The 230,686-nt window shown below is 55.3% G+C and carries 193 protein-coding genes, 11 tRNA genes, 6 rRNA genes, 1 other RNA gene, 1 pseudogene and 1 riboswitch (2 of these 213 running past the window's edge); of the genes and pseudogenes, 130 read left to right on the forward strand and 82 right to left on the reverse strand.

Annotation, left to right across the window (positions count from 1 at the left end; genetic code table 11):
• Positions 1 to 1,264: the 3' portion of a ketol-acid reductoisomerase gene (ilvC, locus tag ACSPHG_RS00790; protein ID WP_435951579.1), read on the forward strand. Its footprint begins 212 nt before the window's first position; only the last 1,264 of its 1,476 coding nucleotides appear in the window; its start codon lies beyond the left edge, outside the window; the stop codon is at positions 1,262 to 1,264.
• A 129-nt stretch (positions 1,265 to 1,393) separates the two neighbouring features.
• On the opposite strand, the gene ppiC is transcribed toward ilvC, so the two are convergent.
• Positions 1,394 to 1,675 carry a peptidylprolyl isomerase PpiC gene (ppiC, locus tag ACSPHG_RS00795; protein WP_034461726.1) on the reverse strand — a complete coding sequence of 94 codons (282 nt, stop codon included), beginning with the start codon at positions 1,673 to 1,675 and terminating at the stop codon, positions 1,394 to 1,396.
• Positions 1,676 to 1,758: 83 nt separating this feature from the next.
• On the opposite strand from ppiC, the gene rep reads away from it, so the two are divergent.
• Positions 1,759 to 3,780, forward strand: a complete 2,022-nt coding sequence (gene rep / locus ACSPHG_RS00800; RefSeq protein WP_435951580.1) for a DNA helicase Rep — start codon at positions 1,759 to 1,761, stop codon at positions 3,778 to 3,780.
• Between the two features lies 1 nt (position 3,781).
• Here rep and gppA read toward each other — a convergent pair whose 3' ends face one another.
• Together gppA and rhlB are read right to left on the reverse strand one after the other, a co-directional pair.
• Positions 3,782 to 5,266, reverse strand: a complete 1,485-nt coding sequence (gene gppA, locus ACSPHG_RS00805; RefSeq protein ID WP_435951581.1) for a guanosine-5'-triphosphate,3'-diphosphate diphosphatase — start codon at positions 5,264 to 5,266, stop codon at positions 3,782 to 3,784.
• Positions 5,267 to 5,272: 6 nt separating this feature from the next.
• The gene (gene rhlB, locus ACSPHG_RS00810) at positions 5,273 to 6,547 is read right to left on the reverse strand and encodes an ATP-dependent RNA helicase RhlB (RefSeq protein WP_435951582.1); all 1,275 of its coding nucleotides are present in this window, start codon (positions 6,545 to 6,547) and stop codon (positions 5,273 to 5,275) included.
• A gap of 118 nt (positions 6,548 to 6,665) precedes the next feature.
• Here rhlB and trxA point away from each other — a divergent pair, with 118 nt between their 5' ends.
• From trxA to ACSPHG_RS00900, 18 genes are all read left to right on the forward strand, one after another.
• Positions 6,666 to 6,995, forward strand: a complete 330-nt coding sequence (trxA, locus tag ACSPHG_RS00815; protein WP_006179218.1) for a thioredoxin TrxA — start codon at positions 6,666 to 6,668, stop codon at positions 6,993 to 6,995.
• A gap of 359 nt (positions 6,996 to 7,354) precedes the next feature.
• Positions 7,355 to 8,614 (forward strand): transcription termination factor Rho, encoded by a 1,260-nt coding sequence (gene rho / locus ACSPHG_RS00820; RefSeq protein ID WP_121266803.1) that lies wholly within the window; start codon positions 7,355 to 7,357, stop codon positions 8,612 to 8,614.
• A 249-nt stretch (positions 8,615 to 8,863) separates the two neighbouring features.
• Complete coding sequence (gene wecA, locus ACSPHG_RS00825) at positions 8,864 to 9,952, forward strand: UDP-N-acetylglucosamine--undecaprenyl-phosphate N-acetylglucosaminephosphotransferase (protein ID WP_435951583.1); 1,089 nt, start codon at positions 8,864 to 8,866, stop codon at positions 9,950 to 9,952.
• Positions 9,953 to 9,975: 23 nt separating this feature from the next.
• Positions 9,976 to 11,025, forward strand: coding sequence for an ECA polysaccharide chain length modulation protein (gene wzzE / locus ACSPHG_RS00830; RefSeq protein WP_435955917.1), 1,050 nt, complete (start codon positions 9,976 to 9,978; stop codon positions 11,023 to 11,025).
• A gap of 62 nt (positions 11,026 to 11,087) precedes the next feature.
• The gene (gene wecB, locus ACSPHG_RS00835) at positions 11,088 to 12,218 is read left to right on the forward strand and encodes a non-hydrolyzing UDP-N-acetylglucosamine 2-epimerase (RefSeq protein WP_435951584.1); all 1,131 of its coding nucleotides are present in this window, start codon (positions 11,088 to 11,090) and stop codon (positions 12,216 to 12,218) included.
• A complete protein-coding gene (gene wecC, locus ACSPHG_RS00840) occupies positions 12,215 to 13,477 on the forward strand; it encodes a UDP-N-acetyl-D-mannosamine dehydrogenase (protein ID WP_435951585.1) in 1,263 nt (420 codons plus the stop codon). Before wecB ends, wecC begins: the two co-directional genes overlap by 4 nt.
• Positions 13,478 to 13,497: 20 nt before the next feature.
• Positions 13,498 to 14,178 carry a dTDP-4-amino-4,6-dideoxy-D-galactose acyltransferase gene (gene rffC / locus ACSPHG_RS00845; protein ID WP_435951586.1) on the forward strand — a complete coding sequence of 227 codons (681 nt, stop codon included), beginning with the start codon at positions 13,498 to 13,500 and terminating at the stop codon, positions 14,176 to 14,178.
• A gap of 4 nt (positions 14,179 to 14,182) precedes the next feature.
• The gene (gene rffA / locus ACSPHG_RS00850; protein WP_435951587.1) at positions 14,183 to 15,313 is read left to right on the forward strand and encodes a dTDP-4-amino-4,6-dideoxygalactose transaminase; all 1,131 of its coding nucleotides are present in this window, start codon (positions 14,183 to 14,185) and stop codon (positions 15,311 to 15,313) included.
• Position 15,314: 1 nt separating this feature from the next.
• A complete protein-coding gene (gene wzxE / locus ACSPHG_RS00855; RefSeq protein ID WP_435951588.1) occupies positions 15,315 to 16,565 on the forward strand; it encodes a lipid III flippase WzxE in 1,251 nt (416 codons plus the stop codon).
• The gene (locus tag ACSPHG_RS00860; protein ID WP_435951589.1) at positions 16,562 to 17,641 is read left to right on the forward strand and encodes a TDP-N-acetylfucosamine:lipid II N-acetylfucosaminyltransferase; all 1,080 of its coding nucleotides are present in this window, start codon (positions 16,562 to 16,564) and stop codon (positions 17,639 to 17,641) included. The genes wzxE and ACSPHG_RS00860 overlap by 4 nt, the downstream gene beginning before the upstream one ends.
• Positions 17,638 to 19,002: an ECA oligosaccharide polymerase gene (gene wzyE / locus ACSPHG_RS00865; RefSeq protein ID WP_435951590.1), complete on the forward strand. Its 1,365-nt coding sequence runs from the start codon at positions 17,638 to 17,640 to the stop codon at positions 19,000 to 19,002. Before ACSPHG_RS00860 ends, wzyE begins: the two co-directional genes overlap by 4 nt.
• 11 nt (positions 19,003 to 19,013) lie before the next feature.
• The gene (wecG, locus tag ACSPHG_RS00870) at positions 19,014 to 19,754 is read left to right on the forward strand and encodes a lipopolysaccharide N-acetylmannosaminouronosyltransferase (RefSeq protein WP_435951591.1); all 741 of its coding nucleotides are present in this window, start codon (positions 19,014 to 19,016) and stop codon (positions 19,752 to 19,754) included.
• Positions 19,755 to 19,969: 215 nt separating this feature from the next.
• Positions 19,970 to 21,340 (forward strand): bifunctional threonine/serine APC transporter ThrP, encoded by a 1,371-nt coding sequence (thrP, locus tag ACSPHG_RS00875; protein WP_435951592.1) that lies wholly within the window; start codon positions 19,970 to 19,972, stop codon positions 21,338 to 21,340.
• A gap of 117 nt (positions 21,341 to 21,457) precedes the next feature.
• Positions 21,458 to 21,534 (forward strand) — tRNA-Arg (locus ACSPHG_RS00880).
• 60 nt (positions 21,535 to 21,594) lie between these two features.
• A tRNA-His gene (locus tag ACSPHG_RS00885) sits at positions 21,595 to 21,670 on the forward strand.
• A 19-nt stretch (positions 21,671 to 21,689) separates the two neighbouring features.
• Positions 21,690 to 21,776, forward strand: a tRNA-Leu gene (locus tag ACSPHG_RS00890).
• A 40-nt stretch (positions 21,777 to 21,816) separates the two neighbouring features.
• Positions 21,817 to 21,893, forward strand: a tRNA-Pro gene (locus tag ACSPHG_RS00895).
• Between the two features lie 37 nt (positions 21,894 to 21,930).
• A non-coding RNA gene (locus ACSPHG_RS00900) (RtT sRNA) lies at positions 21,931 to 22,060 on the forward strand.
• A gap of 632 nt (positions 22,061 to 22,692) precedes the next feature.
• Here ACSPHG_RS00900 and hemY read toward each other — a convergent pair.
• Genes hemY through hemC form a run of 4 tightly spaced genes read right to left on the reverse strand, consistent with a single transcriptional unit; the run spans position 22,693 to position 26,770 of the window.
• Complete coding sequence (hemY, locus tag ACSPHG_RS00905) at positions 22,693 to 23,889, reverse strand: protoheme IX biogenesis protein HemY (protein WP_435951593.1); 1,197 nt, start codon at positions 23,887 to 23,889, stop codon at positions 22,693 to 22,695.
• A 3-nt stretch (positions 23,890 to 23,892) separates the two neighbouring features.
• Entirely contained in the window at positions 23,893 to 25,068 is a 1,176-nt protein-coding gene (gene hemX, locus ACSPHG_RS00910; protein WP_435951594.1) for a uroporphyrinogen-III C-methyltransferase, read from the reverse strand.
• Positions 25,069 to 25,091: 23 nt separating this feature from the next.
• Positions 25,092 to 25,832 (reverse strand): uroporphyrinogen-III synthase, encoded by a 741-nt coding sequence (hemD, locus tag ACSPHG_RS00915; RefSeq protein ID WP_435951595.1) that lies wholly within the window; start codon positions 25,830 to 25,832, stop codon positions 25,092 to 25,094.
• A complete protein-coding gene (gene hemC / locus ACSPHG_RS00920) occupies positions 25,829 to 26,770 on the reverse strand; it encodes a hydroxymethylbilane synthase (protein ID WP_435951596.1) in 942 nt (313 codons plus the stop codon). The genes hemD and hemC overlap by 4 nt, the downstream gene beginning before the upstream one ends.
• Before the next feature lie 284 nt (positions 26,771 to 27,054).
• Here hemC and cyaA point away from each other — a divergent pair, with 284 nt between their 5' ends.
• The gene (gene cyaA / locus ACSPHG_RS00925; RefSeq protein ID WP_435951597.1) at positions 27,055 to 29,601 is read left to right on the forward strand and encodes a class I adenylate cyclase; all 2,547 of its coding nucleotides are present in this window, start codon (positions 27,055 to 27,057) and stop codon (positions 29,599 to 29,601) included.
• Here the strand turns inward: cyaA and cyaY are convergent, their stop codons facing one another.
• The gene (cyaY, locus tag ACSPHG_RS00930; protein WP_435951598.1) at positions 29,602 to 29,922 is read right to left on the reverse strand and encodes an iron donor protein CyaY; all 321 of its coding nucleotides are present in this window, start codon (positions 29,920 to 29,922) and stop codon (positions 29,602 to 29,604) included.
• 128 nt (positions 29,923 to 30,050) lie between these two features.
• On the opposite strand from cyaY, the gene lptM reads away from it, so the two are divergent.
• From lptM to corA, 8 genes are all read left to right on the forward strand, one after another.
• Entirely contained in the window at positions 30,051 to 30,260 is a 210-nt protein-coding gene (gene lptM / locus ACSPHG_RS00935) for an LPS translocon maturation chaperone LptM (protein WP_435951599.1), read from the forward strand.
• 37 nt (positions 30,261 to 30,297) lie between these two features.
• The gene (gene dapF, locus ACSPHG_RS00940; protein ID WP_435951600.1) at positions 30,298 to 31,122 is read left to right on the forward strand and encodes a diaminopimelate epimerase; all 825 of its coding nucleotides are present in this window, start codon (positions 30,298 to 30,300) and stop codon (positions 31,120 to 31,122) included.
• Positions 31,119 to 31,823: a DUF484 domain-containing protein gene (locus tag ACSPHG_RS00945; RefSeq protein ID WP_435951601.1), complete on the forward strand. Its 705-nt coding sequence runs from the start codon at positions 31,119 to 31,121 to the stop codon at positions 31,821 to 31,823. Before dapF ends, ACSPHG_RS00945 begins: the two co-directional genes overlap by 4 nt.
• On the forward strand, positions 31,820 to 32,725 hold the full coding sequence (xerC, locus tag ACSPHG_RS00950; RefSeq protein WP_435951602.1) for a tyrosine recombinase XerC: 906 nt from the start codon (positions 31,820 to 31,822) through the stop codon (positions 32,723 to 32,725). Before ACSPHG_RS00945 ends, xerC begins: the two co-directional genes overlap by 4 nt.
• Entirely contained in the window at positions 32,725 to 33,441 is a 717-nt protein-coding gene (yigB, locus tag ACSPHG_RS00955; protein WP_435951603.1) for a 5-amino-6-(5-phospho-D-ribitylamino)uracil phosphatase YigB, read from the forward strand. Before xerC ends, yigB begins: the two co-directional genes overlap by 1 nt.
• Positions 33,442 to 33,627: 186 nt before the next feature.
• On the forward strand, positions 33,628 to 35,790 hold the full coding sequence (uvrD, locus tag ACSPHG_RS00960) for a DNA helicase II (protein WP_435951604.1): 2,163 nt from the start codon (positions 33,628 to 33,630) through the stop codon (positions 35,788 to 35,790).
• A 148-nt stretch (positions 35,791 to 35,938) separates the two neighbouring features.
• Entirely contained in the window at positions 35,939 to 35,995 is a 57-nt protein-coding gene (gene ysgD, locus ACSPHG_RS00965) for a YsgD/CorL family protein (RefSeq protein ID WP_236127787.1), read from the forward strand.
• A gap of 162 nt (positions 35,996 to 36,157) precedes the next feature.
• Entirely contained in the window at positions 36,158 to 37,108 is a 951-nt protein-coding gene (gene corA, locus ACSPHG_RS00970) for a magnesium/cobalt transporter CorA (RefSeq protein WP_435951605.1), read from the forward strand.
• Between the two features lie 251 nt (positions 37,109 to 37,359).
• Here corA and rarD read toward each other — a convergent pair whose 3' ends face one another.
• Both rarD and yigI read right to left on the reverse strand, forming a co-directional pair.
• A complete protein-coding gene (rarD, locus tag ACSPHG_RS00975) occupies positions 37,360 to 38,256 on the reverse strand; it encodes an EamA family transporter RarD (RefSeq protein ID WP_435951606.1) in 897 nt (298 codons plus the stop codon).
• A 51-nt stretch (positions 38,257 to 38,307) separates the two neighbouring features.
• A complete protein-coding gene (yigI, locus tag ACSPHG_RS00980) occupies positions 38,308 to 38,775 on the reverse strand; it encodes an acyl-CoA thioesterase YigI (protein WP_435951607.1) in 468 nt (155 codons plus the stop codon).
• A 175-nt stretch (positions 38,776 to 38,950) separates the two neighbouring features.
• Between yigI and pldA the strand changes: the two genes are divergently transcribed.
• From pldA to rhtC, 3 genes are all read left to right on the forward strand, one after another.
• Positions 38,951 to 39,820, forward strand: a complete 870-nt coding sequence (pldA, locus tag ACSPHG_RS00985) for a phospholipase A (protein ID WP_435951608.1) — start codon at positions 38,951 to 38,953, stop codon at positions 39,818 to 39,820.
• 63 nt (positions 39,821 to 39,883) lie between these two features.
• Positions 39,884 to 41,710 (forward strand): ATP-dependent DNA helicase RecQ, encoded by a 1,827-nt coding sequence (gene recQ, locus ACSPHG_RS00990; protein WP_435951609.1) that lies wholly within the window; start codon positions 39,884 to 39,886, stop codon positions 41,708 to 41,710.
• 67 nt (positions 41,711 to 41,777) lie between these two features.
• A complete protein-coding gene (gene rhtC, locus ACSPHG_RS00995; protein WP_435951610.1) occupies positions 41,778 to 42,401 on the forward strand; it encodes a threonine export protein RhtC in 624 nt (207 codons plus the stop codon).
• A 6-nt stretch (positions 42,402 to 42,407) separates the two neighbouring features.
• Here rhtC and rhtB read toward each other — a convergent pair whose 3' ends face one another.
• A complete protein-coding gene (rhtB, locus tag ACSPHG_RS01000) occupies positions 42,408 to 43,028 on the reverse strand; it encodes a homoserine/homoserine lactone efflux protein (RefSeq protein WP_435951611.1) in 621 nt (206 codons plus the stop codon).
• Between the two features lie 101 nt (positions 43,029 to 43,129).
• On the opposite strand from rhtB, the gene pldB reads away from it, so the two are divergent.
• The 3 genes from pldB to ACSPHG_RS01015 all read left to right on the forward strand — a co-directional run bounded on the left by pldB (position 43,130) and on the right by ACSPHG_RS01015 (position 46,056).
• Entirely contained in the window at positions 43,130 to 44,122 is a 993-nt protein-coding gene (pldB, locus tag ACSPHG_RS01005; protein ID WP_435951612.1) for a lysophospholipase L2, read from the forward strand.
• Positions 44,123 to 44,155: 33 nt separating this feature from the next.
• A complete protein-coding gene (gene yigL, locus ACSPHG_RS01010) occupies positions 44,156 to 44,962 on the forward strand; it encodes a sugar/pyridoxal phosphate phosphatase YigL (RefSeq protein ID WP_435951613.1) in 807 nt (268 codons plus the stop codon).
• Positions 44,963 to 45,156: 194 nt separating this feature from the next.
• Complete coding sequence (locus ACSPHG_RS01015; RefSeq protein WP_435951614.1) at positions 45,157 to 46,056, forward strand: carboxylate/amino acid/amine transporter; 900 nt, start codon at positions 45,157 to 45,159, stop codon at positions 46,054 to 46,056.
• Here the strand turns inward: ACSPHG_RS01015 and metR are convergent.
• Complete coding sequence (gene metR, locus ACSPHG_RS01020) at positions 45,944 to 46,897, reverse strand: HTH-type transcriptional regulator MetR (protein ID WP_435951615.1); 954 nt, start codon at positions 46,895 to 46,897, stop codon at positions 45,944 to 45,946. The genes ACSPHG_RS01015 and metR overlap by 113 nt on opposite strands.
• A gap of 239 nt (positions 46,898 to 47,136) precedes the next feature.
• On the opposite strand from metR, the gene metE reads away from it, so the two are divergent.
• A complete protein-coding gene (gene metE / locus ACSPHG_RS01025; protein ID WP_435951616.1) occupies positions 47,137 to 49,398 on the forward strand; it encodes a 5-methyltetrahydropteroyltriglutamate--homocysteine S-methyltransferase in 2,262 nt (753 codons plus the stop codon).
• A 30-nt stretch (positions 49,399 to 49,428) separates the two neighbouring features.
• Here metE and ACSPHG_RS01030 read toward each other — a convergent pair whose 3' ends face one another.
• Complete coding sequence (locus tag ACSPHG_RS01030; protein WP_435951617.1) at positions 49,429 to 50,256, reverse strand: dienelactone hydrolase family protein; 828 nt, start codon at positions 50,254 to 50,256, stop codon at positions 49,429 to 49,431.
• Between the two features lie 249 nt (positions 50,257 to 50,505).
• Between ACSPHG_RS01030 and udp the strand changes: the two genes are divergently transcribed.
• The 10 genes from udp (at position 50,506) to hemB (ending at position 59,462) form a co-directional block, all read left to right on the forward strand.
• Positions 50,506 to 51,267 carry a uridine phosphorylase gene (gene udp, locus ACSPHG_RS01035; protein ID WP_435951618.1) on the forward strand — a complete coding sequence of 254 codons (762 nt, stop codon included), beginning with the start codon at positions 50,506 to 50,508 and terminating at the stop codon, positions 51,265 to 51,267.
• A gap of 133 nt (positions 51,268 to 51,400) precedes the next feature.
• Positions 51,401 to 52,840 (forward strand): DNA recombination protein RmuC, encoded by a 1,440-nt coding sequence (gene rmuC, locus ACSPHG_RS01040; RefSeq protein WP_435951619.1) that lies wholly within the window; start codon positions 51,401 to 51,403, stop codon positions 52,838 to 52,840.
• An 85-nt stretch (positions 52,841 to 52,925) separates the two neighbouring features.
• Positions 52,926 to 53,681, forward strand: coding sequence for a bifunctional demethylmenaquinone methyltransferase/2-methoxy-6-polyprenyl-1,4-benzoquinol methylase UbiE (ubiE, locus tag ACSPHG_RS01045; protein ID WP_435951620.1), 756 nt, complete (start codon positions 52,926 to 52,928; stop codon positions 53,679 to 53,681).
• A 13-nt stretch (positions 53,682 to 53,694) separates the two neighbouring features.
• A complete protein-coding gene (gene ubiJ / locus ACSPHG_RS01050; RefSeq protein WP_435951621.1) occupies positions 53,695 to 54,300 on the forward strand; it encodes a ubiquinone biosynthesis protein UbiJ in 606 nt (201 codons plus the stop codon).
• Positions 54,297 to 55,937 (forward strand): ubiquinone biosynthesis regulatory protein kinase UbiB, encoded by a 1,641-nt coding sequence (gene ubiB, locus ACSPHG_RS01055; RefSeq protein ID WP_435951622.1) that lies wholly within the window; start codon positions 54,297 to 54,299, stop codon positions 55,935 to 55,937. Before ubiJ ends, ubiB begins: the two co-directional genes overlap by 4 nt.
• A gap of 79 nt (positions 55,938 to 56,016) precedes the next feature.
• A complete protein-coding gene (gene tatA, locus ACSPHG_RS01060) occupies positions 56,017 to 56,277 on the forward strand; it encodes a Sec-independent protein translocase subunit TatA (protein ID WP_435951623.1) in 261 nt (86 codons plus the stop codon).
• A gap of 3 nt (positions 56,278 to 56,280) precedes the next feature.
• A complete protein-coding gene (gene tatB / locus ACSPHG_RS01065) occupies positions 56,281 to 56,823 on the forward strand; it encodes a Sec-independent protein translocase protein TatB (RefSeq protein ID WP_435951624.1) in 543 nt (180 codons plus the stop codon).
• 2 nt (positions 56,824 to 56,825) lie between these two features.
• Entirely contained in the window at positions 56,826 to 57,602 is a 777-nt protein-coding gene (tatC, locus tag ACSPHG_RS01070) for a Sec-independent protein translocase subunit TatC (protein ID WP_435951625.1), read from the forward strand.
• A 42-nt stretch (positions 57,603 to 57,644) separates the two neighbouring features.
• Positions 57,645 to 58,424 (forward strand): 3'-5' ssDNA/RNA exonuclease TatD, encoded by a 780-nt coding sequence (gene tatD / locus ACSPHG_RS01075; protein WP_435951626.1) that lies wholly within the window; start codon positions 57,645 to 57,647, stop codon positions 58,422 to 58,424.
• A 15-nt stretch (positions 58,425 to 58,439) separates the two neighbouring features.
• Positions 58,440 to 59,462 carry a porphobilinogen synthase gene (gene hemB, locus ACSPHG_RS01080; RefSeq protein ID WP_435951627.1) on the forward strand — a complete coding sequence of 341 codons (1,023 nt, stop codon included), beginning with the start codon at positions 58,440 to 58,442 and terminating at the stop codon, positions 59,460 to 59,462.
• 65 nt (positions 59,463 to 59,527) lie between these two features.
• On the opposite strand, the gene rfaH is transcribed toward hemB, so the two are convergent.
• Positions 59,528 to 60,016 carry a transcription/translation regulatory transformer protein RfaH gene (gene rfaH / locus ACSPHG_RS01085; RefSeq protein ID WP_435951628.1) on the reverse strand — a complete coding sequence of 163 codons (489 nt, stop codon included), beginning with the start codon at positions 60,014 to 60,016 and terminating at the stop codon, positions 59,528 to 59,530.
• 178 nt (positions 60,017 to 60,194) lie between these two features.
• On the opposite strand from rfaH, the gene ubiD reads away from it, so the two are divergent.
• Both ubiD and fre read left to right on the forward strand, forming a co-directional pair.
• Positions 60,195 to 61,688, forward strand: a complete 1,494-nt coding sequence (gene ubiD, locus ACSPHG_RS01090) for a 4-hydroxy-3-polyprenylbenzoate decarboxylase (RefSeq protein WP_435955918.1) — start codon at positions 60,195 to 60,197, stop codon at positions 61,686 to 61,688.
• 47 nt (positions 61,689 to 61,735) lie between these two features.
• Entirely contained in the window at positions 61,736 to 62,437 is a 702-nt protein-coding gene (fre, locus tag ACSPHG_RS01095) for an NAD(P)H-flavin reductase (RefSeq protein WP_435951629.1), read from the forward strand.
• A 251-nt stretch (positions 62,438 to 62,688) separates the two neighbouring features.
• Here fre and fadA read toward each other — a convergent pair whose 3' ends face one another.
• Both fadA and fadB read right to left on the reverse strand, forming a co-directional pair.
• Positions 62,689 to 63,852 (reverse strand): acetyl-CoA C-acyltransferase FadA, encoded by a 1,164-nt coding sequence (gene fadA, locus ACSPHG_RS01100; protein WP_435951630.1) that lies wholly within the window; start codon positions 63,850 to 63,852, stop codon positions 62,689 to 62,691.
• 9 nt (positions 63,853 to 63,861) lie between these two features.
• The gene (gene fadB, locus ACSPHG_RS01105; protein WP_435951631.1) at positions 63,862 to 66,051 is read right to left on the reverse strand and encodes a fatty acid oxidation complex subunit alpha FadB; all 2,190 of its coding nucleotides are present in this window, start codon (positions 66,049 to 66,051) and stop codon (positions 63,862 to 63,864) included.
• A gap of 190 nt (positions 66,052 to 66,241) precedes the next feature.
• Here fadB and pepQ point away from each other — a divergent pair, with 190 nt between their 5' ends.
• The 11 genes from pepQ (at position 66,242) to birA (ending at position 77,970) form a co-directional block, all read left to right on the forward strand.
• Positions 66,242 to 67,573 carry a Xaa-Pro dipeptidase gene (gene pepQ / locus ACSPHG_RS01110; RefSeq protein WP_435951632.1) on the forward strand — a complete coding sequence of 444 codons (1,332 nt, stop codon included), beginning with the start codon at positions 66,242 to 66,244 and terminating at the stop codon, positions 67,571 to 67,573.
• Positions 67,573 to 68,187 (forward strand): IMPACT family protein, encoded by a 615-nt coding sequence (locus ACSPHG_RS01115; RefSeq protein ID WP_435951633.1) that lies wholly within the window; start codon positions 67,573 to 67,575, stop codon positions 68,185 to 68,187. The genes pepQ and ACSPHG_RS01115 overlap by 1 nt, the downstream gene beginning before the upstream one ends.
• A gap of 42 nt (positions 68,188 to 68,229) precedes the next feature.
• Positions 68,230 to 69,681: a Trk system potassium transporter TrkH gene (gene trkH / locus ACSPHG_RS01120; RefSeq protein ID WP_435951634.1), complete on the forward strand. Its 1,452-nt coding sequence runs from the start codon at positions 68,230 to 68,232 to the stop codon at positions 69,679 to 69,681.
• Positions 69,682 to 69,693: 12 nt separating this feature from the next.
• Positions 69,694 to 70,227 carry a menaquinone-dependent protoporphyrinogen IX dehydrogenase gene (gene hemG / locus ACSPHG_RS01125; protein WP_435951635.1) on the forward strand — a complete coding sequence of 178 codons (534 nt, stop codon included), beginning with the start codon at positions 69,694 to 69,696 and terminating at the stop codon, positions 70,225 to 70,227.
• Positions 70,228 to 70,627: 400 nt separating this feature from the next.
• Positions 70,628 to 72,169, forward strand: a 16S ribosomal RNA gene (locus ACSPHG_RS01130).
• Between the two features lie 68 nt (positions 72,170 to 72,237).
• Positions 72,238 to 72,314: transfer RNA gene (locus ACSPHG_RS01135), tRNA-Ile, on the forward strand.
• A gap of 118 nt (positions 72,315 to 72,432) precedes the next feature.
• Positions 72,433 to 72,508, forward strand: a tRNA-Ala gene (locus ACSPHG_RS01140).
• Positions 72,509 to 72,714: 206 nt separating this feature from the next.
• Positions 72,715 to 75,622, forward strand: a 23S ribosomal RNA gene (locus ACSPHG_RS01145).
• Positions 75,623 to 75,731: 109 nt separating this feature from the next.
• A 5S ribosomal RNA gene (gene rrf, locus ACSPHG_RS01150) occupies positions 75,732 to 75,847 on the forward strand.
• Together the 16S, 23S and 5S rRNA genes with 2 tRNA genes alongside form the textbook arrangement of a ribosomal RNA operon.
• A 135-nt stretch (positions 75,848 to 75,982) precedes the next feature.
• Positions 75,983 to 77,011 (forward strand): UDP-N-acetylmuramate dehydrogenase, encoded by a 1,029-nt coding sequence (murB, locus tag ACSPHG_RS01155; protein WP_435951636.1) that lies wholly within the window; start codon positions 75,983 to 75,985, stop codon positions 77,009 to 77,011.
• A complete protein-coding gene (birA, locus tag ACSPHG_RS01160; protein ID WP_435951637.1) occupies positions 77,008 to 77,970 on the forward strand; it encodes a bifunctional biotin--[acetyl-CoA-carboxylase] ligase/biotin operon repressor BirA in 963 nt (320 codons plus the stop codon). The genes murB and birA overlap by 4 nt, the downstream gene beginning before the upstream one ends.
• Before the next feature lie 31 nt (positions 77,971 to 78,001).
• On the opposite strand, the gene coaA is transcribed toward birA, so the two are convergent.
• Both coaA and ACSPHG_RS01170 read right to left on the reverse strand, forming a co-directional pair.
• Complete coding sequence (gene coaA / locus ACSPHG_RS01165) at positions 78,002 to 78,952, reverse strand: type I pantothenate kinase (RefSeq protein WP_435951638.1); 951 nt, start codon at positions 78,950 to 78,952, stop codon at positions 78,002 to 78,004.
• Positions 78,953 to 79,156: 204 nt separating this feature from the next.
• Positions 79,157 to 79,705: a GNAT family N-acetyltransferase gene (locus tag ACSPHG_RS01170; RefSeq protein WP_435955919.1), complete on the reverse strand. Its 549-nt coding sequence runs from the start codon at positions 79,703 to 79,705 to the stop codon at positions 79,157 to 79,159.
• 333 nt (positions 79,706 to 80,038) lie between these two features.
• Here ACSPHG_RS01170 and ACSPHG_RS01175 point away from each other — a divergent pair.
• From ACSPHG_RS01175 to rpoC, 13 genes are all read left to right on the forward strand, one after another.
• Positions 80,039 to 80,114, forward strand: a tRNA-Thr gene (locus tag ACSPHG_RS01175).
• Between the two features lie 10 nt (positions 80,115 to 80,124).
• Positions 80,125 to 80,209, forward strand: a tRNA-Tyr gene (locus tag ACSPHG_RS01180).
• Positions 80,210 to 80,328: 119 nt separating this feature from the next.
• Positions 80,329 to 80,403 (forward strand) — tRNA-Gly (locus tag ACSPHG_RS01185).
• 5 nt (positions 80,404 to 80,408) lie between these two features.
• Positions 80,409 to 80,484: transfer RNA gene (locus tag ACSPHG_RS01190), tRNA-Thr, on the forward strand.
• A gap of 110 nt (positions 80,485 to 80,594) precedes the next feature.
• Positions 80,595 to 81,779 carry an elongation factor Tu gene (gene tuf / locus ACSPHG_RS01195; protein WP_435951639.1) on the forward strand — a complete coding sequence of 395 codons (1,185 nt, stop codon included), beginning with the start codon at positions 80,595 to 80,597 and terminating at the stop codon, positions 81,777 to 81,779.
• A 235-nt stretch (positions 81,780 to 82,014) separates the two neighbouring features.
• Positions 82,015 to 82,398, forward strand: coding sequence for a preprotein translocase subunit SecE (secE, locus tag ACSPHG_RS01200; protein ID WP_202308012.1), 384 nt, complete (start codon positions 82,015 to 82,017; stop codon positions 82,396 to 82,398).
• A gap of 1 nt (position 82,399) precedes the next feature.
• Entirely contained in the window at positions 82,400 to 82,945 is a 546-nt protein-coding gene (nusG, locus tag ACSPHG_RS01205) for a transcription termination/antitermination protein NusG (protein ID WP_002438628.1), read from the forward strand.
• A 155-nt stretch (positions 82,946 to 83,100) separates the two neighbouring features.
• Positions 83,101 to 83,529, forward strand: a complete 429-nt coding sequence (gene rplK, locus ACSPHG_RS01210) for a 50S ribosomal protein L11 (protein WP_121268269.1) — start codon at positions 83,101 to 83,103, stop codon at positions 83,527 to 83,529.
• A gap of 3 nt (positions 83,530 to 83,532) precedes the next feature.
• The gene (gene rplA / locus ACSPHG_RS01215) at positions 83,533 to 84,237 is read left to right on the forward strand and encodes a 50S ribosomal protein L1 (protein WP_202308010.1); all 705 of its coding nucleotides are present in this window, start codon (positions 83,533 to 83,535) and stop codon (positions 84,235 to 84,237) included.
• A gap of 294 nt (positions 84,238 to 84,531) precedes the next feature.
• Positions 84,532 to 85,029 carry a 50S ribosomal protein L10 gene (rplJ, locus tag ACSPHG_RS01220; protein WP_435951640.1) on the forward strand — a complete coding sequence of 166 codons (498 nt, stop codon included), beginning with the start codon at positions 84,532 to 84,534 and terminating at the stop codon, positions 85,027 to 85,029.
• Between the two features lie 66 nt (positions 85,030 to 85,095).
• Positions 85,096 to 85,458 carry a 50S ribosomal protein L7/L12 gene (gene rplL / locus ACSPHG_RS01225; RefSeq protein WP_435951641.1) on the forward strand — a complete coding sequence of 121 codons (363 nt, stop codon included), beginning with the start codon at positions 85,096 to 85,098 and terminating at the stop codon, positions 85,456 to 85,458.
• 324 nt (positions 85,459 to 85,782) lie between these two features.
• Positions 85,783 to 89,811 (forward strand): DNA-directed RNA polymerase subunit beta, encoded by a 4,029-nt coding sequence (gene rpoB, locus ACSPHG_RS01230; protein ID WP_435951642.1) that lies wholly within the window; start codon positions 85,783 to 85,785, stop codon positions 89,809 to 89,811.
• Between the two features lie 75 nt (positions 89,812 to 89,886).
• Positions 89,887 to 94,110 (forward strand): DNA-directed RNA polymerase subunit beta', encoded by a 4,224-nt coding sequence (gene rpoC, locus ACSPHG_RS01235; protein ID WP_435951643.1) that lies wholly within the window; start codon positions 89,887 to 89,889, stop codon positions 94,108 to 94,110.
• Between the two features lie 126 nt (positions 94,111 to 94,236).
• On the opposite strand, the gene ACSPHG_RS01240 is transcribed toward rpoC, so the two are convergent.
• The 9 genes from ACSPHG_RS01240 to rsd form a co-directional block, all read right to left on the reverse strand.
• Entirely contained in the window at positions 94,237 to 94,554 is a 318-nt protein-coding gene (locus ACSPHG_RS01240) for a PTS lactose/cellobiose transporter subunit IIA (protein ID WP_435951644.1), read from the reverse strand.
• 7 nt (positions 94,555 to 94,561) lie between these two features.
• Positions 94,562 to 94,867 (reverse strand): PTS sugar transporter subunit IIB, encoded by a 306-nt coding sequence (locus ACSPHG_RS01245; protein ID WP_435951645.1) that lies wholly within the window; start codon positions 94,865 to 94,867, stop codon positions 94,562 to 94,564.
• Positions 94,868 to 95,191: 324 nt separating this feature from the next.
• A complete protein-coding gene (gene thiH / locus ACSPHG_RS01250; RefSeq protein ID WP_435955920.1) occupies positions 95,192 to 96,322 on the reverse strand; it encodes a 2-iminoacetate synthase ThiH in 1,131 nt (376 codons plus the stop codon).
• A 2-nt stretch (positions 96,323 to 96,324) separates the two neighbouring features.
• Positions 96,325 to 97,104 (reverse strand): thiazole synthase, encoded by a 780-nt coding sequence (gene thiG / locus ACSPHG_RS01255; RefSeq protein WP_435951646.1) that lies wholly within the window; start codon positions 97,102 to 97,104, stop codon positions 96,325 to 96,327.
• A 1-nt stretch (position 97,105) separates the two neighbouring features.
• Entirely contained in the window at positions 97,106 to 97,306 is a 201-nt protein-coding gene (gene thiS, locus ACSPHG_RS01260) for a sulfur carrier protein ThiS (RefSeq protein ID WP_435951647.1), read from the reverse strand.
• Positions 97,290 to 98,042, reverse strand: coding sequence for a HesA/MoeB/ThiF family protein (locus ACSPHG_RS01265; RefSeq protein WP_435951648.1), 753 nt, complete (start codon positions 98,040 to 98,042; stop codon positions 97,290 to 97,292). The genes thiS and ACSPHG_RS01265 overlap by 17 nt, the downstream gene beginning before the upstream one ends.
• The gene (gene thiE, locus ACSPHG_RS01270) at positions 98,035 to 98,670 is read right to left on the reverse strand and encodes a thiamine phosphate synthase (protein ID WP_435951649.1); all 636 of its coding nucleotides are present in this window, start codon (positions 98,668 to 98,670) and stop codon (positions 98,035 to 98,037) included. The genes ACSPHG_RS01265 and thiE overlap by 8 nt, the downstream gene beginning before the upstream one ends.
• Entirely contained in the window at positions 98,667 to 100,565 is a 1,899-nt protein-coding gene (gene thiC / locus ACSPHG_RS01275; RefSeq protein WP_435951650.1) for a phosphomethylpyrimidine synthase ThiC, read from the reverse strand. The genes thiE and thiC overlap by 4 nt, the downstream gene beginning before the upstream one ends.
• Positions 100,566 to 100,654: 89 nt before the next feature.
• Positions 100,655 to 100,764: riboswitch (TPP riboswitch) on the reverse strand.
• 51 nt (positions 100,765 to 100,815) lie between these two features.
• The gene (rsd, locus tag ACSPHG_RS01280) at positions 100,816 to 101,319 is read right to left on the reverse strand and encodes a sigma D regulator (RefSeq protein ID WP_435951651.1); all 504 of its coding nucleotides are present in this window, start codon (positions 101,317 to 101,319) and stop codon (positions 100,816 to 100,818) included.
• Positions 101,320 to 101,413: 94 nt separating this feature from the next.
• Between rsd and nudC the strand changes: the two genes are divergently transcribed.
• From nudC to ACSPHG_RS01310, 6 genes are all read left to right on the forward strand, one after another.
• Positions 101,414 to 102,187 (forward strand): NAD(+) diphosphatase, encoded by a 774-nt coding sequence (gene nudC / locus ACSPHG_RS01285; RefSeq protein ID WP_435951652.1) that lies wholly within the window; start codon positions 101,414 to 101,416, stop codon positions 102,185 to 102,187.
• Between the two features lie 41 nt (positions 102,188 to 102,228).
• Positions 102,229 to 103,293 (forward strand): uroporphyrinogen decarboxylase, encoded by a 1,065-nt coding sequence (gene hemE / locus ACSPHG_RS01290; protein ID WP_435951653.1) that lies wholly within the window; start codon positions 102,229 to 102,231, stop codon positions 103,291 to 103,293.
• Between the two features lie 15 nt (positions 103,294 to 103,308).
• Positions 103,309 to 103,980 (forward strand): deoxyribonuclease V, encoded by a 672-nt coding sequence (gene nfi / locus ACSPHG_RS01295; RefSeq protein ID WP_435951654.1) that lies wholly within the window; start codon positions 103,309 to 103,311, stop codon positions 103,978 to 103,980.
• A gap of 43 nt (positions 103,981 to 104,023) precedes the next feature.
• Positions 104,024 to 104,614 carry a YjaG family protein gene (locus ACSPHG_RS01300; protein ID WP_435951655.1) on the forward strand — a complete coding sequence of 197 codons (591 nt, stop codon included), beginning with the start codon at positions 104,024 to 104,026 and terminating at the stop codon, positions 104,612 to 104,614.
• A gap of 186 nt (positions 104,615 to 104,800) precedes the next feature.
• Positions 104,801 to 105,073: a nucleoid-associated protein HU-alpha gene (gene hupA / locus ACSPHG_RS01305; RefSeq protein WP_002445246.1), complete on the forward strand. Its 273-nt coding sequence runs from the start codon at positions 104,801 to 104,803 to the stop codon at positions 105,071 to 105,073.
• 13 nt (positions 105,074 to 105,086) lie between these two features.
• The gene (locus ACSPHG_RS01310; protein WP_435951656.1) at positions 105,087 to 105,779 is read left to right on the forward strand and encodes a DUF1481 domain-containing protein; all 693 of its coding nucleotides are present in this window, start codon (positions 105,087 to 105,089) and stop codon (positions 105,777 to 105,779) included.
• 170 nt (positions 105,780 to 105,949) lie between these two features.
• Here the strand turns inward: ACSPHG_RS01310 and purD are convergent, their stop codons facing one another.
• Together purD and purH are read right to left on the reverse strand one after the other, a co-directional pair.
• Complete coding sequence (gene purD / locus ACSPHG_RS01315; RefSeq protein WP_435951657.1) at positions 105,950 to 107,242, reverse strand: phosphoribosylamine--glycine ligase; 1,293 nt, start codon at positions 107,240 to 107,242, stop codon at positions 105,950 to 105,952.
• Between the two features lie 16 nt (positions 107,243 to 107,258).
• Positions 107,259 to 108,848: a bifunctional phosphoribosylaminoimidazolecarboxamide formyltransferase/IMP cyclohydrolase gene (gene purH / locus ACSPHG_RS01320; RefSeq protein ID WP_435951658.1), complete on the reverse strand. Its 1,590-nt coding sequence runs from the start codon at positions 108,846 to 108,848 to the stop codon at positions 107,259 to 107,261.
• A 608-nt stretch (positions 108,849 to 109,456) separates the two neighbouring features.
• Here purH and ACSPHG_RS01325 point away from each other — a divergent pair.
• The 8 genes from ACSPHG_RS01325 (at position 109,457) to aceK (ending at position 120,769) form a co-directional block, all read left to right on the forward strand.
• Positions 109,457 to 110,998 (forward strand): 16S ribosomal RNA (locus ACSPHG_RS01325).
• Between the two features lie 85 nt (positions 110,999 to 111,083).
• Positions 111,084 to 111,159, forward strand: a tRNA-Glu gene (locus tag ACSPHG_RS01330).
• Between the two features lie 220 nt (positions 111,160 to 111,379).
• Positions 111,380 to 114,287: ribosomal RNA gene (locus ACSPHG_RS01335) — 23S ribosomal RNA — on the forward strand.
• A gap of 109 nt (positions 114,288 to 114,396) precedes the next feature.
• A 5S ribosomal RNA gene (rrf, locus tag ACSPHG_RS01340) occupies positions 114,397 to 114,512 on the forward strand.
• Positions 114,513 to 114,837: 325 nt separating this feature from the next.
• Positions 114,838 to 115,767, forward strand: coding sequence for a homoserine O-succinyltransferase MetA (gene metA, locus ACSPHG_RS01345; RefSeq protein ID WP_435951659.1), 930 nt, complete (start codon positions 114,838 to 114,840; stop codon positions 115,765 to 115,767).
• Between the two features lie 246 nt (positions 115,768 to 116,013).
• On the forward strand, positions 116,014 to 117,612 hold the full coding sequence (aceB, locus tag ACSPHG_RS01350; protein ID WP_435951660.1) for a malate synthase A: 1,599 nt from the start codon (positions 116,014 to 116,016) through the stop codon (positions 117,610 to 117,612).
• A gap of 31 nt (positions 117,613 to 117,643) precedes the next feature.
• Entirely contained in the window at positions 117,644 to 118,954 is a 1,311-nt protein-coding gene (aceA, locus tag ACSPHG_RS01355; protein WP_435951661.1) for an isocitrate lyase, read from the forward strand.
• 81 nt (positions 118,955 to 119,035) lie between these two features.
• Entirely contained in the window at positions 119,036 to 120,769 is a 1,734-nt protein-coding gene (gene aceK / locus ACSPHG_RS01360; protein WP_435951662.1) for a bifunctional isocitrate dehydrogenase kinase/phosphatase, read from the forward strand.
• Here aceK and ACSPHG_RS01365 read toward each other — a convergent pair.
• On the reverse strand, positions 120,764 to 121,387 hold the full coding sequence (locus ACSPHG_RS01365) for a hypothetical protein (protein WP_435951663.1): 624 nt from the start codon (positions 121,385 to 121,387) through the stop codon (positions 120,764 to 120,766). The genes aceK and ACSPHG_RS01365 overlap by 6 nt on opposite strands.
• 59 nt (positions 121,388 to 121,446) lie before the next feature.
• Positions 121,447 to 122,280, reverse strand: a complete 834-nt coding sequence (gene iclR / locus ACSPHG_RS01370) for a glyoxylate bypass operon transcriptional repressor IclR (protein WP_435951664.1) — start codon at positions 122,278 to 122,280, stop codon at positions 121,447 to 121,449.
• A 193-nt stretch (positions 122,281 to 122,473) separates the two neighbouring features.
• On the opposite strand from iclR, the gene metH reads away from it, so the two are divergent.
• Entirely contained in the window at positions 122,474 to 126,157 is a 3,684-nt protein-coding gene (gene metH / locus ACSPHG_RS01375) for a methionine synthase (RefSeq protein ID WP_435951665.1), read from the forward strand.
• A 171-nt stretch (positions 126,158 to 126,328) separates the two neighbouring features.
• Entirely contained in the window at positions 126,329 to 127,960 is a 1,632-nt protein-coding gene (locus ACSPHG_RS01380; RefSeq protein WP_435951666.1) for a Na/Pi cotransporter family protein, read from the forward strand.
• Between the two features lie 51 nt (positions 127,961 to 128,011).
• Here the strand turns inward: ACSPHG_RS01380 and ACSPHG_RS01385 are convergent, their stop codons facing one another.
• A complete protein-coding gene (locus tag ACSPHG_RS01385) occupies positions 128,012 to 128,305 on the reverse strand; it encodes an addiction module antidote protein (RefSeq protein ID WP_435951667.1) in 294 nt (97 codons plus the stop codon).
• Between the two features lie 300 nt (positions 128,306 to 128,605).
• Here ACSPHG_RS01385 and rluF point away from each other — a divergent pair, with 300 nt between their 5' ends.
• Complete coding sequence (gene rluF / locus ACSPHG_RS01390) at positions 128,606 to 129,478, forward strand: 23S rRNA pseudouridine(2604) synthase RluF (protein ID WP_435951668.1); 873 nt, start codon at positions 128,606 to 128,608, stop codon at positions 129,476 to 129,478.
• 1 nt (position 129,479) lies between these two features.
• Here rluF and ACSPHG_RS01395 read toward each other — a convergent pair whose 3' ends face one another.
• The 19 genes and pseudogenes from ACSPHG_RS01395 to ACSPHG_RS01485 all read right to left on the reverse strand — a co-directional run bounded on the left by ACSPHG_RS01395 (position 129,480) and on the right by ACSPHG_RS01485 (position 144,230).
• Positions 129,480 to 129,752, reverse strand: coding sequence for a YjbD family protein (locus ACSPHG_RS01395; RefSeq protein WP_435951669.1), 273 nt, complete (start codon positions 129,750 to 129,752; stop codon positions 129,480 to 129,482).
• Between the two features lie 676 nt (positions 129,753 to 130,428).
• Complete coding sequence (locus tag ACSPHG_RS01400; protein WP_435951670.1) at positions 130,429 to 130,845, reverse strand: tail fiber assembly protein; 417 nt, start codon at positions 130,843 to 130,845, stop codon at positions 130,429 to 130,431.
• A 311-nt stretch (positions 130,846 to 131,156) separates the two neighbouring features.
• Positions 131,157 to 132,116 (reverse strand): annotated as a pseudogene (locus ACSPHG_RS01405) (phage tail-collar fiber domain-containing protein); the annotation flags it as partial.
• A gap of 2 nt (positions 132,117 to 132,118) precedes the next feature.
• Entirely contained in the window at positions 132,119 to 132,751 is a 633-nt protein-coding gene (locus tag ACSPHG_RS01410; protein ID WP_435951671.1) for a phage tail protein I, read from the reverse strand.
• The gene (locus tag ACSPHG_RS01415; RefSeq protein WP_435951672.1) at positions 132,744 to 133,859 is read right to left on the reverse strand and encodes a baseplate assembly protein; all 1,116 of its coding nucleotides are present in this window, start codon (positions 133,857 to 133,859) and stop codon (positions 132,744 to 132,746) included. Before ACSPHG_RS01415 ends, ACSPHG_RS01410 begins: the two co-directional genes overlap by 8 nt.
• A complete protein-coding gene (locus tag ACSPHG_RS01420; protein ID WP_435951673.1) occupies positions 133,850 to 134,209 on the reverse strand; it encodes a GPW/gp25 family protein in 360 nt (119 codons plus the stop codon). Before ACSPHG_RS01420 ends, ACSPHG_RS01415 begins: the two co-directional genes overlap by 10 nt.
• A gap of 258 nt (positions 134,210 to 134,467) precedes the next feature.
• The gene (locus ACSPHG_RS01425; RefSeq protein ID WP_435951674.1) at positions 134,468 to 135,211 is read right to left on the reverse strand and encodes a phage baseplate assembly protein V; all 744 of its coding nucleotides are present in this window, start codon (positions 135,209 to 135,211) and stop codon (positions 134,468 to 134,470) included.
• A gap of 9 nt (positions 135,212 to 135,220) precedes the next feature.
• Positions 135,221 to 136,261, reverse strand: coding sequence for a phage late control D family protein (locus ACSPHG_RS01430; RefSeq protein ID WP_435951675.1), 1,041 nt, complete (start codon positions 136,259 to 136,261; stop codon positions 135,221 to 135,223).
• The gene (locus ACSPHG_RS01435) at positions 136,249 to 136,458 is read right to left on the reverse strand and encodes a tail protein X (protein WP_435951676.1); all 210 of its coding nucleotides are present in this window, start codon (positions 136,456 to 136,458) and stop codon (positions 136,249 to 136,251) included. The genes ACSPHG_RS01430 and ACSPHG_RS01435 overlap by 13 nt, the downstream gene beginning before the upstream one ends.
• Positions 136,458 to 137,411, reverse strand: coding sequence for a phage tail protein (locus ACSPHG_RS01440; protein WP_435951677.1), 954 nt, complete (start codon positions 137,409 to 137,411; stop codon positions 136,458 to 136,460). The genes ACSPHG_RS01435 and ACSPHG_RS01440 overlap by 1 nt, the downstream gene beginning before the upstream one ends.
• Complete coding sequence (locus ACSPHG_RS01445; RefSeq protein WP_435951678.1) at positions 137,411 to 139,702, reverse strand: phage tail tape measure protein; 2,292 nt, start codon at positions 139,700 to 139,702, stop codon at positions 137,411 to 137,413. The genes ACSPHG_RS01440 and ACSPHG_RS01445 overlap by 1 nt, the downstream gene beginning before the upstream one ends.
• A 198-nt stretch (positions 139,703 to 139,900) precedes the next feature.
• Complete coding sequence (locus ACSPHG_RS01450) at positions 139,901 to 140,218, reverse strand: phage tail assembly protein (protein WP_435951679.1); 318 nt, start codon at positions 140,216 to 140,218, stop codon at positions 139,901 to 139,903.
• A gap of 51 nt (positions 140,219 to 140,269) precedes the next feature.
• Positions 140,270 to 140,794 carry a phage major tail tube protein gene (locus ACSPHG_RS01455; protein ID WP_435951680.1) on the reverse strand — a complete coding sequence of 175 codons (525 nt, stop codon included), beginning with the start codon at positions 140,792 to 140,794 and terminating at the stop codon, positions 140,270 to 140,272.
• Positions 140,794 to 142,221 (reverse strand): phage tail sheath subtilisin-like domain-containing protein, encoded by a 1,428-nt coding sequence (locus ACSPHG_RS01460; protein WP_435951681.1) that lies wholly within the window; start codon positions 142,219 to 142,221, stop codon positions 140,794 to 140,796. Before ACSPHG_RS01460 ends, ACSPHG_RS01455 begins: the two co-directional genes overlap by 1 nt.
• Entirely contained in the window at positions 142,211 to 142,408 is a 198-nt protein-coding gene (locus ACSPHG_RS01465) for a hypothetical protein (protein WP_435951682.1), read from the reverse strand. The genes ACSPHG_RS01460 and ACSPHG_RS01465 overlap by 11 nt, the downstream gene beginning before the upstream one ends.
• Positions 142,408 to 142,860: a Gp37 family protein gene (locus tag ACSPHG_RS01470; protein ID WP_435951683.1), complete on the reverse strand. Its 453-nt coding sequence runs from the start codon at positions 142,858 to 142,860 to the stop codon at positions 142,408 to 142,410. The genes ACSPHG_RS01465 and ACSPHG_RS01470 overlap by 1 nt, the downstream gene beginning before the upstream one ends.
• A 147-nt stretch (positions 142,861 to 143,007) precedes the next feature.
• On the reverse strand, positions 143,008 to 143,322 hold the full coding sequence (locus tag ACSPHG_RS01475) for a hypothetical protein (protein WP_435951684.1): 315 nt from the start codon (positions 143,320 to 143,322) through the stop codon (positions 143,008 to 143,010).
• A 12-nt stretch (positions 143,323 to 143,334) separates the two neighbouring features.
• Positions 143,335 to 143,940: a transglycosylase SLT domain-containing protein gene (locus tag ACSPHG_RS01480; protein WP_435951685.1), complete on the reverse strand. Its 606-nt coding sequence runs from the start codon at positions 143,938 to 143,940 to the stop codon at positions 143,335 to 143,337.
• A gap of 2 nt (positions 143,941 to 143,942) precedes the next feature.
• Positions 143,943 to 144,230 (reverse strand): putative holin, encoded by a 288-nt coding sequence (locus tag ACSPHG_RS01485; protein ID WP_435951686.1) that lies wholly within the window; start codon positions 144,228 to 144,230, stop codon positions 143,943 to 143,945.
• A 565-nt stretch (positions 144,231 to 144,795) separates the two neighbouring features.
• Between ACSPHG_RS01485 and ACSPHG_RS01490 the strand changes: the two genes are divergently transcribed.
• A complete protein-coding gene (locus ACSPHG_RS01490) occupies positions 144,796 to 145,143 on the forward strand; it encodes a Mor transcription activator family protein (RefSeq protein WP_435951687.1) in 348 nt (115 codons plus the stop codon).
• A gap of 54 nt (positions 145,144 to 145,197) precedes the next feature.
• Here ACSPHG_RS01490 and lysC read toward each other — a convergent pair whose 3' ends face one another.
• Positions 145,198 to 146,547: a lysine-sensitive aspartokinase 3 gene (gene lysC, locus ACSPHG_RS01495; RefSeq protein WP_435951688.1), complete on the reverse strand. Its 1,350-nt coding sequence runs from the start codon at positions 146,545 to 146,547 to the stop codon at positions 145,198 to 145,200.
• 329 nt (positions 146,548 to 146,876) lie between these two features.
• On the opposite strand from lysC, the gene pgi reads away from it, so the two are divergent.
• The 6 genes from pgi (at position 146,877) to psiE (ending at position 153,275) form a co-directional block, all read left to right on the forward strand.
• Positions 146,877 to 148,526, forward strand: a complete 1,650-nt coding sequence (gene pgi / locus ACSPHG_RS01500; protein ID WP_435951689.1) for a glucose-6-phosphate isomerase — start codon at positions 146,877 to 146,879, stop codon at positions 148,524 to 148,526.
• 373 nt (positions 148,527 to 148,899) lie between these two features.
• Entirely contained in the window at positions 148,900 to 149,145 is a 246-nt protein-coding gene (yjbE, locus tag ACSPHG_RS01505) for an exopolysaccharide production protein YjbE (RefSeq protein WP_435951690.1), read from the forward strand.
• A 60-nt stretch (positions 149,146 to 149,205) separates the two neighbouring features.
• Positions 149,206 to 149,844: a YjbF family lipoprotein gene (locus tag ACSPHG_RS01510; RefSeq protein WP_435951691.1), complete on the forward strand. Its 639-nt coding sequence runs from the start codon at positions 149,206 to 149,208 to the stop codon at positions 149,842 to 149,844.
• A complete protein-coding gene (locus tag ACSPHG_RS01515) occupies positions 149,841 to 150,620 on the forward strand; it encodes a capsule biosynthesis GfcC family protein (protein WP_435951692.1) in 780 nt (259 codons plus the stop codon). The genes ACSPHG_RS01510 and ACSPHG_RS01515 overlap by 4 nt, the downstream gene beginning before the upstream one ends.
• Positions 150,620 to 152,716 (forward strand): YjbH domain-containing protein, encoded by a 2,097-nt coding sequence (locus ACSPHG_RS01520; protein ID WP_435951693.1) that lies wholly within the window; start codon positions 150,620 to 150,622, stop codon positions 152,714 to 152,716. The genes ACSPHG_RS01515 and ACSPHG_RS01520 overlap by 1 nt, the downstream gene beginning before the upstream one ends.
• 151 nt (positions 152,717 to 152,867) lie before the next feature.
• Positions 152,868 to 153,275: a phosphate-starvation-inducible protein PsiE gene (psiE, locus tag ACSPHG_RS01525; protein ID WP_435951694.1), complete on the forward strand. Its 408-nt coding sequence runs from the start codon at positions 152,868 to 152,870 to the stop codon at positions 153,273 to 153,275.
• Between the two features lie 113 nt (positions 153,276 to 153,388).
• On the opposite strand, the gene malG is transcribed toward psiE, so the two are convergent.
• The 3 genes from malG to malE form a co-directional block, all read right to left on the reverse strand.
• On the reverse strand, positions 153,389 to 154,279 hold the full coding sequence (malG, locus tag ACSPHG_RS01530; RefSeq protein WP_435951695.1) for a maltose ABC transporter permease MalG: 891 nt from the start codon (positions 154,277 to 154,279) through the stop codon (positions 153,389 to 153,391).
• Positions 154,280 to 154,291: 12 nt separating this feature from the next.
• Positions 154,292 to 155,836, reverse strand: a complete 1,545-nt coding sequence (malF, locus tag ACSPHG_RS01535; protein ID WP_435951696.1) for a maltose ABC transporter permease MalF — start codon at positions 155,834 to 155,836, stop codon at positions 154,292 to 154,294.
• 187 nt (positions 155,837 to 156,023) lie between these two features.
• Positions 156,024 to 157,214 (reverse strand): maltose/maltodextrin ABC transporter substrate-binding protein MalE, encoded by a 1,191-nt coding sequence (malE, locus tag ACSPHG_RS01540; protein ID WP_435951697.1) that lies wholly within the window; start codon positions 157,212 to 157,214, stop codon positions 156,024 to 156,026.
• Positions 157,215 to 157,579: 365 nt separating this feature from the next.
• Between malE and malK the strand changes: the two genes are divergently transcribed.
• The 5 genes from malK (at position 157,580) to ubiA (ending at position 162,725) form a co-directional block, all read left to right on the forward strand.
• The gene (gene malK / locus ACSPHG_RS01545) at positions 157,580 to 158,689 is read left to right on the forward strand and encodes a maltose/maltodextrin ABC transporter ATP-binding protein MalK (RefSeq protein WP_435951698.1); all 1,110 of its coding nucleotides are present in this window, start codon (positions 157,580 to 157,582) and stop codon (positions 158,687 to 158,689) included.
• 45 nt (positions 158,690 to 158,734) lie between these two features.
• Positions 158,735 to 160,051, forward strand: coding sequence for a maltoporin (locus ACSPHG_RS01550; protein ID WP_494516566.1), 1,317 nt, complete (start codon positions 158,735 to 158,737; stop codon positions 160,049 to 160,051).
• A gap of 146 nt (positions 160,052 to 160,197) precedes the next feature.
• On the forward strand, positions 160,198 to 161,169 hold the full coding sequence (malM, locus tag ACSPHG_RS01555; protein ID WP_435951700.1) for a maltose operon protein MalM: 972 nt from the start codon (positions 160,198 to 160,200) through the stop codon (positions 161,167 to 161,169).
• A 174-nt stretch (positions 161,170 to 161,343) separates the two neighbouring features.
• The gene (gene ubiC / locus ACSPHG_RS01560) at positions 161,344 to 161,853 is read left to right on the forward strand and encodes a chorismate lyase (RefSeq protein ID WP_435951701.1); all 510 of its coding nucleotides are present in this window, start codon (positions 161,344 to 161,346) and stop codon (positions 161,851 to 161,853) included.
• On the forward strand, positions 161,853 to 162,725 hold the full coding sequence (gene ubiA, locus ACSPHG_RS01565; protein WP_435951702.1) for a 4-hydroxybenzoate octaprenyltransferase: 873 nt from the start codon (positions 161,853 to 161,855) through the stop codon (positions 162,723 to 162,725). Before ubiC ends, ubiA begins: the two co-directional genes overlap by 1 nt.
• A gap of 154 nt (positions 162,726 to 162,879) precedes the next feature.
• On the opposite strand, the gene plsB is transcribed toward ubiA, so the two are convergent.
• Positions 162,880 to 165,309: a glycerol-3-phosphate 1-O-acyltransferase PlsB gene (gene plsB / locus ACSPHG_RS01570; protein WP_435951703.1), complete on the reverse strand. Its 2,430-nt coding sequence runs from the start codon at positions 165,307 to 165,309 to the stop codon at positions 162,880 to 162,882.
• A 183-nt stretch (positions 165,310 to 165,492) separates the two neighbouring features.
• On the opposite strand from plsB, the gene ACSPHG_RS01575 reads away from it, so the two are divergent.
• The 4 genes from ACSPHG_RS01575 (at position 165,493) to ACSPHG_RS01590 (ending at position 168,461) form a co-directional block, all read left to right on the forward strand.
• On the forward strand, positions 165,493 to 165,861 hold the full coding sequence (locus ACSPHG_RS01575) for a diacylglycerol kinase (protein WP_435951704.1): 369 nt from the start codon (positions 165,493 to 165,495) through the stop codon (positions 165,859 to 165,861).
• A 119-nt stretch (positions 165,862 to 165,980) separates the two neighbouring features.
• Positions 165,981 to 166,589 (forward strand): transcriptional repressor LexA, encoded by a 609-nt coding sequence (gene lexA / locus ACSPHG_RS01580; protein WP_435951705.1) that lies wholly within the window; start codon positions 165,981 to 165,983, stop codon positions 166,587 to 166,589.
• Between the two features lie 89 nt (positions 166,590 to 166,678).
• Complete coding sequence (dinF, locus tag ACSPHG_RS01585; RefSeq protein ID WP_435951706.1) at positions 166,679 to 168,013, forward strand: MATE family efflux transporter DinF; 1,335 nt, start codon at positions 166,679 to 166,681, stop codon at positions 168,011 to 168,013.
• 238 nt (positions 168,014 to 168,251) lie between these two features.
• On the forward strand, positions 168,252 to 168,461 hold the full coding sequence (locus ACSPHG_RS01590) for a CsbD family protein (protein ID WP_435951707.1): 210 nt from the start codon (positions 168,252 to 168,254) through the stop codon (positions 168,459 to 168,461).
• 84 nt (positions 168,462 to 168,545) lie between these two features.
• On the opposite strand, the gene zur is transcribed toward ACSPHG_RS01590, so the two are convergent.
• Positions 168,546 to 169,064 carry a zinc uptake transcriptional repressor Zur gene (gene zur / locus ACSPHG_RS01595; protein ID WP_435951708.1) on the reverse strand — a complete coding sequence of 173 codons (519 nt, stop codon included), beginning with the start codon at positions 169,062 to 169,064 and terminating at the stop codon, positions 168,546 to 168,548.
• Between the two features lie 112 nt (positions 169,065 to 169,176).
• Between zur and ACSPHG_RS01600 the strand changes: the two genes are divergently transcribed.
• The 3 genes from ACSPHG_RS01600 to dusA all read left to right on the forward strand — a co-directional run bounded on the left by ACSPHG_RS01600 (position 169,177) and on the right by dusA (position 172,255).
• Positions 169,177 to 169,674 (forward strand): cupin domain-containing protein, encoded by a 498-nt coding sequence (locus ACSPHG_RS01600; RefSeq protein ID WP_435951709.1) that lies wholly within the window; start codon positions 169,177 to 169,179, stop codon positions 169,672 to 169,674.
• 178 nt (positions 169,675 to 169,852) lie between these two features.
• Positions 169,853 to 171,160 (forward strand): conjugal transfer protein TraF, encoded by a 1,308-nt coding sequence (locus ACSPHG_RS01605; protein WP_435951710.1) that lies wholly within the window; start codon positions 169,853 to 169,855, stop codon positions 171,158 to 171,160.
• Positions 171,161 to 171,256: 96 nt separating this feature from the next.
• On the forward strand, positions 171,257 to 172,255 hold the full coding sequence (gene dusA / locus ACSPHG_RS01610; protein ID WP_435951711.1) for a tRNA dihydrouridine(20/20a) synthase DusA: 999 nt from the start codon (positions 171,257 to 171,259) through the stop codon (positions 172,253 to 172,255).
• Positions 172,256 to 172,471: 216 nt separating this feature from the next.
• On the opposite strand, the gene ACSPHG_RS01615 is transcribed toward dusA, so the two are convergent.
• On the reverse strand, positions 172,472 to 173,455 hold the full coding sequence (locus ACSPHG_RS01615) for a quinone oxidoreductase (protein ID WP_435951712.1): 984 nt from the start codon (positions 173,453 to 173,455) through the stop codon (positions 172,472 to 172,474).
• Positions 173,456 to 173,538: 83 nt separating this feature from the next.
• Between ACSPHG_RS01615 and dnaB the strand changes: the two genes are divergently transcribed.
• A complete protein-coding gene (gene dnaB / locus ACSPHG_RS01620) occupies positions 173,539 to 174,945 on the forward strand; it encodes a replicative DNA helicase (protein WP_167614391.1) in 1,407 nt (468 codons plus the stop codon).
• A gap of 162 nt (positions 174,946 to 175,107) precedes the next feature.
• Complete coding sequence (alr, locus tag ACSPHG_RS01625) at positions 175,108 to 176,187, forward strand: alanine racemase (RefSeq protein ID WP_435951713.1); 1,080 nt, start codon at positions 175,108 to 175,110, stop codon at positions 176,185 to 176,187.
• Here alr and ACSPHG_RS01630 read toward each other — a convergent pair.
• Entirely contained in the window at positions 176,184 to 176,519 is a 336-nt protein-coding gene (locus ACSPHG_RS01630) for a hypothetical protein (protein WP_435951714.1), read from the reverse strand. The genes alr and ACSPHG_RS01630 overlap by 4 nt on opposite strands.
• A 98-nt stretch (positions 176,520 to 176,617) precedes the next feature.
• On the opposite strand from ACSPHG_RS01630, the gene tyrB reads away from it, so the two are divergent.
• The 3 genes from tyrB to ACSPHG_RS01645 all read left to right on the forward strand — a co-directional run bounded on the left by tyrB (position 176,618) and on the right by ACSPHG_RS01645 (position 179,200).
• A complete protein-coding gene (gene tyrB, locus ACSPHG_RS01635) occupies positions 176,618 to 177,811 on the forward strand; it encodes an aromatic amino acid transaminase (protein WP_435951715.1) in 1,194 nt (397 codons plus the stop codon).
• 175 nt (positions 177,812 to 177,986) lie between these two features.
• Positions 177,987 to 178,700 carry an acid phosphatase AphA gene (gene aphA, locus ACSPHG_RS01640; protein WP_435951717.1) on the forward strand — a complete coding sequence of 238 codons (714 nt, stop codon included), beginning with the start codon at positions 177,987 to 177,989 and terminating at the stop codon, positions 178,698 to 178,700.
• A 146-nt stretch (positions 178,701 to 178,846) separates the two neighbouring features.
• On the forward strand, positions 178,847 to 179,200 hold the full coding sequence (locus tag ACSPHG_RS01645; RefSeq protein ID WP_435951718.1) for an MmcQ/YjbR family DNA-binding protein: 354 nt from the start codon (positions 178,847 to 178,849) through the stop codon (positions 179,198 to 179,200).
• On the opposite strand, the gene uvrA is transcribed toward ACSPHG_RS01645, so the two are convergent.
• On the reverse strand, positions 179,201 to 182,026 hold the full coding sequence (uvrA, locus tag ACSPHG_RS01650) for an excinuclease ABC subunit UvrA (RefSeq protein ID WP_435951720.1): 2,826 nt from the start codon (positions 182,024 to 182,026) through the stop codon (positions 179,201 to 179,203).
• Positions 182,027 to 182,251: 225 nt separating this feature from the next.
• On the opposite strand from uvrA, the gene ssb1 reads away from it, so the two are divergent.
• The 3 genes from ssb1 (at position 182,252) to ACSPHG_RS01665 (ending at position 184,722) form a co-directional block, all read left to right on the forward strand.
• On the forward strand, positions 182,252 to 182,794 hold the full coding sequence (ssb1, locus tag ACSPHG_RS01655) for a single-stranded DNA-binding protein SSB1 (protein WP_435951722.1): 543 nt from the start codon (positions 182,252 to 182,254) through the stop codon (positions 182,792 to 182,794).
• 162 nt (positions 182,795 to 182,956) lie between these two features.
• Entirely contained in the window at positions 182,957 to 184,009 is a 1,053-nt protein-coding gene (locus tag ACSPHG_RS01660) for an ABC transporter substrate-binding protein (RefSeq protein WP_435951723.1), read from the forward strand.
• Positions 184,010 to 184,011: 2 nt separating this feature from the next.
• Complete coding sequence (locus tag ACSPHG_RS01665; protein WP_435951725.1) at positions 184,012 to 184,722, forward strand: substrate-binding domain-containing protein; 711 nt, start codon at positions 184,012 to 184,014, stop codon at positions 184,720 to 184,722.
• 4 nt (positions 184,723 to 184,726) lie between these two features.
• Here the strand turns inward: ACSPHG_RS01665 and ACSPHG_RS01670 are convergent, their stop codons facing one another.
• Positions 184,727 to 185,008, reverse strand: a complete 282-nt coding sequence (locus tag ACSPHG_RS01670) for a YjcB family protein (RefSeq protein ID WP_435951726.1) — start codon at positions 185,006 to 185,008, stop codon at positions 184,727 to 184,729.
• A gap of 540 nt (positions 185,009 to 185,548) precedes the next feature.
• Between ACSPHG_RS01670 and ACSPHG_RS01675 the strand changes: the two genes are divergently transcribed.
• Positions 185,549 to 187,141, forward strand: a complete 1,593-nt coding sequence (locus tag ACSPHG_RS01675; protein WP_435951728.1) for a cyclic di-3',5'-guanosine monophosphate phosphodiesterase PdeC — start codon at positions 185,549 to 185,551, stop codon at positions 187,139 to 187,141.
• A gap of 1 nt (position 187,142) precedes the next feature.
• Here ACSPHG_RS01675 and soxS read toward each other — a convergent pair whose 3' ends face one another.
• The gene (gene soxS / locus ACSPHG_RS01680; protein ID WP_435951730.1) at positions 187,143 to 187,466 is read right to left on the reverse strand and encodes a superoxide response transcriptional regulator SoxS; all 324 of its coding nucleotides are present in this window, start codon (positions 187,464 to 187,466) and stop codon (positions 187,143 to 187,145) included.
• 86 nt (positions 187,467 to 187,552) lie between these two features.
• On the opposite strand from soxS, the gene soxR reads away from it, so the two are divergent.
• The 5 genes from soxR (at position 187,553) to ACSPHG_RS01705 (ending at position 196,938) form a co-directional block, all read left to right on the forward strand.
• Entirely contained in the window at positions 187,553 to 188,008 is a 456-nt protein-coding gene (gene soxR / locus ACSPHG_RS01685) for a redox-sensitive transcriptional activator SoxR (protein WP_435951731.1), read from the forward strand.
• 438 nt (positions 188,009 to 188,446) lie between these two features.
• Entirely contained in the window at positions 188,447 to 189,115 is a 669-nt protein-coding gene (locus ACSPHG_RS01690) for a glutathione S-transferase family protein (protein WP_435951733.1), read from the forward strand.
• Between the two features lie 350 nt (positions 189,116 to 189,465).
• Positions 189,466 to 190,815 carry a guanine/hypoxanthine transporter GhxP gene (gene ghxP, locus ACSPHG_RS01695; RefSeq protein WP_435951734.1) on the forward strand — a complete coding sequence of 450 codons (1,350 nt, stop codon included), beginning with the start codon at positions 189,466 to 189,468 and terminating at the stop codon, positions 190,813 to 190,815.
• A gap of 343 nt (positions 190,816 to 191,158) precedes the next feature.
• Positions 191,159 to 195,139: a S6 family peptidase gene (locus ACSPHG_RS01700; protein ID WP_435951735.1), complete on the forward strand. Its 3,981-nt coding sequence runs from the start codon at positions 191,159 to 191,161 to the stop codon at positions 195,137 to 195,139.
• Between the two features lie 152 nt (positions 195,140 to 195,291).
• Positions 195,292 to 196,938 carry a Na+/H+ antiporter gene (locus ACSPHG_RS01705; RefSeq protein ID WP_435951736.1) on the forward strand — a complete coding sequence of 549 codons (1,647 nt, stop codon included), beginning with the start codon at positions 195,292 to 195,294 and terminating at the stop codon, positions 196,936 to 196,938.
• A gap of 2 nt (positions 196,939 to 196,940) precedes the next feature.
• Here ACSPHG_RS01705 and ACSPHG_RS01710 read toward each other — a convergent pair whose 3' ends face one another.
• Positions 196,941 to 197,834, reverse strand: coding sequence for a LysR family transcriptional regulator (locus ACSPHG_RS01710; protein ID WP_435951737.1), 894 nt, complete (start codon positions 197,832 to 197,834; stop codon positions 196,941 to 196,943).
• 310 nt (positions 197,835 to 198,144) lie between these two features.
• On the opposite strand from ACSPHG_RS01710, the gene ACSPHG_RS01715 reads away from it, so the two are divergent.
• The 5 genes from ACSPHG_RS01715 to ACSPHG_RS01735 all read left to right on the forward strand — a co-directional run bounded on the left by ACSPHG_RS01715 (position 198,145) and on the right by ACSPHG_RS01735 (position 203,076).
• Positions 198,145 to 199,296 carry a polysaccharide export protein gene (locus tag ACSPHG_RS01715; protein WP_435955921.1) on the forward strand — a complete coding sequence of 384 codons (1,152 nt, stop codon included), beginning with the start codon at positions 198,145 to 198,147 and terminating at the stop codon, positions 199,294 to 199,296.
• A complete protein-coding gene (locus ACSPHG_RS01720; RefSeq protein WP_435951738.1) occupies positions 199,297 to 199,731 on the forward strand; it encodes a low molecular weight protein-tyrosine-phosphatase in 435 nt (144 codons plus the stop codon). It abuts the gene before it with no gap.
• A 47-nt stretch (positions 199,732 to 199,778) separates the two neighbouring features.
• Positions 199,779 to 201,887: a polysaccharide biosynthesis tyrosine autokinase gene (locus ACSPHG_RS01725; RefSeq protein ID WP_435955922.1), complete on the forward strand. Its 2,109-nt coding sequence runs from the start codon at positions 199,779 to 199,781 to the stop codon at positions 201,885 to 201,887.
• An 81-nt stretch (positions 201,888 to 201,968) separates the two neighbouring features.
• Positions 201,969 to 202,394 carry a CidA/LrgA family protein gene (locus ACSPHG_RS01730; protein ID WP_435951739.1) on the forward strand — a complete coding sequence of 142 codons (426 nt, stop codon included), beginning with the start codon at positions 201,969 to 201,971 and terminating at the stop codon, positions 202,392 to 202,394.
• Positions 202,387 to 203,076, forward strand: coding sequence for an LrgB family protein (locus tag ACSPHG_RS01735; RefSeq protein ID WP_435951741.1), 690 nt, complete (start codon positions 202,387 to 202,389; stop codon positions 203,074 to 203,076). Before ACSPHG_RS01730 ends, ACSPHG_RS01735 begins: the two co-directional genes overlap by 8 nt.
• Positions 203,077 to 203,119: 43 nt before the next feature.
• Here ACSPHG_RS01735 and actP read toward each other — a convergent pair whose 3' ends face one another.
• From actP to acs, 3 genes are all read right to left on the reverse strand, one after another.
• On the reverse strand, positions 203,120 to 204,781 hold the full coding sequence (gene actP / locus ACSPHG_RS01740; protein WP_435955923.1) for a cation/acetate symporter ActP: 1,662 nt from the start codon (positions 204,779 to 204,781) through the stop codon (positions 203,120 to 203,122).
• Entirely contained in the window at positions 204,775 to 205,089 is a 315-nt protein-coding gene (locus ACSPHG_RS01745) for a DUF485 domain-containing protein (RefSeq protein WP_435951743.1), read from the reverse strand. The genes actP and ACSPHG_RS01745 overlap by 7 nt, the downstream gene beginning before the upstream one ends.
• 170 nt (positions 205,090 to 205,259) lie before the next feature.
• The gene (gene acs, locus ACSPHG_RS01750) at positions 205,260 to 207,218 is read right to left on the reverse strand and encodes an acetate--CoA ligase (RefSeq protein ID WP_435951744.1); all 1,959 of its coding nucleotides are present in this window, start codon (positions 207,216 to 207,218) and stop codon (positions 205,260 to 205,262) included.
• A 423-nt stretch (positions 207,219 to 207,641) separates the two neighbouring features.
• On the opposite strand from acs, the gene gltP reads away from it, so the two are divergent.
• Positions 207,642 to 208,955 (forward strand): glutamate/aspartate:proton symporter GltP, encoded by a 1,314-nt coding sequence (gene gltP, locus ACSPHG_RS01755; protein ID WP_435951745.1) that lies wholly within the window; start codon positions 207,642 to 207,644, stop codon positions 208,953 to 208,955.
• A gap of 115 nt (positions 208,956 to 209,070) precedes the next feature.
• Here the strand turns inward: gltP and fdhF are convergent, their stop codons facing one another.
• Positions 209,071 to 211,218: a formate dehydrogenase subunit alpha gene (gene fdhF, locus ACSPHG_RS01760; RefSeq protein ID WP_435951746.1), complete on the reverse strand. Its 2,148-nt coding sequence runs from the start codon at positions 211,216 to 211,218 to the stop codon at positions 209,071 to 209,073.
• A 298-nt stretch (positions 211,219 to 211,516) separates the two neighbouring features.
• Between fdhF and ACSPHG_RS01765 the strand changes: the two genes are divergently transcribed.
• Positions 211,517 to 212,251, forward strand: coding sequence for a response regulator (locus ACSPHG_RS01765; protein WP_435951747.1), 735 nt, complete (start codon positions 211,517 to 211,519; stop codon positions 212,249 to 212,251).
• Between the two features lie 51 nt (positions 212,252 to 212,302).
• Here ACSPHG_RS01765 and ACSPHG_RS01770 read toward each other — a convergent pair whose 3' ends face one another.
• The 7 genes from ACSPHG_RS01770 to ACSPHG_RS01800 all read right to left on the reverse strand — a co-directional run bounded on the left by ACSPHG_RS01770 (position 212,303) and on the right by ACSPHG_RS01800 (position 222,108).
• Entirely contained in the window at positions 212,303 to 215,449 is a 3,147-nt protein-coding gene (locus tag ACSPHG_RS01770) for an autotransporter family protein (protein ID WP_435951748.1), read from the reverse strand.
• 317 nt (positions 215,450 to 215,766) lie between these two features.
• Positions 215,767 to 216,786 (reverse strand): carbohydrate kinase family protein, encoded by a 1,020-nt coding sequence (locus tag ACSPHG_RS01775; RefSeq protein ID WP_435951749.1) that lies wholly within the window; start codon positions 216,784 to 216,786, stop codon positions 215,767 to 215,769.
• Between the two features lie 9 nt (positions 216,787 to 216,795).
• Positions 216,796 to 217,656 carry a ketose 1,6-bisphosphate aldolase gene (locus ACSPHG_RS01780; protein WP_435951750.1) on the reverse strand — a complete coding sequence of 287 codons (861 nt, stop codon included), beginning with the start codon at positions 217,654 to 217,656 and terminating at the stop codon, positions 216,796 to 216,798.
• A gap of 26 nt (positions 217,657 to 217,682) precedes the next feature.
• Entirely contained in the window at positions 217,683 to 218,366 is a 684-nt protein-coding gene (locus tag ACSPHG_RS01785) for a D-lyxose/D-mannose isomerase (RefSeq protein WP_435951752.1), read from the reverse strand.
• Positions 218,367 to 218,450: 84 nt separating this feature from the next.
• Entirely contained in the window at positions 218,451 to 219,383 is a 933-nt protein-coding gene (locus ACSPHG_RS01790) for an ABC transporter substrate-binding protein (protein WP_435951754.1), read from the reverse strand.
• 180 nt (positions 219,384 to 219,563) lie between these two features.
• Positions 219,564 to 220,592 (reverse strand): ABC transporter permease subunit, encoded by a 1,029-nt coding sequence (locus ACSPHG_RS01795; RefSeq protein ID WP_435951755.1) that lies wholly within the window; start codon positions 220,590 to 220,592, stop codon positions 219,564 to 219,566.
• Positions 220,585 to 222,108, reverse strand: a complete 1,524-nt coding sequence (locus ACSPHG_RS01800; protein ID WP_435951757.1) for a sugar ABC transporter ATP-binding protein — start codon at positions 222,106 to 222,108, stop codon at positions 220,585 to 220,587. The genes ACSPHG_RS01795 and ACSPHG_RS01800 overlap by 8 nt, the downstream gene beginning before the upstream one ends.
• A gap of 317 nt (positions 222,109 to 222,425) precedes the next feature.
• Between ACSPHG_RS01800 and ACSPHG_RS01805 the strand changes: the two genes are divergently transcribed.
• On the forward strand, positions 222,426 to 224,990 hold the full coding sequence (locus ACSPHG_RS01805; RefSeq protein ID WP_435951758.1) for an ATP-binding protein: 2,565 nt from the start codon (positions 222,426 to 222,428) through the stop codon (positions 224,988 to 224,990).
• A gap of 176 nt (positions 224,991 to 225,166) precedes the next feature.
• On the opposite strand, the gene ACSPHG_RS01810 is transcribed toward ACSPHG_RS01805, so the two are convergent.
• From ACSPHG_RS01810 to phnJ, 8 genes are all read right to left on the reverse strand, one after another.
• Complete coding sequence (locus ACSPHG_RS01810; RefSeq protein ID WP_435951759.1) at positions 225,167 to 225,430, reverse strand: hypothetical protein; 264 nt, start codon at positions 225,428 to 225,430, stop codon at positions 225,167 to 225,169.
• Between the two features lie 182 nt (positions 225,431 to 225,612).
• Positions 225,613 to 226,371 (reverse strand): phosphonate metabolism protein PhnP, encoded by a 759-nt coding sequence (phnP, locus tag ACSPHG_RS01815; protein ID WP_435951761.1) that lies wholly within the window; start codon positions 226,369 to 226,371, stop codon positions 225,613 to 225,615.
• Positions 226,349 to 226,807 (reverse strand): aminoalkylphosphonate N-acetyltransferase, encoded by a 459-nt coding sequence (phnO, locus tag ACSPHG_RS01820; RefSeq protein ID WP_435951762.1) that lies wholly within the window; start codon positions 226,805 to 226,807, stop codon positions 226,349 to 226,351. Before phnO ends, phnP begins: the two co-directional genes overlap by 23 nt.
• Positions 226,808 to 226,912: 105 nt before the next feature.
• Positions 226,913 to 227,446: a ribose 1,5-bisphosphokinase gene (gene phnN / locus ACSPHG_RS01825; protein WP_435951764.1), complete on the reverse strand. Its 534-nt coding sequence runs from the start codon at positions 227,444 to 227,446 to the stop codon at positions 226,913 to 226,915.
• A complete protein-coding gene (gene phnM / locus ACSPHG_RS01830; RefSeq protein WP_435951765.1) occupies positions 227,446 to 228,582 on the reverse strand; it encodes an alpha-D-ribose 1-methylphosphonate 5-triphosphate diphosphatase in 1,137 nt (378 codons plus the stop codon). Before phnM ends, phnN begins: the two co-directional genes overlap by 1 nt.
• A complete protein-coding gene (gene phnL, locus ACSPHG_RS01835; protein WP_435951766.1) occupies positions 228,572 to 229,273 on the reverse strand; it encodes a phosphonate C-P lyase system protein PhnL in 702 nt (233 codons plus the stop codon). Before phnL ends, phnM begins: the two co-directional genes overlap by 11 nt.
• 127 nt (positions 229,274 to 229,400) lie before the next feature.
• A complete protein-coding gene (gene phnK, locus ACSPHG_RS01840) occupies positions 229,401 to 230,159 on the reverse strand; it encodes a phosphonate C-P lyase system protein PhnK (RefSeq protein ID WP_435951767.1) in 759 nt (252 codons plus the stop codon).
• Positions 230,156 to 230,686, reverse strand: partial view of an alpha-D-ribose 1-methylphosphonate 5-phosphate C-P-lyase PhnJ gene (gene phnJ, locus ACSPHG_RS01845; protein ID WP_435951768.1) — the 3' portion only. The gene runs 315 nt beyond the window's last position; 531 of the gene's 846 nt are visible here — the last part of the coding sequence; its start codon lies off the right edge, out of view — the gene reads right to left on this strand; the stop codon is at positions 230,156 to 230,158. The genes phnK and phnJ overlap by 4 nt, the downstream gene beginning before the upstream one ends.

The raw sequence follows: 230,686 nt of genomic DNA on the forward strand, positions 1-230,686 counted from the left end.
AATCGCTGAGAAGCGCGCTTCCTGGCGCAAAGCGACAGAAAACGGTTTTAAAGTTGGTACCTACGAAGAACTGATCCCACAGGCGGACCTGGTGGTTAACCTGACGCCGGATAAGCAGCACTCCGCCGTGGTGAAAGCCGTTCAGCCAATGATGAAAGACGGCGCGGCGCTGGGCTACTCACACGGCTTTAACGTGGTTGAAGTGGGTGAGCAGATTCGTAAGGACATCACCGTTGTGATGGTTGCTCCGAAATGTCCGGGCACCGAAGTTCGTGAAGAGTACAAACGCGGCTTTGGCGTACCAACCCTGATTGCCGTTCACCCGGAAAACGATCCGAAAGGTGAAGGCATGGCGATTGCTAAAGCCTGGGCTGCGGCAACCGGCGGCCATCGTGCTGGGGTTCTGGAATCCTCCTTCGTTGCCGAAGTGAAATCTGACCTGATGGGTGAGCAAACCATTCTATGCGGCATGCTGCAGGCCGGTTCTTTGCTGTGCTTCGACAAGCTGGTGGAAGAAGGTACCGACCCGGCCTATGCTGAAAAACTAATTCAGTTCGGCTGGGAAACTATCACCGAAGCGCTGAAACAGGGTGGCATTACGCTGATGATGGACAGGCTGTCCAATCCGGCGAAAATCCGCGCCTATGCTCTTTCAGAAGAGCTGAAAACTATTATGGCTCCGCTGTTCCAGAAACACATGGATGACATCATCTCCGGCGAGTTCTCTTCCGGCATGATGGCAGACTGGGCAAACGACGATAAGAAACTGCTGACCTGGCGCGAAGAGACCGGCAAAACCGCCTTCGAAACCGCTCCGCAGTTTGATGGGAAAATTTCAGAGCAGGAATACTTCGACAAAGGCGTTCTGATGATCGCGATGGTGAAAGCAGGCGTTGAGCTGGCATTCGAAACTATGGTGGATGCGGGCATCATTGAAGAGTCTGCTTACTATGAATCGCTGCACGAGCTGCCGCTGATCGCTAACACCATCGCCCGTAAGCGTCTGTACGAAATGAACGTGGTTATCTCTGATACCGCCGAGTACGGCAACTACCTGTTCTCTTATGCTGCGGTTCCGCTGTTAAAAGAGTTCATGACCACGCTGCAGGCAGGCGATCTGGGTAAAGAAATTCCGGCGGCCGCCGTTGATAACGCGCAGCTGCGCGACGTTAACGAAGCGATTCGCAACCATGAAATTGAGAAAGTGGGCCAGAAACTGCGTGGCTATATGACGGATATGAAGCGTATCGCCGTTGCGGGATAAGCGAATTTGTCGGATGGTTTGATATCGTAAGGTGGATAAGCGAAGCGCCATCCACCTTAGGCCGGAGGGCGCTGGCGCTTTTCCGACCTGCAAACAAAAAGCCCTTCTCGTAATGAGAAGGGCTTTCTTTTAGTTCCGGTACAGAACTTTAATCACATGATAGCCAAACTGCGTGTGCAGCGGGCCAACCGGCTCAAGCAGTGGGCATGAAAACACCACCTTATCGAAAGCCGGTACCATCTGGCCCTGACGGAATTCACCTAAGTGACCGCCTTTCTTGCCGGATGGGCAGGTGGAGTGTTTTTTAGCCAGTTTTTCGAAGTCGCCGCCGTTTTTCAGCTGTTCGAGAATTTCCTGAGCCAGTTTTTCTTCCTTAACAAGGATATGCAATGCTGCCGCGGTTTTTGCCATGATCGTGCCTTGAGTCGTATGGATAACGCTCGCTATACTACCACGCTGTTTTTCTCCCCTCCCGATTTTCATTGAGTGACCTTATGCGTTTAAACCCTGGCCAACAACAAGCCGTCGAATTTGTGACCGGACCCTGCCTTGTCCTGGCGGGCGCGGGCTCGGGTAAAACGCGCGTGATCACCAATAAAATGGCCTATCTGATCCGCGAATGTGGCTACCAGGCGAAACATATTGCTGCGGTGACGTTTACCAATAAAGCTGCACGCGAGATGAAGGAACGTGTCGCGCAGACCCTGGGGCGCAAAGAAGCCCGTGGGCTGCTCATTTCAACCTTTCATACGTTAGGCCTTGAAATCATCAAGCGCGAGTACGCCGCGCTGGGGATGAAATCGAACTTTTCGCTTTTCGACGATACCGACCAAACCGCCCTGCTTAAAGAGTTGACGGAAGGCATACTCGACGATGATAAGACGCTGCTTCAGCAGCTGATCTCGACGATCTCCAACTGGAAAAACGATCTCAAGACGCCCGCCCAGGCAGCAGCCCACGCGATAGGCGAGCGGGATCGCATCTTTGCGCACTGCTACGGGCTGTACGACACCCATCTGAAATCCTGCAACGTGCTGGATTTTGACGATCTCATTCTGCTGCCCACGCTGCTTTTGCAGCGTAATGAAGAAGTGCGCGAACGCTGGCAGAACCGTATCCGCTATCTGCTGGTGGATGAATATCAGGACACCAACACCAGCCAGTACGAACTGGTGAAGCTTTTGGTGGGAGCACGCGCGCGCTTCACGGTGGTTGGGGATGACGATCAGTCTATTTACTCCTGGCGCGGCGCGCGTCCGCAAAACCTGGTGCTGCTAAGCCAGGATTTCCCGGCCCTCCAGGTCATTAAGCTCGAGCAGAACTATCGTTCCTCCGGGCGCATCCTCAAGGCGGCGAACATATTGATCGCCAACAACCCGCACGTCTTCGAAAAGCGGCTTTTCTCCGAGCTGGGCTACGGCACCGAGCTTAAAGTCGTGCAGGCTAACAGCGAGGATCATGAGGCGGAACGCGTAACGGGCGAGCTTATCGCCCATCACTTTATCAATAAAACCAACTACAAAGATTACGCCATTCTGTACCGCGGCAATCACCAGTCCCGCGTGTTTGAAAAGATGCTGATGCAGAACCGAATTCCTTATCGGATCTCGGGCGGCACGTCGTTTTTCTCGCGTCCCGAAATTAAGGATTTGCTGGCCTATTTGCGGGTACTAACTAACCCGGATGATGACAGCGCGTTTCTGCGCATCGTAAACACACCGAAGCGCGAAATCGGGCCCGCCACGCTGCAAAAGCTTGGCGAATGGGCGATGCAGCGCAATAAGAGCCTTTTTACCGCCAGCTTTGACTTCGGCCTGGGCCAGACGCTAACCGGGCGAGGTTTAGACTCGCTTCAACGGTTTACCCACTGGCTGCGGGATGTCGCCACGCTTGCCGAACGCGAGCCGATCGCGGCGGTGCGGGATTTAATCCACGGCGTGGACTACGAGTCCTGGCTGTATGAAACGTCCCCAAGCCCGAAAGCTGCGGAAATGCGCATGAAAAACGTCAATACGCTGTTTAGCTGGATGACGGAAATGCTCGAAGGTTCGGACATCGAAGAGCCGATGACGCTAACCCAGGTAGTCACCCGCTTCACGCTGCGCGACATGATGGAGCGAGGCGAAAGCGATGAAGAGGCGGATCAGGTGCAGCTGATGACGCTTCACGCTTCCAAAGGCCTGGAGTTCCCGTACGTTTTCCTGGTGGGGATGGAAGAGGGGCTGCTGCCGCATCAGAGCAGTATTGATGAAGACAATGTTGATGAGGAGCGGCGTCTGGCCTACGTGGGGATCACCCGCGCGCAGAAAGAGCTGACCTTCACGCTGTGCAAAGAACGCCGTCAGTATGGCGAACTGGTGCGTCCGGAGCCGAGCCGTTTTCTGCTCGAACTGCCGCAGGACGATCTGCAATGGGAGCAGGAGCGCAAGGTAGTTTCCGCAGAAGAAAGGATGCAGAAAGGGCAGAATAACGTGGCTAACATCCGAGAAATGTTGGCTAAAGCGCGTAAAAGCTAGGTTATTTAACGGTCAGCGGCCAATGGACATAGCTTTGCCACAGGCTTTCTTGTTCAAGCTGTTCCGCACCAAGCGGATGGCAGGAAAGCCAGTTAGATGGCAGGACGAGGTGTAAAGCCTCTCCTTCGGCATCCAGTTTGATTGCCGGCAGGATATCGTCGCGGCGGCGGCTGGCGAAGATAATCGCTAAACGTAACAGGCGACAAAGACGCTCCGCGATGCGTGGAGGTACTGCATTCTGCTGGTGGAGCGACGAGAGGTCGACCGGGTTAGTTTGGTTGAGCAAAAGCGTTGCCAGCAACTTCTTCTGTGCGGGCGTGTAGCCCGGTAAATCCAGATTCCGCACCAGATAAGCTGCATGCAGCGGTGCCTGTTTGAAATCGACGCTTAGGCCAATCTCATGAAGCAGGGCCGCGCTTTGCAGCATTTCTTTGCTAAGCGTGTCGAGAGCCCATTCATCGGCAACCCGATCGGCAAAGGCACGGGCAAGCTGCTGGACGCGCTGCGCCTGTGCCGTATCAACCATAAAACGACGCTGGACGTTGCGGATAGTGCGGCTGCGAATTTCCTGATCGACAGTCAGATGGAGCATGCCGTAGACAAGCCCTTCGCGTAGCGCGCCGCCAGCAAGCGTCATGCATTCAATGTTAAGCTGCTCGAAAATAGCGATTAGGATTGCCAGACCGCTCGGAAAAACCAGCGCTCTTTCAAGCGTTAATCCCTCAATTTCTAACTCTTCCAGCCGCCCGCACTGGATGGCTCGCTGTTTGAGCTGTTGCAGCTTGGCAAGGGTAATGCGTTCGTCCATGCCCTGCGCCATCATGATTTCCTGCAGGGCCTGTACGGTGCCGGAAGCGCCAACACACACCTTCCAGCCATGATGTCTTAACTCATCGATCACCGGTTTAAGCACAACGCTTGCCGCCGCTTCCGCTGCATCGAAGTTTTCTTTTGCAAGATTTCGATCGCTGAAGAAGCGTTCCAGCCAGGTCACACAACCCATTGAAAGGCTGAACAACGCTGTGGTTTGGGCACCGGTGCCTGTCACCAGTTCTGTGCTAGCTCCGCCGATATCAACGACCAGACGCTGGTCAGCGCCGCCGGTGGTGTGGGCAACGCCTTGATAAATCAGGCGAGCTTCTTCTTCACCACGAATGACCTGCACCGGGCATCCGAGAATTTTTTCGGCCTGCTCAATGAATTTGTGGGCGTTGGTAGCGAGACGCAGCGTTGCGGTGGCCACAACACGAATTTGCGTTTGGGGGATATCTTGTAAGCGCTCTGCGAACAGGCGTAGACACTGCCAGCCGCGTTCCATCGCTTCCGGGGAAAGCTCATTGGCGCTGTTTAATCCAGCCGCAAGGCGGACTTTGCGTTTAATGCGGGCTAGGGTTTGTATCGTCCCAGCCACCTCACGTACAACTAACATATGGAAACTGTTAGAACCTAAATCAATAGCTGCATACAGTGAGGTGGAGCTGAGCATAGATAATTAACCTGTGCGACGACGATTATTACCGCGGGAAGCATTACCGCCACGACGAGGACCGTTGCCGGTGCGCGGTCGTGTCAGACGTTTCGGCGGTGGAAGCTCGCTTAACAGTGCTTCTGGCTTGTATTTGCTCACCGGAATCGAGTGACCAATGTAGGTTTCGATAGCGGACAGGTTTAATGCGTAATCTTCGCAGGCGAGGCTGATTGAGTGCCCGCTTGCACCCGCGCGGCCAGTACGGCCAATGCGGTGAACGTAGTCTTCGCAGTCATCCGGCAAATCGTAGTTAAATACGTGCGTAACCGCTGGGATATGCAGACCGCGAGCAGCAACGTCTGTGGCTACCAGGATGTCGAGGTCACCACGGGTGAACTCATCGAGAATACGCAGGCGTTTTTTCTGCGCCACATCACCGGTCAGCAAACCAACGCGATGACCATCAGCGGCCAGATGACCCCAGATATCTTCACAACGGTGTTTGGTGTTGGCAAAGATGATTGCGCGGTCTGGCCATTCTTCTTCAATCAGCGTCTGCAGCAGGCGCATTTTTTCGTCGTTTGAAGGGTAGAACAGCTCTTCTTTGATACGGTGGCCGGTTTTCTGTTCTGGCTCGACTTCCACGTATTCAGCGTTGTTCATCTGCTCGAAAGCCAGCTCACGAACGCGATAGGAAAGGGTTGCGGAGAACAGCATGTTCAGACGTTGGGTGACCGGCGGCATGCGACGGAACAGCCAGCGGATGTCTTTAATAAAGCCCAGATCGTACATGCGATCGGCTTCATCAAGCACTACGACCTGAATAGAACCTAAGTTGATATGGTTTTGCTTGGCGTAGTCGATTAAGCGACCGGTTGTGCCAATCAGAATATCGACGCCACTTTCCAGCACTTTAAGCTGTTTGTCGTAGCCGTCGCCGCCGTATGCCAGACCGAGTTTCAGACCCGTGGCCTGCGCCAGCGGTTCTGCATCGGAGTGAATTTGGACTGCCAGTTCACGAGTCGGTGCCATAATCAAAGCACGCGGCTGGTTAACCTGACGGTTCTCCGGAATAGGGTGAGAGAGAAGATAATGGAACGTTGACGTTAAGAACGCCATCGTTTTGCCGGTACCGGTTTGCGCCTGACCTGCAACATCACGATTCGCCAGCGTCAGCGGAAGTGCGAGTGCCTGAATAGGGGTGCAGTTATGGAACCCTTTTGTTTCAAGGGCTTCAATCACCTTAGGGTGCAGGGCGAAGTCGGAAAACTTCTGTTCGGTCAAATGTGTTTTGCTCATAGTGTGGTAGAATATCAGCTAACTATTGCTTTACGAAAGCGTATCCGGTGAAATAAAGTCAACCTTAAGTTGGTTAATGCTACACCAACAAGGTAGACATAATCCTGTGGAGTAGAACATGAGCGATAAAATTATTCACCTGACTGACGACAGTTTCGACACGGACGTACTTAAAGCTGACGGGTTGATCCTGGTTGATTTCTGGGCAGAGTGGTGTGGTCCGTGCAAAATGATCGCCCCGATTCTTGATGAAATCGCTGATGAATATCAGGGCAAATTGACCGTTGCTAAACTGAACATCGACCAGAACCCGGGCACTGCGCCGAAATACGGCATTCGCGGTATCCCAACTCTGCTGTTGTTTAAGAACGGTGAAGTGGCTGCCACCAAGGTTGGTGCGCTGTCCAAAGGCCAGTTAAAAGAGTTCCTCGACGCTAATCTGGCTTAATGGAATCTCAGCCGGTGCGTGCCCGGTTCGCATTTTTTTGTGAGCCGCTGGACGCCCGGCGTCAGTCATGCTAAGTTACTTTTACTGCATTTAGAACTTGCCTTAAAGTCTGACTCTTTGAAATACCCTATGCTCCCATACGTTGCCATGAATAATTCTCTGTAGTGCAGTGCGCACGTGGTTGCAAAATCGATTTCGGGCGTATCACCCATTCCGTCGTGTCGTTTCAGTTCTGCGTTTTTCCGATGACCAGGCAGCGATAAGACATGTGGTGGTGGCCATTAAACAGGCATGGATTTCCTGCCATACCATTCACGAAACATGTTCGAGATTTACCCCGAGTTTAAGAACCCACCATTATGAATCTTACCGAATTAAAGAATACGCCGGTTTCTGAGCTGATTACTCTCGGCGAAAATATGGGGCTGGAAAACCAAGCCCGCATGCGCAAACAGGACATTATCTTCTCCATCCTGAAGCAACATGCTAAGAGTGGCGAAGACATCTTCGGTGACGGTGTACTGGAGATACTGCAGGATGGATTTGGTTTCCTCCGCTCCGCAGACAGCTCCTACCTCGCCGGTCCTGATGACATCTACGTTTCTCCCAGCCAAATCCGCCGTTTCAACCTCCGCACAGGGGATACCATCTCCGGTAAGATTCGTCCGCCGAAAGAAGGCGAGCGTTACTTTGCCCTGCTGAAAGTAAACGAAGTTAACTACGACAAACCGGAAAATGCTCGTAGCAAAATCCTGTTTGAAAACTTAACCCCGCTGCATGCCAACTCTCGTTTGCGCATGGAACGTGGTAACGGTTCTACCGAAGACTTAACCGCTCGCGTACTGGATTTGGCTTCGCCAATCGGTCGCGGCCAGCGTGGCCTGATTGTGGCACCGCCAAAAGCCGGTAAAACCATGCTGCTGCAGAATATCGCGCAGAGCATTGCTTACAACCATCCAGACTGCGTGCTGATGGTGCTGCTGATTGACGAACGTCCAGAAGAAGTGACCGAGATGCAGCGTCTGGTTAAAGGTGAAGTAGTAGCTTCTACCTTTGATGAGCCAGCATCCCGCCACGTTCAGGTTGCCGAAATGGTGATCGAGAAGGCGAAGCGTCTGGTTGAGCACAAGAAAGACGTTATCATCCTGCTCGACTCCATCACTCGTCTGGCTCGTGCCTACAACACCGTTGTACCGGCATCCGGCAAAGTGTTGACCGGTGGTGTGGACGCTAACGCCCTGCACCGTCCAAAACGCTTCTTCGGTGCGGCTCGTAACGTGGAAGAGGGCGGCAGCCTGACTATCATCGCGACCGCGCTGGTCGATACCGGTTCTAAAATGGATGAAGTTATCTACGAAGAATTTAAAGGTACCGGCAACATGGAACTGCATCTGGCGCGTAAAATCGCTGAGAAGCGCGTGTTCCCTGCTATCGACTACAATCGTTCTGGTACTCGTAAAGAAGAACTTCTTACCACCCAGGAAGAACTGCAGAAAATGTGGATCCTGCGCAAGATTATCCACCCGATGGGTGAAATCGACGCGATGGAGTTCCTCATTAATAAGTTGGCGATGACCAAAACCAACGACGAATTCTTCGATATGATGAAGCGCTCGTAAGCAATAAAAACTCGGGGAACGCCACGCTTAGTCGTGGCGTTTTTCTTTAGTGGTATATACGATATAGAAACGATTATCGCGGCGACGTTCTTCTCATGGCAAAGGACGCTATGTAGTCCTATTATTCCAAAATTCGTTTTGCGATACATTCGATTAAATAACCATCAGATTGTTCATGGACGAATCACGTACAACCACTGGGCAGGTTAATATATTTCCTGAACCTTTATTTTGCAGAGAGCTTGCACTGTGAATTTAATCACCGCTGGTACCGATCTGGTCTGTATTTTTTTATTTACTACCATTTTTCTCTTTTTTGCGCGCAAGGTAGCTAAAAAATTCGGCCTGGTTGATAAACCCAACTTCCGCAAACGTCATCAGGGGCTGATTCCTCTGGTCGGCGGTATTTCCGTCTACGCAGGGATTTGCTTTACATTCCTGATCGCCAATTACTATATCCCCCATGCCTGGCTTTATCTGATTTGTGCCGGGGTGCTGGTTTTTGTTGGCGCGCTCGATGACCGTTACGATATCAGCGTGAAGATAAGAGCTTCCGTGCAGGCGATTATCGGCATCGTGATGATGGTTGTCGGGAAACTCTATCTCAGCAGCCTTGGCTACATTTTCGGCTCATGGGAAATGGTGCTTGGCCCGTTTGGCTACTTTCTCACGCTGTTTGCCGTCTGGGCGGCGATAAATGCTTTCAACATGGTTGATGGTATCGATGGGCTACTCGGCGGGCTTTCATGTGTATCCTTCGCTGCGATGGGGCTCATTCTATACTTTGATGGTCAGGTAAGCCTGGCGATGTGGTGCTTTGCAATGATTGCCGCCATTCTGCCCTATATCCTGCTTAACCTCGGGGTGCTGGGCCGTCGCTACAAAGTCTTTATGGGCGATGCGGGCAGTACGCTGATTGGGTTTACCGTTATCTGGATTCTGCTTGAAACCACGCAGGGGAAAACCCATCCGATTAGCCCTGTAACGGCGCTGTGGATCATCGCTATTCCGCTGATGGACATGATTGCGATTATGTACCGCCGTTTGCGCAAAGGGATGAGCCCATTCTCCCCTGACCGCCAGCATATCCATCACTTAATCATGCGAGCCGGGTTCACTTCCCGCCAGGCTTTCGTGCTCATCACTCTCGCCGCTGCGTTATTAGCGGGCGTTGGCGTGGCGTCAGAATATATTCATTCCATCCCGGAATGGGTGATGTTGGCATTATTCTTGCTAGCATTTGTACTCTATGATTACTGCATCAAGCGCGCCTGGAAAGTGGCCCGCTTTATAAGGCGTTTTAAGCGCCGTCAGCGTAGAAACAGCGGTATTTCTTAATCCTGAAGGTAATTGGGGAAGTGATGAGACAAAACGTGCCAGGAAGTAACCCGGGAATGGTGGACAACGAGTTGGACATTCGTGGTTTGTTCCGGACACTGTGGAAAGGGAAGTTTTGGATTCTGGGTATGGCGGTCGCGTTCGCCGTTATTGCCCTTGTCTATACTTTTTTTGCCAAGCAAGAGTGGAGCGCTAATGCCATCACCGATCGCCCCACGGTCAATATGCTGGGCGGCTACTACTCCCAGCAGCAATTCCTGCGTAATCTCGATGTTAAAGCCAATATGGCTCCGGTCGATCAGCCGTCCGTGATGGATGAGGCTTACAAAGAATTCATCATGCAGCTCTCGGCCTACGACACCCGCCGCGATTTTTGGCTGCAAACCGACTATTACAAGCAGCGCCAGGTCGGCAACAGCAAAGCAGATGCCGCTTTGCTGGATGAGATGGTAAACAACATTCAGTTCACCGCAGGCGACGTCAGCCGCAATCTCAATGACAGCGTAAAGCTGATTGCCGAGACGGCGGCGGATGCAAATAACCTGCTGCGCCAGTATGTAGCCTTTGCTAGCCAGCGCGCAGCCAGTCATTTGAATGAAGAGCTAACCGGTGCCTGGGCTGCGCGAACTATCCAAATGAAGGCTCAGGTTAAGCGCCAGGAAGCGGTCGCTAAATCCATCTACGACCGTAAAGTGAAAAGCGTTGAACAGGCGCTGAAAATTGCCCAACAGCAGAATATCTCACGCAGCGAAACGGAAGTGCCTGCGGATGAAGTCCCTGATTCTGAAATGTTCATGCTTGGCCGCCCAATGCTGCAGGCAAGGCTCGAAAGCCTGCAGGCCGCAGGGCCGGACTATGACATCGACTACGATCAAAACCGCGCCATGCTTTCCACGCTAAACGTTGGCCCTACGCTCGATCCTCGTTTTCAGACCTACCGTTATTTACGTACCCCGGAAGAACCCGTTAAGCGCGATAGCCCTCGCCGTGCGTTCTTGCTCGTGATGTGGGGTGCGGTTGGGGCCCTGATAGGCGCTGGCGTGGCGTTAGCCCGTCGCCCTAAAGCGTTATAACGCCCTTACCCGACGAGGGCTCGATGGACGGCCCTCGTCTTATTTAACAAAAGAGAATCGCTGTGAAAGTGTTAACAGTTTTTGGCACGCGCCCGGAAGCTATCAAAATGGCACCGCTGGTACATGCGTTGGCAAAAGACGCGTTTTTTGACGCGAAGGTATGCGTGACGGCTCAGCATCGCGAGATGCTGGACCAGGTATTACATTTATTTTCTATCGAGCCGGATTACGATCTCAATATCATGAGCCCGGGACAGGGCCTGACGGAGATCACCTGCCGCATCCTTGAAGGCCTTAAGCCGATTCTCGAGTCGTTCAAGCCCGACGTGGTATTGGTTCATGGCGATACCACCACCACGGTGGCGACAAGCCTCGCGGCCTTCTATCAGCGGATCCCTGTGGGCCACGTTGAGGCAGGTTTACGCACCGGCGATCTCTTTTCTCCATGGCCGGAAGAAGCAAACCGCACGCTAACCGGCCATCTCGCCACTTATCATTTTGCGCCGACTGAGAACTCCCGGCAGAACCTGCTTCGCGAAAATATCAACGATAATAAAATATTCGTAACGGGCAATACGGTTATCGACGCGCTGATTTCCGTGCGTGACCGCGTTCTGGCTGATGAAGAGCTGCGTAATAGCCTCGCGCAGTGCCATCCGTTCCTGGACAGCACGAAAAAACTGATTCTTGTCACCGGCCACCGTCGCGAAAGCTTTGGCGATGGCTTTGAGCGTATCTGCCATGCGCTGGCAGAAATAGCTAAAGAAAATAGCGACGTACAGATTGTTTACCCTGTGCATCTCAACCCTAACGTCAGCGAGCCAGTGAACCGCATTCTGGGTCACGTGGACAACGTGGTGCTTGTCGAACCGCAGGAATACCTGCCGTTTGTCTACCTCATGAACCATGCGTATCTGATATTGACCGACTCGGGCGGCATTCAGGAAGAAGCGCCGTCGCTGGGTAAACCCGTGCTGGTGATGCGCGATACCACCGAACGCCCGGAAGCCGTAAAAGCGGGCACCGTCCGACTGGTGGGTACCGATCCACATACTATCGTTCGCGAAGTGACGCGACTTCTGCGCGATGAAACTGAATATCAAACCATGAGCCGCGCGCACAACCCATACGGGGACGGCAGCGCTTGTGAACGTATTTTGGCGGCACTGAAGAAAAATCAGGTGAAACTATGAGTTTTTCAACCATCTCCGTTATTGGTCTTGGCTACATCGGATTACCCACGGCGGCGGCCTTCGCTTCCCGCCAGTGCAACGTTGTTGGCATCGATATCAATCAGCATGCGGTAGACACCATCAACCGTGGTGCCATTCACATCGTTGAACCGGAGTTGGATAAGGTCGTGAAAACGGCCGTTGAAGCGGGCTTTTTGCGTGCCAGCACGCAACCCGTGGAAGCCGATGCCTATTTGATTGCCGTCCCTACGCCGTTTATGGGCGATCACGAGCCGGATATGGCTTTTGTTAAAGCCGCGGCGGAATCGATCGCTCCGGTCCTGAAAAAAGGCTCGCTGGTCATTCTGGAGTCCACTTCTCCCGTAGGTTCTACCGAGCAAATGGCCGAATGGCTGGCGACGCTACGCCCGGATCTTACCTTCCCACAGCAGGCAGGTGAAGCCGCAGACATTAACGTTGCCTACTGCCCGGAACGTGTGCTCCCCGGCCAGGTCATGGTCGAACTTATCAAAAACGACCGGGTTATCGGCGGCATGACGCCGCTTTGCTCCGCGCGCGCCAGCGAGCTGTACAAAATTTTCCTTGAAGGCGAATGCGTCGTCACCAACTCCCGTACGGCAGAAATGTGCAAGCTGACGGAAAACAGCTTCCGTGACGTGAACATTGCGTTCGCGAACGAGCTTTCGCTGATTTGTGCCGATCAGGGCATCAACGTTTGGGAATTGATCCGCTTGGCAAATCGCCATCCGCGCGTGAATATTCTCCAGCCGGGGCCGGGCGTTGGCGGGCATTGCATTGCTGTCGATCCGTGGTTCATCGTTGCGCAAAACCCGCAGCAGGCGCGCCTGATTCGCATCGCGCGCGAAGTGAACGATGATAAGCCGCACTGGGTTATCAATCAGGTGAAGGCCGCCGTTGCGGACAGCCTCGCGGAAAATGGCCGCCGTGCCAGCGAGCTGAAAATCGCCTGCTTTGGCCTCGCTTTCAAACCAAACATCGACGACCTGCGCGAAAGCCCGGCGATGGAAATTGCCGAAATGATTGCCTCATGGCACAGCGGTGAAACGCTGGTGGTTGAGCCGAACATTCATCAGCTGCCGAAAAAGCTCGAAGGCCACTGCCAGCTAGCCTCGCTCGACGAAGCGTTACGGCAGGCGGACGTGCTGGTCATGCTGGTGGATCACAACGAGTTTAAAGCCCTTTCCGGCGATAAAATCCAGCAGCGCTGGGTTGTTGATACCAAAGGCGTCTGGCGTTAATCCGCCTAGCGAGGCTAATCATGAACAGTGCGCTCTGCGCCCGGCTTGAACCGCTGGACTGGGAAAATCAATTCTTTGGCGTTAACAGCGCCATTGTTCGTTTTTGCGACCCTGCACCGGCTTTAAGCGCGGCAGACTTAGCGGCCTTTGGGCGCGTGCAGGCGAAGATTCCCGCCCATCGCACCGATCTGCTCGACGGTTTGCAGCAGCTTGGCTTCAAGCTGGTGGAGGGCGAGGTCGATCTCGTATTACGCGTTGGCACGGATAATGCTTTATCTAGCGCTATCGTTGCCGAACAGGGCGATATTCCCGTTCTGCGCGAAATGTCCGCAAGGGTATTCACGCAAAGCCGCTTCCGCATGCCGTGGTATCAGCCCGAAGATAGCGGTCGTTTCTATGCGCAGTGGGTGGAAAATGCGGTGCTGGGCACCTTTGACCACCAGTGTCTGCTGCTAAAAAACGGTGGCGATATTCAGGGTTACGTCAGCATGCGCCAGCTAAACGAACATGAAGCGCGCATTGGCCTGCTCGCCGGGCGTGGCGTGGGTGAGCAACTGATGAACGCGGCGCATAAGTGGTGCCAGCAACGTGAACTGAAAACGCTGCGTGTCGCCACGCAGATAAGCAATACCGCGGCTTTGCGGCGTTATATTCAAAGCGGTGCGACGGTAGAAAGCACCGCTTTCTGGTTATACAGGTGAAAAAATGATCCCATTTAATGCTCCGCCGGTAGTAGGTTCAGAACTCGAATATATGCAGGCCGCGATGGGCAGCGGCAAGCTTTGTGGCGACGGCGGTTTCACGCGTCGCTGTCAGCAGTGGATGGAGCAGCGCTTCGGCAGCAAAAAGGTTTTGCTGACACCGTCCTGTACCGCTTCGCTGGAGATGGCCGCTCTGCTGCTGGATATCAAAGCTGGCGATGAAGTCATCATGCCGAGCTACACCTTTGTGTCTACCGCGAACGCGTTTGTGCTACGTGGGGCGAAAGTGGTGTTTGTCGATATCCGCCCGGACACCATGAATATCGACGAGACGCTGATCGAAGCGGCAATCACCGAGAAAACCCGCGCCATCGTGCCGGTTCATTACGCGGGCGTGGCCTGCGAGATGGACACGATTATGGCTCTGGCGAAAAAACATAACCTGTTCGTAGTGGAAGACGCCGCGCAGGGCGTGATGTCTACCTATAAAGGCCGCGCGCTGGGCACCATCGGCCACATCGGCTGCTTTAGCTTTCACGAAACCAAAAACTACACCGCGGGCGGCGAAGGCGGCGCGACGCTCATCAATGACGCGTCGCTGATTGAGCGCGCTGAAATCATCCGTGAAAAAGGCACCAACCGCAGCCAGTTCTTCCGCGGTCAGGTGGATAAATATACCTGGCGCGACATCGGTTCCAGCTATCTGATGGCCGATCTGCAGGCCGCCTATCTCTGGGCGCAGCTTGAAGCCGCTGAAAAAATTAACCATCAGCGCCTGCAGCTTTGGCAGGCCTATCACGATGCGTTGTCTCCTCTGGCGCGTGCGGGTCGCATCGAACTGCCTTCAATACCGAAAGACTGTGTGCAGAACGCCCACATGTTTTACATCAAGCTGCGCGACGTGGAAGACCGCACCGCGCTGATTTCGTATCTCAAAGAGGCCGAGATCATGGCGGTATTCCATTACATCCCGCTGCACGCGTGCCCGGCGGGCGAAAAGTTCGGCTATTTCCACGGCGAAGATCGTTTCACCACTAAAGAGAGCGAACGCCTGGTGCGTCTGCCGCTGTTCTATAACCTGTCTGCCGTTAACCAACGTACTGTGATCAATACGTTGTTAAGCTACCTTTCCTGATATGTCGCTGGCTAAAGCCTCAGTGTGGACCGCAGGGTCCACGCTGGTAAAAATTGCTGCCGGCCTGCTGGTCGTAAAACTCCTCGCGGTGGCGTATGGCCCGAGCGGCGTGGGGCTGGCGGGTAACTTTCGTCAGATGGTTACCGTGCTGGGCGTGCTGGCGGGGGCCGGTATTTTCAACGGCGTCACCAAATACGTTGCGCAGTACCACGATGACCCTGAACAGCTTCGTAAAGTGCTTGGCACCTCTTCGGCTATGGTGCTCGGCTTTTCAAGCCTGCTGGCGGTTGTGTTTGTGCTGGCGGCAAAGCCCATCAGCATCGGCCTGTTCGGCCATGACCATTATCAGGGCCTGGTGCGGCTGGTTGCGCTAGTACAAATGGGCATCGCCTGGGCTAACCTGTCGCTGGCGATCATGAAAGGCTTTCGCGATGCGGCGGGGAATGCCCTGGCGCTGATTGGCGGCAGCCTGATTGGCGTAGCGGCTTACTATCTTTGCTATCGCCTGGGCGGTTACCCGGGTGCTTTGCTTGGCCTGGCGCTGGTGCCGGCGCTCGTGCTGATCCCGGCAGGTTTTATGCTGGTTCGCCGCGACCATGTGCCGCTGGCCTACCTGAAGCCGCAGTGGGATAGGGTCTACGCCAGCAGCCTCGGCAAGTTCACCATCATGGCGGTAATCACTTCTATCACGCTGCCGGTGGCTTACGTGATGATGCGTAACCTGCTTGCCGAAAATTATAGTTGGGACGATGTGGGCATCTGGCAGGGCGTGAGCAGTATCTCCGACGCCTACCTTCAATTCATCACCGCTTCGTTCAGCGTTTACCTGCTGCCGACGCTATCCCGGCTGACCGCAAAGCAGGACATCTCACGCGAAATCGTCCGCTCTCTGAAGTTTGTTCTGCCAGCAGTGGCGATTGCGAGCTTCACCGTGTGGCTGCTGCGCGATTTTGCTATCTGGCTGCTGTTCTCGCATAAGTTCATCGCCATGCGCGATCTCTTCGCCTGGCAGCTGGTGGGCGACGTGCTGAAGGTCGGGTCGTACGTATTTGGCTATTTGGTCATCGCCAAGGCCTCGCTGCGCTTTTATATTTTGACTGAAATTAGCCAGTTTGCTTTATTAACCGGATTCTCACGCTGGCTGATCCCAGCCCATGGCGCTCTGGGTGCCGCACAGGCCTACATGGCGACATACATTGTTTACTTCGCGCTCTGCTGTGGCGTGTTTCTCCTATATCGTAGACGAGCATGACGACACTGATTCACGTACTGGGTTCGGATATCCCGCATCATAACCAGACGGTTTTGCGTTTCTTTAACGACGCTCTGGCCGCCTCACATCCGCACGCGCGCCAGTTTATGGTGGTCTCAACGGATGGCGCATTGCCATCAGCGTTTCCCGAGCTTGCGATTACGCTCTTCCCTTCTAAAAAAGCGCTGGCGCAGGCCGTGGTTGGGAAAGCGCGGGCCGATCGTCAGCAGAAATTCTTTTTCCACGGGCAGTTCAACGGCGCGCTATGGATCGCGCTGCTGACCGGCGGGCTAAAGCCCGCACAGGTAAGCTGGCATATCTGGGGGGCGGATTTATATGAAGCCTCACGCAAGCTAAAGTTTCGCCTGTTTTACCTGCTGCGCCGCATTGCGCAGGGCCGCGTTGGCCGGGTCTTCGCTACGCGCGGCGATCTTAACTATTTACACCAGCGCCATCCTCGCGTGCCCGGTGAGCTGCTTTACTTCCCAACCCGCATGGACCCCGCGCTTAATAACATGGGCGATGAGGTCAAAACTGCGGGCAAACTCACGCTGCTGGTGGGCAACTCTGGCGATCGCAGCAATCAGCACGTTGCCGCGCTGCGGGCAATACACGCCCAGTTTGGCGACACCGTGCGCGTTGTCGTTCCTATGGGCTACCCGGAAAATAACGGCGCTTATATTGCGGAAGTCGAGCAGGCTGGCCGCGCGCTGTTCAGCGCTGAAAATCTGCAGGTGCTGAAAGAGAAAGTCGAATTCAACGAATACCTTACCCTGCTGCGCCAGTGTGATTTGGGGTATTTCATTTTTGACCGCCAGCAGGGCATCGGCACCCTTTGCCTGCTGATTCAGGCGGGGATCCCGTGCGTGCTGAGCCGTAAAAACCCGTTCTGGCAGGATATGGTCGAACAGCATGTGCCCGTGCTCTACACGGGCGATCCGCTGGATGAAACGATCGTGCGCGAAGCACAGCGCCAGCTACGCTTACTGGATAAGCAACAGATTGCCTTTTTCAATCCCAACTATATTGAAGGTTGGCACCGGGCGTTGGCTATCACATCGGGAGAAACCGCATGAGTTTGCTGCAGTTTGGCGGTTTGTTTTTGGTATGGTTTGTCTCGGTGATGTTTATCGGCGTGCTGACGTACCAGGAATTCCTTAAGGTTCGCTTCAACTTCAACGTCTTCTTTTCGTTGCTGTATCTGCTGACTTTCTTCTTCGGCTTTCCGTTCACCTGCACGCTGGTGTTTCGTTTTGGCGTAGCCGTCGTGCCTGCGGACATATTGCTCCAGGCGCAGCTCGCGGCGGTTTGCTTCTACGGTATTTATTACGTTGCCTATAAAACCCGCCTGCGCCCTAAGCGAATCGCAACAGCGCCACGACGCCCGCTGTTCACCATGAACCGCGTTGAAACGCATCTCACTTGGGTGATTTTGGCGGCTGTCGCGCTAGCAAGCGTGGCCGTCTTCTTCATGCACAACGGCTTTTTGCTGTTTAAGCTGCACTCCTACAGCGAAATCTTCTCGAATGAAGTGTCAGGTGTAGCGCTCAAGCGCTTCTTCTACTTCTTTATTCCGGCGATGCTGGTGGTCTATTTCCTCAAGCAGGACGGGCGTTCCTGGATGTTCTTCCTGGTTAGCACCGTCGCCTTCGGCCTGCTGACCTACATGATCGTCGGGGGAACGCGCGCCAATATAATCATCGCGTTCGCCATCTTCCTGTTTATCGGCATCATTCGCGGCTGGATTTCACTGTGGATGCTGGCGGCGGCGGGCGTTTTCGGCATCGTCGGCATGTTCTGGCTGGCGCTCAAACGTTACGGGCTGGACGTGAGCGGTGACGAAGCGTTTTATACCTTCCTGTATCTCACGCGCGATACCTTCTCTCCGTGGGAAAATCTGGCGCTGCTGCTGCAAAACTACGACAAAATCGACTTCCAGGGCCTTGCGCCTATCGCTCGCGACTTCTACGTCTTCATCCCGACATGGGTTTGGCCAGACCGCCCCGGCATCGTGCTGAACAGCGCCAATTACTTCACCTGGGAAATCCTCAACAACCATTCCGGGCTTGCAATTTCGCCGACGCTTATCGGTTCGCTGGTGGTGATGGGCGGCGTGTGGTTTATCCCGCTGGGGGCCGTAGCCGTTGGCCTGATCATCAAGTGGTTCGACTGGCTTTACGAGCTTGGGAATCAGGAAACCAACCGCTATAAGTCTGCTATTTTGCATAGCTTCTGCTTCGGGGCGATCTTTAACATGATCGTTCTGGCGCGCGAGGGGGTGGATTCCTTCGTCTCGCGCGTCGTGTTCTTCCTTGTGGTGTTCGGCATTTGCCTTCTGCTGGCGAAGCTTCTTTACTGGTTATTTGATAGTGCAGGTTTGGTCCATCAACGTCTGCGGCGAACGCCGCGCGTGGTCACCGAAACCTCTAACGCCTGACAGGGAACAATATGAACGAGTCGATTACCGCTCCAAAATACACGATTCGCGGCCTGGAATTGCTGGGCTGGCGCGATATGCAGCATGCGCTGGACTATCTCTATGACGGCGGCGCGCTGCGATCGGGCACGCTGGTGGCGATCAACGCTGAAAAGGTTCTCACGGCTGAACGCGACCAGGAAGTACGGGAGCTTATTGACGCCGCCGAGTTTAAATACGCCGACGGCATCAGCGTGGTGCGTTCAATACGCAAAAAGTATCCGGCGGCAGTCGTATCGCGCGTGCCCGGCGCTGACCTTTGGGAAGCCTTAATGGAGAAAGCCGGGCGCGAAGGCACGCCGGTTTTCCTCGTCGGCGGCAAACCGGAGATTCTGGCGCAGACCGAGGCTAAACTTCGTAAGCTGTGGAACGTGAATATCGTCGGCAGCCAGGATGGATACTTTAAGCCGGAGCAGCGGCAGGCTATGTTCGAGCGCATCCGTGATAGCGGGGCGGCAATCGTGACCGTCGCAATGGGGTCCCCGCGGCAGGAAATCCTCATGCGCGATTGCCGCAAGGTTTATCCGCAGGCGCTGTATATGGGCGTTGGCGGCACCTATGATGTGTTCACCGGCCACGTGAAGCGCGCGCCGAAGATTTGGCAGAAGCTGGGGCTGGAATGGCTTTATCGCCTGCTGTCACAGCCGAGCCGTCTGGGACGCCAACTTAAGCTGCTGCGCTACCTGGCGTGGCATTACAGCGGCCGCCTCTAAACCATTTCAACGCGCTCACTTGGGCGCGTTTTTACTTTCCTACGGACGTATTTTTCTACCACTCCGCTCATAACTGTTAACAGTTGATTTGTAATTTTGCAAAAAATGCGAAACCATTGCGTCCGCCTGGGCGCGGGCCGCGCTCGGACTTCAGGTTATTACACAACTAGAACCGGTCTAAACCGGGCAATTTGCGAATACAACTCAGAGGGCATATGGCAGAAAAACAAGCAGAGCTTCAGCGTGGGCTGGAGGCTCGACACATCGAACTTATCGCGCTGGGCGGTACCATCGGCGTTGGTCTCTTTATGGGGGCTGCAAGTACCCTGAAATGGGCCGGCCCGTCGGTGCTGCTGGCGTACATCGTCGCGGGACTGTTCGTATTTTTCATAATGCGTTCCATGGGCGAAATGCTCTTTCTGGAACCCGTAGCAGGCTCGTTTGCCGTTTACGCACACCGCTATATGAGCCCGTTCTTTGGCTATCTCACCGCGTGGTCCTACTGGTTTATGTGGATGGCGGTGGGCATCTCGGAAATTACCGCCATCGGGCTTTACGTCCAGTACTGGTTCCCCGATTTGCCGCAGTGGCTGCCCGCGCTCATCGCAGTAGGGCTTGTCGCGCTGGCGAACCTGGCTGCGGTGCGGCTGTACGGTGAAATCGAGTTTTGGTTTGCGATGATCAAAGTCACCACCATTATCGTGATGATCATCGTTGGGCTTGGCGTGATTTTCTTCGGATTTGGCAACCACGGCCAGCCGATCGGCTTTGGCAATCTTACCGAGCACGGCGGCTTTTTTGCCGGAGGCTGGAAGGGCTTCTTAACGGCGCTTTGCATCGTTGTGGCGTCGTATCAGGGCGTGGAGCTGATCGGCATTACCGCCGGAGAAGCCAAAAACCCGCAGGTGACGTTACGTAGCGCGGTCGGCAAGGTGCTGTGGCGCATCCTGATTTTCTACGTGGGCGCGATTTTCGTTATCGTGACTATCTTCCCGTGGAACCAGATTGGCAGCAACGGCAGCCCGTTCGTGCTGACGTTTGCCAAAATCGGTATCACGGCGGCGGCTGGGATCATTAACTTTGTGGTGCTGACGGCCGCGCTTTCGGGCTGTAACAGTGGGATGTATAGCTGTGGACGCATGCTTTATGCCCTTGCGAAGAACCGCCAACTGCCAGCGAAAATGGCAAAAGTCTCCCGTAACGGCGTGCCGGTGGCGGGCGTGGCGGTTTCTATTGTCATCCTGCTGCTCGGCTCGTGCCTGAACTACATCATCCCTAATCCACAGCGCGTGTTCGTCTATGTGTATAGCGCAAGCGTTCTGCCGGGCATGGTGCCGTGGTTTGTGATTCTGATTAGCCAGCTGCGTTTCCGTAAGGCGCACCGCGAGGCGATTGCCAGCCACCCGTTTAAGTCGATCATGTTCCCTTGGGCCAACTACCTGACGATGGCGTTCCTGGTATGCGTATTAATCGGGATGGGCTTTAATGAAGACACGCGCATGTCGCTTACCGTAGGGATGGGCTTCTTGCTGCTGGTGACCTTGGTTTATAAGGTTTTTGGCCTGAATAAACCTCTGAATAAGTAAAATTAGCGTGGATTAGCAGCAGAACGCACAAAGCGTAACCAAACGCGCATTTTATTCAAATAAGCACTAGACAGCTGAGCACGAAGCCCGTAATATCCGACCCCGCAACGGCGCTACGCGCCCGTAGCTCAGCTGGATAGAGCGCTGCCCTCCGGAGGCAGAGGTCTCAGGTTCGAATCCTGTCGGGCGCACCATTTAAGAGTGGCGCGAGAGCTGCGGTGGTATTAACTTACCGCGTGAAAGATTTTACAGTGGTGGCTATAGCTCAGTTGGTAGAGCCCTGGATTGTGATTCCAGTTGTCGTGGGTTCGAGTCCCATTAGCCACCCCATTAATTTAGTGGTTACGATGCGAAGGTGGCGGAATTGGTAGACGCGCTAGCTTCAGGTGTTAGTGTTCTTACGGACGTGAGGGTTCAAGTCCCTCTCTTCGCACCAATCATCTAAATTAAGTAAGATTTGCAGTACAGCAGTATTTCGGCGAGTAGCGCAGCTTGGTAGCGCAACTGGTTTGGGACCAGTGGGTCGGAGGTTCGAATCCTCTCTCGCCGACCACATTCAAGAAAAAGCCAGCTCTTTGAGCTGGCTTTTTTGCATCCGGATTCTGAAGAGGATGAGAACCTCCGAAGGAGGTTTGAGCCGAGCGAAGCGAGACAACGTTGCTTTAACAACGGCCCGTAGGGCGTGTTTGGTAAAAACAAGTCATCCTCTCTCGCCGACCACATTTAGAAAAGGCCAGCTCATAGAGCTGGCCTTTTTGCATTTGTAGGGCGGATAAGCGCAAGCGCCATCCGCCGCAAAAGTGTGATGGCGCTTGCGCTTATCAAACCTACCGATCGAATTCTGCAATCCCATCTGACTGTCGCAACACCGCGACAAAACGTATCCAGCTGTCTCTTTTTGGAGACACGCAATCACTTGATTAATAAATATTTAATATAATGTATCTTTAACTGTCTCCTCCGGGAGACAAACGAAGCGGGAAAGTTTCATCGTGGCGGTAAAGCGTCCTGCCGTCGTTGACGGCAATAACTACCTGAATTTGTAGAAATTGCGGCGATTGTCGAATACCGGATTCAAACCTGGCACGCATCGTGCAATAATATACCCGTAGATGCTCATTCCACTTCTTATGTTTGCTTAGGCTTCATAAACCCAGGAATGACGCAGAGCCAATTACGGTGCTTATCGTCCACCGACAGATGTCGCCTTAGGCCTCATCCAACACCATGGACACAACGTTGAGTGAAGCACCACTTAGTTGTCAACAGACCTGTTTTAACACCTGCCAACCGGCAGGTGTTTTTTTTTGCATCGCGGGAAGAAAAAGGGCGAAAGAACTTCGCCCGCGGTATTAAGGATTGGGATTGTTTTGCAGGGTGAGTAGCAGGCCGTCGCGGCGCATCAGAGCAGCTTCTTCCGGCTGGTGGAGCCTGTCGAGCGAGTCAGCAAGCCATGCGTAATCGAAGGCGTCCGGGCGCTGCTTGATGGCCTCGCGGAACGCTTCACTTGCCTGCTGCCATTCGCCGTGCTTCATCAGAAGCTGACCCAGCGTGCTGTAAAGCAGCGGGCGATCGCCATGGGTTTTAATCTGCTGACGCAGCGCTTTTTCCAATTGTTCAGGATTACCCGACTTGAGGCGCGGCATCAGCAAGATCAGGCGCTCGTCATACTGGCGCTTAAGGCCATCGAGCACGATTTCCTGCGCGGCCTCATGATCGTCACACTCAATCAGATGCTCCGCCATCGCCACCTGCAGCGTCGTTTCCTGCCGCGTCTTACGGCTCTGGTTGCGCCACCAGGTTTTCAGGCCATCGTTGCCCTGATCTGCCATCGCCTGGTCCATCATGCCAATCCAAGCCTGTTCCTGCAGCGCCGCGCGGTGCGCTTCGTCACCAACCTGCACTTTATCCATCGCTGGCAGAATATCCAGAATGGAACTCCATGCGCCGGTGCGGACATAGGCCTGTTCGGCAAGACGCAGCACTTCCGGATGGCGAGGCGCGATTTCCAAAAGCTTATCGACGCCATGGCGTGCCGCGTGATTTTCGTTGCGCGCCAGCTGTAGACGAACGCGGGTGATTTCCACCGGCAGCTGATCGTTGTCCGCCAGCTCCGCCGCGCGCTCCAGATGCTGGTTAGCGCGGATTTCGTCGCCACGCTGTTGAGCCGCTTCAGCAGCCAGCAGATAGTTCACGACCGGCTGTTCCGCATGGTCTGCGTTTTTCGACATCAGCTTCTCAACCTGCTGATAGTCGCCTTCCGCGAGCTTCAGCAATGCTGCTTTGGTCTGCTTGCGGGCGCGGCTGCTTTTGCGGCCTACGAACCAGCCGCGAGTGCGCGCGCCGGTACGGAAGATGCGACGCAAAATCCATTCGATAGCGAACAGCACAACCATGGTCAGGATCAGAACGATCGCCAGGCCCGTAACGCTGGTCTCGACGTTATAGTTGTCGGTCTGGATCAGCACATAGCCCTGATGACCGGCGAGCATTGGCCCAAGAACGATCCCGGCGATCAGCAGCAGGAAGAGCAATAAGACTTTAATCATCGCTTATTCTCCCTGACTTGCGGCAGGAGCCTGTTCAGGCGCGGCTGGAGCAGGTGTGGCGCTTGCCGCACCCGGCTGAGCAAGCAGGTTGCGCACGCGAGTTTGCATCAGCTTTTCAAGCAGCGGCTGGCTTTGCAGCGTCTGCGGGATATCCATGTTGATGCTCTGCTGGCCGAGGCTTTCTAATTCATCCAGGAACGCTTTAGTTGTCGCATCATTGGTATCGTAATAGGCACGAACCCACGTAGACACGTTTTCCAGCGACTGCTTATAGGTTTCATCCTGATGACGCGGCACGGCCTGAGCGGCTACCAGCAGGCGCGAGCGAATATTCTCACGCAGGTAGATATCCTGATTCGGCGCAAGCAGCGGCACGGCCGTTTCATCGCGGCGGCGGATAGTAATGAAACTGTCCATAAAGTTATGCCAGCTTTTCACCAGGTTCTGACGCCATTCGGTCACCGTGCTGGAAAGCTCGCTGCCGTCGGAGTCCATCGGCGTGTCGTCGGTGTCGTTGTCCGCGAGGCGCAGGTTATCTACCTGGTTGGAAAGCTGGTTCAGCTTAAGAATGATGCCGTCATAGTCCACCTGCGTAACGGCGGAAAGCGAACTGATGTCATCGGTCAGCGCGCGGCGAGCGGCGATCAGGCTTGGATCGTTCATGTCCGCAAGGCTCGCGTCTGCGCTTTTCAGCAGCGCGGCGGCGGTGGTCACGTCCTGATCGCTCCACAGCTTGCGGCCAGCCAGTTTCACGAGGAAATCGGCCTGGGCAAGAAGCCAGGTTTTGGCATCGCTGCCGGAAATGGTCGCCACTTTTTGCTGCACTTCGTCCAGCTGACGCGCCAGGTTTGCCTGCTGACGGTTGGCTTCATCAAGGGCTGTCGCCTGCTGTTTGATGGTTTTTTCCAGCTCGCTTTTCTGCTGATCCTGCTGTTTTTGCAACGCGGTAAGCTGTGAAGCCAGCGCATCGTTGGTGGCAGTTTGCGTTGAAGCCTGATGTTTGCCATAGCTGTAAAGCCCAGCACCTAACGCCAGAGCAATAGCAATGGCGATAGCGCCCAGTGCAATTCCCGCCACTCCGCTACGATTTTTCTGTGGTGGTTGCTCTGGAAGCGGCGTGGTTTCCACCGCGGGTTTGGTCTCTTCAACCATGGCGGAGGAGGTATTTTGTTCCGTCATTGTGGCGTCCCATATTGTTAGGTTTATTGTAACGCGCGAAGCAGCGCGTCATTGTCGGCGTTATCGGCGATCCGAATATCCTGCCAGCCCAAATCCCGGGCCGCGATCGCCAAACGCTCACTGACAACAACCAGTTGGCAGTGGAGTAACCAGTCATTGCGATACCACTCGGGAACCAGCGCATAAAGCTGCCGCAGCATTTCGCCGCTGGTGACGACAAGGGTTTTTATCCCCCGCTCGCGCCAGCGGAAAGCTTCTTCCGTTCCGTCATAAATTTTCGCATTGCGCTGATAGCATTCGCAAAATTCTACTTTAGCGCCGCGTGCAGTCAGGGTTTCGCCTAACAGTTCACGCCCGCCATTGCCACGCAGAATGAGCGCGCGCTTACCGGCAACGTTCTGTAATTCAGGTAATTGTAGCAAGACTTCACTGGTTTCCCGATCCAATGGATAGCGGACCGGTAAATGACTGACCGTATGAAAGGCCAACGCGGTGGCTCGCCCGATGGCAAACCACGAAAGATGTTCCGGCCACGACAGGTTGTTATGTCGCAACAGAGGATTGGCGTAATGCACTACGTGCTTTGAGAGCACGAAGACGAGATCGCCCGGCGAAAGCGCTGCAAGGCGTTCCGGCAGTTGGTTCAGCTGCCGGCCCGGGGAGAATTCAATGAGAGGAAAACTGTACGCCACCTGCCCGAGTGCGCGCAGACGGCTCACTAACTCTTCCCCAGCGGGGGAGGGGCGGGTGACAAGAATCGTCATGCGGGCGCATCTCCATCATAAACGGCGGCGAGCACTTCACGCGCACCGCTGTTCAGCAGCTCTTCGGCAAGGGAAATGCCCATGGCTTCTGCTTCTTCAGGTTTACCACGGCGTTCACCGCGCACCATAAAGGAACCGTCCGGAGCGCCGACCAGCGCACGCAGCCACAGCTCGCCGTCTTGCAGTTCTGCGTAGCTGCCGATTGGCACCTGGCAGCCGCCTTCAAGACGCATGTTCATCGCGCGCTCGGCGCTCACGCGAACGGCGGTTTCATCGTGATTAAGCGGCGTAAGCAGTTCGCGGGTGCGTTCGTCGTTCAGCCTGCATTCAATACCAACCGCACCTTGACCAACTGCCGGCAGTGAAACTTCCGCTGGCAGCGCGCAACGAATACGGGACTGTAGGCCAAGCCGGTTTAGTCCGGCTACGGCAAGAATAATGGCATCGTATTCGCCGCTATCAAGCTTGCTCAACCGGGTGCCAACGTTGCCACGCAGCGAACGAATCACTAAATCAGGACGACGTTCTGCAATCTGGCACTGGCGGCGCAGACTTGAGGTGCCAACCACGCTGCCCTGCGGCAAATCATCCAGGCTTGCGTACTGATTCGAGACAAACGCATCGCGCGGATCATCGCGCTCGCAGATGGTGACCAGACCCAAGCCTTCAGGAAATTCCACCGGCACGTCTTTCATCGAATGCACGGCGATATCCGCACGGCCTTCAAGCAGCGCCAGCTCTAACTCTTTGACAAACAGACCCTTGCCACCAACTTTGGCCAATGGCGTATCGAGGATCACATCGCCGCGCGTCACCATAGGCACCAGCTCAACATTAAGCTGCGGATGACACGCCATCAGGCGCTGTTTAACATATTGTGCTTGCCAAAGCGCGAGCGGACTTTGGCGAGTGGCAATTCTTAATACATTGTCTAACATGCTTGTTACCGTAATTGTCGTCTGCTGCCCATCCTACCACTCTTAACGGAAGGCTGTCAGTTTCAACGGTTTTTGCGGAAAAGAGGGACGTGACTCGTATTATGGAATATAAAGCAGGTAACCGTGATGGCGTTTTGTGCATAGCGCAACTTTCTTTACGGTCAACCAGCAAGGTGTTAAATTGATCACGTTTCCAGCAATTGTTTGCCCGTTCGTTTATAATCATAGAGGCAACAATCAGGAAACGGGTTTTTTCGAATACTGAAACCATCAGGCGATATGTCTTGTACCTCTATATTGAGACTCTTAAACAGAGACTGGATGCCATCAACCAATTGCGCGTAGACCGCGCGCTTGCTGCCATGGGGCCTGCCTTCCAACAGGTCTACAGTCTTCTGCCGACATTGCTACATTATCACCACCCGCTGATGCCGGGTTACCTTGACGGTAACGTTCCCCATGGCATCTGCATCTACACGCCTGATGAAACCCAACGCCACTATCTTAACGAACTGGAATTGATGCGCGGCATGCCGCCGCAGGAAACCGCCGCTGGCGAGTTGCCGATTACCGGTTTGTACTCCATGGGCAGTACCTCTTCCGTCGGCCAAAGCTGCTCTTCAGACCTGGACATTTGGGTCTGCCACCAGGCATGGCTGGATAACGACGAACGCCAACTGTTACAGCGTAAATGCAGCCTGCTGGAAAGCTGGGCGGCATCGTTGGGCGTTGAGGTCAGCTTCTTCCTGATCGATGAGAACCGCTTCCGTCACAACGAAAGCGGCAGCCTCGGCGGCGAAGACTGCGGCTCCACTCAGCATATTCTGCTGTTAGACGAATTTTACCGCACTGCCGTGCGGCTCGCCGGGAAACGTATTCTATGGAATATGGTGCCGGGCGACGAAGAAGAGCACTACGACGATTACGTCATGTCGCTCTACGCGCAGGGCGTGCTGACGCCAAACGAATGGCTGGATCTCGGCGGTTTAAGCTCACTCTCCGCGGAAGAATACTTTGGCGCAAGCCTTTGGCAGCTCTATAAAAGCATCGATTCCCCGTATAAAGCAGTGCTGAAAACGCTGCTGCTGGAAGCCTATTCCTGGGAATATCCGAACGCCCGCCTGCTGGCGAAAGACATCAAACAGCGCCTGCACGACGGCGAAATTGTCTCCTTCGGGCTCGATCCGTACTGCATGATGCTGGAGCGGGTCACCCATTATCTGACGCAAATCGAAGACACTGCGCGCCTGGACCTGGTGCGTCGCTGCTTCTATCTAAAAGTGTGTGAAAAACTTTCCCGAGAACGCGCCTGCGTTGGCTGGCGGCGTGAAGTATTAAGCCAGCTCGTCAAAGAGTGGGGCTGGGACGAAGCGCGTCTGGCAATGCTGGACAACCGCGCTAACTGGAAGATTGACCAGGTCCGCGACGCGCACAACGAACTGCTGGACGCGATGATGCAAAGCTATCGCAACCTGATTCGCTTTGCGCGCCGTAATAACCTGAGCGTGAGCGCAAGCCCGCAGGATATCGGCGTTCTGACCCGCAAACTTTACGCCGCGTTCGAAGCGCTGCCGGGTAAAGTCACTCTCGTTAACCCACAGATTTCACCGGATCTCTCCGAAACGAACCTGACGTTTATCCACGTGCCGCCGGGCCGTGCCAACCGCTCTGGCTGGTATCTCTACAACCGCGCGCCCAATATGGATTCCATCGTCAGCCATCAACCGCTGGAATATAACCGTTATCTTAATAAGCTGGTGGCCTGGGCCTACTTCAACGGCCTGCTGACCTCCCGCACCCGCCTGTTTATTAAGGGCAACGGTATCTGTGACCTGCCGAAGCTGCAGGAGATGGTGGCCGACGTGTCTCACCACTTCCCGCTGCGTCTGCCTGCGCCAACGCCTAAAGCGCTCTACAGCCCGTGCGAAATTCGCCACCTGGCGATTATCGTCAACCTGGAATACGACCCGACGGCGGCCTTCCGCAATCAGGTTGTGCATTTTGACTTCCGCAAGCTCGACGTGTTCAGCTTTGGGCAGCAGCAGCAGTGCCTGGTCGGCAGCGTCGACCTGCTTTATCGCAACTCGTGGAACGAAGTGCGTACCCTGCACTTCAACGGCGAGCAGGCGATGATCGAAGCGTTGAAGACGATTCTCGGCAAAATGCACCAGGACGCCGCCCCGCCAGACAGCGTAGAAGTCTTCTGCTACAGCCAGCATCTGCGTGGCCTGATCCGCACTCGCGTGCAGCAGCTGGTTTCCGAATGTATTGAGTTCCGCTTGTCCAGCACCCGCCAGGAACCCGGGCGTTTCAAAGCGCTGCGCGTTTCCGGCCAGACGTGGGGACTGTTCTTCGAGCGCCTGAGCGTATCGGTGCAGAAGCTGGAAAATGCGGTTGAATTCTATGGGGCGATTTCCCATAACAAACTGCATGGCCTGTCGGTTCAGGTTGAAACTAACCAGGTGCAGCTGCCGCCGGTGGTGGACGGTTTCGCCAGCGAAGGGATCATTCAGTTCTTCTTTGAAGAGACCAACGAAGAGCAGGGCTTTAACATTTATATTCTTGATGAGAGCAACCGAGCGGAGGTGTACCACCACTGCGAAGGAAGCAAAGAGGATCTGGTGCGTGACGTCAGCCGCTTCTACTCGTCATCCCACGACCGTTTCACCTACGGCTCAAGTTTTATCAACTTCAACCTGCCGCAGTTCTACCAGATTGTGAAGGTTGATGGGCGCACCCAGGTCATTCCGTTCCGCACCCAAACCGTGCTGCCTGCGACGTCTGCGAACCATGACGATAACGCGACGCCGCTGCTGCAACAGTATCAGTAACTAGCTAAAGCTCACCGGCTCGCCAGCCTGCTGGGTGCAGGCTTCTTCTAATAGTTGCCAGAATTCCACGCCGCTACGATCGCAAATCCACAAATCCCCTTTCAGGTCAAAGTGATAGCCACCGCTTTTGGTTGCCAGCCACACCTGATGCAGCGGCTCCTGACGGTTGATAATGATCTTGCTGCCGTTTTCAAAACTCAGCGTTAACACGCCACCGTTAATCTCACAGTCGATATCCGTGTCGCCGTCCCAGTCGTCAAGGCGCTCTTCGATCGTCATCCACAGGCCGTCGGCCAGTTGATGGAATTCACTGTCGTTCATCTCTTCTTCCCGGTTGTTCGTATTCACGGCAGTATAAAAGCAACGCTCGCCAATAGAAAAGAGTATTGCTTTTCGGGGTTCACCTGCGATGATAGACGACAGAATATTGAATCACAGGCATCTCAATAATGAAGAAAATTTTCTGCCCGCTGGCGGTTGCACTGGCGCTGTTTAGCCTCACAGGCTGCGGCCTGAAAGGGCCACTCTATTTCCCACCTGCTGACGGTAAAACCAAACCGGCCACGCAGAACACGGCCCCTCAGCCGCAAACGCAATCGACCACGCCGGACCGCAACAATCGCGGCACGAGCGACGCGCCGACTCAGGTGATCTACTAGACAATATGAGATAAGTAACCGCGGAATGGAGCAGAAGATGCAGTTCTCAAAAATGCATGGCCTCGGTAATGACTTTATGGTCGTCGACGCGGTGACACAGAATGTCTATTTCTCCCCTGAGCTGATCCGACGCCTGTCGGATCGTCACCTCGGCGTGGGTTTCGATCAGCTGCTGGTGGTTGAACCGCCCTACGATCCTGACCTCGACTTCCATTACCGCATCTTCAACGCCGACGGCAGCGAAGTTTCTCAGTGCGGTAACGGCGCGCGCTGCTTTGCCCGCTTTGTGCGCCTGAAAGGGCTGACCAACAAACGCGATATTCGCGTGAGCACGGCAAACGGCCGCATGGTATTAAGCGTGACCGACGACGAGCTGGTGCGCGTGAATATGGGCGAGCCGAACTTCGAACCTTCCGAGGTGCCGTTCCGCGCCAACAAAGCGGAAAAGACCTATATTATGCGTGTCGCCGAGCAGACCATTATGTGCGGCGTGGTGTCGATGGGTAACCCGCACTGCGTGATTCAGGTCGACGACGTGACCACCGCCGCCGTAGAAACCCTCGGCCCGGTGATGGAAAGCCACGAACGCTTTCCGGAACGTGCAAACATTGGTTTCATGCAGGTCGTCACCCGCGAACACATCCGTCTGCGCGTCTTTGAGCGCGGTGCGGGGGAAACACAAGCTTGTGGCAGCGGTGCCTGTGGCGCCGTGGCCGTAGGCATTCAGCAAGGTTTACTGGCGGAGCAGGTGCGGGTTGAACTGCCCGGCGGCCGCCTTGATATCGCCTGGAAAGGGCCGGGAAATCCGCTGTTTATGACCGGCCCGGCGGCCCATGTCTATGATGGATTCATACATCTATGAAGAACGCCGAGGAACAGCAAGAAGCCGTACTGGAGCTCGACGATAGCGCCGTGGCAGAGTACCTGCAGCGCCATCCCGAGTTCTTTATTCGTAACGCCCAGCTTGTTGAGCAGATGCAGGTGCCGCACCCGGTGCGCGGCACGGTATCGCTGGTAGAGTGGCATATGGCCCGCAGCCGTAACCACATAAATTTCCTTGAAGAAAACATGACCCTGCTGATGGAGCAGGCGAGCGCCAACGAAGGGTTATTCTACCGCCTGCTCAAACTGCAGGGCCGCCTCGCCTCTGCGACCAGCCTGCAGGAAATGCTCAACCGCCTGCATCGCTGGGCGCGTGAAATGGGGCTGGCGGGCGCGAATGTGCGACTGTTTGCTGACCGCTGGCGTATCGGTGCACCTTCTGATTTCACCCATCTTGGCCTTAACCGTCAGGCGTTTGAGCCGCTGCGCATCCAGCGCCTGGGCGATGCCCAGCATTACCTTGGCCCGCTGAACGGGCCGGAGCTGCTGGTCGTGCTTCCCCAGGCAAAAGCAATTGGTTCGGTGGCGATGTCGCTGATGGGCAACGACGCCGATCTTGGCGTGCTGTTATTCAGCAGCCGGGATGCCCAGCACTATCAGCAAGGGCAGGGAACGCAGCTGTTGCACGAGCTGGCGCTGATGCTGCCGGATTTGCTGGAGCGCTGGGTTGAGCGAGTATGACCGCCGCACCTCTGCAAACGCTCGTTGATGGCTTCCTGCGATACCTCAAGGTTGAGCGCCAGCTCAGCCCGTTAACCCTACTTAACTATGGCCGCCAGCTCGCCGCCATTATTCATCTTCTCGACGAGATGGGCATCAAAGCCTGGCAGGCGTGCGATGCCGCAGGCGTTCGTTCGCTGGCGGTGCGCAGCCGCCGCGCGGGCCTTGGGCCGTCAAGCCTGGCGCTACGTCTTTCCGCGTTACGCAGCTTCTTCGACTGGCTGGTCAGCCAGGGCGAACTAAAAGCTAATCCCGCAAAAGGTATTTCTGCCCCGAAAGCGGGCCGCCATCTGCCGAAAAATATCGATGTTGATGATATAAATCGCCTGTTGGATATCGATCTTAACGATCCCCTCGCCGTGCGCGATCGCGCCATGCTTGAGGTGATGTACGGCGCGGGCCTGCGTCTGTCCGAACTGGTGAACATGGACTGCGGGCATATTGACCTGTCTACCGGTGAAGTCTGGGTGATGGGGAAAGGCAGCAAAGAGCGCCGCGTGCCGGTGGGGAAATCTGCCGTAAGCTGGGTCGAACACTGGCTGGATCTGCGCGAGCTGTTTGGGCCGGACGACGACGCGCTGTTCCTCTCGAAGCAGGGCAAGCGCATCTCCGCCCGCAACGTACAAAAACGCTTTAGCGAGTGGGGCATTAAACAGGGGCTAAACAGCCACGTTCATCCGCATAAGCTGCGCCACTCTTTTGCCACGCACATGCTCGAGTCGAGCGGCGATCTGCGCGGCGTGCAGGAATTACTCGGCCACGCCAACCTGTCCACCACGCAAATCTATACCCACTTAGACTTTCAACATTTAGCCTCGGTGTATGATGCCGCGCATCCACGCGCCAAACGGGGGAAATCGTAATGCATTTTTATCGCCCACTTGGGCCGATTGCCGCGCTCACTTTCGATCTTGACGACACGCTGTATGACAACCGCCCGGTGATTGAACGTACCGAGCTCGAAGCCATGAGCTTCGTGCAGAACTATCATCCGAATCTCAGCGTGCTCAAAAAAACGGATTTCATGCGCCTGCGCCAGGCCATCCGCCTCGCTGAGCCGGAGATTTACCACGACGTCACCGAATGGCGACGCCGTGCGGTAGAGCGCGCGATGCTGGACGCTGGTCTGTCGTTAAAAGAAGCCGAGGCGGGAGCCGCCGCTTCGATGGCAAATTTCGCGAAGTGGCGCAGCCGCATAGACGTGCCGAAGGAAACCCACGATACGCTGGCGATTCTTGCGCAAAAATGGCCGCTGGTGGCGATCACCAACGGCAACGCGGAGCCGCATCTCTTCGGCCTGGATAAATACTTCAAGTTCGTTCTGCGGGCCGGCCCGCACGGGCGTTCCAAGCCGTTCAACGATATGTATCATCTGGCGGCCGAAAAGCTCGGCGTACCGCTGGAACACATCCTGCACGTGGGCGACGATCTTACTACCGACGTTGCGGGCGCGGTGCGCAGCGGCCTGCAGGCCTGCTGGATTAACCTGCGCGACGGCGACCTGATGCAGATCGACGATAGCCGCTTATTGCCGCATCTGGAAATTTCGCGGTTGGCATCCCTCACCGCGCTGATATAATCATCAATAACTCTGTATAAAATTCCAGGGGTTGATACTCGTCATACTTCAAGCTACAGGTGCGTTGGCCGCACTCGCTCACCCCAGTCACTTACTTTGTGTAAGCTCCTGGGGATTCCCGAGCTTGCTGCCTTCCTGTAACTCGAATTATTTAGAGTATCCCATACTCCTTTAACGGCGGTGCCAATGGACGTTTCTTACCTGCTCGATAGCCTCAATGATAAACAGCGCGAAGCCGTCGCGGCCCCGCGCAGCAACATGCTGGTGCTGGCCGGGGCGGGCAGCGGTAAGACGCGCGTGCTTGTGCACCGCATCGCATGGCTGATGACGGTCGAAAACTGCTCGCCGTATTCCATCATGGCGGTGACGTTCACCAACAAAGCGGCGGCGGAAATGCGCCACCGTATCGGCCAACTGATGGGCACCAGCCAGGGCGGCATGTGGGTTGGCACCTTCCACGGCCTCGCGCACCGCCTGCTGCGCGCGCATCACATGGATGCGAACCTGCCGCAGGATTTCCAGATTCTGGACAGCGAAGACCAGCTCCGCCTGCTGAAACGCTTAATTAAGGCGATGAACCTTGATGACAAACAGTGGCCCGCGCGCCAGGCGATGTGGTTCATCAACGGTAAAAAAGACGAGGGTCTGCGCCCGCACCACATTGAAAGCTATGGTAATCCGGTAGAGCAAACCTGGCAGAAAGTTTATCAGGCGTATCAGGAAGCCTGTGACCGCGCAGGGCTGGTGGACTTCGCCGAACTGCTGCTGCGCGCCCACGAACTGTGGCTCAACAAACCGCATATCCTCAACCACTACCGCGAACGCTTTACCAATATCCTCGTAGACGAATTCCAGGATACCAACAGCATTCAGTATGCGTGGATCCGCATGCTGGCGGGCGACACGGGCAAAGTGATGATCGTCGGCGACGACGATCAGTCGATTTACGGCTGGCGTGGGGCGCAGGTGGAAAACATCCAGCGCTTCCTGACCGACTTCCCAGGCGCGGAAACTATTCGCCTTGAGCAAAACTACCGCTCGACGAACAATATTCTGAACGCCGCCAACGCCCTGATCGCCAATAACGCGGGCCGCCTCGGCAAAGAGCTGTGGACCGATGGCAGCGACGGCGAGCCGATTTCACTCTACTGCGCGTTCAACGAGCTCGACGAGGCGCGCTTCGTCGTCAACCGCATCAAAACCTGGCAAGAGAAGGGCGGAGCGCTGGAACAGTGCGCCATTCTCTACCGCAGCAACGCCCAATCGCGCGTGCTGGAAGAAGCGTTATTACAGGTCGGCATGCCGTACAGAATTTACGGCGGCATGCGCTTCTTCGAACGCCAGGAAATTAAAGACGCGCTTTCGTATCTGCGCCTTATCGCCAACCGTAACGACGACGCGGCCTTTGAACGCGTGGTTAACACCCCAACGCGCGGCATTGGTGACCGCACGCTTGACGTTGTGCGTCAGACCTCGCGCGATAAACAGCTCACGCTGTGGCAGTCGTGTCGCCTGCTGCTGCAGGAAAAGGCGCTGGCCGGGCGGGCGGCTTCCGCGCTGCAACGCTTTATGGAACTGATTGACGCACTGGCACACGAAACCATCGACATGCCGCTGCACGTGCAGACCGACCGGGTGATCAAAGACTCCGGCCTGATGATGATGTACGAGCAGGAAAAGGGCGAAAAGGGCCAGACGCGTATCGAAAACTTAGAGGAACTGGTGACGGCGACGCGCCAGTTCAGCTATCAGGATGAAGACGAAGATTTAATGCCGCTGCAGGCTTTCCTGTCTCACGCCGCGCTGGAAGCGGGTGAAGGGCAGGCAGATACCTGGCAGGACGCGGTGCAGCTGATGACGCTGCACTCCGCGAAGGGGCTGGAGTTCCCGCAGGTGTTTATCGTCGGCATGGAAGAGGGCATGTTCCCAAGCCAGATGTCGCTCGACGAGGGCGGGCGTCTGGAAGAAGAGCGCCGCCTCGCCTACGTTGGCGTGACGCGCGCAATGCAAAAGCTCACGCTGACCTATGCAGAAACCCGCCGTCTTTATGGCAAAGAGGTTTATCACCGTCCGTCCCGCTTCGTTGGCGAGCTGCCTGAAAACTGCGTGGAAGAGGTGCGTTTGCGCGCCAGCATCAGCCGCCCGGTCAGCCATCAGCGCATGGGAACGCCGATCTCTGAGAACGATTCTGGCTTCAAGCTGGGGCAGCGCGTGCGCCATGCAAAATTTGGCGAGGGCACCGTTGTTAACCTCGAAGGCAGCGGCGAGCATAGCCGCGTGCAGGTTGCCTTCCCTGGGCAGGGAATTAAGTGGTTAGTGGCCGCTTATGCGCGGTTAGAAACTGTGTAACTTACAGAAAAACCTGGCAATTTTGTAACCGGCTACTACCCTTAAATTATCACGGGCATTTATTAGTCTGCGGTGTCCCGTTGCGTGTTGACGGCATATTTTTGCTGGCGTAACATGCGCGCACGATTACGCTAAGAGGACACTCGCCTTGGACACACCCAGTAGATACTGGCTCAACTACCTGTCATCCAGGTACAACTTCTAAGGCTATCCTCTTATGCTGATGGCCTTAGTGGTTGTCGGCGACCTCATATTTCCATATCCCGTCGCAATGAGTCAGACTGTTTAATGGTCTGAAACCTGTCATGTTTCTGCCTGTGTGCCCACCGAGCTGTCCCTGATATTTTTTGCATTGGGAGTCCCGGTCATGCTGAGCGCATTTCAACTGGAAAATAATCGACTGTCCCGTCTCGAACTGGATGAGGCCGACGATCTGACCAATTCGGTCTGGGTCGATCTCGTCGAACCTGAAGAGATTGAACGACAGCGAGTGCAAACGGAACTTGGCCAGAGCCTGGCAACCCGACCAGAGCTGGAAGACATCGAAGCATCCGCGCGTTTTTTTGAAGACGAAGACGGCCTGCACATTCACTCATTTTTCTTCTTCGAAGATGCGGAAGATCACGCCGGTAACAGCACCGTGGCGTTCACCATCCGTGAAGGCCGCCTTTATACCCTGCGCGAACGCGAACTGCCCGCGTTTCGTCTTTATCGCATGCGCGCCCGCAGCCAGAACATGGTTGACGGCAACGCCTACGAGCTGCTGCTCGATTTATTCGAAACCAAAATCGAACAGCTGGCCGATGAAATCGAAAACATCTACAGCGACCTCGAAAAGCTAAGTCGCGTGATAATGGAAGGGCATCAGGGCGACGAGTACGACGCCGCGCTTTCCACGCTTGCGGAACTGGAAGATATCGGCTGGAAGGTTCGCCTGTGTCTGATGGATACCCAGCGCGCGCTGAACTTCCTGGTGCGCAAAGCGCGCCTGCCGAGCGGGCAGCTTGAGCAGGCTCGTGAAATCCTGCGAGATATCGAATCCCTGCTGCCGCACAACGAATCGCTGTTCCAGAAGGTGAACTTCCTGATGCAGGCGGCGATGGGCTTTATCAACATCGAGCAGAACCGCATCATCAAGATCTTCTCGGTGGTTTCCGTGGTGTTCCTGCCGCCCACGCTTGTGGCGTCCAGCTACGGGATGAACTTCGAGTTTATGCCCGAGCTGAAGCTAAGCTTCGGCTATCCTGCGGCGATTATCGTTATGATTTTGGCGGGGCTTGCGCCGTATCTGTACTTTAAACGTAAGAATTGGCTTTGATTTTATGATGGTGCCGGATGGCGCTAACGCTTATCCGACCTACGGGGTTGGGGATGATTGTGTTGGATGGCGCTTGCGCTTAACCGACCTACGGGGTTGGGGATGATTGTGTTGGATGGCGCTAACGCTTAACCGACCTACGGGGTTGGGTGAGATTGTGTCGGATGGCGCTAACGCTTAACCGACCTACAAGGGCTGGGTGATTGTAGGGTGGATAAGCGCAAGCGCCATCCACCTTATACCATCCATTGCTAGCCGATTTTACGCAGCTTATTTTGCGTATAAACCGCATCCATAATAAACAACGCCAGCGCTGCCCAGATAAACCCGAACGTCACCATCTTGTCTTTCCCGACCACTTCGCCGTAGAAGGTGACCGCCAGTAGGAACATCAGCGTAGGGCCGAGGTACTGGAAGAAGCCCAGCGTTGAAAGCCGCAGACGCGTGGCCGCCGCGGTGAAGCACAGCAGCGGAATCGTGGTGACAACCCCTGCGGCAATCAGCAGCAGGTTAAGCGACCACGGGTTTTGCCCCATATGGCTGGTGGCGCTGTCGGCGAAGCCGAACAGGTAAATTGCCGCAACCGGCAGCAGCCACAGGGTTTCTACCAGCATGCCGGTTTGCGCGTCCACCGCGATTTTCTTACGTACCAGTCCGTAGAACGCAAAGCTAAATGCCAGGCCAAGCGCGATAACCGGCAGTGAACCGAACGTCCACAGCTGAACCAGCACGCCACAGGCCGCCAGCGCCACGGCAACCCACTGCATTCTGCGGAAGCGTTCGCCCAGGAAAATCATCCCCAGCACCACGTTAACCAGCGGGTTAATAAAGTAGCCGAGGCTCGCTTCCAGCATGTGGTTGTTATTCACCGCCCAAATGAAAAGCAGCCAGTTGCCGCCGATAAGCACCGCGGAAAGCGCCATCGCGAAAACCTTTTTGCGATTCTTCGTGGCTTTCTTCACCTGCGGCCATTGGCGGCAGAGCGTTATCAGCGCCAGCATAAAGAAGAACGACCAGATCACGCGATGGGTAAGGATTTCATCGGCGGGGACGTAGTTGATAAGCTTGAAGTAGGCAGGCGCGATGCCCCAAATTAAATACGCCGCAAGAGCCAGCAGCACGCCCTGGCGGGTCTGTTTCGCATCCATGAAATAACTCGTCGGAAAAATAGTTAGCAAATAGTAACAGGATTTATCGCCTCACCCCACCATATAGGTGGCCGTGGCGCTGGCGATATGCACCTGCTCTTCGTTATGCAATTCAACGCGCGCTACGGCGACTTTGTTGCCAGCCCGCAGCAGGCTGCTGCTGGCGGTAAAACGCTGCCCGCGACCCGGGCGCAAATAGTCCACGCGTAAATCAATCGTACCCATTTTCGACAGGCGCTGGCGCAGCTCTTCTTCGCTGATGGTGTCGTGCCGCGTTAGCGTACTCCCCACGCAGACCAGCCCTGCCGCCACGTCCAGCGCGGAGGCAATCACGCCGCCGTGCAAAATGCTCTGCGCCCAGTTGCCCACCATCATCGGCTGATTGCTAAAGCTAAGCTGGGCAAAAGCCTTCTCGTAGCGGTCCAGCTCAAGGCCAAGCGCGCGGTTAAAAGGCATATGATAAACGAAGATTTCGCCAACCAGCTGTAGGGCAGCCTCGGTGGTAAGGATGGTGGACATAGATCGTTCCTCTGATCGCAAAAGTCTGAATAAGTTAATTGAATGTGTATTTTATGCTTCTCATTTGTTGCTTTCCACTTTAGGAGAGGTAGACGAGCGAGACGCAGAGGAACTATGTAGAATGTGCGCAGCTCATAATTCGATACCAAATTTTACGTTCAGGAGAACATTGTCGATGCGCAAGTTTTTGGGATGTTTGATGGCCGCATCTTTGCTGCCCATAACGGCCTACGCACAGGAAGCCACAATTAAAGAGGTTCATGACAAACCTGCGGTGCGCGGCAGCATCATCGCCAACATGCTGCTTGAGCATGACAATCCGTTCACCCTGTATCCTTACGATACGAACTACCTGATCTACACCGACACCAGCGATCTCAATAAAGAAGCCATCAGCTCCTACAACTGGTCGGATAACGCGCGCAAAGACGAAGTGAAGTTCCAGCTGAGCCTCGCCTTCCCGCTGTGGCGCGGCATTCTCGGTTCTAACTCCGTGCTGGGCGCGTCCTACACGCAGAAATCCTGGTGGCAGCTTTCAAACAGCGGCGAGTCCTCCCCGTTCCGCGAAACCAACTACGAACCGCAGATCTTCCTCGGCTTTGCCATGGATGAGACGTTTGCCGGCTGGACGCTGCGCGACGTGGAGTTTGGTTATAACCACGATTCGAACGGCCGTTCCGACCCAACGTCGCGCAGCTGGAACCGCATGTACGCGCGTCTGATGGCGGAAAACGGCAACTGGCTGGTCGAAGCCAAGCCGTGGTACGTGCTTGGCAGCACCGACGACAACCCGGATATCACCAAATATATGGGCTACTACCAGCTCAAAATTGGTTACGCGCTGGGCGATGCGGTACTGAGCGTGAAGGGTCAGTACAACTGGAATACCGGCTACGGCGGCGCGGAAATGGGCCTGAGCTATCCGGTCACCAAACACGTTCGCCTTTATACACAGGTATATAGCGGCTACGGCGAATCGTTAATTGATTACAACTTTAACCAGACGCGTGTCGGCGTTGGCGTTATGCTTAACGATCTGTTCTAAAAAGTTGCAGTTTTGGACGCAGGCGCTGAAAATGGCGCCTGTTTTTTTGGTGGTGGAGAGAGCGTGACACAGGCGGAAGTAATCAATCAGACAGCGCTGGCAAGGCAGGTTTTACAAGAAACCTTCGGTTACCAGCAGTTCCGTCCGGGCCAGGAAACCATCATCGAAACGGTGCTTGCCGGTCGCGATTGTCTGGTCGTCATGCCTACCGGCGGCGGCAAATCACTTTGTTATCAGATCCCTGCGCTGGTCTTTGGCGGGCTGACGGTTGTCGTCTCGCCGCTCATCTCGCTGATGAAAGACCAGGTCGACCAGCTCCTTGCCAACGGCGTGGCGGCGGCCTGTCTGAACTCCACCCAAACCCGTGAGCAGCAGCAGGAAGTGATGGCGGGCTGCCGCAGCGGGCAAATCCGCCTGCTTTATATCGCCCCTGAGCGGCTGATGATGGATAACTTCATCGACCAAATCAGCCACTGGCACCTCTCGATGGTGGCGGTGGACGAGGCGCACTGTATTTCCCAGTGGGGGCATGACTTCCGCCCGGAATACGCGGCGCTTGGGCAACTGCGCCAGCGTTTGCCAACGGTGCCGTTTATCGCGCTGACCGCGACAGCAGACGACACCACCCGCCTCGACATCGTTCGCCTGCTCGGCCTGCAGGACCCGCTGATCCAAATCAGCAGCTTCGACCGCCCCAACATTCGCTACATGCTGATGGAGAAGTTTAAGCCGCTCGATCAGCTGATGCGCTACGTGCAGGAGCAGCGCGGCAAATCCGGCATTATCTACTGCAACAGCCGTGCAAAAGTGGAAGACACCGCCGCGCGTCTGCAAAGCAAGGGCATCAGCGCCGGGGCCTATCACGCGGGGCTGGAACATAGCGTGCGTGCGGAAGTGCAGGAAAAATTCCAGCGCGACGATCTGCAAATTGTGGTCGCTACCGTGGCGTTCGGTATGGGCATTAACAAGCCTAACGTGCGCTTTGTGGCGCACTTTGATATCCCGCGCAACATCGAATCCTACTATCAGGAAACCGGCCGCGCCGGGCGTGACGGCCTGCCTGCGGAAGCCATGCTGTTTTACGATCCGGCGGATATGGCCTGGCTGCGTAAATGCCTCGAAGAGAAAGCCCCCGGCCAGCTGCAGGATATCGAACGCCATAAGCTCAACGCGATGGGCGCGTTTGCCGAAGCGCAGACCTGCCGCCGCCTGGTATTGCTGAATTACTTTGGCGAAGGCCGCCAGCAGCCGTGCGGCAACTGCGACGTCTGCCTCGATCCGCCGCGCCGCTACGACGGGCTGGTCGACGCACAAAAAGCGCTGTCCTGCATTTATCGCGTTGGGCAGCGGTTCGGCATGGGCTATGTCGTGGAAGTGCTGCGCGGCGCGAACAACCAGCGCATTCGCGATCTCGGCCATGACAAACTCAAAATTTACGGCGAAGGGCGCGAACACACCACGGAGCACTGGGTGAGCGTGATTCGCCAGCTGATTCATCTCGGCGTCGTCACTCAAAACATCGCCCAGCATTCGGCGTTGCAGCTCACCGAGGCAGCTCGCCCCTATCTGCGAGCCGAAGTCCCGCTGATGCTTGCCGTTCCGCGCGTTGTGGCTATCAAGCCGCGCGGCAGCCAGAAAGTGTTTGGCGGCAACTACGATCGCAAGCTGTTCGCGAAACTGCGCAAGCTGCGTAAAGCCATTGCCGACGAAGAAAACATCCCGCCATACGTCGTCTTTAATGACGCCACGCTTATCGAAATGGCCGAGCAGATGCCGATTACCCCAAGTGAAATGCTGGGCGTTAACGGCGTGGGCACGCGCAAGCTAGAACGCTTCGGGCGTGAATTTATGTCGTTAATTCGTAGCCACGTTGACGGCGAAGATGAGTAGTAGCCAGTCCTGCCCGAACGTGGCAGGATGGTTGTTCACTGACTGATTATCCCGCGAGTTATTTCCTATGTTGATGCTATTCCTCACCGTGGCGTTACTGCATATCGTTGCACTGGTCACCCCCGGCCCGGACTTTTTCTTCGTCTCTCAGACCGCCGTTAGCCGTTCCCGAAAAGAAGCCATGATGGGCGTGCTGGGCATTACCGGCGGCGTCATGGTTTGGTCCGGCGTGGCGTTGCTTGGCCTGAATCTCATTCTCGAAAAAATGGCGTGGCTGCACAGCATTATTATGGTCGGCGGCGGCCTGTATCTTTGCTGGATGGGCTACCAGATGCTGCGCGGCGCGTTTAAGAAAGAGGTCGCAACGGATGAAGCTGCGCCTGAAGTTGAGCTGGCGCGCGGTGGCCGTAGCTTCCTGAAAGGGCTGCTGACCAACCTCTCAAACCCGAAGGCCATTATTTACTTCGGCAGCGTGTTTTCTCTTTTCGTCGGTAACGATGTGGGCAGCGCGGAACGTTGGGGGCTGTTCGTGATGATCGCTCTTGAAACCTTTGCATGGTTCGCCATCGTCGCCAGCCTGTTTGCCTTACCGAAAATGCGCCGTGGCTATCAGCGCCTCGCCAAATGGATTGACGGTATGGCGGGCGCGTTGTTTACCGGCTTCGGCATTCACCTGATTATCTCGCGTTAACCTGCGTCAGGCCTGGCGTGCTCCGGCAAGGAGCGCGCCAACCAGCATAAACAGCGAACCAAATACCCGGTTCAATGCCTTCATCTGGCGCGGCCCTTTGATCCAACCCGCGATGCGCGTGGCAAGGGTCGCGTAGCCAATCATCACTATGATATCCACCACCACCGTCGTGACGCCGAGAATCACGTACTGAATCGCCTGCGGCTGATGCGGTGCGATGAACTGCGGGAAAAGCGCCGCCAGAAACACGATGCTTTTCGGGTTGGTGAGGTTCACGAAAACGGCGCGCTTAAACAGGCGGCTGCGCGGCTGGCTCGTCGCCAGCGTGTTGAGATCTATTGCCCCCGCCGCACGCCACTGTTGAATGCCAAGCCAAATCAGATACGCCACGCCCGCCCACTTCAGTATTTCAAACGCCATTAGCGAACGTGAAAACAGCGCGCCCAGGCCAACGCCCACCAGCACAATGTGAATCGCAAGCCCAGTTTGTAAACCGGCGATTGACGCCGCCGCGCCGCGATAGCCGTGGCTGATGGCGGTGGACATCGTATTGATTGCGCCGGAGCCGGGCGACAGGCTGAGGATCAGCGTGGTCAGAAGGTAGGTACACCACCACTCGAAAGTCATGTGAAATTCCCAGAGCAAACACTTTTATGCCACAATACGCTATTGTTTATAGGCGTGCTACGGGGCAAAAACATTCAGTTCAGACGGTGCAAAAACAGCTTATGACGCAGCATAAAAAAGGATGGTTAAACCGTGAAGGCGCATTTGCTGCTTTCGCAACGGGTCCACTGACGGACTTCTGGCGTAAGCGTGAAGAGTGCGAATTTGCGGGCGTTGATGAGGTACCGGTACGCTACGTCCGCTTCTGCTCAAAGGAGCATGACAGGGTGATTGTCGTTTGCCCTGGTCGCATTGAAAGCTACGTCAAATACGCCGAACTCGCCTACGATTTGTTCCACTGCGGCTTTGATGTGCTGATTATCGACCATCGTGGCCAGGGCCGCTCCGGGCGCATGCTGTCTGACACCCACCGTGGCCACGTCGTCAAATTCAGTGATTATGTGGAAGATTTCGATCTCTTCTATCAGCAGGAGGTTGCTCCTGGCCCGTGGCGCAAACGCTATGTGCTGGCCCACTCGATGGGTGGGGCGATCACCACGCTGTGGCTTGAGAAAAACCCGGACGCTTTCGATGCCGTAGCGCTTTGCGCGCCGATGTTTGGCATTACGCTGCGCTGGCCGGAATGGATGGTGCGCCACCTGCTGGACTGGGCGGAAGGCCATCCTCGTATTCGTGAGGGTTATGCAATAGGAACAGGCCGCTGGCGCGCGCTGCCGTTTAGCGTTAATGTCCTGACCCATAGCCGTGAACGCTATCGCCGCAACCTGCGTTTTTATGCTGATGAGCCAGCATTGCGGGTCGGTGGGCCAACATGGCATTGGGTACGCGAAGGGATACTCGCAGGAGAACAGGTATTAGCGGGAGCCACCGCCATTACCACGCCGATGTTACTACTCCAGGCAGAAGAGGAACGGGTGGTTGATAACCGCGCCCATTACCGATTCTGCGAACTTCGTGCCGCGGCGGGCCATCCCTGTGAGGGGGAAACACCTTACGTCATAAACGGCGCGTATCATGAGATCCTGTTTGAAAAGGACAGTATGCGAGCTAGAGCGCTCAATGCCATCATCGCGTTCTTTGATAGGCATGATTAATTTGAATTCACCACCAGAGGTTCAACAAATCCTATGTACCATGTCGTTGCGTCTGACTTAGATGGCACGTTGCTGTCCCCCGATCACCTTCTTTCCCCGTACGCTAAAGAAACGCTGAAGCTGCTTACCGCCAAGGGCGTACATTTCGTGTTCGCTACGGGCCGCCACCATATCGACGTTGGTCAAATCCGCGACAACCTCGAAATCAAAGCCTACATGATCACCTCCAACGGCGCGCGCGTGCATGATACCGACGGCAACCTGGTGTTCACCCACGATCTGGATCGCGACATCGCCGCCGACCTGTTTGGCGTGATGCATGCCAATCAGGACATCGTGACCAACGTCTACCGTGGCGACGAGTGGTTTATGAACCGCCATCGTCCGGAAGAGATGAAATATTTTAAAGAGGCGGTGTTTAACTACTCGCTGTATGAGCCGGGCCTGCTGGAAACCGACGGCGTCAGCAAAGTGTTCTTCACCTGCGACGATCACGAAAAGCTGCTGCCGCTTGAGCAGGCGATCAACGCGCGCTGGGGCGATCGCGTAAACGTCAGCTTCTCCACGCTAACCTGCCTGGAAGTAATGGCCGGTGGCGTTTCTAAAGGCCACGCGCTGGAAGCGGTATCAAAAGCCATGGGCTACAGCCTGAAAGACTGCATCGCTTTTGGTGACGGCATGAACGACCAGGAAATGCTCTCCATGGCGGGCAAAGGCTGCATCATGGGCAACGCGCACCAGCGCCTGAAAGACCTGCTGCCGGAGCTGGAAGTGATTGGCACTAACGCCGACAACGCCGTGCCGCATTACCTGCGTAAGATGTTCCTCGGCAAAGATTAAGCGTTGTTGATTGCGAGATGTCGGGGGGCGATGTGCGCCTACCCGACCTACGGTCTGCACGAATCGTAGGGTGGATAAGCGGCAGCGCCATCCGCCATGTTGTCGATTAAGTAATCACTCGTAAACTAAATACTTCAGCTCCTGCCAACAAGCTTCGCTACAATAGCGAATAAATTGCCTGTTGAGATCCCATCGTGCCGTTACTCATCATCACCACTATTCTGTGGGCCTTTTCCTTTAGCCTCATCGGCGAATACCTTGCCGGGCACGTCGACAGCTATTTCTCCGTGCTGATGCGCGTGGGGCTGGCGGCGCTGGTGTTCCTGCCGTTCCTCCGTTTTAAGGGCTACAGTGCAAAAACGCTGCTGCTGTATATGCTGGTGGGGGCGCTGCAACTCGGCGTGATGTACCTGTTTAGCTTCCAGGCGTATCTCTACCTGACGGTCTCGGAATTTCTGCTGTTTACCGTGCTTACGCCGCTCTACATCACGCTAATTTATGATCTGCTGAGCCGCAGGCCGCTGCGCTGGGGATATGCCCTAAGCGCCGGGCTGGCGGTGATTGGCGCGGCGATCATTCGCTACGACAAAGTAAGCGATCACTTCTGGATTGGCCTACTGCTGGTGCAGGCGGCGAATATCTGCTTCGCCATCGGGATGGTGGGCTACAAGCGCCTGATGGAAACGCGGCCTATGCCGCAGCGCTGCGCGTTCTCCTGGTTTTACCTCGGAGCGGCAGTTGTGGCGGTCGTCGCCTGGTTCGCGCTGGGCAACCCGCAGAAGCTGCCGACCACCGGCCTGCAATGGGGCATTCTCGTCTGGCTGGGCGTGGTGGCTTCCGGGCTGGGCTATTTCATGTGGAACTACGGGGCGACGCAGGTGGATGCCGGTACGCTCGGCATCATGAACAACGTGCACGTGCCCGCAGGGCTGCTGGTGAACCTCGCCATCTGGCAGGAGCAGCCCCACTGGCCGAGCTTTATTATAGGTGGGACGGTGATAATGGCCTCGCTGTGGGTACATCGCCATTGGGTCGCTCCGCGTTCCGCACAAACGGAAGATGCTCACAGGCGTGCTGGCGCGTCGAGCGAATAAACGCCTCGGTTACCGGCTGACGCTGCTCGCCGTCGCGCACCGCGGCGTACAGCCGGCTCCACAGTCCCTCGCCCAGGGTTTTGGTAACGACCAGACCCTGGCGCTCAAAACTTTCCACTACCCAATGCGGCAGCGCGGCAATCCCCATGCGCGCCGACACCATCTGAATCAGCAGTAACGTGTTATCTACGCTTTTCAGCGATGGGCTGACGCCCGCTGGCTGTAAAAAATGCCGCCAGATATCCAGACGGGTGCGCTGTACCGGGTAAATCAGCAGGGTTTCGCTGCTCAGATCTTCCGGCTCGATGCGCGCTTTGCCCGCCAGCGGATGGTCGGTTGCCAGCACCAGGCGCACTTCATAATCAAACATCGGCGAATAGTGCAGGCCGCTGCGGGGCAGGATGTCGGAGGTTAGCACGATGTCCAGCTCGCTCTGCTGAAGCGCGGGCTGCGGGTCAAAGGTTACGCCGGATTTGAAATCCATCTCCACCTGCGGCCACTGCCGGTTAAAGCTTTCCAGCGCCGGGGTTAGCCACTGGATACAGCTATGGCATTCAATGGCGATGCGAAGCGTGGTCTGGTGCGGCTCGTTACACGCCTGAAGCGCGCGGCTTAGCTGCGGCAAAACTTGTTCGGCAAGGCCAAGCAGAATTTCACCCTGCGGCGTAAAGCGCAGCGGCTGACTTTTACGAACAAACAGGCGGAACCCAAGCCGCTGCTCCAAATCGCTGAACTGATGGGAGAGGGCAGACTGGGTCTGGTGTAACGCGGCGGCGGCGGCGGCCAGCGAGCCGCAGTTTCTTAACGCCTGGAGCGTCCGCAGGTGTTTTATCTCGATCATGAAAGTCCTTCACTTCGCCATGAACAAATTGCGCTTGAGGAATATACAGTACCTGCGGATTATGGATGTGTAAACATCTGGATGGCTAAATCCAGCGTCTTTCGAATTTATGGTGCGTTGGCTGCACTTACTTACCCCAGTCACTTACCTAAGTAAGCTCCTGGGGGGATAAGCAAGCTTGCCGCCTTCCCTAAATCCGAAATCCATCTGGATTACCTAAATTAAATGAGGAAAGAATAATGACGATCAAAAACCACACCCTCGGTTTCCCACGCGTTGGCCTCAAGCGTGAGCTGAAAAAAGCACAAGAGAGCTACTGGGCGGGCAACACCACGCAGGAAGAGCTGCTGGCGGTGGGCCGTGAACTGCGCGCACGCCACTGGGATCAGCAGAAACAGGCGGGCGTCGACCTGCTACCGGTGGGCGATTTCGCATGGTACGACCACGTTCTGACCACCAGCCTGCTGCTTGGCAACGTGCCGGCTCGTCATCAGAATGCGGATGGCAGCGTCGATCTCGATACCTTATTCCGCATCGGCCGTGGCCGTGCGCCGACGGGTGAACCGGCCGCCGCCGCCGAAATGACCAAATGGTTTAACACCAACTATCACTACATGGTGCCGGAATTCACCAAGGGCCAGCAGTTCAAGCTGACCTGGACACAGCTGCTCGATGAAGTGGACGAAGCGCAGGCGCTGGGCCACAGCGTGAAGCCCGTGCTGCTTGGGCCGGTGACCTATCTTTGGCTCGGCAAGGTGAAGGGCGAACAGTTTGACCGCCTGAGCCTGCTGAAAGACATTCTGCCGGTTTACCAGCAGGTTCTGGCGGAGCTGGCTAAACGCGGAGTCGAGTGGGTGCAAATCGACGAACCCGCGCTGGTACTGGAGCTGCCGCAGGCCTGGCTCGATGCCTTCAAACCGGCTTATGACGCGCTTGCGGGCAACGTGAAGCTGCTGCTGACCACCTATTTCGAGGGCGTGACGCCAAATCTGAATACCATCACCGCACTGCCGGTGCAGGGCCTGCACGTTGATTTCGTCCACGGTAAAGACGACATCAACGAGATCCATCAGAAGCTGCCTGCCGACTGGCTGCTGTCTGCCGGTGTGATTAACGGCCGTAACGTCTGGCGTGCCGATCTGACGGAGAAATACGCTCAGCTTAAAAATCTGGTCGGCAAACGCGACCTGTGGGTGGCCTCGTCCTGCTCTCTGCTGCACAGCCCGATCGACCTCAGCGTTGAAACCCGCCTGGATGCGGAAGTGAAAAGCTGGTTCGCCTTCGCCCTGCAAAAATGCGCCGAGCTGGCGCTGCTGCGCGACGCCCTGAACAGCGGCAACACCGAAAAACTGGTTGAGTGGAGCGCGCCGATTCAGGCTCGCCGTCACTCACAGCGCGTGCATAACGCCGCCGTGGAAAAACGCCTGGCCGCGATTACCGCCCAGGACAGCCAGCGTCAGAGCGACTACACCGCTCGCGCAATCGCCCAGCGGCAGCGCTTTAACCTGCCTGCCTGGCCGACGACGACTATCGGCTCATTCCCGCAGACCACCGAAATTCGCGGCCTGCGCCTGGACTTCAAAAAAGGCAATCTGGATGCCAACAACTACCGCACCGGTATCGCCGAGCACATCAAACAGGCGGTAGCCGAGCAGGAACGCCTGGGCCTGGACGTACTTGTCCACGGCGAAGCAGAGCGTAACGACATGGTGGAATACTTCGGCGAACACCTGGACGGCTTCGTCTTCACCCAAAACGGCTGGGTGCAGAGCTACGGCTCCCGCTGCGTGAAGCCGCCGGTTGTCATCGGCGATATCAGCCGCCCGGAAGCCATCACCGTTGAGTGGGCGAAGTACGCGCAGTCCCTGACCGACAAGCCGGTAAAAGGCATGCTGACCGGGCCGGTGACGATTCTGTGCTGGTCATTCCCGCGCGAGGACGTCAGCCGCGAAACCATCGCGAAGCAAATCGCTCTGGCGCTGCGCGACGAGGTGGCGGATCTGGAAGCGGCAGGCATCGGCATCATTCAGATTGACGAACCGGCGCTGCGCGAAGGTTTACCGCTGCGCCAGTCCGACTGGCAGGCGTACCTGGAGTGGGGCGTGGAAGCCTTCCGCCTGAACGCCGCAGTGGTGCGCGACGATACGCAGATCCACACCCACATGTGTTACTGCGAGTTTAACGACATCATGGATTCCATCGCGGCGCTGGATGCGGACGTGATCACCATCGAAACGTCCCGCTCGGATATGGATCTGCTGGAGTCGTTCAAGGAGTTTGAATACCCGAACGAAATCGGGCCGGGCGTGTACGATATTCACTCGCCAAACGTCCCAAGCGTGGAATGGATTGAAGCCCTGCTGAAGAAAGCGGCGGAGTCCGTCCCGGCAGAACGCCTGTGGGTCAACCCGGACTGCGGCCTGAAAACCCGCGGCTGGCCGGAAACCCGCGCCGCGCTGGCGAATATGGTGAAGGCCGCGCAGAATTTGCGTAACGCATAAAAGAATTGCCCCTCAATCGAGGGGCATTTTTTACTTCTTCACGCCGTAACGCTCAAACCACTTCAGCATCCTTTGCCAGCCGTCTTTTGCCGACTCTTCATGGTAGCTCGGGCGATAGTCCGCGTTAAATGCATGACCCGCATCCGGGTAGACGATAATTTCCGAATGAGCATTTGCGGCGCGCAGCGCCTGCCGCATGGTTTCCACGCTATCTTGCGGAATGCCCGTGTCCTGCCCGCCGTACAGCCCTAATACCGGGGCATTCAGATTGATGGCGATATCGACCGGATGGTGCGGCGAGTTCAGCGTTTTCTCGCCAACCAGCTTGCCGTACCAGGCCACGGCGGCCTTAAGCTGCGGGTTATGCGCGGCGTATAGCCATGCAATACGTCCGCCCCAGCAGAAGCCGGTGACCATCAGGCGATGCGCGTCCCCGCCGTTGCGTGAAGCCCAGTTGGCGACGTGATCGAGATCCGCAAGCACCTGCGCGTCCGGTACTTTCGAAACCAGCCCGCTGAACAAGGTGGGGATATCGGCATAATCATTCGGATCGCCCTGGCGGAAGTACAGTTCCGGCGCGACGGCCAGGTACCCTTCCAGCGCAAGACGGCGGCAGACGTCGCGAATGTGCTCATGTACGCCAAAAATTTCCTGAACCACAATCACGACCGGCAAGGGGCCTGCCGCATTTTTCGGGCGAGCGTGGTAGGCGGGCATGTTGTCGCCTTGAGTAGGAATCGATGTCTCGCCCGCCTGGATAGTCTCCTCCGGCGTGTGGACAACGGTTGATGCAAGCGGCGATGCGGCCGGTGCGAAGGTTCCGCCCGGCCCGTTGTGTGTGGATTGCTCTTCTTTCATTGGCATTCTCCGTTAGCGCAGTGGGATAACTATAGCCAGGATTAGTAGCATCACCGGATGGCAAAAAACGTTCTTTGTGCCTGATATCTGAACAAGTGCAGTCTGATATGTGATGCTTATCACTAATCAGATTGAAAATGATGTAATTTGTTTCATTCAAAGTGAAATGCGTCACGAAATTATGTTCAGTGGTTCTGTAAAGTACCGCTTTGCGGCGTAAGCCAACCCTACTCAACAGAGGAGTCTGTTATGTCCAAGTCTGATGTTTTTCACCTCGGCCTCACTAAAAACGACCTGCAGGGGGCAACGCTTGCTATCGTCCCGGGCGATCCGGAGCGAGTTGAAAAAATCGCCGCGCTGATGGACAAGCCGGTCAAACTGGCTGCCCACCGCGAATTCACCACCTGGCGTGCTGAGTTAGACGGTAAAGCAGTGATCGTTTGTTCTACCGGTATCGGCGGCCCGTCTACTTCAATCGCCGTTGAAGAGCTGGCTCAACTGGGCATTCGCACTTTCCTGCGTATCGGCACTACCGGTGCGATTCAGCCGCACATTAACGTTGGTGATGTCCTGGTGACTACCGCGTCCGTGCGTCTTGACGGTGCCAGCCTGCACTTCGCGCCAATGGAATTCCCGGCGGTTGCCGACTTCGCGTGTACTACCGCGCTGGTAGAAGCGGCGAAATCCATCGGCGCCAACACCCACGTTGGCGTAACCGCTTCCTCCGACACCTTCTACCCGGGCCAGGAGCGTTACGACACCTTCTCAGGCCGCGTGGTTAGCCGCTTCAAAGGCTCCATGGAAGAGTGGCAGCAGATGGGCGTGATGAACTATGAAATGGAGTCCGCGACCCTGCTGACCATGTGTGCAAGCCAGGGCCTGCGCGCCGGGATGGTTGCCGGTGTTATCGTTAACCGCACCCAGCAGGAAATCCCTAACGCCGAAACCATGAAGCAGACCGAAAGCCATGCCGTGAAGATCGTCGTTGAGGCCGCTCGTCGCCTGATCTAGTCCCTCCAAAGCCGGTGAAAGCCGGCTTTAATTTACGCTTTGCGTAACACCTCGCAGGAAATTCCTTTTCATCTGGACATTTATACAGCAGAATTTTACCTTGCTGGTGATTGGCGTGGATGCAGGAGGCGAAGTGGATATCTCAATATTGTTCGGGCTGGGCGTTGCTCTGGTAGGCGTTTTGACAGGCTGGCTGCTGGCAAGCTTACGGGCGGCACAGCGGCAATCGGCCCTGTACGAAGAGCAAAGAGAAATCTACGGTGAGCTCAAAGCGGCTCGCCAGGAGCTGATCCAGCAGCAACACTGGAAAGAAGAATGCGAACAGCTTAACCGCGAGCTGCGCAACCAGCTTGAAATCAACAGCGCCCAGGAAGCCGATCTGCGCGAATTAACCACGCTGCTTGAGCAAACCCGCCTGCACGCCGAAGACAAGCACCGTCAGATGATCAACAGCGAGCAGCGCTTAAGCGAGCAGTTTGAAAATCTCGCCAACCGCATTTTTGAGCAGAGCGGGCGCAGGGTCGAAGAGCAAAACCGCCAGAGTCTGAACGGCCTGCTGACGCCGCTTCGCGAACAGCTCGACGGCTTTCGCCGCCAGGTGCAGGACAGCTTCGGGCAGGAAGCGCGCGAACGTCACACCCTCACGCATGAAATCCGTAATCTCCAGCAGCTTAACGCGCAGATGGCGCAGGAAGCCCTCAACCTCACCAAAGCGCTGAAAGGCGACAATAAAACCCAAGGGAACTGGGGCGAAGTCGTGCTGACCCGCGTGCTGGAAGCCTCCGGCCTGCGCGAAGGGCACGAATACCAGACCCAGGTGAATATTCAGCTTGAAAACAACAGCCGCATGCAGCCTGACGTTATCGTTCGCCTGCCTCAGGGCAAAGACGTGGTTATCGATGCCAAAATGACGCTGGTGGCCTACGAGCGCTATTACAATGGGGACGATGAACTAACCCGCGATAGCGCTATCAACGAGCACATTGCGGCCATTCGCAACCACATCCGCATGCTGAGCCGTAAAGACTACCAGCAGCTTCCCGGCCTGCGTTCGCTGGACTATGTTCTGATGTTCATCCCCATCGAACCCGCATTCTTATTGGCCATCGATCGCCAGCCGGAGCTCATCAGCGAAGCGCTGAAGAACAATATCATGCTCGTCAGCCCAACCACCCTGCTGGTGGCGTTGAGAACCATTGCCAATTTGTGGCGTTATGAGCACCAGAGCCGCAATGCGCAACAAATTGCCGAACGGGCGGGCCGCCTGTATGACAAAATGCGGCTGTTCGTTGACGACATGTCCGCCATCGGGCAAAGCCTTGATAAGGCGCAGGATAACTATCGGCAGGCGATGAAGAAACTGGCCTCCGGGCGGGGAAATATCCTCGTGCAGGCCGATGCCTTCCGCGGGCTGGGCGTTGAAGTAAAGCGCGAGATTAATCCGGATTTGGTCGAGCAGGCGCGGCAGGAAGACGAAGATAACGCGGCGCGTATTGGGCATGAGCTCGATGAAGAAACCCATCAGGACAGCAGCTTAGACGAGCGTAAAATTGCCGGTGAGCGTCAGGCTTAAGCACACACAGACGGCTTGAAGCATAGGGCTTTAGCGCCCATTCTGTTACACTTCACGTACATTTTTTTGATAAGCAGGCAATGAGATGGCTGATGAATCCCAGGAAACAACACACTTTGGCTTCCGCACCGTAGCGAAGGAGCAGAAAGCCGATATGGTGGCTCATGTGTTCCACTCTGTGGCCGCAAAATACGACGTCATGAATGACCTGATGTCGTTTGGCATTCACCGTATCTGGAAACGTTTTACTATCGACTGCAGCGGCGTGCGTCGCGGGCAGCGAGTGCTTGATCTGGCCGGGGGTACCGGCGATCTGACGGCAAAATTCTCCCGACTGGTCGGTGAAACGGGTGAAGTTGTGTTGGCGGATATCAACGACTCTATGCTGAAAATGGGCCGTGAAAAGCTGCGCAACATCGGCGTGGTGGGTAACGTGAGCTACGTTCAGGCGAACGCCGAAGCGCTGCCGTTCCCGGATAACCATTTTGACTGCATTACCATTTCCTTTGGCCTGCGCAACGTCACCGACAAAGAAAAAGCGCTGCGTTCGATGTACCGCGTGCTGAAGCCGGGTGGCCGCCTGCTGGTGCTTGAGTTTTCCAAGCCGATTATCGAGCCGCTAAGCAAAGCCTACGATGCCTACTCGTTCCATATCTTGCCGCGCATCGGCGAGCTGGTTGCCCAGGACGCGGAAAGCTACCGCTACCTGGCGGAGTCCATCCGCATGCATCCCGATCAGGACACTCTGAAGGCGATGATGGAAGACGCTGGCTTCGAAAACACCACCTATTACAACCTGACCGCCGGGATTGTTGCCCTGCACCGTGGCTACAAATTCTGACCGGGAGCTGCTGATGCCATTTACACCGCTTGTGACCGCCGGTCTGGAAAGCGTGCTGAATACCTTTCTGTGGCGCGACCGTGGGCTGAAATCTGCCCGCCAGCGTCTGATGGGCAAAGTGCTGCGCGTTGAGCTCAAAGAGTTCGCGGTACCTCTGGTGCTGGTCTTCAGTGAGCAGCAGCTTGACGTGCTGGGCGAGTGGGAAGGCGAGGCGGATTGCCGGGTAATCACCCGTTTAGCCGTCCTGCCAAAACTGCGTGACCGCCAACAGCTGACCGCGCTTATTCGCAGCGGCGAGCTGGAAGTGCAGGGCGACCTGCAGGTTGTGCAAAACTGGGTTGCGCTGATGGACCTGGCGGAGTTTGACCCGGCTGAGCTGCTCGCGCCGTACATCGGCGATATTGCAGCGGAAGGCATCAGTAAAATTGTGCGTGGCGGCGGCAAGTTGCTGAAAAAAGGTTTTAGCCGCAATCAGCAGTATCTTGCCGAAGCCATTACCGAAGAGTGGCGCATGGCGCCAGGCCCGCTTGAAGTGGCCTGGTTTGCCGAAGAAACGACCGCCGTTGAACGCGCAGTCGACGCCCTGGGCGCGCGGCTGGACAAGCTGGAGGGCAAATGACGCCAGGAGAAATTCGTCGTCTCTACTTCATCATTCGTACCTTCCTCAGCTATGGCCTTGATGAGCTCATTCCCCGCATTCGCATCACGCTGCCGCTACGCATCTGGCGGCGCACGCTGTTCTGGATGCCAAACCGGCACAAAGACAAGGAATTAGGCGAACGTCTGCGCCTTGCCCTGCAGGAACTCGGGCCGGTGTGGATCAAATTTGGGCAGATGATGTCCACGCGCCGCGATTTGTTCCCGCCGCTGATTGCCGATCAGCTGGCAATGCTGCAGGACCGCGTTGCGCCTTTTGATGGCGAGCTGGCAAAGAAACAAATTGAACAGGCGATGGGCGGTATTCCCGTCGAAACCTGGTTTGATGATTTTGACATCACGCCTCTGGCTTCCGCTTCTATCGCGCAGGTTCACACCGCTCGCCTGAAAGAGAATGGCCGCGAGGTGGTGATCAAAATTATTCGCCCGGATATTTTGCCGGTCATCAAAGCCGACATGAAGCTGATTTACCGGCTGGCGCGCTGGGTGCCGAGGCTGCTACCGGATGGGCGGCGCCTGCGTCCGATGGAGGTGGTGCGCGACTACGAAAAGACCCTGATAGACGAGCTGAACCTGCTGCGCGAATCGGCGAACGCCATTCAGCTACGCCGCAACTTCGAAAACAGCCCGATGCTCTACGTGCCGGAAGTGTTCTCCGATTACTGTAGCCAGGACATGATGGTTATGGAGCGGATTTACGGCATCCCGGTTTCGGATGTTGCGATGCTTGAAAGCCAGGGCACGAACATGAAGCTGCTGGCTGAACGTGGCGTGCAGGTGTTCTTTACTCAGGTATTCCGCGACAGCTTCTTCCACGCGGATATGCACCCCGGTAATATTTTCGTCAGCTACGAGCACCCGGAAGATCCGCAGTATATCGGCATCGACTGCGGCATCGTGGGTTCGCTTAACAAAGAAGACAAGCGCTATTTGGCGGAAAACTTCATTGCCTTCTTCAACCGTGACTACCGTAAAGTCGCCGAGCTGCACGTCGATTCGGGCTGGGTGCCGTTAGACACTAACGTTGAAGAGTTTGAGTTCGCCATCCGTACCGTTTGTGAACCGATTTTTGAGAAGCCGCTGGCGGAGATTTCTTTCGGCCACGTGTTGCTGAATCTCTTTAATACGGCACGCCGTTTCAATATGGAAGTGCAGCCGCAGCTGGTTTTACTGCAAAAGACCCTTTTGTATGTTGAAGGCGTCGGAAGGCAGCTCTATCCGCAGCTAGATTTGTGGAAAACGGCCAAGCCATTCCTGGAAAACTGGATCAAAGATCAGGTTGGTATTCCTGCTCTGGTTCGAGCATTTAAAGAAAAAGCGCCGTTCTGGGTCGAAAAAATGCCGGAACTGCCGGAACTGGTGTACGACAGTTTGCGCCAGGGCAAGCATTTGCAGCACAGCCTTGATAAAATTCAACGCGACCTGCATCAGCATCATGTGCGGCAGGGACAGTCGCGTTATCTGTTCGGTATCGGGGCCACGCTTATACTAAGTGGTACTTTGCTGCTGATAAACAAACCGGAGTGGGAGCTTATGCCCGCCTGGTTGATGGCTGGAGGCATCGTCGTCTGGCTGATTGGCTGGCGGCGTTCTGCCTGAAATTTAATCGTCATTAACAGGCAACGTGCCGTATAATATCGGCCGTTACACATACATCTGAGTGATTTGAGGCAACATTATGGGTGGTATCAGTATTTGGCAATTGTTGATCATTGCCGTCATCGTCGTCCTGCTATTCGGTACTAAAAAGCTGGGTTCTATCGGTTCCGATCTGGGCGCGTCCATCAAAGGCTTCAAAAAAGCCATGAGCGACGATGATGAGAAAGAAAAAGACAAATCCGTTCAGGACGCTGACTTCAACGCGAAAACTCTGGCGGACAAACAGCCTGGCGACGTGAAAAAAGACGAAGCAAAGAGCAACGATAAAGAGCAGGTGTAAACCGTGTTCGATATTGGTTTTAGCGAACTGCTGCTGGTCTTCGTGATTGGCCTCGTTGTTTTGGGGCCACAGCGCCTGCCGGTGGCCGTCAAAACGGTCGTTGGCTGGATCCGTGCGCTGCGTTCTCTTGCCGCCACGGTGCAAAACGAGCTGGCTCAGGAACTGAAAATCCAGGAATTGCAGGACAGCCTGAAAAAGGTTGAAAAAGCGAGCATGGATCACCTCACGCCGGAGCTGAAAGCCTCAATGGATGAGCTGCGTCAGGCGGCGGAATCCATGAAGCGTTCCTACACGCAGGACCCGGAAAAAGCGAGCGATGAGGCGCATACCATCCACAATCCTTTGGTGAAAGATCCTGAGGATAGCCATGAAGGGGTGACCCCTGCGGCTGCAGCGCATCAGGCGAGCGCGCCTGACCAGGCCCCTGAAGCGGTGGAAACCACGAAAGCCGAGCCGGTGAAAGAATCTATCCCGCCCCAGGTAAAAGCCGCGCCGGAACCTGTTGCCACCTCTGCCTCTTCTCAACCTTCGAGTGATAAACAGTAACCATGGCCGTTGAAGATACCCAACCGCTCATCACCCACCTGATTGAGCTGCGCAAGCGACTGTTAAACAGCATTATCGCTGTGCTGGTGATTTTTCTGGCGCTGGTCTATTTCGCTAATGACATCTACCAGATCGTCTCCGCCCCGCTGATTAAGCAAATGCCGGTAGGGTCGACGATGATTGCCACCGACGTGGCATCGCCATTTTTCACGCCGATTAAGCTGACGATCTACGTTTCGGTATTTTTGTCCGCGCCGGTCATCCTTTATCAAATCTGGGCGTTTATCGCGCCAGCTTTGTATAAGCACGAACGCAAGCTGGTCACGCCGCTGCTGATTTCCAGCTCGTTGCTGTTCTATATCGGTATCGCTTTTGCTTATTTTGTCGTTTTCCCGCTGGCATTTGGTTTTCTGACAAAAACCGCGCCGATAGGCGTGGTAATGTCTACCGACATCAGCAAGTACCTCGATTTCGTCATGACGCTGTTTATGGCTTTCGGGGTGGCGTTTGAAGTGCCGGTTGCCATTATCCTGCTGTGCTGGATGGGCGTAACTACCCCTGAAGCGTTAAAACAAAAGCGCCCCTATATTTTCGTCGGTGCTTTCGTGGTGGGTATGTTGTTAACGCCGCCGGATATCTTCTCCCAAACGCTGCTGGCAATACCGATGTACTGCCTGTTTGAAGTCGGCGTGTTCTTCTCCCGCTACTATGTCGGCAAAGGCCGTCGGGATAGGGAAGACGTTGAAGAAGAAGATGAGCACTCTGAAAAAGAGTCCTGATAACTGGCCGCCCGTAAGGGCGGTCGTCGTTTGGAACGCTATATGTTTGATATCGGTGTCAATCTAACCAGTTCGCAGTTTGCTAAAGACCACGCGGACGTTGTGCTGCGCGCGCAGCAGGCTGGCGTCAGCGGTATGCTGATTACCGGAACCAACTTCCATGAAAGCCAGCAGGCTCTCGTGATGGCGCAGGCTTATCAAGGCTGCTGGTCTACCGCAGGCGTGCATCCACACGATGCCAGCCAGTGGGACGACGCCATAGCGGATGCCATCACCCAACTTGCCGGCGCTCCGCAGGTTGTCGCCATCGGCGAATGCGGGCTGGACTTCAACCGTAACTTTTCGACGCCCGCCGAGCAGGAGCGTGCTTTTACCGCGCAGCTCGCCCTGGCGGCCGATTTGATGATGCCGGTATTCCTTCACTGTCGTGAAGCGCACGAACGCTTTATCGCTTTGCTGGATCCCTGGCTTGATAAGCTACCGGGCGTGGTGCTGCACTGCTTTACCGGAACGCAGGCCGAAGCGCGTGAATGCTTAGCGCGCGGTCTGTTTATCGGTATTACCGGCTGGGTTTGCGACGAGCGTCGCGGCCTTGAACTGCGAGAACTGCTGCCGATGATTCCCGCTCAGCAATTGCTGCTGGAAACCGACGCCCCCTATTTGTTACCGCGGGATCTTAAACCAAAACCTGCTTCCCGCCGGAACGAACCCTGCTATCTGCCCCACATCCTCAATCAGGTAGCCCACTGGCGCGGAGAAGATCCCGCCTGGCTTGCGCAGATAACAGATGACAATGCCCGCCGTTTATTCCGGCTGGCTTAAATCAGGAGAAAGTAAATGAGCTATGCATTTCCCGGTACGTTTCCCGGCCGCCGTATGCGCCGTGTCCGCCGCCACGATTTTAGTCGCCGCCTGGTAGCAGAAAACCAGCTAACGGTTAACGATCTGATCTACCCGGTGTTTGTGATGGAAGGTCAGAATCGTCAGGAAGAAGTGGCGTCGATGCCGGGCGTTTACCGCATGACTATCGACCTGCTGCTCAAAGAGGCTGAAGCCGTTGCGAAACTGGGTGTTCCTGTCCTTTCCCTGTTCCCGGTGATTGAGAGCGCAGGGAAATCTCTCCACGCCGAAGAAGCCTATAATCCGAACGGTCTGGTGCAGCGCGCCGTGCGTGCGCTCAAAGATGCCGTGCCAGATTTAGGTTTGCTGACCGACGTTGCGTTAGACCCGTATACCACCCACGGGCAGGACGGAGTTATCGACGAAGACGGTTACGTTATCAACGATATTACCCGCGAAATTCTGGTACGCCAGGCCCTTTCCCACGCGGAAGCCGGGGCTGAAATTATCGCGCCTAGCGACATGATGGACGGGCGCATCGGCGCTATTCGTGACCAGCTGGAAGCAGAGGGTCTGGTGAATACGCAGATTATGTCTTACGCGGCGAAGTACGCTTCCTGCTATTACGGCCCGTTCCGTGACGCAATTGGCTCTTCCGGCAACCTGAAAGGCGGCAACAAAAAGACCTATCAGATGGACCCGGCGAACGGCGATGAAGCGCTTCAGGAAGTGGCGCAGGATCTGCAGGAAGGCGCTGACATGGTGATGGTAAAACCGGGGATGCCGTATCTGGACGTGGTTCGCCGCGTGAAGGATACCTTCGGCGTGCCGACCTTTGCCTACCAGGTGTCCGGCGAGTACGCGATGCACATGGCGGCGATTCAAAACGGCTGGCTGGCAGAGAAACCTGCGATTATGGAATCCCTGCTGTGCTTCAAGCGTGCCGGTGCGGATGGCGTGCTGACGTACTTCTCTAAGCGTGTTGCGCAGTGGCTTCACGATGAGCAGATGCAGCGTTAGTCGTTAGTCAGGTGGTCCACTCTGCTGTGCTTTGTAGGGTGGGCCACCCGCCCTAAAGTTTTGCCTTACAGCTTTCTGAAATCCGTATTCTTCACGCTCTGCCTCACCTGCTTGTTGAGCAGATTGAGGAGCAGCATCGAACGCGCCTCGCCGTCCGGCTCGCTGAAAATCGCCTCAAGCCCTTCAAACGCCCCTTCGGTAATGACTACGCTATCGCCAGGATAGGGGGTATCGGGATCGGTGACATCGTCAGGATGATAGTTGATCAGCTGGTCGATGACTTCCTCCGGCACGTTGGCGGGCTGGGCGCCAAAACGGACGAAGTGGCTCACGCCGCGTGTAGAATTGACCGTAGTGGTGTGAATGTTTTCCGGATCGAACTTCACGAACATATAGTTGGGGAACAACGGCTCACTGACTGCAGTTCGCTTTCCACGCACCATCTTTTCCAGCGTGATCATCGGGGTAAGACAGTTGACCGCTTGGCGTTCAAGATGCTCTTGCGCCCGCAGCAGCTGTCCTCGTTTGCAGTACAGAAGATACCAGGATTCCATAATTTCTCATCTCACCTCATTGAGCGCGCAAGAATAACAAAAGGTCGAACTCAGAGATAGCCAGCACAAGTATAACCAACGGCCGGTGGGTTAAAGGTCAGACAGTTACCAGTTTTTAACAAAAATACAGCATGCGCTGGTTGAAGTCCGTATAATGGCCGCCATTCTACGGGCACGGATTAACTGCATGAAATACCACGACCTACGCGACTTTATTACACTGCTGGAGCAGCGCGGTGAGCTAAAACGTATCGCAATGCCTGTCGATCCGCATCTGGAAATGACCGAAATTGCCGATCGTACTCTGCGGGCAAATGGCCCTGCGCTGCTGTTCGAAAACCCGAAAGGTTACAGCATGCCGGTGCTGTGCAATTTGTTTGGCACGCCGAAGCGGGTCGCGATGGGAATGGGGCAGGAAGATGTTTCCGCCCTGCGTGAAGTGGGTAAGCTGTTAGCCTTCCTGAAAGAGCCGGAACCGCCGAAAGGCTTCCGCGACCTGTTCGACAAACTCCCGCAGTTTAAACAAGTGCTGAATATGCCGACCAAACGGCTGCGCGGCGCGCCCTGTCAGGAAAAGATCCTCGAAGGGGGTCAGGTCGATTTAAACCGAATTCCCATTATGCAGTGCTGGCCGGAAGACGCCGCACCGCTTATCACCTGGGGGCTGACGGTCACCCGTGGTCCGCACAAAGAACGGCAAAACCTCGGTATTTATCGCCAGCAGCTGATCGGCAAGAACAAGCTGATTATGCGCTGGCTGTCGCATCGCGGTGGCGCGCTGGATTTCCAGGAGTGGTGTGCGGCGCATCCCGGCGAACGCTTCCCGGTTTCTGTCGCCCTGGGCGCTGACCCGGCAACCATCCTTGGTGCGGTGACGCCCGTTCCGGATACCCTGTCGGAGTATGCTTTTGCGGGACTGCTGCGCGGCACTAAAACCGAAGTCGTGAAGTGTATTTCGAACGATTTAGAAGTACCGGCGAGCGCGGAAATCGTGCTTGAAGGCTATATTGAGCCGGGTGAAATGGCACCGGAAGGGCCTTATGGCGACCACACGGGATACTACAATGAAGTAGATAATTTCCCTGTGTTTACGGTGACGCATATTACCCAGCGCGACGACCCGATTTATCATTCGACCTATACTGGCCGTCCACCGGATGAACCGGCGGTGCTGGGCGTGGCGTTAAACGAAGTCTTCGTGCCGATATTGCAAAAGCAGTTCCCGGAAATTGTTGATTTCTATCTGCCGCCGGAAGGCTGTTCGTATCGTCTTGCGGTCGTGACCATTAAGAAGCAGTACGCCGGGCACGCCAAGCGCGTGATGATGGGCGTCTGGTCTTTCCTGCGGCAGTTTATGTACACCAAGTTTGTCATCGTGTGCGATGACGATGTCAACGCGCGTGACTGGAACGATGTTATTTGGGCCATCACTACGCGTATGGATCCGGCGCGTGATACCGTACTGGTCGAGAACACGCCGATCGATTACCTGGATTTTGCCTCGCCGGTTTCCGGCCTTGGTTCAAAAATGGGACTGGATGCCACCAATAAATGGCCAGGAGAAACCCAGCGCGAGTGGGGGCGTCCTATCAAAAAAGATGCGGAAGTCTGCGCGCGTATTGATGCAATTTGGGATGAACTGGCTATTTTCGATAACGGTAAGAGCGCCTGAGGGGCGATTTTTACCGTTTAGCATTATTGACCCGACAGAGGGGACGCATGACAACCTTAAGCTGTAAAGTGACCTCGGTAGAAGCGATAACGGATACGGTATATCGCGTTCGATTGCTGCCGGAAGCGGATTTCTCCTTTCAGGCCGGACAGTATTTGATGGTGGTGATGGATGAGCGTGATAAACGCCCGTTCTCCATGGCATCCACGCCGAGCGAGCGTGAGTTTATCGAGCTGCACATCGGTGCTTCGGAACTCAATCTGTACGCGATGGCCGTAATGGACCGTATTCTGAAAGAGCAGGAAATCGTTGTTGATATCCCGCATGGCGATGCCTGGCTGCGCGACGATGAAGATCGTCCGCTGATTCTGATTGCTGGCGGTACGGGCTTCTCCTATGTGCGCTCTATCCTGCTGACCGCGCTGGCGCGCAACCCGCAGCGTGAAATCGCCATCTACTGGGGCGGCCGCGAAGAGAAGCATCTGTACGATTTGGCCGAGCTGGAAGCGCTTTCGGTGAAGCATGAGAATCTGCGCGTTGAAGCGGTGGTCGAGCAGCCGGAAGAGGGTTGGCGCGGGCGCAATGGCACCGTGCTAACGGCGGTGATGCAGGATTACGGCACGCTTGCCGGGCACGATATCTATATTGCCGGGCGTTTTGAGATGGCGAAGATTGCGCGTGACCTGTTCTGTAACGAACGCGGGGCCAACGTTGACCGCATGTTCGGAGATGCCTTCGCGTTTATCTAACCGCGTAAAGCGTCCCGAAAACTTAAGCCACCGCATCGTCGGTGGTTTTTGCGTTTATGGGCGATTAAAAAGAAAAAACCCGCCCCTGACAGGCGGGAAGAACGACAACTAAACTCTTCCCCGTCATCATTCACGCTGCCTCTTTGTTGGCTGCCTTCGTTCACCCCGGTCGCATAGTTATCTATGCTCCCGGGGATTCACTCAGTTGCCGCCGTGATGCAGCGCGAATTATTTAGGGGTTAATTCCTTAATTAAACACGTTCGATAACGGTGGCGATGCCCTGGCCCAGGCCGATACACATGGTGGCGAGGCCAAACTGCGCGTCGCGGCGTTCCATCAGGTTCAGCAAGGTGGTGCTGATACGCGCGCCGGAACAGCCAAGCGGGTGGCCGAGCGCGATGGCACCGCCGTTCAGGTTAATTTTCTCGTCGATCTGCTCCATCAACCCCAGATCCTTAATGCACGGTAGGATCTGCGCGGCGAAGGCTTCGTTCATCTCAAACAGGTCGATATCGGCGGCGGTGAGGCCCGCTTTCTTCAACGCCATTTTCGAAGCCGGAACCGGGCCGTAGCCCATGATTGACGGATCGCAGCCGACTACCGCCATTGAACGGATGCGGGCGCGGATCTTCAGGCCCAGGTCTTTGGCGCGTGATTCGCTCATCAGCAGCATGGCGGCGGCGCCGTCCGACAGCGCGGATGAACTGCCTGCGGTGACGGTCCCATGCACTGGGTCAAACGCAGGTTTCAGCGTGGCCAGGCCTTCGACCGTGGTTTCCGGGCGAATAACCTCATCGTAGTTAAAGCGTTTGAGCACGCCGTCAGCGTCGTGACCGCTGGTGGCGACGATTTCATTTTTAAAATGACCGGCTTCGGTAGCGGCCCACGCGCGCTGATGCGAACGGGCGGCAAACTGGTCCTGCATTTCGCGGCTGATGCCGTGCATGCGCGCCAGCATTTCGGCGGTCAGGCCCATCATACCGGCAGCTTTCGCCACGTTGCGGCTCAGGCCGGGATGGAAATCAACGCCGTGGCTCATGGGCACGTGGCCCATATGCTCCACGCCGCCGATCAGGCAGGCGTGAGCGTCGCCGGTTTGGATCATGCGGGCGGCATCATGAAGCGCCTGCATGGAAGAACCGCACAGGCGGTTTACGGTCACGGCAGGAACGGAATGCGGAATTTCTGCCAGCAGCGCGGCGTTTCGCCCGATGTTAAAGCCCTGCTCCAGCGTTTGCTGCACGCAGCCCCAGTAGATATCGTCCAGCGCCGCGGCTTCCAGCGCCGGGTTCCGCGAGAGAATGCTGCGCATCAGGTGCGCAGAGAGATCTTCCGCACGCACGTTACGGTACGCGCCGCCTTTGGAACGGCCCATCGGGGTGCGGATGGCATCGACAATTACAACCTTTTCCATATTCACTCCTCAGGCGCTTTTCAGTTCACTGGCCGGGCGCGCAGGCTCGACCGGGGGATAGTACGGCTCGTTACGGGAAGCCCTGTCGCGCAGACCGGCGGGTACCTGGTAGAGCGGGCCGAGCTGTTCATATTGCTGAGCCATATCGAGATATTTCGCGCTGCCGATAGTGTCCAGCCAGCGGAACGCTCCGCCGTGGAACGGAGGGAACCCAAGGCCGTAAACCAGCGCCATGTCGGCTTCCGCCGGACTTGCGATAATGCCTTCTTCGAGGCAGCGCACCACTTCGTTGACCATCGGGATCATCATACGGGCGATAATCTCTTCGTCGCTGAAGGCGTGGCGCGGCTTGCTGACGTCTGCAAGCAGGCCATCGACGGTTTCGTCCTGCTCTTTACGCGGTTTGCCCTTGCTGTCTTCTTTATAACGGTAGAAGCCCTGCTGGGTTTTTTGGCCGTAGCGGCCCGCGTCGAACATCGCGTCAACGGCGTCGCGATAATCCTTCTGCATGCGCTGCGGGAAACCGGCGGCCATGACCGCCTGCGCGTGGTGCGCGGTATCAATGCCCACGACGTCGAGCAGATAAGCCGGGCCCATCGGCCAGCCGAACTGCTTTTCCATCACTTTGTCGATCTGGCGGAAGTCCGCGCCGTCGCGCATCAGCTGGCTAAAGCCGGCAAAGTACGGGAACAGCACGCGGTTGACGAAGAACCCTGGACAGTCATTTACTACAATGGGGGTTTTACCCATTTTGCTGGCCCAGGCGACAACTTTGGCGACGGTCTGCTCGGAGGTTTTTTCACCGCGAATGACTTCTACCAGCGGCATACGGTGTACCGGGTTGAAGAAGTGCATGCCGCAGAAGTTTTCCGGGCGCTTGAGGCTTTTGGCCAGTTCGCTGATAGGAATGGTCGACGTGTTGGAGGCCAGTACCGCATCTTCACGGACCTTATCTTCCACTTCCGCCAGCACGGCTTTCTTCACTTTTGGGTTTTCGACGACGGCTTCAACCACCACGTCGACGCGTTCGAAGCCCGCGTAATCAAGCGTTGGATGAATGGTGGCGATCACGCCCGCCAGCTTCATGCCGTCGATTTTGCCGCGTTCGAGCTGTTTGTTGAGCAGCTTGCTGGCCTCAGTGATGCCCAGCGCCAGCGACTTCTCGTTAATATCCTTCATTAATACCGGTACGCCTTTCCAGGCCGACTGGTAGGCAATGCCGCCACCCATGATCCCGGCGCCGAGTACCGCAGCCTGTTTCGGGGTTTCGGTATTTTTGGTTAGCTTTTTCGCCTGGCTTTTTACGTACTGGTCGTTGAGGAAAATCCCGACCAGCGCGCGGGCTTCATTGGAGCGCGCAAGCGGTACAAAGCTTTGCGTTTCGAGCTGCAGGGCTTCATCGCGGCCAAGTCGGGCTGCGGCTTCAATGGTTTTTACCGCGGTCATTGGGGCAGGGTAGTGTTTGCCCGCAATCTGCATCACCATGCTTTTGGCGATGGTAAAGCTCATGGTCGCTTCGATTTTGCTCAGCTTCAGCGGCTCAAGCTTAGGCGCGCGTTTTGCTTTCCAGTCCAGTTCGCCGCTAATAGCCTGGCGCAGCACCGCAAGCGCGCCTTCACGCAGCTTCTCAGCTTTTACCACGCCATCGACGAGGCCGATTTTTTGGGCTTCTGCCGCGCCAACGTCTTTGCCCGCGGTGATGATTTCCAGCGCGCTGTCCGCGCCGAGCAGACGTGGCAGGCGAACGGAACCGCCGAAGCCCGGCATAATGCCTAACTTGGTTTCCGGTAGGCCAATGCGCGCATCCGGCGTTGCCAGGCGATAGTCGGTCGCCAGCACGCATTCGCAGCCGCCGCCCAGCGCGTAGCCGTTCACCGCCGCGATGGTTGGCACCGGCAGATCTTCCAGGCGGTTAAAGACGCCGTTGGCGAACTGTAGCCAGCTCGTTAACTGCTCCGCAGGCACGAGGAACAGCGAAAGAAATTCGGTAATATCAGCCCCGACGATAAACGCCGCTTTGTTTGAGCTGAGCAGCAGACCTTTGAGATCGGGCTGCTTTTCCAGGACATCCAGCGCGTGGCCGAGGCTGGCGACGGTTGCGGTGTCGAGCTTGTTGACCGAACCGGGCGCATCGAACACCAGTTCGGCGATGCCGTCTTCCAGCCAGTTGAGATGTAGGGTTTCGCCTTGGTAGAGCATGTCAGTCTCCTGAATCCAGCAATGGGATCTGGTCGTACCAGATGGAAGGGAGTGTGGAATTGATGTTAATGAAATGCAAATGACTCATTAAATATTTGCAAAGATGATCACAGCGCCTGGAAATAAGTCGGGCAACTTCGCCGTGTGCTAAGATGCGTGGCGTTCAGACCTCTAAACAGAAGGGTAAACTATGGATTCACTGGCCTCGCTTTATAAAGATCATGTGGCAACCTTGCAGGAGCGCACCCGCAAAGTACTGGAGCGTTTTAATCTTGATGCACTGCTGATTCACTCCGGGGAACTGGTCAACGTTTTCCTGGATGACCATCCTTATCCGTTCAAAGTTAATCCCCAATTCAAAGCCTGGGTGCCGGTAACGCAGGTTCCAAACTGCTGGCTGCTGGTGGATGGCGTCACTAAACCCAAGCTGTGGTTCTATCTGCCGGTCGATTACTGGCATAACGTAGAGCCGCTGCCTGAGTCCTTCTGGACCGAAGAGATCGACGTTATCGCGCTGCCAAAAGCTGACGGAATCGGCAGCCAGCTGCCCGCCGCGCGCGGTAACATCGGTTATATCGGCCCGGTTCCGGAGCGTGCTTTGCAGCTTGAGATTCAGGGTGCAAACATCAACCCGAAAGGCGTCATTGATTACCTGCACTACTATCGCGCCTACAAAACCGATTACGAGCTTGCGTGTATGCGTCAGGCCCAGAAAACCGCCGTTGCCGGTCACCGTGCCGCTCACGAGGCTTTCCTGTCGGGGATGAGCGAGTTCGATATCAATCAGGCTTACCTGACGGCGACCGGGCATCGCGATACCGATGTGCCATATAGCAATATTGTTGCTTTGAACGAGCATGCCGCCGTACTGCACTACACGAAGCTGGATCATCAGGCACCTTCCGAAATGCGCAGCTTCCTGCTGGATGCCGGTGCCGAGTACAACGGCTACGCGGCTGACCTGACTCGTACCTGGTCGGCGAGCAGCGACAACGATTATGCGCAGCTGATTAAAGACGTTAACGCCGAGCAGCTGGCGCTTATCGACACCATGAAAGCTGGCGTGAGCTACACCGAATATCACGTCCAGTTCCATCAGCGCATTGCAAAGCTGCTGCGTCGCCATCAGCTGGTCAATGACATCAGCGAAGAAGCGATGCTTGAAGCCGGGATTACCGGGCCGTTTATGCCGCACGGCATTGGGCACCCGCTTGGCCTGCAGGTACATGATGTTGCAGGTTTTATGCAGGATGATACCGGTACGCACCTCGCCGCGCCGTCGCAGTTCCCCTATCTGCGCTGCACGCGGGTTCTTGAACCGCGTATGGTTCTCACCATCGAACCGGGTATCTACTTCATCGAATCCCTGCTTGCGCCATGGCGTGAAGGCCAGTACAGCAAGCACTTCGACTGGCAGCGCATCGAAGCGATGAAGCCGTTCGGCGGGATCCGCATCGAAGACAACGTGGTTATCCACGAAAGCAGCATCGAAAACATGACGCGCGATCTGAAACTGGCGTGATGGAAAGCTGGCCGATCCCTGCTGAATCCGTATGCGTCAGCGAGGAAATCAAGAAAAGCCGCTTTATCACGCTGGTAGCCCATACTGATGGGATAACCGCGGCGAAAGCTTTTGTGGAACAGGTTCGGGCCGATCACCCCGATGCCCGGCATCATTGCTGGGCGTGGGTGGCCGGTGCGCCGGACGATTCGCAACAGCTCGGGTTTTCTGATGACGGCGAACCTGCCGGGACGGCTGGCAAACCTATGCTCGCGCAGCTAATGGGGCGGGGCATTGGTGAAATAACCGCCGTAGTGGTGCGCTACTATGGCGGGGTCAAACTTGGGACGGGCGGCCTGGTGAAAGCCTACGGCGGCGGCGTCCAGCTTGCGTTAAATCAGCTGCCTACGGTGCTCAAAGTGCCGTTAACCGAATATACTTTGCTGTGTGATTACGCGCAGCTTTCGGGCATCGAGGCGCTACTCAAACAATATGATGGGTTAATCGTGCAAAGCGACTTTCAGGCTGCGGTGCTTTTAAGAGTGGCGCTGCCGCAGACCAGGCTGGGTGAACTTTCCCTGCGTTTGGCGGATATGAGTCGCGGTTCATTGCATTTATTGCCGATTGAAGAATAATTCCCTCCTCGTAATTTTTTGATATTTAAGGAAGCGGCTGAAATGCATTTTCGTGCCATAACCCGAATCGTTGGTCTGCTGGTTATCCTGTTCTCCGGGACCATGATAATTCCCGGGCTGGTTGCCTTAATTTACCGCGATGGTGCTGGCCGCGCCTTTACACAGACTTTTTTTGTCGCGCTGGTGATTGGCTCATTCCTGTGGTGGCCAAACCGTCGTGAAAAAAGCGAGCTTAAGCCGCGCGAAGGCTTCCTGATCGTGGTGCTGTTCTGGACCGTACTGGGAAGCGTGGGGGCATTGCCCTTTATCTTCTCCGAACGGCCAAACCTGACGGTTACCGATGCTTTCTTTGAATCCTTCTCGGGGTTAACCACGACCGGTGCCACTACGCTTGTGGGGCTGGACACGCTCCCGCATGCCATCCTGTTTTACCGGCAGATGCTGCAGTGGTTCGGCGGCATGGGGATAATCGTCCTGGCCGTGGCTATCTTGCCAATCTTGGGCGTCGGCGGGATGCAGCTCTATCGTGCCGAGATGCCGGGGCCGCTGAAAGACAATAAGATGCGCCCGCGAATCGCGGATACGGCGAAAACGCTGTGGCTTATCTATGTCCTGCTAACCGTAGCCTGCGCCGCGGCGCTTTGGTTTGCAGGGATGCCGCTATTCGATGCGATAGGGCACAGTTTCTCGACTATATCTATCGGCGGATTCTCGACCCACGATGCCAGCGTGGGGTATTTCAGCAATCCGACGATCAACACGATTATTGCCGTTTTCCTGCTGATATCGGGCTGTAACTACGGTCTGCACTTCTCTTTGCTGAGCGGGCGCAACCTCAAGGTGTACTGGCGTGACCCGGAATTCCGTATGTTCATCGGCGTTCAGCTTACGCTCGTCATCATTTGTACGCTGGTGCTGTGGTTGCACAGTACCTACGGGTCGGTGATGCAAACGCTCAATCAGGCATTTTTCCAGGTTGTTTCAATGGCGACAACGGCGGGCTTCACGACGGATAGCATCGCCCGATGGCCGCTTTTCCTGCCGGTGCTGCTGCTTTGCTCGGCGTTTATCGGCGGCTGTGCCGGGTCAACCGGCGGTGGCCTGAAGGTCATTCGTATTCTCCTGCTGTTCAAGCAGGGTAACCGCGAGCTTAAACGTCTGGTACACCCGAATGCGGTATACAGCATCAAGCTGGGAAACCGCGCGCTGCCGGAACGTATTCTCGAAGCGGTGTGGGGATTCTTCTCCGCTTATGCGCTGGTGTTTATCGTCAGTATGCTGGCAATAATCGCCACGGGCGTGGATGACTTCTCTGCCTTTGCTTCAGTGGCGGCAACGTTGAATAACCTGGGGCCAGGACTTGGCGTGGTGGCGGATAACTTTGCCAGCATGAACCCGGTGGCAAAATGGATCCTGATCGGCAATATGCTGTTTGGTCGTCTGGAAGTGTTCACCTTATTAGTACTGTTCACGCCAACCTTCTGGCGCGAATAACCGGAGCCTGTAGTGAAAACTTTAATTCTGTTTTCGACCCGCGATGGTCAAACTCGTGAAATCGCTTCTTATATAGCATCCGAGCTTAAAGAGCTGGGCGTGGAAAGCGATGTGGTCAACCTGCATCGCAACGGTGACATTGACTGGAGCAACTATGACCGCGTGGTAATTGGTGCCTCTATTCGTTATGGCCACTTCCATGCGTCGGTTGATGCGTTCGTGAAAAAGCATCAGCAGGCGTTGAATGCTATCCCGAGCGCATTCTTCTCCGTGAACCTCGTGGCGCGTAAGCCCGAGAAGCGTTCCCCACAAACGAACTCATATACGCGCAAGTTCCTTCTGAACTCCCCGTGGGAGCCAAATCACAGCGCGGTATTCGCCGGGGCGCTTCGCTACCCGCGTTATGGCTGGCTGGACCGCGTGATGATTCGATTAATTATGAAAATGACCGGCGGCGAAACGGATACCAGCAAAGAAGTTGTTTATACCGATTGGCAGCAGGTCTCGCGCTTTGCCCATGAAATCGTTCAGTTATCCGCCAAATAGTTTCCAAAATAGACGGTTTGTTGAAAAATAATGCGGTCAGTAATTATTTTGCAATAAACCCTTGTCAGCCTCCGAAAAATCCCTATACTGCGCCTCCACTGACACGGCACAACGGCTTACAAACCGGCCCGTCAGTCGGAGTGAAGCGAGAAATAAATGCTTGACTACGTAGCGGGAAAGCGTAATATGCACAGCCCGCGCCACTGAAGAATGTGGCACTGCTCTTTAACAATTTATCAGACAATCTGTGTGGGCACTCGCAGGATTGATATCTCAGTACCTTCGGGTACAAAAAAATATCAAGTCTTGAAGAGTGACCAAGCAGTAATTCATTTAGTTGAATTATTACGAAAGTTAATTTTTGAGCACTCGCTTCACGAGTTGAAGCAAATCAAGCTTTTAATTGAAGAGTTTGATCATGGCTCAGATTGAACGCTGGCGGCAGGCCTAACACATGCAAGTCGAGCGGCAGCGGAAAGTAGCTTGCTACTTTGCCGGCGAGCGGCGGACGGGTGAGTAATGTCTGGGAAACTGCCTGATGGAGGGGGATAACTACTGGAAACGGTAGCTAATACCGCATAACGTCGCAAGACCAAAGAGGGGGACCTTCGGGCCTCTTGCCATCAGATGTGCCCAGATGGGATTAGCTAGTAGGTGGGGTAATGGCTCACCTAGGCGACGATCCCTAGCTGGTCTGAGAGGATGACCAGCCACACTGGAACTGAGACACGGTCCAGACTCCTACGGGAGGCAGCAGTGGGGAATATTGCACAATGGGCGCAAGCCTGATGCAGCCATGCCGCGTGTATGAAGAAGGCCTTCGGGTTGTAAAGTACTTTCAGCGAGGAGGAAGGCATTGTGGTTAATAACCGCAGTGATTGACGTTACTCGCAGAAGAAGCACCGGCTAACTCCGTGCCAGCAGCCGCGGTAATACGGAGGGTGCAAGCGTTAATCGGAATTACTGGGCGTAAAGCGCACGCAGGCGGTTTGTTAAGTCAGATGTGAAATCCCCGGGCTCAACCTGGGAACTGCATTTGAAACTGGCAAGCTTGAGTCTTGTAGAGGGGGGTAGAATTCCAGGTGTAGCGGTGAAATGCGTAGAGATCTGGAGGAATACCGGTGGCGAAGGCGGCCCCCTGGACAAAGACTGACGCTCAGGTGCGAAAGCGTGGGGAGCAAACAGGATTAGATACCCTGGTAGTCCACGCCGTAAACGATGTCGACTTGGAGGTTGTTCCCTTGAGGAGTGGCTTCCGGAGCTAACGCGTTAAGTCGACCGCCTGGGGAGTACGGCCGCAAGGTTAAAACTCAAATGAATTGACGGGGGCCCGCACAAGCGGTGGAGCATGTGGTTTAATTCGATGCAACGCGAAGAACCTTACCTACTCTTGACATCCACAGAATTCGGTAGAGATACCTTAGTGCCTTCGGGAACTGTGAGACAGGTGCTGCATGGCTGTCGTCAGCTCGTGTTGTGAAATGTTGGGTTAAGTCCCGCAACGAGCGCAACCCTTATCCTTTGTTGCCAGCGGTTCGGCCGGGAACTCAAAGGAGACTGCCAGTGATAAACTGGAGGAAGGTGGGGATGACGTCAAGTCATCATGGCCCTTACGAGTAGGGCTACACACGTGCTACAATGGCGCATACAAAGAGAAGCGACCTCGCGAGAGCAAGCGGACCTCATAAAGTGCGTCGTAGTCCGGATCGGAGTCTGCAACTCGACTCCGTGAAGTCGGAATCGCTAGTAATCGTGGATCAGAATGCCACGGTGAATACGTTCCCGGGCCTTGTACACACCGCCCGTCACACCATGGGAGTGGGTTGCAAAAGAAGTAGGTAGCTTAACCTTCGGGAGGGCGCTTACCACTTTGTGATTCATGACTGGGGTGAAGTCGTAACAAGGTAACCGTAGGGGAACCTGCGGTTGGATCACCTCCTTACCTAATAGATACAACCCGCGTAGTGCTCACACAGATTGTCTGATAGAAAACGAGCAGTAAAACCTTATAGGCTTGTAGCTCAGGTGGTTAGAGCGCACCCCTGATAAGGGTGAGGTCGGTGGTTCAAGTCCACTCAGGCCTACCAAATTCTCCCCTGTTCTGCGTTGCAACTCCGGCTCGCATACCAAAGTATGCGTCTCGAAGCTGCGCCTTGACCAGTGAAGAATTATCGGTAAAAAAATCAAAGGTTTTACGAAATCGATGGGGCTATAGCTCAGCTGGGAGAGCGCCTGCCTTGCACGCAGGAGGTCAGCGGTTCGATCCCGCTTAGCTCCACCATCATTTCACGCTCACACAATACTTCCGAGTGTACCGTACAGCGGTGTACTGCGAAGTATTTGCTCTTTAAAAATCCGGAACAAGCTGAAAATTGAAACGACATGTCGTCTCATTCCTCCGTAATAAGGAATGGGAATACGATATGTTCGAGTCTCTCAAATTTTCACAACGTCGATTGTGTCTTACGAGACACCTTCGGGTTGTGAGGTTAAGCGACTAAGCGTACACGGTGGATGCCCTGGCAGTCAGAGGCGATGAAGGACGTGCTAATCTGCGATAAGCGTCGGTAAGGTGATATGAACCGTTATAACCGGCGATTTCCGAATGGGGAAACCCAGTGTGATTCGTCACACTATCGTTAAGCCAATACATAACTTAACGAAGCGAACCGGGGGAACTGAAACATCTAAGTACCCCGAGGAAAAGAAATCAACCGAGATTCCCCCAGTAGCGGCGAGCGAACGGGGAGCAGCCCAGAACCTGAATCAGTTTGTGTGTTAGTGGAAGCGTCTGGAAAGTCGCAGGGTACAGGGTGATACTCCCGTACACTAAAATGCACATTCTGTGAGTTCGAAGAGTAGGGCGGGACACGTGGTATCCTGTCTGAATATGGGGGGACCATCCTCCAAGGCTAAATACTCCTGACTGACCGATAGTGAACCAGTACCGTGAGGGAAAGGCGAAAAGAACCCCGGCGAGGGGAGTGAAACAGAACCTGAAACCGTGTACGTACAAGCAGTGGGAGCCTCATTTATGGGGTGACTGCGTACCTTTTGTATAATGGGTCAGCGACTTATATTCTGTAGCAAGGTTAACCGTATAGGGGAGCCGCAGGGAAACCGAGTCTTAACTGGGCGTTAAGTTGCAGGGTATAGACCCGAAACCCGGTGATCTAGCCATGGGCAGGTTGAAGGTTGGGTAACACTAACTGGAGGACCGAACCGACTAATGTTGAAAAATTAGCGGATGACTTGTGGCTGGGGGTGAAAGGCCAATCAAACCGGGAGATAGCTGGTTCTCCCCGAAAGCTATTTAGGTAGCGCCTCGTGAATTCATCTTCGGGGGTAGAGCACTGTTTCGGCTAGGGGGCCATCCCGGCTTACCAACCCGATGCAAACTACGAATACCGAAGAATGTTATCACGGGAGACACACGGCGGGTGCTAACGTCCGTCGTGAAGAGGGAAACAACCCAGACCGCCAGCTAAGGTCCCAAAGTCATGGTTAAGTGGGAAACGATGTGGGAAGGCACAGACAGCCAGGATGTTGGCTTAGAAGCAGCCATCATTTAAAGAAAGCGTAATAGCTCACTGGTCGAGTCGGCCTGCGCGGAAGATGTAACGGGGCTAAACCATGCACCGAAGCTGCGGCAGCGACACTATGTGTTGTTGGGTAGGGGAGCGTTCTGTAAGCCGTCGAAGGTGAACTGTGAGGTTTGCTGGAGGTATCAGAAGTGCGAATGCTGACATAAGTAACGATAAAGCGGGTGAAAAGCCCGCTCGCCGGAAGACCAAGGGTTCCTGTCCAACGTTAATCGGGGCAGGGTGAGTCGACCCCTAAGGCGAGGCCGAAAGGCGTAGTCGATGGGAAACAGGTTAATATTCCTGTACTCGGTGTTACTGCGAAGGGGGGACGGAGAAGGCTATGTTAGCCGGGCGACGGTTGTCCCGGTTTAAGCATGTAGGCGGAGAGTTTAGGTAAATCCGGACTCTTATTAAACGCTGAGGTGTAATGACGAGGCACTACGGTGCTGAAGTAACAAATGCCCTGCTTCCAGGAAAAGCCTCTAAGCATCAGGTAACATCAAATCGTACCCCAAACCGACACAGGTGGTCAGGTAGAGAATACCAAGGCGCTTGAGAGAACTCGGGTGAAGGAACTAGGCAAAATGGTGCCGTAACTTCGGGAGAAGGCACGCTGTCGTTAGGTGAAGCGATTTACTCGTGGAGCTGAAGGCAGTCGAAGATACCAGCTGGCTGCAACTGTTTATTAAAAACACAGCACTGTGCAAACACGAAAGTGGACGTATACGGTGTGACGCCTGCCCGGTGCCGGAAGGTTAATTGATGGGGTCAGCCGCAAGGCGAAGCTCTTGATCGAAGCCCCGGTAAACGGCGGCCGTAACTATAACGGTCCTAAGGTAGCGAAATTCCTTGTCGGGTAAGTTCCGACCTGCACGAATGGCGTAATGATGGCCAGGCTGTCTCCACCCGAGACTCAGTGAAATTGAACTCGCTGTGAAGATGCAGTGTACCCGCGGCAAGACGGAAAGACCCCGTGAACCTTTACTATAGCTTGACACTGAACACTGGTCCTTGATGTGTAGGATAGGTGGGAGGCTTTGAAGCGTGGACGCCAGTCTGCGTGGAGCCAACCTTGAAATACCACCCTTTAATGGCTGGTGTTCTAACGTAGACCCGTGATCCGGGTTGCGGACAGTGTCTGGTGGGTAGTTTGACTGGGGCGGTCTCCTCCTAAAGCGTAACGGAGGAGCACGAAGGTTAGCTAATCACGGTCGGACATCGTGAGGTTAGTGCAAAGGCATAAGCTAGCTTGACTGCGAGAGTGACGGCTCGAGCAGGTGCGAAAGCAGGTCTTAGTGATCCGGTGGTTCTGAATGGAAGGGCCATCGCTCAACGGATAAAAGGTACTCCGGGGATAACAGGCTGATACCGCCCAAGAGTTCATATCGACGGCGGTGTTTGGCACCTCGATGTCGGCTCATCACATCCTGGGGCTGAAGTAGGTCCCAAGGGTATGGCTGTTCGCCATTTAAAGTGGTACGCGAGCTGGGTTTAGAACGTCGTGAGACAGTTCGGTCCCTATCTGCCGTGGGCGCTGGAGAATTGAGGGGGGCTGCTCCTAGTACGAGAGGACCGGAGTGGACGCATCACTGGTGTTCGGGTTGTCATGCCAATGGCATTGCCCGGTAGCTAAATGCGGAAGAGATAAGCGCTGAAAGCATCTAAGCGCGAAACTTGCCCCGAGATGAATTCTCCCTGACTCCTTGAGAGTCCTGAAGGAACGTTGAAGACTACGACGTTGATAGGCTGGGTGTGTAAGCGTAGCGATACGTTGAGCTAACCAGTACTAATGATCCGTGAGGCTTAACCTTACAACACCGAAGGTGTTTTGGTGAGAGACAGACAATTTAATTTTCAGCGGAATTCCGAGATTGAATCAATGGTTACGTGAATAACGTAACGGTTGATAAACAGAATATGCCTGGCGGCACTAGCGCGGTGGTCCCACCTGACCCCATGCCGAACTCAGAAGTGAAACGCCGTAGCGCCGATGGTAGTGTGGGGTCTCCCCATGCGAGAGTAGGGAACTGCCAGGCTTCAAACAAGTGAAAAGCCCTGCACTGACGTGCAGGGCTTTTTGCCGTCTGCGGTTTACAACATTTCCGCCATACAAGCCAAGCTCTGTCAGATAAGGTAAACTAGCTGGGTTCAAACTCAGGAAAGATATCGACATGAGCACCTCTCTTAAGCCCTTCAATACCTTTGGTATTCAGTCCAACGCTTCTCAAATTGTCATTGCACAAACTGTGCAACAGCTCCAACAAGCGTGGAGTGAAGCAGCGCTTGCCCAACAGCCAGCGCTTATCCTGGGCGAGGGCAGTAACGTTCTCTTTCTTGATGATTTTGCCGGCACAGTAATCATTAACCGCATTATCGGTATAGAGGTCATTGAAAAGGACGACGCCTGGTACTTACACGTTGGTGCTGGCGAAAATTGGCATCATCTTGTCGAATATACCCTGCAGCATTCGATGCCAGGGCTGGAAAACCTGGCGCTGATCCCGGGTTGTGTTGGTTCGTCACCTATTCAAAATATCGGCGCTTATGGAGTTGAGCTAAAGAAGGTCTGCGATTACGTGGACTGCGTTGATCTACGCAGCGGCGAGCAGCATCGACTTAGCAGCCCCGAGTGCTTATTTGGTTATCGTGACAGCATTTTCAAACATCAGTATCAGGATGGCTACGCGATAACTGCCGTCGGCTTACGACTGCCAAAAATATGGCAACCGGTACTGACCTATGGTGATTTAACTCGCCTGGATCCGGCCACCGTAACTCCACTTCAGGTGTTTGATGCCGTATGCCTTATGCGTATGACGAAGCTTCCCGATCCCCGCGTTAATGGCAATGCCGGAAGCTTCTTTAAAAACCCGGTCATTATTGGTGAGCAAGCTGCGGAACTGTTATCCAATTTTCCTAACGCACCCCATTATCCACAAGCTGATGGAACCACAAAACTAGCTGCAGGCTGGCTGATCGATCAGTGCGAGCTAAAAGGCTTCAAGATTGGAGGGGCTGCGGTTCATCGGCAGCAGGCATTGGTTTTGATAAATGATGCGCAGGCTACCAGTCAGGATGTCGTGAAACTGGCGCACCATGTTCGCCAGCGTGTCGGTGAGAAATTCAACGTATGGCTGGAGCCTGAGGTACGTTTTATCGGCCAGCAAGGTGAAGTCAGTGCAGTGGAGACCATCGCGTGAAAGATAATAAAATACCTCTGACACTAATAAGCATTCTGGCAGATGGTCAATTCCACTCGGGTGAACAACTCGGGGAAAAGCTCGGGATGAGCCGTGCGGCAATAAACAAGCATATCCAAACGCTGCGCGACTGGGGAGTGGATGTATTCACCGTTCCGGGAAAAGGCTATAGCTTACCTGACCCAATTCAGCTTCTGGATGAGGCATTTATCAAGTCGCAGATTGAAAACGGTACGGTCGCCGTATTGCCCGTCATCGACTCTACTAACCAATATTTGCTTGAGCGACTGGATAGCCTCCAGCCAGGAGATGCCTGCATTGCTGAATATCAGCAGGCCGGACGTGGGCGGCGAGGAAGGCAGTGGTTTTCCCCATTTGGGGCAAATCTCTATCTCTCCATGTACTGGCGCCTTGAGCAGGGCCCCGCAGCAGCTGTCGGCCTAAGCCTGGTTATTGGCATTGTCATGGCCGAAGTGCTTCGCGAACTTGGCGCTAAAGACGTCAGGGTAAAATGGCCCAACGATCTTTATCTCAATGACCGTAAGCTTGCGGGCATATTAGTTGAACTCACCGGCAAGACGGGGGACGCTGCACAGATAGTTATTGGCGCAGGGATAAATCTGGCGATGCGTAACGTTGCGACAGATGTCATTAACCAGGGGTGGATCAACCTTCAGGAGGCGGGCATTAATATCGACCGAAATGCGCTGGCGATCACTCTTATCCGCGAATTACGTACAGCCTTGAGCTTATTTGAACAAGAAAGCCTTGTGCCATTCCTCACCCGCTGGGAATCACTTGATAATTATGCTAATCGGCAGGTGAAGTTAATTATTGGCGATAGAGAAATATTTGGTATTGCCAGAGGTATTAACGAGCAGGGCGCTTTACTATTAGAACAGGATGGCGTTATTAAACCCTGGGTTGGTGGGGAAATATCGCTTCGTGGTGTAAATTAAATTAAGAGGGGGATATTATCCCCCCTTTTTACTATTTACGTAACCGTACGCTTTCTACAGCATGGTTTGCGCTTTTTGTCATGATAAGACTGGCGCGTTCGCGAGTTGGCAGAATATTCTCTTTTAGATTCATCCAGTTGATCTCCTTCCAGAGCTGCATGGCGATATTTACCGCTTCATCTTCCGATAGTTTCGCATAACTATGGAAATAAGAGTCAGGATCGGTAAACGCGCCTTCACGGAACTTCAGGAAACGAGTTATATACCAGTCCTGCAGTAATTCTTCTGGAGCATCGACATAGATAGAGAAGTCGACAAAATCGGATACAAATACGTGGTGCGGATCGTGCGGATAATCCATCCCACTTTGTAATACATTCAAACCTTCGAGAATGAGAATATCCGGTTGGGCAACGGTTTTATCGCCATCGGGAATAACGTCATAAATAAGATGAGAATATACCGGCGCGGTTACGTTAGTGGCTCCTGACTTCAGATCGGACACAAACTTTACCAAGCGATGCATATCATAAGACTGCGGAAAACCTTTCTTCTTCATCAAGTTGCGTTCTTTAAGCACCTTGTTTGGATGAAGAAAACCATCGGTAGTGATCAGTTCAACCTGGCGATGTTCTGGCCAGCGACTTAGCAATGCTTGCAGTACGCGCGCGGTCGTACTTTTACCCACTGCAACGCTGCCCGCGATACTAATTATGTACGGGATACGCTGCCCATTAGTGCCGAGAAATTGCTCAAGCACGGCCTGGCGGCGTAAATTTGAACTGATATAGAAATTCAACAAACGCGAAAGCGGCAGATAAATTTCTGCTACCTCATCGAGGGAAAGATCTTCATTGATGCCTTTCAACCGCGCTACTTCTCCTTCGGTCAGCGTCATCGGCACTGAGTCTCGTAAGGCTGCCCATTGGTTTCGGTTGAACTGCAGATAAGGGGTCGTCAACATTTGCTCTTTATTACTCATAAGCATGTTTCTGCCTGTAATTCAGGACAAAATGAACGTTAAACGCGGACTGAGGAAATGCAACCAATCTCAGATAATCAAAGGCGCGCAACGTATTTTACGTTTCAACAATGGGCAGGAGGGTAACACCAGATGGAGGAGAATAATAAGAAAAAAACAACAACGTGATGCGCTTGGGAAGCACCATCACGTTTTTAGAATGGGTTAACTCGCGATTGCATGCTCGTGTTGGTTTACTGCGAATAAACGTTTGTAGTAGATAACAGCAGGATGATAAAAGCCATCCTGGCTGCGCACATAATCGGGTAGCTCCCCCAGGCAGCGGTAACCCTGTGCGCGGTAAAATGCTTCTGCGGGCGTGCCTGCCTGGATATCCAGAAAAAGTAATCCGCGATGATGAGTATGAGCTGCCTGCTCTAGTGTCGAAATTAGCTGCCTGCCAATACCCTTTCTACGCATTCTGCTATGAACCAGAAGAGATTTAATGGTTGCACGATTCAAACCATCTGGTTCATCACACAGTTCAAGGCGTACCATCCCCATAAGCCCATGTTCATCTCGTGCAATCCACATCTTGAGCTCGCCATTGTCTATCGATCCCCTCAATCGATAAAAAGTGCTCTCTGCTTCTTCGCGGGAGAGAGAGTGCTGGTAGCCAACAGAAGCTCCGCCAGCAACCGAATCGAGAAGTAACGTCGCGAGTTCCCGATAGTAGATTGGTAGTGTGGCAGCATTTAACGGAACAATTTTCATCATCTACTCTCCTCCAAGTGTTTATATGAGCTTTGCAATAAGCGATCCATGCTGCATATGCCCGTGCTACAGAGAAGAAGGTCTACATTGGCGTTAGATTGCCCAAAACTGGAGCAAGAAATGATATTGGATGCTCTTTGAGAGTGCGCTGTAGCCGAATATCGCTGAGTTGGCTATTACGTAGATACTTCTTCGCGGCGAAAAACCTGACCCTTACGGTGCTTTATTCGTCAATTATTCGATATGTCGCGCAAAATGTGAGCGGTAATGCATTTTATACGATTTTTTTGTTGCATAGCGGCGTCTGTCTTCCTAGAATGCGCGCTACTTGATGCCGACTTAGCTCAGTAGGTAGAGCAACTGACTTGTAATCAGTAGGTCACCAGTTCGATTCCGGTAGTCGGCACCATCAAGTGCCTGGTGGGGTTCCCGAGCGGCCAAAGGGAGCAGACTGTAAATCTGCCGTCATCGACTTCGAAGGTTCGAATCCTTCCCCCACCACCATTTTAAGGCGACGCTTCGCGAAGCCCGAGACGATTAGCTCCAGGCGAGTCGGCTCGAATACTGAGAGGTTTCCTCTCATATTCAATACAGAATTAAAGCAGGTAGCCGAGTTCCAGGATGCGGGCATCGTATAATGGCTATTACCTCAGCCTTCCAAGCTGATGATGTGGGTTCGATTCCCACTGCCCGCTCCAGATGTGCTGATATAGCTCAGTTGGTAGAGCGCACCCTTGGTAAGGGTGAGGTCGGCAGTTCGAATCTGCCTATCAGCACCACTTCTATTCTCCTCCCTGTTCTTCTTCTGTTATGAATTCAGCAAATTCAGGCATTTGCCTGGTTGATGTGGTGATACCACCGATTTATCCGTGTCTTAGAGGGACAATCGATGTCTAAAGAAAAGTTTGAACGTACAAAACCGCACGTTAACGTCGGTACTATCGGCCACGTTGACCATGGTAAAACAACGCTGACCGCTGCAATCACTACCGTTCTGGCTAAAACCTACGGCGGTGCTGCTCGCGCATTCGACCAGATCGATAACGCGCCAGAAGAAAAGGCTCGTGGTATCACCATCAACACTTCCCACGTTGAATATGACACCCCGACTCGTCACTACGCGCACGTTGACTGCCCAGGGCACGCCGACTACGTTAAAAACATGATCACCGGTGCTGCTCAGATGGACGGCGCTATTCTGGTTGTTGCTGCGACTGATGGCCCTATGCCACAGACCCGTGAGCACATCCTGCTGGGTCGTCAGGTAGGCGTTCCTTACATCATCGTGTTCCTGAACAAATGTGACATGGTTGATGACGAAGAGCTGCTGGAACTGGTAGAAATGGAAGTTCGTGAACTTCTGTCTCAGTATGATTTCCCGGGCGACGACACTCCAATCGTTCGCGGTTCTGCTCTGAAAGCGCTGGAAGGCGAAGCTGAGTGGGAAGCGAAAATCATCGAACTGGCTGGCTACCTGGACTCTTACATCCCAGAACCAGAGCGTGCTATCGACAAGCCGTTCCTGCTGCCAATCGAAGACGTATTCTCCATCTCCGGCCGTGGTACTGTTGTTACCGGTCGTGTAGAGCGCGGTATCGTTAAAGTTGGTGAAGAAGTTGAAATCGTTGGTATCAAAGATACTGCGAAATCTACCTGTACCGGCGTTGAAATGTTCCGCAAACTGCTGGACGAAGGCCGTGCTGGTGAGAACGTTGGTGTTCTGCTGCGTGGTATCAAACGTGAAGAAATCGAACGTGGTCAGGTACTGGCTAAGCCAGGCTCTATCAAGCCACACACCAAGTTCGAATCTGAAGTTTATATCCTGTCCAAAGACGAAGGCGGCCGTCATACTCCGTTCTTCAAAGGCTACCGTCCACAGTTCTACTTCCGTACAACTGACGTGACTGGTACCATCGAACTGCCAGAAGGCGTTGAGATGGTAATGCCGGGCGACAACATCAAAATGGTTGTTACCCTGATCCACCCAATCGCAATGGACGACGGTCTGCGTTTCGCAATCCGTGAAGGCGGCCGTACCGTTGGTGCTGGCGTCGTTGCTAAAGTTCTTAGCTAATCGCTGATAACATTTGACGCAATGCGCAAGGAAAGGGCATCATTTGATGCCCTTTTTGTACGCTCTCGATACAGAACCTGGCTCATCAGTGATTTTTTACTCATAATCATTGCTGAGACAGGCTCTGAAGATGGCGTTTATACCGAATAGCGCCTGAAAAGAGCAATTCGGTTTGGTTTTGCCTCGCATCTGCGGGGCAAAAATGTTTGTCTGATTTATTGTGACAGGTTGGTTTATGAGTGCGAATACCGAAGCTCACGGAAGCGGGCGCGGCCTGGAAACGATGAAATGGCTGGTTGTCGCCGTTCTGCTGATTCTGGCGATCGTGGGTAACTACATTTATCGTGATGTGACCTTGCCTTTGCGTGCCCTGGCAGTGGTTATTATGATTGCTGCAGCGGGTGGTGTCGCGCTGTTGACGACGAAAGGCAAAGCGACAGTTGCTTTCGCCCGTGAAGCGAGAACCGAAGTACGTAAAGTGATTTGGCCTACTCGCCAGGAAACATTGCACACCACCTTAATCGTGGCAGCAGTTACTGCTGTAATGTCACTGATTCTGTGGGGGCTGGATGGTATTTTGGTCCGTCTGGTTTCTTTTATTACTGGCCTGAGGTTCTAAGATGTCTGAAGCCCCTAAAAAGCGCTGGTACGTCGTTCAGGCGTTTTCCGGTTTTGAAGGCCGCGTAGCCACTTCGCTGCGTGAGCATATCAAATTGCACAACATGGAAGAGTTATTTGGCGAAGTCATGGTGCCGACCGAAGAAGTGGTCGAAATCCGTGGTGGCCAGCGTCGCAAAAGCGAACGCAAATTCTTCCCGGGCTATGTGCTGGTCCAAATGGTTATGAACGATGCGAGCTGGCACCTTGTGCGTAGCGTTCCGCGCGTTATGGGTTTCATTGGCGGCACGTCTGACCGTCCGGCTCCAATTAGCGATAAAGAAGTTGATGCGATTATGAACCGCCTGCAGCAGGTTGGTGATAAGCCGCGTCCTAAAACGCTATTCGAACCGGGTGAAATGGTTCGTGTTAGCGATGGTCCGTTTGCTGACTTTAACGGCGTAGTAGAAGAAGTAGATTACGAAAAGAGCCGCTTGAAGGTTTCTGTATCTATCTTCGGTCGTGCTACACCGGTCGAACTGGATTTTGCTCAGGTCGAAAAAGCCTGATAGCCAGGTTGTAAAAGCAGCGATTATTCGTTGCACAGGGCGCGAGATTGGAATACAATTTCGCGCCTTTTGTTTTTATGTGTCTTGTATACCTGAAGACAATTTATTCACGGGGAGCCTCATTGAGGCGCTATAACCCACTAGAGGAAATTTAGATGGCTAAGAAAGTCCAAGCCTACGTCAAGCTGCAAGTTGCAGCTGGTATGGCGAACCCAAGTCCACCAGTTGGTCCAGCTCTGGGTCAGCAGGGTGTTAACATCATGGAATTCTGTAAAGCGTTCAACGCAAAAACTGATTCCATCGAAAAAGGTCTGCCAATTCCGGTTGTTATTACCGTTTACGCTGACCGTTCTTTCACTTTCGTTACTAAGACCCCACCGGCTGCAGTTCTGCTCAAGAAAGCTGCTGGCATCAAGTCTGGTTCCGGTAAGCCGAACAAAGACAAAGTGGGTAAAGTGACCCGTGCTCAGGTGCGTGAAATCGCAGAAACCAAAGCTGCGGACATGACTGGTTCTGACGTTGAAGCGATGACTCGCTCTATCGAAGGTACTGCTCGTTCCATGGGCCTGGTAGTGGAGGATTAAGAAATGGCTAAACTGACCAAGCGCATGCGCGTGATCCGTGACAAAGTTGATGCGACTAAACAGTACGACATCAACGAAGCCGTTGCTTTGCTCAAAGAGCTGGCCACTGCTAAATTCGTAGAAAGCGTTGACGTTGCTGTTAACCTCGGCATCGACGCTCGTAAATCTGACCAGAACGTTCGCGGTGCAACTGTACTGCCACACGGTACTGGCCGTTCAGTTCGCGTAGCCGTATTTGCTCAGGGCCCTAACGCTGAAGCAGCTAAAGCTGCTGGCGCAGAGCTGGTAGGTATGGAAGATCTGGCTGACCAGATCAAAAAAGGCGAAATGAACTTCGACGTTGTTATCGCATCTCCAGATGCAATGCGCGTTGTTGGCCAACTGGGCCAGGTTCTGGGTCCACGTGGCCTGATGCCTAACCCGAAAGTTGGTACTGTAACCCCTAACGTTGCTGAAGCGGTTAAGAACGCTAAAGCTGGTCAGGTTCGTTACCGTAACGACAAAAACGGCATCATTCACACTACCATCGGTAAAGTGGACTTTGACGCTGACAAACTGAAAGAAAACCTGGAATCCCTGCTGGTTGCGTTGAAAAAAGCGAAACCTTCTCAGGCTAAAGGCGTTTTCATCAAGAAAGTTAGCCTGTCCACCACCATGGGTGCAGGTGTTGCGATCGACCAGTCTGGTCTGAACGCGGTGGCGAATTAATAATCGCTGCTTTACGCGGGCATTCGATTAGTCTAAAATCTTACGCCCGTTGCCTTGCTTGCAAGGCATACAGAATTTTCGGTTGGAGCCTGGCCTTATCCAGGCCTCCGTCCAAGACCGCAGGTGTTTCGCAAGAGACTTAATTTCCTGCGTAGACGGTGACAGAACCTGAAGAATATTTTTGATAGTCTTTGGCTTGTTTCTGCTCACCGTATGTCGACGTTCATTATCGTTTTGATAATGAGTGAAGTGAGTTCCGGGGGTAACCCCGGCTAATATCCAGGAGCAAAGCTAATGGCTTTAAATCTTCAAGACAAACAAGCGATTGTTGCTGAAGTCAGCGAAGTAGCCAAAGGCGCGCTGTCTGCGGTTGTTGCGGATTCCCGTGGCGTTACCGTAGATAAAATGACTGAACTGCGTAAAGCAGGTCGTGAAGCTGGCGTTTACATGCGTGTTGTTCGTAACACCCTGCTGCGCCGCGTCGTTGAAGGTACTCAGTTCGAGTGCCTGAAAGACACGTTTGTTGGTCCAACCTTGATTGCATATTCTATGGAACACCCGGGCGCTGCTGCTCGTCTGTTCAAAGATTTCGCGAAAGCGAATGCAAAATTCGAGGTTAAAGCTGCAGCCTTTGAAGGTGAGCTGATCCAGGCGGCTCAGATCGATCGCCTGGCAACTCTGCCAACTTACGATGAAGCAATCGCACGCCTGATGGCAACCATGAAAGAAGCCTCTGCAGGCAAACTGGTTCGCACTCTGGCTGCTGTACGCGATCAGAAAGAAGCTGCTTAATAGCGCTTTGTTTTCTAACGCATTTGCTTACGTATAAACTTATTCTGATTTTCAGGAACAATTGTTATGTCTATCACTAAAGATCAAATCATTGAAGCAGTATCCGCTATGTCTGTAATGGACGTTGTTGAACTGATTTCTGCAATGGAAGAAAAATTCGGTGTTTCCGCTGCTGCTGCTGTAGCTGTTGCTGCAGGCCCAGCTGAAGCTGCTGAAGAGAAAACTGAATTCGACGTTATTCTGAAAGCTGCTGGCGCTAACAAAGTTGCCGTTATCAAAGCAGTTCGTGGCGCAACCGGTCTGGGCTTGAAAGAAGCTAAAGACCTGGTAGAAGCTACCGGTGCTATCAAAGAAGGCATCAGCAAAGATGACGCAGAAGCTCTGAAAAAAGCTCTGGAAGAAGCTGGCGCTGAAGTTGAAGTTAAATAAGCCAACCCTTCCGGTTGCAGCCTGAGAAATTAGGCTGATGGCTGGTGACTTTTTAGTCACCAGCCTTTTTGCGCTGTAGGGTACCAGTAGCGTTTCACACTGTTTGACTGCTGGTTTCCATTCAATGTTTGTCTCTATCGACGACTTAATATACTGCGACTTTCTACACCGGGAGTTCCGGGGTAAAGCGTAGCGAAATGGTTTAAGAGTGATAGAAACAGGTATTGCGGGAAGTGTTCCACTTTCCGGTCCACAAAATAGTGTTGCACAAACTGTCCCTCCGTCGGGCAGATGGGTCGACTTGTCAGCGAGCTGAGGAACCCTATGGTTTACTCCTATACCGAGAAAAAACGTATTCGTAAGGATTTTGGAAAACGTCCGCAAGTTCTGGACATTCCTTATCTCCTTTCTATCCAGCTTGACTCGTTCCAGAAGTTTATCGAGCAAGATCCTGAAGGGCAGTACGGTCTGGAAGCAGCTTTCCGTTCCGTGTTCCCAATCCAGAGCTACAGCGGCAATTCGGAACTGCAGTACGTCAGCTATCGTCTTGGCGAACCAGTTTTCGATGTCAAAGAGTGTCAGATCCGTGGCGTGACGTATTCTGCTCCGCTGCGCGTAAAACTGCGTCTGGTGATCTACGAGCGTGAAGCGCCGGAAGGCACCGTAAAAGACATTAAAGAACAAGAAGTCTACATGGGTGAAATTCCACTCATGACTGACAACGGTACGTTTGTGATCAACGGAACTGAGCGTGTCATCGTTTCTCAGTTGCACCGTAGCCCAGGCGTGTTCTTCGACAGTGACAAGGGTAAAACCCACTCTTCAGGGAAGGTGCTGTATAACGCACGTATCATCCCTTACCGTGGTTCCTGGCTGGATTTCGAATTCGACCCGAAAGACAACCTGTTCGTACGTATTGACCGTCGCCGCAAACTGCCAGCGACCATTATTCTGCGTGCGTTGAACTACACCACTGAGCAGATTCTCGATCTGTTCTTTGAGAAAGTTAATTTCGAAATCCGTGACAACAAGCTGCAGATGGAACTGGTGCCGGAACGCCTGCGTGGCGAGACCGCTTCCTTTGACATCGAAGCTGACGGCAAAGTGTATGTCGAAAAAGGCCGCCGCATCACCGCGCGCCACATTCGCCAGCTGGAAAAAGACGATATCAAGCTTATCGAAGTTCCGGTTGAATACATTGCTGGCAAAGTTGCGGCTAAAGACTACGTTGATGCTTCTACCGGCGAACTGATTTGCCCGGCGAACATGGAACTGTCTTTGGACCTGCTGGCCAAACTGAGCCAGTCCGGTCATAAGCGCATCGAAACGCTGTTCACTAACGATCTGGACCATGGCCCGTACATGTCCGAGACCATCCGCGTCGACCCAACCAACGATCGCCTGAGCGCGCTGGTTGAGATCTACCGCATGATGCGTCCTGGCGAGCCACCAACTCGTGAAGCGGCTGAAAGCCTGTTTGAGAACCTGTTCTTCTCCGAAGACCGCTATGACCTGTCTGCGGTTGGTCGTATGAAGTTCAACCGTTCTCTGCTGCGTGATGAAATCGAAGGTTCAGGCATTCTGAGCAAAGACGACATCATTCAGGTAATGCGTAAGCTTATCGGTATTCGTAACGGCCAGGGCGAAGTGGATGATATCGACCACCTCGGCAACCGTCGTATCCGTTCCGTCGGCGAAATGGCTGAAAACCAGTTCCGTGTCGGTCTGGTACGTGTTGAGCGTGCGGTTAAAGAACGTCTGTCTCTGGGCGATCTGGACACCCTTATGCCTCAGGACATGATTAACGCCAAGCCAATCTCTGCCGCAGTTAAAGAGTTCTTCGGTTCCAGCCAGCTGTCTCAGTTCATGGACCAGAACAACCCGCTGTCTGAGATTACGCACAAGCGTCGTATCTCCGCACTCGGCCCGGGTGGTTTGACCCGTGAGCGCGCAGGCTTCGAAGTACGTGACGTACACCCAACTCACTACGGTCGTGTATGTCCTATCGAAACGCCTGAAGGCCCGAACATCGGTCTGATCAACTCCCTGTCTGTTTATGCTCAGACTAACGAATACGGCTTCTTAGAAACCCCGTATCGTCGTGTGGTTGACGGTGTGGTAACAGACGAGATTCATTATCTGTCTGCTATCGAAGAAGGTAACTACGTTATCGCCCAGGCGAACACCAACCTGGACGAAGAAGGCCGTTTCGTAGACGACCTCGTTACCTGCCGTAGCAAAGGCGAATCGAGCTTGTTCAGCAACGACCAGGTTGACTACATGGACGTTTCCACCCAGCAGGTGGTTTCCGTCGGTGCATCCCTGATCCCGTTCCTGGAACACGATGACGCCAACCGTGCATTGATGGGTGCGAACATGCAACGTCAGGCCGTTCCAACTCTGCGTGCTGATAAGCCGCTGGTTGGTACCGGTATGGAACGTGCTGTAGCCGTTGACTCCGGTGTTACTGCCGTAGCCAAACGTGGCGGTACCGTTCAGTACGTGGATGCTTCCCGTATCGTTATCAAAGTTAACGAAGACGAGATGCATGCAGGCGAAGCAGGTATCGACATCTATAACCTGACTAAGTACACCCGTTCGAACCAGAACACCTGCATCAACCAGATGCCATGTGTGTCCTTGGGCGAACCTATTGAACGTGGCGACGTGTTGGCAGACGGTCCGTCTACTGACCTCGGTGAACTGGCTCTTGGCCAGAACATGCGCGTAGCGTTCATGCCGTGGAACGGTTACAACTTCGAAGACTCCATCCTCGTATCCGAGCGTGTTGTTCAGGAAGATCGTTTCACTACTATTCACATCCAGGAGCTGGCATGTGTGTCTCGTGACACCAAGCTGGGGCCAGAAGAGATCACCGCCGACATCCCGAACGTGGGTGAAGCCGCTCTCTCCAAACTGGATGAATCCGGTATCGTTTATATCGGTGCTGAAGTGACAGGTGGCGACATTCTGGTTGGTAAGGTAACGCCGAAAGGTGAAACCCAGCTGACGCCAGAAGAGAAGCTGCTGCGTGCAATCTTCGGTGAGAAAGCGTCTGACGTTAAAGACTCTTCTCTGCGCGTACCAAACGGCGTTTCCGGTACCGTTATCGATGTGCAGGTCTTCACCCGCGATGGCGTGGAAAAAGACAAGCGCGCGCTGGAAATCGAAGAGATGCAGCTGAAGCAGGCGAAGAAAGACCTGACTGAAGAACTGCAGATCTTTGAAGCTGGTCTGTTCGCTCGTATCCATGCGGTACTGGTTGCTGGCGGCGTTGAAGCTGAGAAGCTCGACAAACTGCCTCGTGACCGTTGGCTGGAACTGGGTCTGACTGACGAAGAGAAGCAAAACCAGCTCGAGCAGCTGGCAGAGCAGTACGACGAGCTGAAGCACGAGTTTGAGAAGAAACTCGAAGCTAAGCGCCGCAAAATCACCCAAGGCGATGACCTGGCACCTGGCGTGCTGAAAATCGTCAAAGTGTACCTGGCCGTTAAACGTCAGATTCAACCGGGTGACAAAATGGCAGGTCGTCACGGGAACAAAGGTGTTATCTCCAAGATCAACCCGATCGAAGATATGCCTTACGATGAAAACGGCACGCCGGTAGACATCGTACTGAACCCGCTGGGCGTACCATCTCGTATGAACATCGGTCAGATTCTGGAAACCCACCTGGGTATGGCTGCGAAAGGTATCGGCGAGAAGATCAACGCCATGCTGAAACAGCAGCAGGAAGTCGCCAAACTGCGCGAATTCATCCAGAAAGCGTATGACTTGGGTACAGACGTTCGTCAGAAGGTTGATCTGAATACCTTCACCGACGAAGAAGTTCTGCGCCTGGCTGAAAACCTGAAAAAAGGTATGCCGATTGCTACTCCGGTATTCGACGGTGCAAAAGAGTCCGAGATCAAAGAGCTGCTGGAACTCGGCGGTCTGCCATCTTCTGGTCAGATCACCCTGTTCGACGGCCGTACCGGTGAACAGTTTGAGCGTCAGGTAACCGTAGGTTACATGTACATGCTGAAACTGAACCATCTGGTCGATGACAAAATGCACGCGCGTTCTACCGGTTCTTACAGCCTTGTTACTCAGCAGCCGCTGGGTGGTAAAGCTCAGTTCGGTGGTCAGCGCTTCGGTGAGATGGAAGTGTGGGCGCTGGAAGCATACGGCGCTGCCTATACTCTGCAGGAAATGCTGACTGTTAAGTCTGATGACGTGAATGGCCGTACCAAGATGTATAAAAACATCGTGGATGGTAATCACCAGATGGAACCAGGCATGCCGGAATCCTTCAACGTACTGTTGAAAGAGATCCGTTCGCTGGGTATCAACATCGAGCTGGAAGACGAGTAATCGTTGCTCAAAAGGTCCAGGGTGCCCGGCTAACGCCGGGCATCAGAGAGTGCTAACTCCGACGGGAGCAAATCCGTGAAAGACTTATTAAAGTTTCTGAAAGCGCAAACTAAAACCGAAGAGTTTGATGCGATCAAAATTGCTCTGGCCTCGCCAGACATGATCCGTTCATGGTCTTTCGGTGAAGTTAAAAAGCCGGAAACCATTAACTACCGTACGTTCAAACCTGAGCGTGACGGCCTGTTCTGTGCTCGTATTTTTGGGCCAGTAAAAGACTACGAGTGCCTGTGCGGTAAGTACAAGCGTTTAAAACACCGTGGTGTTATCTGTGAGAAGTGTGGCGTAGAAGTTACCCAGACTAAAGTTCGTCGTGAACGTATGGGTCACATCGAGCTGGCTTCTCCAACCGCGCACATCTGGTTCCTGAAGTCACTGCCGTCCCGTATCGGCCTGCTGCTGGATATGCCGCTGCGTGATATCGAACGCGTACTGTACTTCGAATCTTATGTTGTTATCGAAGGCGGGATGACCAACCTCGAGCGTCGTCAGATCCTGACTGAAGAGCAGTATCTGGATGCGCTGGAAGAGTTCGGTGACGAATTCGACGCGAAGATGGGTGCGGAAGCTATTCAGGCCCTGCTGAAGAGCATGGATCTGGAGCAAGAGTGTGAAACTCTGCGTGAAGAGCTGAACGAAACCAACTCCGAAACCAAACGTAAAAAGCTGACCAAGCGTATCAAGCTGCTGGAAGCGTTCGTTCAGTCTGGTAACAAGCCAGAGTGGATGATCCTGACCGTTCTGCCGGTTCTGCCGCCAGATCTGCGCCCGCTGGTACCGCTGGATGGTGGTCGTTTTGCGACTTCTGACCTGAACGATCTGTATCGTCGCGTCATTAACCGTAACAACCGTCTGAAACGTCTGCTGGATCTGGCTGCGCCGGACATCATCGTACGCAACGAAAAACGTATGCTGCAGGAAGCGGTTGACGCCCTGCTGGATAACGGCCGTCGCGGTCGTGCGATCACTGGTTCTAACAAGCGTCCTCTGAAATCTTTGGCCGACATGATCAAAGGTAAGCAGGGTCGTTTCCGTCAGAACCTGTTGGGTAAACGTGTTGACTACTCCGGTCGTTCTGTAATCACCGTAGGTCCATACCTGCGTCTGCATCAGTGCGGCCTGCCTAAGAAAATGGCGCTGGAGCTCTTCAAACCGTTCATCTACGGCAAGCTGGAACTGCGTGGTCTCGCTACCACCATTAAAGCTGCGAAGAAAATGGTTGAGCGCGAAGAAGCTGTCGTTTGGGATATCCTGGACGAAGTTATCCGCGAACACCCGGTACTGCTGAACCGTGCACCAACTCTGCACCGTTTGGGTATCCAGGCATTTGAACCCGTCCTTATCGAAGGTAAAGCTATCCAGCTGCACCCGCTGGTTTGTGCGGCATATAACGCCGACTTCGATGGTGACCAGATGGCAGTACACGTTCCGCTGACGCTTGAAGCTCAGCTGGAAGCGCGTGCGCTGATGATGTCTACCAACAACATCCTGTCACCTGCGAACGGCGAGCCAATCATCGTTCCTTCTCAGGACGTTGTATTGGGTCTGTACTACATGACCCGTGACTGTGTTAACGCCAAAGGCGAAGGCATGGTGCTGACTGGCCCTAAAGAAGCTGAGCGTATTTATCGCGCAGGTCTGGCCTCTCTGCATGCGCGTGTAAAAGTGCGTATCACCGAATATGAAAAAGACGCAAGCGGCGAATTCGTTGCGAAAACCAGCATTATCGACACCACCGTAGGTCGTGCGATTCTGTGGATGATCGTACCGAAAGGTCTGCCTTTCTCCATCGTCAACCAGGCGCTGGGCAAGAAAGCGATCTCCAAAATGCTTAACACCTGTTACCGCATTTTGGGTCTGAAGCCGACCGTAATCTTTGCTGACCAGACGATGTACACCGGTTTTGCTTATGCAGCGCGTTCAGGTGCATCCGTAGGTATCGATGACATGGTCATCCCAGCGAAGAAAACTGAAATCATTTCTGAAGCCGAAGCCGAAGTTGCTGAGATTCAGGAACAGTTCCAGTCTGGTCTGGTTACCGCGGGCGAGCGTTACAACAAAGTTATCGATATCTGGGCTGCGGCGAACGATCGTGTATCTAAAGCGATGATGGACAACCTGCAAACTGAAACCGTTATTAACCGTAACGGCGAAGAAGAGCAGCAGGTTTCCTTCAACAGCATCTACATGATGGCCGACTCCGGTGCGCGTGGTTCTGCAGCACAGATTCGTCAGCTGGCGGGTATGCGTGGTCTGATGGCTAAGCCAGATGGCTCCATCATCGAAACGCCAATCACCGCGAACTTCCGTGAAGGTCTGAACGTACTCCAGTACTTCATCTCCACACACGGTGCTCGTAAAGGTCTGGCGGATACCGCACTGAAAACTGCGAACTCCGGTTATCTGACTCGTCGTCTGGTTGACGTCGCGCAGGACCTGGTTGTGACCGAAGATGACTGTGGTACTCACGAAGGCATCCTGATGACTCCGGTTATCGAGGGTGGCGACGTTAAAGAACCGCTACGCGATCGCGTACTGGGCCGTGTTACGGCTGAAGACGTGCTCAAGCCTGGCACCGCAGACATCCTGGTAACCCGTAACACCCTGCTCAACGAGCAATGGTGTGACCTGTTAGAAGCTAACTCTGTTGACAGCGTTAAAGTCCGTTCCGTAGTAGGTTGCGAAACTGACTTCGGCGTGTGTGCACACTGCTATGGTCGCGACCTGGCACGTGGTCATATCATCAACAAAGGTGAAGCTATCGGGGTTATCGCGGCACAGTCCATCGGTGAACCTGGTACACAGCTGACGATGCGTACGTTCCACATCGGTGGTGCGGCATCTCGTTCTGCGGCTGAATCCAGCATTCAGGTTAAGAACAAAGGTAGCATCAAGCTCAGCAACGCGAAGTCGGTTGTGAACTCTACCGGTAAACTGGTAGTCACTTCCCGTAACACCGAGCTGAAAGTGATCGACGAATTCGGTCGTACCAAAGAGAATTATAAAATTCCTTACGGTGCGGTAATGGCTAAAGGTGATGGTGAGCAAATTGCAGCGGGCGAGACCGTAGCAAACTGGGATCCACATACCATGCCAGTTATCTCCGAAGTAAGTGGTTTCATCCGCTTTACGGACATGATTGACGGCCAGACCATTACTCGTCAGACCGACGAACTGACCGGCCTGTCATCTCTGGTTGTTCTGGATTCTGCAGAACGTACCGCTGGTGGTAAAGACCTGCGTCCGGCGCTGAAAATTGTTGATGCCAATGGCAACGACGTTCTGATCCCTGGTACAGATATGCCAGCTCAGTACTTCCTGCCGGGTAAAGCGATTGTTCAGTTGGAAGATGGTACTCAGATCCACTCTGGTGACGCCCTGGCGCGTATTCCTCAGGAATCCAGTGGTACCAAGGACATCACCGGTGGTCTGCCACGCGTTGCTGACCTTTTCGAAGCGCGTCGTCCGAAAGAGCCTGCGATCCTTGCTGAAATCAGCGGTATCATCTCGTTTGGTAAAGAAACCAAAGGCAAACGCCGTCTGGTTATCTCCCCAATCGACGGCAGCGATGCTTACGAAGAGATGATTCCGAAATGGCGTCAGCTGAACGTGTTCGAAGGTGAACGCGTAGAACGCGGTGACGTTGTTTCCGATGGTCCAGAGTCTCCGCATGACATTCTGCGTCTGCGTGGCGTCTATGCTGTAACTCGTTACATCACCAACGAAGTGCAGGACGTTTACCGTCTGCAAGGCGTTAAGATTAACGATAAACACATCGAAGTCATCGTGCGCCAGATGCTGCGTAAAGCAACCATCGTTAACGCTGGTAGTTCCGACTTCCTGGAAGGTGAGCAAGCTGAATACTCTCGCGTCAAGATCGCTAACCGCGAACTGGAAGCGAACGGCAAAATCAACGTGTCCTTCTCACGCGATCTGCTGGGTATCACCAAAGCTTCTCTGGCAACCGAGTCCTTCATCTCCGCGGCATCGTTCCAGGAGACCACTCGTGTGCTTACCGAAGCAGCCGTTGCGGGTAAACGTGACGAACTGCGCGGCCTGAAAGAGAACGTTATCGTGGGTCGTCTGATCCCGGCCGGTACCGGTTATGCGTATCACCAGGATCGTATGCGCCGTCGTGCTGCGGGCGAAGCGCCTGTCGTACCTCAGGTCACTGCTGAAGATGCGTCTGCAAGCCTTGCAGAACTGCTGAACGCAGGTAACCTCGGTGGCAATGACGAGTAATCGTCAGAAGCGCTAAAAACAAAAACCGCTCGAAAGAGCGGTTTTTTTATGCGCGTAAAACAGCATGTAAGCGTTCGGACTGGTCGTTGTAGGGCGGATAAACGCAGTGCCAACCGCCGGGGAAAACTATTTCACCAAAGGGATACGGCGATACAGCTCAATCATGTCTTCCGCCAGATCTTGAATCACCATCGCGTTCATCAGGTGATCCTGGGAGTGAACGGTGATCAGATTAACCGGCAGCTTGCCGGTGCCTTCATCCAGCCCGATAAGCTGGGTTTGAATTTTATGCGCGTGTTTGACAAATTCTTTCGACTCTTCCATCGCCTGTTCGGCTCCGGCGAAATCACCTTTGCGCGCCAGCTGTAAAGCTGTCAGCGCCTGGCTGCGTGCGCTACCGGCGTTGACCAACAACTCCATGATAATCGTTTCTAAATCTTCCACGTCTTTATCACTCCATCATTTTTAAAGCTTTATCGAGCACCACGTCGCCTTTCATCATGCCGTAATCCATCATGTCGATGACGGCAACTTTCTTACCCATTGGATCGGCGATGGCCTGAAGCTTGGCCTGCTCGTATTTGACCTGTGGACCGAGGAGCACAATATCTGCGGTATCGATGTTCTCTTTGAATTCTGCAACAGGAACCGCCTTGATTGAGACTTCAATACCTTTCTTCTGCGCGGCATCCTTCATGCGTTGAACCAGAATGCTGGTAGACATACCTGCAGCACAACACAAAACGATATTTTTCATAATCTGCTCTCAGTGTCCGTTGGATATACAGATAATTATCCGCGAGGCGCCAGTCCAACAACCGCTTTAGCTTGATTGTGTGTGAGCTATCACAAAAGAAACGGCGAAATCCTGAAACCGGTTACATTTTGTGTTTCCGCATTAAAAAATGTCCCCCTGGACGCGAGGGGCGAGGCAACAATGAGAAGGGATGTGTTGTTGCCCCGGTCGGGTTCAGCGCCGACCGGGAGACAATATTTCAACGGGAAAAGGGCTTCAATGCCGTGAAACCAGTGTTTAGGCGCGGCTCTGAAACTGTTTTCCATCCTCTGCAATCTTGCAAAATTATTGCGGCGACCTTCCCAGATAGCCGTCCCAGTCTTTCCACACCGGCTGAAGACCGGCACGCGCTAATGCCTCAGCCACTTCAGTTGGCGTACGTCCATCATGCGGAGCAAACTGCTCCAGCTCCGGGTGCTCATCATCTGCATAGCCGCCCGGCTGAGTTTTAGAGAAAGCGCTGACGTTATTTATCGCCAGTGGAATAACCCGGTCGCGGAACCACGGGGACTCGCGCGTGGACAGGGACAGCTCAACGTCCGGTGCCAGCAGGCGAAAAGCGCATATCACCTGCACCAGCTGGCTTTCGCTCATTACCGACGCGGGTTCGACTCCTCCGGTGCAGGGCCGCAGGCGAGGGAACGAAATGGAATACCGGCTTTGCCAATAGTGCTGCTGGAGCCACAGCAGATGTTCCGCCACCATAAAACAGTCGGTACGCCAGCTGTCAGACAGCCCGATTAACGCGCCCAGGCCAATTTTATCGATGCCCGCCCGCCCCAGGCGATCCGGAGTTTCCAGCCGCCAGAAAAAATCCTGCTTGTTGCCGCGCAGATGATGCCGAGCGTAAACCGCCTGCTGGTAGGTTTCCTGATAAACCATCACGCCGTCCAGCCCGAGCGTTTTTAGCTCCGCATACTCGTGTTCGTCCAGCGGCTGCACCTCCATTTGCAGCGAGCTAAATCGGCTACGAATGGTGGGCAGATGCTGGCGAAAATAGTCCATACCAACCTTGGTTTGATGCTCGCCGGTGACCAGCAGCAGGTGTTCAAACCCGAGCCTTCGAATTGCCGCGCATTCCCGTTCAATCTCGGTTTTATCGAGCGTTTTTCGCCTGAGCCGGTTGCTCATCGAAAACCCGCAGTAGGTGCAATCGTTGGCGCAGAGGTTAGAAAGATACAGCGGCACATAAAAGCTGACGGTGTTCCCGAAGCGCTGGCGAGTTAAGCGCTGTGCCTGCCGGGCGAGAGGTTCCAGATACTGGCCTGCGGCGGGTGAAAGCAGCGCCATGAGATCGTCGCGGGTGATTTTGCGGGCGCTCAACGCCCGCTCGACGTCCGCCGCTGTTTTCGAGTTAATACGTAGCTTAATGTCATCCCAGTCGAGTTCGCGCCAGCGGTCGGTAAAGGTGCCGATCATTACGCCTCCTCCCGGCTGAACTGGAGGAATCCGGTAAGCGGGCTTGAAGCATGAGCCTGCTGGTGGCGCGCGCCCAGTCCCGAACATGCAGCGATGGCTCCCGCCTCAACGGCCAGCCGGAAGGCATGGGCCATCTGCACAGGATCGCTCGCCACGGCAATCGCGGTATTAACCAGCACCGCAGATGCCCCCATTTCCAGCGCTTCGGCCGCATGGCTTGGCGCGCCAATTCCGGCATCAACCACCACCGGCACGTTCGCCTGGTCGATTATAATTTCCAGCAGCGCGCGGGTCTGTAGGCCCTGATTGGAGCCGATAGGCGCGCCGAGAGGCATGACGGCCGCGCAGCCGGCCTCCTCAAGCCGCTTGCACAAAACCGGATCGGCGCCGCAGTAGGGCAAAACAACGAAGCCCTGTTTCACGAGGATTTCCGCCGCCTTCAGCGTTTCAATCGGGTCGGGTAACAGGTAACGGGCGTCAGGATGAATTTCCAGCTTCACCCAATGCGTCCCCAGCGCCTCACGCGCCAGTCGGGCAGCAAAAATCGCCTCTTCGGCTGTTTTCGCGCCCGACGTATTGGGAAGAAGCTGCACTCCCGCCTCCAGCAGGGGAGCCAGAATCGCATCGTTATGATTGCGCAGATCGACGCGTTTCATCGCCATCGTCACCAGCTGCGATCCGCTGGCGCGAATAGCCTCTGCCATTACCTGCGCAGAAGAGAATTTCCCGGTACCGGTAAACAGGCGGGACGAAAATGTCTTGTCAGCAATCTGTAGCATATCAACCTCCGGCTATGGCTTGAAAAAGCAGGATTTGGTCGCCATCGTGCAGCATTCTGGCCTCCCACTGCTCGCGTGGAACGATTGTCTGGTTGAGAGCAAGCGCGACGCCAGGCTTCAGCAAACGCAGCTGTTCGAGCAGCGTTGCCAGCGTCAGGCCCTCGGCGCACTGCATCGGCTCATCGTTAAAGAGAATGCGCATTTTGCCCCCCGCAAACCGGGCAGCCGGACGATTTCTGCATGACGAGCGTGCGCCAGCTGTGGTGGCGGGCATCGAACAGCCGCAGGCCGCTGGCCGGCACCATGCCGGTGAGCAGCTTGATGGCTTCAAGCGCCTGCAAAGTGCCCATCACGCCAACCACCGGGCCAAGGACGCCCGCGGTGCGGCAGTTGCGTTCCGGCTCCTGTTCGTCCGGCCAGATGCAGCGATAGCATCCGCTGGCCCACGGCGGCGTTAATACCATTAGCTGCCCGCCGAACCCCACACCGCTTGCCGAAATCAGCGGTCTGTCGTTTGCGACGCAGGCCGCATTTACCGCCTGCCGCGTCGCCATGTTGTCGCTGCAGTCCAGCACCACATCGACGCTTTTCACCGCCTGTGCCAGCGCTTCACCTGACAGACGCTGCGCGATAGCTTCCAGTTTGATATCAGGATTGAGTCGTTCAAGATGCCGTCGGGCGGCCCGTGCTTTTGGCCGATCGATATCCTGCGAGGTAAACAGAATCTGGCGCTGCAAATTGCTGATATGGACGTGGTCATCATCCGCCAGCATCAGCGTGCCGACGCCCGCTCCTGCAAGGTAAAGCGCCGCCGGAGAGCCCAACCCGCCAAGCCCGACGATCAGCACCCGGCTGGCGAGCAGCTTTTCTTGCCCCTCTACGGCCACATCCTCCAGCAGGAGCTGGCGACCGTAACGCATGAAATCCGCATCATTCATCGCCTGCTCCCGCCAGTTCGAGAAGCTGTGCCGTCGCCGCACGCCAGTCCGCGGCTTTGGTAATCGCGCTCACTACGGCGACGCTGCCCACGCCCGTAGCAAGCACGGCGGGTACGCGATCGATGCTAATTCCGCCGATCGCCACCGTCGGGTAATCACCCAGCGTTTTGACATGCGCGGCGAGCTGCGCCAGCCCCTGCGGCGATGAAGGCATCTGCTTGGTTTGGGTTGGGAAAACGTGGCCGAGCGCGATGTATGAAGGGCGTGCCGCAAGGGCGCGGTCCATTTCCATGTTGTCGTGGGTGGATAGCCCAAGGCGCAGGCCCGCGTTGCGAATGGCGTCGAGGTTGGCGATATCCAAATCCTCCTGGCCAAGGTGTACGCCGTAGGCGCGATGTTTGATAGCCAGCCGCCAGTAGTCGTTGATAAACAGCCGGGCCTGATACCGCTCGCCCAGCCTGACGGCGGCGATGACGTCTGCTTCAACGTCTTCGTCGCGCCTGTCCTTGATGCGCAGCTGAATCGTGCGAACACCCGCAGCAAGCAGGCGCTCAATCCATTCCACGCTGTCGACCACTGGGTACAGCCCCAGCCGCCGTGGGGTAGGGGGAAAAGCTTTCAGGCTCATACTTCCTCCTGGCGCAGATAGATTTCCCCGCCTTTTGCGCGGAAGTTTTGCGACATGTCTTCCATTCCCACTTCAATGACCTGCTTCGCGGCAAAGTCGCGCACTTCCTGGGAGATTTTCATCGAGCAGAATTTCGGTCCGCACATGGAACAGAAGTGCGCGACCTTGCCGGATTCCTGCGGCAGCGTTTCGTCGTGGTAAGCGCGGGCGGTGAAGGGGTCGAGCGCAAGGTTGAACTGGTCTTCCCAGCGGAATTCGAAGCGCGCTTTCGACATGGCGTTGTCGCGGATCTGCGCGCCCGGATGGCCTTTCGCCAGATCTGCGGCATGCGCCGCAATTTTGTAGGTTATCAAGCCCTGCTTCACGTCCTCTTTATTCGGCAGGCCGAGGTGCTCTTTTGGCGTCACGTAGCAAAGCATCGCGCAGCCGAACCAGCCGATCATCGCGGCGCCGATTCCCGAGGTGAAATGGTCGTAGCCAGGGGCGATGTCCGTGGTCAGCGGGCCGAGGGTGTAGAACGGCGCTTCGTGGCAGTGCTCCAGCTCTTCGGTCATGTTGCGGCGGATCATCTGCATCGGCACGTGTCCCGGGCCTTCGATCATCACCTGTACGTCGTACTCCCAGGCGATTTTGGTCAGCTCGCCCAGCGTGTGCAGCTCTGCGAACTGCGCCTCGTCGTTGGCGTCCTGAATGGAGCCAGGGCGCAGCCCGTCGCCAAGAGAAAGCGAGACGTCATAGGCCGCGCAGATTGCGCAGATTTCGCGGAAATGTTCGTAAAGGAAGTTTTCCTCATGATGGGAAAGGCACCATTTCGCCATGATCGACCCGCCGCGTGAGACGATGCCGGTGAGGCGTTTGGCGGTCATCGGCACGTAGCGTAGCAGCACGCCAGCGTGAATGGTGAAGTAGTCCACGCCCTGTTCGGCCTGCTCCAGCAGCGTGTCGCGGAACATCTCCCAGGTCAGGTCTTCGGCCATGCCGTTGACCTTTTCCAATGCCTGGTAAATCGGCACGGTGCCGATAGGAACGGGGCTGTTGCGCAGGATCCATTCGCGAGTTTCGTGGATATAGCGCCCGGTGGACAGGTCCATCACGGTGTCCGCCCCCCAGCGCGTTGACCAGACCAGCTTCTCCACTTCTTCTTCAATGGATGAGGTCACCGCCGAGTTGCCGATATTGGCGTTGACCTTCACCAGGAAGTTGCGCCCGATAATCATCGGTTCAGATTCTGGGTGGTTGATATTGGCGGGGATAATCGCCCGGCCTGCGGCCACCTCGTCACACACAAATTCGGGCGTGATATTTTCCGGCAAACGAGCGCCAAAGGCTTCGCCCGGATGCTGGTGGCGTAATACGGCATCGCGAATGCGCTCGCGGCCCATGTTTTCGCGGATGGCGATAAACTCCATCTCAGGCGTGACGATGCCTCGGCGCGCGTAATGCAGCTGGGTGACGCATTTGCCGGTTTTAGCGCGTTTGGGCGTAAGGCGCGTTTCAAAGCGCAGGTCGTCCAGGGCGTCGTCCGCAAGGCGCTCTTTCGTGTAGGCAGAGCTGCGGTCGTTGAGCGTTTCGCAGTCGGCGCGTTCTTCAATCCATCCGCTTCGCAGCGGCGGCAGCCCGCGCAGCACGTCGATGCTAACGTTTGGATCGCCATACGGGCCGGAGGTGTCGTAAACCGGCACCGCGTCGTTAGGTTCATATTGCGGATTGTCTTTACTGCCGCCCGCCATCGTTGGGCTAAGCTGGATTTCCCGCATCGGCACGCGAATATCCTCCCGCGAGCCGGAAAGATAAATGCGCTGGGAATTTGGGAAGGCGGTGCCTTCTAGCGTGTTGATAAAGTGAAGCGCAGCCGCGCGCTGTTCGCGACGTGTTGGTTTTTCAGATGCAGACATAGCTCATTCCAGGATTCGATCAGGAGTGGCTTGTCAGAACGACGGATGGAGTAATGGATGTGGGGCGCCCGAAAAAGGCCGTACCCAAAAGCAGAATTACTCTTGTTCCCTTCGCAGGTTTTAACCTGATCAGGTTCCGCGGATCCCGAATTAACGGTCTCAGCCGGTGCTTTCGCACTCGGCACTCCGACAAGAAGAAACCCGTATTGCTACGGGTGAAGTTGTAAATTACTCGTTAACAGCGCAGAACTCAAGCCGGGCGTGCAAGGCTATCCGTGTCGTTGGCGCTGCTGTGCAGATTGTTGGCGTACGCCAGTTCGATGAGCTTATCTTCCAGCGAGAAACGCGCTTCCAGCGCTTCACCGATGCCGGACAACGCCTGCTGGAACTCAATACAGTTGTCGTCGTCGATGGCGTTTTCCAGATTGGTATCGTAGAAATCCATGATCTGCTGGGTATTGGCTTCGAGCTGCGGGTAGATTTGAGTGGCCGCTAAAAGCGGGCTGGCACCTTCCATTTCATCGATAATGCGCTCATAAATATTGAAATGGCCGGCTGAAAGGTAGTCCACCAGGTTGTGGCAAAAATTATCCAGCGCCTTTTCATTAAGCGCAGAGAGCGATTCCTTGTTAGGCTTGATCCCGACCATGTTGTAATACGCCACGAGCAAATGTTTGCGGGCATATAGCCATTGGTCGACTAACTCATTGCTACCGCCAACGCGCTCAGTCAGGCTTTCTAGCTGGTTCAGCATGTTTGACTCCGTGAGTTGCAAGATTTAACGCAAACGTACCCAAAATATAACAACTATTGTTTATACCAGTGTCCAGGGGGATGTGCACCAGGTTATGGAACGTGTCATTCAAAAGTTAGATCAGGGCTGGTTTATCGTCAGTCATGAACAAAAATTGTGGCTGCCAAAAGGCGAGCTGCCTCACGGATCGGCGGCGGACTTCCAGCTTGAAGGCGCGAATGGTCTGCAAATCGGCGAGTGGGAAGGCGAGCCGGTATGGCTGATTCGCCAGAATCGCCGCCAGGAAATGGGCTCGGTGCGCCAGGTTATCGACCAGGACGTGGGCCTGTTTCAGCTTGCAGGGCGGGGCGTTCAGCTGGCCGAGTTTTACCGTTCGCACAAATTTTGCGGCTACTGCGGCCATGAGATGCACCCCAGCAAAACCGAATGGGCGATGCTCTGCAGCCACTGCCGCGAACGCTACTATCCGCAGATTGCGCCCTGCATCATCGTCGCCATCCGCCGGGACGATCATATCCTGCTTGCCCAACATACACGCCATCGCAACGGGGTTTATACCGTGCTGGCCGGTTTTGTTGAAGTCGGCGAAACCTTAGAGCAGGCCGTCGCGCGTGAAGTGATGGAAGAGAGCAGCATCCGCGTGAAAAATCTGCGCTACGTGACTTCGCAGCCCTGGCCTTTCCCGCAGTCGCTGATGACCGCGTTTATGGCCGACTACCACAGCGGTGATATCAAAATCGATCCTAAAGAGCTGATTGACGCGCAGTGGTATCGCTACGACCAGCTGCCGCTTATCCCTCCGGCTGGCACGGTGGCGCGCCGTCTGATAGAAGACACCGTCGCTCAGTGTCGGGCAGAGTATGAATGACGTGGTAAACTGGGCGGATACAGCTAAAGGAAATGCTAAAAATGACTGAACTGAAGAACGATCGTTACCTCCGCGCCTTGCAGCGTCAGCCAGTAGACATCACGCCTGTATGGATGATGAGGCAGGCGGGGCGCTATTTGCCAGAGTACAAAGCCACCCGCGCTATTGCCGGCGACTTTATGTCCCTGTGCAAAAACGCCGAGCTTGCCTGCGAAGTCACCCTGCAGCCGCTGCGCCGCTACCCGCTTGATGCGGCGATCCTCTTCTCAGACATCCTCACCGTGCCGGATGCGATGGGGCTGGGTCTATATTTCGAAGCGGGCGAAGGCCCACGCTTCAGCTCGCCGATTACCAGCCGCGCCGACGTCGAAAAGCTGCCGATTCCGGACCCGGAAGACGAACTGGGCTACGTGATGAACGCGGTACGCACCATCCGTAAAAACCTCGCAGGTCAGGTGCCGCTGATTGGTTTCTCCGGCAGCCCGTGGACGCTGGCGACCTATATGGTCGAAGGCGGTAGCAGCAAAGCTTTTACCGTTATCAAAAAGATGATGTACGCCGACCCGCAGGCGCTGCATCTGCTGCTCGACAAGCTGGCGCAGAGCGTCACGCTGTACCTGAACGCGCAGATCAAAGCCGGCGCGCAGTCGGTAATGATCTTCGATACCTGGGGCGGCGTGCTGACAGGCCGCGACTACCAGCAATTCTCTCTCTATTACATGCACAAAATTGTCGATGGCCTGCTGCGTGAAAACGAAGGCCGCCGGGTGCCGGTCACGCTGTTTACTAAAGGCGGCGGGCAGTGGCTGGAAGCGATGGCAGAAACCGGCTGCGACGCGCTGGGCCTGGACTGGACGATAGACATCGCCGACGCGCGCCGTCGCGTGGGGCATAAAGTTGCGCTACAGGGCAATATGGACCCGTCTATGCTTTACGCGCCGCCTGCATGTATCGAAGAAGAAGTTTCAACGATTCTGGCCGGGTTTGGCAAAGGTGAAGGGCACGTATTCAACCTTGGTCACGGCATCCATCAGGACGTTCCGCCAGAACATGCGGGCGCGTTCGTTGAGGCGGTACACCGCCTGTCCGCGCCATATCATCAGTAAAACAAAGGAGAGGGAATGGATCTCGCAGCGCTTCGTCAGCAACAGATCGAACTGGCATCCAGTGTGATCCGCGAGGATCGCTTTGATGTCGATCCGCCGCAGTTTATCGCCGGTGCCGACGTCGGTTTCGAGCAAGGCGGGGAAGTCACCCGCGCCGCCATCGTGCTGCTGAAATATCCTTCCCTTGAACTGGTGGAATACAAGGTGGCGCGCATCGCTACCACTATGCCTTACATCCCCGGCTTCCTGTCGTTTCGTGAATATCCTGCGCTGCTCGCGGCGTGGGATATGCTTTCGCGCAGGCCGGACCTGCTGTTTGTTGACGGGCATGGGATCTCTCACCCGCGCCGTCTCGGCGTTGCCAGCCATTTTGGCCTGCTGGTGGATGTGCCGACCATCGGCGTTGCCAAGAAGCGCCTGTGCGGGCGCTTTGAGCCGCTGGGCGATGAGGTGGGCGAGAAACAGCCGCTTATCGACAAAGGCGAACAGCTTGCCTGGGTGTGGCGCAGCAAAAAACGTTGCAATCCACTCTTCGTGGCAACCGGGCACCGCGTGAGTGTCGACACGGCGCTGCTGTGGGTGCAAAGGTGCATGGCGGGCTACCGTTTACCGGAGCCTACGCGCTGGGCTGATGCCGTTGCATCGGGCCGCCCGGCTTTCGCGCGGTGGCAAGCAATTCAGGGGTGATTAGGGTAAACTGCCGCTAATTTCCCGTCTTTGAGACATCGTTATGCTACAAAACCCAATCCATCTGCGCCTGGAGAAGCTGGAAAGCTGGCAGCACGTCACTTTCATGGCTTCTTTATGCGAGCGCATGTACCCGAACTACGCCATGTTTTGCCAGCAAACCGGCTTTGGCGACCCGCAGCTTTACCGCCGTATCGTTGACCTCGTGTGGGAAACGCTGACGGTAAAAGACGCGAAGGTGAACTTCGACAGCCAGCTCGAGAAACTCGAGGAGGCGATTCCTTCCGCTGACGACTATGATATCTACGGCGTCTATCCGGCAATCGATGCGTGCGTGGCGTTGAGCGAACTGCTTCACTCTCGGCTTTCCGGCGAAACGCTGGAGCATGCCATCGAGGTCAGTAAAACGTCTATTACCACCGTTGCGATGCTCGAAATGACTCAGGCCGGTCGTGAAATGACCGAAGAAGAGCTACGTGCAAACCCGGCCGTGGAAGAGGAATGGGACATTCAGTGGGAGATTTTCCGCCTGCTGGCCGACTGCGAAGAACGCGATATTGAACTGATCAAAGGACTGCGCGCGGACCTGCGCGAGGCCGGTAGCAGCAATATCGGTATAAATTTTCAGCAGTAAGACAACAAAACGTGACGTACAGTCCGAATTGTAGGGCCTGAAGGCTTCCAATTAACCCCCCGTCTGGTCTACATTTGTGGGGCGAAAAAAAGTGGCTATCGGTGCGTGTATGCAGGAGAGTGCTTTTCTGGCATTTCCGTCGCACTCGATGCTTAGCAAGCGATAAACACATTGTAAGGATAACTTATGAACAAGACTCAACTGATTGATGTAATTGCTGACAAGGCTGACCTGTCCAAAGTACAGGCTAAAGCTGCTCTGGAATCCACTCTGGCTGCAATTACTGAGTCTCTGAAAGAAGGTGATGCTGTACAACTGGTTGGTTTCGGTACCTTCAAAGTGAACCACCGTGCTGAGCGCACTGGCCGCAACCCACAGACCGGTAAAGAAATCAAAATCGCCGCAGCTAACGTGCCGGCATTTGTTTCTGGTAAAGCACTGAAAGACGCGGTTAAGTAATTAACGCGTGTCGGTGAACAGTTTTAGCAGAGGGGCGGCTTCGCCCCTTTTGTCTGTCTGGCGTCCTCTGATGGCGTTGACGGGCGCGCTGCTGCTCACGGCCTGTAGCAGTAATAAACTCCCGCCCTTCACCGCCAGCGGCTACATCGCCGATCAGGGCGTGGTGCGTATCTGGCGTAAAGACAATAACGACGGCACGGTGCACATGCTGACGGCATTTAGCCCGATCAGAAGCGGTGCGACCACCACCAGTGAATACCGCTGGCAGGGCGACAGCCTGGTCTTTATCGAACAGAACATTCAGGGCAAGACACCCGAACATATCAAAGTGCGTTTTGACGATCGCGGCGAGCTGAGCTTTATGCAGCGCGAGGTGAGCGGCCAGAAACAGCAGCTCTCGAACGAACAGATCGCTCTGCATCAATATCAGGCCTCGCGCACCAAAGAAACCAGCGAAGCGCTTCGCATCGGCAAAGTGGTACTGCAACAGGGGCGCTGGCATCGCAACGGTACGGTAACAACCTGCGAAGGGGAAACCTTCAAGCCGAAGCTGGATAGCGAAGCGCTAAGCCATATAGCGAACCGCCAGAGCCATTCATCGCTTGAAGTAAGCATCGCCTGGCTGGAAGCGCCGGAAGGGTCACAGCTGCTGCTCGTGGCGAATGAGGATTTCTGTAGCTGGCAGCCGAAGCCGGACGACTTCTGAGATAAATGTCTTCATGTGGTGGATGGCGCTAGCGCTTATCCACCCTACGGGTGTTTTATAGGTCGGGTAAACGAAGTGCTACCCGACATAGTTTCAGATATCACAATCGGTAGGTCGGGTAAACGAAGTGCCACCCGACATAATCAACAAGCCTCGCCAGCCGTTCCTGCTTATTTCGCGTTTTCACGCTCAATGGCGCGATAGCCAATATCCGAACGGCTAAAGCTGCCGTCCCAGTGGATATCCTTCATTAACTCATAGGCACGCTTCTGAGCCGCCGCCACGGTATCGCCCAGCGCCGTCACGCACAGCACGCGGCCGCCGCTGGTGGTCACCATGTCGTCTTCACGCAGTTGGGTTCCGGCGTGGAACACTTTGCCATCGGCGACTTCCTCAAGCGGCAGGCCGTGAATAACGTCCCCGGTGCGGTAGTCCGCCGGATAGCCACCGGCAGCCATTACCACGCCCAGAGAAGGACGTTCGTCCCACTTTGAGCTTGTTTCGTTAAGCTTGCCGTCGCAGGCCGCCAGACACAGCTCGACCAGGTCCGACTGCAGGCGCAGCATGATAGGCTGCGTTTCCGGGTCGCCAAAGCGGCAGTTGAATTCGATAACCTTCGGGTTGCCCTGCTTGTCGATCATCAGCCCGGCATACAGGAAACCGGTATAGGTATTGCCTTCCGCCGCCATGCCGCGCACGGTTGGCCAGATAACCAGGTCCATCGCACGCTGGTGGACTTCATCGGTTACGACGGGGGCCGGAGAGTAAGCGCCCATACCGCCGGTGTTCGGGCCGGTATCACCGTTGCCAACGCGTTTGTGATCCTGGCTGGTTGCCATCGGCAGCACGTTCTCGCCGTCGACCATCACGATGAAGCTGGCCTCTTCACCGTCGAGGAACTCTTCCACGACGATGCGGTGCCCGGCGTCGCCAAACGCGTTGCCCGCCAGCATATCGTTAACCGCGGCTTCCGCTTCTTCGAGCGTCATTGCGACGATCACACCTTTGCCCGCGGCCAGACCGTCTGCTTTGATGACGATAGGCGCGCCTTTTTCACGAACGTAGGCCAGCGCCGGCTCGACTTCGGTGAAGTTCTGGTATTCGGCGGTCGGGATTTTGTGACGGGCCAGGAAATCCTTCGTAAAGGCTTTGGAGCCTTCTAGCTGGGCAGCGCCCTGTGTTGGACCAAAAATTTTCAGGCCTGCTGCACGGAACGCGTCAACCACGCCAATCACCAGCGGCGCTTCGGGGCCAACGATCGTCAGGTCAATTTTTTCATTTTGCGCGAAGCTGAGCAGGGCGGGGATATCCGTCGCACCGATAGCTACGTTTTGCAAAGCCGGTTCCAGCGCTGTGCCCGCGTTGCCGGGAGCAACAAAGACGGTGCGGACCAGCGGCGACTGCGATGCTTTCCAGGCCAGCGCGTGTTCGCGCCCGCCGTTACCAATCACTAAAACTTTCATTCGTTAAGGCTCCGGATTAATGGCGGAAGTGGCGCATGTCGGTGAAGATCATTGCGATCCCGTGCTCGTCGGCTGCGGCGATCACTTCGTCATCGCGGATCGAACCGCCCGGTTGGATCACGCAGCTCACGCCGACCGCTGCCGCAGCATCAATGCCGTCGCGGAACGGGAAGAACGCATCTGAGGCCATCGCCGAACCTTTCACTTCCAGACCCTCATCGCCTGCTTTGATACCGGCAATTTTAGCGGAGTAAACGCGGCTCATCTGGCCTGCGCCTATGCCGATAGTCATATTCTCGCGGGCATAAACGATAGCGTTGGACTTCACGAACTTGGCAACCTTCCAGCAGAACAGCGCGTCACGCAGTTCCTGCTCGGTTGGCTTACGCTTGCTGACTACGCGCAGATCGGATGCGGTAACCATGCCGAGGTCGCGATCCTGAACGAGCAGACCGCCGTTCACGCGTTTGAAATCCAGGCCCGGAACGCGCTGCTGCCACTGGCCGCAGGTCAACACACGGACGTTCTGCTTCGCAGCGGTAATTTTAAGAGCCTCTTCGCTGGCGGAAGGCGCAATGATCACCTCCACAAACTGGCGGGAGATAATCGCCTGCGCGGTTTCGGCGTCAAGCTCGCGGTTGACAGCGATGATGCCGCCGAATGCGGAGGTCGGGTCGGTTTTGTAAGCGCGGTCGTAAGCATCAAGAAGGGAATCGCTCACCGCCACGCCGCAAGGGTTGGCGTGCTTCACGATGACGCAGGCTGGCTCGCTGAATTCCTTCACGCATTCCAGCGCGGCGTCGGTATCCGCGATGTTGTTATAGGAAAGCGCTTTGCCCTGAACCTGAGTTGCGGTGGCAACGGACGCCTCTTTAATTTCTTCTTCTATATAGAAGGCGGCCTGCTGGTGGCTATTTTCGCCGTAGCGCATATCCTGCTTCTTAATGAAGTTCAGGTTGAGGGTGCGGGGGAAACGGCCTGCGGGTTCTTTGCTTTCGCCGTGATAGGCCGGAACCAGGCTGCCAAAGTAGTTGGCAATCATGCTGTCGTAGGCGGCGGTGTGCTCGAAGGCTTTAATAGCGAGATCGAAACGGGTTTCTAACGTCAGGGAGCCTTCATTGCTATCCAGCTCGTTGATAATCGCCTGGTAGTCGCTGCTCTTTACTACGATCGCCACATCTTTATGGTTCTTCGCCGCCGAGCGCACCATGGTTGGGCCGCCAATATCAATATTCTCAACCGCGTCCTCTAAAGAGCAGCCTTCACGTGCAACCGTCTGGGCAAACGGATAGAGGTTAACAACAACCATATCGATAGGGGAGATGGCGTGTTCGGCCATGATGGCATCGTCCTGACCGCGACGGCCAAGAATACCGCCGTGAACTTTTGGATGCAGGGTTTTGACGCGTCCGTCCATCATCTCCGGGAAACCGGTGTAGTCAGAGACTTCGGTTACCGGTAAGCCAGCATCAGCCAGCAGACGAGCGGTTCCGCCTGTGGAAAGCAGCTCCACGCCACGTTGGGAGAGCGCTTGGGCGAATTCGACGATACCGGCTTTGTCAGAAACACTGAGCAGAGCGCGGCGTACAGGACGACGTTGTTGCATGGTTTGATCCCTTAGCTTTGGTTCGCATATAGAAGAGCGTTAGCTGAATTCTCGTTTTTCTTTCATAAAACTCAGCTAACGCCCCAAAACGGGGCGTCCTTTTATCGCGGTGCATTGTAGCGAAAACGTTTGCGTCACGCTCGCGAAATTTCAGCTCAAATCACGATTGTGGATAAGTTTGTGCACAAGTTGGTATAAGGCGGGGTTTTGCTGGGGATTGCAGCAGTCAGTCAAATTAGTGCGAATTTAGTGTTGCAGCCTGAAGAGAACTCCCTATAATGCGCCTCCATCGACACGGAACATGTGAACAACATCACAGAGTAACGGCGGCGATGAGAGTGAAAAGTTCTGAAATTTAGACTTGACTCTTAAAGAGGAAAGCGTAATATACGCCACCTCGAGTTACCCGGCGAAAGCGGCTAACTCACTGCTCTTTAACAATTTATCAGACAATCTGTGTGGGCACTCGCAGGATTGATATCTCAGTACCTTCGGGTACAAAAAAATATCAAGTCTTGAAGAGTGACCAAGCAGTAATTCATTTAGTTGAATTATTACGAAAGTTAATTTTTGAGCACCGCTTCACGAGTTGAAGCAAATCAAGCTTTTAATTGAAGAGTTTGATCATGGCTCAGATTGAACGCTGGCGGCAGGCCTAACACATGCAAGTCGAGCGGCAGCGGAAAGTAGCTTGCTACTTTGCCGGCGAGCGGCGGACGGGTGAGTAATGTCTGGGAAACTGCCTGATGGAGGGGGATAACTACTGGAAACGGTAGCTAATACCGCATAACGTCGCAAGACCAAAGAGGGGGACCTTCGGGCCTCTTGCCATCAGATGTGCCCAGATGGGATTAGCTAGTAGGTGGGGTAATGGCTCACCTAGGCGACGATCCCTAGCTGGTCTGAGAGGATGACCAGCCACACTGGAACTGAGACACGGTCCAGACTCCTACGGGAGGCAGCAGTGGGGAATATTGCACAATGGGCGCAAGCCTGATGCAGCCATGCCGCGTGTATGAAGAAGGCCTTCGGGTTGTAAAGTACTTTCAGCGAGGAGGAAGGCATTGTGGTTAATAACCGCAGTGATTGACGTTACTCGCAGAAGAAGCACCGGCTAACTCCGTGCCAGCAGCCGCGGTAATACGGAGGGTGCAAGCGTTAATCGGAATTACTGGGCGTAAAGCGCACGCAGGCGGTTTGTTAAGTCAGATGTGAAATCCCCGGGCTCAACCTGGGAACTGCATTTGAAACTGGCAAGCTTGAGTCTTGTAGAGGGGGGTAGAATTCCAGGTGTAGCGGTGAAATGCGTAGAGATCTGGAGGAATACCGGTGGCGAAGGCGGCCCCCTGGACAAAGACTGACGCTCAGGTGCGAAAGCGTGGGGAGCAAACAGGATTAGATACCCTGGTAGTCCACGCCGTAAACGATGTCGACTTGGAGGTTGTTCCCTTGAGGAGTGGCTTCCGGAGCTAACGCGTTAAGTCGACCGCCTGGGGAGTACGGCCGCAAGGTTAAAACTCAAATGAATTGACGGGGGCCCGCACAAGCGGTGGAGCATGTGGTTTAATTCGATGCAACGCGAAGAACCTTACCTACTCTTGACATCCACAGAATTCGGTAGAGATACCTTAGTGCCTTCGGGAACTGTGAGACAGGTGCTGCATGGCTGTCGTCAGCTCGTGTTGTGAAATGTTGGGTTAAGTCCCGCAACGAGCGCAACCCTTATCCTTTGTTGCCAGCGGTTCGGCCGGGAACTCAAAGGAGACTGCCAGTGATAAACTGGAGGAAGGTGGGGATGACGTCAAGTCATCATGGCCCTTACGAGTAGGGCTACACACGTGCTACAATGGCGCATACAAAGAGAAGCGACCTCGCGAGAGCAAGCGGACCTCATAAAGTGCGTCGTAGTCCGGATCGGAGTCTGCAACTCGACTCCGTGAAGTCGGAATCGCTAGTAATCGTGGATCAGAATGCCACGGTGAATACGTTCCCGGGCCTTGTACACACCGCCCGTCACACCATGGGAGTGGGTTGCAAAAGAAGTAGGTAGCTTAACCTTCGGGAGGGCGCTTACCACTTTGTGATTCATGACTGGGGTGAAGTCGTAACAAGGTAACCGTAGGGGAACCTGCGGTTGGATCACCTCCTTACCTAATAGATACAACCCGCGTAGTGCTCACACAGATTGTCTGATAGATGTAAAGAAGCAAGGCGTCTTGCGATTGAGACTTCAGTGTCCCCTTCGTCTAGAGGCCCAGGACACCGCCCTTTCACGGCGGTAACAGGGGTTCGAATCCCCTAGGGGACGCCACTTGCTGGTTTGTGAGTGAAAGTCGCCAACCTCAATATCTCAAAACTGACTCTGAGAGTTATGTTTGAGATATTTGCTCTTTAAAAATCCGGAACAAGCTGAAAATTGAAACGACATGTCGTCTCATTCCTCCGTAATAAGGAATGGGAATACGATATGTTCGAGTCTCTCAAATTTTCACAACGTCGATTGTGTCTTACGAGACACCTTCGGGTTGTGAGGTTAAGCGACTAAGCGTACACGGTGGATGCCCTGGCAGTCAGAGGCGATGAAGGACGTGCTAATCTGCGATAAGCGTCGGTAAGGTGATATGAACCGTTATAACCGGCGATTTCCGAATGGGGAAACCCAGTGTGATTCGTCACACTATCGTTAAGCCAATACATAACTTAACGAAGCGAACCGGGGGAACTGAAACATCTAAGTACCCCGAGGAAAAGAAATCAACCGAGATTCCCCCAGTAGCGGCGAGCGAACGGGGAGCAGCCCAGAACCTGAATCAGTTTGTGTGTTAGTGGAAGCGTCTGGAAAGTCGCAGGGTACAGGGTGATACTCCCGTACACTAAAATGCACGTTCTGTGAGTTCGAAGAGTAGGGCGGGACACGTGGTATCCTGTCTGAATATGGGGGGACCATCCTCCAAGGCTAAATACTCCTGACTGACCGATAGTGAACCAGTACCGTGAGGGAAAGGCGAAAAGAACCCCGGCGAGGGGAGTGAAACAGAACCTGAAACCGTGTACGTACAAGCAGTGGGAGCCTCATTTATGGGGTGACTGCGTACCTTTTGTATAATGGGTCAGCGACTTATATTCTGTAGCAAGGTTAACCGTATAGGGGAGCCGCAGGGAAACCGAGTCTTAACTGGGCGTTAAGTTGCAGGGTATAGACCCGAAACCCGGTGATCTAGCCATGGGCAGGTTGAAGGTTGGGTAACACTAACTGGAGGACCGAACCGACTAATGTTGAAAAATTAGCGGATGACTTGTGGCTGGGGGTGAAAGGCCAATCAAACCGGGAGATAGCTGGTTCTCCCCGAAAGCTATTTAGGTAGCGCCTCGTGAACTCATCTTCGGGGGTAGAGCACTGTTTCGGCTAGGGGGCCATCCCGGCTTACCAACCCGATGCAAACTACGAATACCGAAGAATGTTATCACGGGAGACACACGGCGGGTGCTAACGTCCGTCGTGAAGAGGGAAACAACCCAGACCGCCAGCTAAGGTCCCAAAGTCATGGTTAAGTGGGAAACGATGTGGGAAGGCACAGACAGCCAGGATGTTGGCTTAGAAGCAGCCATCATTTAAAGAAAGCGTAATAGCTCACTGGTCGAGTCGGCCTGCGCGGAAGATGTAACGGGGCTAAACCATGCACCGAAGCTGCGGCAGCGACACTATGTGTTGTTGGGTAGGGGAGCGTTCTGTAAGCCGTCGAAGGTGAACTGTGAGGTTTGCTGGAGGTATCAGAAGTGCGAATGCTGACATAAGTAACGATAAAGCGGGTGAAAAGCCCGCTCGCCGGAAGACCAAGGGTTCCTGTCCAACGTTAATCGGGGCAGGGTGAGTCGACCCCTAAGGCGAGGCCGAAAGGCGTAGTCGATGGGAAACAGGTTAATATTCCTGTACTCGGTGTTACTGCGAAGGGGGGACGGAGAAGGCTATGTTAGCCGGGCGACGGTTGTCCCGGTTTAAGCATGTAGGCGGAGAGTTTAGGTAAATCCGGACTCTTATTAAACGCTGAGGTGTGATGACGAGGCACTACGGTGCTGAAGTAACAAATGCCCTGCTTCCAGGAAAAGCCTCTAAGCATCAGGTAACATCAAATCGTACCCCAAACCGACACAGGTGGTCAGGTAGAGAATACCAAGGCGCTTGAGAGAACTCGGGTGAAGGAACTAGGCAAAATGGTGCCGTAACTTCGGGAGAAGGCACGCTGTCGTTAGGTGAAGCGATTTACTCGTGGAGCTGAAGGCAGTCGAAGATACCAGCTGGCTGCAACTGTTTATTAAAAACACAGCACTGTGCAAACACGAAAGTGGACGTATACGGTGTGACGCCTGCCCGGTGCCGGAAGGTTAATTGATGGGGTCAGCCGCAAGGCGAAGCTCTTGATCGAAGCCCCGGTAAACGGCGGCCGTAACTATAACGGTCCTAAGGTAGCGAAATTCCTTGTCGGGTAAGTTCCGACCTGCACGAATGGCGTAATGATGGCCAGGCTGTCTCCACCCGAGACTCAGTGAAATTGAACTCGCTGTGAAGATGCAGTGTACCCGCGGCAAGACGGAAAGACCCCGTGAACCTTTACTATAGCTTGACACTGAACACTGGTCCTTGATGTGTAGGATAGGTGGGAGGCTTTGAAGCGTGGACGCCAGTCTGCGTGGAGCCAACCTTGAAATACCACCCTTTAATGGCTGGTGTTCTAACGTAGACCCGTGATCCGGGTTGCGGACAGTGTCTGGTGGGTAGTTTGACTGGGGCGGTCTCCTCCTAAAGCGTAACGGAGGAGCACGAAGGTTAGCTAATCACGGTCGGACATCGTGAGGTTAGTGCAAAGGCATAAGCTAGCTTGACTGCGAGAGTGACGGCTCGAGCAGGTGCGAAAGCAGGTCTTAGTGATCCGGTGGTTCTGAATGGAAGGGCCATCGCTCAACGGATAAAAGGTACTCCGGGGATAACAGGCTGATACCGCCCAAGAGTTCATATCGACGGCGGTGTTTGGCACCTCGATGTCGGCTCATCACATCCTGGGGCTGAAGTAGGTCCCAAGGGTATGGCTGTTCGCCATTTAAAGTGGTACGCGAGCTGGGTTTAGAACGTCGTGAGACAGTTCGGTCCCTATCTGCCGTGGGCGCTGGAGAATTGAGGGGGGCTGCTCCTAGTACGAGAGGACCGGAGTGGACGCATCACTGGTGTTCGGGTTGTCATGCCAATGGCATTGCCCGGTAGCTAAATGCGGAAGAGATAAGCGCTGAAAGCATCTAAGCGCGAAACTTGCCCCGAGATGAATTCTCCCTGACTCCCTGAGAGTCCTGAAGGAACGTTGAAGACTACGACGTTGATAGGCTGGGTGTGTAAGCGTAGCGATACGTTGAGCTAACCAGTACTAATGATCCGTGAGGCTTAACCTTACAACACCGAAGGTGTTTTGGTGAGAGACAGACAATTTAATTTTCAGCGGAATTCCGAGATTGAATCAATGGTTACGTGAATAACGTAACGGTTGATAAACAGAATATGCCTGGCGGCACTAGCGCGGTGGTCCCACCTGACCCCATGCCGAACTCAGAAGTGAAACGCCGTAGCGCCGATGGTAGTGTGGGGTCTCCCCATGCGAGAGTAGGGAACTGCCAGGCTTCAAACAAGTGAAAAGCCCTGCACTGACGTGCAGGGCTTTTTGCCGTCTGCGGTTTACACACGCTCTGCCATGGGGCGGTTAAACGAAGAGCCATCCCCGGCAGGGGGCCGGGCTGCGGTGTCAGATGGTGCAGCCCGCCTAACGACCTGACAAAACTCCATATATTCCGCTCTATTGCAGCACTTTCCTCTACCTCAAATTCCCTCCCTTAAGTGAAACATTTTCAACTATCTTATGAACACTCGACATTTGACAGGCGTCGCGTTATCTTCAGCTATCTGGATGTCTAAACGTTTAAACGTATGTTGTGAGGGTAAAAGGTTATGCCGATTCGGGTGCAGGATGAGTTACCAGCCGTCAATTTCCTGCGTGAAGAAAATGTCTTTGTCATGACATCATCACGCGCTAGCAACCAGGAGATCCGTCCGCTAAAGGTGCTCATACTTAATCTGATGCCGAAAAAGATCGAGACGGAAAACCAGTTTTTGCGTCTGCTCTCCAACTCTCCGCTTCAGGTAGACGTACAGCTGTTGCGTATCGACAGCCGTGAATCCCGCAATACGCCGACGGAGCACCTCAACAATTTCTACTGCAATTTCGAAGATATCCAGCACGAAAATTTTGATGGCCTGATCGTCACCGGCGCGCCTTTAGGCCTGGTTGAATTTGATGACGTCGCCTACTGGCCGCAGATCGAGCAGGTACTACACTGGGCCAAAGATCACGTAACTTCCACGCTGTTTGTCTGCTGGGCCGTTCAGGCCGCGCTCAATATTTTGTATGGCATTCCCAAACAGACGCGGCAAGAGAAGCTTTCCGGCGTGTATGAACACCATCTAACCTACCCGCACGCGCTGCTCACGCGCGGGTTTGATGACACTTTCCTCGCTCCGCATTCCCGCTACGCAGATTTCCCCACTTCATTGATTCGTGACTACACCGATCTGGAAATCCTGGCTGAATCGCAGGAGGGGGACGCCTATCTGTTTGGCAGCAAAGACAAGCGCATAGCCTTCGTTACCGGTCACCCGGAGTATGACGCGCACACGCTTTCCGGCGAGTATTTCCGTGATGTCGAGGCTGGTCTGAATCCGGACGTGCCGTACAACTACTTCCCGGATAACGATCCGCAGAAAAAACCGCGCGCCACCTGGCGCAGCCACGGCAATTTACTCTTTACCAACTGGCTCAACTACTACGTGTATCAAATCACACCGTTCGATCTTCGCCATATGAATCCGACGCTCGATTAAGCGTTTCAGCACCCCATTCGCTCTGCGATCGAGGCACCTTCTGGTGCCTTTTTTATTGCCTAAAAACTCCTTCCCCTCTCAGCTAAATTTTAACTTCATATTTATCAATATGATGAATGATTTTAATTTCAAAAATGGAAATTGTTTTTGATTTTAGAAAATCATCAAGTAGTCTTAATTCTGTCGCATGAAAATAACACACTGGACGTACCAGATGTGTTTAGCCTTATTGTGGGGATCAATCTAATGACACAACAGACAGTTAGCGCAGAGTTGGCCTTCAGCCAGCCTTTCGGACCTCAGGAGAAACAGATATTAACGCCGGATGCGGTAGAGTTTCTCCGCGATCTCGTCATTCGTTTTACGCCGCAGCGCAATAAGTTATTGGCGGCACGCATCGCCCAGCAGGCTGCCATTGACGGCGGTGAGTTACCTGATTTTATTTCGGAAACATGTTCCATTCGTGAATCAGAGTGGACAATTCGCGGCATTCCAGACGATTTGCTCGACCGCCGCGTTGAAATTACTGGCCCCGTAGAGCGCAAAATGGTGATCAACGCGCTTAACGCCAACGTAAAAGTCTTTATGGCCGATTTTGAAGACTCGCTGGCCCCGAGCTGGAGCAAAGTGATCGATGGTCAAATCAACCTGCGTGATGCCATCAACGGCACCATCAGCTGGACCAACGAAGCCGGCAAGATCTACCAGCTTAAGCCGGACCCGGCGGTATTAGTCTGTCGCGTTCGCGGCCTGCACCTGCCGGAAAAGCACGTAACGTGGCGTGATGAGCCGATTCCCGGCAGCCTGTTTGACTTTGCGCTCTACTTCTTCCACAACGTGGATGCCCTTCTGGCGAAAGGTAGCGGCCCATACTTTTACCTGCCAAAAACCCAGTCCTGGCAGGAAGCGGCGTGGTGGAGCGAAGTGTTCAGCTTTACCGAGGATCGTTTCTCCCTGCCGCGCGGCACCATCAAAGCCACCCTGCTGATTGAAACCCTGCCAGCGGTATTCCAGATGGATGAGATCCTGCACGCGCTGAAAGATCACATCGTTGGCCTGAACTGTGGCCGCTGGGATTACATCTTCAGCTACATCAAAACCCTCAAAAACCATGCGGATCGCGTCCTGCCCGATCGCCAATCGGTCACCATGGATAAGCCGTTCCTGAACGCCTATTCGCGGCTGCTGATCAAAACCTGCCACCGCCGCGGCGCCTTTGCGATGGGCGGAATGGCGGCGTTTATCCCTAGTAAAGACAGCGAGCGTAACGACTGGGTGCTTAACAAAGTCAGGGCCGACAAGCAGATGGAGGCCAGCAACGGCCACGACGGCACGTGGATTGCCCATCCAGGCCTCGCAGATGCAGTAATGGAAGTCTTCAATCAAGCCCTGGGCGAGCGCCAAAACCAGCTTTCCGTTATGCGTGCCGAGGATGCACCGATTACCGCCGCACAGCTGCTGGAGCCGTGCCCGGGGGAACGTACCGAAGACGGCATGCGCGCCAACATCCGCGTTGCCGTTCAGTACATCGAAGCGTGGATCTCCGGCAACGGCTGCGTACCGATTTACGGCCTGATGGAAGACGCCGCCACGGCGGAAATCTCCCGCACCTCTATCTGGCAGTGGATTCACCATGAAAAAACGTTGAGCAACGGGCAGACGGTCACCAAAGCGCTGTTCCGCCAGATGCTCGCCGAAGAAATGCTCGTCATACAGGAAGAGCTGGGCGACCGCCGTTTCAGCCAGGGCCGCTTCACTGAAGCCGCGCGCCTGATGGAACAAATCACCACCTCCGAAACGCTTATCGACTTCCTGACGCTGCCGGGCTACCGCCTGCTTGCCTGAACCCTACTTATATAAAAAAGGAGCATCTGCCATGACCAAAACCTCTCGCACCCAACAGATCCAACAACTACAAGAAGAATGGACGCAGGCTCGCTGGGAAGGCATCAAGCGCCCGTACAGCGCGGAAGAAGTGGTCAAGCTGCGCGGTTCGGTGAACCCGGAATGCACGCTGGCGCAAAATGGCGCGGCAAGAATGTGGCGCCTGCTGCACGGCGAATCGAAAAAGGGCTATATCAACAGCCTGGGTGCGTTAACCGGTGGGCAGGCTTTGCAGCAGGCGAAAGCGGGCATCGAGGCGATTTACCTTTCCGGCTGGCAGGTGGCGGCAGATGCTAACCTGGCGTCCAGCATGTACCCGGATCAATCCCTTTACCCGGCGAACTCCGTGCCGGCGGTTGTCGATCGGATCAACAACACCTTCCGCCGTGCGGATCAGATCCAGTGGGCTTCAAACATCGAGCCGGGCGATCCGCGCTATGTCGATTACTATCTGCCTATCGTGGCCGATGCCGAAGCCGGTTTTGGCGGCGTGCTGAACGCTTTCGAGCTGATGAAATCCATGATTCAAGCGGGCGCGGCGGCGGTTCACTTTGAAGACCAGCTCGCCTCGGTGAAGAAGTGTGGGCACATGGGCGGTAAGGTACTGGTTCCCACTCAGGAAGCCATTCAGAAACTGGTTGCGGCCCGTCTGGCTGCCGACGTTATGGGCGTGCCGACGCTGCTGATTGCCCGTACCGACGCGGACGCCGCCGACCTGATTACCTCCGACTGCGATGAATACGACCGCGAATTTGTTACCGGCGAACGCACGCAGGAAGGCTTCTACCGCACGCGTGCGGGCGTCGAACAGGCCATCAGCCGTGGGCTGGCCTATGCGCCGTATGCCGACCTGGTGTGGTGCGAAACGTCGAAGCCGGACCTCGACCAGGCGCGGCGCTTTGCACAAGCTATTCACGCGCGCTTCCCCGGCAAGCTGCTGGCCTACAACTGCTCGCCGTCCTTCAACTGGAAGAAAAACCTCGACGATAAAACTATCGCCTCCTTCCAGGAAGAGCTGTCGGCGATGGGCTACAAATACCAGTTCATCACCCTCGCCGGGATCCACAGCATGTGGTTCAGCATGTTCGACCTGGCCCACGCCTACGCGCAGGGCGAAGGCATGAAGCACTATGTGGAAAAAGTGCAGCAGCCGGAATTTGCCGCAGCGCCGAAAGGCTACACCTTTGTGTCCCACCAGCAGGAAGTGGGAACGGGCTACTTTGACCGCGTTACGACGATTATCCAGGGCGGCGCTTCATCGGTAACCGCGCTGACCGGGTCGACGGAAGAAGATCAGTTCTGAGATGCCCCTATCCCCCCTCGACTTCTCCCTCTGCTGGGGGAGAGGCAGGGGTGAGGGCGTAAATCCCTTACGGAGATGCCCATGACGCCGAAGCAGGAACTGTTAATCGCTCACACCATCCTGCAGGGCTTCGACGCGCAGTATGGGCGCTTTCTCGAAATCACGGCGGGAGCCCAGCAGCGCTTTGAACAGGCGGACTGGCATGCGGTGCAGCAGGCCATGAAAAGCCGCATACATCTTTACGATCACCACGTTGGCCTCGTCGTGGAGCAGCTTCGTTGCATTACAGGCGGAGAAAACGCTGACGCAGAGTTTTTACTGCGCGTAAAAGCGCAGTACACCCAGCTGTTGCCGGATTACCCTCGTTTTGAAATTGCGGAAAGCTTTTTTAATTCCGTCTACTGTCGGTTGTTTGACCACCGCTCGCTGACTCCCGAGCGGCTTTTTATCTTCAGCTCCCAGGCGGAAGGGCGTTTTCGCTCTATCCCGCGCCCGCTTGCAAAATCCTTTTCCTCCGTTCAGGGCTGGCACTCGCTGTTAACGACGATGCTGGGCGATTTGCCGCTGCGCCTGCCGTGGCAGGATTTGAAGCGTGATGTCGGTTACATCCTGGCGCATCTCATGGAAACCTTTGGCAGCGAAGCCCTGCGTGACGCGCATCTGGAAGTTGCCAACGAACTTTTCTACCGAAATAAAGCCGCCTGGCTGGTTGGCAAGCTCGCGCTGCCGGGCGGGAAAGTGCCTTTCTTACTGCCGATTCACCGCTCGGATGACGGACAGCTGATCGTCGACACCTGCCTGACCAGCACCGCCGAGGCGAGCATCGTATTCGGCTTTGCGCGCTCCTACTTTATGGTTTACGCGCCGCTCCCGTCAGCGCTGGTGGAGTGGCTGCGGGAGCTGCTGCCGGGCAAAACCACCGCCGAGCTATACATGGCGATTGGCTGCCAGAAGCACGGCAAAACGGAAAGCTACCGCGAATACCTGAACTACATCACCGCCACCGACGAACAGTTTATTGAGGCTCCCGGCGTGCGCGGCATGGTCATGCTGGTCTTCACGCTGCCGGGCTTTGACAGGGTATTTAAAGTCATCAAAGATAGATTCGCCCCGCAAAAAGAGGTCAGTGCCGAGCGCGTTCGCGCCTGCTACCAGCTGGTAAAAGAGCACGATCGCGTCGGACGCATGGCGGACACCCAGGAATTCGAAAACTTCGTCCTGGATAAAAGCCAGATCGGCGCACCGCTGCTGGCGCTGCTGCGCGAAGAAGTGCCTGAAAAGCTCACCGATCTCGGCGACCGCATCGCGATAAGCCATTTGTACATCGAACGCCGCATGGTGCCGCTGAACCTGTGGCTCGAGCGGGTGGAAGGGCAGCAGCTACGCGATGCGGTTGAAGAATATGGCAACGCCATTCGCCAGCTCGCAGCGGCCAATATCTTCCCCGGCGACATGCTGTTTAAAAACTTCGGCGTGACCCGCCACGGGCGGGTGGTGTTCTACGACTACGATGAAATCTGCTATATGACCGAGGTGAATTTCCGCGACATCCCGCCGCCGCGTTATCCGGAAGACGAGCTGTCCGCCGAGCCGTGGTACAGCGTGTCGCCTGGGGACGTCTTCCCGGAAGAGTTTCGCCACTATCTTTGTGCCGACCCGCGCATACGCCCGCTGTTCGACGAGATGCACGGGGACCTGTTCCGGGCGGATTTCTGGCGCGCGCTGCAGGAACGCATCCGCAACGGCCACGTGGAAGATGTCTACGCCTACCGCAGACGCCAGCGCTTCAGCCAGCGTCAGTGGCGCACATTATGAATAACGGTTGACCGAACGGTTGCTGCTGCCAGGCTGCCCGCCGGAATAATTCCCGAAATCGCCGGAAGATAAATCCGCAAGGCGGGAATCAACCGAGCCTGCACTCGCAATGCTTGAGCGACGAAAATCAACTTCCCGATATAAATCTTCAGGCAGGAGCAATTTTATATGCGGCAACAGGTTGCGGTGGCGCAATTCTGACGAAGGTTGATAGTGCCCGCTGGCATTCGACCACGCGATGAGCTTTCTGTGCGAGAACAGCAGATCGCCAGCAAACAGAACGTTTCTGCGCTTTGTCAAAGAGGTATGGCCTTCAACACTCCAGTTGTTATCGGACAGAAATTGGTTGATAGGGTCAAAGGCCTTGGCGCAATAAACAAACCCCGGGCGATCCTCTTTAATGACATAAATAAATCGGCCGTGCAGAGAGGGCATGGTTTGAGTGTTTTTACTCTTAGGCCGCAGGTAATAATCATCCCTTGCGAAGCGCTCCAGTATAAAAACGCAATTCTTATCCGCCTCGCTTTGTTCAGACGCTAAAACAACGCTCAGCGGCTGAAAGCTGGGGCGGGATGAAAAAAAATCACCTATTACCTGCCGGGCCCAGGGGTTCAACATAGTTTAAATATCCTTATTTAAAAAATCCGCAGATCTCTGCGGTGACTCGTCCCGGCGAGCTAGCGCCCGCCGCCGTATGCCTGGGTAATCTCCTTCGCCGCTTTGATAACCAGCGCGCCAAGTTCGGTCACGCGATCGTCCGTGATGCGCGAAATCGGGCCTGAAATCGAAATGGCGGCAAAGGCTTCATGGTGTTCGTCGTAGATGCAGGCCGCCACGCAGCGCAGGCCCAGCGCGTGCTCTTCGTCATCAAAGGAGTAGCCGCGCTTGCGGGTCTGGGCTAAATCTTCTTTCAGATGCAGCGGGGAGGTGAGCGTGGCCGGAGTGTAGCTATGCAGCCCTTTGCGGTGCAGAAGCGCTGCCACCTGATCATCGTTGAGATTTGCGAGGAAGACTTTGCCAGCCCCCGACGCGTGCATCGGCAGCTTGCCGCCAATCGGCGCGGACATTCGCATCAGCTGGGCGCACTGCACCTGGTCGATGATAATCGCCTGATGATCGCTATGGTCAAGTACCGCCAGGTTCACCGTCTCCCCTGAATCTTCCATCAGCTTGCGCAGAATCGGGTGGACGATGGCCAGAAGGTTACGGCTTTGCAGGAAGCTGCTGCCGACGACAAACGCGTGTGCGCCAATCGTCCAGTGGCCGAGGTCGCCAATCTGGCGGACAAAGCCGAGCTGCTGCATGGTCGACAGCAGCCGATGCGTGGTGGAATTCGGCAGCCCGGCCTGCTGCGCCAGCTCGGTCAGCGCCACGCTACCGTGTGATTCAGCAATCCATTCGAGCAGCTTCAGGCCGCGGGTCAGCGACTGAACCTGCCCGGTAGGCTGTGGTGCAGCGGCGGCGGCAGCGCGAGGCTTTTTGCCACGTTTGGCGGGAACGGCAGCGACCATAGCAGACTCCTTTTTTCATATCGTGGAAATCATTTTCGTTTTATTTGGCGATAATGCAACCAGCAGGCGACTCATCGGATCAGTCAGGTGAACATGTCTCATGTTCCATTGCTTTGAGTGACAATCAACTTGTGACAGTATGGTTTGCTGGCCTTTTCGCCGCTTCGACACGTTAAGTACCCGGGAGCCTGAGTTGAGCAACAAAGTAGAACAACTGCAGCAGCAGTTAAATGAACGTATTCTGGTGCTGGATGGTGGCATGGGGACGATGATCCAAAGCTACCGCCTGGAAGAGAGCGATTTCCGCGGCGTTCGCTTCGCCGACTGGCCGTGTGACCTGAAAGGGAATAACGACCTGCTGGTGCTAAGCAAACCGGAAATTATTGCCGCGATTCATTATGCCTACTTTGAAGCCGGTGCCGACATCGTCGAAACCAACACCTTTAACTCCACGACTATCGCGATGGCGGATTACCAGATGGAATCCCTGTCGGCGGAAATTAACTACGAGGCGGCAAAGCTTGCCCGTGCCTGTGCCGATGAGTGGACCGCGCGCCAGCCGGACAAACCGCGCTATGTCGCCGGGGTTTTAGGCCCGACCAACCGCACGGCGTCTATCTCCCCGGATGTAAACGATCCAGCCTTCCGTAACGTGACTTTCGATCAGCTGGTGGAGGCCTACCGCGAGTCCACCCGCGCGCTGGTGGAAGGCGGCGTCGACCTGATTATGATTGAAACGGTGTTCGATACCCTGAACGCCAAAGCGGCGATTTTCGCCGTTAAAACAGAATTTGAAGCGCTGGGCGTCGATCTGCCGATCATGATTTCCGGCACCATTACCGATGCGTCGGGCCGTACGCTTTCCGGGCAAACCACCGAAGCGTTTTACAACTCCCTGCGCCATGCCGATGCGCTGACCTTCGGCCTGAACTGCGCCCTCGGCCCAGACGAGCTTCGCCAGTACGTAGCCGAACTTTCGCGCATCGCCGAATGCTACGTCACGGCGCACCCTAACGCTGGTCTACCGAACGCCTTCGGGGAATACGATCTGGATGCCGACACCATGGCGAAGCAGATTGGCGAATGGGCGCATGCGGGCTTCCTGAATATCGTCGGCGGCTGCTGCGGCACCACGCCGGAACACATCGCCGCGATGAGCAAAGCGGTGGCGGGCGTTGCACCTCGCAAACTGCCCGAGCTGCCGGTTGCCTGTCGTCTGGCGGGCCTTGAGCCGCTGAACATCGGCGCGGAAAGCCTGTTTGTGAACGTCGGCGAACGTACCAACGTTACCGGCTCGGCCAAATTTAAACGCCTGATCAAAGAAGAAAAATACAACGAAGCGCTGGAAGTTGCCCTCCAGCAGGTGGAAAGCGGCGCGCAAATCATCGACATCAACATGGACGAAGGGATGCTCGACGCCGAAGCGGCGATGGTGCGTTTCCTTAACCTGATTGCCGGCGAGCCGGACATCGCCCGCGTGCCGATCATGATCGACTCCTCGAAATGGGACGTCATCGAAAAAGGCCTGAAGTGCATACAGGGCAAGGGCATCGTCAACTCCATCTCCATGAAAGAGGGGATTGAGCCGTTTATCCATCACGCAAAACTGGTGCGCCGCTACGGTGCCGCGATGGTCGTGATGGCCTTTGACGAAGTAGGCCAGGCGGACACCCGCGAGCGCAAAATTGAAATCTGCCGCCGCGCCTACAAAATTCTTACCGAAGAAGTCGGTTTCCCGCCGGAAGACATCATTTTCGACCCGAATATCTTCGCCGTCGCCACCGGCATCGAAGAGCACAACAACTACGCGCAGGACTTCATCGGCGCGTGTGAAGACATCAAACGCGAGCTGCCCCACGCGCTGATTTCCGGCGGCGTGTCGAACGTCTCCTTCTCCTTCCGCGGCAACGACCCGGTGCGCGAAGCAATCCACGCCGTGTTCCTCTACTACGCGATTCGCAACGGCATGGACATGGGCATCGTCAACGCCGGTCAGCTGGCGATTTACGACGATCTCTCAGACGAGCTGCGCGACGCGGTAGAAGACGTCATTCTTAACCGCCGGGACGACGGCACCGAACGCCTGCTTGATCTTGCCGAGAAATATCGCGGCAGCAAAAGCGACGACGCGGCCACCGCGCAGCAGGCGGAATGGCGCAGCTGGGATGTCAAAAAGCGTCTTGAATACTCGCTGGTAAAAGGCATCACCGAGTTTATCGAGCTGGATACCGAAGAAGCCCGTCAGCAGGCGGCGCGCCCGATTGAAGTGATCGAAGGGCCGCTGATGGACGGCATGAACGTGGTCGGCGACCTGTTCGGCGAAGGGAAAATGTTCCTGCCGCAGGTGGTGAAATCCGCGCGCGTGATGAAGCAGGCGGTGGCGTATCTCGAACCCTACATCGAAGCCAGCAAAGAGAAAGGCTCGACCAACGGCAAAATCGTCCTCGCCACGGTGAAAGGCGACGTGCACGACATCGGCAAAAACATCGTCGGCGTGGTGCTGCAATGTAACAATTACGAGATTATCGACCTCGGCGTAATGGTGCCGGGCGAGAAGATTTTGAAAACCGCCCGTGAAGTGGGTGCGGACATCATCGGCCTGTCGGGGCTGATTACCCCGTCGCTGGACGAAATGGTCAACGTCGCCAAAGAGATGGAGCGCCAGGGCTTTACGCTGCCGCTGCTGATCGGCGGTGCAACCACCTCTAAGGCGCATACGGCGGTGAAAATCGAGCAGAACTACAGCGGGCCAACGGTCTATGTGCAGAACGCATCGCGTACCGTGGGCGTGGTTTCAGCGCTGCTGTCGCCGACCCAGCACGATGAGTTTGTGGAGCGCACGCGTAAAGAGTACGTCACCGTGCGCACCCAGCACGCGCGTAAAAAACCGCGCACGCCGCCGGTTACGCTTGCCGCCGCGCGCGAAAACGATCTGGCCTTCGACTGGGCGAGCTATACGCCGCCTGTTGCCCATCGCCTGGGCGTGCAGGAAGTCACCGCCAGCATCGAAACGCTGCGTAACTACATCGACTGGACGCCGTTCTTTATGACCTGGTCGCTGGCCGGGAAATATCCGCGCATCCTGGAAGATGAAGTGGTGGGCGAAGAAGCCCAGCGCCTGTTCAAAGACGCCAACGACATGCTCGACAAGCTGCACGCGGAAAAATCCCTCAACCCGCGCGGCGTAGTGGGCCTGTTCCCGGCAAACCGCGTGGACGACGACATTGAAATCTACCGCGACGAAACCCGTACGCATGTAACAACGGTGGCGCATCACCTGCGCCAGCAAACCGAAAAAGTCGGCTTTGCGAACTACTGCCTGGCCGATTTCGTCGCGCCAAAACACAGCGGTAAAGCCGATTACATCGGCGCGTTTGCGGTCACCGGCGGTATGGAAGAAGACGCGTTGGCGGACGCGTTCGACGCCCAGCACGATGACTACAATAAGATTATGGTAAAAGCGATTGCCGACCGCCTGGCGGAAGCCTTTGCCGAGTATCTGCACGAGCGCGTGCGCAAGGTTTACTGGGGCTATGCGCCAACGGAAAACCTCAGCAACGAAGAGCTGATCCGCGAGAACTACCAGGGAATACGTCCGGCACCGGGTTATCCGGCCTGCCCGGAACACACCGAAAAAGCGACGATCTGGCAGCTGCTGGATGTAGAAAACGTCATCGGCATGAAGCTGACGGAGTCCTACGCCATGTGGCCGGGCGCGTCGGTTTCCGGCTGGTATTTCAGCCACCCCGACAGCAAATACTACGCGGTGGCGCAAATCCAGCGCGACCAGGTGGAGGATTACGCCCGCCGTAAGGGGATGTCGGTGACCGACGTGGAACGCTGGCTCGCGCCGAACCTGGGGTATGACGCGGACTAATCTTTAAGAGGGTGGATGGCGCGTGCGCTTATCCACCCTACAACACCCATCCCCGTAGGTGGGCAAGCGCCAGCGCCACCCGACAAAACCTTCCCTCCCTCCTTATTACCGCTAATCCATATATACTGGAAAGAGAAGGAATTTATTCACTAAAACTAACCAGGAGAAAGTGTGCTTACTCTACTGCATCTGCTTTCTGCGGTGGCGCTACTGGTATGGGGCACGCACATCGTGCGTACCGGCATCATGCGCGTTTACGGCGCTAATCTCCGTAGTGTTCTCAGCCGCAGCGTTGAAAAAAAACCGCTCGCCTTCTGCGCGGGCATTGGCGTCACCGCGCTCGTACAGAGCAGCAATGCCACCACCATGCTTGTCACCTCGTTCGTGGCGCAAGACCTGGTGGCGCTTACGCCCGCGCTGGTGATTGTCTTAGGAGCCGACGTCGGTACCGCGCTGATGGCGCGCGTGCTGACCTTCGATCTCTCATGGCTCTCACCGCTGCTGATCTTCATCGGCGTTATCTTCTTCCTTAGCCGTAAACAGACCCGCGCCGGGCAGCTAGGCCGCGTGGCGATTGGGCTGGGGCTGATACTGCAGGCGCTGGAGCTGATTGTCGCTGCCGTAACGCCGATAACCCAGGCCAGCGGCGTGCAGGTCATTTTTGCCTCGCTGACCGGCGATATCATGCTCGACGCGCTGATCGGCGCGATGTTCGCCATCATCAGCTATTCAAGCCTCGCCGCCGTGCTGCTGACCGCTACGCTGACGTCTACGGGGGTGATCTCGTTTGACGTGGCGCTGTGCCTGGTCATCGGCGCGAACCTCGGCTCCGGCCTGCTGGCGATGATCAACAACAGCGCCGCGAATGCCGCCGCGCGTCGCGTTGCGCTGGGCAGCCTGCTGTTCAAGCTGGTGGGCAGCCTCATCGTCCTGCCGTTTGTGCACATTCTTGCGCGCCTGATGCACCATCTTCCGCTGCCGGAATCTGAGCTGGTTATCTACTTCCACGTGTTCTACAACCTGATCCGCTGCCTTGCGATGGTGCCGTTTGCCGAGCCGATGGCGCGCTTCTGCCGCCGGGTGATTAGCGAAGAGCAGGAGGTCGACGGGCGCATGAAGCCGAAGCACCTTGACCCGACGGCCATCGACACGCCTGCGCTCGGCCTGTCGAACGCCGCTCGAGAAACGCTGCGCATGGGGGATCTGCTTGAGCAAATGCTGGAAACCTGGAGCAAAGTCATGCACGGCGAGCCGCGTCAGGAGAAAGAGCTGCGCAAGCTCGCGGACGACGTGGACGTGCTGTATACCGCCATCAAACTCTATATGGCGCAGATGCAAAAAGAGGATCTGGCGGAAATCGAATCCCGTCGCTGGGCGGAGATCATAGAAATGTCCCTCAACCTCGAACAGGCGGCGGACATCCTCGAACGCATGGGTAGCGAAGTAGCCGATAAATCCCTCGCCGCGCGCCGGGCCTTCTCGCCGGATGGCCTGACCGAGCTGGACAACCTGCTACAGCAGCTGACCAGCAACCTGAAGCTGAGTCTGTCGGTGTTCTTCTCGGCGGATGTCAACAGCGCGCGCCGCCTGCGCCGCAACAAACATCGCTTCCGCATAATGAACCGCCGCTACTCACATGCGCACGTTGACCGCCTGCACCAGCAGAACGTGCAGAGCATTGAAACCAGCTCGCTGCACCTCGGCCTGCTTGGCGATATGAAACGCCTGAACTCCCTGTTCTGCGCCGTTGCCTACAGCGTGCTGGAACAGCCGGACGATGACGACGAGAGGGACGAATATTAACGTTCTAAATAAAACGGGCCAGAAATATCCCGGCCCGTTTTATTATGACGTTCAGTGTGCGCCGGGAATTTTTGCCGTTAACTCAATTCCAAGCGCTTTCATCACCGCCAGCGTGCTTTTCAACGTTGGGTTGCCATTCTCGCTGAAAGAGCGATAAAGCTGCTCGCGGGAAAGACCCGTATCTGTGGCAATCTCGGTCATTCCTTTCGCCCTGGCGACAATGCCCAGCGCTTTTGCTATGTAGGCCGCATCGCCTGTTTCCAGCGCGTCAGCCATAAAGAAAGCCATTTCCTCATCGTCGACAAGCGCAGCGGTGAAATCATAATCGGTAACTTTGATCTTCATTTTCTTCGTCCCGCTCAATCTAGGTTCTTATCCTTCAGCGCGGCTTCCCATCGCCGAAACGCATCCGTTTGTTTAAGTCCGTTCATAGTAGTTTATAAAATACACCCAGTATAGAGTCACGAGCGGAAAAGCTAGTCGCCTGACAGGGTGTGGAACAAGAGGGCTGTTTTTAAACTGGAAAGCGTGCCGCATGTCTATTTATCGTTCTGCGAGACGTCTCGAGATAAACAGACAAAGTAAGCCGCCCCTGTTCGCAACGTCCCACGGGTAGGGTATAGTCCGTTTTTTTACGGAGGAACCATGCTGACCAACTCATCTATTCGTCTTAACAAATACATCAGCGAGAGCGGTATTTGTTCCCGTCGCGACGCCGACCGCTATATCGAACAGGGAAATGTTTTCATCAACGGCAAGCGCGCCGCGATTGGCGATCAGGTATTTGCCGGAGACGTGGTGAAGGTCAACGGTCAGCTTATCGAACCCCGTGACGCAGACGATCTGGTGCTTATCGCGCTGAACAAACCGGTGGGCATCGTCAGCACAACGGAAGACGGCGAGCGCGACAACATTGTGGATTTCGTAAACCACAGCAAGCGCATCTTCCCGATTGGCCGCCTGGATAAAGACTCCCAGGGGCTTATCTTCCTCACCAACCATGGCGACCTGGTAAACAAAATCCTGCGCGCCGGGAACGACCACGAAAAAGAGTACATCGTGACGGTGAACAAGCCCGTTACCGATGAGTTTATCCGTGGGATGGGCGCGGGCGTGCCGATGCTTGGCACCGTGACCAAAAAATGCAAAGTGAAGAAAGAGGCGCCGTTCGTGTTTCGCATTACGCTGGTGCAGGGGCTTAACCGCCAGATCCGCCGCATGTGCGAACACTTTGGTTATGAAGTCACGAAGCTTGAACGCACCCGCATCATGAATGTCAGCATGAAAGGGCTGCCGTTAGGGGAGTGGCGTGATTTAACGGACGATGAGTTGATTGAGCTGTTTAAGCTGATTGAGGATTCTTCGTCGGAAGCAAAACCTGCGAAAAAGCCAAAGGCCAAGCCTGCCGCAGTAAAGAAGCCCGCCAGCAATGGGCCAAAAAGTTCGGCAAAAACCCCGGCAGAGCTTGCTTCACGCAAACGCTTTGCCCAGCCAGGACGCAAGAAAAAAGGGCGCTAGGCTAGCGTTTTCCGCGTATGTGAGTATTGGCCGACCAGGAATAGGTCGCTGTTGTGTCCGGTTTTAAGGCTTTTTGCTTTTTAAGCTGGCGGGCTTTTTTAGCTGCCAGCTCACGCTCGGCCATCAGTTTGTCGATGTATTCTTTTTTGACGTGATTGATTTCTGAGTTGGTCAGCGCGCGCCCTTCTGCGATGCGCGCGCGGTCGAGCAGCGTCTTCAGTTCGCGTTGCTCACTTTCCGTCATGTCTTGCTGTGTCAGTCTTGCTGTGGACATCGTTGCGACCTCGTAAGGAAAGGGCTACCAGTGTAAAGCAAAGCGGCCTTCAGCTCAGTAAAAATCAGCATCTATTGCACAAAGTGATTTTTAATTATCCACGATGGTATAAGTAATTTAACCGAGACATTTAACGTGCATAAACATACCTGCAGGCATTGGAATTAGTTGGATATTCACTAAGGACATTGGAAGCTATTATGTAAATTCATTTGTAAATGAAATGACTGGGCGATGATATATCTGTTTTATTAATTGATTTCTTGCGGTGATATATTTGCCTGGTGTATTTGTTATTCCGGTTGATAATCACAATGAATCTATTCGAGTTGTCATGTCATTTTCGATAGTTAAAGGCGATAGATTTTCGATGAATTGAGTATCAAAATCAATTTGAATGAAACCTATTCTGGTTATACTTTGATTCTTTATTCCTATTGAGTTACGGGCGTTGACTTTTATATGCGATTAAATGAACAAGAATTAGAAATAATTTCTGGGTTTTTACAGCTTCATTGGAATGATTTTTTAACGTTTTCTGAAGAGGCTGTAAGTATAAATACTACTCACAGAATTGCTGAAAAACTTAAGATTAATAATGAATTTCTATCTACAGAGAGTAGTAATTAATAAATAAAAACACCCCGAGAACATATGCATTCGGGGTGTTTTTTAATCAAAGCGTTGGCCAGTTTGGTTCAGTAAGAGTTAAATCAACAGCGGCTAAAGCAAGGGCATATTGCTGGTTTCTCAATAATGCGGTTTTTTGTTCATCAGTCGCAACTTGTAATGCCACCGCAGACAACAGCGGGAAAGATTTTTCGGCTACCGAACGTTCAAGCCTTGCCAGAGTTTCAGTGTTTTTCTTAAGAGTCAATGCAGCACGATCGATACCTGGCTCATCCACCCAGAACATAACTCCAGACTCGTCTACAGCGGGAATCTGATAGATCGGTGCAGGACCATGAAACATCTGCCAGTCCGCGTCAGAAATTTCTACTGCATCTTCGGGCCATTGTTCGATAGATGTGAATAATTCCAAATCTTCAAGCCAGTAAAAAGAACGAGAAGTATTGCTAAAAAATTTACTCATGGTTATATCCCCATCACAATAAAAGTAAATGTTCCATTCATGTTCCTGGTGTGTAATTTAAAAGACCCTTTATTAATAATTTCTGCAGTCCACCATGAGTCCTGGTCATCCCCTCCCCAGCCAGCATACGCTCCCGTGATAGCCGTTATAGCTGATGGAAATGAACGGGCCAAGGTAACAGTGACATCAGGATTAGTTGAAGAATTGCTAACAATATTACTAATGGAAATAATTCGAGCGGTACCTCTCGTTGAAAGTGCATATTGATTATTGCCAAGATTGTCCATAGTTACGCTGGTAGTTCCACTTACTGCAGAATTTGCCCTATCCATAGCCGCCTTAACCGCAGCAGGCGTAGCCGCTTCAGTAGTGCTTGTACTGTTAGTTGCATTATTAAGATTAACGATCCCTTTTTGCGTCAGCGTGCCTTCCGGGACGCCGGTGATCTGGCCCCAGGGGTGGGTATGGCTGGCGGGCGCTGCTGTATTCGCTTTGTCGTAAGCCGCATTTGCTTTGTCATAAGCGGCCTTGACTGAGTTTGGCGTGGCTGCTTCGGTGGTACTGGTGCTGTTGGTGGCGTTATTAAGCTTAACGATCCCTTTTTGCGTGGACGTAGCGTCTGGGATACCGATAATTTGGCTCCAGGTGTGGGTATGGTTACGCGCTTCGATCATCGCCGCCTTGACCGCTTTCGGCGTCGCAGCCTTTGTTTCGTCGTCGCTATCGGTAGCGTTACTGAGCTGCGTAAAGCCTTTTTGCGTTAGCGTGGCGTCCGGATGGTTGGAGGAATGCTCGTGTTCATCCATCAGCATATCCACATAGTCGCGCGTGGCCAGCACGATGCTTGGATCAACGGTCAGCGTTACCGCTGTGGTGTTGGACACTTCCATAATAAGGCGGATGCATACTTGCTTACCACAGCCTCCTGGGAGCAGCGGTTTATATGACTCGGGGAATTTGCCGATGGCGATCAGTTCGTTATCGGCATCAAAAACGCCGACTTCTCGCACGTACCAGCCACCGACATTTTCAGGCAGCACCACCTCGGCAATCATCCAGTTGGGGTTATTGGGTGCAGTTGTCAGGGTATTCATATCGCCGCGCCAGACTTCGCGGCGCAGTTTTGTCTGGCTGGTGGTCGGCTCATAATATTGCCCGCTACCGTCACCGACTGCCATTTTTTGCAGATGTATCTGTTTTTTATCCGCCAGGGCACTGGCGATTTTAGCCATCCCTCTGTCGGTCAGAAGGGTATAAAATTCATTGTCCATAATTACTCCGGGTAAATAGATGTAATTTCAAGGCTCCATTGCCCTGAACCGAAATAGATCGGTTTTGTTTGTTGGACTTCCAGAACCTGGAAGGGTAATACCGTTGTTATTTCACCACCATAAAGCGCGCTGCCAATAACGGGAATAGCGCTTTGGTTAATTAACCAAATCGTTATGGCTTCCAGTTTTGAGCGCACATTTTTATATTCATGAATAAGATCAACCAGGTTATTAAAAGTATTCTCATCAATTCCCTGATCGACTAATTCAATATCAACTTTAAAGAAATAGGCTTTGCCTCCGTATTCAAACCATTCAGAAATGGTGCCCGGCAGCGACAATATCTCCAGCACGCGGCGAACAGCCCAAGTCGTTCCTTTATATTTGTGCAGTTCGATGGCTTGCTTTATTAATTCCCGCTTCTCCTGTTCGTTGTTGGCAAATAACCAACCTTCCAGCCCCTGAACGTGAAACTGTTCAGCAAGCGACGGTAAGGCGGAGGAATCCACTAAATCCACCAGATAAACCAGTAGCGTCGTCAGGTCGATTTGCGCGAAGCGTTCGGCGGCGATATTTGCCAGAATCGAAAAGCGTTCGTCGCTGGCCAGCGGCGGCGGTAACAGCAGTTTATCCATCGCTGACTCCGGCAATGGTTATCTCGATGGCTGTACATTCCGCCCATTCATGCGCCTGTAAGATGCGCTTCTCGGGTATCGCCAGGGCAACGTCGTAAACGCCTTCGACCTGCAACACTTTGATGATCTGGTTTGGCACGATGTCTTGCCCTAATCGGGTCTGCCGCTGCTGCGTCCATGCGCTAATCGCTTCGCGGGCGGCGATTAGCGTTGTTTCCTGATCGGCGGTGGTGAACAGCGTCAGTTGAGCGCTAATCTGATAAGCCACTCGCGGAGAGCACTTCGCGCTCACCTTGTCGGTCAATGGTCGTTTTTTCTCTTTGCTCACTTCCCGTTCAATCTGAGCGAGAAGTTCAGCGCCCGGCAGGCCGTTCAGGGTGAGCGGATAGATCTCCACGCAGCCTTCCGCCAGCCCTTCGTCTGGCCCCAGCACGGCCACGTCAATAATCGACGGGCTGACCGAAAGCGTGTGAAAGCGGTAAGCCCCATAGCTGCCAGCGTTACTGAAACTTTCCGGTGCCAGCTGAATACGTTCACGCAGCGCGTCGTCGCTCTCTTCGCCGCAGCCGCCAGCAGATTCGCTGAGATTGGTGACGCTGAAATCGTAATTGCGAATGCTGTCCACCAGCGCGCTAATTTGCGCAGGCTGCCAGCCGTTGCCCGCTTCACCCGCTATCACGCAGGTTGCGGTCACCGAAATACTCTGGCTATTGGACGGGAGCAGAACGTCTTCATCGGTCGCGAACATCACGCTGTCGGATGCGCTGGCGCGTGTCCCTTGTGGTATCAACACGCTGCCATGGCGTGCGGTGTCGACCGAAAACTGTAGCGTCGTTTTTGCGGACTGCGCGGGTAAACGATGAACGCCTACCAGTTGACCTAAATAATCCAACATCGGAGCGCGGGAATACGCGACCAGGTTTTGCTTCGCCGCTTCCTGAATGGCGATGCGGGTTAAGTTTTCACGATAGGCAAACAGGTCGATGAGCAGCCGCTCCGCCTGCGCCGGATAGAGTTTTTTACCGCTCGCTTCTTCGTATTGCGCAATCATCTCACTGGTGATTTGCGCCGGATCGCGGTCGATAAAATTGGGTTCGGCTAACGCCATAACACCTCCGTAGAATTGATGACTCCGTCTGCGGCGCGCCACTGCACGCGCAACGTCAGATGCTCGCCGTTGATTGTCGGCACCACCTTCAGCAGCCGGCATCGCGGTTCCCACATGCGGATTGCTTCCACCGATTCCCGAACCACGTGCGGGATAGCCCGCTCAATCGGGTAATCGATGTAGCGCCACAGGTTGCTGCCAAACAGCGGCCGGTGGGGATCGCTACCGCGCGGCGTGCGCATAATGATGTGTATTGCCTGATGAATATCATCCAGCCCACAGACATATTCTTCAGGTCGTTGCAAGGCAGGTTGCCAGTGCAGGGTTGAGGGTCGTATTTTTGTATTCATGGGACTATTTTCGTCCCGAAGGGTGAAGAGAGATATTAAAGCGATTTATGAAAACACTTGATAATACTCGTCATTCTTCAAGCAGCAGGGGCGTTGGCTGCACTCACAAACCCCAGTCACTTACTTAAGTAAGCTCCTGGGGATTTGCTCCCTTGCCGCCTACCTGCAACTCGAATTATTTAGAGTATTCACGAAGAAAAACCCTACTTGTTGGTGTGTCCAACGTTCAGGGTTCACTTTAGTTGCGGCGGGTGGAATTTAGTGTGAATGGTGGTTAGAGTTGCCGCCGCTGTCCATGAGCGTTCCGCTGGCGTTGACGTTACCCACCACGCTGACATTCCCGGCGATCACGGCGCTATTACCGATGCCGCCGCTACCAGCCATGCCCCCGAGCCAGGTGAGTTTTTTCATCACGGTGACGTCGCCGGTAAACGTGCTGAGCGGTGCGTCAACCGTTACCTCCAGCGCTTTGATGCCGGTGCGCAGCGTTTCCACGTTGACGTCCGTCGCTTTCACATCCACATTAGTCGCCTCCACGCTGACGTCGGTTGCCGTCACGCTGACCGTTTCTGCTGTCACTGTTACCTGCTGTGCTTTTACCTCCACCAGCGGCGAAGTCAGGCTGGTGCTGGTTTTAACCTCAATGACAATTTTTTCAATACCGCCGTTGATCGTGAGCTGATGTAATTTGCGGTCATATTCAAACGCGGCACCGTCGGAAAACTGCACGTAGCGTTTATCGAGAGAGGCCAGCGGCGCGGTATCGACGGAGGAGTAGACCGCGCCAAGCACCACGCCATCCTCGCCATTGTCATCAAGTAGAACTTCCACCTGCTCGCCTACATCCGGAAGCCAGTAGTCTTTGTTGTTCTGGGTGTTGCGCTGCAATATCGGCAGCCAGCTGCTGCGCAGATTATCGCATTCGGGCAGGTTGACCCGGACGCGAACGGTCGCCTCGTCGATCTCCGTGATAATGCCCGTCTGGCGGGTGACTCCTTTCATTTTGCCTCCTTACTGGCTGGTGGCGGGGCCACGCGAAATATCAATTTCGGTGGTGTAACCGCTACGCGTGAGTTTGTGCATTGACTTGTCGATCAGCCACTGGCCGGAAAGCGCGCCAAAATCCGTGAGTTCGATTTTATTGCCCGCCGTCAGCTGCGGGTTACCCATCATGCTCAGCGTCCCGGTTTGCTGATACTCGTTATGGCTGTCCAGGGCGGCGTTGGCTTTCGCCTGCGCTGCGCCAGCATTCGATGCGCGGTTGTTCAGCTTCAGCGTATCGGCGCTAGTCGCCGAGCCCCTTGTTGATGCTTTTTCCTTGCTATCGTGGGTGTAGATAACCAGCTCTTTCTTCTTGCTGTTTTGATGCTGCACGGTGGCATTTTTATAGATCCGGTTGATGGTGTCTTTGAACGTGAAGCGCGAGATATCCTTTCGATCGATAGATTTCACCGGAGCCAGGCAGCGCAGCATTGGCAGATGCGAAAAAATCAGCTCCTTGGCCGTGACCTTAACGGTATAGCCATATTCACTCGCCAGCCGCTTGAGAAACGCGACATCGGTTTCGGCATATTGCGTGACGCGGTCAATATTCAGCGGTTCGATTTTGCCCACCAGCGTCAGGCCGTGCGTCTGGGCGATACGGCTGGCAATCGCGGAAAGCGTCGTCTCTTCAAACCCGTGGCTGTTTTTGGTACGCAGCGCTTTGCTGACCGAAGTGGCGATACCGTCGATGCTGACCGTCGAAGCCGGGGCGCTGAAACTAATTTTATCAATCACATAGATGCCGCAATCGAGCAGGTTCTCACCCTGATAACCGAGGTGAAGCGTCAACGTATCGCCTTTTCCCGGATACCATTCGTTCATCCAGCGTCCTACCGAATCTTCCACCTCTATGGCGATAACATCCGATTCATTCTTGATGCTGTCGCTATAGCTGACGCTGGTAATGTAGGGCGCGATGTCGTACGTGATATCTTTATGCCCGTACCACAGGGTAAATACGGGCGTCAGTGTGTCGAACACGCCGCCGGATACGGTTATCTCAGCCATGGCGGGAGCTCCGAGGACGTTTGCGTGAGGTTAATGACAGGAATGACCAGCCGCATGCCTGAGGGCAAGACCGGAATAATCGCGATCTGCGGATTTGCCGCGATGATGCGCTCGTAGGCCAGCGCATCGCCATAATAGCGCCAGGCCAGGTTATCCCAGCGCTCGCCGTCTGAGGTGATATGTTCCAGGTATCGCATTACAGGCTCCTCGTGATATTGGCGGAGGCCAGCTGGCTTACGTCTGACGAGCTTTCGTGCATGGTGCTGCGCGCCTGATTGACCAGCGATTCCGCATTTTCGTATGTCGCTTGCGCAACGGCGTCAGTGATGGCTTCGAACAGCGCCTGAGCTTTCTGCATTAGCTTGCTGGCATCTTTAGCGCATTCTTTGATCCCCGGCAGGCTGTTGATCAGCTCCTGGATTTTTGCCGCCAGCGCTTTCGGCATGGCGGCCAGCGTTTGAAGATCTAACGGTTGCTTGAATAGCGCCTCCACCGAGTCGATGGTTTTTTTCAGCGAATCCACGGTTTTGCTGCATTTTTCCTTTAACGCTTTGGCTTCCTTTACCAGCTCTTTTGCCTGCGTGACTTTTTTCTTGATGTCATCAATGGCATCGGAGATACCGTCCATCATCGCTTTGGCGTCACGCATTCCCTCTTCTGCGGCGTTGAGCATTTCATCGAACCAGCTGTCGCTGAGATTGGGGAATTTATCCATCATCTCGTCGATATTGGGTTCCTGAGTGGTGATAGCCGGAGGCAGCAGTGGACTTTTGGGATCGCCGGTATATTCCTGCAACGACAGGCTTCCGCTCTGCGCGATGACGTTGCCATACGGGTCGGTGTGCTGATGCGTGGCACTTAGATCGGTAATGACGAACCAGCCGCGATAATCGCCATTCCCAAACACCAGTGCCATCGCCTGGTGCGCCGTCATCGCTTCACGCAGGCGATTGAACTCCGCTGCGGGCTGGCAAAACTGGCTGTGAAAGCTAAATTGCAGGCTGATTTTATCCAGCTTGTCGCCGATAAACTGGGTTCCAGGTTTCCCCTCAATGCGGGCGTGGCTGGCGAAATCCACTCCCATTGTGCTTTCAAAGCCATCCCAGGAAGTGACGACTTCAAACTCTATTTCTCCTAATACGGCATACATCAGGCGTACTCCCGGCGCTGTTTTTGCGCCATCACATCGTTAATCATTCTCTCCAGCTCACGCTTGCTAAGCGACAGCACCTTGTTGATGTCTCCGGCGGCATTTGCTCCGTTCCCCTGGACGGTAACCTGCGGCGAAAAGTGAACCTGAACATTACTCTGCGCCCGCGACGGGGGTATCCCGTAAGGTTTTTCGCCAGGCTTTGCAGACGGCGGAAGCGGGATGGATGCGGGTTTGGTTCCAGCGTTCAATAATGGGGTGACGGGGCGTCCAAGCGCGGTTCCGGCAACACCGGTAATGGCTGGAGCGGCATTCTCTTCAGTACTGATGCCCAGCGAGCTTTTCGCCCAGTCCGGGATCATGCTTTTTATTTTTTCAACTGCGGTATTCAGGTAGGGAATCGCATTCAGAATGCCGTTTACCAAGCTAGCAAGGATGTTGCTGCCGAACTCGCTGAAGCTTGCGGGCAAGTCAATTCCAAACCAATCCAGAACGCTGGCAAACACGCTGTAAAACAGACCGAGCGGCGACCAGTCAATAATTGACGCTGAAACGCTGGCAATACCACCGTCAAACGCCGTTTTAATGCGCGCCCAGATAGCTGAAAAGAACTCTTTTATCGGTTCCCAGTAGCGATAAATGAGATAAGCCGCGCCGGCGATTGCGGTGATGGCCAGGCCGATAGGATTCATCAACAATGCCCGGCCCAACCAGATTATGGTCTGCCCGACCAGCTTTAAACCGCTTACCAGACCACGACCTAACAGCAATGCCGCGGTTTTGGCTCCATTACCCAGTGATTTTACAATCGACAGTGCGGTGCTCATGCCTCCGCTAAGCATGAGGTTAGCTTTCAGCTTGAGGAAGACATCGATAAGGCTGATAAACGGTGAGACGGTGAGCGTGACGCCGAGTTTGAGAAGGTTCAGCGCCCCGTTGAACAGCCAGATTGCGCCAACCATTTTGGCGACGCCCTGCACCAGGGCCGGGTTTTCCTGTAACCATCCGCTCAATTGCCGTACCAGAGGCGTCAAGGTTTGCGCCAGTTCTCCGACCGCGGGCAGCAGTTGTAGGCCGACGCTGAGCCACAGCTCGTTCAGCGCCAGCTGCAAGGCTTTGGTTTGTTCATTGCCCGACTTCATTCTTTCAGCGAAATCATCGTCGATCAGATTTTTATCCCCCGCCTGCATCATGGAGGTTTTTGACTGACGATATTCATCCTGGTGCGCCAGCATCGGGGCGAGGAAATCAAGCGTTTGCTGGTCGCCGAACATCGCGCTGATATTAAATTTATCCACCATGGCTTTTAGCGCGTCGCTGCGGGCGGAAAGATCCTCAATCTTCATGGTGTTTTTAAAAGTATCGAGGATTTGCGGGCTCATTTTCTCGAGCTGCATCTGCACGATGTGGGTCATCGCTTCAATCGTGCCCGTGCCGTTCTGCTGATGCTCCAGCAGCGAGCCTTGTAGATCGACACCGTGGCTGGCGAACCAGCTATCCGTTTCTTTAGAGAAAGTGGATTGCAGAAAATGTTGCAGGTTTTCAGTCGCCACGCCCACGTCTTTGGCGTTCTTCATGGCGATTTGCATCGTCGCCGCCAGGCTTGCAACGCCTTCTTTACCCTGAAGCCCGGAACTACCGGCAAAGGTGTTTATCCACTGCGTCTGGTCCGCAACGGAGCTGCCGCCTTTTGCCGCGCTGTACATCATGTTTTGTACCGAGCGGAAATCATCAGGCGCGATGTTGAGTTTATCGTGCGTTGCAATCGCCGCCTGCGCCCAGGTCTCCGCACTGTCGCGAGTGGCGGTTGCGGCTTTGGCGATATCAGGCATATAGCGGCTAAGATCCTGTAGCGATGTCACGCCGTTTTCGATCAGCGTGCCTGTCGCGTTTTGCAGATCCTGCTGGCCCTGATTGAAACCAAGGCTCCAGTTGCGGATTTTTAGGCTCAGGGCGTCCTGCACGGCGCTGCTCATGCTGCCTTTAATCGCCATGTCGACCATTTTGTCCTGAAAATCCCCCGGTAATTTCCAGTCGGGCTGCTGAACATTCAGGATGTTGCTGAGCTGGCCGGTGAAGGTTTGGGCCTTTTCCAGTAATCCGGTGCGCCGCCTGTCGTTCTCTTCCCGGCGGAAAGAGGAATCGGTTAGCTGCTGCGTTAATTTCGTGATTTTTGCTTGTTCGGCGGTGAGTGATTGCAGCGTATTGGCATTAAGTGAGCCGTAACGGGCTATAGCCTGCGTCAACGTCTCATTACGCGCCTGAAGCTGGGTAATAATGTCGTTGGCCAAAATAGTATCTCGTTTAGGTGAATGACGACTCGGCAGCAGGTTTTCCGAAAAAGTGACTGGGAAGGGGCCTGGGTATGGAACCGGGCGAGTAGTCAGGAAACCCGCAGGCGTTAATCCTGCGAGGGATATTCGTGCTTTATTTGTGTGCTGGCCTCAGCCAGCCAGTATGTGAAGTCATCAACTGCTAGCGCATCGATTTCATTTGGCGGAAAGCGGAACCATCTCGCCAGCAGGGCCATTGCCTGCCACAGCTGCTGCGGGTTCTGTAGCCATGCTAAGCATGGACTGAAATCGTTTTTGCAAAGCCTGGTAGTCGAGGAGATCCATTTCAGCTAAATCTTCGGGCACCAGCCCGGTCATGGCGGCCATTAGTGGCTCATCCCACTCTTCAGGGTTATCGCTGGAGCGTCGCGCGTTGCGCATATCTTTGACTTTCAGGCGGCGCAGTGTCAGGGCGCTAATACGGTCGCCTGCGGCAGAAGTAAATGGGAACTGTAATTTATATTTTTCGCTCATCGCACGATCCTTATTTATTGCGTTTAAATCGGGGCCGCAGCCCCGAATAAATTAGCCACCGATGTTATTACGGTAAGTGTTTAATTGATCTTCGCCGTTCACGCGGAAGATATTTGCCAGGTAATCCAGTTCCAGAAGCGTTTCCCCGTCGATAACCTGTTTAATATAGGTACAGCCGAAGGCGCTGCTAAATTCCGGGTTTTCGTTCTGTTTAAACGTGCCCAGTGGATTCTTCTTAAACATCACGGTCATATGGGTGACCAATGCCAACTGATCGGCTTTACCTTGTGAGTTGTAGCAATCAATGCTGGAGCGGCACTGGAGAGCTACGGCTTGCCACGGGTTCGCAGTTTTACGCATCACTTCCTGATAAAAGGAGTTCCATTTAATCTCCCCTTCGAGCTTATCAAAACCCGCAGGCAGCTCGATTTTACCAATCATTCCTAAGGCTTTATGCTCCTGCATAATTAAGCTGATATCCGGCAGTTTAATTTCGCTTGCACGGCCCAATAGATTATTACCATCAAGATAAATATTGGCGTTAGTAATACGGTTAATTTGAATTTTTCCGGCCATTAGCTATTGCTCTCCAGAGTCACTAAATATTCAGAGGTAATTTCAGTTTCAAACGTTAAACGCTCCAGCGGCGGTGGGGGGGTGAATTTGTAGCTCAGCAGCAGATGGCCAGCAGCCAGCTCGGTTTTATCGTTACGTGCCGGGTCGTACCAGCATTCGAAGCCCAGTAGCGCACCGTCGCCGATCAGCTTGCGACCCCAGGAGTTAACCGACTCGGTCAGTGCGTCGATCAGCGCTTGGTTAATCGGCATATCCATATATTGCTGGCTGAAATAACGAATGGATTCGTTAATGACATCACCGGTGCGGCGCACGTTTTCAAAGTTGCGCATATGGGTGACGGTCGGCCATGCAGCAGTACGGTTCCCCCACAGACGCAGGCCGGAACCGTAGCTGTTAAAGACGGTGGTAATACCGTTTTCGTTCAGCTGGTTTACTTCACTTTGCGGGTCGTCAATCATTGCTGACAGCGAACGCTCAACGCCTGTAATACCCTGAATTTCCTGATTGGAATTGCTCCACCAGAATCCTTTCTCAAGATCTACTTTGGCACGCAGACCTGCGGCTCGTGAGGAGAGTGGTTCCAGCACTTCAGCGTTGGTCGCATTGTCGTACACTTTTACGTGTGGATAGCACAAGCGAGCGCGGTCAGAACTGGTATTGAAGTTAATCGAGCCCTGCGGCCCACGACCTGCCAGAACCTGCTGGAAGGTGGTACCGATTGGCGCGTCAATGTATGCGATAGCCCCCAGATTTTCCGCCTGAGCGATAAGCTCAGTGGCAACCGATTTCTGAGTACAGAAGACCGGAGCAATGAGGATTTTTGCGGAAAAACCGTACAGGTTATAGGTATCCTGCAGGAGTTTCATCCCGGTGCGATCGCCTGCAGCATTAACGGCACCAATAACATCCGCTGACGTGACTTTGGTCGGATCCGTATAGGTATAATTGACATATACCTTGACCTCAGGTTTCAGGATTGAACCCTTGCAGGTGATTTTACCTGTCACCATATCCACGGTGTAGTCAGTGCCTTTGGTGTACGGGCTTGTGCCATTCGTCGAACGACTGACAACCAGGGTTTGCAGCGCGCCATGTTTCAATTGAATAAAGTTGTCGTCATCAACTGTCGCCGATTCACTGACAATAACGGTTTTATGTACTGCCGGATCCAGCACGTTAATGACAACAACAGTACCTGCGCCATGATCGTAGATGGCCTTCAGCGCCTGCGGAATGGTGAAGTTTGCATGGCTTGGCCCAAATTTTGCTGCATCGCTTTCAGACAAGCACAACGTCGCCTGATTCACCGGGCCACAAGGCGCGGTACCGATCAGAGCAATCACTGCGGATTTTACTGCTTTGATCGGACGTGGGCCGGTTTCGATTTCAATGGTTTCTACACCGTGCAGATAATTAGCTGCCATGAACAATTTCCTCCGTTTTAATTTCTGCATCTTCCATGACAACAGGCGTCAGATGGCGTCGTGCAAGCATGGTCATCACCCACTCATTATCTTCTGGCAGATCGATTTCACTCGTAGGCCACAGTAAGATTTCCCGGCCGTTGGCAAGCGTCACGCCGCTTGCCGGACCGTTATAAATAAATTTCATTAGATTTCCTCATAATTTACGAAGTTAAGCAGGGGTAAATCCTTGCTTTCCCGATCGGCGATAAACAGGGCGCTGGTAGCCATCTCCAGGATGTAACGACAGATATCTTCGCTTTCGCCGAGAGATTTTTCGTTTGCCAACCACAGAGGGCTCTCGCAATCGGGGAGCGTTATTCCTCCTAAGGAATTGCGAACTTTATCCAGCGCATTTATCGCTTCACTTATTTCTGGAACAATAACGGCGACATTAATCTGGAGTGTTCGTATTTGCATGTTGCTATCTGTATTTACCGGTGCGGTAAAAATCGAACCGTAGTAGTGAATTAAAACGGTTGGCTGCTGGTTGCATGGTATATAACCTTTCGGATCAATCGGCGAAATAATAATATTCATTTCGGAATGTGATTCGCGCAGTTTATTCGCTACGGCATTTACAACGGACAATGTTTCCATTTACAAATCTCCTGGATTAGCCGGTAGAGATGTAATTCCCTTCCCGTCAAAGTTCAGATGTATTTTTACCTTTTTGATGGTAAATATCTTTTAATCTGCTTTAGAGAAAAAGATTAAATATTTCAAATTTGTTAAATTGAAAGATGTTTAATGGCAGTTACGCTGTATAAGTTCAATTTTGCTATATAGTGCATCCAGTTTTACCTCTATGATGGCCTGACCGCGTAAATAATCTTCCCGGCGAACATAATGCAGTGGCAGATCGGCTCTAAATTCAAGAAATTCACGTTCTAACCTTGACCAGCCAATTTCTGATTCACGGAGCGCAACTTCCAGCGTTTCAAAACGCTCGTTTAACCGTTTTTCTATTTGCGCCAGCAGCAGTTTTCCGGCACCAAACATCAAGCCAACGAAAGAAAGTAAAAGGGAAATAACCTCCCAGACGTCGATGGTGAGTCTCATTGAATCCTCGGATTAATGACTGCAACTTGCCGGCCCCCACTGCCAGTAGAGGGGAGCATGTTGAAATAAAATAACTTTGGGATAGCGGCGATTTTCACTCCAGTTTGCGGCGCTACGACCAGCGTTCACCTGTTCAACATGTTCAAACCAGATGGACGAGTTAAGCCCCTTCGCGGTAGCCAGTTTCTTGTCGCGGCTCACCCATCCTTGCCCGCCGTTATAAGCACTTAGGGTGAACGCCATTCGTTGACAGCTATCTTTCGCCGGAAGGGCTTTCCAGAGTTGAAGGTCATATTGCACTAACGCCCTTATTGCCCAAGTGGGGTTGAAGGGTGTGTTTTCCCGTAGTTGAGGATAGAGTTCGCTCACCCATTTGGCGGTTGCTGGCATGAACTGTGCCATCCCTTGCGCACCTACCGGAGAACGCGCGTTTGGGTTCCATGCCGACTCCTGATGCAGTTGGCCTGCGAAATCAGCCACGGGGGCATTTAGCCCCCAAATTTCTCGAGCAGTTCGAATCAATTCATTTCGCCACGGCAATGACGCGCGGGGCGGTTCTACACTATAGGCTGGAAGAGTTACGCTTAAACAGAGCAGGCTCATGTATTGAAGCCACATGATTACAACCCCAAAGCAACGGCGAGACAAATAGCGGCGACGATGACTGCACGGCGAATCATCGCCGCTGCACAGCACAGTGATTCCTTCCATGGGCAAAATGAATCCGGGCGAGCCCAGGGAAATAGGCTCCGATCGAGCCAGTAACCCAATACGGCTGACAACGAGACCAGGCTGAGTTTATAAACCACGACCGGGATTTGTGCGGGTGATGTCCAGCCAATCAGCGCAAATAGTGAGAGGGCAGCGATCTGCCAGCCAGAAAGACGAGGCACATTGATTTTTTTCATAATTTAACTCCTGATAATTGAGTCAGGAGTATGGCTTTGCCTACTGGCAGAATCGTGGAAATAGATTTAATAAATAACTTTAGCGAATAATTCGTTCATTGCATCTTTCGTTAGCTAATACATCAACATCTAATAGACAGAAACATCATTGTACTAAGCTTATATGTGCCCATGGATAGTGCATTGTGTAAGTGGGATTCTGGGGCAGAGTATATCCATGCATTATTTTATCTTGTTGATTTTAAAACTACTTTAAAAGATGTCTATAAAAACAGCAGATACACTCTTTATGTCCGTAAACACACAAAACAGATAATACTGTTTATTTATACAGTAATTATGTAAAGTGACAGGGCCAGTGAAGACTTTCATTGAAGATGATAATTATTCATTTTTTTCATATTTGGATGTGATTCATTGTTTATTTTTATGATTGCTTTGCGATGATGATAAGTATTTATTCATGTTTTTAATGTGTTGATGGTTAATTATCGCACCTGCTTTAAAGTTTATCTCTGGAGAGTAGAACCGGTGACGCATGGTGCAAGACATATGGAGATGAAATATGATTCAGAAATCAAAGGAAATGGCTCGTATTCCTGAAATTATTAACGATCTGGCATTTCATGCGTCACAGGTTTTAATTGAAAGCATGAATATTGACAGCGCAGCGGCGAAAAATGTGGGTCATGCTATCGCCGACAGAATGATGAAGAATTGGGGTGGGCAAAGTATTTATTTCCCAAAGGGAATCTCTGGAAGGGCAACGGAACGTGATTATCAGATTTATAGCGAATGCGATGGCCGCAATTACGCGGAGCTGGCGAAGAAATATAATTTGACGTTGCAGTGGATTTATAAAATCGTGAAGCGCGTGCATTCGGAAAAAAAACGTTGTCCGCATATTTTTTAAACGACATGGCATAATGGCGTATAACGAAGTGCAATCGCTATACGCCAATAAGCATTATTCAAACAGATTATGATGCAGCTTCTGCACGACCTGCTCCGCGTCGTTGCCGGGCACCAGGAAGCACAGGTTATAGCTTGATGCGCCGTAGCAAATCATGCGGATGTTGAACGGTTCCAGCACGCCAAACACTTCTTTGCCGACGCCGCAGGCCTGGGAAAGCTTGTTGCCGATAATCGCCACCAGCGCCAGATTCTCTTCAACTTCCACGCGGCACAGCGAAGACAGCTCGGTGAGCAGCGAGGTGGTCAGCAGGCTGTCGCCGGTTGAGGTCGAGCCGGTGGTGTCGAGGGTCAGCGCCACGCTGACTTCGGAGGTGGTGATGAGATCGACGGAGATATTATGGCGCGCGAGAATACTGAACACTTCCGCCAGGAAACCGCGCGAGTGCAGCATGTTCAGGCTGTGCAGCGTCAGCAGCGTTTGTTTGCGGCGCAGGGCGAGGGCGCGGAACAGGGGCGGGTTGTCGGTTTCGTTACATACCAGCGTGCCGCCCGCTTTTGGATCTTTGCTTGAACCAACGAAGACCGGGATATCGCAGCGCACCGCTGGCAGCAGGGTCGCCGGATGCAGCACTTTCGCCCCGAAGGTCGCCATTTCTGCGGCTTCTTCAAAGCCAATCTTATCGATGCGTTTAGCCGCCGCGACGACGCGCGGGTCCGTAGTATAAATGCCCGGCACGTCCGTCCAGATATCAACGCGGCTTGCGCCCAGCGCTTCGCCCAGAAGTGCAGCGGTGTAGTCGCTGCCGCCACGGCCAAGCGTCGTGGTGCGGCCCTTAGCTTCGCTACCGATAAAGCCCTGCGTGATGACAATCGACTGCGCCAGGCGCGGCTGGAGCTGTTGTTCACTCAGTTCTGCAAGTGCTGCAACATCGGGTTCGGCGCGGCCAAAGCGGTCGTTGGTACGCATGATTTTGCGGATATCAAACCACTGCGCGTCCACGCGGCGCTCGCGCAGGATCTCAACGAACAGCAGGGTGGACATCAGCTCGCCGTGGCTGACCAGTTCGTCGGTCAGCGCCGTTGAGGTCGCAAGTGCAGCGGCTTCGGCGAGGGTGGTGATGTTTTCGAGCAGGCGTTCGACTTCTTCGCGGATGATCTGCGGATTCGCCAGGCGTTCCACGATGTCGTACTGAATTTTGCGAATGGCGTCGAGTTTTGCAAAGCGTTCGGTTGCTTCCAGACCTTCGGCTAAGGCGACCAGCAGGTTGGTTACGCCAGCGGAGGCGGAAAGAACGACTAAGCGGACGTTGGCGTCGGCGAGCACGACGTCGGCGCTGCGGTTCATGGCGTCGAAATCAGCGACGCTGGTACCGCCGAATTTGGCAACTACGGTTTGGGACATGACCACCTCGTGTCAGGAAATGAATAATAGCGACCATGGCACAAAGGCAGAACGAACAACCGGGCCAAGCGCAATACAGCCTAATTAACTAAACCTTCTCAACAGCCCCCATAAATAGAAGCTGGGGGGAAAACTGTCAACGCCGGGATTATGCGGATTTTTCATGCGCCGCTGGCAGACAGTAACGGGTCTTATAATAGAGCTGTTTTAAGCTATTTTTTCACCAATTCTGGCTCTCCCCAGGCCTGCGGCACAAAAATCATCACAAATTCTTTCGGGGGATATACAATTGACCGCAGTCACAGTTCTCAAATCAAAAGGGTAACGCTATGAAAAATATCAACCCAACGCAGACCGCTGCATGGCAGGCTTTACAGGCGCATTTCGACGAAATGAAAGACGTCACTATTGCCGACCTGTTCGCGCAGGATGCCGACCGTTTTGGCAAATTCTCCGCCACGTTCGATGATTTAATGCTGGTGGATTACTCTAAAAACCGCATCACCGAAGAAACGCTTGCTAAGCTGCAGGCGCTGGCCAAAGAAACCGACCTGCAGGGCGCGATTAAGTCGATGTTCTCCGGCGAGAAAATCAACCGCACCGAAGACCGCGCCGTACTGCACGTTGCCCTGCGTAACCGTAGCAATACCCCAATCGTGGTTGATGGCAAAGACGTTATGCCCGAAGTGAACGCGGTGCTTGAGAAGATGAAAACCTTCTCCGAAAGCATTATCAGCGGCAGCTGGAAAGGCTACACCGGCAAAGCGATTACCGACGTGGTGAACATCGGTATCGGCGGTTCTGACCTCGGCCCGTTCATGGTGACCGAAGCGCTACGCCCTTATAAAAACCACCTTAATATGCACTTCGTGTCCAACGTCGATGGCACCCACATCGCCGAAGTGCTGAAGAATGTTGACCCGGAAACCACGCTGTTCCTCGTGGCCTCCAAAACCTTCACCACTCAGGAAACCATGACCAACGCCCACAGCGCGCGCGACTGGTTCCTGAAAACCGCCGGTGACAACAAGCACGTCGCGAAGCACTTCGCCGCGCTTTCCACCAACGCGAAAGCGGTTGGCGAGTTTGGCATCGACACCGCAAACATGTTCGAGTTCTGGGACTGGGTTGGCGGCCGTTACTCCCTGTGGTCGGCGATTGGCCTGTCCATCATCCTTTCCGTCGGTTACGACAACTTTGTTGAGCTGCTCTCCGGCGCGCACGCGATGGACAAGCACTTCGCAAACACCCCAGCCGAGCAGAACCTGCCGGTGCTGCTGGCGCTAATCGGTATCTGGTACAACAACTTCTTCGGGGCTGAAACCGAAGCGATTCTGCCATACGACCAGTACATGCACCGTTTTGCGGCCTACTTCCAGCAGGGCAACATGGAATCCAACGGCAAATACGTTGACCGTAACGGCAACGCCGTGGACTACCAGACAGGCCCAATCATCTGGGGCGAGCCGGGCACTAACGGCCAGCACGCGTTCTACCAGCTGATTCACCAGGGCACCAAAATGGTTCCTTGTGATTTCATCGCGCCTGCCACCACGCACAACCCGCTTTCCGACCACCATCCTAAGCTGCTGTCTAACTTCTTTGCTCAGACAGAAGCGCTGGCGTTCGGCAAATCTCGTGAAGTGGTTGAGAAAGAATACGCGGCTCAGGGCCTCGATCCTAAAACGCTGGACCACGTTGTGCCGTTCAAGGTCTTCGAAGGCAACCGTCCAACCAACTCCATCCTGCTGCGCGAAATCACCCCGTTCAGCCTGGGTGCGCTGATTGCGCTGTACGAACACAAAATCTTCACCCAGGGCGCTATCCTCAATATCTTCACCTTCGACCAGTGGGGCGTTGAGCTGGGCAAACAGCTCGCTAACCGCATCCTGCCGGAGCTGGGCGATGATAAAGAAATCAGCACCCACGACAGCTCTACCAACGGCTTAATTAACCGTTATAAATCCTGGCGCGCGTAATAAGCTTGCTCAGAATTGAAATAAGCCGGCCATTGCGCCGGCTTTTCTATTTATAAGATAAATCTCCTTGTCGCCCAATATCCGCAATTTGCCCTGCTGAGGTTAATCCTAAAAATATTGGTAACCGGATAATTTATCCGCGTTACTTTCGGATTAATTAGATCATATTTTTTCTTTATGTGTATATTAAGTTGTTGATATTATTTAATTTAAGTAAGCGATAATAGCAATTTGATGTATATTTTTTCCACTTATCTTAAAACGCTACCGCTATTTCCCCTGCAACCTAAATATCACTTCTTGTTGTGTATACTCGAACCCGCCTGAAACTCTTTTGGGCAAATCTCCATTCATTCATTGAAGGGAAATTGTTATGAAGAAAGTTATCTATGGCGCTTTCGCCATATTCACGCTGGCAGCGGCTAGCGCGGCGTACGCTGACCCGGTAGCAGTGGGTGAAGCGGCCGGCGCTCAGGCCACTTCTGTGTCCGCAGGGAGTTCTACTGCGACCAGCGCCAGCACTGTCGGGTCAGCGGTGGGGGTAGCGCTTGCTGCAACCGGTGGTGGCGACGGTTCTAATACCGGGACGACCACGACTACGACGACCAGCACCCGCTAATTGGGGTGTTTTAATCATAACCACACTTCGGTGTGGTTATTCTGACTCCGGGAAAACGTCGTGCAACGACTCTCAATTCTTCTTGTTTGCCTGCTGCTTCAGGCCTGTTCCGCCACCACCAAAGGCCTTGGCTCATCGCTTTGGCACAGCATTGTCGGCACCGACGGCGTGCAGCTCACCGATGACGATATTCAGAACATGCGCTACGCCAGCCAGTACATGAGCATCAACAATGGCCCGCAGCTTTTTGTGGTGCTGGCGTATGACGAAAACGGCGAGCAAAAGTGGGTGACGCAGGACCGGGCGATGATTAACACCGTCAATGGCCGCGTGGTGAAAACGACCGGGCTTGGCGACAACCTCCAGCAGGTGACGAATCTTGCAAACGACCCGCTGGCGAAGGTGAATCAGATTGTCGATGGCGCGAGCTGGACGCGGCAGATGGGCTGGACCGAGCACCAGCAGGTGCGCATGGCGACGGCGCGTTCCACCTTTACCTGGGACGGCAGCGACACGCTGAAAGTGGGCAGCAGCGTCACGCCCGTACGCATCCTGGATGAGGAAGTCACCGCGTCGGGCAAGACCTGGCATAACCGGTTCTGGGTGGATGAAGCCGGGCAAATCCGCCAATCCAAACAGTATCTTGGCCCGGACTACTGGCCGATTACCACGGTTCTGCTGAAGGCGGCAAAAGAATGAAAATAAAAGCCTCGATGACGTTTGGCATCAACAAGCGGTGGATGGCGCGTTGCTTATGCACCCTACTGCTCACGCTTACTGCTCCACTGGCTGTTGCCGCTGGCAACGTCACGATCTATCCCGGAAACCATCAGCCCCCGCAGCAAATCACCGGCGTTGAGCGGCTTGGCGATCTCGTTAGCCAGCCTTCGCTGAGCCATACGTGGTGGCAAGGGGCAGTGATTAGCGAGCGCCAGGCAAGCTCCATTGCCGAACGGCAGCATCAAAAACTGCTCGCGGCCTTAACAGGCTTTGCCGCTCAGGAAGACGGCGATGACGCGGCGGCAATTAACGGCGTTCGCCGGCAGATGCAGGCCATCAAAGTCACCGGTCGTCAGTTCGTCAATCTCGACCCGGACTGGGTTCGCGTGCGCCCGCGCTCGAACGCCACCCTGCTTGGGGAATACAGCCTGTGGGCCGGGCCGCAGCCGTCGACCATTACCCTGGTGGGCCTGGTGAGTTCGCCGGGCGTGAAACCGTTCGTCGCCGGGCGCAGCGTTGACGAATATCTCGATGACGTTAACAGGCTGAGCGGCGCCGACCGCAGCTACGCCTGGGTGGTTTATCCCGACGGTAAAACCGAAAAAGCGCCGGTCGCTTACTGGAACAGGCGCCACGTCGAGCTTCTGCCGGGCAGCGTTATTTTCGTCGGTTTTTCCGACCGCCTGTTCGATTCTGAATTTAACCAGTTGAACCAGCAAATCCTTAGCTCCCTGACCCATCGGATACCGGATTGATGAAAAATAAATATCTCTACAGCCTGCTGGCGCTGGCCGTTTCCACCGCCTGCCAGGCGGAAACCTTTCCGGCTCCGATTGGCCCGTCCCAGTCTGACTTTGGCGGCGTTGGCCTGCTGCAAACGCCGACCGCACGCATGGCGCGAACCGGGGAGTTCAGCGCGAACTACCGCGATAACGACCAGTACCGTTTTTACTCCGCTTCGATTCAGCTCTTCCCGTGGCTGGAAACGACCCTGCGCTACACCGACGTGCGCACCAAAAAATACAGCCCGGTGGACGCCTTCTCCGGCGATCAGACCTACAAAGATAAAGCCTTCGACATGAAAGCGCGCCTGTGGGAAGAAGGGTATTACCTGCCTCAGGTGGCGGTGGGCGTGCGCGACCTGGGCGGTACCGGCCTGTTTGACGGCGAATACGTGGTGGCGAGCAAGGCCTGGGGGCCCTTTGATTTCTCCCTCGGCATGGGCTGGGGCTATATGGGCACCAGCGGCAACGTGAAGAACCCGCTTTGCGAAGCCAGCAACAGCTTCTGCTATCGCGACAACAGCTACAACCAGGCCGGTTCGTTCAACTTTAGCGGCATGTTCCACGGCCCGGCATCCCTGTTCGGCGGGATTGAATACCAGACGCCGTGGCAGCCGCTGCGCCTCAAGCTTGAGTACGAAGGCAACAACTACACCCAGGACTTTGCCGGCAAGCTTGACCAGCGCAGCAACTTTAACGTCGGCGCTATCTATCGCGTCACCGATTGGGCCGACGTTAACGTCAGCTACGAGCGCGGCAATACCCTGATGTTTGGCTTCACCCTGCGCACCAACTTTAACGACCTGAAGCCGGGCTATAACGACAACCGTCGCCCGCAGTACGAACCGCATCCGCAGGACGAAATCCTGCAGCACAACGTCGTCGCCAACCAGCTTACGCTTCTGAAGTACAACGCGGGGCTTGCCAACCCGAACATGCAGGTGAAGGGCGATACGATGTACGTGACCGGCGAGCAGGTAAAATACCGCGATTCCCGCGAGGGCATCGAGCGGGCAAACCGCATCATCATGAACGACCTGCCGGAAAATATTCGCACCATCCGCATCACCGAAACGCGCCTGAACATGCCGCAGGTCACCACCGAAACGGATGTCTCCAGCCTGCGCCGCCACCTCGAAGGCGAACCGCTGGGGCATGAAACCGAGCTGGTGCAAAAGCGCGTCGAGCCGGTCGTGCCTGAGAAAACCGAGCAGGGTTATTACATCGATAAATCCAGCGTGAACTTCTCGCTTAACCCGGTGCTCAACCAGTCCGTGGGCGGCCCGGAAAGCTTCTACATGTATCAGGTTGGCGTGATGGGTACCGCCGACTGGTGGGTTACGGACCACCTGCTGACCACCGGCAGCGTGTTCGCCAACCTGTCGAACAACTACGACAAGTTCAACTACACCAACCCGCCGAACGATTCGACGCTGCCGCGCGTGCGTACCCACGTGCGTGAATACGTGGAAAACGACGTTTATGTGAATGACCTGCAGGCCAACTACTTCCAGTATCTGGGCAACAGCTGGTACGGGCAGGTGTACGGCGGTTATCTCGAAACCATGTACGGCGGGGCGGGCGCGGAGGTGCTATACCGTCCGGTGGACAGCAACTGGGCGATTGGCCTCAACGCTAACTACGTGAAGCAGCGCGACTGGCGCAGCGCGCAGGACATGATGAAATTCACCGACTACAGCGCGAAAACCGGGCATCTCACCGGCTACTGGACGCCGCCGTTTGCCGACGACGTGCTGGTCAAGCTGAGCGTCGGGCAGTATCTGGCGGAAGACAAGGGCGGCACGCTTGAGATCTCCAAACGCTTCGACAGCGGCATCGTTGTCGGGACGTATGCGACCATCACCAACGTGTCGAAGCAGGAGTACGGGGAAGGGGACTTCACCAAGGGCTTCTACGTCAACGTGCCGCTGGATATCTTCACCTCGTCACCGACCCGCAGCCGCGCGCAGATTGGCTGGACGCCGCTTACCCGCGACGGCGGGCAGATGCTGGGCCGCAAGTTTGACCTTTATGGTATGACGAGCGACCGGAGCATGAATTTCCGGTAATCGTGTCGGGTGGCGCTGTGCTTACCCGACCTACTCAATACGTAGGGTGGATAAGCGCAGCGCCATCCACCGCTTAAAGATAAAAATATAGATCCAGATCACACTTTTAACGTATAACAACTCCCTGGGACAACCACCACGAGGGACTGTTATGCCCGCTACACCACGCGTCGAATGGATCTCCACCGTCATGCAGACGGTGCTCAATCTGGGCCTGCTTGCGCTCGGCGTGATCCTTATTATCTTTCTCGGCAAAGAGACCTTTCACCTCGCAAAGGTGCTGTTCGCGCCCAGCGAGCAGGCCAGCAAATACCTGTTTATCGAAGGGCTGGTGGTCTATTTCCTCTATTTCGAGTTTATCGCCCTGATCGTGAAGTACTTCCAGTCCGGCTATCACTTCCCGCTGCGCTACTTCATCTACATCGGCATTACCGCGATCGTGCGGCTGATCATCATCGACCACAAATCGCCGTCGGACGTCATCATCTACTCCGGTGCGATTCTGCTGCTGGTGATTACGCTGTGGCTGTGTAACAGCACGCGGCTGAAGCGGGAATGAAGCGGGAATAGCGAAAAAAATGGCGGCCCGAAGGCCGCCGGAAATGATACGAGGTCAAGTTGAGGGTTGCAGTGGCATACAGCAATGTAAAACAATGACTTACAGGAAATTTGTTAACCTTTCACTCCGCCAGCCGTCAGGCCGCTCACCAGCCAGCGCTGCGCCAGTAAGAACACCACGGTAATCGGAATAGCGGACAGCACGGCCGCTGCGGCAAAGTCGCCCCACAGGTAGTTTTGCGGGTTGAGATACTGCTGCATGCCCACCGCCAGGGTGTAGCTGTTCACGTCGCGCAGCAGCAGCGACGCCACCGGCACTTCGGTAATCGCGGCGATAAACGACAGAATAAACACCACCGCCAGAATCGGCACGGAAAGCGGCAACAGCACCAGGCGGAAAGCCTGCCACGGTGTTGCGCCATCCAGCGCCGCCGCCTCTTCAAGCGATCCGTCGATAGTTTCGAAGTAACCCTTAATCGTCCACACATGCAGCGCGATACCGCCCAGATAGGCGAAGATCACCCCGCCGTGGGTGTTCAGGCCGATAAACGGAATGTACTGACCGAGGCGGTCAAACAACGCGTACAGCGCCACCAGCGACAGCACCGCCGGGAACATCTGGAAAATCAGCATGCCTTTAAGCAGCGTCGCCTTGCCCGGGAAGCGCATGCGGGCAAAAGCGTAGGCGCAGGTTGTCGAAAGCGTGACGATGCCAATCGCGGTGATCACCGCAATCTTGATTGAGTTCCAAAGCCACAGCATGACCGGGAACGGCGGTGGCGTAACGCGCCCGTCGGCGTGCTCGACGCTAAAGCCCAGCGCCAGCTTCCAGTGCTCCCACGACACCTGGTCCGGAATGATGCTGCCGGTGGCAAAGTTTCCCGGGCGCAGCGAAATGGCGATAACCATCAGCAGCGGGAACATGATCGCCGCGATAAACAGCAGCAGGAGCAGATGCGTGGTGAACAGACGCAGCTTTTGAGATTTGGGTTGAACCATGGCCATGAGTGTCGCTCCTTAGTCAAACTTCATGCGGGTGGCTTTCAGGTTAACAATCGCAAGCGCGCCGACCAGCAGGAAGATAAGCGTTGCGATAGCCGCAGCCAGGCCGAAGTCCTGACCGCCGCCGCCTTCAAAGGCGATGCGGTAGGTGTAGCTCACCAGCAGGTCCGTGTAGCCAGCGGGCGTGGTGGTGCCAAGACGGTCTGGGCCACCGTTGGTTAACAGCTGAATCAGCACGAAGTTATTAAAGTTAAAGGCAAAGCTTGCGATCATCAGCGGCGTCAGCGGCTTAATCAGCAGCGGTAGCGTTATCTTAAAGAAGTTCTGGAACGGGCCCGCGCCGTCCATCGCCGAGGCTTCGTACAGGTCGTCCGGGATCGCTTTGAGCAGCCCCATGCACAGGATCATCATGTACGGATAGCCCAGCCAGGTGTTGACGATGATAATCATCGAACGCGCGGTCGTCGGGTCGCTAAACCAGGCCGGTTTGATGCCGAACAGCGCGCTTAACATCATGTTGATTTCGCCGAAGCTCTGGTTGAATAGCCCTTTGAAAATCAGGATAGAAATGAACGACGGTACGGCGTAGGGCAGAATCAGCAGCACGCGGTAAATCGCTTTGCCCTTCAGGGATTCCCACTGCACTACGCACGCCAGCACCATGCCCACCGCGACGGTCAGCACGACGGTCAGCAGCGAGAAAATCACCGTCCAGACGAAAATCGCCATGAAAGGTTTCTGGATGCCTTCGTCGTGGAACACGCGCAGGAAGTTCTTCCAGCCGATGGTGACGGTATAGCCCGGGCTTAGCTCGTCGTTGCCCCAGGTGCCGTCGGCGTTCACCGACTGATAGAAGCCGATGTCGTTATTCGGGCGGTATTTCACGCCGCTTTGATTGTTGGTCAGCTCGCCGTTTTCACCCTGCGTATAGAGCGGGCGGGTGCCGGAGAACTGGCGCAGGGAGCTCATTACCAGCGTGCTGGCGTCCGGCATTTCGGCGGTGATTTGCGTCAGCGCCTGGCGGTTTTGGGTAATCACGCGCAGGTTGGCCTTATCGCCCGCAGGCAGGGCGTCAGCCTCTTTCAGCTTCAGATGCTGCTCGCCGCCGAATTTGAAGCTATCAGAAACGAAATTCTTGCCGCTCTCTTCGTCGGTCAGCGCCAGCTGCCAGTCATTGCCCGCCGGATAAAGTCCAAAATTAAAGGTTTTGCCCGCCTGATACTGGCGGTCCATCAGCACCTGCTGCGCGCGCTCCTGGGTGAGCTGGTTGGTGCTGCTGTAGTTGGTAAAGGCGATGGCGATGGTACAGACCAGCGGGAACAGCACGAACAGCCCCATCCCCGCCAGCCCTGGGTAAACATAGCGCCAGGCGTATGCCCTGCGGTTTGCGTAAATATAGAGGCCAATCGAGCTTAAAATCAGCGTCATAATGGCAAACAGGTACTCCCCCTGGGCGTACATCAAAACAACAAGATAGCCAACCAGCACGCCTAACAGCCCAACTACTGACCATTTAAGCGCATCGTTTTGCCACCAGCGGCGCTTTCTTACAACATCCATGGGGTGTTCCTCTACCTCTACAGCGTCTTAACGCGGTGGATGGCACTGCGTTTATCCACCCTACGAAACCCGCAGGGCGGGTAAGCATCGCGCCAGCCTCTACAACGTTTTAATCGGTGGATGGCACTGCGTTTATCCACCCTACGAAACCCGTAGGGCGGGTAAGCCTGCGCCACCCGCCATTTTTTTACTTGGTAATACGTCCCTGAGCGTCTTTCATCGCCGCGTCTACGGTCTGGCGACCGCTAACGGCGTTAATCACCGCGGTACGAACGGCGTACCAGAAGGAAGCCATCTGCGGAACGTTAGGCATGATTTCGCCTTTCTGGGCGTTATCCATGGTGGCAGCGATACGCGGGTCTTTCGCCAGCTGCTCCTGGTAGGATTTCAGCGCTACGGCACCCAGCGGCTTGTCTTTGTTCACTTCCGCCAGACCCTGGTCGGTCATCAGGTAGTTTTCGAGGAACTCTTTTGCCAGCTCTTTGTTCGGGCTGGCGGCGTTGATGCCCGCGCTCAGCACGCCAACGAACGGTTTAGACGGCTTGCCTTTGAAGGTTGGCAGCAGCGTCACGCCGTAGTTGATTTTGCTCTTATCGATGTTGGACCACGCCCACGGGCCGTTAATGGTCATCGCCGTTTCGCCTTTATTAAAGGCCGCTTCGGCGATGGAGTAATCGGTATCGGCGTTCATGTGTTTGTTTTTGATGAGGTCAACCAGGAAGCTCAGGCCCGCTTTCGCGCCCGCGCTGTCCACGCCCACGTCCTTCACGTCATATTTGCCGTTTTCGAGCTTGAACGCATAGCCGCCGTCGGCTGCGATCAGCGGCCAGGTGAAGTACGGCTCTTGCAGGTTGAACATCAGCGCGCTCTTGCCTTTCGCCTTCAGCGTTTTATCCAGCGCCGGGATCTCTTCCCAGGTTTTCGGCGGGTTTGGCACCAGGTCTTTGTTGTAAATCAGCGAGAGCGCTTCAACCGCCACAGGGTAGGCGATGATTTTGCCGTTGTAGCGCACCGCGTCCCAGGTGAACGGATACAGTTTGTCCTGGAAAGCTTTATCCGGGGAGACTTCGGCCAGCAGGCCGGACTGCGCGTAGCCGCCAAAGCGGTCGTGAGCCCAGAAAATAATGTCCGGACCGTCACCCGTCGCCGCAACCTGCGGGAATTTCTCTTCCAGCTTGTCAGGATGCTCGATGGTCACTTTAATGCCGGTATCTTTTTCAAATTTCTTACCGACTTCGGCTAGGCCGTTATAGCCCTTGTCGCCGTTAATCCAGATGACCAGTTTGCCTTCTTCAATCTTTGCCAGTGCAGAGGCGGAAAACATCATCGTCGTCAGTGCTGACAGGGCGAGAATGCGGGCGCCGGTTTTAATTTTCATGTGTCCCATCCTTTTGAGAGGTAGTTTGCTCTTGTTGACAGCAGGGTAAGGCGTTACGGATGCCAGTCTGCGCAGATGGCAAGCGCTTCTCATCCTCCCCAGGTCTACGCCCCACCCCTGTTATCTGTGATCTGCTTTGCATAACTGGCAGTTATGTGTTCTGGCGCACACAAAATTACGCGGAAATTTGAAACCTGCATCACGAAAATCTCTTGTGCCGCCTGTAACCGGTTGCAGAAACCCCTCTCTCATCCTCCCGCCTCCTCCCCCACAAAAAACCATGGGGGTGGAGGATTCACAGAATGTATCGATCGTTCATAGTCCGACACATCTTGATTGACCTGAAGTCTATAAGGGAGAAGTGCATGGCAAGCGTACAGCTGCGGAACGTCACAAAAGCCTGGGGTGATGTGGTGGTATCTAAGGATATCAACCTGGATATCCAGGAAGGTGAGTTCGTGGTGTTCGTCGGGCCGTCAGGCTGCGGCAAATCCACCTTACTGCGCATGATTGCTGGCCTTGAAACCATCACCAGCGGTGACCTGTTTATTGGTGAACACCGTATGAACGACGTGCCGCCCGCCGAGCGTGGCGTGGGCATGGTCTTCCAGTCATACGCGCTGTACCCGCATCTCTCCGTGGCAGAAAACATGTCCTTCGGCCTGAAGCTTGCCGGGGCGAAAAAAGAACAGATTAACCAGCGCGTGACCCAGGTTTCTGAAACTTTGCAGCTGGCACATTTGCTCGACCGCCGTCCCAAAGCCTTGTCCGGCGGGCAGCGTCAGCGCGTGGCGATTGGCCGTACGCTGGTGGCGGAACCGCGCGTATTCCTGCTGGATGAACCGCTTTCTAACCTCGATGCCGCGCTGCGCGTGCAGATGCGTATTGAGATCTCCCGTCTGCACAAGCGCCTTGGGCGCACCATGATTTACGTCACCCACGATCAGGTAGAAGCCATGACGCTCGCCGACAAAATCGTGGTGCTGGACGCCGGTCGTGTCGCGCAGGTGGGGAAACCGCTCGAACTTTATCACTACCCGGCAGACCGCTTCGTCGCGGGCTTTATCGGCTCGCCGAAGATGAACTTCCTGCCGGTAAAAGTGACTGCCACAGCAATCGATCAGGTTCAGGTTGAATTACCGAACCGCCAGCAGGTTTGGCTGCCGGTGGAAAGTAGCCAGGTTCAGGTGGGGGCCAACATGTCGCTTGGCATCCGTCCGGAGCATTTGCTGCCGAGTGATATCGCCGACGTCACCCTCGAAGGTGAAGTTCAGGTGGTTGAGCAGCTCGGTCATGAAACTCAGATTCACATCCAAATCCCCGCCATTCGTCAGAACCTGGTGTACCGCCAGAACGACGTGGTGTTGGTAAAAGAGGGTGCCACATTCGCTATTGGCCTGCCGCCAGAGCGCTGCCATCTGTTCCGTGAGGATGGCACCGCATGTCGTCGGCTGCATCAAGAGCCAGGCGTTTAAGCATTCCCATAAAAAAGAAAAGCAATGATCTCAGGAGATAGAACGATGATTACTCTGCGCAAACTCCCACTGGCGGTAGCCGTAGCAGCAGGCGTTATGTCTGTTCAGGCGCTGGCGGTGGACTTCCACGGTTATGCCCGTTCTGGTATCGGCTGGACCGGTAGCGGCGGCCCGCAAGAATGTTTCCAGGCAACTGGTGCTCAGTCTAAATATCGTCTGGGTAACGAGTGCGAAACCTATGCGGAAATTAAATTAGGTCAGGAAGTCTGGAAAGAAGGCGATAAGAGCTTCTACTTCGACTCCAACATTGCCTATAACTCTCCTCAGTTAAACGACTGGGAAGACACCAACACCCCGGCGATCCGTGAGTTTAACGTGCAGGGTAAAAACCTGATTGATTCATTGCCAGGTGCCAACATGTGGGCCGGTAAGCGCTTCTATCAGCGTCATGACGTCCACATGATCGACTTCTACTACTGGGACATTTCTGGTCCTGGTGCCGGTCTTGAAAACATCGACGTAGGCGTGGGTAAACTTTCTTTCGCCGCAACCCGTTCTTCTGAGTCAGGCGGTTCTTCCGCGTTTGGCGACCGCGATCCGGTCACCGGCGAACGTACCTATAACAACAAAGTGCCAAACGACGTGTTTGACGTGCGTTGGGCAGGTATCGAAACCAACCCTGGCGGTACGCTGGAACTGGGCGTTGACTATGGTCACACCAACATTCCTGACGACTACTACCTGCAGCCTGGCGCGTCTAAAGACGGCTGGATGGGTACCCTCGAACACACCCAGAGCATGCTGAAAGGCTACAACAAGTTTGTTGTACAGTACGCAACGGACTCTATGACCTCGCAGGGTAAAGGTCAGGCTCAGGGCGGCAGCGTAAACAACGACGGCCACATGATCCGCGTTCTCGACCACGGTGCGATCACCCTGGCAGACCGTTGGGACCTGATGTATGTCGGTATGTACCAGAACCTGGATATGGATGATAACCAGGGGACCGAATGGTACACCGTCGGCGTGCGTCCAATGTTCAAATGGACGCCAATCATGAGCACCCTGCTGGAAGTTGGCTACGACAACGTGAAATCCCAGGAAACGGGCGATCGTAACGGCCAATACAAAATCACCCTGGCACAACAATGGCAGGCGGGCGACAGCATCTGGTCCCGTCCGGCGCTGCGTCTCTTCGCAACCTACGCCAAGTGGGATGAGAAATGGGGCTACGCCAAAAACGGTAACGGCGATATCACTCGCTTCGCGGTTGCAGACTCTACCGGCAACGGCACCATCTCTAACAGCCGTGGTGACGACGACGAGTTTACCTTCGGTGCCCAGATGGAAATCTGGTGGTAATACAGCAGTAACCTGATGTGAAACGTGATGAGGGAGGTGCCACTACCTTCCTCATCATGATTACCCTTATATGCCCTTGCTTGTTTCAGGTGGAGCGCGCTATTGCCTGGCTAACCTCCACCGACTTACCCTTCGAGGTTAGAACAATGAAAATGAAAAAAAGTCTCATCGCGCTCTGCCTGTCAGCAGGGCTGCTCGCAAGCCTGCCTGGCGTAAGCCTAGCCGACGTGAACATCGTTCCTCAGGATCTGAGCGCCGCTCCGGCTATCCCTGCGTCCGCATTACAACAACTTCAGTGGACCCCGGTTACCCAGAACAAAGCGCACACCACGAACCTCGCGACAGGCGGTCAATCCCTGAATGTGGGTGAAATTATCGGCCCGGTCGCCGCTTACAGCGTCCCGGCAAACATCGGCGAGCTGACCATTACGCTGACCAGCCAGGTGGAAAAAAATACGGTCTATGCGCCGAACGTGCTGGTTCTTGACCAGAATCTGCATCCTGCGGCGTTTTTCCCAAGCAGCTTCTTCGCTTACCAGGAGCCCGGCGTGATGTCGGACAACCGTCTGGAAGGCACCTTTAAGCTGACGCCTGCGCTTGGGCAGCAGAAGCTTTATTTACTGGTCTTCACCACCAGCAAAGACACACAACAAACCACCACGATGGTAGATCCGGCCAAGGCGTACGCCAAAGGTAACGGCAACGCTATCCCGGATATTCCAGACCCAATCGCGACCCACGGCACGACCGGGACGCTGAAGCTACGCGCGAAAACCTCTTCTGGCTCCAGCATTCTGGTCGGCCCTCTGTTCGGCTCTTCCGGCCCGGACCCGGTGACGATTGGTAATACCGCTGCACCTGCTACGGCCTACGCGGCACCGGCAACCGCTTACGCAGCACCAGCGCCAGGCCAAGCCGCGCCAGCTCCGGCTCCAGCACAGTCGGCGAAGAGCGAACCTATTCTGAACGACACGGAAAGCTACTATAACCAGGCCATCAAGCAAGCCGTGGATAAAGGGGAAATCGATAAAGCCCTGAAACTGCTGAATGAAGCCGAGCGTCTGGGTTCCACCTCCGCCCGTAAAACTTTTATCAGCAGTGTAAAAGGCAAGGGGTAATTTCCCCACATTGCTGATGCTTGTAAGATTGGTGCGCTAAGGCGCACCCTTTTTTTTTCGTCAGGAGAAAAGGCGGGGGGGCTAGCCCTTGTTACGTTATTGTTGCGCATAGCTGCCACGCCGTACCCGTTCTGCGTTACAATGCCTTCAGGTTATGTATCGGAGAATCCCCTCATGTCTGAGGCGCTATCGCAATTGCGCGCCCTGAGCTTCTTCGCTGAAATCCCTGACGGGTTAAGCGCCGCTTTTCTCGACTGGCTTTTACTCGAAGACTCAATGACAAAGCGTTTTGAGCAGCACTGCTCGCGCGTTACCGTCGACATCGTTCGCGAAGGTTTTGTCAGCGCGGACGAACGGTTACCCGAAGCCGAACTGCTTCCCCCCGCGCAGCGCTACTGGCTACGTGAAATACTTTTATGTGGCGATGGCGTTCCCTGGCTCGTTGGGCGCACTGTAGTGCCCGAGTCCACGCTTGATGGCCCGGAGCTTGCCCTGCAAAAGCTAGGCACGACGCCGCTTGGGCGCTATCTTTTTAGTTCATCGACTCTGACACGCGATTTTATTCAGATTGGCCGCAGCGCGGAGCTGTGGGGGCGTCGTTCCCGCCTGAGACTGTCCGACAAGCCGCTATTGCTGACGGAGCTGTTTCTACCCGCATCTCCGCTGTACAAAGAGGAAACATAATGGAGTGGAGTCTGACACAAGGAAAATGGCAGGCGTATCAAAGGCTGATGCGTATTGATAAGCCCATCGGCTCGCTGCTGCTGCTCTGGCCAACGCTCTGGGCGCTGTGGCTGGCAACGCCCGGCGTCCCGCCGCTGACGATCCTCGGCGTGTTTATCGCGGGGGTCTGGCTGATGCGCGCCGCGGGCTGCGTGGTAAACGACTATGCGGACCGCAAATTCGACGGCCACGTCAAGCGCACGGCCCAACGCCCGATGCCGAGCGGGGCGGTCAGCGAAAAAGAAGCCCGCTACCTGTTTGTCTTTCTCGTCGTGCTGTCGTTTTTGCTGGTGCTGACGCTGAACACCATGACGATAATGCTCTCGGTGGCGGCGCTGGCGCTGGCCTGGGTGTACCCGTTTATGAAGCGCTACACGCACCTGCCGCAGGTGGTGCTGGGCGCGGCGTTCGGCTGGTCCATCCCGATGGCCTTTGCCGCCGTGAGCGAGACTGTGCCCTTAAGCTGCTGGCTGATGTTCCTCGCCAACATCTGCTGGGCGGTGGCCTACGACACGCAGTACGCAATGGTTGACCGCGACGACGACCTGAAGATCGGCATCAAGTCCACCGCCATTCTGTTTGGCCGCAACGACAAGCTGATTATCGGTATTTTGCAGGTTGTTGTGCTGGCGCTAATGGTGGCTATCGGCTGGCTTAACGAGCTGGGCGGGGCGTTTTACTGGTCGATTGCGCTTGCCGGCGCGCTGTTTATTCACCAGCAGCGGCTAATAGCGAATCGCGATCGCGACGCCTGCTTTAAGGCATTTTTGAATAATAACTACGTTGGGCTGGTGCTGTTTATCGGGATGGCGTTGAGTTTGATGCACTTCTGATTTAGGCGGAAGAGTCGGGTGTCGGCTAGCGCCTTACCCGACCTACGGTACCGAGTGTATTTGTCGGGTGGCGCTACGCTTGCCCGACCTACGATTCCCATTGACGACCGCATTTGTAGGGCGGATAAGCGCAAGCGCCATCCGCCATCTATATCTACTCCACCGCAACCTGCGACGTTGCACTCTCAATCGTTAAGCGCACGTCCGATGTCACGAGATCTGCCAACATCTGGTAAACCTGCATGGTTTGCGTCGGCTCCGCGTCGCCGGTATCGCTGATATAGCCTTCATCGCGCAGCGTCAGCACCAGCGAGGTGAAGACCGCCTTGTCGAAGAACTCCGGCGCGTTGATACCGTGCAGCATCGACAGACGCTGGGCCACGGTGCGGCTTTCGCGTTCGAGAGTGCCACGGTTAATCGACGGGTTGGCGCTCAACAGCCAGAAGGTGATGGCATAACGCTGCAGCGTTTCGCGCACGCCCGCAGCCAGCAGCTGCAGAGTACGGGAACGTGCCGGGTTAATCTGCACCTCTTCACCGCTGACGGTCACCAGACCCTGGCGCACCATCTCGTTCACCAGCGCGTCGATTTCAACGGCCAGATCTGCCTTTTCCCAGCGCAGGAACAGCTCGGCTTTCAGCATTGGATAGAGCACTTCAACCTGGCGCAGCAGCTCGGCCCTGTCGATATGACGGTGCTGGGTGATAATCGCGGCAAGCAGCGACGGCAGCACCAGCATGTGCATGATGTTGTTGCGATAGTACGTCATCAGCACGGCCTGCTCGCGCGGCAGAATGATGATGTCGCCGATTGTGTCTTTTTCGACTTCGAACTTATTCATCTGCAGCGCGTGGTCGATAAGCGCGTCGGCGGACTGTTCCGGAGCGGTTGCGTCCGGCGAGTACGGCACGTTGCGCAGCAGGCTCAGGTAGCAGTCGAGCTGCTCCGTTAGCTGTTCACGGGTCAGCGAGCGCTGGCGTGACGCTAACAGCGCGGTGCAGCACAGGTTCATGGCGTTGGCCGCCCCTGCGTTGTTAATGCGCACCATCAGCTCGGCGGCGATTTCGTTCACCGTTGGCGTTAACCACGCCGGGCGCACCGCTTCGATCGGATCGATTGAGTCGCGCCATTCCGGCACGCGCTGGTTCAGGAAGGTCATCAGCGGCATAGGTTCGCCGAAGTTAACGTAGCCCTGGCCCAGATTACGCAGCTTGCTCAGGCCGCGCAGCATCGACATAAAGCCTTCTTTCTCTTTCGTCGCGCCGCGCAGTTCCTTGGCGTAGGTGCCCACTTCCATCACGTGTTCGTAACCGATGTAAATCGGCACCAGCGTAATAGGGCGGGTACCGCCGCGCAGCATGGCCTGAATCGTCATCGACAGCGTGCCGGTTTTCGGGTCAAGCAGGCGGCCGGTCCGCGAACGGCCCCCTTCCACGAAGTATTCCACCGAATAGCCACGGCTAAACAGCTCGCCGAGATATTCGCGGAACACGGTGGAGTACAGCTTGCTGCCCTTAAAGGTACGACGAATAAAGAACGCGCCCAGGCGGCGGAAAATCGGGCCAGCCGGCCAGAAGTTCAGGTTGATGCCCGCCGCGATGTGCGGAGGCACCAGCCCCTGGTGATAAAGCACATACGACAGCAGCATGTAGTCCATGTGGCTGCGGTGGCAGGGCACATACACGATTTCATGGCCGTCGTGGGCGAGCTGGCGCACGCGCTCGGCGTTGTGAACGTTGATGCCCTGATACAGGCGGTTCCACGTCAGGCCCAGCACGCGGTCGGTCAGGCGCACGGCTTCATACGAGAAGTTCGCCGCAATCTCTTCCATAAGCGCGACCGCGTTTTGCTGGGCCTTCTCGTGGGAGATTTTCTTACTGCGCGCTTCATCTTCGACCGCTCGCGCGATTGCTTTTGATGCCAGCAGTTTATTAAACAAATCCTGACGCACCGGCAGGCGCGGCCCGACGGTGGCTAAACGCTGGCGAGCAAAGTGCATGCGCGCTACGCGAGCCAGTTTTTGGGCGATTTTTTTATCCGTGCCGTGGTCGGTTGCCATCTGGCGCAGAGAGACCGGCGCGGAGAAACGCACAAAGCTATCGCGACCAAGCCAGGAAACCGCGAAGAATTTCTGAACGCCGTTGAGCATTTTTAACGGCGGGTTGATTTCGCCTTTCTCACGGCCCGGCGAACGGCCAAACATCACCGATACCGGCACCATCTGAACGTCCAGATTCGGGTTATTGCGGTGCAGATCAAGATAGTCGTGGAAGAGCTTAATTGACTCTTCTTTCGGCGTGTAATAAGTGAAGACGCGCGGGCCACCGTGAATAAAGACATAGCGCGGCAAAACCGCTCCGTCGATTTCAAGCGGTTCCAGCGGGTCGGGTAAATCATGTGCGAGGCATTGCGCGCGTAGCGTCAACAAGTCTGCCTTAGAGTTATAAGGCAGAACGTACATAATTGGGCGAGTTGTATCCAGGCCCAGTTCGGCTTGTGGATCAGCCGGTATGGACTTGCTTTTTACCAGGACGCCTAATGGTAAATTAAGTAATTTGTAGTAGATTCTTGGCCAGCCTGACATAAACGATGTAAAGCCTCAGGTTAATAATGCAAATTCGCCGCAAGAATATCAGAAACTGCATAAGATTTCTGTGGCGTTGCGATTTTACCCACCATCCTCCTGGTTGCCGTTTCCATGGCAGAAACCTGAAGAAGGTGGGCACTGATAAGCATTGACGCTTTTATTTTAAAAAGGTTTCCAAAAATGGCGAATAACACCACTGGGTTCACTCGTATTATCAAAGCCGCGGGCTATTCCTGGAAGGGCCTGCGCGCCGCCTGGATAAACGAAGCCGCCTTCCGCCAGGAAGGGGTTGCCGCGGTTATCGCTATCGCCATTGCCTGCTGGCTGGACGTTGACCCTATTACCCGCATTCTGCTTATCGGCTCCGTTGTGCTGGTTATGATTGTTGAAATTCTCAACAGCGCCATCGAAGCGCTGGTCGACCGCGTGGGCACGGATTACCACGAGCTTTCAGGCCGGGCGAAGGATATGGGTTCCGCCGCCGTATTGATCGCTATTATCCTCGCAGTTGTCACCTGGGTCACGCTGCTGTGGCAGCATATGCGCTAATTTGCGAGAGGCTTTCCAGATTGCGATAAGTGCCTGGTTTTTTGCTCAATTTGTGGTTTCAAATTCGCCTTTGACTGTATATACTCACAGCATAACTGTATAAACACCCAGGGGGCGGAATGAAAGCTTTAACTACCAGGCAGCAAGAGGTGTTTGATCTCATTAGGGATCATATCAACCAGACCGGCATGCCACCTACGCGTGCCGAAATTGCTCAACGTCTGGGGTTCCGTTCTCCAAACGCTGCAGAAGAGCACCTTAAGGCGCTGGCTCGTAAGGGCGTAATCGAAATTGTCTCGGGTGCCTCACGCGGCATCCGCCTGCTGGTTGAAGAAGTGACCGGCATTCCTCTGATTGGCCGCGTTGCCGCCGGTGAGCCGCTGCTGGCGCAGCAGCACATAGAAGGCCATTACGACGTTGACCCGTCCCTGTTTAAGCCTAATGCAGACTTCCTGCTGCGCGTAAGCGGCATGTCCATGAAAGACATCGGTATTCTCGACGGCGACCTGCTGGCGGTACACAAAACTCAGGACGTGCGTAACGGCCAGGTGGTTGTGGCGCGTATCGACGACGAAGTGACCGTCAAACGTCTTAAGCAACAGGGCAATACCGTGCAGCTGCTGCCGGAAAACAGCGAGTTCGAACCTATCATCGTCGATCTCCGCGAGCAGAACTTCAGCATTGAAGGCCTGGCCGTCGGCGTGATCCGCAACGGCGACTGGCTGTAGTCCCGATTACGTGCCCTCGCACTAGGTGATGCGCGCCCGCCGCGCATCACCGTCAAACTTCGTGTCTTTTACTCGTCCTGGAACCCCCCATGCGTTTCTTCTCGACGACGGATAAAGCGCTCTGGCGCCTCGCGTTACCGATGATTTTCTCCAATATCACCGTGCCCCTGCTGGGCCTGGTCGATACCGCCGTTATTGGTCATCTGGACAGCCCCGTTTATCTCGGCGGCGTGGCGATTGGCGCAACGGCAACCAGCTTCCTCTTTATGCTGCTGCTCTTTCTGCGCATGAGCACCACGGGCTTAACGGCCCAGGCCTTTGGCGCGAACAACCCGGCGGCGCTGGCCCGCGCGTTGGTTCAACCTTTGCTGCTGGCGCTGGTCGCCGGTATCGCTATCGTCGCGCTGCGCTACCCGCTGATTACGCTTGCCTTAAATATCGTCGGTGGGAACGAGCAGGTGCTAGAGCAGGCTCGGCGCTTCCTCGAAATCCGTTGGCTAAGCGCCCCCGCTTCTTTAGCAAACCTCGTGCTGCTTGGCTGGCTGCTCGGCGTGCAGTATGCCCGCGCCCCGGTGATCCTGCTGGTGGTCGGCAACGTGCTGAACATCGTGCTCGATCTCTGGCTGGTGATGGGCCTGCATATGAATGTGCAGGGCGCGGCGCTGGCAACGGTGGTTGCGGAATACGCTACCTTTATCATCGGCCTGCTGATGGTGAAAAAGGTGCTGGGCATGCGCGGCATCGACTTTACGATGCTAAAAAATGCCTGGCGGGGGAATGTCCGCCGTCTGCTGGCGTTAAACAGGGACATCATGCTGCGCTCGCTGCTGCTGCAAATCTGCTTCGCCTCGGTGACGATTCTGGGCGCGCGTCTGGGCAGCGAAGTGGTGGCGGTCAACGCCGTGCTCATGACGCTGCTGACGTTTACCGCCTACGCGCTGGACGGCTTTGCCTACGCCGTGGAGGCGCATTCAGGGCAGGCCTATGGCGCACGTAACGGCGGCCAGCTGCTTGACGTATGGCGGGCGGCCTGCCGCCAGGCGGGTATTGTCGCCCTGAGCTTCGCGGTTGTGTACGCGCTGTTTGGTGAAAACATTGTCGCCATGCTTACGTCACTGCCGGAGCTACAGCAGCAGGCGGACCGCTATCTGCACTGGCAAATTGTCCTGCCGGTGGTGGGGGTGTGGTGCTATCTGCTCGACGGCATGTTTATTGGCGCAACGCGCGGTGCCGAGATGCGCAACAGTATGGCGATTGCGGCATTGGGCTTTGGCCTGTCGTTACTGAGCGTGCCATGGCTTGGTAACCACGGCCTGTGGCTGTCAATTGCGGTATTTCTTGCACTGCGTGGACTGTCTCTCGGCTGGATTTGGCGTCGCCACTGGCGGCACGATACCTGGTTTGCAGCTGAAAGTCATAGATAGTTACAACTCCTGACGAGGCTTTAATCACCGCCTAACACGCTGATTTAACGCAATGTTCTGTGGTTAGTCAGCGTGTTGCCCATCACCCCGATGGTTCAATATTCTTAATTACCGCTTCGATGCCAGATCCTTGACTACAATTATTATCACGTCCAGCAGATAGTGAGTGACAGCCAGCTGGCTCCACTCGGACGATATTAATTTTGTGATATTTAACCGAACGATGAGGATCTAAATTATGAATAAAGACGAAATCGGCGGTAACTGGAAACAGTTCAAAGGCACAGTGAAAGAAAAATGGGGCAAGCTGACCGACGACGACATGACCGTCATTGAAGGTAAACGCGATCAGCTGGTTGGTAAAATCCAGGAACGCTACGGCTCTTCTAAAGAAGACGCTGAAAAGGAAGTTGTTGACTGGGAAACCCGTAACAAATACCGCTGGTAGTTTGCATAACCCTCAGTTGTGCTAACCCTCAACGGCTACCCGGCCCTGGTACAAGGATGTACCGCACTCCCTTCTTATTTTAAATCAGCGTACTTTTTTCTTAATCAGCACCGAATGGTCATGGCTGCTGCACCCATCTTTGTGGCTACAGGCTTCTACTTCGGCACACGCTGAACATAATCCATGCGCTTCAATCACGTTATGACGCAGTGCAAAGCCCATTTTAGCGGCGAGCTTGTGCATAATGTCCTCTACGCCCTGAGCGGCTTCTTCCTTCACCACACCACAGCGTTCGCAGATAAACATGGCTGAAGAATGCGTTGGCTGGTCAATCAGATTACACAGCACATAGCTGTTAGCCGACTCCACGCGGTGAACAAAGCCCTGCTCGAGTAGGAAATCCAACGCGCGATAAACCGTTGGCGGTTTGGCCTGCGGCTCGCTGGCGCGCAGTAAATCCAGAAGATCGTAGGCGCTGATGGCGCCGGTCTGTAGTGTCATCAGACGCAGCACTTCAAGACGTTGCGGCGTCAGGCGTACATTGCGCTGCGCACAAAGCTTTTCAGCCTGCGCTAACACATGTTGTGAAGTCGTCGTATCCATCAGCATTCCTCGGTTTATTAACTTCCCACTTTACCATAAAAGCATTAAAAACGCCGAATGCTGGTCCATAATGACGGCTGACCCTGTTGAATTTTTGCCCACGGGAGTGAGCATGCAAAAACCAGACTGTATCCGCCACTGGCGCGAGCTAGAAGGCGCGGATGATTCCACCTATCCAGACAGCAACGAGCTATTTTCCATTGGTGCACCGCTCGCCCGCCGCCTGGGCCTGAACCGGCTTGGCATTCATCATGAACGCCTGCTGCCAGGTCGCCGCACATCGTATCCACACGCCGAAAGCAGCGAAGAAGAGTTTGCCTACGTGCTCGAAGGCCATCCGCAGGTATGGATAAACGGCAATCTCTATCAGCTCGAACCGGGGGATAGCGTTGGCTTCCCGGCGGGCACCGGCATCTGCCACACCTTTATTAACAACACGGAACACGAGGTGCGTCTGCTGGTCGTCGGCGAAGCTAACAAAGACGAAAACCGCATTTATTACCCGATGAATTCCAGCTACGCCGCCACGCGCAAAGACAGGTGGATTGACCATCCGCCGCAGTTTTTTGGCCCGCACGACGGGCGGCCTTCACGCAAACCGCAGAAGTAAACTATAAATAAACCTGCAAGGAAATTATGAAACCATAACCCGCATGGATAGAAACGGGATTCCTATGGGTGAAACAGCCCGCTTTTAGGTTCGTTATTCACAGCAATAGTCCGCCCCTGTTGAGCTTAACTGGCAGGGGCTAGTTATTACATCTGATTAACAGACGGACGAGCGGTGAATGAAAAAAATTAAAACTCTGGTGGCGCTTAGCGCCGCATCTTTTTTTGTGGCAAATCAGGCCAGCGCGGCTGGCACATGGGCTGAAGCCCGCAGTGACGCTATGGGTGGGACAGGGGTTGCCTCCGGCAGCTACGGAAGCGGGGCGCTAATCAACCCGGCGCTGCTTGCCCGTTCGCATGAAGAGGATAACGTCAGCGTTATTTTCCCTTCCGTCGGGGCGCAAATCACCGACAAGGACAATCTTCAGGATGAAATCGACGACATCAGCGATAAGGTCGATCGCTATCAGGAAATCGTTGACGATCTCACCCTTCAGGACATCATTCTTAACCCGGCAGGCTCTCTGAACCAGTTGCAGAGTGCTGCGGGCGATCTGGCAGGCGAACTTGAATACCTGCGCGGCAAAACGGCGAATGCCAAGGCGGCGGCGGGTATCGCGGTCAGTATTCCCAACGACGTGCTCTCCGTGGCCTTTGTTACCAAAGCCTACGCCCGCGCGCGCGTTAGCTCCTCTATTGACCAGCAGGACATTGATTACCTGCGCGGCATTCAGGGGTCGAACGCCATCGCCGGAGCCGTTGCCATCGACGCGGCTATCAACGGCTCGGACGTGATTACCCGCAACCTGAACTCCACCGCCTCGGGCCGGGCGGCTATCGTGTCCGACTACGGCATCGCGATGGCAAAGCAGTTTGATTTGGGCGGCGTGCCGGTTTCCGTTGGCGTGACGCCAAAGCTGCAAAAGACCTGGCTGTATAACTACACCACTTCGATTTATGCCTACGACAGCAGCGACTGGAACAGCAGCCGCTACCGCAACGACGACACCGGTTTTAACATCGATGCGGGCGTGGCGGCTGATTTAGGCGAACACTGGACGCTGGGCCTGAGCGGCCAGAACCTGGTATCGCGCGACATCGATACCAAAGATATCCGCATCACCAACGGCCGCACCGGCGAGACGCGCAGCTACAAAGATACCTTCCAGATTACCCCGCTGGTTACCGCTGGCGCGGCATGGCATAACGATTTTGTGACGCTAAGCGCCGATGGCGATCTGACGGAAACCAAAGGCTTTAAGAGAGAAGAAAACTCGCAGTACGTTGGCGTGGGTGCCGAAGTTCGCCCGCTGTCGTGGCTTGCCGTGCGTGCCGGTTACCGTGCCGACGTGAAGGGTAACGACAGCAATGTCTTTACCGGCGGCGTGGGCTTTGCGCCTTTCAACCGCGTACACGTCGATTTGATGGGCCTGTATGGTGAAGACGAGACCTGGGGCGCAGGCGCGCAGCTCAGCGTCACCTTCTGATAAAACGTGCGCCGGGACGGGCAGGTGTCCCGGCGCTGCTTTATGCTATAGTGGCGACCCTTTTTTAACCGTAACCTGCGTAAACGTCCAGTGACTATGTCCCCACAAAGCAATCAGACTCCTTTCCAGCCGTACCGTTTCTCCATCGCGCCGATGCTCGACTGGACCGACAGGCACTGCCGCTATTTCCTGCGCCAGCTTTCGCGCAACACCCTGCTGTACACCGAAATGGTGACCACCGGGGCGATTATTCACGGCAAAGGCGACTATCTGGCGTACAGCGAGGAAGAGCATCCTGTGGCGTTGCAGCTGGGCGGCAGCGACCCGCAGGCGCTTGCGCAGTGTGCGAAGCTCGCCGAACAGCGCGGTTACGACGAAATTAACCTCAACGTGGGCTGCCCGTCCGACCGTGTGCAAAACGGCATGTTCGGCGCCTGCCTGATGGCCGACGCGCAGCGCGTGGCGGACTGCATCAAAGCGATGCGCGACGTGGTGTCTATTCCGGTGACGGTCAAAACCCGCATTGGCATCGACGACCAGGACAGCTACGAATTCCTCTGCGACTTTATCGGCACCGTGGCGGGTAAGGGCGAATGCGAGATGTTTATCATCCACGCCCGCAAGGCCTGGCTGTCCGGCCTAAGCCCGAAGGAAAACCGCGAAATTCCACCGCTCGACTACCCGCGCGTTTATCAGCTTAAGCGTGATTTCCCGCATCTGACCATGGCTATCAACGGCGGCGTGAAGTCGCTCGAAGAAGCCAAAGCGCATCTGGAGCACATGGACGGCGTGATGGTCGGCCGCGAGGCGTACCAAAATCCGGGCCTGCTAACGGCGGTCGATCGTGAAATCTTCGGCTGTGATACGCCGGAGGTGGATACCGTGGCGGCGGTACGCGCCATGTATCCGTACATTGAACGCGAGCTGGCGAACGGCACCTATTTGGGCCACGTCACGCGACATATGCTTGGCCTGTTCCAGGGCATTCCCGGCGCGCGCCAGTGGCGTCGTTATCTGAGCGAAAATGCGCACAAGCCGGGGGCGGGGATTGCGGTTGTCGAGCATGCCCTGTCGCTGGTCGCGGACAAGCGCTAATTTTGCGCCGCAATAACCGTATGGTTTGCTAAGGTATTGCGGTATCGATCACAACCTCGCATCTTTGTGATTAACTTTCAGGATGCTCCGGTATCTATTGTTTTGTAAATCTGACACTATTGCGGCGTTGTAAAAAACGAATTCATCGCAGCTGTACCCTACAAAACAGCGCGAACAAAAAAAAGAATGGGCTTCCCTCGGGAAGCCCAAATTCTTTTAAGGAATCAACAGGCTGGAACCCTGTGTCGAACGGCTTTCCAGCACCTCATGCGCGCGAGCCGCGTCCTTCAAAGCAAATTTCTGTTCGTCTGCCACATCCACTTTAATCACCCCACTGGCGATCAGCGAGAACAGTTCGTTGCAGGCTTCTTCCAGCTCTTCGCGCGTGGTCACGTAACCGTTTAATGACGGACGCGTAACAAACAGCGAGCCTTTTTGATTGAGAATGCCGAGGTTAACGCCGGTCACCGGGCCGGACGCGTTGCCAAAGCTGACCATCAACCCCTGGCGCTGCAGGCAGTCGAGCGAGGACTCCCAGGTGTCTTTACCCACCGAGTCATAAACTACCGCGACCTTCTTGCCGCCGGTTATCTCTTTTATCCGCTCAACGATATTCTCTTCGCGGTAGTTAATCGTCTGCCATGCCCCGGCCTGTTTTGCGCGTTCGGCTTTCTGCGCCGACCCCACGGTGCCGATGAGCTTCGCGCCCAGCGCCTTCGACCACTGGCAGGCAATCAGCCCCACGCCGCCCGCTGCGGCATGGAACAGGAAAACGTCGTTTGGCTTCACTTCATAGGTTTTGCGCAGCAGGTAGTAAACCGTCAGGCCTTTCAGGAAGGAGGCGGCGGCCTGCTCGAAGGAGATGGCATCGGGAAGTTTAGCCGCTTTGTCAGCCGGCACGTTATGCACGCTGCTGTATGCGCCGAGGCCTGACTGGGCATAAACCACGCGGTCGCCGACGTTGAGATGTGTCACGCCGGGGCCGACTTTGCTGACCACGCCCGCAGCTTCCGTGCCAAGCCCGCTTGGCAGCATCGGCGGCGGGTACAGTCCGCTGCGAATATACGTATCGATGTAGTTGATACCAATTGCTTTATTCTCAACCTGCACTTCGCCATCGGCCGGATCGTGCGGGGTAAACTCCACTGCTTTGAGCACTTCCGGACCGCCGTGCTGGCTGAACTCTATACGCGTTGCCATGGAAACTCCTTGTGTCGAAGAGTATCAAGACCCGTTATACTTCCCGGTCTGTAGAAGAACATGAATCTGGTAACTCCCTCACTATGGCAGGAAATAAACCCTTCAACAAACCGAACGAAACCCGTGACCGTCAAATGGAAGGGCTGAAAATGCCGCCACATTCTCTGGAAGCGGAGCAGTCGGTATTGGGCGGGTTAATGCTGGACAACGAACGCTGGGACAACGTTTCCGAGCGCGTCGTGGCCAACGATTTTTTCAGCCGTCCACACCGCATGATCTTCACCGAAATGCAGCGCCTGCTCGAGATGAGCAAGCCTATCGACCTGATCACGCTTTCGGAATCGCTTGAATTACAGGGCAACCTGGAAAGCGTCGGCGGCTTTGCCTATCTGGCTGAGCTATCTAAAAACACGCCAAGTGCGGCGAACATCAGCGCCTATGCGGATATCGTCCGCGAACGTGCCGTTGTGCGTGAAATGATCGCCGTCGCCAATGAAATCGCCGATGCGGGTTATGACCCGCAGGGCCGCACCAGCGAAGATTTGCTCGATTTAGCCGAGTCACGCGTGTTCCAGATCGCTGAAAACCGCGCCAATAAAGACGAAGGCCCAAAAAGCATCGACCAAATCCTTGAAGCCACGGTGTCGCGCATCGAGTCGCTTTATCAGACGCCGCACGACGGCGTTACCGGCGTGGATACCGGCTATCAGGATCTGAACAAAAAGACCGCCGGGCTACAGAAATCGGATTTGATTATCGTCGCCGCGCGTCCGTCGATGGGTAAAACCACCTTCGCGATGAACCTGTGCGAAAACGCCGCCATGCTGCAGGAAAAACCGGTGCTGATTTTCAGCCTCGAGATGCCCGGCGAGCAGATCATGATGCGTATGCTGGCGTCGCTGTCGCGCGTTGATCAGACCAAAATCCGTACCGGGCAGCTCGACGACGAAGACTGGGCGCGCATTTCGAGCACCATGGGCATCCTGCTTGAGAAGCGCAATATGTATATTGATGACTCCTCCGGCCTGACGCCAACCGAAGTTCGCTCCCGCGCCCGCCGCATCTACCGCGAAGCGGGCGGTCTGAGCATGATCATGATCGACTACCTGCAATTGATGCGCGTGCCGTCGCTTTCCGACAACCGTACGCTTGAAATCGCCGAGATTTCACGCTCGCTTAAAGCCCTGGCAAAAGAGCTACAGGTGCCGGTTGTTGCCCTTTCGCAGCTGAACCGCTCCCTGGAACAGCGCGCCGATAAACGCCCGGTCAACTCGGATTTACGTGAATCCGGCTCCATCGAGCAGGATGCCGACTTAATCATGTTTATCTACCGCGATGAGGTTTACAACGACAACAGCGACGAGAAAGGCATCGCGCAAATTATCATCGGCAAGCAGCGTAACGGCCCAATCGGCACGGTCCGCCTGACGTTTAACGGCCAGTGGTCACGCTTTGATAACTATGCGGGCCCGCAATACGACGAAGACTAAATCCTCGTCATCCTTCAAGCCACACCTGCGTTGACTGCACTCACTCACCCGAATCACTTACTTTAGTAAGCTCATCGGGATGAGCTCCCTGGGCGCCTTGCTGTGACTCGAATGATCTAGAGGATTGATGAGAATAACTAACTATTTTGGCAAGGAATAAACATGCAAGCGGCAACCGTCAAAATTAACCGCCGCGCTCTGCGACATAACCTGCAACGCCTGCGTGAACTGGCTCCGGCCAGCCGCATGGTGGCGGTTGTGAAAGCAAACGCCTATGGTCACGGTCTTCTCGAGACCGCACAAACCCTCCCTGATGCCGATGCGTTCGGCGTAGCCCGCCTTGAAGAAGCCGTGCGGCTGCGTGCGGGGGGAATTACCCAACCGATTCTGCTGCTGGAAGGCTTTTTTAACGCCAGCGATCTGCCGACCATCGCCGAACAAAACCTGCAAACCGCGGTGCACAGCATCGAACAGCTCGAAGCGCTGGAGCAGGCGACGCTAAGCCACCCGATTACCGTATGGATGAAGCTCGATACCGGCATGCACCGCCTCGGCGTGCTGCCCCACGAAGCGGAAGCGTTCTACCAGCGCCTCGCGCGCTGTAAAAACGTCAGCCAGCCGGTGAATATCGTCAGCCACTTTGCGCGCGCCGACGAGCCGGAGTCCGACGCCACGCCGCGCCAGCTCGATATCTTCAACTCGTTCGTGGCGGACAAGCCCGGCCAGAAGTCTATCGGCGCGTCGGGTGGGATTCTGCTGTGGCCCGCTTCGCACATGGACTGGGTGCGCCCGGGCATCATTCTTTACGGCGTATCGCCTCTGGAACACAGGCCGTGGGGCGTGGACTTTGGCTTCCAGCCCGTCATGTCGCTCACCTCAAGCCTTATCGCCGTGCGCAGCCACAAAGCGGGCGAGCCGGTGGGATACGGCGGCACATGGGTTGCCGAACGCGATACCCGTCTGGGCGTAGTGGCAATGGGTTACGGCGATGGCTACCCGCGCTGCGCGCCGTCCGGTACGCCGGTGCTGGTCAATGGCCGGGAAGTACCGACCGTTGGGCGCGTGGCGATGGACATGATTTGTGTCGATCTCGGCCCGGACGCGCAGGAAAAAGTAGGCGATTCGGTCGTGATGTGGGGCGAAGGGCTGCCCGTGGAGCGCATTGCCGAAATCACAAAAGTAAGTGCTTACGAACTTATTACACGCCTGACTTCGCGGGTGGCGATGGAATATCTCGACTAAACGTTTCGGTGGATGGCGCTTGCGCTTATCCACCCTACGAACGGCACGATGCCACAAATTTCGTAGGTCGGGTAAGGCGCAAGCCGCCACCCGACAAAAAGCACGATGCCGCATATTTCGTAGGTCGGGCAAGGCGTGAGCCGCCACCCGACAAACGGCACGATGCCACAAATTTCGTAGGCCGGATAAGGCGCAAGCCGCCACCCTACGAACAGCATGATGCCGCATATTTCGTAGGTCGGGTAAGGCGTGAGCCGCCACCCTACGAACAGCATGATGCCGCATATTTCGTAGGTCGGGTAAGGCGCAAGCCGCCACCCGACGTTCGACACCCGACAAAATCTCGCCTGACCCGCCAAACCTCTCGATCTCCGCCCGGCTTCCGGTTTACATTGGTCATCCGCCACACTGTAAACCAGGAGATCCCACCGTGTTTCAAAAAGTTGACGCCTATGCTGGCGACCCGATTCTTTCCTTAATGGAGCGCTTCAAAGTCGACCCGCGTGCCGACAAGGTAAACCTCAGCATCGGCCTCTATTACAACGAAGATGGGGTCATCCCGCAGTTACAGGCCGTGGCCGAAGCCGAAGCGCGTCTGAACGCGCAGCCGCACGGCGCGTCCCTCTATCTGCCGATGGAAGGCCTGAATGCCTACCGTAGCGCCATCGCGCCGCTGCTGTTCGGGGCCGAGCATCCCGCTTTACTGGAAGGGCGTATCGCCTCCATTCAGACGCTTGGCGGCTCCGGTGCGCTGAAGGTGGGTGCGGACTTTCTGAAAGCCTGGTTCCCTCATTCGCAGGTGTGGGTCAGCGATCCGACCTGGGAAAACCATGTCGCTATCTTTGCGGGCGCGGGCTTTACGGTAAATACCTATCCGTGGTTCGACAGCGAAACCAACGGCGTGCGCTTTGAAGCCCTGCTGGAAACGTTGAACAAGCTCCCGGCGCAGAGCGTGGTGCTGCTGCATCCTTGCTGCCATAACCCAACCGGCTCCGACCTGACGGACGCCCAGTGGGATGCGGTCATTGAAATCCTGAAGGCGCGTGACCTGATTCCGTTCCTCGACATCGCCTACCAGGGCTTTGGCGCGGGCATGGAGGAAGACGCTTACGCCATTCGCGCTATTACCAGCGCCGGGCTGCCTGCGCTGGTAAGTAACTCATTTTCTAAGATATTCTCGCTGTACGGTGAGCGTGTTGGCGGGCTATCCGTAGTGTGTGAAGACGCCGATGCCGCCGGCCGCGTGCTTGGGCAACTTAAGGCGACCGTGCGCCGCAACTACTCCAGCCCGCCGAACTTTGGCGCGCAGGTGGTGGCCACGGTGCTGAACGACGCGCAGCTTAAGGCCAGCTGGCTCGCAGAAGTGGAAACCATGCGCCGCCGCATTCTCGATATGCGCCAGGCGCTGGTGACCGTGCTCAAAACCGAAGTGCCGGGCCGTAACTTTGATTACCTGTTAAAACAGCGCGGCATGTTCAGCTACACCGGCCTCAGCGCCGAGCAGGTGGATCGCCTGCGCGACGAGTTTGGCGTCTATCTGATTGCCAGCGGGCGCATGTGCGTAGCGGGGCTGAACAGCAATAACGTGAAGCGCGTTGCGCAGGCCTTTGCCGCAGTAATGTAAGGGCTTACTAACTAAATTAAGGCGACGTTTGCATTCTGTGATCGTCGCCTTTTTCCATGATAAATCTGCAAAAATTCCTTTCACTCTCCCCGCCTCGTCGGTATGGTCAGGTAGAATTTTGACCAACTGCTCCGTTTTATAACGATAAAAATCGCTGATAATTAAAGGGAAAACGATGCGTAAAATCACACTGGCGCTAAGCGCCGTCTGCCTGCTGCTGGGGTTAAACCAGTCCGTCGTTGCGAAAGAATCCGTTCCGGCTCCCCTCAACCCTGGCGTGACGGTGGCCCAGCTTGCTCAGCAAGCGCCGATTCACTGGGTATCCGTCGCACAAATTGAAAACAGCCTGCTGGGCCGCGCGCCGATCGCCGTGGGTTTTGATATCGATGACACGGTGCTTTTCTCAAGCCCTGGCTTCTATCGTGGGCAGAAAGAGTATTCCCCAGGCAAGCCCGACTATCTGAAAAACCCGGAGTTCTGGGAAAAAATGAACAACGGTTGGGACGAGTTCAGCATGCCGAAAGAGGTGGGTAAGGCGCTGATCGCCATGCACCTCAAGCGCGGCGACAGCATTTACTTCGTCACCGGGCGCAGCCAGACCAAAACCGAAACGGTCACCCAGACTTTGCAAAAAGACTTCCTGATCCCGCAGAACGCGGTGAATCCGGTGATTTTCGCCGGGGATAAAGAAGGCCAGAACACCAAAACGCAGTGGCTTAAAGATAAGCAGATCAAGATCTTCTACGGTGATTCAGATAACGACATCACCGCCGCGCAGGACGTTGGCGCGCGCGGCATTCGCGTTCTGCGTGCCTCAAACTCCAGCTACCAGCCGCTGCCAAAAGCAGGTTCGTTTGGTGAAGAGGTGATTGTTAACTCTGAATACTGATCCTGAAAGGCGATGAAAAACGGCGATGCGCTTTAGGCCATCGCCGTTTTTTTCATCAAATATGACCCGGCGGGTTTTACTTTTGGCGAGTACCCCGCACACTTAGATGAGTGAAAATCACTCGGGATGCGCAAAGGGGAGTAAAGATGACCAATTCGGAGCTATTACAGTACTGCATGAATAAGCCTGGCGCCGAGCAGAGCGTCCACAGCGACTGGAAGGCCACGCAAATTAAAGTTGCCGACGTGCTGTATGCCATGGTGCATGACGTGGAGAAACGCCCGGCAGTGTCGCTGAAAGCAAGCCCCAGCCTTGCGGATTTGCTGCGCGAAAGCCATAGCGACGTCTTTCCGAGCGCGCATTTAAACAAGGCGCACTGGAGCACGGTTTATTTAGACGGGTCTTTGCCGGATTCGCAGATTTACTACCTGGTGGACGCTTCGTATCAGCAGGCATTATCGCTGCTGCCCGAACAGACCAGGCAGCAGCTTGCAGACTGACTACTTCAGCAAGGGTTTGAGGAAGCGCGCGGTATGCGACGCCTCGCATTTTGCAACCGTTTCTGGCGTACCGGAAACGAGGATCTCCCCGCCGCCGCTGCCGCCTTCCGGACCGAGGTCGACAATCCAGTCCGCGGTTTTAATCACGTCCAGGTTATGTTCGATAACCACGATGGTGTTGCCCTGGTCCCTGAGCTGGTGCAGCACTTCCAGCAGCTGTTGAATATCCGCAAAGTGCAGGCCGGTGGTCGGCTCATCGAGGATATACAGCGTCTGGCCCGTGCCACGCTTGGACAGCTCGCGGGCGAGCTTCACGCGCTGCGCTTCGCCGCCGGACAGCGTCGTTGCCGACTGGCCGAGGCGGATGTAAGACAGGCCCACGTCGATTAACGTTTGCAGCTTACGCGCCAGCGCCGGAACGGCATCGAAGAACTCACGCGCGTCTTCAATGGTCATATCCAGCACTTCGTGGATGCTCTTGCCTTTGTACTTAATTTCCAGCGTTTCGCGGTTGTAGCGTTTGCCACGGCACTGGTCGCACGGCACGTAGATATCCGGCAGGAAGTGCATTTCCACTTTGATCACGCCGTCGCCCTGACAGGCTTCGCAGCGCCCGCCGCGCACGTTAAAGCTGAAGCGGCCCGGCGTATAGCCACGCGCGCGGGATTCCGGCACGCCTGCGAACAGCTCGCGCACCGGCGTGAATACGCCCGTATAGGTCGCCGGGTTTGAGCGCGGCGTGCGGCCAATCGGGCTTTGGTCGATATCGATAACCTTATCGAAATGTTCCAGCCCCTGAATATCGCGATAGGCCGCCGGTTCCGCGATGGTTGCGCCGTTAAGCTGGCGCTGCGCGAGCGGGAACAGCGTATCGTTTATCAGCGTTGATTTGCCCGAGCCGGATACGCCGGTGACGCAGGTGAACAGGCCAACCGGCAGCGTCAGGGTAACGTCTTTCAGGTTGTTGCCCTTCGCGCCACTCAGCTTGAGCACTTTTTCCGGGTCGGCTGGCACGCGGTTTTTAGGTACGGAAATTTCACGCTTGCCGCTCAGGAACTGCCCGGTGAGGGATTCCGGCACGTCGATGATGTCCTGCATGGTGCCTTCAGCCACCACCTGGCCGCCGTGTACGCCAGCGCCGGGGCCGATATCGATGATATGGTCGGCGGCGCGAATCGCGTCTTCGTCATGCTCGACCACGATCACGGTATTGCCCAGATCGCGCAGGTGAATCAGGGTTTCAAGCAGGCGTTCGTTATCGCGCTGGTGCAGGCCAATCGACGGCTCGTCCAGCACGTACATCACGCCAACCAGCCCGGCACCGATCTGGCTCGCCAGACGGATACGCTGGGCCTCACCGCCGGAAAGGGTTTCTGCGGAGCGTGAAAGCGACAGGTAGTTCAGGCCGACGTTCACCAGGAACTTCAGGCGATCGCCAATCTCTTTCAGCACTTTCTCGGCGATTTGCGCGCGCTGGCCGCTCAGCTTCATGTTCTGGAAGAATTCCATCGCATGGCCGATGCTCATGTCGGAAATGGTCGGCAGCGGCGTGTTTTCAACGAACACGTGGCGCGCTTCGCGACGCAGGCGGGTGCCTTCACAGCTGGCGCAGGGACGGTTGCTGATGAACTTCGCCAGCTCCTCGCGCACGGCGGAGGATTCCGTCTCTTTATAGCGGCGTTCCATGTTGTGCAGCACGCCTTCGAACGGGTGGCGGCGCACGGAGGTGTCGCCACGGTCGTTCATATATTTGAATTCGATGGTTTCTTTACCGGAGCCGTGCAGCACGACGTTCTTCACCGCGGCGGTCAGCTCATTCCACGGGGTTTCCACGTCGAACTTATAGTGTTCGGCGAGGGAGCGCAGCATGGTGAAGTAATAGAAATTACGGCGATCCCAGCCACGAATAGCGCCGCCGGCCAGCGACAGCTCGCCGTTTTGCACCACGCGATCCGGATCGAAGTACTGCTGAACGCCCAGGCCGTCGCAGGTTGGGCAGGCCCCGGCCGGGTTGTTAAAGGAAAACAGGCGCGGTTCCAGTTCGCGCATGCTGTAGCCGCAAATCGGGCAGGCGAAGTTGGCCGAGAACAGCAGTTCTTCGGCCTTTTCGTCGTCCATATCGGCGACGACAGCGGAACCGCCGGACAGCTCGAGGGCGGTTTCAAACGATTCGGCCAGGCGCTGGCCGATGTCTTCACGCACTTTGAAACGGTCTACGACCACTTCGATAGTGTGTTTCTTTTGCAGCTCAAGCTTAGGCGGATCGGAGAGGTCGCATACCTCGCCGTCGATACGGGCGCGGATATAGCCCTGGCTTGCCAGGTTTTCCAGCGTCTTGGTGTGCTCGCCCTTACGGTCTTTGATAATCGGCGCAAGGAGCATCAGGCGGCGGCCTTCCGGCTGCGCCAGCACGTTGTCAACCATCTGGCTGACCGTCTGCGCCGCCAGCGGAACGTTATGGTCCGGGCAGCGCGGCTCGCCCACGCGTGCATATAGCAGGCGCAGGTAGTCGTGGATTTCAGTAATGGTGCCGACGGTTGAACGCGGGTTATGCGACGTGGATTTCTGCTCGATAGAAATCGCAGGCGATAGCCCTTCGATATGGTCGACATCCGGCTTTTCCATCAACGACAGGAACTGACGCGCATAGGCGGAGAGAGACTCAACGTAACGACGTTGCCCCTCAGCGTATAAGGTGTCGAAAGCCAGTGAGGATTTGCCTGAACCCGAAAGCCCGGTCACAACAATGAGTTTGTCGCGAGGGATGACGAGGTTGATATTCTTGAGATTGTGGGTGCGGGCGCCCCGAACTTCGATCTTATCCATTCACCTTTCCCGGATTAAACGCGTTTTGCCCGGCGCATGATGCCACCGGCGATCACAAACGGCTAATTATGACACAATAAAACCTGAATGGATATCCAGTGTTTTAATGCAATAATGTATGGAGCACAGAGATTCTGGAATGCATCCCGCAGCTATAAACATTGGGGGTGGCATGGTAGAATCGAGGGTTTACACTATTCATAAAACGTTTCAGGAGACACGATCATGGCCAGCAGAGGCGTAAACAAGGTGATTCTCGTCGGGAATCTGGGTCAGGACCCGGAAGTACGCTACATGCCAAATGGTGGCGCTGTCGCCAACATTACCCTGGCCACGTCAGAGTCCTGGCGCGATAAGCAAACCGGCGAAACCAAAGAGAAAACTGAATGGCACCGTGTTGTGCTGTTCGGCAAACTGGCAGAAGTCGCGGGCGAATACCTGCGTAAAGGCTCCCAGGTTTATATCGAAGGCGCACTGCAGACGCGCAAATGGACCGACCAGGCTGGCGTTGAGAAGTACACCACCGAAGTCGTAGTAAACGTTGGCGGCACCATGCAGATGCTGGGTGGCCGTGCGGGCGGCGGTGCAGGCGCACCGGCTGGCGGCAACGGCGGCGGCCAGCAGCAGGGCAGCTGGGGTCAGCCTCAGCAGCCACAGGGCGGCAACCAGTTCAGCGGTGGCGCACAACAGGCGCGTCCTCAGCAGAGCGCACCGGCGGCGTCCAACAATGAACCACCGATGGATTTTGACGACGATATCCCGTTCTGATCCCATTCAGAACAGGCGTTTGTTGCCTTAAGCATCACAAAGCCCCTGCCGTTCATCCGGCGGGGGTTTTTTGTTACTACCCCTTTCTACTCCCTTAAAACCGTTGGGGATAAGCTATCTAACGTTGTATATTTATATATACAACGTTAGAAGGACACCCCCTTGAAACTACTTCCTCGTCGCCTGTTGATTGGCGCATTACTGCTTATTTCCCCGCTCGCCGCCCTTGCCAACCGTGTTGTCACCGACCAGCTCGGCCGCCAGGTCACTATTCCCGACCGCGTGGATCGCGTGGTGGTTTTGCAACACCAGACGCTCAACCTGCTGGTGCAGATGAACGCGACGGATAAAATCGTCGGCATTCTCGCCAACTGGAAGCAGCAGCTTGGCGACGGCTACGTGCGCCTTGCCCCCGAGCTTCAGCACAAGGCGATGCTCGGCGATCTGACCCACGTGGACACCGAAAGCCTGGTCGCCCTGCATCCGCAGGTGGTGTTTGTCACCAACTACGCGCCGCAGGAGATGATCGACAGCATCAGCAAGCTCGGCCTGCCGGTGATCGCCATCTCCCTGCGCCACGACGAGGCGGGCCAGAAGGCAAAAATGAACCCGACGATGGCCGACGAAGGGCAGGCCTACAGCCAGGGGCTGAAAGAAGGTATCGCGCTGATTGGCGAGGTGGTCAATAAACCCCTGGAAGCGAAGGCGCTGGTGGATGCCACCTTTGCAAATCGCAGGCTGGTGGCGGATCGCCTGAAGGATATTCCTGAAAGTAAGCGAGTACGTGCTTACATGGCGAACCCCGAAATGACCACCTACGGCTCCGGGAAATACACCGGTCTGATGATGTCCCACGCGGGCGCGCTGAACGTCGCAGCCGCTACGATTCAGGGCTTCAAACAGGTCGCCATGGAGCAGGTCATTGCCTGGAATCCGCAGGTGATTTTCGTGCAGGACCGCTATCCAAAAGTTGTCGATGAGATTAACAGCAGCCCGGAGTGGCAGGTGATTGATGCGGTGAAAAATCACCGCGTGTACCTGATGCCTGAATATGCCAAGGCCTGGGGCTACCCGATGCCGGAAGCAATGGGGATCGGCGAGCTGTGGATGGCGAAAAAGCTCTATCCGGCGAAATTCCAGGATATCGACATGAAGAAAATGGCCGACGGCTGGTATCACCGCTTCTACCGCACCGACTATCAGGGCGTGAACTAGCGATGCTGAAAGTCATGGCGGCGGGCAGCCTGCGGCGCGTTTGGGCACCTTTGATGGCGCGCTATGAAGCGCAAACCGGGCAGAGCGTTGAAACGCATTTTGGCCCGGCGGGCCTGCTGCGCGAGCGTATCGAAAAAGGTGAAAGCTGCGGGCTGTTCGCATCGGCAAACATGGCCCATCCGCTGGCGTTACGGCGGGCGGGCATCGCGCAGGAGGTACATCCTTTTGCCGGTAATCGCCTGTGCCTGACGGTGGCTAAGTCAAAGATGGGGGAGCGGCGGAACTGGCTGGATTTGCTTTGCTGCGACGGGCTGCGCCTTGCCACTTCGACGCCGGAAAGCGACCCGTCCGGCGATTACACCTGGCAGCTTTTCGATCGTATTGAGCAGCTTCATGCGGGCGAGGGGGAAAAGCTCAGGCTGCGCGCCCGGCAGCTGGTCGGCGGGCCGTCGAGTATGGCGGTGCCTGAAGGGCAGCTTGCGGCCGCGTGGCTTATTCGCAGCGATCTCACGGATATGTTTATCGGCTATCGCAGCTACGCCCCGGCGCTGCGGGAGCAGCCTGATTTAGGCGTGCTGGAAATCCCGCTCGAGTATAATATTCGCTCGGTCTATGCGCTGGCGGTGTGCCAGCCTGCGGCAAAACCGCTGGCTGAGTATTTACTTAGCCAGCCCGCGCAGCAATATCTGGTGGATTCAGGATTTGAAACTTGAGGGATCAGGTAATGACCATCGGCCATTCTGGCGGGGTATGACTCATGATTTCGACCATCACGTCCTTAAACGACGCCCACATCACGGCAAAATCTGCCAGCGTCAGGCCCAGCAGGCCGGTCGCAAACCATAGCGCGGCGGCAATGCCCAGCCCGCTGCTCACCACCGCTAAAAACGCGTAATCAGACTTTTTAAACTGAATGTTTAACGTGCTGGCAAGAAACATCAGAAACGCGCTAACTAACGGCCAGCGCATAAGTAATACGCCAGTGGTGATTGCTGTCATGGTCCCATCCTCTCAGGCAACTCATTACGCATAACGGCTACGCGCACTAAGGGCGCGGGGCAGACCGCTCGGGAACCGTCAGGGGAATGAGTATTGCAAAAATGTAAATTAAAACGCTGTTGCAGAAAACGTGTGAAGTCTATCACATTTGTTCTTTTCGTCACCAGATGCGCGGTGCGTTTTTTGTGCGTTTTTTTGCCTGTCGAAGGAAGAGGAGTGGAAGGCGGCAGCGCGCAATGTGACAAGATATGCATTTTTGATCTGAAAATTCTTATTCTTTATATGTGTGATGATTTTACTTAACGAATTATTCTCTGCTATTTGAATTAAGATAAACGCGCTATTAGCGCATCAGTACTAAACTTACCCCCGGTAATGCCTGTTTTTTTCTCTGCCCTTTCTTAATTTCATCTACGATGTATCTATAAGAAAAAAAAGAGTATTGCTTATGCATGATTATTCATGCAATTTAATCGACGGCTTGTAGGATTGTTCCAGTTAAACGACAACGGGCGGTAATAGCAGGGACATGTGACTACTATGACAGAACGGATTTTTCTGCGTATTTTACGTACTTCGGGTTTTATGCTGACGGTGTGTTTACCCGTCGTGTTGGCGGTATACTTTGCCCATCTTCGGGCCTCCAGTGAAACGCAGCAGCATCTTCGTTCATTTGCGCAATTGGTTATCGAAAAGACGGAAATCGTCATCGAGCACGTTAATGCCGCCCAGGACGAAGCGCAGCAGTATAGCGGGCCGGTATGTACTCCTGAGCATATGCTGAAGCTGCTGGATATCACGCGCAGTAAACTTTATGTCGAAGATTTAATATACGCCCGCGGGAATCATTTCCTTTGCTCAACGTCCTATAAACCTTCCGTTCCTTATTTGGCCCCAGCGGCGAATTACACTCGTAAACCCGATATCTCAATATTCTATTACCTCGACTCGCCGTTTTATTCCGGCCATAAAATGACCTATATGCAGCGGGGTAATTTTATCGTCGTGGTCAATCCACGCGCCTATGCTGACGTTATGTCAACCGACCACAACCTGGCCTACGGCGTATACGACACGGTCACCAAACAGTTTTTCTCGTTAAGCGATCGGGTAAACCTTGAGCGGCTGCACGGCTATATTTTGCAGGAGAATAAAAACTTTACCGATGAGGACCGCGTTTATACCGTCGAAAAATCAAAGCACCGGCCTATTGCCGTTATTGTCTCGACGTCCGGCGAACGTTTTAATAATGAGTGGTATCACCAGCTCACGCTGACCGTTCCCTTAGGGATGATCTGCAGCATGATTATACTGCTTATGTGGTCGCGAACCCGTCAGCAGCTCAATTCCCCGAGGCGTCTGCTGCTGCGCGCCATCGAAAAAAACCAGCTTAAACTTCACTACCAGCCGATTATCGATATCGAAAGCGGGAAATGTGTAGGTGCCGAAGCGCTGCTGCGCTGGATGAATTACAGCGGGAAATGGATTAGCCCCAGCAGTTTTATTCCGCTTGCCGAAGCCGAAGGGCTGATTCAGAAAATCTCAGACTATGTTATCAATTCGGTGTTTGAAGATTTTGGTGAATTTCTTGCCAGTCATCCCGAGCTATATATTTCTATCAACCTTTCAGCCACTGATTTCCATTGTCCGCGGCTGGTCAGCGTGCTTTCAGAGAAAATAGAAAAATATGGCGTGCGGGCCGATCAGATTAAAATTGAGGTTACCGAACGCGGCTTTATCGATGTGCCTAAAACTCGGCCGGTTATTCAGGCGTTTCGCCAGGCCGGTTTTGAAATTGCCATCGACGATTTTGGCACCGGCTATTCTAATCTGCATAACCTGCAGTTCCTGAACGTCGATATTCTGAAAATAGATAAATCGTTTATCGACAATCTGACCACCGACCGCGCCTGCTATCTCATAGCAGAGCACATCATTGATATGGCGCGCAGCCTGGATCTTAAAACCATCGCCGAAGGTGTGGAAACGCATGAGCAGGTTGAGTGGCTACAGGCTCGCGGGGTGCGCTACTGCCAGGGCTGGTACTTCGGGAAGGCGCTGCCGCCGCAGGATTTTATCGCCTGGCTGTATCAACCAGGCAACGGCAACGAGGTTGCCGTACTGGCCGACTAGCTCAGGCGTGGTGGCGGTAGTCGGTCGGCGTGCGGTCAAACTCACGGCGGAAAACGCGTGAAAACGTCTGCTGCGACACGTAGCCGTAGTCCATTGCGATATCGAAAATAGGGCGCTGCGTCGACCGCAGCTCTTTAGCGGCTAAAATCAGGCGGCGCTGGCGAATGTATTCACCCAGCGTTTGACGCATCACGGTGCGGAACATTCTTTGCAGGTACCACTTTGAATAGCCGGATTTTTTTGCCACTACGTCAATGTTCAGCGGCTGGTCGATGTGCTCATCAATCCATTCAGTCAACGTATAAATGATGTCCTGGTGTGCCATGGGCCGTCCTCAATCAAAGTATTCGATTAGCGGGTTTTGTTGCCGGGGAGTATAATTCCTCAAGTTAACTTGAGGTAAAGCGCATTTTGGAAAAGAAATCACCCCGATTTAAATCCTTACTCTCACCCGGCGAAGTGGCGAAGCGAAGCGGCGTTGCGGTTTCCGCGCTGCACTTTTATGAAAGTAAGGGGCTTATCAAAAGCACGCGCAACAGCGGCAACCAGCGGCGATACGCGCGCGACGTGCTGCGAACGGTAGCAATCATCAAGATTGCCCAGCGCATCGGCATTCCGCTGGCGACCGTCGGTGAGGCGTTCGGCGTGCTGCCGGACGGGCATTCCATTAATAAGAACGACTGGAAGAAGCTTTCATCGTTGTGGCGCGAGGAGTTAGATCGGCGCATTCATATGCTGACGGCGTTAAGGGACGAGTTGGACGGCTGTATCGGCTGCGGCTGCCTGTCCGGCGCGGACTGCCCGCTGCGTAACCCCGGCGATAAGCTCGGGGAAGGCGGGACAGGCGCGCGGCTGCTTGAGGATTAATGCGGTGAATGGTCGGTGGATGGCGCTTCGCTTATCCACCCTACAAGTCGCACAACGCCGCTTTCTCGCAGGCCGGATAAGCGTCAGCGCCATCCAACATAAGCCTGCAAAAGTGATGTTTTAGTCGGTCGGATAAGCGAAGCGCCATCCGACATCCTCCTCAAAACCAAAAACTAAAGCGCCCAACTTCGGCGCTTTAGTTTGTTCCCGGTCTTTGTCTTTCGATCTATCCCGCTTTTCGCAAGGAGGGTTTCCCCCGACATCAGCGTCCCTCAATCACACGTTCTCAGGAGGTTCCGGATTGCGCTGACTCTTTAATTGTAGATCCCCTCCCCGAGCTTATAAGGCAAAATAGTACATTTTTTAATCTATTTTATTTCCCGCAACCGCGTCGCAGTATCTATAGTTAAGCCATTCGCAAAAACAAAAGGTTAGCCCATGATCATCGTTCATCACTTGAATAACTCCCGCTCTCAGCGCGTGCTGTGGATGCTTGAAGAGCTTGAGCTGCCGTATGAAATCGTGCGCTACCAGCGCGAGCCGACGATGCTGGCTCCCGAATCGCTGAAAAAAATTCACCCGCTGGGCAAATCGCCGGTGCTGGAAGATAACGGCAATATTATTGCAGAATCCGGGGCCATCATTGAGTATTTGCAGGAAACCTACGACGCCGAAAGTCGCCTCAAGCCGCTGGCCGCGCAGGATAAGCTTCAATACCGCTTTTGGCTGCACTATGCCGAAGGCTCGCTGATGCCGCTGCTGATGATGAAGCTGGTGTTCGGCAGCCTCGGTAAAGCCCCCGTTCCTTGGCTGCTGCGCCCCGTCGGCAAAGCTTTAGGGCAGGGCGTGCAGAAGGCCTATCTCAACAAGCAAATCACCACCCATGCGCGCTTTATTGAAGATTCTCTCGGCAAATCCCCCTGGTTTGCCGGGCAGGCGTTCAGCGCCGCAGACATTCAGATGATTTTCCCCATCGTTGCTCTGGTCCAGCGTGGCGGCATTAACGATCTGCCCAATCTCCAGGCGTGGTTGAAGAATGCGCAAATGCGCCCTGCCTGGCAGCGTGCCATTCAGAAGGGCGGGCCGTTCGATCTACCCGGCGCGTAATCCATCAAAAAATCGTATGAGTCGGCGAAATACATTACCGGTATCTTGCAGCATTGTTGCGAAATTGCGCATCGACGATAACGTTTGCGCACGGCGTGATGATATTTTGAGCGGCTAACGCGTTTTTCGTCTTAAAGCGGCAAAGTTCGGTTGAAAATCCACTCGATAAGGCCGGATAATCGTTTGCCTTCATTTTGACGCACATTTTTACGCGCGGAGTTAAACGTTTGCTATTTTGGTGACGCCCCTTTTTTGTCGCCATCTCAGCACGGGATTAGACGTTTAATCGGCAGCGGGATGTCCACCGCGCGGCAAAACGTAATCATAAAAATCTCAGGGGATTTTTCACTATGTCTACTCCTTCACCGCGTGCAACCGGCGGTCTTGACGCCTGGTTCAAAATATCTGCACGTGGAAGTACCGTCCGTCAGGAAGTCGTGGCCGGTCTTACCACCTTCCTTGCGATGGTCTACTCCGTCATCGTTGTGCCCGGCATGCTGGGTAAAGCGGGTTTCCCTCCGGCGGCGGTCTTTGTGGCAACTTGCCTGGTCGCAGGCGTAGGATCTCTGGTTATGGGCCTGTGGGCCAACCTGCCGCTGGCCATCGGCTGTGCCATCTCGCTGACCGCATTTACCGCGTTTAGTCTGGTGCTCGGCCAGCATATCAGCGTGCCCGTCGCATTAGGCGCGGTGTTCCTGATGGGCGTGCTGTTTACCATTATTTCTGCCACCGGCATCCGTAGCTGGATTTTACGCAACCTGCCGATGGGCGTGGCGCACGGCACCGGCATCGGTATTGGCCTGTTCCTGCTGCTGATTGCGGCGAACGGCGTTGGCCTGGTGATCAAGAACCCGCTCGACGGTCTGCCGGTTGCGCTGGGCCACTTCGCCAGCTTCCCGGTCATCATGTCGCTGGTCGGCCTGGCGGTGATTATCGGCCTGGAAAAGCTGAAGGTGCCGGGCGGTATCCTGCTGACTATTATCGGCATCTCTGTCATTGGCCTGATCTTCGACCCGAACGTGCATTTCTCCGGTATTTTCGCGATGCCTTCTCTGAAAGACGAGGCGGGTAATTCGCTGATCGGCAGCCTGGACATCATGGGCGCGCTGAACCCGGTCGTGCTGCCGAGCGTTCTGGCGCTGGTTATGACGGCGGTATTTGACGCCACCGGCACCATCCGCGCGGTGGCCGGTCAGGCAAATCTGCTGGATAAAGACGGGCAAATCATCGACGGCGGCAAAGCGCTGACCACCGATTCCCTGAGCAGCGTGTTCTCCGGCTTCGTGGGCGCAGCGCCTGCGGCGGTTTACATTGAGTCTGCGGCCGGTACCGCAGCCGGTGGTAAAACCGGCCTGACGGCTATCACCGTTGGCGTGCTGTTCCTGCTGATCCTCTTCCTTTCCCCGCTGTCTTATCTTGTTCCCGCGTACGCCACCGCCCCGGCGCTGATGTACGTTGGTCTGCTGATGTTAAGCAACGTGGCGAAAATAGATTTTGCGGACTTTGTGGATGCCATGGCGGGTCTGATTACCGCGGTGTTTATCGTGCTGACCTGTAATATCGTGACCGGCATCATGATCGGTTTTGCCTCGCTGGTGATTGGCCGTATCTTCTCCGGCGAATGGCGCAAGCTGAACATCGGTACGGTGGTTATCGCCATCGCTCTGGTCGCGTTCTACGCGGGCGGTTGGGCAATCTAGCATTCACCGTGTTGGGTGGCGCTGCGCTTACCCGACCAGTTTTTTGGCGGGCCGCTTTTTGCGGCCCGTTTTTTATTCCCTTCCACAGATTAAGTTTAATTAATTTAGAGTTAATTAATTCAATATTAGTATCCTTCGATTTTTATATTCTTAATATCCCATTAAGTTAATCGTTACTGATATTGAGATGATTAAGATCTTTCGCATATCATCAGCCTGTCATTTTAATTTTATTACGTTCCATCAATATTTATTTCCAGATATTTCGTACACTGCGCTGTCATGACCAAGCCAAGTGTATTTATGTGGCGAATATGTATGTTCGATTAAATGGAATTAATATATGAGATGGAAACCTAAATTACTTAGCAGCCTAATTGCGCTGGCGCTATTTGATGTTGAAGCTGGCGTAATGAGGGAAGATGTCGCCGTACAGGACTACCGTGATTTTGCGGAGAATCTCGGCAAGTACGGGGTAGGTAAAGAGAACGTTGAAGTTTTTAAAACCGATGGATCCTCGGCGGGCATGCTCAATTTCCCGATCCCCGATTTCGGCGCTATCAATAGTGGCGGATATGCAACACTCATTTCCCCTTCTTATGTGGCAAGCGTCGCGCATAATGGTGGCTATAAAAGTGTCGACTTTGGTAATAATGCGAAATACAAAACTTCATATAAATTAATCAATAGAAATAATGATCCGAAATATGAAACACAAAGGCGAGACTTCCACGTTCCCCGTTTAAATAAAGTTGTTACAGAGGCCGCACCGATGCCTCTCGTTAATCCACAGGATGTACGAAGCAATCGTGGGCGTTACGTTTATTTCGCGCGCGCAGGGGCTGGGACCCAGTATCAAATTGATCCCGTCACAAAGAAACCGGTACATCTTACCGGGGCCTATTCATGGAAAAGCGGCGGCACTATCGTCAACCCGACTTTTGAGAGCTGGCGTTTACGCTGGACTAACTACGGCCCGCCGGATGTCCGCGCCCAGCCTTTCAGTTCAGCTATTCAGGCGGGTGACAGCGGCAGCCCGCTATATGTCTATGACAACGTTGAGAAAGAGTGGAAGATTTATGGGGTTTCACCGTGGGGAGGCACGAACCCTCCTTACGGATATACCAGCTACACCCTGGATATGCAGCTTGATTTCCTCAACGGCGTTATTGCCAACAATACCGATCCGGACGTAAAGGATTCCGCCACTGGCGGTGATATTCACTGGACCTCTACCGATATTTCTCAGGGCGCAAGCAGCTGGCTGTGGCACGGCGTGAATGCGGCCCTGCCTTCTCAGGCGACAACTGCCGAGCTGGATGCATCAAAAGATCTGCGCTTTGCCGGTGATGGCGGCCTGATTGTGCTGGAGAACGCCGTCAACCACGGTGCGGCAAAGCTGCAGTTCTCAAACGATTACCGCATTGTGTCTGCCGAAGGTAAAAACAGCACCTGGGTCGGCGGCGGCATAGAAGTGGATGCCGGTAAAACCGTTGACTGGGAAGTGAACGGCCTGGCGGGAGATACCCTACATAAAATAGGGGCCGGTACGCTGCACGTTAACGCCGTGGGCAACAACGGGGGCGCGCTCAATGTGGGCGACGGCCTGGTGGTGCTGAACCAGCGGGCCGACGAACAGGGCCAGCAGAATGCCTTTTCCACCGTAACGCTAGTCAGTGGCCGCCCAACGGTCCGTCTTGAGGGCGAAAACCAGATCGCGGGTGAGAATATCAGATTCGGCTATCGCGGCGGCACCCTGGACCTGAACGGTCACGATATGTCCTTCTCCACGTTGAATCATAATGACGATGGGGCCACCATCATCAACGGCAACGCCGACAATGTCAGCACGCTGACGCTGGCGAATACCACCCAACAGCGCTTTATCGGCCATTTTGGCAGCGCCGAAACGGCAGCTAACCTTAACGTCGACTTTAACGCGGCCAGCAACTCGCATCGCTGGGAAATTGCCGGCGGGGCGGACTTAAACCAGCTCAATGTCAAACGTGGGCTGCTCAGCCTTGACGGACGCCCCACTGCGCATGCCGGTGGCGAAATCATCAGCAATGACTGGGTAGATGAAACCTATAAGGTCAATAAGGTGAACGTTGCCAGTCTCGCAATGCTGAGGATTAACGAGCATGCCACCCTTGATGCTGACGTGACGCTCGAAGACCAGTCCAGACTGATACTCAACAGTAAATCGCATCTGTCGGGTCAGGTGGCATTAAAGTCCGGCAGCAAGATTACCGTCAACCAGGACGCGAGCAGAACCACCAGCACCGACGGCAACAATGACGCGGTAATTGATGCCGAGATCACCGGCACCGGCACGCTGGAAAAAGTGGCACCGGGCGCGCTTTACCTCAACAGCAACAATACTTTTACCGGCAACACCAACATACAAAGCGGCGCGCTGGTTCTGAACGGCTCACTCGCCTCGACGCTGACCCTCGCTCAGGACACGCTGCTGGCGGGCAACGGCACGCTGGCCGATGTGATTCTTGGCGAAAACGCTCAGCTGGCGCCGTACTGGTCATCGGATATCGCATCGCTGAGCTTCACGACTGCCAGCCAGACCGTGAAGGGTTCGCTGACGGCGGGCAAGAACTCGCTGCTCAACCTGCGGGCGCATTTTGATGCGGATAACGCTCAGGCCGATACGCTGCGGATAAACGGCGACGTGAATCTCAATGACGGGCCGTTAAACGTGCAGGTCACCACCTCAGGCGATGACTATTTCACCGATGTGAACAACGACGGCGTGGCGGATAACCAGGAAGGGGTGTCGCTCATTCAGGTTGCGGGCAAGGCGGACAAAGACAGCTTTAAGCTGGCGGGTGGCTATGTGGCCCGTGGTGCCTATGCCTACGGTCTGTACGCCTTTGCGCCGGGGCGCAGCGCTGTCGATCAGCGTGCGGTTGAAGGGACAGGCGACCAGTATTGGGACTATCGCCTGCAAAACAATCTGCTGAGCGAAGGGGATAACACCGTACCGATTGACAACACGCCGGTGCCAGACGACGGCGACAACACGCCTGTTCCTGACGATGGCGACAACACGCCGGTGCCTGACGACGGCGACAACACGCCGGCGCCTGACGATGGCGACAACACGCCGGTGCCAGACGACGGCGACAACACGCCTGTTCCTGACGACGGCGATAACACGCCGGTGCCTGACGACGGCGATAACACGCCGGTGCCGGACGACGGCGACAACACGCCGGTGCCGGACGACGGCGACAACACGCCGGTGCCTGACGACGGCGACAACACGCCGGTGCCAGACGACGGCGACAACACGCCGGTGCCAGACGACGGCGACAACACGCCGGTGCCTGACGGCGGCGGTAAAAAACCAAGCCGCCTGGCGGTTACGCCGCAGGTGCCTTCCTATATTTCCCTGCCGTCGGCGATGCTGAGCTACAGCAGCCGCATGAGCGAAACCTTCCGCAATCAGTCGCTGGCCGATGACGATGAGAAACTGCACGTCTTCTTCCAGTACCTGAACGGCGAAGATCGCTATCACACTTCGCGCGGCTTCCTGGATTACGGCTACGACTACAAACAGAAAGAGGAAGGTTGGCTATTTGGCGCGCGCGTTCTGCAATGGGGTGATGACAGCCAGTCGCTCGGGCTGAGTCTGGGGCTTTCAAGCGCCAATCTGGAACTGACGCCGGATGCGGCAGACGGCAACAGCAAAACGCAGTACACCGCGTGGGGGCTGTCCTCGTTGCTGGCATACGAACATCGTAGCGGGCTAACGGCAGAACTGAGCGCGGACGTGGCGAAGTACGACGGCAACGTGTCCACGGATCTTCGCGGAAGTAACGTTGCGGACATTAACGCCAAGTCATTTGGCGGTGCGGTTGATGTAGGTTACAGGTTCAAACTGGGTAGCCACGAGCTGACCCCGATGGTGGGAGCGGGCGTGCAGTATCTGCAGGTGGATGATGTTACGGACATCGACGGAACGCGGGTGCATTACGACGACGTTACCCGCCAGACCGGCCGCCTTGGGCTGCGTTACCGCTATGACTGGGATGCGTCAATCAGCGGAAAATGGGCGGTAGTGGCGAACACTACGCTGGTGCAGGACTTCAGCGACGATAGCACGCTGGAAATCGCCGGGTCTGGAAGTCAGTCATCCAGCAGTTTCTATGCGGGTACGGCAGGCAGCACGGGAATGGTTGATTTTGGCATCGTCAATAACCCTACCGATAACGTGTCGCTGAACGTGGGCGTGCAGTATCAGCGTCGCCTGGAGGCTGAAGGCGTGGACTTCTGGCAGGGAACTGCCGGGGTGAAAGTTAAATTCTAGTTTGTTGATTAATCCTGCGGGTCACGTTCTGTGACCCGCCTCTTATTTCCTTTCAAGGCATTTCCTGTTTCCTTTCGGTGTATAAAGTTGTTTTATTATTAGAACAACATCCTGCAAAAAGGGTTTCACAACACACCGCGACTAAGGAAAGCATGGAAATCTTCTTTACCATTCTCATCATGACCCTGGTGGTCTCTTTATCTGGGGTAGCCACGCGCATGCTGCCTTTCCAGATCCCCCTGCCGTTGATGCAAATCGCCATAGGTGCCCTGCTTGCGTGGCCGCACTTTGGTTTGCACGTTGAATTCGACCCCGAACTCTTCCTCGTGCTGTTTATCCCGCCGCTGCTGTTTGCCGACGGCTGGAAAACGCCGACCCATGAGTTTCTCAACCATGGCAGGGAGATTATCGGCCTTGCCCTCGTGCTGGTGCTGGTCACCGTGGTGGGCATTGGGTTCCTTATTTACTACCTGGTGCCGGGCATTCCGCTGATCCCGGCGTTTGCGCTTGCTGCCGTACTCTCGCCAACCGATGCCGTGGCGCTGTCCGGTATCGTCGGCGAAGGGCGCATTCCGAAGAAAATCATGGGCATCCTGCAGGGCGAAGCGTTAATGAACGATGCGTCCGGCCTGGTTTCCCTGAAAATGGCGGTCGCGGTTGCGGTCGGCACCATGGTCTTCACCGTCGGTGGGGCAACCGTCGAGTTTATGAAGGTGGCGATTGGCGGCCTGCTTGCGGGTATCGCGGTGAGCTGGCTGTACGGTAAATCCCTGCGCCTGATGAGCCGCTGGAGCGGCGATGAGCCCGCCACGCAAATCCTGCTGCTTCTGCTGTTGCCGTTCGCGTCTTACCTGATTGCCGAACACATCGGCGTGTCGGGCATCCTGGCGGCGGTTGCGGCGGGGATGACCATCACACGCTCCGGCGTGCTGCGTAGCGCCCCGCTGGCCATGCGTCTGCGTGCCAACAGCGTCTGGGCCATGCTGGAATTTGTCTTTAACGGCATGGTCTTCCTGCTGCTGGGTTTACAGCTGCCGGGCATCCTCGAAACGTCCATCGAGGCGGCAAACGCCGACCCGAATGTTGAGCTGTGGATGCTGTTCCTCGACGTGGGCATGATTTACATCGCGCTTATCGGCGTGCGTTTCCTGTGGCTGTGGTCCATGAAACGCCTTAGCCTGCGCTTTATGAAGAAGCGTCCGCTGGAGTTCGGCTCTTTCACCACCCGCGAGCTGGCGATTGCCTCGTTCGCCGGCGTGCGCGGGGCCATTACCCTTGCCGGTGTACTCTCTATCCCGTTGTTCCTCGGTGACGGCTCGCCGTTCCCGGCGCGTTACGAGCTGATATTCCTCTCCGCTGGCGTGATCCTGTTCTCGCTGTTTGCGGGGGTGATCATGCTGCCCATTTTGCTCAAGCATGTGGAAGTGGCGGATAAATCTGTCGCGCGCAAGGAGGAGCGTTTAGCGCGCTCGGCGACGGCTGAAGTTGCCATCGTGGCGATTCAGAAAATGGAAGAGCGCCTCGCGGCGGATGCCAAAGAGAATATTGACGATCAGCTGCTCAAAGAGGTCAGTTCCCGCGTCATCGGTAACCTGCGACGCCGGGCCGACGGGCGAAACGACGTCGAAAGCAGCGAGCTGGAGGAAAACCTGGAGCGCCGCTTCCGCCTTGCGGCACTGCGTTCCGAGCGCGCGGAGCTGTACCACCTGCGCGCCACGCAGAAAATCAGCAACGAGACGCTGCAAAAGCTGCTGCACGATCTGGATTTGCTGGAAGCCCTGCTCATCGAACAGCACTAAAATTATTGGCCGGGGATCCCCGGCCAAAACTCTTTGCAGCAGGCAATCCACGCCTGCGCGCTCTGCGAAATATAAACGCCCTCCCGCCAAATCATTCCCAACTGCCAGGTCAAATCGCTCTCCAGCGGCAGCCACATTAGGGTCGTTTTATCCAGCTTCTGGCAGATAGGCTCTGGCAAAATCGCAATGCCGATTCCGGCCTGTACCATGGCAGCCAGGAAATCCCACTGCCCGCTGCGTACCGCAATCTGCGGCGCGAAGCCGCATTCGTGAAACAGCTGCATAAGCTGGCGGCTGAGGGCAAAATCTTCGTTGTAGATAAGCAGGGGATGGGCGGCAAGCTCGGCGGGGCTGACGCTGGTACGCGACATCCACGGGCCGGAGCGGGGCACCAGAACGCAAAGGGGGTGGCGAAACAGCGGCAGCCTCGAAAAGGCGCTTTCATCCTCAATTGGCAGCGCCGTCATGGCTAAATCCAGCTCGCCGTTCATCACCGCCTGCTGCACCGTCAGGCCGCCAAATTCGGAAATTTTCAGCTCCACGCCGGGGTAGCGCTGGCGATAAAGGCCGATTGGCCCTGTCATCAGCATGCCAACCATCGGCGGGATGCCGAGGCGCAGCACGCCTTTGCTGAGATGGTTAATATCCCCCAGCTCGGCTTCGAGCTGGCGGAACTCGGCAAGAATGGCTAAACCGCGCTGGTAAACGACCTGCCCGGTGTCGGTGAGCATCAGCTTGCGCCCGTCGCGGATGAGCAGCGTACAGCCAAGCTCATCTTCCAGATTGCGCAGCATTTTGCTGATGGTGGGCTGCGTGACAAACATCTTCTCCGCCGCGCGGGTAAAACTTTGTTGCCGGACTACTTCAACAAAATAGCGCAGCGTTCGGATATCCATAACCTTCCCCATTCATAGTATGTCAGTCAATATTAATTCATTTTAGATATTTTTGGCATGAGGAATATATTAAATAGTAATTTAATGAGAAAGTATTAGATGGTATTTATTAGGGTAATCAGGTGGTTATATGTTGTAAGCGCTGCTTAATTGAATATTCAAAGTGGTACAATTGACAATGTAGGCGTTAAATATATGATAAGAAGTTTCTGCACGACCTATATTCATTTGATTGCCATAATAATAATGCAAAGCGCAATTGTTATTTTCCAAATCTTCTGTATGTCATGCGGCCTCTCCTTCTTCAGTGATGATAATGAAAAGAATAATATTTACCAAGGTGATGAGCTTATTGCTGTCTCTCTTGCTCAACGGCTGTACGCTAGAGCCAGGCAGCCATCTTAAAACTTCCGATAAAACCGTCGTTGAAACGCAGGACGGTAAAAAAGACATCAGTGAAATGGTAAGCGTTTATCCTATTTCACCCGCCCTTGTGGCCTCGTTGCAGACGCAAAAAATCACCGCGCAAGCCAATCCTTCCTTAGAACGTATCATCAAGGGTTATAATTATCGTATTGGTGTCGGTGATATTCTTATGGTCACCGTTTGGGATCATCCGGAATTAACTACCCCTGCCGGGCAATACCGTAGCGCCAGCGATACGGGAAACTGGGTGCAGGCTAACGGCACCATATTCTATCCCTATGCCGGTAAAATCCACGTCGAAGGAAAAACGCTCGAAGAAGTGCGTGAAGTGTTAACGCAAAAACTCGCCCCGTGGATTGAATCTCCCCAGGTTGACGTAAGCGTTGCTAATTTTCGTTCGCAAAAAGCCTATGTTACCGGCGAGGTTGCTCATTCCGGCGAGCAGGCAATTACTAATGTTCCTTTAACAATCATTGACGCACTAAATAAGGCCGGCGGATTAACGGAATCAGCTGACTGGAACCATGCGGTTTTAAACCGCGGCGGCAAGAAAGAAACCCTGTCATTAAATGCCTTGCTTAAATCAGGCGATCTCACACAAAACCGGCTGTTGCTTGCAGGTGATATTCTCTATATTCCGCGCAATGATGAACTGAAGGTTTTTGTGATGGGTGAAGTCAATAAACAGACCGTCCTGAAAATGGACAGCAGCGGCATGACCCTGACCGAAGCCCTGGGCCGAGCGGAGGGTATCAATCAAATTTCCTCAGATGCGACGGGAATTTTTGTTATTCGTTCCCTTTCAGGTAACAAAATCGATGACGATAAAATTGCCAATATTTATCAACTCGATGCGTCAGACGCCAGCGCGCTTGTCATGGGCACCGTTTTCCAACTGCAACCCTACGATATCGTTTATGTCACCACTGCGCCGGTCGCACGCTGGAACCGCGTAATTAGTCAGCTCATTCCAACCATTAGCGGAATGAAAGATATTACCGAATCAACGCGCCTTATCAACCGCTGGACTGAATAGATGGTGAAATCCATTCTGGTGGTGTGTACTGGAAATATCTGTCGTTCACCGGTAGCACGTTGGCAATTAATAGATTTGCTTCCGCATATTGAAATTCATTCTGCCGGGTTGAATGCTTCGTCGGGTTTAACGGCTGATGCAACAATGTCGCGGATAGCCAATGAGAATGGGATTAAAAATCTCGAACATTCTTCGCAAAAATTTACTCTTGCAATGGGCTCGATGTGCGATCTTATTTTGGCTATGGAAGCGAGCCAGTTAACTATTATTAGTCAACAATATCCGCAGCTAAGCGGTAAAAGCCGTTTGTTGACCTACTGGAATGGCCGCAAGGATATTCCCGACCCCTACCAAAAAAGCAATGAACTTTATCGCGCGGTTTATCAGCGAATTAGTGATGCAACGATGTCATGGAAGAAAGCTTTACAAGCTTAAAAAGTGTGGAAAAAGCTATGAGTATGGATAAAAAATTGCCCTTAAAAATGGACAGGGTTGAAGAACTCGATCTCCTGCGTCTTCTTTCTACGATTTACGCTAATAAATATAAAATAATTTGTACCACGCTTATTTTTGCTTTACTGGCCTTTGGATTAAGTTCCGCAAAGATGCCTGTTTATGTCGCCAGCGTATTAGTTCAGCTCGAAAAAAATTCATCAAATAACCTTATCGGAAAATTGATGAGCCCATTGGAAGAGGAGATGACTTCGGCCTCGACCGAGATGGGTATCCTCAAATCCCGGCGGGTTCTTAACCAGACGATTGATGAGCTGGGCTTACAGGTCGTCATCACCGAAAAACAGTTCCCCGTCATTGGCCAGTGGCTGGAGGCTTTTTCTGGCCCGGCAAAAAGCGCTATCGACGTTAACGCATTTAGCGTCCCGCCAGAAAGCGAGGACCTGCCGTGGACGCTGACGATTCTTACGCCCGATAGTTACCAGCTCGATCTGGGCGAAGCCGGGAGCATCACCGGCCGGATAAATGAAACGGTGAAACAAAACGGTTTCGCCATTAACGTTGCACGGATTGCGGCTTCGGCAGGCACTGAATTTAACCTCGTTTTCCGTTCAAAGTTTACCGTCCTGCAAGATTTGCTCACGCGCCTGAACGCCACGGAACTCAACAAAGACAGCGGATTGCTCAGCGTCTCTTTTACCGGCTCTGAAAGGCAGGAAATTGTCGACATCCTCAACAATATCACGCTGAATTTTATCGAGGATAGCCGGGTTCGTAAGGCCGAGGAAACGTCCAAAAGCCTTGAGTTTGTGAACAGCCTTTTACCCGGCGTGTTGGAGAAACTCAATCAGGCCGACAGGCAGCTGCATGACTTTAAGGAAGAAAACGGTTCGATCGATCTTCCGCTGGAGGCCAAGGCGGCGCTGGATGCGGCGGTTGTTATTCAGTCTCAGCAAAACGAGCTACAGCTCGCGAAGGTTGAGATCTCGAAAAAGTATACGAAAAGCCACCCGATTTACCGCTCTTTGCTGGAAAAAGAGGCGCTGCTGAATAAAGAAAAGGCGTCCCTCGCGCAAACCATTTCGAACATGCCCAAAAAGCAGCAGGAAATTTTGAGCATTAAGCGCGACGTGGAGTCGGGCCAGGAAATCTATATGCAGCTGATGGCAAAGCAGCAAGAGTTAGGCATCGCCAACGCCAGCACCGTGGCGAGCATTCGCATCGTCGATGAGGCGGTTAGCGACCCGAGGCCGGTTGGCAGCAAAAAAAGCCTGATGGTGGTGCTTGGCGCTTTTTTGGGGCTGATCTTTTCCAGCGGCTACTGCCTGATGCTGCATGTTTTCAGAAACCCTATTGAAGACGTCGAGGTCATTGAATCCTACGGCGTCGACGTCATGGCGTCCGTGCCGCTTAGCAAGTGGCTTATCGGCAAACAGCGCCAGGTAAGGAAGCAGCAGGCGAGGCGTAAAAATATCTGGCTGGCACAAGAGTACCCAGAGGATCTGGCTATTGAAGCCTTACGCAGTCTGAGGACCGGGCTTTTTCTCGCTCTGAAACAGGCGGGGGGAAACACCTTTCTTATCTCTGGCGCGACGCCGGGGGCGGGTAAAACCTTCGTCAGCAGCAACCTTGCCTCCGTCATTGCGGACGCCGGAAAAAGCATTCTGGTTATTGATGCCGATCTCCGCCTTGGCTATATACACGAACTGCTCGGGCTAAAAGAAGGGCCAGGGTTAAGTGAGATTCTTCAGGGCAAAGCCGCGTTTACGCAAACCGTCCAATCGTCGCTAAAGCCGGGCCTCGACATTATTTCACGCGGTGCGGTATCCGCACGTTCATCCGAGCTTTTGATGAGCGAACATTTTGTGCAGCTGCTGGACTGGGCGCGGAGCCATTACGATTACGTGATCATCGATACCCCGCCAATCCTGCCGATTACCGATGCGGCGATCGTTGCCCAGCATGTTGCGCTGTCCCTGCTGGTGCTGCGCTATAAAACCAACAGCGTCAAAGAGCTGGAAATGGCGATAAATCGCTTCCAGATGGGCGGCGTGAAGCTCGACGGCGTGGTCTTTAACGGCGTAGAAAAGGGCAGCCCTTCCTCGTACGAATACAGCTACTATTCCATCGCACCATAGTTGCGATGCTTTTTATTCATTATTTATAACGCCACGGCCCTTCTATAATGCAGCTCTACTTTATTGCGGAGTATCAAGCTCATGGCCGTGGCGCTAGGTCGTTTTACGCCTGCAGTTCTCACCCGTCTTCAAATCCCCGTCCAGGTCGCCATGTATGCGGCACTCTTTGTTGCCGCAGAACGCCTCGTTGACTGGTGGCACCTGCCGCTTCCCGCTAACCTGGTGGGCATGATCATGCTGCTGGCGCTGATTGTTTGCCGCGTGGTGCCGCTTAGCTGGGTGCGTGCCGGTTCGCGCTGGCTGCTGGCGGAAATGCTGCTGTTCTTCGTGCCCGCCGTGGTGGCCGTGGTGAACTACGCGCAGCTGCTGATGGTCGACGGCTGGCGCATCTTCCTCGTGATCGCCATCAGCACGATGCTGGTGCTGGGGGCCACCGCGCTGGTGGTGGACAAAGTTTATCGTTTCGAGCTGGCGCGGGAAGCCCGTAGGCAGGCGCGCGGTGACTAGCTTCCAGGTTGGAATTCTGTGCCTTGCCATCACGCTGATACTTTATTTCGCCAATAAAAGACTCTACCGCCGCTTTCGCAAACTGCCGCTGATGCCGCTGGTATTCACGCCGCTGCTGCTGGTAGCGATGCTGATTTTCGGCCACATCTCTTATCAAAATTACATGGGCGAGGCGCACTGGCTGCTGTGGCTGCTTGGCCCGGCGACCATCGCCTTCGCCGTGCCGGTTTACGACAATTTGCAGGTGATTAAACGCCACTGGATGTCGCTGTCGGCGGGCGTTATCACCGCCACGGTGGTGGCCGTGACCAGCTCCGTCTGGCTCGCGCGTCTGTTCACCTTGTCCGATGAAATCCAGCGCAGCCTCGCCGTGCGTTCCATTACCACGCCCTTTGCGCTTGCAGCGGCGAAGCCCATCGGCGGGCAGCCGGAGCTGGTCGCACTGTTCGTGGTGGTCACCGGCGTGTTTGGCATGGCGATAGGGGACGTGCTGTTTTTGCGGCTGTCGATTCGCGAAGGTATGGCAAAAGGGGCGGGTTTCGGAGCGGCTTCCCACGGGGCGGGCACCGCGCGTTCCTATGAGCTTGGCCCGCAGGAAGGCGTGATTGCAAGCCTGGTGATGATGCTTTCCGGCGTGGTGACGGTGCTGGCAGCACCGTTAGTAGGTTGGCTGATGTTTTAATGATTTGAAAATAAGCCCCGGCCATCTGGCCGGGGATTAAACGTTAATGCGCGCGGCCCTGCTCGATACCAATCCCCGTCTGGGAACGAATAAACTGGGCGCGGAACTTATCGCGTTCCAGCTTCCCTTCCGCCGTGTTATCGGTAATCGAGAACACCCAAATCCCCACAAACGCCACCAGAATCGAGAACAGCGCCGGGTATTCGTACGGGAAGATAGCCTTAGCGTGACCGAGCACCTGCACCCAAACCGTTGGGCCGAGGATCATCAGAATCACAGCCGTCAGCAGGCCGAGCCAGCCGCCGATCATCGCGCCACGCGTGGTCAGCTTCGACCAGTACATGGAAAGCAGGATAATCGGGAAGTTACAGCTGGCGGCGATGGAGAACGCCAGGCCAACCATGAACGCGATATTTTGTTTCTCAAACAAAATGCCCAGCCCGATGGCGACCACGCCCAGAATCAGCACGGTGATTTTCGAGACGCGGATCTCGTCGCGCTCGGAAGCCCCTTTGCGGAACACGTTGGCGTACAAATCGTGTGAAACCGCAGAAGCCCCGGCAAGCGTAAGCCCCGCAACCACCGCCAGGATGGTAGCGAAAGCCACCGCCGAGATAAAGCCGAGGAACAGGTTGCCGCCCACGGCGTTAGCCAGGTGAACCGCCGCCATGTTATTGCCGCCGATAAGCGCCCCCGCCGCGTCCTTAAACGCCGGGTTCGCGCCGACCAGCATGATCGCCCCGAAGCCGATGATAAAGGTCAGAATGTAGAAGTAACCCATAAAACCGGTGGCGTAGAGCACGCTTTTACGCGCCTCGCGGGCGTCGCTGACCGTGAAGAAGCGCATCAGAATATGCGGCAGGCCAGCGGTACCGAACATCAGTCCTAACCCTAAGGAAAGCGCGGATATCGGGTCTTTCACCAGGCCGCCTGGGCTCATAATCGCCGCGCCTTTCGGGTGTACCGCCATGGCTTCGTTAAACAGATTGTTGAAGCTAAAGCCGACGTGCTTCATCACCATAAAGGCCATAAAGCTCGCGCCGAACAGCAGCAGCACGGCCTTGATTATCTGCACCCACGTTGTGGCGAGCATGCCGCCAAACAGCACGTACATCACCATCAGCACGCCGACCAGCACCACCGCAACGTGGTAGTTCAGGCCGAACAGCAGTTCGATAAGCTTGCCGGCCCCGACCATCTGCGCGATGAGGTACAGCGCCACGACCACCAGCGAACCGCAGGCAGACAGAATACGAATCGGCCCCTGCTTTAAGCGGTAAGAGGCGACGTCTGCAAAGGTATAGCGCCCGAGGTTACGCAGGCGTTCGGCAATCAGGAACAGGATGATCGGCCAGCCGACCAGGAAGCCCAGCGAGTAAATCAGCCCGTCGTAGCCCGAGGTGTACACCAGCGCGGAAATGCCGAGGAAGGAGGCGGCGGACATAAAATCGCCCGCGATCGCCAGCCCGTTCTGGAAGCCGGTAATATTGCCGCCTGCGGTGTAGTAATCGCTGCGCGAGCGGGTGCGTTTCGAGGCCCAGTAGGTGATGTACAGCGTCAGGGCGACGAACACCACAAACATAATGATCGCCTGCCAGTTCGTCGGCTGGCGCTGCACGTCGCCGGTGATGGCATCGGCGGCAAGCACGGTGGCGGGCAGGCCGAGCAGGGGAGCAGCAAGCGCTGCGAGAAGACGTTTCATGATGCGTTTACCTCGCGCAGCATCTCGTGGGTCAGGCGATCAAACTCACCGTTAGCCCGCCAGACGTAAACGGCGGTGAGCACAAACGAAATCACAATCACGCCGATACCAATGGGAATGCCGCGCGTGACGCTGGTGCCCGCGTGCAGAGGCGTGCCCAGCCAGCCGGGCGCGAAGGCAATCAGCAGGATAAAGCCGACGTAAATCACCAGCATGATTATCGATAACAGAATGGCAAACCGTTGCCGTTTTTCGACTAACTCCCTGAAATGCGCGCTGTGTTCTATCCGCTGATAAATGAGGTCATTCATCACAGAATCTCCAGAGGTAAGGGTTGTGTTGTTGTGTTCCCTTTCGCCACGCGGTACCACCGTAGGGGGATAAGCGAAGCGCCATCGGCCATAGAGGAACGACTCACCGGCGGATGGCGTTGCACTTATCCGCCCTACATCCGGAGATGAGAGGGCGGGGTCAGAAATGGTTATGAAGGCATCGTAATAGCTTGTTTTTCTTCCAGCAGTTTCTCGACCACGCCCGGATCGGCAAGCGTCGAGGTGTCGCCAAAGTTGCTGGTATCGCCGGCGGCGATTTTGCGCAGAATGCGGCGCATAATCTTGCCGGAGCGGGTTTTCGGCAGCGAATCCGTCCAGTGCAGGATATCCGGCGTGGCAAGCGGGCCAATCTCTTTACGCACCCAGTTGCGCACCTCGGTATACAGCTCCGGCGTCGGCTCTTCGCCGTGGTTTAGCGTCACGTAGGCATAAATCGCCTGGCCCTTAATATTGTGCGGAATGCCCACCACGGCGGCCTCGGCAACTTTCGGGTGCGACACCAGCGCCGACTCAATTTCAGCCGTACCCAGACGGTGGCCGGACACGTTCAGCACGTCATCCACGCGGCCCGTTATCCAGAAATAGCCGTCTTCGTCGCGACGCGCGCCGTCACCGCTGAAATACATGTTTTTAAAGGTAGAAAAGTAGGTCTGCTCGAAGCGCTCGTGATCGCCAAACAGCGTGCGCGCCTGGCCCGGCCAGGAGTCGGTAATCACCAGATTTCCTTCGGTTGCGCCCTGCTGCGGGTTGCCTTCGTTGTCCACCAGCGCGGGCTGCACGCCGAAGAACGGACGCGAGGCCGAACCGGCCTTAAGCTCGATTGCGCCCGGCAGCGGGGTGATCATAAAACCGCCGGTTTCGGTCTGCCACCAGGTGTCCATCACCGGGCACTTCTCGTTGCCGATTTTCTTCCAGTACCACTCCCAGGCTTCCGGGTTAATCGGCTCGCCGACGGACCCAAGGATGCGCAGCGACGAGCGGTCGGTGCCTTCAATCGCCTTGTCGCCTTCGGCCATCAGGGCGCGAATGGCGGTTGGCGCGGTGTAGAGAATATTCACCTTGTGCTTGTCCACCACCTGCGCCATGCGGTTCGGAGCAGGCCAGTTCGGAACGCCCTCGAACATCAGGGTGATTGCGCCGCAGGCCAGCGGGCCGTACAGCAGGTAGCTGTGGCCGGTGACCCAGCCGACGTCCGCCGTACACCAGTAAACGTCGCCCGGATGATAATCAAACACGTATTTGAAAGTGGTTGCCGCGTAAACCAGATAGCCGCCGGTAGTGTGCAGCACGCCCTTCGGCTTGCCGGTTGATCCGGAGGTATAAAGGATGAACAGCGGGTCTTCGGCGTTAACCTCAACGGGCTGGTGGTGGGCGCTGGCTTTTTCGACCAGCTCGTTCCACCACAGATCGCGCCCCTGATGCCATTCAACGTTGCCGCCGGTACGCTTGAGAACAATCACGTGCTCAACGGTTTTCACGTTCGGGTTTTTCAGCGCGTCATCGACGTTCTTTTTCAGCGGAATGGAGCGGCCCGCGCGGATGCCCTCGTCGGCGGTAATCACGAGGCGAGAGCTGGAGTCGATAATGCGTCCGGCCACGGCTTCCGGCGAAAAGCCGCCAAAAATCACCGAATGCACCGCGCCGATGCGGGCGCAGGCAAGCATCGCCACCGCGGCTTCCGGCACCATCGGCATATAAATTGCCACCACGTCGCCTTTCTTAATGCCAAGATCGACCAGCGTGTTGGCGAAGCGGCAGACCTCGCGGTGCAGCTCGCGGTAGGTAATATTTTTGCTCTGCGTGGCGTCGTCGCCTTCCCAGATAATCGCCGTCTGGTCGCCGCGCTCTTTAAGATGGCGATCCAGGCAGTTGGCCGCCAGGTTCAGCGTGCCGTCTTCATACCACTTAATTGAAATGTTTCCCGGCGCAAAGGAGGTGTTTTTCACCTTCTGGTAAGGTTTAATCCAGTCGAGGATTTTCCCCTGTTCGCCCCAGAACGCGTCCGGGTCATGCACCGACTGCTTGTACATGGATTGATACTGTTCAGGATTTATCAGGCAGTGTTCCGCAATATTTGCGGGAATAGCGTGTTTATGTTGTTGGGTCATGGCTTTTTTTCTCCTTGAAGTTGTTAATAATATGTCACGTAAACGTTAATTGAAGGGGCGGGGTTGGCTTTGTTTACTTTTTGGGCGACAGATCACGCATTCAAATAATGGTTAAAAATCATCCAAACGAATGATTCAGGAGAAATAATTCACGGAAATTATTATTTGAAAATGGAATGAAGAAAATTAATCTATAACAAATAGTTATAGTCACAGAGGTGTTTTAAGTCCTGTTTAAGTATGCAAATGGAGTGAATATCCCTGAAAAGACAGGCTTGCACAGCACGCCGTACAAATGGTACTCATAACGCCGCTGAAAAATTGCCCCTCGTAACTCCTGACGTTTGTCGTACCCCTTTCAGTTTGTGACGTTCTCATAAGTTTCAGCGTGGGAACGGCGTTTTATTGAGGAATAAAATCGTTATGAAACAACCAAAGGTCAGCCTCGCCTGGCAGATACTGCTGGCGCTGGTGCTGGGTATCGCGCTAGGAAGCGTACTGCATTATCAAAGTGATAGCCGTGAGTGGCTCATCAGCAATCTGCTCTCTCCGGCCGGTGATATCTTCATTCACCTGATCAAAATGATTGTTGTACCGATTGTTATCTCCACGCTGGTGGTGGGCATTGCCGGGGTTGGCGATGCTAAACAGCTTGGACGGATCGGCGCGAAAACCATTCTCTATTTCGAAGTGATCACGACGGTTGCCATTATCCTGGGCATCACCCTGGCGAATGTGTTTCAACCGGGGCACGGCATTGATATGTCGCAGCTTGCTACCGTGGATATTTCGAAATACCAGCATACTGCCGAAGACGTCCAGAGCCATGCCCACGGGCTGATGGGCACCATTCTTTCTCTCGTACCGACCAACATCGTGGCGTCGATGGCGAAGGGCGACATGCTGCCGATTATCTTCTTCTCGGTGCTGTTCGGCCTTGGCCTGTCATCGCTGCCGGCAACGCATCGCGAGCCGCTGGTCACCGTGTTCCGCTCCATTTCCGAAACCATGTTTAAAGTCACCCATATGGTGATGCGCTATGCGCCGATTGGCGTCTTTGCGCTGATCTCCGTGACGGTGGCAAACTTCGGTTTCGCGTCGCTGTGGCCGCTCGCCAAGCTGGTGCTGCTGGTTTACTTCGCGATCCTGTTCTTTGCTTTCATCGTGCTGGGCGCGGTGGCTCGCCTGTGCGGGCTGAAGATCACCATTCTGATGCGCATTCTTAAAGACGAGCTGATTCTGGCGTACTCGACGGCAAGCTCCGAAAGCGTTCTGCCGCGCATCATCGAGAAAATGGAAGCCTACGGCGCACCGGCGTCGATCACCAGCTTCGTGGTGCCAACGGGCTACTCGTTCAACCTCGACGGTTCGACGCTCTACCAGAGCATTGCGGCAATCTTTATCGCGCAGCTGTACGGCATCGAGCTGTCGCTGGGCCAGGAAATTATTCTGGTGCTGACGCTGATGGTGACGTCGAAGGGCATCGCGGGCGTGCCGGGCGTGTCGTTTGTGGTGCTGCTGGCAACGCTTGGCAGCGTGGGGATCCCGTTGGAAGGCCTGGCGTTTATCGCAGGCGTAGACCGTATCCTTGATATGGCGCGTACGGCGTTGAACGTGGTGGGCAATGCGCTGGCGGTGCTGGTTATTGCAAAGTGGGAACACAAGTTCGACAGTAAAAAAGCGGCTGCCTACGAGCGGGAAATGTTGGGCAAGTTTTCCAATAAGGCGAACAGCTAGAGCGACGAAAGATAATAAGGTGGATGGCGCATGCGCTTATCCACCCTACAATCATCCGGTCTAACGTAGGTCGGGTAAGCGAAGCGTCACCCGACGCTCGCTTCCCGACTTTACATCAACCCGCCGCGCTCTCGCGCAGGCTGGCCTTCAACTTGCTGTACTCATCAATCACATACTGCTCGGCGGCGCGCTGATCGGCAATCGGCTCTACCCGCACGGCGCAATACTTGTACTCCGGCGTTTTGGTAATCGGGCTGAGGTTCTCCGTCACCAGCTCGTTACAGGCCCCAATCCACCACTGGTAGGTCATGTACACCGCACCTTTATTAGGACGCTCGCTCACGTTGGCTCGCGTGATGACCTTCCCTTTACGCGAATGCACCCAAACCAGCGCCTCGTCTTCAATGCCCAGGCGTGCGGCGTCGTCGATGTGGATCTGCGCGTAGCCCGGCTCGTCCGCGAGTGCTGCAAGCGCGGCACAGTTCCCTGTCATCGAACGGCAGGAGTAGTGCCCAACCTCGCGCACCGTGGAAAGCACCATCGGGTACTCTTCGGTCACGCGGTCAATTGGCGGTGCCCAGTCGCAGGTGAAGAACTCCCCCAGGCCGTTTTCACGGTCGAACCTGCCGTCATAAAGGAACGACGTCCCCTGGTCTGATGCATCAACGTCCCGGCACGGCCACTGGATATAGCCCAGTTCGCCCATCTTCTCGTAGGTTGCGCCATAGAAATCCGGGCACAGGCCGCGCAGCTCGTCCCAGATTTCCTGGGTGTTGCTGTAGTGCATCGCATAGCCCATGCGGGTGGCGATTTCGCTGATGATTTGCCAGTCCGTTTTCAGATCCCACTTCGGCTCAACCGCCTTAAAGAAGCGCTGGAAGCCACGGTCCGCGGCGGTGTAAACACCTTCATGTTCACCCCAAGAGGTGGACGGCAAAATCACATCGGCGGCCGACGCGGTTTTGGTCATAAAGATGTCCTGCACGATCACCAGCTCAAGGTCAGCAAACGCCTGACGCACGGCGGAAAGCTCGGCGTCCGTTTGCAGCGGATCTTCACCCATGATGTACGCCGCGTGCACCTCGCCGTGCGCCACGCGGTGCGGCAGCTCGCTGATGCGATAGCCGGTATGCGCGGGCAACGACTCAACGCCCCAGGCTTTGGCAAACTTCGCCCGATCTTCCGGGTTCTTAACGTACTGATAGCCCGGATAGGTGTCCGGCAGCGCGCCCATGTCGCACGCGCCCTGCACGTTATTTTGCCCACGCACCGGGTTCACGCCGACGTTGGCTTTCCCCAGGTTGCCGGTCATTAGCGCAAGGCTCGTCAGCGAACGCACGGTTTCCACGCCCTGATAGAACTGGGTCACGCCCATGCCCCACAGAATGGTCGCGGTTTTCGCCTTCGCATACATCCGCGCGGCGGTGCGGATATCGGCGGCCTTCAGGCCGGTGATTTCCTCAACCGATTCCGGCGTGTAGCCCGCAACGATTTTTTTGTACTCATCAAAGCCTTCGGTACGCGCGGCCACGAAGGCCTGGTCGTAAAGATTTTCTTCGATGATTACATGCCCGATGGCGTTCAGCAGGGCGATGTTCGAGCCATTTTTTAACTGCAAATGCAGGTCGGCGATGCGCGCAGTTTCAATTTTACGCGGATCGATAACGATGATTTGCGCCCCTTTCTGCTTCGCGCGAATTACGCGGTTGGCGACGATAGGGTGTGAATCAGCCGGGTTATACCCGAATACAAAGACTAAATCGGTATCCTCAATCTCGACGATTGAGTTGCTCATAGCGCCGTTACCGACCGACTGGTGCAGACCTGCAACCGATGGGCCGTGTCAGACGCGAGCGCAGCAGTCGACGTTATTGGTACCAATAACGGCGCGCGCAAATTTCTGCATTACATAGTTAGTTTCGTTGCCGGTACCACGGGATGAGCCGGTGGTCATGATGGCATCAGGGCCGTGCTTGGCTTTGATTTCGCTTAAGCGGGTGGCGACGTAGTTAAGCGCCTCGTCCCAGGAAACGTTTTCGAGCTTGCCGCCCTTCTGGCGACGAATCATCGGGGATTTCAGACGCGGGGTGAGGATTTTAGTGTCATTAATAAAATCCCAGCCGTAATAGCCTTTCAGGCACAGATCGCCCTGATTGGTTTTACCCTGAGCGCCCTCCGCCTTGACGATTTTGCCGTTATCGACCACCAGGTTTATCTTGCAACCCGAGGCGCAATAGGGGCAAACCGTGACGACTTTTTTCATCGTGTTGCTCCAGTCAATGCTGTTATCGGTGTGTGACAGCAGAAGTTTTCGTCACATCTGCCCCCTTAATGCATTTTCTATGCCATATAAAACGTAGGGGTTATAAGCACGATAGTACGGGCAGAAACACCGCAAAACCCTGACGAAAAGCAGGACATCGTCAAAAGTGACGTGTCGAGGCGGCTGCCGTTTGTGACGCTGATTGAAATTTCAGCATGGGCATTTGTCTTTTATGCGGTACTCCATCAACAATCGCTCACACTTACCCTATGGCCCTGCATCCCCACGGAGAACAACGATGAAACCTGCAATTCTGGTGGTGGATGACGACCCGGCAATCTGCGACGTGCTGCGCGACACTCTCAACGAACATGTCTTTGACGTGCTGGTCACCCACACCGGCAACCAGGCGCTCACCGCCATCGCCGAGCGGCCCGCCGTCGCGCTGGTGCTGCTGGACATGATGCTGCCGGATATCAACGGGCTACAGGTGCTCCAGCAGGTCCAGCGGCTGCGGCCCGAACTCCCGGTGGTGATGCTGACGGGGCTGGGCAGCGAATCTGACGTTGTAGTGGGGCTGGAAATGGGCGCGGATGATTACATCGCCAAGCCGTTTAACCCGCGGGTCGTGGTCGCGCGGGTGAAGGCCGTGCTGCGGCGTAGCGGCGCGCTGGCCGTCGACACGCCCGCCGCAAAAACCAGCGGGTTACATTTCAACGGCTGGCGGTTGGATACCGATCGCTGTCAGCTTTTTAACGCCCGGCAGGAACAGGTGGACCTCACGCAGGGGGAATACGGCCTGCTGCTGGCGCTGGTGCAAAACGCCCGCAGGGTGCTGTCGCGCGAAAGGCTGCTTGAGCTAACGCACAGTGAATCGATGGAGGTTTTCGACAGGACGATCGATGTATTAATCATGCGCCTGCGCAGGAAAATAGAAGTGAACCCGCATCAGCCGACGCTAATCCGCACGATACGCGGCGTGGGGTATGTCTTTGCGGCAGATATTATTCAGGAAGAGCACAACGCGGCGTAAATAGAGAAGGTTAAAAAAAGGGGGAAACGCAATGTTTCCCCCGAGCACGTTTTAGAAGGTGGCTTTCACACCGATGTTGCCGTTGTAACCCTGCTGCGAGCCGTCAAACGTCTTCTGGTAGCGGCCGTCGATATAAACCGAGGTGCTGCTATTCAGCGAAGCATTGAGGCCAACGCCGGTCTGCCAGTAGTCGTCGCCAAACTCAGCACGTACTTTCTGACCACCAATGGTGACATCCGGCTCTTTGCCGACCGCCTGAACCACGTTGCCGATGACGTATGGCGTAAATTCTGGCTGCGCCAGGAACAGACGGGCACCTGCGCGAAGTTCGCCTACCGTATCAGATGAACCGGACACATCGCTGATACCATCGTTGAATTCCGCAAGGTGCATATACTGCAGTCTCGCCTGTAGCTGTGGCTCAATATGCCAGTCCTGATACAGCTGGAACGGTTTGCCGACTTCCGCAGACGCGGCGGCACCGTAGCCATGCTGCTTGGCAGACACCGTGCTTTGGTAGTCGTTTTCGTACCAGGATGCCTGGCCTACGATGTCAAGGTAAGCACCGTCATCGCCCATTGCGGTGTAATAGCCGCCAAGGCTGTAGGCAGAGGTATCAATCGAGCCGGTATCGACGGACAGATTTTTATTAACCGCGCGGCCTGAATCGGTAACGTCCGTCTGGATGGTACCCAGCGTCAGCATCACGCCCGCACGCTGGTTGTCTTTTTCCCAGACATCGGTACCAAACTGCACGAACCATGAGTCTGAGTCATAACCGAATCGACCGCTGTCGGCTTCCAGGTGGCTACCGCGCGTCAGTCCCCATGCGCCGTCTTTATGATGGATATCACCGCCGGTGCGCTGGTGGTAAGTCCCCAGGGTATCGAAGGCATAGCGTTGAACAAGCCAAGGAGCGGCGATGTAGCCTGTGACTTCCGCACGCCATGGCGTTGGATCGCCGTTTGTGCCGGAACCATTATTAGGGTTAGTACCTGAACCATTATCAGGATTGGAACCGGAGCCGTTGTCAGGATTGGTGCCGGAGCCGTTGTCAGGATCGGTGCCGGAGCCGTTGTCAGGATCGGTGCCGGAGCCATTGTCAGGATCGGTACCGGAGCCGTTGTCAGGATCGGTGCCGGAGCCATTGTCAGGATCGGTACCGGTATCAGGGTCTGTATCCGGATTTGGATCTGGTGCCAGATAGGTAGAGCGTAAATACCAGTCATTGCTGTCCTGGCTTCCGCCTTGGGCAATCTGGTACTCGTATGCGCCTGCGGCCACGCGCTCAGACAGGGCAAAGGTGCCTTTCGCGCTGCCGTCGATATTCACCACTTCAATACCATCACCGGTGGTGAGCGCGCCGCTGCCGCCCGCGTTATTTATTGCCAGTGTGAAGTTGCCGTCGACATTACCTTTTACATCAATTTTATCGGTAGGGGACGAATCGTCGCCCAGATGAGTATTGATATTAAAGCTGCCGGAACCGGTAAGATCGTTATTAATGGTCAGCGTTGAGAAGCCGTTGCTTTGCGAGCGGAAATTCACTGAACCGTTGTTGTTTAGCGCATTCACCGCCGAGCTGGTGGTCATATCCCACAGGCTGGTGGTATCAATATTAATGCTGTTGGTTTTGGCTGAAGAACCTGTCCAGGTCGAATCATCGCTGAGGCTCACATCCACCGTTGAGTTGCCGGCTTCAGTCAAAATATCGCCCGTCAGGGCTGATTTGCCGTCTGCGTTCAGGCGAACCGTAGAGCCAACGTCGCTGGTCCCGGACTTGTTGTCACGCACGGTAATAAGCTGCCCGTTGCCGCTGCTTACGCTTGAGCCCTCTGTCAGGTTAACGGTGAGATTGGCACCTGTGGCATTCATCGCCTGATGGTGCGTGGCGGAAAGATGGGTCTTTTGCAGGTTAACGGTGGTTTCGGAATTTTTATTCAAATCACCCTGTGCAAACAGGCCGACGCTATTAATCCCGTTAGCCTTAACCTGGACGTTGGATAACGTTGTATTGCTGCCGCTGTAAGCCAGCAGCGCATGGGAGCCGTCACCCTCGGTATCAATGGTCATGTCGCTGGCGTTGATAGTGGAGTCGGCAAAGTTGATTGCCCCATACCCTCGTGCGCCAGTGGTTCTGGCCGTGCCTGTTTTCAGCGTCAGAGAGCCGCCGCGAGCCGCTACCATGGCTCCAGAATCCGAACCTTCGGTCACGAGCCTAACCGTGTCGGCGTTCAGCGAGCCTTCGCTGTATAGCGCATGGGCATCTGAACCCGTTGTCGAAACGCTGCTGTTATTGATGGACATACTGCCACGGATATCAGCTCCGTGTGATGTATTGCCCTCAGTCGAGATCGCAACATTGCTGGCGTCAACTTTGCCAGTGTTTGTCGCCGCATATATAGCCGAGAAGTAATCACCCGTCGTTTTATATTCGCCTCTATCCAGCGTAACATGGCTGTAAATATTAGCGTTAATCAGGGTGTCATTGGCGCCGCTTGCCTGTACGTTGCTATCATTTAGCGTAATCGTCGCTTCTTTAGTGGCATCACCACTGACGTAAACGACGTTTTGCGAATTCACTGAAGACTGATTGAGGGTGAGGCTGTTGATGGTCAGATCGGCTTTGTCAACGTGCAGGCCATTTGATCCGTTAGCCAGATTTAGTTCAATGTCGCTGAGAGTAACGGAAGCTTTGTTTGAAACAGAAATGCCTTTAGCACTGGCTCCAGTATTGGTGAGGGTGAGGCCTGAACCCGTAAACTGCGATCCTTCGCCACGAATATCAATAATTGATTTGCCCACACCTGCGTTGCTGACAGCCGTGCCGTTAACATCAATTTTGCCACCGTTAACGGCCTCTATAGCAACACTGTTCTGCGTCGTTACCGTACCCCCATTAACGTTAATTCTACCTCCGTTAAGGGCTGAAAGGCCTGCAGCGTTGATGCCCTGTGCCTTAACTTCGACGTTTGTCAGCGAGGCTAAGCTATCCAGAACTTCACCATCGCTGATAACCGCAGACTTACTGTCTTCAGTGGTTTCGACAGAAATGTCGGAAATTGAGACTTCGCCGCCTTTCACTGAAACCTGTCCCTGAGCAAGGGCGGTTTCCGGTACGGTGAAGAGGCTGGTGCAAATGAGGCTGGCTAAAAGATGTTTACGAAACTTACTGGGTGGAGAAATAATAGTATCCATTTTTTAAATTCCATTTTGGCTCACTTCTATAGTCCTTTAATTCGAGCGCCAAGACGCCGTCATTTATTCGGACTCCTTCAATGATGATATTTTAAAAATATTATTTCTAATAGAGATATCTAAGAATAAGAGATATTAGTTTATAACTCATAGGCTGAGGTAATAATATAAAAAATCTTATTGATATAACCAATTTTATATTATTCAATTGCTTAATATAATATTTAGCGGGGCTAATATAATTCGTTTAAAGGGAGGGGTTAGCGCTTACTTATAATACAGGAATTAAAAAACACGTAATAAGCGACCAGCCGCGCTTAGGAAACGTCAAGCCTTTTCTCGTTAATAAAGATTTTTAATTCTGCCAGCGTTTTTGCGCCGTCAATCGCATTAGCACATAAAAGATTTGCCCGTGCGCAGGCGTGGGCCAGCTTCAGGCTGTCCGTTAACGTCCATTTTTCATGGCAGCCGTATAATATTCCGGCGCAAAACGCGTCGCCCGCGCCTACGCTGCCAACAATTTCCTCCGCAGATAAACGGAAAGAGGGCACCCATGCCCCTTCGCCATTGGCTTCCACGCCCCATGCCCCTTCCGGACAGTGGATCACGACGCGCTGCCGCACCCCTGACTCAAGCAGCAGCTTCGCGGCCTCGGCGATATGCTCAACGTGCGGCGAGCCGTCATTTTTACGGATCGCCAGCCCGCTAAATTCACCGGCCTCCAGCTCGTTAATCACCAGATAGTCCAGCCAGCGCAGGGCAGGGAGCACCATCGGGCGATAGCGCGGATCGCCCTGCCGCGACACCAAATCCAGCGAGGTTTCATAGCCCAGCTGCGACATCTGGGCCAGCAGCCGCGCGCTGCGCGTGCCGTACTCCGCGTCCTCCATATCCAGGCTATCCAGCAGCAGCAAATAGCCCAGGTGGAAGATTTTAAAAGAGGATTCCAGGCCGTCGAAGGCGGGCAGATCGAGCAGGCGGTTTGCGCCTGGCGAATGGAAAAACGTGCGCTGGCCGCTGGGGTCGGTCATCACCTGCGACATCGACGTTGGCGCAAAAGTGGTGCGGTGCACGTGTTGGCGGTTCACGTGATACTGGTCGAGCATCGCCATAATGTAATCGCCGTCGTGATCGTCGCCCACCAGCCCCACCGCCTGCAGCGGCAGGCCGACGTGCATTTTTGCCAGCGTCAGCAGCACGTTCAGCGGCGCGCCGCCCGTCGAACGTTCGCTGTGGACGATTTCTGCCAGCCACCCGCGCTGCGGCCACTGCACGATCTGATGCACGTGGTCGACCAGCATATTTCCGGCGGCGATAATTCCGCTGCGCTCTGTCATAGCAACTCCTTAAGCCTTACCCGAACTGCCAAAAATCTGCATCTGCCGCGCGACGACGTCCGTAATCGCCTCTTCAATGCCCAGCAGCAGCTCGGCGAACTCGTCATAAATCGCGTGACGCTGGTTCATCCGCTGCTCCACCGCGCCAAGCGCGGCCTGGGACATGCCGGTGTAAAAATTAATTTTATGGATGCCTTGCGCAATCGCCCTGCGGAAATCCTCGTCGCTGATGCCCGATCCGCCGTGCAGCACCAGCGGTAAGCCCGTTTGCTGGCGAATGGCGGCGAGGCGGTCGAAATCGAGCTTCGGCTCGCCTTTGTATTTGCCGTGCGCGTTGCCGATAGCGACGGCCAGCGTGTCGATGCCGGTGCGGTCGACGAAATCTCGCGCAACGCGTGGGTCGGTAAACTTATTGCTGTCGGCTTCACCATACAGCGCGCCGCCCTCGTCGCCGCCCACCGCGCCCAGTTCGGCCTCAACGGAAACGCCAACCGCGTGGCACATTTTCACCACCTCGCGGGTCTGCCGAACGTTCTCCTCATACTCAAGTGTAGAACCATCGAACATCACCGAGCTAAAACCTAGCCGCAGAGCGCGCACCACGGCTTCAAAATGCAGGCCGTGATCGAGATTGAGCACCACCGGAATGTCGTGGTGCGCCGCTTCGAATTTAACGGCCTCGACCAGTGAATCCAGCGAAATATATTTAAAATGCACCTCGGCAATATTAATAATAAACGGCGAGTTTTCCTGTTTTGCGGCGGCAAACAGCGCGCGCAAAAAATGGCTGTCGAGCACGTTAAAAGCACCCAGCGCATACCCGTTGGCACGAGCGTGGGCCAGCCCGTCGGCAAGCGAAATCAAAGCCATATTACGTCCCCTGGTGTTGGGCAAAATTAAAGGTGATGGCGATACTCGTTGCACAGCAGCAGCCGCGCCGGTTCGTCCTCGCTGATACTATTAAAACGCTCGAGTGGCTTCAGGAAACGGTTGTCGCGGTCGTCGTCATTGACCATCGACACTTCGCCGACCAGCACATCGCCGTAGCCCGGCTCGCCCCAGAAGCTGTGATAAACCCCCGGAACGAGGCAGATACTTTCCCCCGGTGACAGGCGCAGCTGGCTGCCCGCCGCGTGGGTCTGGCGGCAGCCGTCAATCACCACCGTCACGTTCGTTTCTTCGGGCTGTTCGAACGGGTCGGCATTCCACAGTTCGACGATCAGGTTGCCGCCGCCGCGATTGATAATGTCCTCCCGCTTGCGCCAGTGGAAATGCATCGGCGTAAGCTGGCCCTCGCGGACGTGCATGATTTTTTCAGCGTAGCTTTTTGGGTAGGGCGCACCGTCCGGCGAACCGTTGCGCAAAGTGAACAGCGTCAGCCCCTGAGCGGGGAAATCCTGGCCGCCAAACGCCGTCACGTCCCAGCCGAGCTTCAGGTCGAAGACTTCCTGCCAAAGCGTTTTATCCAGCTGCTGCCATTTGACTCGCTCATAAGAGGCGAACGGCGGCAGATGAACGTCGTGCTGCATAAAGAAATGGCGCGTCTGGGTCAGGATCTGGTTCACTTCGGAGCGTTTCATGGTGCCTCCTCTGGTTTCCCCTCACCCTTACCCTCTCCCCGTGGGAGAGGGCCGGGATGAGGGCGTCCAATGCCAATGTGAAAACTATTTCACCGTCCAACCCTTATAGGTGCCGATATTGTTCTTATCGATCATCGTCACCGGGATCAGCACCGGCTCTTTCGGCGCGGGCTTGCCCTGCAGAATGTCATAGCCGATTTCCACCGCCTTCGCCGCCATCACCTGCGGGTCCTGGGCAGGTGTTGCCACGAACAGCGTATTGCCGCCGCGCTTCAGGGCTTCTTCTGCATCCGGGCTGCCGTCCACGCCGACGATAAAGAACTCGTTGCGCTGGGCCTGCTTAGCCGCCAGATCGGCACCGATCGCCGTCGGATCGTTGATGGCAAACACGCCGTCGATCTTCGGATTGGCCGCCAGCAGCGACGTCATCACTTCAAGGCCACCTTCGCGGCTGCCTTTGGCGTTCTGGTTAGAGGAAAGGATCTTGATCTCAGGGTGCTTTTTAAACTCGGTCAGGCAACCTTCCACGCGGTTCTGCACGGCGGAAACCGGCGGCCCGTTGATGATCACCACGTTGCCTTTCTCTTTTAGACGATCCGAAATGTACTTACAGGCCATCTCGCCCGCCTGGGTGTTGTTCGAGGTGATCGTCGCGTCCGCGCCCTCCGCCGCCACGTCAACCGCCACCACCACGATCCCGGCTTCTTTCGCGCGCTTCACCGCCGGACCGATCCCTTTCGAATCCGCGGCGTTCAGAATGATCATGTCCACCTTGGCGGCAATAAAGTTATCGATCTGCGACACCTGCTGGCCCAGATCGTAGCCGCTGGACACCAGCGTTACCTTCACGTTGTCACCCGCCAGCTTGCGGGCCTCAAGCTCGGCGCCCTTGGTAATCTGCACGAAGAACGGGTTGGCAAGATCGCCCACCGTCACCCCGATGGATTTCAGTTCTTTAGCCTGAACAAACGGCGCGCTGGCTATCAGGAGTGCAGCGGCTATCAGCTTTAAACGCATGTTGTTTTCCTCTTTGGCTATCATCTTGAACGTTGAATTTATGTCGGATAGCGCTATCGCTCATCCGAGCTACGAAAACCCAACCCGTAGGGTGGATGGCGTTATCGCTAATCCGACCTATGAAACCTCAACCCGTAGGGTGGATAAGCGTTAGCGCCATCCACCGTTTACGGCTGTGTGTTATGAGCTTTGGTGATGGCGGGTACGGTATTTATCGATCAGCACCGCAATGATGATCACCGCACCCTTGATCACCAGCTGCCAGAAGTAGGAGACGCCCATCAGCGTCATGCCGTTGTTTAAGGTGGCGATAATCAGCGCGCCAACCAGCGTGCCGGTGATAGTGCCGATGCCGCCCACAAAGCTGGTGCCGCCAAGAATGACCGCCGCGATAGCGTCCAGCTCGTAGCCCGTGCCGAGGTTACCGTTGGCGCTGTACAGCCTTGACGCGCTCATCACCCCGCCAAGCCCGGAAAGCAGCCCGCTCATACCGTAAACGAACAGCAGCACCATCCACACCTTGATGCCGGTCAGGCGCGCGGCCTGCATATTGCCGCCCACCGCGTAAATGTGGACGCCAAGCGTGGTGCGCCTGAGAATGAACCAGCACACCACAATCACCGCAAGCGCAATCACCACCAGCCACGGAATCGGGCCGAGATACGCGTTGCCTATCCACTCAAAATTGATATTGGAATTAATCACCGTCGTGCCGTCGGCCAGCAGATACGCCGCGCCGCGCAGGGCGGTATAGGTGCCGAGCGTGACGATAAACGGCGGCAGCCCCGCCCAGGCCACCAGCATGCCGTTGAACAGTCCAAGCCCGGTGCCCATCATCAGCGCGGCGGGAATCGACAGCGCCTCCCAGCCCGGCATCAGCGAAACCACCATCGCCGTCACCGCCGTGGTGCCCAGAATCGACCCCACAGACAGGTCGATGCCGCCGGTCAAAATGATGAACGTCATCCCGGCGGCGAGAACGATATTGATAGACGACTGGCGGGCGATGTTCAGCAGGTTAGATTCGGTAAAAAAGTTCGGCGTGATAAAGCCAAAAACGGCGACGATCAGAATCAAAATCGGCAGGATGCCGACGGTTTGCATCAAATCGCCAAACAGCGCTTTCTTCAGCGAAGCGGATTTTGCCACCTGCTGCGGGGTGCTCGCAGGCTCCGGCGCTCCCTTACGCGGGTCAAGAGTATTAGCCATGGTGAACCCCCTTGTTGTGAGCATCTTCTACGCCGGTTGCCAGCGTCATAATATTTTCCTGAGTGATATCCGGCCCGTGCAGCTCGCCGGCGATACTCCCTTCACGCATCACGTACACCCGGTCGCTCATGCCGACCACCTCCGGCAGCTCGCTTGAGATCATCAGGATCGCCACGCCTTTTTTCGCCATCTGGCTCATGATCCGGTAGATCTCGCTTTTCGCGCCGACGTCCACGCCGCGCGTAGGCTCATCAAGGATCAAAATACGCGGGCCGATCGCCACCCAGCGCGAGATCAGCAGCTTTTGCTGATTGCCGCCGGACAGCCCACCGGCCCGCACCTGGGCGTGGGGCACGCGAATATTCAGCAGGCTGATGGCATCGTCTGAAATCGTCTGGGCTTTTTTGCGGTCAAGCCAGCCGTAGTGGGCGTCGCGCTCGAGCGTCGCCATGGTGATGTTGTCCTGCGCCGCCAGCTCGAGGAATAAACCCTGCTCTTTGCGGTTTTCGGTCAGAAAGCCGATGCCGTGCTGGATGGCTTCACGGGGTGAATGAATAGCGACGGGGCTGCCGTCGATCTCGATCGTGCCGCCGGTCGACCTGCGTACGCCAAAAATAAGCTGCGCCAGCTCGGAGCGCCCGGCGCCGACCAGGCCTGCAAGCCCGACGATTTCGCCGGATCGCACCTGTAAGCTCACCGGCTGGACTTTGGCACCGTCCGTCAGGTGATGAACGTTCAGGCGCGCGTTGCCCAGCGGGATATCGCGCTCTTTATTGAACAGATCGCTCAGCGGGCGGCCAACCATCATGCGCACCAGCTCGTTGGCGTTCAGGTTTTCACGCGTCAGGCTGCCGACGTACTGCCCGTCGCGCAGCACGCTAACCCGGTCCGATAACTCGTACACTTCCGCCATGCGGTGGCTGATATAGATAATCGCCATGCCCTCGTCGCGCAGCCGCATAATCAGCTCGAACAGGCGGTGCGTTTCGCGGGACGAAAGCGCGGCGGTGGGTTCGTCCATCACTAAAATGCGGCTGTTACGGTGCAGCGCGCGGGCAATCTCCACCTGCTGCTGCTCGGCGATGGTCAGCTTCATCACCAAATCGCTGGCTTTGAACTGCGCGCCCAGGCGGTCGATCACGGTCTGCGCCTGTAACACCATCTCTTTACGCTTCACCAGGCCGCCGCTCGACAGCTCGCTGCCGAGGAAAATGTTCTCCGCCACCGTCAGGTTGGGCGCAAGCTGCATCTCCTGGTAAATCAGCGTGATACCGGCGTTCAGCGCGTCCTTCGGCCCCTTAATGCTGTAAGGTTCGCCGTTAATTAAAATCTCGCCGCTGGTCGCGGTATAGGCACCGGCAAGAATTTTCATCAGCGTACTCTTACCGGCACCGTTTTCCCCCATCAGCGCGTGAATCTCGCCGGGGAACACCGTCAGGTCGACGCCTTTTAACGCATAAAACTTGCCGAAAGACTTGGCAATATTGCGCATCTCCAAAATGGGAACGCTGCTCATGGCGCGGCTCCTGCGGGCAAAGTGACGATTGCCATCAGTCAATCACGCGCCGGTAAACACAAAATGTCAGAAGCCGTTCATATTTGTCATATTGCTGAATAGTTAACCGTGATCACATTACCGTGACGGATTGATACGCGGTGTTCGGGAGGCTGCTTTACTGAAATTTGGAACCGGATGCCCTCACCCCGGCCCTCTCCCCCAGGAGAGTGAGACACCCTATGTTCCACTTTCCTGGGATAGGTAGGCTCGGTACAGTCCCCTCTCCTGGGGGAGAGGGTTAGGGTGAGGGGGAAACTTAGCTACTGGAGTGACCTATGCCGCTACCCCGCACGCCGTTTTTTTCCAGCGCCCGCGGCCGCCTGCTGTTCTTCAACCTGCTGGTGGTGGCGGTCACGCTGATGGTTTGCGGCGTGGCGGTGCTGGGCTTCGAACACGCCAGCCGCTTACAGGAACAGGTGCAGGGGCAAACGCTGAGCGACATGTCCGGCAGCATGGAGCTGGCGCGCGATACCGCAAACGTGGCGACGGCGGCGGTGCGGCTGACGCAGGTTGTCGGCGCGCTCGAATACCAAAGCGAGGCGGCGCGCCTGCGGCAAACGCAGCTGGCGTTGCAAAACTCCCTGAACCACCTCGCAAAAGCCCCGCTTGCCAGCCACGAGCCGCAGCTGGTAAAGCGTATCACCGACCGCAGCAACGAGCTGGAAAGCAGCGTCACGCGCATGCTGGAGCTGGGGCACCGGCGCCATCTGGAGCGCAACGCGCTGCTCAGCGCCCTCTATCAAAACCAAAGCTATCTGCATCATATTCAGGATATCAACGCGCGCGACGGACTCAGCGAGCCGGACGCCGCGCTCCTGGTGGAGATGGACAGGCTGATCCTGATCGCCATCCAAACGCCTTCGCCCAAAGCCACCGTCGTCCAGCTTACGGAGGTAATGGCTAAGCTGCCCGCACGCGCCGGTTCGCCGCTGGTAAACGAAATATTGCAGGAAATGGCAGCACATTTGCGGCAGTTACTGCCGCTTTCGCAGGCGTTGGATAGCAGCGATTTGGGCATTTCCTGGTACATGTACCACATCAAAGCGCTGGTGGCGTTTCTCAATCAGGACATCAATCTCTACGTGCAGAAGGTGGGCGAAGAGTCGCTGAACCGCACCGAACAAAGTCACAAAGACCTGCAATCCATCATCTTCTTTATCGGCCTGTTTGCCCTGCTGGCGCTGGTGATCACCGGCTTTGCGGGCTGGTACATCTACAAAAACCTCGGCTCGAACCTGACGGCAATTTCCCACGCCATGACGCGGCTTGCGCGCGGCGAGCGGGACGTCAGCGTGCCTGCCCTACAGCGGCGGGACGAGCTTGGTGAGCTGGCGCGTGCGTTCAACGTCTTTGCCCGCAATACCGCCTCTTTGGAACACACCTCGAAACTGCTGAAGGAAAAAAGCACGCAGCTGGAAACCACCTTCCACGCCATGCGCGACGGCTTTGCGCTGTTCGATAACGACGGCTTTCTGGTGGTGTGGAATCCGCAGTACCCGCTGCTGCTGGGGCTACAGGCGGAACGGCTTCAGCGCGGCCAGCATTACCTGGGGCTGTTAAAACAGGTCACGCCGCTCCAGGAGCACATTCTGGAAAACCTCTCGCGCCCCCTGCCAAAACCGCAGGAGCTAAGGCTTGCGGATAACCGCACCATCGAGCTGCGCTTCAGCCCGGTGCCGGGGCGCGGCATGGTCAACGTGGTGCTGGAGCGCAGCGAGCGCAAGGCGCTGGAAGAGGCGCTGGTGCACAGCCAGAAAATGAAGGCGGTCGGACAGCTCACGGGCGGCCTGGCGCACGACTTCAACAACCTGCTGGCGGTGATTATCGGCAGCCTTGAGCTGGCATCGGCAGACTCGCCGGACGCGGTGCGCATCAGCCGTTCCTTAAAGGCCGCCGAGCGGGGCGCGCAGCTCACCCAGCGCCTGCTGGCGTTCTCGCGCAAACAGTCGCTCCATCCGCACGCCGTGGCGATGAAAACCCTGCTGGAAAACCTCGACCCGCTGATCCGCCATTCGCTGCCCGCCACGCTGACGCTTGAGATCGAGGCGCAGCAGCCCGCCTGGCCCGCGTGGATCGACGTCAACCAGCTCGAAAACGCCATCATCAACCTGGTAATGAACGCCCGCGACGCGATGGACGGGCAGACCGGCAGCATCAAAATCCGCACCTGGAACCAGCGGGTCACGCGCACCGAAGGCGACAGGCAGGATATGGTCGCGCTGGAGGTGATCGACGGCGGGCATGGCATGTCACCGGAGGTAAAAGCGCAGGTCTTTGAGCCGTTCTTCACCACTAAACAAACCGGCAGCGGCAGCGGGCTGGGCCTGTCGATGGTTTACGGGTTCGTGCGCCAGTCCGGCGGGCGCGTGCAAATTGAAAGCGCGCCGGGGCAGGGCACGCTGGTGCGCCTACAGCTACCGCGAGCGCCCGCCCAAGCGGTGGGTGAATCGCAGCCTGAACCGCTAGCGGCCAACGACAGCCACGACCGGCTGGTGCTGGTACTCGAAGACGAACACGACGTGCGCCAGACGCTTTGCGAACAGCTGCACCAACTGGGCTATCTGACGCTGGAAACCGGCGACAGCCAGCAGGCGCTGCACATGCTCGCCGACGTGCCGGACATCAGCATCGTGATAAGCGATCTTATGCTGCCGGGCAGCATGAGCGGGGCGGACGTTCTGCACCACGCGCGCGTGCATTATCCGCACCTCACTTTGCTGCTGATAAGCGGCCAGGACCTGCGGCGCAGCGGGCAGCCGCGGCCGGACGTGGAGCTGCTCCGCAAGCCGTTTAACCAGGTGCAATTAGCCCAGGCTTTACGCCGCGCGTGGCATTCGTAATCTGCGTTACAAATCCGCAAAAAGGTCAATCTCAGGCAATTGACTCGGCGCGAAAAAGCAGACATTAATAGAAAGCCCCTTCCGCACAACCAGGAGGAAGCGGGTAGGATTTTGAACACAACTTTAGCCGCCTCATTGAAAGATATGCACCTCATTAATTTTCCTGTAGCAAGGACTTAGCCCCTCTGCAAAGAGGGGCTAACTTTGTCGTTGCTGCGGGAACCGCTGGATGAAGCGATAGGGGATTTGCGAGCCCGTTTCCAGACCTTAACCTGTGAATGAGGGATTTTGCGGAAGGCGTGGTAGGTTAGCCCATCGGTGGATGGCGCTTCGCTTATCCACCCTACAAAACCGAACGATTCGTAGGTCGGATAAGCGAAGCGCCATCCGACAAATACTTCAATCACCTCAATCTGTAGGTCGGATAAGCGAAGCGCCATCCGACAAATACCCCAATCACCTCAATCCGTAGGTCGGATAAGGCGAATGCCGCCATCCGACACATACCCCAATCACCTCAATCCGTAGGTCGGATAAGGCGAACGCCGCCATCCGACAAATACCCCAATCACCCCAATCCGTAAGTCGGATAAGCGAAGCGCCATCCGACACATCCCCAACGCTAATCCACCAAAATCTCCATCCCATCAAATCCGGCCTCGAACCCTGCCGGGAGCGCGTTCTCCATCATCCAGCAGTCGAACCGGTGGCTGATGTGCGTGAGGATCACGCGCGGGCAGCCGATTTGCTCGTTAAGGGCGACGACCGTGTTCAGGTCGCAATGGTTGTTTGGCGTTTCCGGGCGCGGCTCGTGGCTGCAATCGATGACGATAACCTGCGGCCCGTTGGCGGCGAGGAACTTGAGCGTTTTTTCGGGCAGGCCTGCGGTATCGCTTAGCCAGGCCACGCGGCTGTGCGGGGTTTCAAACAGATAGCCGAAGGTGAGCTTCGAGTGGTTGAGGGGCAGCGGGGTGACGCGCAGGGCTTGCAGGGTAAACCAGACGAACGGCTCAAGCCGGTGGCTGAAGTCAAGAATGCCGGGGTGCTTGAACAAATCGTCGCAGCCCTGCTCATCCGGCGGGCCGTACACCCTGATTTTTTTGCCCACGCCCCAGCGCAGCGGGAACAGCCCCTGGACGTGATCCATATGGTAATGGGTGAGCAAAAACTGCTGAAAATCTTCCGGCTGCCAGCGGTCCATCAGGTCCGGAATGCCCGCGTCCAGCAGCGTGACGGCATCGTTGAATTTTACCACCGCGCTACAGGGTTTGCGGCGATGCTGGGGATTCGCGCGGGCGCGCTCGCAGGCGGCGCAGCGGCAGCCAAAGGCGGGCACCAGCTGCGCGCCGCCGGTGCCGCTAAGGGTTAATTTCAGGCTCATTCTGTGTCTCCACAGGCTTGGTGAAGCGGAAGTGGGTCTGCCGATAGCCTTCGCGCTCGTAAAAACGGTGCGCGTCGAGGCGGCCTATGCTGGTGGAAAGCTCCGTTAGCTCCGCGCCCGCGACACGCGCCTGGTCTTCTGCCCAGGCCAGCAGCCTGCTTCCCACCCCGTGCCCGCGCGCCTGCGGCATCACGACCAGCTCCTGGATCTCGCCGATCCAGTTAACGTGGTGCAGGTGAAACTGCATGTGCAGGCCGATCATGCCGACAACCGCGCCGTTCAGCACGGCAAGCTGATAGCGTAAGTTGCGATCTTCGAGGTTCGCCGCAAAACCGGCGTTAAACGCCTGGCGGTCAAACTCGGCCTGCTTCAGCTCGCAGATCAGGGCGTAGACGCTGTCGGTATCGGCAGGCGTGGCGGGGCGAAATTCCAACATGGCGCGTTTCCTTGTGAATTTGGTGGATGACGCTATCGCTTATCCACCCTACAAAACCCGAGTCGTAGGTCGGATTCGCGTAGCGACATCCGACATTAAAGCAGCTCAGTAGATCAAATGCATAAACGACGAGACAGATTCATCCAGACTACCGTCGTTATTGAGTACCGGGCATTCATCCAGATCCGGTGCGTAAAGCGCCGCACGTTGCAGGCGTTGCTCGATCTGCTGCGCATTTTCGCGCCCGCGTTGTTCCAGCCGCTTACGCAAAACGTCCGTTGAAACGTGCAGGCAAATCGGCACCAGCACTTCGCCGTAGCGATAACGCGCCTGGCTCAGATGCTGGCGCGAACCGTTTACCACCACGTCCAGGCCCGACGCCAGCCAGAGATCGACCTCCACGCCCACGCCGTAGCTCTGGTGATGCGCCTGCCAGCTCAGGGCAAACAGCCCCTGCCGCTGGCGCTGCCGGAACTCCTTTTCGCTGAGCGAAACGTGATTTTCACAGCCCGCGTCGGCCGCCCTGGTGATATAGCGATGGGCAACCAGCAGCTGGTGATTGTCCTGCTGGCGCAGCGCCGTCAGCAGGGCGTCTTTCCCGGAGCCGGACGGCCCCATCAACCAGACCATTTTGCTCATCAGAACACCCGGATTCCCTGACGCCAGACGTGCCCGACGTGTACGTGGTCGCCATGCCGGTGGGCCAGCACCATGTCCGCGCGTTTGCCCTCGGCCAGCACGCCGCGATCCGCAAGTTGCAACGCCTGCGCCGGGTTGCGCGTTACCAGCGCCACCGCCTGCGGCAGGGTAAAGCCGTTTGACTCGTCGTGCGCCACGCGGAATGCGGCGTCCAGCAGGCTCGCCGGGTAATAGTCCGAGGAGAGGATATCCAGCAGGCCTACCTGCGCGAGCCGGTGCGCCGCCACGTTCCCGGAATGCGAGCCGCCGCGCACGATGTTCGGCGCGCCCATCAGCACGCTCAACCCGTGCTGGCGTGAGGCCTGCGCCGCTTCAAGCGTGGTCGGGAACTCGGCGATGACGCTTCCCAGTTCGTGAGATTCGGCGACGTGGGCGGCGGTCGCGTCATCGTGGCTGGCAAGGGCAATACCGCGGGCGCGGCACTCGGCGGCAATCGCCAGGCGGTTCGGCTGCGACCAGCGTTCGGCAAGCGCGAGCTGGTCCGCCTCGTAGCCGTCCATCTCCGCGTTGCTCATCTGGTATTTGCCCTGATAGTACTCGCGATACTTTACGAGGTTCGAAAACTGGCGCTGGCCCGGCGAGTGGTCCATCAGCGACACCAGCGACACGCCGCCCCGGTCGATCAGCTGTTGGAACAGCGGCAGGGTGGTGTGATGCGGCAGCTCGCAGCGCAAATGCAGACGGTGCTCGGCGCGGTTCACGCCGCGCTGCTGGCTGTGCATCACCGCGTTAATCATCTTCTCAAGGTTTTCCAGCCGGTCGCCGCCGTCGCGCACGTCGCCCAGCGCCACCGCGTCCAGCACGGTGGTGATGCCGCTCGCCACCATCAGCGCGTCGTGGCTGCTCATGGCGGAATGGGCCGGCCAGTCCACCTTCGGACGCGGGGTGAAGAATTTGTCGAGGTTGTCGGTATGCAGCTCGATAAGGCCCGGCAGCAGCCAGCCGCCTTCGCCGTCGAGCGCCTCGGGCAGCTGGCTTGGGCTATCGGCAAAGTTGCGGATCGTGCCGTTGGCCACTTCCAGCGAGCCGTTGACCACTTCGTTTTCCAGCACCAGCCTGACGTTATTAACGATCATGTTGTGACTCCACGGAAGCCATTGAATGCAGACGATCTGCCACCTGGTTGCGCACCGCTTCGTCGTGGAAGATACCGACGACCGCCGCGCCCCGCGCCTTTGCCTCGAGGATCAGCGACACCACGGCGGCGCTGTTTTTCGCATCCAGCGACGCGGTTGGCTCATCAAGAAGCAAAATCGGATAATCGACGATAAAGCCCCGGGCGATGTTCACACGCTGCTGCTCGCCGCCGGAAAACGTCGACGGCGCAAGGCTCCACAGGCGCTCGGGCACGTTCAGGCGGGTTAACAGCGCAGCGGCCTTCAGCGCACACTCTTTACGCGGCACGCCCAGGTCCAGCAGCGGCTGCATTACCACCTCGAGCGCCGAGATACGCGGGATAACGCGCAGGAACTGGCTTACCCAGCCGATGGTTTGACGGCGCACCGCCAGCACGTCACGCGCCGGAGCCTGCACGATGTCCAGCCACTCGTCGTTGTGCCTCACCCAGATATGCCCTTCATCCGGCAGGTAGTTGGCGTACAGCGAGCGCAGCAGGGTGGATTTACCGCTGCCGGAGTGGCCGTGCAGCACCACGCACTCGCCGCTTTTCACCTCGAGGGAGGCGCTCGCCAGCACCGGCAGGCGGATGCCGTGCTGGTGGTGTAGTACGAAGGTTTTGCTTAAGTTTTCAACCCGTAAGCGGGACATAGGGATTCCTTAAAACGTTTGCCATGATGTCGGATGGCGGCTTGCGCCTTATCCGACCTACAGGTGCATTGGTCGCCGTTGTCATTTGTTTTGTAGGTCGGACAAGCAAAGCGCCATCCGACAGGGGTCAGTTCTGCAACACCGACGACACCAACAGCTGGGTATACGGATGGTGCGGATCGTCCAGCACGCGGTCGGTCAGGCCGCTCTCTACCACCTGGCCCTGCTTCATTACCAGCAGCCGGTCGGCGAGCAGGCGCGCAACGCCCAGGTCGTGGGTGACGATCACCACCGCCAGGTTCAGCTCGCGCACCAGGCCACGCAGCAGGTCGAGCAGGCGCGCCTGCACGGAAACGTCCAGCCCGCCGGTTGGCTCGTCCATAAATACCAGCTTAGGATGCGTCACCAGGTTGCGGGCGATTTGCAGGCGCTGCTGCATGCCGCCGGAAAAGGTGGTCGGCAGGTCGTCGATGCGCGAGGCGGGGATTTCGACCTCCTCAAGCCAGCGCTGGGCGGTAGCGCGGATGTCGCCGTAGTGGCGCGCGCCGGTCGCCATCAGGCGCTCGCCGATGTTGCCGCCTGCGGAAACGTGGCGGCGCAGGCCGTCCATCGCGTGCTGATGCACCACGCCCCATTCGGTGCGCAGCAGGCGGCGGCGTTCGCCTTCGCTCATGTCGTACAACGACGAATCCAGATACACCACCTCGCCGTTCTGCGGCGCGAGGCGGGCGGAAATCGACTTCAGCAGCGTGGTTTTACCGGAGCCGGATTCGCCGACGATGCCCAGCACCTCGCCGGGATACAGCTCAAACGACACGTCGCTAAAGCCTTTGCCGGGGGCGTAGAGATGGGTCAGGTTATTGACCGAAAGTAACGGTTGCGTCATTGGGATGCGGCCTCGCTGTTCTGGCGGCAGAAATCGGTATCGGAGCAGACGAACATCCGACTGCCCGCGTCGTCGAGCACCACTTCATCAAGGTAGCTGTGGCGCGATCCGCAGATGGCGCACGGCTCGTCCCACTCCTGCACGGTGAACGGATGGTCGTCAAAATCGAGGCTTTCCACGCGGGTAAACGGCGGCACCGCATAAATGCGCTTCTCGCGCCCGGCGCCGAACAGCTGTAGCGCGGGCATCATGTCCATCTTCTGGTTGTCGAATTTCGGAATGGGCGACGGGTCCATCACGTAGCGCTGGTTCACCTTCACCGGGTAGGCGTAGGTGGTGGCGATGTGGCCGAAGCGGGCGATGTCTTCGTACAGCTTCACCTGCATCACGCCGTACTCTTCCAGCGCGTGCATAGTGCGGGTTTCGGTTTCGCGCGGCTCGATAAAGCGCAGCGGCTCGGGGATCGGCACCTGGAAAATCAGGATCTGGTCTTCGGCAAGCGGCGTTTCCGGGATGCGGTGGCGCGT

Source organism: Dryocola baronae (genome assembly GCF_051297175.1).
Lineage (GTDB): Bacteria > Pseudomonadota > Gammaproteobacteria > Enterobacterales > Enterobacteriaceae > Dryocola.

Coding starts and splice junctions, on each gene's coding strand:
- ppiC (WP_034461726.1), bottom strand. CDS start 1,675: ATGGCAAAAACCGCGGCAGCATTGCATATCCTTGTTAAGGAAGAAAAA.
- rep (WP_435951580.1), top strand. CDS start 1,759: ATGCGTTTAAACCCTGGCCAACAACAAGCCGTCGAATTTGTGACCGGA.
- gppA (WP_435951581.1), bottom strand. CDS start 5,266: ATGCTCAGCTCCACCTCACTGTATGCAGCTATTGATTTAGGTTCTAAC.
- rhlB (WP_435951582.1), bottom strand. CDS start 6,547: ATGAGCAAAACACATTTGACCGAACAGAAGTTTTCCGACTTCGCCCTG.
- trxA (WP_006179218.1), top strand. CDS start 6,666: ATGAGCGATAAAATTATTCACCTGACTGACGACAGTTTCGACACGGAC.
- rho (WP_121266803.1), top strand. CDS start 7,355: ATGAATCTTACCGAATTAAAGAATACGCCGGTTTCTGAGCTGATTACT.
- wzzE (WP_435955917.1), top strand. CDS start 9,976: ATGAGACAAAACGTGCCAGGAAGTAACCCGGGAATGGTGGACAACGAG.
- wecC (WP_435951585.1), top strand. CDS start 12,215: ATGAGTTTTTCAACCATCTCCGTTATTGGTCTTGGCTACATCGGATTA.
- rffC (WP_435951586.1), top strand. CDS start 13,498: ATGAACAGTGCGCTCTGCGCCCGGCTTGAACCGCTGGACTGGGAAAAT.
- rffA (WP_435951587.1), top strand. CDS start 14,183: ATGATCCCATTTAATGCTCCGCCGGTAGTAGGTTCAGAACTCGAATAT.
- wzxE (WP_435951588.1), top strand. CDS start 15,315: ATGTCGCTGGCTAAAGCCTCAGTGTGGACCGCAGGGTCCACGCTGGTA.
- ACSPHG_RS00860 (WP_435951589.1), top strand. CDS start 16,562: ATGACGACACTGATTCACGTACTGGGTTCGGATATCCCGCATCATAAC.
- wzyE (WP_435951590.1), top strand. CDS start 17,638: ATGAGTTTGCTGCAGTTTGGCGGTTTGTTTTTGGTATGGTTTGTCTCG.
- wecG (WP_435951591.1), top strand. CDS start 19,014: ATGAACGAGTCGATTACCGCTCCAAAATACACGATTCGCGGCCTGGAA.
- thrP (WP_435951592.1), top strand. CDS start 19,970: ATGGCAGAAAAACAAGCAGAGCTTCAGCGTGGGCTGGAGGCTCGACAC.
- hemY (WP_435951593.1), bottom strand. CDS start 23,889: ATGATTAAAGTCTTATTGCTCTTCCTGCTGCTGATCGCCGGGATCGTT.
- hemX (WP_435951594.1), bottom strand. CDS start 25,068: ATGACGGAACAAAATACCTCCTCCGCCATGGTTGAAGAGACCAAACCC.
- hemD (WP_435951595.1), bottom strand. CDS start 25,832: ATGACGATTCTTGTCACCCGCCCCTCCCCCGCTGGGGAAGAGTTAGTG.
- hemC (WP_435951596.1), bottom strand. CDS start 26,770: ATGTTAGACAATGTATTAAGAATTGCCACTCGCCAAAGTCCGCTCGCG.
- cyaY (WP_435951598.1), bottom strand. CDS start 29,922: ATGAACGACAGTGAATTCCATCAACTGGCCGACGGCCTGTGGATGACG.
- lptM (WP_435951599.1), top strand. CDS start 30,051: ATGAAGAAAATTTTCTGCCCGCTGGCGGTTGCACTGGCGCTGTTTAGC.
- dapF (WP_435951600.1), top strand. CDS start 30,298: ATGCAGTTCTCAAAAATGCATGGCCTCGGTAATGACTTTATGGTCGTC.
- ACSPHG_RS00945 (WP_435951601.1), top strand. CDS start 31,119: ATGAAGAACGCCGAGGAACAGCAAGAAGCCGTACTGGAGCTCGACGAT.
- xerC (WP_435951602.1), top strand. CDS start 31,820: ATGACCGCCGCACCTCTGCAAACGCTCGTTGATGGCTTCCTGCGATAC.
- yigB (WP_435951603.1), top strand. CDS start 32,725: ATGCATTTTTATCGCCCACTTGGGCCGATTGCCGCGCTCACTTTCGAT.
- uvrD (WP_435951604.1), top strand. CDS start 33,628: ATGGACGTTTCTTACCTGCTCGATAGCCTCAATGATAAACAGCGCGAA.
- corA (WP_435951605.1), top strand. CDS start 36,158: ATGCTGAGCGCATTTCAACTGGAAAATAATCGACTGTCCCGTCTCGAA.
- rarD (WP_435951606.1), bottom strand. CDS start 38,256: ATGGATGCGAAACAGACCCGCCAGGGCGTGCTGCTGGCTCTTGCGGCG.
- yigI (WP_435951607.1), bottom strand. CDS start 38,775: ATGTCCACCATCCTTACCACCGAGGCTGCCCTACAGCTGGTTGGCGAA.
- pldA (WP_435951608.1), top strand. CDS start 38,951: ATGCGCAAGTTTTTGGGATGTTTGATGGCCGCATCTTTGCTGCCCATA.
- rhtC (WP_435951610.1), top strand. CDS start 41,778: ATGTTGATGCTATTCCTCACCGTGGCGTTACTGCATATCGTTGCACTG.
- rhtB (WP_435951611.1), bottom strand. CDS start 43,028: ATGACTTTCGAGTGGTGGTGTACCTACCTTCTGACCACGCTGATCCTC.
- pldB (WP_435951612.1), top strand. CDS start 43,130: ATGACGCAGCATAAAAAAGGATGGTTAAACCGTGAAGGCGCATTTGCT.
- yigL (WP_435951613.1), top strand. CDS start 44,156: ATGTACCATGTCGTTGCGTCTGACTTAGATGGCACGTTGCTGTCCCCC.
- metR (WP_435951615.1), bottom strand. CDS start 46,897: ATGATCGAGATAAAACACCTGCGGACGCTCCAGGCGTTAAGAAACTGC.
- metE (WP_435951616.1), top strand. CDS start 47,137: ATGACGATCAAAAACCACACCCTCGGTTTCCCACGCGTTGGCCTCAAG.
- ACSPHG_RS01030 (WP_435951617.1), bottom strand. CDS start 50,256: ATGAAAGAAGAGCAATCCACACACAACGGGCCGGGCGGAACCTTCGCA.
- udp (WP_435951618.1), top strand. CDS start 50,506: ATGTCCAAGTCTGATGTTTTTCACCTCGGCCTCACTAAAAACGACCTG.
- ubiE (WP_435951620.1), top strand. CDS start 52,926: ATGGCTGATGAATCCCAGGAAACAACACACTTTGGCTTCCGCACCGTA.
- ubiJ (WP_435951621.1), top strand. CDS start 53,695: ATGCCATTTACACCGCTTGTGACCGCCGGTCTGGAAAGCGTGCTGAAT.
- ubiB (WP_435951622.1), top strand. CDS start 54,297: ATGACGCCAGGAGAAATTCGTCGTCTCTACTTCATCATTCGTACCTTC.
- tatA (WP_435951623.1), top strand. CDS start 56,017: ATGGGTGGTATCAGTATTTGGCAATTGTTGATCATTGCCGTCATCGTC.
- tatC (WP_435951625.1), top strand. CDS start 56,826: ATGGCCGTTGAAGATACCCAACCGCTCATCACCCACCTGATTGAGCTG.
- tatD (WP_435951626.1), top strand. CDS start 57,645: ATGTTTGATATCGGTGTCAATCTAACCAGTTCGCAGTTTGCTAAAGAC.
- hemB (WP_435951627.1), top strand. CDS start 58,440: ATGAGCTATGCATTTCCCGGTACGTTTCCCGGCCGCCGTATGCGCCGT.
- rfaH (WP_435951628.1), bottom strand. CDS start 60,016: ATGGAATCCTGGTATCTTCTGTACTGCAAACGAGGACAGCTGCTGCGG.
- fre (WP_435951629.1), top strand. CDS start 61,736: ATGACAACCTTAAGCTGTAAAGTGACCTCGGTAGAAGCGATAACGGAT.
- fadA (WP_435951630.1), bottom strand. CDS start 63,852: ATGGAAAAGGTTGTAATTGTCGATGCCATCCGCACCCCGATGGGCCGT.
- fadB (WP_435951631.1), bottom strand. CDS start 66,051: ATGCTCTACCAAGGCGAAACCCTACATCTCAACTGGCTGGAAGACGGC.
- pepQ (WP_435951632.1), top strand. CDS start 66,242: ATGGATTCACTGGCCTCGCTTTATAAAGATCATGTGGCAACCTTGCAG.
- ACSPHG_RS01115 (WP_435951633.1), top strand. CDS start 67,573: ATGGAAAGCTGGCCGATCCCTGCTGAATCCGTATGCGTCAGCGAGGAA.
- trkH (WP_435951634.1), top strand. CDS start 68,230: ATGCATTTTCGTGCCATAACCCGAATCGTTGGTCTGCTGGTTATCCTG.
- murB (WP_435951636.1), top strand. CDS start 75,983: ATGAGCACCTCTCTTAAGCCCTTCAATACCTTTGGTATTCAGTCCAAC.
- coaA (WP_435951638.1), bottom strand. CDS start 78,952: ATGAGTAATAAAGAGCAAATGTTGACGACCCCTTATCTGCAGTTCAAC.
- ACSPHG_RS01170 (WP_435955919.1), bottom strand. CDS start 79,705: ATGAAAATTGTTCCGTTAAATGCTGCCACACTACCAATCTACTATCGG.
- tuf (WP_435951639.1), top strand. CDS start 80,595: ATGTCTAAAGAAAAGTTTGAACGTACAAAACCGCACGTTAACGTCGGT.
- secE (WP_202308012.1), top strand. CDS start 82,015: ATGAGTGCGAATACCGAAGCTCACGGAAGCGGGCGCGGCCTGGAAACG.
- nusG (WP_002438628.1), top strand. CDS start 82,400: ATGTCTGAAGCCCCTAAAAAGCGCTGGTACGTCGTTCAGGCGTTTTCC.
- rplK (WP_121268269.1), top strand. CDS start 83,101: ATGGCTAAGAAAGTCCAAGCCTACGTCAAGCTGCAAGTTGCAGCTGGT.
- rplA (WP_202308010.1), top strand. CDS start 83,533: ATGGCTAAACTGACCAAGCGCATGCGCGTGATCCGTGACAAAGTTGAT.
- rplJ (WP_435951640.1), top strand. CDS start 84,532: ATGGCTTTAAATCTTCAAGACAAACAAGCGATTGTTGCTGAAGTCAGC.
- rplL (WP_435951641.1), top strand. CDS start 85,096: ATGTCTATCACTAAAGATCAAATCATTGAAGCAGTATCCGCTATGTCT.
- rpoB (WP_435951642.1), top strand. CDS start 85,783: ATGGTTTACTCCTATACCGAGAAAAAACGTATTCGTAAGGATTTTGGA.
- ACSPHG_RS01245 (WP_435951645.1), bottom strand. CDS start 94,867: ATGAAAAATATCGTTTTGTGTTGTGCTGCAGGTATGTCTACCAGCATT.
- thiG (WP_435951646.1), bottom strand. CDS start 97,104: ATGCTACAGATTGCTGACAAGACATTTTCGTCCCGCCTGTTTACCGGT.
- thiS (WP_435951647.1), bottom strand. CDS start 97,306: ATGCGCATTCTCTTTAACGATGAGCCGATGCAGTGCGCCGAGGGCCTG.
- ACSPHG_RS01265 (WP_435951648.1), bottom strand. CDS start 98,042: ATGAATGATGCGGATTTCATGCGTTACGGTCGCCAGCTCCTGCTGGAG.
- thiE (WP_435951649.1), bottom strand. CDS start 98,670: ATGAGCCTGAAAGCTTTTCCCCCTACCCCACGGCGGCTGGGGCTGTAC.
- thiC (WP_435951650.1), bottom strand. CDS start 100,565: ATGTCTGCATCTGAAAAACCAACACGTCGCGAACAGCGCGCGGCTGCG.
- rsd (WP_435951651.1), bottom strand. CDS start 101,319: ATGCTGAACCAGCTAGAAAGCCTGACTGAGCGCGTTGGCGGTAGCAAT.
- nudC (WP_435951652.1), top strand. CDS start 101,414: ATGGAACGTGTCATTCAAAAGTTAGATCAGGGCTGGTTTATCGTCAGT.
- hemE (WP_435951653.1), top strand. CDS start 102,229: ATGACTGAACTGAAGAACGATCGTTACCTCCGCGCCTTGCAGCGTCAG.
- nfi (WP_435951654.1), top strand. CDS start 103,309: ATGGATCTCGCAGCGCTTCGTCAGCAACAGATCGAACTGGCATCCAGT.
- ACSPHG_RS01300 (WP_435951655.1), top strand. CDS start 104,024: ATGCTACAAAACCCAATCCATCTGCGCCTGGAGAAGCTGGAAAGCTGG.
- hupA (WP_002445246.1), top strand. CDS start 104,801: ATGAACAAGACTCAACTGATTGATGTAATTGCTGACAAGGCTGACCTG.
- purD (WP_435951657.1), bottom strand. CDS start 107,242: ATGAAAGTTTTAGTGATTGGTAACGGCGGGCGCGAACACGCGCTGGCC.
- purH (WP_435951658.1), bottom strand. CDS start 108,848: ATGCAACAACGTCGTCCTGTACGCCGCGCTCTGCTCAGTGTTTCTGAC.
- metA (WP_435951659.1), top strand. CDS start 114,838: ATGCCGATTCGGGTGCAGGATGAGTTACCAGCCGTCAATTTCCTGCGT.
- aceB (WP_435951660.1), top strand. CDS start 116,014: ATGACACAACAGACAGTTAGCGCAGAGTTGGCCTTCAGCCAGCCTTTC.
- aceA (WP_435951661.1), top strand. CDS start 117,644: ATGACCAAAACCTCTCGCACCCAACAGATCCAACAACTACAAGAAGAA.
- aceK (WP_435951662.1), top strand. CDS start 119,036: ATGACGCCGAAGCAGGAACTGTTAATCGCTCACACCATCCTGCAGGGC.
- ACSPHG_RS01365 (WP_435951663.1), bottom strand. CDS start 121,387: ATGTTGAACCCCTGGGCCCGGCAGGTAATAGGTGATTTTTTTTCATCC.
- iclR (WP_435951664.1), bottom strand. CDS start 122,280: ATGGTCGCTGCCGTTCCCGCCAAACGTGGCAAAAAGCCTCGCGCTGCC.
- ACSPHG_RS01385 (WP_435951667.1), bottom strand. CDS start 128,305: ATGAAGATCAAAGTTACCGATTATGATTTCACCGCTGCGCTTGTCGAC.
- rluF (WP_435951668.1), top strand. CDS start 128,606: ATGCTGACCAACTCATCTATTCGTCTTAACAAATACATCAGCGAGAGC.
- ACSPHG_RS01395 (WP_435951669.1), bottom strand. CDS start 129,752: ATGTCCACAGCAAGACTGACACAGCAAGACATGACGGAAAGTGAGCAA.
- ACSPHG_RS01400 (WP_435951670.1), bottom strand. CDS start 130,845: ATGAGTAAATTTTTTAGCAATACTTCTCGTTCTTTTTACTGGCTTGAA.
- ACSPHG_RS01410 (WP_435951671.1), bottom strand. CDS start 132,751: ATGGATAAACTGCTGTTACCGCCGCCGCTGGCCAGCGACGAACGCTTT.
- ACSPHG_RS01415 (WP_435951672.1), bottom strand. CDS start 133,859: ATGGCGTTAGCCGAACCCAATTTTATCGACCGCGATCCGGCGCAAATC.
- ACSPHG_RS01420 (WP_435951673.1), bottom strand. CDS start 134,209: ATGAATACAAAAATACGACCCTCAACCCTGCACTGGCAACCTGCCTTG.
- ACSPHG_RS01425 (WP_435951674.1), bottom strand. CDS start 135,211: ATGAAAGGAGTCACCCGCCAGACGGGCATTATCACGGAGATCGACGAG.
- ACSPHG_RS01430 (WP_435951675.1), bottom strand. CDS start 136,261: ATGGCTGAGATAACCGTATCCGGCGGCGTGTTCGACACACTGACGCCC.
- ACSPHG_RS01435 (WP_435951676.1), bottom strand. CDS start 136,458: ATGCGATACCTGGAACATATCACCTCAGACGGCGAGCGCTGGGATAAC.
- ACSPHG_RS01440 (WP_435951677.1), bottom strand. CDS start 137,411: ATGTATGCCGTATTAGGAGAAATAGAGTTTGAAGTCGTCACTTCCTGG.
- ACSPHG_RS01450 (WP_435951679.1), bottom strand. CDS start 140,218: ATGAGCGAAAAATATAAATTACAGTTCCCATTTACTTCTGCCGCAGGC.
- ACSPHG_RS01455 (WP_435951680.1), bottom strand. CDS start 140,794: ATGGCCGGAAAAATTCAAATTAACCGTATTACTAACGCCAATATTTAT.
- ACSPHG_RS01460 (WP_435951681.1), bottom strand. CDS start 142,221: ATGGCAGCTAATTATCTGCACGGTGTAGAAACCATTGAAATCGAAACC.
- ACSPHG_RS01465 (WP_435951682.1), bottom strand. CDS start 142,408: ATGAAATTTATTTATAACGGTCCGGCAAGCGGCGTGACGCTTGCCAAC.
- ACSPHG_RS01470 (WP_435951683.1), bottom strand. CDS start 142,860: ATGGAAACATTGTCCGTTGTAAATGCCGTAGCGAATAAACTGCGCGAA.
- ACSPHG_RS01475 (WP_435951684.1), bottom strand. CDS start 143,322: ATGAGACTCACCATCGACGTCTGGGAGGTTATTTCCCTTTTACTTTCT.
- ACSPHG_RS01480 (WP_435951685.1), bottom strand. CDS start 143,940: ATGTGGCTTCAATACATGAGCCTGCTCTGTTTAAGCGTAACTCTTCCA.
- ACSPHG_RS01485 (WP_435951686.1), bottom strand. CDS start 144,230: ATGAAAAAAATCAATGTGCCTCGTCTTTCTGGCTGGCAGATCGCTGCC.
- ACSPHG_RS01490 (WP_435951687.1), top strand. CDS start 144,796: ATGATTCAGAAATCAAAGGAAATGGCTCGTATTCCTGAAATTATTAAC.
- lysC (WP_435951688.1), bottom strand. CDS start 146,547: ATGTCCCAAACCGTAGTTGCCAAATTCGGCGGTACCAGCGTCGCTGAT.
- pgi (WP_435951689.1), top strand. CDS start 146,877: ATGAAAAATATCAACCCAACGCAGACCGCTGCATGGCAGGCTTTACAG.
- yjbE (WP_435951690.1), top strand. CDS start 148,900: ATGAAGAAAGTTATCTATGGCGCTTTCGCCATATTCACGCTGGCAGCG.
- ACSPHG_RS01515 (WP_435951692.1), top strand. CDS start 149,841: ATGAAAATAAAAGCCTCGATGACGTTTGGCATCAACAAGCGGTGGATG.
- ACSPHG_RS01520 (WP_435951693.1), top strand. CDS start 150,620: ATGAAAAATAAATATCTCTACAGCCTGCTGGCGCTGGCCGTTTCCACC.
- psiE (WP_435951694.1), top strand. CDS start 152,868: ATGCCCGCTACACCACGCGTCGAATGGATCTCCACCGTCATGCAGACG.
- malG (WP_435951695.1), bottom strand. CDS start 154,279: ATGGCCATGGTTCAACCCAAATCTCAAAAGCTGCGTCTGTTCACCACG.
- malF (WP_435951696.1), bottom strand. CDS start 155,836: ATGGATGTTGTAAGAAAGCGCCGCTGGTGGCAAAACGATGCGCTTAAA.
- malE (WP_435951697.1), bottom strand. CDS start 157,214: ATGAAAATTAAAACCGGCGCCCGCATTCTCGCCCTGTCAGCACTGACG.
- malK (WP_435951698.1), top strand. CDS start 157,580: ATGGCAAGCGTACAGCTGCGGAACGTCACAAAAGCCTGGGGTGATGTG.
- ACSPHG_RS01550 (WP_494516566.1), top strand. CDS start 158,735: ATGATTACTCTGCGCAAACTCCCACTGGCGGTAGCCGTAGCAGCAGGC.
- malM (WP_435951700.1), top strand. CDS start 160,198: ATGAAAATGAAAAAAAGTCTCATCGCGCTCTGCCTGTCAGCAGGGCTG.
- ubiC (WP_435951701.1), top strand. CDS start 161,344: ATGTCTGAGGCGCTATCGCAATTGCGCGCCCTGAGCTTCTTCGCTGAA.
- ubiA (WP_435951702.1), top strand. CDS start 161,853: ATGGAGTGGAGTCTGACACAAGGAAAATGGCAGGCGTATCAAAGGCTG.
- plsB (WP_435951703.1), bottom strand. CDS start 165,309: ATGTCAGGCTGGCCAAGAATCTACTACAAATTACTTAATTTACCATTA.
- ACSPHG_RS01575 (WP_435951704.1), top strand. CDS start 165,493: ATGGCGAATAACACCACTGGGTTCACTCGTATTATCAAAGCCGCGGGC.
- lexA (WP_435951705.1), top strand. CDS start 165,981: ATGAAAGCTTTAACTACCAGGCAGCAAGAGGTGTTTGATCTCATTAGG.
- dinF (WP_435951706.1), top strand. CDS start 166,679: ATGCGTTTCTTCTCGACGACGGATAAAGCGCTCTGGCGCCTCGCGTTA.
- ACSPHG_RS01590 (WP_435951707.1), top strand. CDS start 168,252: ATGAATAAAGACGAAATCGGCGGTAACTGGAAACAGTTCAAAGGCACA.
- zur (WP_435951708.1), bottom strand. CDS start 169,064: ATGGATACGACGACTTCACAACATGTGTTAGCGCAGGCTGAAAAGCTT.
- ACSPHG_RS01600 (WP_435951709.1), top strand. CDS start 169,177: ATGCAAAAACCAGACTGTATCCGCCACTGGCGCGAGCTAGAAGGCGCG.
- ACSPHG_RS01605 (WP_435951710.1), top strand. CDS start 169,853: ATGAAAAAAATTAAAACTCTGGTGGCGCTTAGCGCCGCATCTTTTTTT.
- dusA (WP_435951711.1), top strand. CDS start 171,257: ATGTCCCCACAAAGCAATCAGACTCCTTTCCAGCCGTACCGTTTCTCC.
- ACSPHG_RS01615 (WP_435951712.1), bottom strand. CDS start 173,455: ATGGCAACGCGTATAGAGTTCAGCCAGCACGGCGGTCCGGAAGTGCTC.
- dnaB (WP_167614391.1), top strand. CDS start 173,539: ATGGCAGGAAATAAACCCTTCAACAAACCGAACGAAACCCGTGACCGT.
- alr (WP_435951713.1), top strand. CDS start 175,108: ATGCAAGCGGCAACCGTCAAAATTAACCGCCGCGCTCTGCGACATAAC.
- aphA (WP_435951717.1), top strand. CDS start 177,987: ATGCGTAAAATCACACTGGCGCTAAGCGCCGTCTGCCTGCTGCTGGGG.
- ACSPHG_RS01645 (WP_435951718.1), top strand. CDS start 178,847: ATGACCAATTCGGAGCTATTACAGTACTGCATGAATAAGCCTGGCGCC.
- uvrA (WP_435951720.1), bottom strand. CDS start 182,026: ATGGATAAGATCGAAGTTCGGGGCGCCCGCACCCACAATCTCAAGAAT.
- ssb1 (WP_435951722.1), top strand. CDS start 182,252: ATGGCCAGCAGAGGCGTAAACAAGGTGATTCTCGTCGGGAATCTGGGT.
- ACSPHG_RS01665 (WP_435951725.1), top strand. CDS start 184,012: ATGCTGAAAGTCATGGCGGCGGGCAGCCTGCGGCGCGTTTGGGCACCT.
- ACSPHG_RS01670 (WP_435951726.1), bottom strand. CDS start 185,008: ATGACAGCAATCACCACTGGCGTATTACTTATGCGCTGGCCGTTAGTT.
- ACSPHG_RS01675 (WP_435951728.1), top strand. CDS start 185,549: ATGACAGAACGGATTTTTCTGCGTATTTTACGTACTTCGGGTTTTATG.
- soxS (WP_435951730.1), bottom strand. CDS start 187,466: ATGGCACACCAGGACATCATTTATACGTTGACTGAATGGATTGATGAG.
- ACSPHG_RS01690 (WP_435951733.1), top strand. CDS start 188,447: ATGATCATCGTTCATCACTTGAATAACTCCCGCTCTCAGCGCGTGCTG.
- ghxP (WP_435951734.1), top strand. CDS start 189,466: ATGTCTACTCCTTCACCGCGTGCAACCGGCGGTCTTGACGCCTGGTTC.
- ACSPHG_RS01700 (WP_435951735.1), top strand. CDS start 191,159: ATGAGATGGAAACCTAAATTACTTAGCAGCCTAATTGCGCTGGCGCTA.
- ACSPHG_RS01705 (WP_435951736.1), top strand. CDS start 195,292: ATGGAAATCTTCTTTACCATTCTCATCATGACCCTGGTGGTCTCTTTA.
- ACSPHG_RS01710 (WP_435951737.1), bottom strand. CDS start 197,834: ATGGATATCCGAACGCTGCGCTATTTTGTTGAAGTAGTCCGGCAACAA.
- ACSPHG_RS01715 (WP_435955921.1), top strand. CDS start 198,145: ATGATAATGAAAAGAATAATATTTACCAAGGTGATGAGCTTATTGCTG.
- ACSPHG_RS01720 (WP_435951738.1), top strand. CDS start 199,297: ATGGTGAAATCCATTCTGGTGGTGTGTACTGGAAATATCTGTCGTTCA.
- ACSPHG_RS01725 (WP_435955922.1), top strand. CDS start 199,779: ATGGACAGGGTTGAAGAACTCGATCTCCTGCGTCTTCTTTCTACGATT.
- ACSPHG_RS01730 (WP_435951739.1), top strand. CDS start 201,969: ATGGCCGTGGCGCTAGGTCGTTTTACGCCTGCAGTTCTCACCCGTCTT.
- ACSPHG_RS01745 (WP_435951743.1), bottom strand. CDS start 205,089: ATGAATGACCTCATTTATCAGCGGATAGAACACAGCGCGCATTTCAGG.
- acs (WP_435951744.1), bottom strand. CDS start 207,218: ATGACCCAACAACATAAACACGCTATTCCCGCAAATATTGCGGAACAC.
- gltP (WP_435951745.1), top strand. CDS start 207,642: ATGAAACAACCAAAGGTCAGCCTCGCCTGGCAGATACTGCTGGCGCTG.
- ACSPHG_RS01765 (WP_435951747.1), top strand. CDS start 211,517: ATGAAACCTGCAATTCTGGTGGTGGATGACGACCCGGCAATCTGCGAC.
- ACSPHG_RS01770 (WP_435951748.1), bottom strand. CDS start 215,449: ATGGATACTATTATTTCTCCACCCAGTAAGTTTCGTAAACATCTTTTA.
- ACSPHG_RS01775 (WP_435951749.1), bottom strand. CDS start 216,786: ATGACAGAGCGCAGCGGAATTATCGCCGCCGGAAATATGCTGGTCGAC.
- ACSPHG_RS01780 (WP_435951750.1), bottom strand. CDS start 217,656: ATGGCTTTGATTTCGCTTGCCGACGGGCTGGCCCACGCTCGTGCCAAC.
- ACSPHG_RS01785 (WP_435951752.1), bottom strand. CDS start 218,366: ATGAAACGCTCCGAAGTGAACCAGATCCTGACCCAGACGCGCCATTTC.
- ACSPHG_RS01790 (WP_435951754.1), bottom strand. CDS start 219,383: ATGCGTTTAAAGCTGATAGCCGCTGCACTCCTGATAGCCAGCGCGCCG.
- ACSPHG_RS01795 (WP_435951755.1), bottom strand. CDS start 220,592: ATGGCTAATACTCTTGACCCGCGTAAGGGAGCGCCGGAGCCTGCGAGC.
- ACSPHG_RS01800 (WP_435951757.1), bottom strand. CDS start 222,108: ATGAGCAGCGTTCCCATTTTGGAGATGCGCAATATTGCCAAGTCTTTC.
- ACSPHG_RS01805 (WP_435951758.1), top strand. CDS start 222,426: ATGCCGCTACCCCGCACGCCGTTTTTTTCCAGCGCCCGCGGCCGCCTG.
- ACSPHG_RS01810 (WP_435951759.1), bottom strand. CDS start 225,430: ATGGCGCTTCGCTTATCCGACCTACAGATTGAGGTGATTGAAGTATTT.
- phnP (WP_435951761.1), bottom strand. CDS start 226,371: ATGAGCCTGAAATTAACCCTTAGCGGCACCGGCGGCGCGCAGCTGGTG.
- phnO (WP_435951762.1), bottom strand. CDS start 226,807: ATGTTGGAATTTCGCCCCGCCACGCCTGCCGATACCGACAGCGTCTAC.
- phnN (WP_435951764.1), bottom strand. CDS start 227,446: ATGAGCAAAATGGTCTGGTTGATGGGGCCGTCCGGCTCCGGGAAAGAC.
- phnM (WP_435951765.1), bottom strand. CDS start 228,582: ATGATCGTTAATAACGTCAGGCTGGTGCTGGAAAACGAAGTGGTCAAC.
- phnL (WP_435951766.1), bottom strand. CDS start 229,273: ATGTCCCGCTTACGGGTTGAAAACTTAAGCAAAACCTTCGTACTACAC.
- phnK (WP_435951767.1), bottom strand. CDS start 230,159: ATGACGCAACCGTTACTTTCGGTCAATAACCTGACCCATCTCTACGCC.